Genomic DNA, 230,686 nt, shown 5'->3' with positions numbered 1-230,686 from the left:
GCGGCCTCGGCCGGAACCGGCGGGGCCGTGGGGCGTTTGGGGTCCGGCCGCCCGCAACCGATGACTTGTCAGATGAACCGAAGATGAATGGACGGTTCGCAGACAGTTCAGACAGGCAGGCGCATTCTCGCACCATCGGTTCACCAGACGGGCGAGAGCCCTCAACAAGGAGAGAAGACAATGCTCAACACCATCAAGACGGCAGCCCTTTCGGCGCTTGTCGGCCTCGGCGCGCTTACCGCCATCCCCGCCGCCCATGCTGACAGCCTCTACCTCGGCTTCGGCAACAACCAGGATCCGCGCTTCGGCGTCTATAGCGGTGACGACGACGATGGCTATCGCCGTGATCGCGAGTGGCGCCGCCGCGGCTGTTCGCCGGACCGCGCGCTGGACAAGGCCGAGCGCATGGGCCTGCACCGCGTCCGCATCGTCGACATCGACCGCCGCACGGTCAAGGTCGCTGGCCGCCAGTACGGCGATCGCGTGGTGGTGGTGTTCGCCAATGTGCGCGGCTGCCCGATCATCTATCGCTGAGGAACACAAGCCGGCCCCGGCTTGAACGCCTAGCAGAGCCCCTTTCCGCCAGGGCGGAAGGGTGCGGCTCAAGAAGAACCCCGGAGGACTGGTCCTCCGGGGTTTTTCATGCGCGGCAGGCGCCGGTCGCAACCGGCCGGATCCTGCGTCCGGCCCCGCCGGCGCAGGCCGGCCGGACCACGCTCACTTCAGTTCGAAGGTGACGGTGACCTGCACGGCGTAAGAATTCTCGCCCGCCTGCACCGGGACCGACGCGCCCGCGGCATCGAAGGCCTTGGCGTTGATCGGCATCGGCGGCGGCGCGATGTTCTGGTCGGTGATCTCCAGCACCCGCCCCAGGTTGACCCTGGCGGCGTCGGCAAGCGTCTTGGCTTTGGCCATGGCATCGGCGACCGCCTTCTTGCGAGCCTCGGTGACGGCGGCGGACGGGTCTTCGTTGGAGAAGGTGATGCCGCCGCCTTGGTTGACACCGAGCGACACCGCCTTGTCGAGGATGTCGCCGGTCTTGTCGATGTCACGGATGCGCACCGAAAGCGTGTTGGTCACCTGGTAGGCGACCAGTTCGGCCTCTTGGCTGCCGTCCGGCTTGTTGGTGTAGTTGTAGCGCGGATTGATCTGGATGCCCGCCGTCTGCAGGTCGCGGTCCTTGATGCCGGACGACTTCATCGCCGCGATTACCGCCGCCATGGCGTCGTTGTTGGCGTCGAGCGCGGCGCGCGCGGTCTTGGCCTCGCGCATGACGCTGAGCGTCAACAGCGCGAGATCGGGCGCCGCGGTCGCCTGGCCTTCGCCCGACACGACGATGCGGGGCGTGGCTTGCGAATCGGCGGCGCCAGCCACCGCCGGGAAGGCGATGGCGGCAGCAAGCGCCAGGGGCATGAGGGGCAAAAGATGTCTGGTCATGAAAATCTCCTCGGTCTGCGAACCAGTCGCATCTGGCAACTAGAGCGCGAATATGGGCTGATTTGGGCGATCGCTGCCAGCCCGCCCGGAAAGCCTTGTGCCGATGAAGGAAAAACACTAAGCCAGCCGCGTGGGGCCTGTAGCTCAATGGTTAGAGCCGGCGGCTCATAACCGCTTGGTTGGGGGTTCGAGTCCCTCCGGGCCCACCAAATTATAACATATCAATGTGTTACGCTTAATTCTTCAAGAATTAAGCGAGTTTTGCCAGATAAATTCATGAGTTTTAGATGGAATGATTTTGGGGCCCGTTGGTCAATTTTCTCCGTCTGGTTGATGTCACCTGTGAGACGTAGCGCAGGCCCCTGTATTTCAAAAGGCTCTCCGACGGCGAGTGCGGTGATCGGCGGCAACGGCGTGCGAAAGGGCGGGTGTGACTCATACCAGTCGTGCTCGCGACAGCTCAGCAATGGCCGCTTTGCGCCTCATAGCGGTCGTCAATGCCAGCTTGTATATCAACTGGAAGCGGTCGCCCTACCCGAAAGCCCTGGAAACTGCTTCCTGAGTCTCCACGCCCTCGCTATCGCATCAAACCTGTTCTGATCCAAACCTCCTGTCCAACCGATCTGACCGCTTGGAGAATTCTTAGCGTAATGCAGCATGCCAGAGGGCAGCAGGGCTAGACCACATTGGCCTGTCAAAGCTGCGATGAAGCGGCCTGCCAAAGGCCTGCCTTTTCGGCCGTGAAGAGCGATCCATAACTCGGCGTCCTGATCTAAATTCTCCAGGTAGATGGCACCCTGGCTGCCGCCGCCTCGTCTGCAATCAACTTAGGGGCTGTCTGTCGAATCTTGTCGATGAATGCCTTGCCACCGCGCCTCCCTTCCGGGAGCGATGGCAGCGAGAGGGCGCTACCGCCTTTCCCCACATTCAACTGCCAGTTTAGGTTTCGCTGCTTGGGTTGAAAGCTAACCGCCGAGGCCGTCGCGGATCGCTGAGAAATAGCGATCGGTTCCGACCTGGCCACCCTTCAGCGCGACCTGCAGCCCGTCGATCGCCGCGATGCGCGAATGGGCGACGCAGAGCGGCGAGCCGGGTGACGCTGGAAGCGGCATCCTGACTGTCAGCGCGTCGACGCCCATCTGCCCCAGTGCATGGCTCGACGTGTCGCCGCCGGCGATGATGACGCGCTTCAGGTTCTGCTGCTCGGTCAGTTGTCGCAGCAGCGTGCCAAGGCCGCGGCCGAGCTTGTGGCGGGCGCCTTGCTGCCGATCGATCTCGGCACCGCGATCAGCGGCAGGTCCGAGTGCCGTGTAAAGGATGACGCTGCGCCCGGCTTCCAGGCTGGCGCGGCCGCTTGCCGCCGCGCGCACGATCGCCTGTTCGGAATTGTCCGAGACCAGTTCGATGGGATCGACTTCGATGCCGTCGAAGCCGTCGGTCAACGCATGGCGGATCTGCCGTTCCGTGGTCGGCGAGCAACTGCCCGAGACGACCCCGACGCGGCCGGCAGCACCCGGCGCCGAAAAGCGGGACTCGGCCCGAACAACGGCAGTCTCTGCCCATTCGGCGAGCAACGCGTACTCGACGCCGGACGAGCCGACGACGAAGGAACCGCCTTGCTTGCGCGTGCGCCAGATCTCCTTGCCGGCAAACGCCTGGCTTTCCGGACTATCGACATCGATGAGTACGATGGCGGCGCCATCAGCGGCGAGGCGATCGAAGGCCGCTGAGCGGTCGGCCGAACGCAGCGTCGCCAGGTCGAGCAGACCCGAGGCAAGCCGGGTCTGCCGCGCCAGATGGATCAAAAGATCGGCCTCGTCCATCGGCGTCGCCGGATGGCGGCTCATCACCGGATGGCGGTCGATGCGGTAGTATTTGTCCCGATAGCCGGCGAACAGATGGCCGAAGGCGGTGTAGCGCTTGAGTTGCGGCGCGCCGACCACCAGCGGCACGCTGTCCTGCGCGAACACCGAACGGCCGATCTCGATCGCCCGGCCGATGCTGCCGATCGTCGGGCTGGAATCGAAGGTCGAGCAGACCTTGTAGTGGCAGATTTCGGCCTCAAGCGTCTTCAGCCAACCGAAGGCCACCTTGAGATGCGTGTCCATCCACTGCTGCGACTCGCTGCGGCTGGTGCCGGCCAGGCCGACGGCACGGCAATGCGAGAATTGCGCCAGCTGTGCGTCATCCGGCTGGCGCATGAACAGCACGGTCGGCACGCCGCCGAGTTCGAGCGCCTCCATCACATCGGTCGAGCCGGTGAGGTCGTCGCCATAATAGCTGAGCAGAAGGTCCCGCATTGCTCAGGCCGCCTTGCCGTCGCCGAACTTCTCGATCGAGCGCGCCAACTCGACATGGCTCTTGGCGAAGTCCGCGAGCGGGATGCCGTCGACCGCTGCTTGCCAGGCCTGCTGCACGGCGCGCACGCCGGCGCCCGGTCCGTCCGGATGGCTGACGATGCCGCCACCGCACAGATAGAGCAGGTCGACCGTGCGGCCGGTACGTTCGTAGGTTTCAGGCGCCTGTCCGCCCCATTGGCCCGAGCCCGCCACCGGCAGCGCGCAATCATCAGGCGAAAACAGCGGCGTCGTCACCGCCTCGAAGGAACGGATGAAGGAGTCGTCCGGCTCCCAGTATTTCGAGCCGATGCCGTTGATCTGGAACTGGTCGACGCCAAGCAGCCGCCAGAACTGCTGCCAGACCATGAAATCCATGCCGAGGCCGGGATGTCGGGTGAGGATGTCCCAGCCATTGCGGTGGGCGTGCAGCACCAGGCCGGAGCGCTTCCTGAGGTAAGCCATGCCGCCGAAGCCGACGGAATTGATGTTGATGACGGCGCAATTGCCGCCGGCTTCGACCACAAGGTCATGGTTGCGCATCATCTGGTCGGGATCGGCATGCGAGATGCCAAAGGCATACATCACCTTCTTGCCGGTCTTCTGCTCGTGGTTGAGGATCAAAGGCATGATCGCCTTCACCCGCTCCGCTAATGGCGAATAGGCCGGGCTCATCAGCTTCTCGTCGTCCTTGATGAAGTCGATGCCGGCATCGATCAGCTCGCCCACCATCGCGGCCGTCTCGTGCGGCCGCAAGCCGAGCGCCGGCTTGACGATGGTGCCGATGATCGGGCGGCCCTCGACGCCGGTCAGCCGGCGGCTGCCGGCGACGCCGAATTGCGGGCCGGGGTGGGCGCCCCTGAACTCCTTCGGCAGCTTCATGTCGACGACGCGGATCCCGGAAAAACCCCTGATCGAATAGGTGCCGCCAATGGCGATGGTCATCAGCGCCGCAAGGTCGGTGCCGATCGCGTCGAACGGGAAGCCGATGTCGACATCGGCGCGCTTGAATGGGCCAGGGCCGGCGTCGGGAATGGATGGCTGCTCCGCATCGGGCAAATGCCGGATCGCCAGCACATGGGCCGCGACGCGCGCCTTCAGCTCCTCAGTCTCGCCGGGCAGCGCGACGAAGGTTCCGGTCGACTGGTCGCTGGCGATCTTGGCCGCCATCGCCTCGATGCTGCCGGACGTTTCGATGCGATAGTTGAGGATGATCATGGCCGGCCGTCTCGGGTCGAAAAGGGGTTCGAAAACAATTCCCTGTCGTTCGAAATCTGGTATAATGAGTACATAAGTATTGCAAGCAATATCCTGCCTAAAGGATACAGACCGACCGGCGGACGGGCATTCCGGGAACCGCCGCGGCAATGCTAGATAGAGCAGGGTCAAGGGAGTGATTCGCGACGATGAACCGTTCGGAGCCGATCGTCCGGCGAAAGCTTTCCGATGAAGTCTTTGCGCGACTGAAGCGCCTGATCACCAGCGGCGAATTGCAGCCGGGCGACGACATGCCGTCGGAGCGCGAATTGATGGAGCGTTTCGAGGTCGGCCGGCCCGCAATTCGCGAGGCAATGCAGGCGCTAAGCAATATGGGCCTCGTCGCTATCTCGCATGGCGAGCGTGCCAAGGTGCTGCAACTGACCGCCAAGTCGATCATCAGGCAGGTCGATGGCGCGGCCAAGATAATCCTGTCGTCGTCGAAGGACACGCTGGAGCACCTCAAAAGCGCGCGCATCTTCTTCGAGCGCGGCATGGTCCGGGAAGCCGCCGAGAAGGCCACGGCCGAGGATGTGCAGCGGTTGAGGGCCACCATTGCAGAGCAGCGCAGCTTTCGCGGCGACTCCGAAGCCTTCATCTCCGCCGACATGAAGTTCCACACCCAGATCGCGGCGATCTCGGGCAACCCGATCTATGTCGCCGTCAGCGAGGCGATGCTCGGCTGGCTGAAGGAATACCACACCGAGATGCTGATCTGGACCGGCAAGGAAAAGTTCACGCTGACTGAGCACGAGGAGATCATCGGCCGCATCGAGAAGAAGGATGCCGATGGCGCCGAGAAGGCAATGATCAAGCACCTTGAACGCTCGCGTGCCCTCTATGTGATGAATTCCGAGAAGTGACGGTTCAGCCGATCCGGGCGATCGCGTAAGGCGGCATCGCCAGCCTGCCGCCCGCATCCAGGCTGATGGCGCGCTCACTCCCATTCCGCATGATGAGCGATGCCTTGCCCAGACCGGAAATGTCGACCTGAACCTCGCCTGCTGTCAGGTTGGCCAGGCAGACGATCGTCTCGCCCATCGAGGAGCGGCTGGCGAGTGCCGCTACCCGGGTGTCATCGCTGACCGTAGTAGGGACATGCTGATGACCGACGAGGTCGCAAAGCATCTTCACGGCATGGAAAAGCGGCCGGGGCGCGCCGTCCTTGGCGGGCTCGCCCAACGACGCCAGCAGTCCGAACGGTCCGGCGAAACTCGACGGCGTCAGCATCTCCAGCCCGGCTGATGCCACACGCGCGGCATAGCCGATCGCCCAGGCGGCCGCGAACTGGCCGGCGTGGCGCGGATCGCGATTGGCCATGGCGATGCGCTGGCCATCCGGATTGTCCTTGGTCGCGCCGCCATAGGGGTTTTGGCGCATGGCAATGGTCGATGGTCCTATTCGGTACGGCTTGTCGCCGAAGATCGCCCGCGCCGATTGCGTAATGAAGGGCAGCGCCTCCAGTGACTGCATGATGCTGAGATCGTCGGCCGCGTGCACGATCGGGCAGGTGCAATGGGTGATGAAGTCGAGCGGGCCGACGGGAACGCGCTTGCGGTTGAGTTCGGTGAAATAGCTGAACATGCCGCCGCCGAGGCGGATGTCCGGGAAGGCGCGCCGCGCCGCCGCATAGACATTCTCGAGTGGCGGGCAGGGCGGCAACGCGCTGCCCGGCGGTGTCGACTGCCGGTCGACCGAAGGCGAGACGGCGATGGCGTCGAGTCGCAAGCCGGCCCGGCGCACCATGCCGGCGATGCCGGAAAGTTCGGCATCGAGATCGCCGTCGCAGGCAACCACGCATTCGAGCGTCGTGCCCGACTTGTAGGCCTCGGCGAGTTGGGCGAAGGCGCGCAGCGCCTCGAAGCCATGGCCGCGCGTCGGCTCGTAGTGGAACAGCAACTGGCGTGGCCCCAGCACTGTTAGTAAGGGCAAGATCGCCAGCGTTGCCTCGACATTTTCGGGGTAGATGACAACGCCGATCTCGGGCAGCGCCGCACCGGGTTCACCAAGCGCCACGCGGACCGGTTCGGAGGTAGTGGCGACTGCCGGCGCCTTGCCGTCGCCGGTGATGCGCAGCGTGATCGTCTGGCGGTTGGTTTCGCCGGCCGGCAGCTTGTAAGGCCACGGCAATGCGAGAGGCCGCACATAGGTCTTGTAGGAGGCGTCCGACCAGTTGCGCTGGTCTTCCATTTCGAAAATGTCGCCTTCCATACGGCATTCGGCGGCCACACTTGGACGGACCTGATGCGTGATGGCGCGAATATCCTTGAACGGCTGCCACGGATCGATCTGCAGCGGCAACTTGGTATCCACCACGCTGCCGTCGGTGTGCTCGACCGTCACCGGGCTGCCGGCCAGCCCGGCGATCGGATGCAGGATGCAGAAGCCGCAGCGGTTGGTCTCGAAATCGCTCTCGGGCAGGGCGCTGACGTCAAAGAACAACTCGCCGCTGGCAGAGCCCTTGATGGTGGCGCGAAAGCCGAGCTTGCTGCCGTCCGGTCCCATGCAGTGTGCCGCACAGCTGACCGAGAATGCATCGACGCGCTGGTCGATGACCAGGTCGGTCAGTACGGGCTCATACGTGCCCCAGTCGCGGTCGCGCACGATATAGGCGATCGCGCGCAGCACCTCGGTGCCGCCATGGCGGATCGTGCGCAGATTGCCGTTGACGAAATCGGCGCTTAGCGCGCCCGCACTCAGCCTGACCGGCGCGGCTTCGACCGCGTGCGTGCCATAGAGCTGGAAAGCGTCGGCGGTCATTTCAGCAAGGCATCGAGGTGGACCGGCTCGCGGCTCGCCGCGCCCGCATAGGCGGCCTCGACCAGCGCGAAGGTCTTGAGATTGTCGGCCCCGGAGGTCGCAGGTTCTTTTCCTGTCGCCAGGCAGTCGACCCAGTGCTGCTGGATCGCGACGACGCTTTCCTGGATGTTGTGCCAGGGACGCGATGCCCAGGAGAGCAGCGGCGGCGAGACGTCGCTCACCACCGTTCCGCTCTTGCCCGTAACAGTAAGCTTGTAGCCCTGCGCCAGGCGGATCGTGCCGTCGCTGCCGTCGATCTCGATCAGCGTCTCCGGAAACGGCTCGACAGCAAGTTTCGTCCCATAGCTGCAATCGACCACGGATGTGGCGCCACTCGCATGATCCATCAGCATGGTCGCGACATCCTCGCCGGCAATGGCGGGATTGACGCGCGTGGTCCGCGTCGTGATCGTCGAGACGTCGCCGAGCAGGAAGCGGCCGATGTCGAGAATGTGGATGCCGAGATCCTCGATGATGAAGCGCTTGCCGGTCGCCAGATAGGGCTGGCCGGAAAACACGTCATAGGCGGAGCGGAACGAGATGCGGCCGAAGAACGGCGTACCGATCTCGCCGCTGTCGAGCACGGCGCGCACCGCCTGGATCGGCGACTGCCAGCGGAAATTCTCGTGCACCATCAGCGGCACGTCGGCGTCCGCGCAAGCCTTCACCATCGCCTTGGCATCGGCAAGCGTCGGCGCGAACGGCTTCTGGCAGATCGCGGGTACGCGTTGCGCGGCCGCCATCTCGACCAGCGCCCGATGGCTGGGCGCGGTGGTGGCAATGTCGACAAAGTCGAGCGTCTCGTTCGCAAACATGGCGGCCGCGTCGCTATAGCGCCTCGCGATGCCGAACTGGTCGCCGACGATCCTGAGCCGTTCCGCATCGCGGTCGCAGATGGCGACGATCGAGGCGCCTTCGATCTCGCGCCAGCCCTGCATCTGGTTGACGGCAAAGAAGCCGCAGCCGATCAGCGCTCCCCGCAACCCCGCCATGCTCAGCCCACCATTGCCATCTGCATCAGTGTAACGCGGCCTTGCAGTCGGCGCTGCGCCTGGTCAACGACGACGGCGACGATTATGACGAGGCCCTTGATCACCATCTGCCAGAACGAGCTCACCCCCATCATCACCAGTCCGTCGGAGAGGATACCGATGACGAAGGCGCCGACGATGGTGCCGCCGATCGTGCCGCGCCCGCCCGACATCGAGGTGCCGCCGAGCACCGCGGCCGCGATGGCGTTGAGCTCGAAGCTCTCGCCCGTCGCCGGATGCGAGGCCATCAGCTCGGACGAGATGATCAGGCCGACGATCGCAGCGCAGAAGCCGGAGAACATGTAGACGAACATCTTGACCATGTTGACCCGCACGCCCGAAATGCGCGCCGCCCGCTCGTTGCCGCCGACAGCAAAGATATGGCGGCCGAGCGGCGTGTATTTCGCGAGATAGGCCGCGCCCAGCGCGACGACGATCAGGATCCAGATCGACACCGGCAGGCCGAGCAGCTTGCCGGCGCCGAGATAGCCGAAGCCGGTGGTGCCGAGTTCCGGCTTGCCGACCAGATTGGGGAAAGTGCGGCCATCGGACGACAAGAGCGCCAGGCCGCGCGAGACATAGAGCACGCCGAGCGTGGCGATGAATGGCGCGACGTTGAGCCTGGTGATCAGCAGCCCATTGACGGCGCCGATCGCTATGCCGACGGCCAGCGTGATCAGCGCGATCTCGACGACGTTGAAATAGATCGTGTAGCCGATCTGCAGGTCGATGCCGTTCAGCACCAGATAGCCGGCAACCATGCCGCACAAGCCGACGATGGAACCGACCGACAGGTCGATGCCGCCGGTGATGATGACGAAGGTCATGCCCATGGCTAGGAAGGCGTTCAGCGCCACGTGCTTGGCCATTAGGATAAGGTTTGCCGCCGACAGGAAATTGGGCGCGGCGATCGAGAAAAACACCAACACCGCGATCAGCGCGATGAAGGTTCTGAGCTTCATCAATGTAAGAAGCAGCGAACCGCTGGAAGCGGTGGGGGCAGCCGCCTTAGCCGGAATGTCAGTCATGGGCGTTTGTCTCCGTTGGCCCTGCGGGTCCGTGGCCAAGCGCCGATACGGCGACGATCGCCGCTTCCGTTGCCTCGGCGCGATCGAACATGCCGGTCAGCTTTCCATTGCTCATCACCGCGATGCGGTCGGACAGAGCCATCACCTCGGTGAGATCCGAAGTGGCGAACAGGATGCCGAGCCCATCGCGCGACAGTTTACGCATAGTGCGGAAAACGTCGGCCTTGGCGCCGACATCTATCCCGCGGCTGGGCTCGTCCATCAGCAGCACCTTCGGACCGGTGAGCAGCGCCTTGCCGATCACCACCTTCTGCTGGTTGCCGCCGGACAGCGACGAGACCTCCTGCGCCGGGTCGGCGACCTTGATCGCTAGCTCCCGCACCATGCCGGCCACCGCCTGTCTTTCCTCGGCGCCGCGGATGTGGAACAGGCGGGCAAAGCGCGACAGGCTGGCCAGCGTCAGATTGCTGGCGACGGACAGGATCGACACCAGCCCTTCGCGCTGGCGGTCTTCGGGGATCAGCGCGAGGCCACGGCGGATGCGCCGCGTCGTGTCGCGTTCCCTTACCTTTTTGCCATCGATGAAGATCGAACCCGTGGCATGGCCGTGGCGGCCCATGATGCAGTCGAACAGTTCGCTGCGCCCGGCGCCCATCAGGCCGTAGATGCCCAAGATCTCGCCGGCGCGGAGCGACAGCGAGACATGGTCGACCGCAAGGCCGCCGGTCGCGCGCGGCAGGCAGATTTCTTCGGCGCGGAAGATCTCCTCACCGGGAGCGTGGCCGTCGGCCTTGGCGAAATCCTTGGCATCGGAGCCGATCATCTGCCGCACGATCCACTGCGTGTCGACGTTCTTCATCTCCTCCTGGCCGGTGATGCGGCCGTCGCGCAACACGGTGATGTAGTTGCCGATGCGGATCAGCTCTTCCAGCCGGTGCGAGATGTAGACGATGGCGACGCCGCGCGCCTTGAGGTCGGCGATGACCTTGAACAGGATCTCGACTTCCGCCGCACTCAGCGCCGAGGTCGGCTCGTCCATGATCAGGATGCGCGCGTCGAGAGAGACCGCCTTGGCGATCTCGACCAGCTGCTGCTGGCCGATGCGCAGATCCTCGACGAGCATGTCCGGGCGGATGCCGGCCTGCAGCCTTTCGAGGAATTCGGCCGCGCGGCGCTCTTGCTCCTTGCGGTCGATCTTGCGGAACCGGTTGGTGATCTCGCGGGTGGCGAAGATGTTTTCGGCGACGGTCAGGTTGCCGAAAAGGTTGAGCTCCTGGAACACCATGCCGATGCCGCGGTTCACCGCATCGCCGGATGAGGCGAACGACACGTCTTCACCCTCGAGCAGGATGCGTCCGGCGGTCGGCTGCTCGACGCCGGCGATGATCTTCATCAGCGTCGACTTGCCCGCGCCGTTCTCGCCTACCAGAACGTTGACCGCGCCCCTGCGCACCTCGAAATTGGCGCGCTTGACCGCGACCGTGCCGGAATAGACCTTGGAGACATCCTCCAGCTTCAGGATGACGTCGCGCTCGGCTTCCGCGCTCATGGATTCGGCCCGATCTCAGCCTCCGCCGGCGTCACCAGCGGCAGGTCTTGGGCGCTGCCTAGCGTATAGGCGCCGAGCACCTTGGCGCTGCGGCCCTCGAGCGCCTCGCGCGGCAGCTTGGACAGCGCCGTCTTGTCGGCATAGATGTTGAATGCCTTGCCAAACTGGGCGAAGTCGATCTGGTTGGTAAAGTCGTTGAACTGGATGAAGTCGAGGCTGTCGCGCAGCGCGGTGCCGCGCACCGCCGGCCCGATCTGCACCCGCGCATCGGCCTTGCCGTCGCCGTCGACATCGACATCGATGGTCGCCGCGCGCGACTGGGTGTTGGCGGCGACGATCTTGCCCTCCAGCCGCACCGCGAAGGTCCAGGGCGAATTCGCCTGCTTGTTCGGATTGCCGTATTTGGCGCCGGCGGCAGCCGGATCGGTGGTGGCCAAGGCGTGCACTTCCGGGAACGGTCCGCCCTTCTGCTGCAGATAGGGGATTACCTTCGGCGCCCAGATGTCCTCGATCATCTTGTCGGGATTGAAGGCCGGCGCGTTGCCGCCGCCCTGCATCGACGGTGTCGGCAGGATCTTGCAGGCGGTGAGCCCGAGGCCGGCCATTCCGGCAAGAATTGGCACGGCGAAGCTCAACCAGGTCAGCTTGTTCGGCATGGCGGTCAGGAAGTACCCACGGAAATTGGGCAAGGGACGAACCGGAGGTCCGTCCCTTGCGATTGATGTGATGCCGGCTCAGTTGGTGAGCGCGAAAGTCTCCAGCTGCTTGGCATTGTCGCCATTGACCAGCACGCAGTCCATCAGCTGCTTTTCCTGGGCGGGAGACTTCTTGTTCTTGATGAAGTCGTCGGCTTGCACGACAGCCATCTGCGCCTGCGCGAAGGCCGGCTGCAGCACGGTCGCCTTGATGCCGCCGGAGGTGATGGAGTCGCGCACGTCGTTCGAGCCGTCGAAGCCGACGACAATGACATCCTTGCGGCCGGCGGCGGCGAGTGCTGCATAGGCGCCCATCGCCATCGTGTCGTTGCCGGAGATCACGCCCTTGATGTCCGGGTTGGCCTGCAGGATCGATTCCATCTTGGAATAGGCTTCCGTTTGGCTCCAGTTGGCCGACTGCTGCGCCACCATCTTGAGGTCCGGATAGTCGTTGATGACGTCGTGATAGCCCTTCGAGCGGATGCCGGCATTGGTGTCGGATTCCTTGCCGACCAGCTCGACGAAATTGCCCTTCTCGCCCATCAGCTTGACGAACTCCTGCGCGCCGAGCTGGGCGCCCTGGTAGTTGTTGGAGACGATCTGCGCCACGGCGACGCCGGTGGCGTTGATCTCGCGATCGATCAGGAAGGAGGGGATGCCGGCGTCCTTGGCTTTCTGCACGGCAGCGACCGTGGCGTCAGCGCCGGCATTGTCGAGGATGATCGCCTTGGCGCCGCGGCCGATCGCCGTGTCGATCAGCTCGGACTGCTTGTTGGCGTCGTCGTCATGGACCAGCACCAGCGCCTCGTAGCCGAGTTCCTTGGCCTTGGCTTCGGCGCCGACGGCTTCCGCCTTGAAGAACGGATTGTCGTGCGAGGGCGTGATGATGGCGATCAGGTCCGCCGCATAGGCAGGCATCGCCGTTCCGAGCGCCAGCACGCCGGCGAAAGCTGCAAGGGTCATTCTGCGAGTGAGTTTCATGAAGTCCTCCCGTTGAAAAAGAATTTTTGCCTTGGCAAATCGGCCCTCTGTCTGCGTCTGAATTGGTCAGGCGGCGGATCGCGCCGGAATCAAGCCGCGTGCGGGCTTCTCCCGAGCAGATCGTCACTTCCCCGTCCTCCACTCGTTCAGGCTTCGACTCCAGCGAAACCTGATTATCCGAGCTCGAGAACAGCTTAGCCAACTGGTATAATGAGTCAACCACTATTTCAGGTGATATGTATCTGATGTGCGATTCACGCCTTTCCTTCTCCCCTGTGGGAGAAGGTGTATCGGCGCGCAGCGCCGAGACGGTTGAGGGGTGCGCGAAGGATCGCCGTCGCCGGCAGCTGGAGCATCTCCACAAGGGGAGAAGGAGGAGCGCCTCAGGTAATGCGCTGGATGCTCGCAGCGATCTCTTCCGGTTCGAAGACACGCTTCCAGTCGTCGCGCATCAGCACCGGCTTGCCGAATTCGATCGCCTTGTTGCAGGCGTCGGAGAACACGCCCTTGGTCTCGCCGAAGATGACGGCGCCGAGCACGTTCATGTGGCCGAGCAGGAAGTCGAGTGCGGCCTGCCGTTCGACGCCGCGCGCCACGACTTCGTCCATCGCCTCTTTCATGACGACCAGCAACGAGGCGCACACCGTCTCTGAAAGGCCGGGCTCCAGCAGCGCCATCTGCTCGACGGTGACGCGATGCGAGCGCATCACCGGTGCCCAGATGATCCGGGCGATCGCCTCGCCCTTGGCGTAGTCCGCCTCCGGCCCCTGCATCAGGGCGCTGACGAAATGTTGCTTGGCCTTGACGCCGCCGAAGAAGTCCTTCTTGGCCGCCATGTCGGTCTCGTCGTTGAAGATCGGCGGATGGCAGGGATGGGTGACGAAATAGGTGAGGTCGGGACGGTCCGGCAGATGGCCGGCGAAGGGAGCGGCGGCATCGAGAACCACCACCATCGTGCCCGCCGCCAGCTTGCTCTCGATGCTCGCCGCCACCTTGCCAATATGAGTGTCCGGAACGGCCAGGATCACCACGTCGGCACCTTTGAGCGCCTCGTCGGCGCTGACCGCATCGAAGCCCAGTCCGGTCTTCAGCCGCTCGCGGCCCGCCTCGCTGACCTCGACATGGCGGATCGTGTAGTCCGATCTGCGAAAATTGGTCGACAGGCGGTAGCCCATTTTGCCGCCGGCTCCGAACAGCGCAATCGTTGTCATCTATGCTTGCTCCCGTTTTCCAACGATGGCCGCGCCGATCGTCACGTTATCAACTGGTATAATCACTCTACCACAACATAGTGGTTTGACCAGAGCCTTCCTTGCCGTTTCGCAGGCCTGTCGCCAGTCTGTATTGCGGGATTGGCATCTCATATGGACGGTATCCGCGCCCAGCTGAAGACAATCGGGCTCGAGCCCTACGACTGCCTCAACCCCGGCCTGATGGACTACATCGCCACCTGGACGGCGAAGAAGTCCGGGGCGCTGCCGGAGTAAAGCACATAACTCTGCCTCGGGACCGGGCTTCAAAGCTCGGTCCTCGCTAGTTGGTTCCACTCAATCCAGGCGGGGCCATATCCTTAGGTAAGATTTGCCTATAAGCCTTCGGATTTGATGCAGCCCTAGCGTCAACCCGCACAAGGATGCCCTGGTAGCGTTGCGACATAAATGTTCGACCTTCAATCGACGAGAAATTCAGAGAAGCATCGCAGATGCGCAAGGCGATATTGCGCCTTCGATCAATCCGACGAACGCTATTGCCACTACTTGGTTTCGATGACTGGCACGAGGCGTTAAACGAGGCCGGAAGGCCTGTATGGGCGCCGGTATGCAGTTAAGTCGGACTCGTGGGAGTTCCGGGCGATGTCATCTGAAGAGGAAGTCAACGCTTTCTGGTGGTGCCAACCGCCCTATTGAATGCGGGGCTGCTGCAAGGCGGCGGGCTGCCTCTCGCCCCACAAGCCGGCGGGCGGTTCTAGGTCGAGTTTTCCATATCGCATCTAGCGGTCGCATCAAACCGGCCCTTGAGAGGCGGCGCTGCACATCAGCCAACGCGCTGCTACTCCATCGCAGGTCGACCATCCTACCGGCCCGTGACTCCAATCTTGCCAAGCCATAGTTTGACAAATTTGCGAAAGCACTAGGATTGCTAGTTCGATCCGCCAGCTCGGAATTCATTACCGCGATCGAGCTTCATGTGGACTGAGCTAATAATAAAAACTTATAACGCGCTTCGCGGCGCAACTCGCACGCCCTGTCTTGAAGACCTCCGCTATGTTACGGAATTGATATTCGAGAGGATTGCTCAAAGCTCTACTGCCTCTCGAAAATACGCAGCGCCACAGGTGACGCGTTCATCGATCTCGGAAAAGTTTTTCCCCTTTCATCGAGGGCGATGACGCACGCCTGGAAGCGTGAGCTAGGCATGGTCAAGGGAGGAATAACATGCGCGAACTTAATAAAGACGTTGGCATCAGGGTTCTCAATACGGCGAGTGGAATCCGTTGCTTGATGGCAACTGCGGCAGCAGCTCTGCTATGGGCGGGGCCCGCCAATGCCAAGGAACTTACCTTCGGCTATGTTCCGGCCAGCTTGGAGTATCCGTACAACGTGTCCACGGCCGACGGCTTCAAAGAGGCTGCGGCAGCAGCCGGCGTAAAAGCGGTCGTTCTCGATCCGCGCGGCAGTGTCGAAAAGCAGGGAAACGCTCTGGACGACCTGATCACCCAGAAGGTCGACGCCGTCGGCTTCCTCCCACTTGATTCCGTGGTGTCCGAATCCTTCGTCGACAAGCTCAACGCTGCGAAAATTCCGGTTGTCGCCATTGCTCTTCAGGTCGGCGACTCGGCGAAGCGGAAGGTCAACGATCCTTATCCGGGGTTGTCGGCGCTGGTCGCGACAGACAACTACAAGGCCGGCTATGTTTCCGGGGAAATGGCTGCCGGCATCCTGCCCAAGGACCACACGGCCAAGATCGGCATCGTGATGGGCGACCCGGCCTATACCATCGTCAAGCTCGATACGGAGGGCTTCCGCGCCGCGTTGGACAAGGCCGGCGCGAAATACGAGATCGTCGCCGAACAGCCGACCAACTGGACGCCGGACCAGGGCGAGTCTGTATGCCAGAACTTCCTGACGGCACATCCCGATTTGGACCTGATCTTCAGCCATGCCGACGACATGGCCATCGGCTGCGCTCGCGCCATCAGTGCTGCGAGTTCGAAAGCTACGCTGATTGCCACGGGCGGCGGTTCCAAGCTTGGCCACGACGCCATTCTGGCCGGCGAGATGTACGGGTCCGTCTGCACCCGGCCGAAGCTGCTCGGGAAGCTGATGTTCCAGGCCATGTATGAAGCAGCGACCAAGCCCGATACGCCCAAGGCTCGTTTCGTCAGCTACGACATGCCCCAGATCACAAAGGACAAGATCAACGATTGTCCGGAGCAGTGGTAGGATAGCTGTCGCAGCGATCCTATCTCGGGAGCATCGATCCATGCACCTTGACCAGCCGATCATGCAATTGCGTGGCGTCGCAAAAGCGTTCCCAAACGGGACGCTGGCGCTGCGCGGCGTCGATCTCGATATCAGGCCGGGCAGGGTGCATGGCTTGCTGGGCGCCAATGGCGCCGGCAAGTCTACTCTTATCAAAATCCTCTCCGGCGCATACCGCGCCACGCTAGGGGAAATCATCTGGCGGGGTCAGCCCGTTTCCTGGGATAGTCCCAAAGCCGCCAACGACATGGGTGTCGCGACAATCCATCAACACATCCCGCTGGTTCCAACTCTTTCCGTTTTGGAGAATGTTTTCCTCGGGAGCCACGGTCGTTGGCGGCGCTCCTCCAGCTCTCGGCTTCAGTTCGAAGAGTTATGCAAGCGCATCGGGTACCGGTTGGATCCGGGCGAATTGGTCGGCTCCTTGTCTATAGGGGCACGGCAGATGGTTTCCATCTTTCAAGCCCTTGGCACGGGCGCGGATCTGATCGTGATGGACGAACCGACCGCTTCGCTGGCGTTGGAAGAACGGGAACTGGTCTATGCAACGGTGAGGCTCCTATCCAAAGGAGAGAACAAGGCCATCCTGTTCGTTTCGCATTTTCTCGACGAAGTGATGTCTCTCACCGACGAGGTAACAGTGCTCCGTGACGGCAAGGCCGTGCTGCGGGCCGCAACGGCCGATCTAGACGAGAACCAGATTGCGGAAGCGATCGTCGGAAAGCAGATCGTCGCCCTAGAGCGCGAGGCACAGCAGCGCCATACCCTTGAGCCGGTTTCCGCGAACCAAGACCCTGCCTTGCGGGTGCGTGAACTCGCCTCGCCGGGCAAGCTCTCTGCCACGTCTTTTGATGTTGCGCGTGGCGAAGTCGTCGGCGTCGCTGGCCTGCTTGGTTCGGGTCGTAGCGAATTGCTTCACGCGATCTATGGTTCTGACAAGTACGCGACCGGCTCAGTCGTTGTCGACGGCAAGAGCCTACCTCGAAACACCGGCGCCGCGGTTAAGGCCGGCATCGGCCTGGTGCCTGAAGATCGTATGGCTCAAGGCCTCGTCCCCGACTTTGAGATCTGGCGCAACGTATCTCTCCCGGCCCTGCAGGGAGTATCTGTTTTCAATTCTCTTCCCGTGGCTCAGCGCGAGCGCGAGCGTGGTTGGGAAGCTATCCGCTTGCTCTCGATCAAAGCGGATTCTCCGGAAATCCTTGTGAAAGAACTGAGCGGAGGGAACGCCCAGAAGGTCACCATCGCCAAGTGGCTTTTCAGCGACGTGAAGCTTTTCCTTCTGGATGAACCCACGGCGGGGATCGATATCGGCGCCAAGACCGAGATTTTGCGCCTGGTCCGTCAACTCGCGGGGGAGGGCAAATCGGTCATCATTGTGTCGTCGGAGTTTGAAGAGCTTCTTGCCGTCTCCGACCGGATCCTTGTCATGCGAGATGGGCGGTGCATTGCCGAGCGAAAGATCCACGAGACGACAGAGACCGAACTACTGCTGCTGGCGGGCGGGCAAAGTGCAAACCCTGAAGCCTCAAACCTCCCAATCGACTCCTGAGTGACAGCGAGAAAAGCGATGAACACAGCAGGCTATACCCAGTCGCAAAATAATAACATGTCGCAGGTTTCCGCAACCAACCTGCCGAAAACGGATTGGCGTCGTTTGTTAGGCCTTCGCGAGATGGGCGTATACTACGCCTTGTTTCTCCTCATCATCACACTTGCGATCGTCACGACCTATCTAGGACGAGCGAACTATCTGAGCGTGCTTAATCTTTCCAATGTAATCTACCAATCTTCCCTCATCGCCATTATGGCCGTGGCCATGACAGTGGTGCTTATCAGCGGCAACTTCGATCTATCCGTCGCCTCGGTGGCGGCATTTGCGGCGGTTCTGCTGATAGGCAATGCCGATGCGATCGGGTTCTGGCCCGCTGCCGCATTGGCGCTGGCCGGGGCGATGGGCATAGGATTGATCAACGGTGTCATCGTTCAGTATGTCGGGATAAACGCATTTATCGTGACACTTGGCACCATGACCGCCGTACGCGGTCTCGTCCTCATCTATACCGATGGTCGCTCACTTTCGGCATCTGATCCCGCGGTCGTCGCAACGATGAAGGCCGTTGAGGGCGGTAGCCACGACGTGTTCTGGCTGTTGCTGGTCGCCGGTATCCTGCTTTTAGCCCTTGGCGCATCAGGCTTGTTCAAGGCCTACAGTGCCGGCGGCGCGTTGCGGCCGGTCTCCATTGGCATGGCGGCAGGGGGAGCTGCGTTTCTCCTCGTCGCTTGGGCTTGCGGCGGAGAGTTGGTTTTACGCAATCCCGTGATCTATATGGGATTATTTTCGGGCGCCGTCTGGTTTACGCTAGGCTACACAATGGTGGGACGTCGCATTTACGCTTCTGGAGGCAATCCCGAAGCAGCCCGCCTCTCCGGCATCAATGTCACACGCTACAAGCTGTTGGCGTTCGTATTCTGCAGTGCCACTGCGGGCCTTGCCGGAATCCTCTTCGCGAGCCGCTTGCGTTCGATCAATCCGGCGGGCCTGCAAGGTGCAGAGCTGACCGTTATCGCGGCGGCAATCCTGGGCGGCACATCGCTATTCGGCGGCGCGGGCAGTGTTGTGAAGACCCTCGCTGGCGCTTTGCTGCTCTATTCCCTGACCAACGGGTTCAACATCATGAATCTCGGCGCGAACTGGCAGGGCCTGATCGAAGGCATGGTGGTCGTTGCCGCAGCCGCTATCTACACCGTTGGCGGCAACAAGGCCAAGTCCAAGACAGGCGGCTGAAGCTCGGACATGAGCGATCTCGAACGCATCAGAATGGAATACAAGACATGACCAACATACCGCTCGTCGATTTTGTCGGGAAAGTCGCCTTTGTTACTGGCGCCGGCAGCGGCATCGGTCGTGCAACGGCCGTGGCCTTCGCCCGTGCCGGCGCGGCAGTGACCGTAGCAGATATCAGCGAAGAAGGCCTCCAGGGCACTGTGGCCGAAATCGAGGGATTCGGCGGCAAGGTCCTCTCGATCGTGTGTGACGTGACAAAAGCCTCGGATGTCAAATCCGCTCTCGACCTGACGGTAGCCACCTTCGGACGCCTCGATGCTGCCTTCAACAATGCTGGCATCGAACAGCCAGGCACAATGATCGCGGACATTTCGGAAGATCTCTTTGACCGGGTAATTTCCGTGAATCTCAAAAGTGTCTTTCTCTGCATGAAATACGAGATCGAAATCATGCTCGGCAACGGCGGCGGCGCCGTCGTCAATACGTCGTCAGGCGCCGGCGTGCTCGCCATCCGCCAGCAATCCGCCTACTGCGCTTCAAAGTTCGGTGTCACCGCGATGAGCAAGGCTGCTGCACTCGAATATGCGGACCAAGGTATTCGTGTGAATGCGATTTGTCCGGGTATCATCGATACTCCGATGATTGCCCGCTACACAGGCAACACCGAGGCAGGCAGAGCTCGAATTATCAAGCAGGAGCCGGTTGGGCGCATGGGGCGACCGGAGGAGATTGCTGGAACGGTGCTTTGGCTTTGCTCGGATGCGGGCGGCTTCGTCACGGGTCATGCGATGGTCGTCGACGGTGGGCAAACCGCCGGCATATAGATTTCTCGTTTCGGGTGACGTCAGGCTGCGGCGCGGATCAACTCACTTGCGTCCGGCAACTCCTCGAGGGAGCGAGCCAGGGATTCTGCGCGCAGAACCTTGGTCGCGGCGACAGGGGTCATGCTGACCGAAGCGCATTCCCTAAATTTTGCGCATATGTCATCCCATGACAGGGGATTGTCGGAATTGCCGGGCACGGCAATTCCCTCCCGGACCCAAGACCTTCCATCCCGCGCCAGGATTTGGACCCGACCCAACGGAAGTTCCAATTTCCAGTCCAGCGCTGGGTCGCTGATGAGATGCATCTTGCGTCCAACGGCCAGCACCTCGTGGTCGGACAGGCCGACGGAGGAAAAGTCCTTGACGCTCATGCCACGACGGACGATCGCGACAGAGACCAGGAATGGCAGGCTGAACTTCGCGTCTGCCAAGGTCGCCGGCGCGCGGCGTTCTTCCAAAGGTTGGCACATCAGGTCATGGTAGTCTCCAACGTGCAGTCGGATCTCGGAAATCTGTTCGGGTTGCAGATCGTTTTCCGTCATGATGTCGATAGCCGCTTTCATATGGCTATGCGCCGTTCCGACACACGGCCAGCGTTTGTAAAGCGTTCCGCTGCCAAGGAACTCGGAGCCGAGGTTCCGGACGATCGCCTGACGGTCATACTGGCCGTTGAAATACGTTCTCATAAAACCGTATTCACCCTCGAAAGCCTTATCGATGCCTGTAATTCCGCGTTCAGCCATCATTGCCGCGAGAACGGCTCCCCTGGCTGAAAACCCGGCATAGAGACCGCGCAGATCACTACCCCGGCCTGCAACCATCTCCATGATGCCGCTCGACTGCATCGTTGCGATACCGAGAGCATCGGCGGTCTGCTTAGGAGACAGCGACATCACCCTTGCCGCTGCGGCGGTTGCGGCAAACACTCCCAACACTGTTGAGAGGTTCCAGTCCTTTTTCCAACCTACGTTGCAGCGCAAGCGCGCGAAAATGTCCTGTCCTGCCGCGATCGCTGCTATCAATTCCTTTCCCGACACGCCGCCCTGCCGTTCGGCGACCGCTAAGACGGCAGGAACGATTGAACTCCCAGAATGCTGCCCCCACGGAGTTTGGTCGTCATAGTCAAGGCAATGCGCCAGGGCGCCATTGGCTAACGCTGCCGAGAGGGCAGGGACTTTGCCAGGCAAGCCGAGCACCGTGGACTGTGGTGCTCCAGCACTCTCTCGAATGATATCGATGACGCCGTGTACGGCCGGCTCCAGGCCACTCGCCGCCAACATGACCCCGATCGTGTCCAAAAGGGACTTTTTGGCCGCCTCGCGCGCATCGGAAGGAACATCATCGTAGCTGAGTTGGACCGTATGATCAGCCAGAACGTGTACAAGATCAGGGGCATCAGACATCGTAGGGCCTGCATTCAGATTGGACGACGGCCACATTAATCGGAGGCCGCATCTCAATGCCACGTTCCGGGCGATCTATCATTTCCCATGTCGACTTCGTCTGAGTGATATATAATCCAAAATTATATGCGAGGCCGCTCGCGTGCGTTTTGCGGTTTCAAAATTGATGTGAAGATGGAAACTTCCACCCCGTCCAATCGCAGTCATGTGCGGGTTGGGATGGGAAGAGCGGTTTGAACGTTCGCGTTAGGTTGAAGCTGCGGACGCGTTCTCGCCCTTGGCGCTTTCTAAGCAAATCGGCGTTTGGCGCCGCGCATTTTCTGCAGGATCTGCGGCCCGCAAAGGACCGCTACGCTAGCTATCTGTCTGGAGGCAGCATGGGAATTCTCTCTGGCAAGACGGTTCTGATCACTGGCGCCCTCGGCACGATCGGACAGGCCTTGGTGAAGCGCTATTGCGAAGAAGAAGCGAGAGTGATCGCCGCCGATCGCCCGGAAATGTCGGACGTTGACGCGACACTTGCCAAGCTTGGCGAAGGCGTGAGTTACTTCGGATGCGATCTCAACGATCTGGCGGGAACCGAGAAAGCGGTTACCGCGCTGGCGGAGGAGGTCGGCGGGATCGACGTTCTGGTCAACAATGCAGCGTTCGTCGTCAACAAGCCGCATGAGCAGTTCTCGATTGAAGAATACGAGCAAGAAGTTCGGATCAACTCCTCGGCCGCCTTCGTGATTTCGCGCGCTTGCAGCGTACACATGAAGCGGAAGAACTACGGCAAGATCGTCAACCTGACGTCGCTGACCCTCACAGGACATTGGGAGGGCTTCGTCCCCTATGTCGCCTCCAAAGGCGCCATGTACGGGCTCATCAAGTCAATGGCGCGCGAACTTGGGCACCATGGAATCAATGTGAACGGCATCTCACCTGGCGCGGTCGTGTCTGAAGCCGAGTGGCGGCATTTCGGCGAAAATCGTGAGAAATATCACCAATGGATTCTTGAACGTCAAAGTCTGAAGCGCAGGATCGAGCCGGTCGACATCGCAAACCTCGCGATCTTCCTCTCATCTTCCCACGCCGACCTCATTACGGGACAAGACATTCATTGCGACGGGGGCTGGTGAGTGATGAGTGTCTGCGGACGCCGGTGAATGAAATGATCGAACTTGAACCACAGCTCGTCGCCCAGGATTTCATGTTCCTGGAGGCGCCAAAGTGGCACCAGGGACTGCTCTGGCTGTCCGATGTTTTCGACCACAAGGTCTACGCGCTCACAGCCGAAGGACAACGCCGGAGGGTGTTCGATGTGCCGAACCGTCCTTCGGGGCTGGGATTTCTGGCGGACGGAACGCTGATCATCGTCTCGGCCAAGGATTGTAGGCTGCTTCGCCTCGATGGCGACAAGCTCAGTGAATATGCCGACCTGTCGAACCATGCGACAGGATGGCTGAACGACTTCGCCGTGGACCCGCAGGACCGCATCTACGTCGGCAATTTCGGCTATGATTTTGTTGCAGGCGAACCTCGCAAACCAACCTGGCTCCATCGCGTGGATCCCGGCGGGACCGTCGTGACGGTTGCTGACAATATCGACTTTCCAAACGGATCAGTTGTCATCAATGAAGGGCGAACGTTGATCGTCGCCGAAACGTGGGAGGGGCGGCTCACGGCGTTCGATATTGATGTGGCCGGAAACCTTGGCAATCGGCGGACCTTCGCCGATCTAGGCTCGCGACAGCCGGACGGCATCTGTGCTGATGTGCAAGGCGCAATCTGGGTCGGAATCTGCAATACGGGCGAGTTTGTGCGCGTTCTCGACGGCGGGGAAATCACCCACCGGTTCAAGTTCGCCGGGTCCGGCATCTCATGCACACTGGGAGGCGGCGACGGGAGCACGCTCTTTGCGACTGCCTTCATCGGTACAGACGATGATATGGCCGCTGGAAAACGCAATAGCGCAATCTTCAAAGTCGAAGTCGACGTTTCGAGCCCCGATACCGCTGGCGTGCAAGCTCGATAAGCTCTTTGCCGATCCACTTTGATCCAATGGATATAACAAAAAGCTATGGCCGTTCTCCAACGTTTGTTGCCGTTGAAAAGGGGGACCGATAGTTTCCGGTTCTGTTTCAAGAACGGCGCGGCCGGACATCAGACGAATGTATTCAGTCATTGCTTTTCCTGCCCTCGCAGGCATGTCTTACCCTCGATTGGAAGGCCTGGGTCTGGTGCGCGTCGTGGCCAGCCCGGAGGAGATTCCGGCCTTGCCAGAGGCGGACCGCGCCGACGTGCGGGTTCTGATGACCAGCGCGACACGCGGCTGCAGTGGCGAGATCGCGGACGCCTTGCCCAATCTTGGTTTCGTCGTATCGCAAGGGGTGGGACAGGAGCGCATCGACTTACAGGCATTGTCAAAGCGCAAAGTGCAGGTGCGGTGTGTCGGCGAGGCGCTGACCGACGATGTAGCGGATTTGGCGATGGCATTCACGCACATGCTATGTCGCAACCTCGTCAATGCCGACAGGTTTGCCCGCAGCGGAGAATGGCGCAAAGAGCGCTTCGTCCTTGGGGATAGCGTCGTCGGTATGACCATGGGCATCGCAGGTCTGAGCGGTCGGATTGGCCAGGCCATCGCGGCTCGGGCAACGGCTTCGCGCATGAAACTCGCCGCCCTCGATCGCCAGTCCAACGCCGGCTTGGGGGCCTCTCTGCATGACGGATGGTCTGCACTGGCAGCCGCATCTGATGTGTTGGTTCTCGCTGTTCCTGCGTCGCCCGGCCTCAGGCATGTAATCGGAGCTAGCCAACTTGAAGCGCTGGGACCGAAAGGCCGGCTCGTAAATGTTGCTCGCGGAAGCCTCGTTGACACCGACGCGCTGATTGAAGCGCTGGAGAACCGAGCCATTGCCGGGGCAGCGCTGGACGTCGTCGAGGATGAGCCGAACGTTCCGGAACGATTGGCCGCCTTGCCGAATGTGATTCTCGCTCCGCATATCGGTGCACAAACCTGGGGCCAGCGAGCGCGTGGTGCCGCGATCGCCGAGGACGCGGTGCTGTCCTTCCTGGATGGCAGTCTCAAGTGATCCCGGGCACGCAAGTCGCGCAGCGATTGTCGGCGAAGCCGTGACGCCGCGAATGTCGACTTCCGGAACCGGCTTCGCCGGCAGGTCCGCAAGGACTTAATACGGTAATCTGAAAAGGACCCTGCAACGTGAACGTCAAGGCAAAACCAATCTATCCGCGGATCGGCCTGCTGATCGATGGGGAGTGGATCTACGACCGTCCTCCAGTTTGCGACGTTGAGAATCCGAGCGATGAGTCCATTCTCGGACAAGTGCCCAAGGCGACTGCGGAGGACCTTCAAAACGCGCTCAAGTCCTCTGCCCGCGGCTTTGAGGTCTGGCGCAAGACGCCTCCTTCGGAACGCGCCGCGATCATGCACCGTGCCGCGGCAGTGGTGCGGGAGCGTGCAGCCGAAATCGCGCCGATTTTCACCCTCGAACAAGGCAAGACGCTGAGCGAATCTCTGGCGGAGATTGAAAGATCCGCCACCTTTCTCGACTGGGACGCGGAAGAAATCCGGCGCCTCTACGGCCGCATAGTTCCAACCGATCCACCCATCCAGCAATTCGTTGTGCGCGAACCGATCGGCCCGGTCGCGGCCTTTACGCCGTGGAACGTGCCGATGAGCGCACCATCGCGAAAGATCAGCGCATCGCTGGCGGCGGGATGCTCCATCATTCTCAAACCTGCCGAAGAAACCCCCGCGACCGCCTGTCTTTTCGCGCAATGTTTCCTCGACGCAGGGTTGCCCGCCGGCGTCCTCAACGTCGTTTTCGGTGACCCGGACGAAGTATCACGCACTCTGGTGCTGTCTCCAATCACACGACTTGTCACGCTGACTGGATCGATCGGAGTGGGCAAGCACCTGACGCGCCTTGCCGCTGAGACGATGAAGCCGGTTCTGATGGAATTGGGGGGGCACGCTCCTGTATTGGTCGATGAGGGCGTCGATGCAGAGGAAGTCGCGCGGCTTGCCACCAACTGGAAATTCAGGATGGCGGGACAGTTCTGCTCGGCGCCATCCCGATTTCTCGTCCATGAGTCGGTCTATGAAAACTTTGTCGACAGCCTGGCGGCCAAGGCCGGAGCACTCAAGGTCGGTGACGGTTTTGCGGATGGCGTGCAGATGGGACCACTCGCCAACAATCGTCGCCTGGGCGCCATGGCGGATTTCGTCCATGATGCTGTGGCCCGAGGCGCCCGGGTCGTTACCGGCGGCAGTCGGGTCGGAAACCGCGGTTGGTTTTATGCACCGACGGTGCTGGCGGACGTCCCCCTCGAGGCGAAGATCATGAATGAAGAGCCATTTGGCCCGCTCGCGCCATGCGCGCCGGTCGCCTCGATGGATGAGGCTCTGGAAATCAGCAATAGCCTCAGCATGGGCTTGGCCGCGTTCGTCTTCTCAAACTCGGTCGAGCGGACGGACTATCTATCGCGGGAGCTTCAGGTTGGTTCTGTTGCGGTCAATGTCTTTACCAGCCCTGGAGCGGACGCGCCCTTCGGTGGCTATCGTGAAAGCGGTATCGGCCGCGAGGGTGGTCCGGAGATGTACCAAAGCTATACGGTGGCCAAGACGATCGCCGAACGTCGCGCGAGGGTGTGAGTTTCGGTCTCCCCGAAGACTCCCCTTCACGGGACAGGGAGGATAGGCTTAGTTTATGGAGATCGACCCCAAGAAGCTGCTCTACCTTGCGACCATCATCGAGCACGGCAGCCTGAACCGCGCGGCCAAACTGCTTGGGATATCACAGCCGGCGTTGTCGACCTCGATGGACCGGCTGGAGGCATCTGTAGGAATGCAGCTGCTCGAACGTGGGCCCAACGGCGTCGTCACCACAAAACAGGGTGACATTCTCTACTGTTACGCGAGGCTGATCCGCGAAGAAATCCAGTTGGCGGAGCGCGACCTTCGAAATGTCCTTGAGGGCCAGGCGGAGTCAATTCGCATCGGCAGTTTGCCCAGCCTTGCCAGTAGGATCATGCCACTGGCGCTGAGCCGATGGCGTGAGACCTACCAGGACGCCCGTTTGCAGGTGGTTGAAAATGCGCAGATCGATCTGTTGACCGGATTGCTGCGCCGCGATTTCGATTTCGTGATCGGCTTGACCGAGGTCTTCGATATGCTCGACGGACTCCGCCAGCGCGTGTTGTTTCGCGACACGCTGTGCGTCATTGCCAGTCCCAATCATCCGCTGCAGGGTGTCACCGACCTCACCTGGGAGCAACTCGTCCGGTATCCGTGGATCAGTCCGACGTCACGGCGCACACATACCGTGCTGGACAACATTGTGCGGACGATGAAGGTAGAGCTTCCGGTGCAGGTCACGGTCTGCGGATCCGTATCGCTGCTGAAGTCACTGGTGGCCGAAACGGACCATTTGGCACTCCTCCCCGCCCATGCTGTGCGAACGGAGGTGGCCGAACAACGTTTGCTCTCGCTTCCGTTCGAGGATCCGGCGCTGAAGCGCGACATCGCGGTATTCTTCCGCGAAGGATACGAAATGGATCAGCCGCGTCGCGACCTCGTGTCCTGCGTGGAGCAGATCGGGCTCGAGCTTTGCCACGAGAAGGTTTCGGAATAGTCCGGATGGAAACGGGCTTGATTCCATCCGGGCAGTCTCTTCCGAGGCAGTTCGGTCCGTCAGAACTTCGGCAACGTGACAGAGAAGAACAGGGCTTCGTCCTGCGCCTCGATGTTCAGCGGGCTGTCAGACGGAAGCAACTCGATCGCGGTTTTCTCCCCGTAGGTCTTGCCGTGTACCGTGACCTTGCCCTTGCTCATGAAGAGCACTTCGATTGCCGCTCGCGTCCCGGTGTTGAAGGTTGCGCCGGCCTCGACCTTGATGAGGCTGATACGAATTCCCCGTTCGGTGAAGGTGCCCAGGAGCTTGGTGAAGATGCCGGCGGCCTGGGTCTCGATCCAGGCATAGGACTCTGAGTTCATCAGCACGATGTCGTCATAGCGAGGCGGTGCGAAAACCAGCTTCTTGCCAGTCGCTTCCTCGAAGCATGCGGCAGAACCGTCCATGTTGTGCTTTTGGCCTTTTTCATCGAGCCAGGTGAAAACGCCATTCTTGAATTCGCCCTTGGCCTTCAGCGCTTCGTTGGCGGCTTCCCTGCGTGGTGTACTCAAAAAGCCGGATCCGCTGGCTCCCCCAAACTGGATCACCATCATCTCCAATCCCTCGGGGCGATCCTGCGGTCCGTAGTGGACGCTCTCGGGAAAGTACCCCACCGAACCTTCATCCATGATCTTGGTGGGGGAGGCGGGATACTTCCCCTTCAGGACGTAGCGAATCTGATCGAAATTGTGCCGGTGGCGAGGGGTGCCCCAACCGCCAGATCCCGTCAGGCCCACGTTGAGAAGGTAGTTGTTCGGCGAGTCGTCGTCGCCCTGCAAAAGGAACTTCTGATCGAGGGTTCCTTCCCGCATTGAACCAACCCGGCCACCCTCTGAAGTTGCAGCTTCCGAGATACGCATGTTCGCTCCTCTTACGTCATCATGTTCAAAGTTATTTGGCTGCCCTCAAATAACGCAAAACAGTGCCAGTGCGTATCCGCAGTGTTTGGTGGCTATAACGTCTTGTTATTCCCGGCGTCGGCGCCGCTTGGGGAGCACTTGATACCTCCGCATGTTGGCTTCAAAGTCTTGAGCGAATGCCTCTTCAGCGGCGCGATAGTGCGACGCGACTGCATTGTCAGTTTTGGATTCTTTATGCCCAGTCTGGAAATCTCACCGCAAAACCTGGCGAAAACCAAGATGGAGTCAGGGGAACTTGCCGTCGGCATGGTCGTCCGGCTCATGCGCGGCGTTGAAGTAGCGGCAATCGCGAAGAGTGCAGGCTTCGACTGTCTTTATGTCGATCTGGAACACTGCAGTTTCTCACTGGAGACGGTAAGCCAAATCTGCATCGCAGCGACTGCGCTCGGCGTGACGCCTATGGTTCGTGTAGCCGGCACGGACAAGGCGGAGATTGGCAGGACGCTGGAAACGGGGGCCCAGGGAATTATCGTTCCCCATATCGAGAATCGGGCCGAGGCAGAACAGGTCGTTGAGGCGGCGCGGTTTTCGCCTTTAGGGGACCGCTCTCTCCTGGCGACCAGCCCTCACACTCTGTTCCGCGGTGGACCTGCCGGCGAGGTCATGCGGCGGCTGAACGAATCGACGCTTGTGACCGGCATGATCGAATCCGTCACAGCGGTGGAAAACGCCGAGGAAATCGCCTCGGTTGAAGGCATCGATATGCTGCTGGTCGGCACGAACGATCTTTGCAACTCACTCGGCGTGCCGGGCCAGCTCGATCACCCCAAGGTTCGCGAAGCTTATGCCCATGTAGCGGCGGCTTGTCGGGCTAAGGGCAAGCATCTTGGCGTCGGAGGGCTGAACTCTCGGCCTGATATAGCCAGGGAGATGATTGCGATTGGAGGGCGATACGTCTCCGCGGGAAGCGACACTGGCTTCCTGATGAGCGCGGCAACTGCCGCCGCGAACGCTTTCCGGTGAATTCACAATGCGACACGTGCGGTCGGCAGTGTAGCTCGTATGTTCCGCTGCCAACTCGGTTGGAGCTGAACCATAACTCACTGACGGCCAGAAAGTTTGGAGGAACACAGGTGGATACGAGCGATGTCGAGGATCGGGTGTCTAGCGTCAATCGAGAGGCGCGAGACTTCAGCGTGAAAGATCGTGTCGTCCTGATCACTGGCTCAGGCCAGGGAATCGGCCGTGAACTCGCTCGACAGTTCGCTGCGGCTGGTTCGGTTGCGGTGATCGCAGACGTAAACGCCGCTAGCGCCAAGGCAGTTGCGGCCGAAATCCAAGCCGAAGGATTAAAGGCGAAACCGATATCAGTCGATGTCGCCGACGAAGCGTCTGTCAACGCCATGGTCAAGGCAGTCGTTGATGAATTCGGCCGCTTGGACGCGCTTGTCAACAACGCCTCGCTCTTCTCAAGCCTTGCAAAGCGACCCTTCGACCAGATCCCGTTGGCAGAGTGGCGGCGTGTCATGGACGTCAATATTACGGGCGTTTTCCTGTGCGCTCGCGCGGTAGCCGAGACGATGAAGAAGCAGTCGTTCGGTCGCATCATCAACATCTCTTCCGACTCCGTGCATCGCGGCACGAAGAACTACCTTCACTACGTGACGTCCAAATCGGCGCTGATCGGGATGAGCAACTCGCTGGCCCGAGAATTTGGCCCGCACGGGGTCACCGTCAACTGCATTCGCCCGGGCACAGTCGAGACGGAGGTCGAAGAGCGCATGACGAACCTGACGCCCGAAGTGCGCCAGCGCAACATCGATCTCCAATGCATCCCGCGGACCATCGTGCCGTCCGACCTTGCAGGGCTTATCATGTTTCTGACCACGCCGGCTGCCTCGTTCATCACCGGCCAAACCATCGCTTGCGATGGTGGCTACACGCACAGCTTCTGACGAAAAGGCCGGCAGAGGGCAATCATGGAACACTACGGCCAACATTATATCGACGGCGCATGGGTGGACCCCGCCCATTCAGGTCGCAGAGAGCTCATCGATCCCGCGACGGAGACGCCCTTCGCTTCGGTGGCGACCGGTGGCAGCGCCGAGGACGTCGACAAAGCTGTTGCGGCTGCACGACGCGCCTTCGAAAGCTATTCGGTGACGACACCCATCGAGCGGATCGAATTGCTCGACCGCATCATCTCCGCCTACGAAACCTGCGTCGACGAAATTGCCGATGTGATGGCCCAGGAAGTCGGTATTCCGGTTAGTGCCAAAGCCCAGGCAACTGGCCCGGTTGGCCACATGAAGGTGGCTCGCGATCTCCTGAAAACTTACAGCTTTCAAACGCAGTTGGCCGATACGATCATCCGTCGCGAACCTATCGGCGTTTGCGCACTTGTGTCGCCCTGGAACTGGCCGGTTCAGACGCCAACCATCAAGGCGATCTACGGGCTTGCCGCGGGCTGTAGCGTGGTCCTCAAGCCTTCGGACGCGTCTCCCGTCAGCGCGGTCATGCTTGCGCGCGTGTTCGAGATGGCCGGAGTGCCAAAAGGTGTTTTCAACCTGGTACTCGGCAAGGGCAGCGTCGTCGGCCAGGCGCTGTCCGAGCATCAGGACGTCGACATGATCTCGTTTACGGGCTCTACAAGGGCCGGCATCAAGGTCAGTGAAGCGGCTGCCAACACTGTGAAGCGCGTTTCGCTGGAACTCGGAGGGAAATCAGCCAACATCGTCCTCGAAGACGCGGACCTCGAGCGAGCCGCGCGCTGGAACATACAGCGTTGCTTCTTCAATACCGGGCAATCGTGTCACGCGCCAAGCCGCATGCTCGTGCACAAGAGCCAGATGGATCGCGTGATCCCATTTCTGCTCGACGAAGTCGGTCGATTTCGCATTGGAGATCCGCGCGATCCAACCACGACGATGGGACCGGTTGTGAACCAAGCGCAATTCGAAGGCATCCAAGGCTACATTCGAGATGGCCTGGAAGAGGGCGCCAGGATGGTCTGCGGCGGCCTCGGCAGGCCCGATGGACACGAGCAGGGTTATTTCACGCAGCCGACCGTATTCGTCGACGTGAGCCCAGATATGACGATTGCCAAGGAAGAGATCTTCGGACCCGTCTTGGTTGTGATCCCCTATTCCAGCGAGGAGGAAGCGGTGCAGATCGCCAACGACGGCCCCTATGGCCTCGGCGGATATGTTTTCGGTCGCGACCGCAAGAAGGGCTACGAATTCGCAAGCAGGTTGCGCGCCGGGCGCGTCAGCTTCAACGGCGCGGCTAGCAATTCCGTGACACCCATGGGCGGATATAAGCAATCTGGGATCGGGCGCTCGATGGGAGAACTTGGGCTGGAAGAGTATCTGGAAGTGAAGTCGGTCTACGGGTTCGAGGAAGAAGCCGCCGCTTTGCCCAGGTACGGAAGTCGGCCACTGTGATGCGACAATATTCAATTGCCGCGATCCCGGCTGATGGGATCGGCCCTGAGGTCATCGACGCAGGGCTTGAAGTGCTCGAGGCATTAAGCCGGAAGGCAGGCGACTTTTGCCTTCACGTCACGCGCTATGATTGGGGTTCAGAGCGCTACAAGACCCACGGCAAAATGATGCCGGACGATGGGCTTGAGCAACTCAAAGCCCACGACGCGATCTATTTCGGCGCGGTCGGCGCCCCCCAGATACCTGACCACATCACTCTTTGGGGACTTAGACTGGCGATCTGCCAGGGCTTCGATCAATACGCGAATGTGCGCCCAACCCGGATATTGCCGGGTATCTCCGGTCCCTTGCGCGGCAGGGGCCCTGGCGATCTCGATTGGGTCATCGTTCGCGAGAACTCGGAAGGTGAGTATGCCGGGCACGGCGGACGCGTCCACCGCGGCATGCCGGAAGAAGTTGCAACCGAAGTCGCCATCTTCACGCGCCACGCCGTCACGCGCATCATGCGCTATGCGTTCCGATTGGCGCAGTCCCGCCCCCGCAAATTGCTCACTGTCGTGACCAAATCAAATGCCCAGCGGCACGGCATGGTCATGTGGGACGAGATCGCGGCGGAGGTTGCGCGAGAATTCGCCGACGTAACCTGGGACAAAATGCTCGTCGATGCGATGACCGTCCGGATGACACTGCATCCCGAAAGCTTGGACACCATCGTAGCGACGAACCTGCACGCGGACATCCTCTCTGACCTTGCCGGAGCCCTTGCGGGCAGCCTGGGCGTGGCCCCAACGGCAAATATCGATCCAGAGCGACGGTTTCCTTCCATGTTCGAACCCATTCACGGCTCGGCCTTCGATATCGTCGGAAAGGGTATCGCCAATCCGGTTGCTGCCTTCTGGACCGGCTGCCAGATGCTCGAGCATCTCGGGGAGATCGATGCGGCCTCCCGCCTGATGAAAGCGATCGAAACGGTCTGCGCAGCCGGGGTCTTGACACCTGATGTCGGCGGGACTGCGACAACCCAGGAGGTCACCGAGGCGGTAATAGCCGCGATTAGAGGTAGCAACACTTGACCAATCGAAGCGGACCACAGGTCATGAAAGTAGGCGTAGTTGGACTTGGCTCGATGGGGTTCGGCATTGCCACGTCGCTGCTTCGTTCGGGCCACGATGTGTATGGCGCCGACGTCAACGCAGAAGCAGTCGAACGCTTGCGTGCCATGGGCGGATCGAACGTGGATCCCGAATCCGCCGCCGCGGAGCTGAATGCCCTTGTCGTTGTTGTCTTGAATTCAGACCAAACCGAAGAGGTGCTGTTCGGTGATCGCGGGCTGGTCTCCGAGCTGGCACCAGGTGCAGTCGTGATCATGTGTGTGACTGTCGCCCCCGACTATGCACGCAGCGTCGCCAATCGATGCGCGACGCGCGGCCTGCATTTTCTCGATGCACCCATTTCAGGAGGCGCGGTGAAGGCGGCGAATGGCAAACTGTCCATCATGGCCTCCGGCGCACCGCAAGCCTTCGCCGCAGCTCGCCCTGCTCTCGACGCTATGGCCGAGAAGGTTTTCGAATTGGGAGACAGCGCCGGGGCTGGATCAGCCATGAAGGCGGTCAACCAGATGCTGGCCGGGATCCACATAGCGGCGATGGCTGAAGCAATTACATTCGGCATGACCCAAGGTATCAGCCCAGAGACCTTTCTAGAGGTGATCCCGGTTTGCGCGGGTACAAGCTGGATGCTGGAGAATAGGGCTCCGCACGTGGTTGAAGGCGACTACACGCCGCGCTCGGCGATCGATATCTGGCCGAAGGACCTCGGCATTGTACTGGACGTTGCTCGGAAATCTAAGTTTGCGGCACCCATAACGGCAGCCGTCCTGCAGCAATTCATTGCGGCGGCAGGCATGGGCCTGGGACGCGAGGACGACGCCGCAGTGGCGAAAGTTTATGCTCGTACCACTGGCCTCAAACTGCCTAGGCAGGAGATGCCCGAGACGGCCGATAGGGAGACGGGCTGGAGGCCATGACCACCTTTTTCGGCGCAATTGCGGATGATCTTACTGGTGCGACCGATCTGGCCGGTCTTCTCGCGCGCTCCGGAGTGCGGGTTTCGTTGCGCATGGGCGTGCCCAACGAGTCGCCCACGGACACTGCCGCACTTGAGATCATCGCCCTCAAATGCCGCAATGCCCCGACCGAGGAAGCTGTCAACCAGACCCTTGCCGCTCTCGATTGGCTGCGTCGGGCGGGTGCCGAGCGGTTCTTCTGGAAGTACTGCTCGACTTTCGATTCGACGCCGCGTGGCAATATAGGTCCTGTGGCGGAGGCGCTCATGCGGGCGCTCGGAACGACCCAAACCATTTACTGCCCGGCTTTTCCCGAAAATGGCCGCGCAATCTTCATGGGAAATCTGTTCGTAGGCGAGCAACCGCTCTCCGAAAGCTCCATGAAGGATCATCCTTTGACGCCAATGAGGGATTCCAACCTCATGAGGCTCCTTGAACCGCAGGTGACCGCGCCCGTCGGACTGGCCAACAGGCTCGTTGTAGCGACAGGCCCAGAGGCGCTCCGCGCAAGACTCGCGCAACTCCATGCCGAGGGTGTGGCCCACGTCATCATAGACGCTGTGGCCAATGACGATCTCCGCACAATCGGCCTTGCTTGCCACGACATGAAGCTCCTGACCGGCGGAAGCGCAGTGGCCATGCCTTTGCCGCAGATATGGCTGGACGAGGGTGTCCTCACCCGAAACGAGGGGAGAGAAAGGCGGCGCGCCGAAGACGGAATGGCAATCGTTCTTTCGGGCAGTTGTTCGGCCATGACAAACCGACAAGTCTCGGCCTACCTCGCAAGTGGTCGGCCGGGCTTACGGCTGGATCCTCTCCGTATAGCGCAGAACGGCTCGGACGAGGTTCTGGATTGGTTGTCGAAACAAGCGCCGGATGCAGCCCCGATTGTCTATGCGACTGCTGAGCCCAGTGCCGTTCGGGCGGCGCAAGGAACCCTTGGCGTTGATCGGGCCAGCCTGCTGGTCGAACGCACTCTGGCCGCCTGCGCCGTCAAAGCTCGTGAACTCGGTGCACGACGCTATGTCGTGGCCGGCGGAGAGACGTCTGGAGCAGTCGCCAGGGCGCTCGGTATAACCAAGCTCGATGTTGGAATCGAAATCGCGCCGGGGGTCCCGTGGTGCTTTGCCCGAACGGGGGGCCATGACGTTGCCGTGGCGTTGAAGTCTGGGAATTTTGGCAGTGAAGCCTTTTTCAGTCATGCGCTGGAGGTGTTGGACAAGTGACGCAGAACGCTCGCCTGCGCGAACAAATATGCACGTTGGCCAAGTCGATGTTCGACAGAGGGCTGACACACGGCTCGACGGGTAATATTTCGGCTCGAACGGACGACGGGGGTCTGTTGGTATCGCCTACCGGCACCAGTTTCGGGCGGCTCAACCCAGGCCGTCTCAGCCATTTCGACGCGCAGGGGCGACACATAGACGGCGATGCTCCCACCAAGGAAATGCCGCTCCACTCCGCCTTCTACGAAACCAGAAATCAGACTGGCGCGGTCGTGCATTTGCATAGCTGTCACGCGGTCGCCTGGTCGATGCTGAGCGATCTCGATGAAGACAATTTCCTGCCGCCGCTGACACCTTATGCCGTGATGCAGCTCGGCCGCGTGAAACTGTTGCCGTTCTTCCGCCCCGGTGATCCGGCGATGGGCAACGCGGTTCGCGGTTTGGCCGGCAAGCGATCCGCCGTGATGCTCGCCAACCACGGGCCGGTCGTTGCCGGGAAAGATGTCGAAGCGGCGTGCAATGCGATCGAGGAATTGGAAGCCACGGCGCGTCTTGCTCTGCTGTTGCGCGGCCTTGGGCCGCGCCTGCTCACCGGCCCGCAAATTCGTGAAGTGGTCACTGCTTTCAATATCGAGTGGGACGCATGAAGTTCTCGGCCAATCTAGGCTTTCTGTGGTCAGACCGTTCGCTGCCAGAGGCTATTCGCGCCGCCGGCGCAGCCGGATTCGACGCGGTTGAATGCCATTGGCCCTTTGATACTCCAGCGTCTGCGACGAAGGCCGCCTTGGAAGACGCCGGCCTCTCCATGCTCGGTCTGAATACAAGGCGGGGGAAAACCGGAGCCGGGGAAAATGGTCTCGCAGCCTTGCCTGGCCGTCAGGGGGAAGCACGTTCGGCAATCGACGAGGCGCTTGCCTATGCCACCGAGATCAAAGCTTCGGCCGTCCACGTCATGGCCGGAAACTGCAGCGGACCGCGCGCCCGAGCCGCATTCACCGAAAACCTTATCTATGCCTGCGATGCGGCCGGCGATACGATCACTGTTCTGATCGAGCCGCTGAACCACTACAATGCCCCTGGCTACTTCCTGGGCACAACGTCGCAAGCCATGGATATCATCCGTGAGGTCGGTCGGCCCAACCTGAAGCTGATGTTCGATTGCTACCATGTTCAGATCATGGAGGGAGATGTGACGAGGCGGCTTGTGTCGTTGCTTCCGTTCGTTGGGCATATCCAAATCGCATCAGTGCCGGATCGCGGTGAACCAGACCATGGCGAACTCGACTACGCCCACGTCCTGCCGCGCATAGCCGAACTGGGTTGGGTCGCTCCGATTGGAGCGGAATACCTGCCGCAAGGCGGTGCGAAGCCAGATCTTTCATGGCTCGCTCGCCATCGATGACAAAAAGAAACGGCGCCGCGGGCATTCCATGAGCGGACGAGCAGAAAAGGATGATTTGATGAGCGACAGACCCGTTGTCGGATTTATCGGTCTTGGCCTCATGGGCCATGGGATTGCGAAAAACATACGCAAAGGCGGCTACGAAATGTGGGTCCGCGACCCCTTTAATCGCGCGTCGGTCGAAAGCCTGATTTCGATAGGCGCCCAAGAGTCCGCAAGCCCAAAAGACATGGCAGGCAAGTGTGACGTCATCCAAATATGCCTCCCCAGCTCACACCATGTCGAAAGCGTCGTCCGGGGCGAAGACGGGATCATTGCCGGCGCTCGAAGCGGACTGGTCGTCATCGACGCTTCCACCGCTGATCCCGGTTCCACGGCTAAGCTCGCAGCGGAGTTGTCCGAAAAAGGTGCTCGACTGGTCGATGCCCCCTTGGGGCGCACCCCCAAGGAAGCTGAGGCGGGTACACTCGACGCGATGGTCGGTTGCGACGAGAACCTGCTGGAGGTCGTCCGTCCGATCATTGAATGCTGGGCCGGCACGATCACCCATGTCGGGCCTGTAGGCAGTGGGCACAAGATGAAGCTTTTGATGAACTTCATCGGCATGTCGTATGGGGCACTGTTCTCGGAAGCGGTGGTGCTGGGCGCCAAAGTCGGCATCGCGCCGAAAGTCATTCGTAACGTGATTGGGCCGAGCCGCATGGGCAACGGCTTCTTCGACACCTTCATGCGGTACGTGGTGGATCGCGACCGCGACGCTCACAAATTCACGATCGCCAATGCAGCTAAGGACCTCCGTTATGTCACCACCATGGCTGCCGAAGCGGAGGTGGTGAGCATAATGGCCTCGGCCGCAAGGCACTACTACGCCCATGTGGAAGCTATTGGACACGCGAGCGATTTTGTTCCGATGCTGAGCGACCACGTAGGTGCGCTCAACGGGCTGAACTTGGCGGAAACGGCTCGATAGCGACGCCTCCGGCAACATCGATATCTCGGGAGAGCGGAATTTGAAGGGCATTGTTTTTTTGGGCGAACGGCGCTTGGCCCTGGTCGAAGTCGATGACCCAACACCTGGAGATGGCGAGGTTGTTGTTGAGATCAAGGCCTCGGGAATGTGCGGCAGCGATCTCCACCCCTATCGGGCGTCACAAGACCTTAGCCGCCCGTCTGAGTCTCGCGTGATCGGCGGTCACGAGCCATCTGGTATCGTGGCGGCCGTAGGTCGAGGCGTACCACGACATGTTGCCCGGGTAGGCGATCGGGTGATGGTGCACCATTACCATGGTTGCACCGTTTGCCGTCACTGTCGGACCGGCTGGCCACAACTTTGCGAGCCGATCACGCGCACGACGTACAGTGCCAATGCGCATGGCGCCCACGCTCCTTATATGAAGGTTTCTGCTGATACACTCGTGCCGCTGCACGACTCGTTGAGCTTCGAAGCCGGTGCCGCCATCGCTTGCGGAACCGGGACAGCGTGGGGTGCCTTGGAACGCCTGCAGCCGCGAGGAGACGAGACGATCGCTGTCTTCGGCCAAGGCCCTGTCGGGCTATCAGCAACTCTCCTGGCGTCTACCCGCGGTTCGCGTGTGATCGCGATCGATCTGGATGATGACCGCCTCGCCATGGCGAGGCAGTTCGGTGCCGACGAAACAATCAACGCGCGCGAGGCCAACGTCGCCGAGGTTCTGCGCGAACTGACCGGCGGTCAGGGGGTCGAGATGGTGGTAGAAACCTCCGGCTCGCCCCAGGCCGCCGCGGCAGGGCTGCAAGCTATCGCCGTTTGGGGCAAAGTGTGCATGGTCGGAATTGGCGGAAAGGTAACAGTCGATACCCAAGCCATGCTTGATCGCCAGATCACCGTCATGACCTCCTACACGATGTCGACCGTTGCTCAGAAATCGTGCGCGGACTTCGTTGTTTCCCGCAATCTCGACCTTGATCGCCTGTTCACACACCGTTGGCGCCTTGATCAGGCCGAGGATGCCTACCGTGTGTTCGATGCCCAGGTGAGCGGGAAGGGCGCTTTCATTTTTTGAGGGAAAGTGGCGGCTTCGCGCAACAATTGGCGGAGATGTTGCTTTCTGGGCAAACATGCCCCGATTTCCGTCCTCGTCTCTGCAATTGCCGTAGCCAGTCGTTCGGAAAGCGCTGCTCGGTTGACGGAATCAAAGACGGAGGAGTGCAGTACAGGTCGCCTGCGATAAGCTCTGACAAGCCTGCTACTCAAGGGCTTCCGCGGCCCAACCGTGAAACCGAAGCCGCAATGCCGAGCAACACCAGGATGATCCCGGCGATGTGGCCCAGCCTGATAGCCTCCCCAAGGAAAAGGTAGGAGAGAAGTAGTGCGGCGACCGGCAGGACGGACATGAAGATGCCCGCTTCGCCGCCGGTGACTCTTGACGAACCTGAATACCAGAGCCAAAACCCAAGAACCGTCGGAAACACACTGATATAGCCCGTCGCCAGCAAGGCTGGACCGGTGTACGCCATCGAGCCAAACATAAACACAAGGACGGCGAGCGGCAGTGTCAGGGCCAGCGAGATGCCACTCATCAAGGCCGCGAGGTAGAGGGGCGGCAGCGGTATCCCAATTCTCTTGTTCAGGATCGCAAACAGCGCCTCTCCCGAGACCGCGGTCACGACGAACAAGTTTCCCATCAATTGCCTGACATCAAATCCCATCCCGCTTGAGGATGAGAAATTGACCAGCAACGCACCTGACGTCGCTGCAGTGATGGCGACCCAAAGCCTGGCGCTTAGCCGTTCTCCCAAGGCAAGTGTTGCAACGAGGGCGGCCAATACCGGCAGCAAGCCATGAATGACGCCTGCACTTGCGCTGGTTGTCATCGCCAAGGCGACAATCATCAGGATGCTGTAGCCGGCGCTTCCCGCGGCGGCTTGGAGCGCGACGATCAGGAACTGGCGCACCGTCAGCCGAGGGGTAGCGGTCCTTGTCAGATAGATGAGGCCAATGAAGATCGGGGTCGAGATCAGGAACCGCAGGGGCACCGCCAGAAGTGGATGCATCCCGCCCGCTATCACCTTGGACGCAACGACGCCGGATCCGACCAGCGTCATGGCCGCGGACATCAGCACCGCCGCCGTCAATCTCTGCGAAATCATCGCAAGGCCCATCAACTGACGGTGTAGGCGAGGCGGGACCGCGCCTCTTTCAGAGCAGTGGCCCACCATTTGAGCTGATGCAGCATGGTCTTTGCGGCTCCCGAACTCCTGTCGGGATTCAAGGGGCCCGCGTCGCCGGAAAAATGCTCCCAGACGGCGTGGAAGCTCACGGCATCGCGGACGGTGACGGCGTGAAGCTCGGCAAAGACCTGCCTGAGATGCTCCACCGCTCGCAGACCGCCGGAGACACCGCCATATGACACAAACCCGACGGCCTTTGCGTGCCACTCCTCGTTGGCCTGGTCTATCGCGTGTTTGAGATGGGCCGGATAGCTGTGATTGTATTCGGGCGTTACCACCACGAAAGCGTCGGCGTCTGCAAGCTGGCGCATAAGCGCGCTGGTGGCCGGCGTAGGCTCTGTGGGGTGGAGAGGCGGCAACTCGATTTCGGCGATATCGATGACTGAAACGTCGAACTGGCCGGCTTCGCGAGCTTCGCGCGCGAACCAATGTCCGACCTTGCCTCCATATCGCTGTTCACGGGTGCTCCCGATCAGCACCGCAAGTTTGAGATGCTCGCTCATGTCAATTCCGAGGTTGTTGTGGACGTGAGAGCAATGACATGTTCTCTCGATCTATGAGATTGCTAAAATCTTGCTAAATATGATCTATCTAATCGATCATGCTCGATGCTCTAACGCTTGACCAACTGCGCATGTTTGTCGCCGTGGCGGAAGCGGGCAGCTTTCGCCTAGCTGCGGGCAGGCTCAGCCGTGCGCAGTCCGCGGTAAGCCATTCGGTGGCGAATCTCGAAATGGAATTGGGCACGTCGCTTTTCGACCGCAGCTCTCACAGGCCCGTCCTGACCGTGGAAGGGCGGGCTTTGCTGGAAGACAGTCGCTCGCTGCTGCTGCGGGCGGACCTGCTGCGCGCCAAGGCGAGGGGCATGGGAAGCGGGCTCGAGATCGAACTCATCGTGATGGCGGATACGCTGTTTCCCGTTTCAATCATCGGCGAGGCGCTCGGCCGGCTCCACGCCGCTTTTCCATCGGTGAGTGTAGAGCTGTGTAGTGGAACGTTCGGACAACCCGCGCATGCGCTGCTTGGCGGAACAGCTGATATTGCGATCACAGTGGGCGAAGACCTGAGAGATTCGCGGTTGGAGTTCGAGGCGCTCACGCCCGTTTCGTTGACCTCTGTTGTTGGTGCCACTCACCCTCTCGCCAGCCGCGCCAAGGAAGCCCGAGTGAGTGCGGTTGATCTCGCGGACTTCGTTCAGGTCGTGCTGGTCGATCCCAGTGGCCGGACGCAAGGAACGGACTTTGGTGTTTTGTCGCAACGAAGGTGGCGTGTTGGCAGCCAGGCGGAAAAGCTCGAATTGATACGAGCGGGCGTCGGCTGGGGCAGGCTTCCCGAATGGCTTATTGCGGGCGACTTCAAAGAAGGGCGGCTCGTGCCGCTTCCGGCGGCAGCTTTGGGGAAGGACGGCAGGACCGTGAACTGGTCGTATATTGCACATCGGCTCGATAAACCCTTGTTGCCGGCGGCAGCATTTTTGCGATCGGCCCTTCAGGAGATTGCCGCTTCGGAGAAAACCCCCTCACGTGTTGGGAAGGACTAAGGTCGAAGCGGTACAGCTTGGCATGGTCGAAATCTGGCACCCACAGTGGATCACCGTTTGTTTAAGGCGGAGGTTTCCCTGTTTGGCTCAAGCTTTCCCTGTTAGGCTGCCTAGGGAAAATCCATATAACGGATTGAATCAACGTCGTTATTTCGCGTTAAAACCAGCCCGCGCGCCTAAAGACTCTGTAAATTCGCTGTTTTTAGACGCCTAACAGGGAAATCGGCGCAGAGGCTGGTTCGCATATGACTGCCAGCACCACCATTGTCGTTGTTTATCAATTACTTATCGCCAGCTTCTTCGCCCGGTTAGCCAGATCCTGGCGGCGGAAAACCTGCCACGTCGGAAGCCAAGATCGCCGCAAGCCTGCGTTGCTCTTCTCTCGCAAGGGACGACCCTCCCGCCAGTCGGAACAATTTCAGCCTGAGAAACGGCGCGAGCGAGCCTTGTTCGGATGCCTGGAATCCGAAATTGGCCCTAGGGGAGCATAACGCCACCGTCTTTATTTGTATCTGATCTGCTGATACATAACCTCGTGTGACGAGTGCGGGGCCATATGTCGAATGAAATCATGGTTGTCGATCCGCTTGAGCGGCTTGACTTGTTGAAGAGCCTCGCGAGCGAGGTCCGGGTCCGGATTCTCGATCTGCTGCACCGCAAGGGGCCGAAAAACGTCAATCAAGTGGCCGAAGAACTGGGTCTTCCGCAATCAACGATTTCCGCAAACATCCAGGTTCTTGTCGATGTCGGTTTGATCGAGACGAAATCGCAAAAGGCGCGCAAGGGAAGCCAGAAGGTTTGCTATTCGACTTTCTCCGAGTTGGTTGTCGTCTTTAAGGACCGCACTCCGGCGCAGGATCTCGGCGTCATAGAAGTGGCGATGCCGCTTGGACTCTATACGAGATGCGAAGTTTCCGCTCCCTGCGGCCTGTGTTCAAAAGACGGCGTCATCGGACTTCTCGATGTGCCCGACACCTTTCTCGATCCTGACCGTATGCGGGCAGGGCTGCTGTGGTTCACGCGCGGCTTCGTCGAATACCAGTTTCCCAACAATGCGACGCTTGCCAATGCCAAGGTCGGCGGATTGGAACTAGCGATGGAGCTTTCGTCGGAGGTCCCGGGCACATCGAAGGATTGGCCATCGGACATCACGGTAGCGATCAACGGACACGAGATAGATACCTGGACGGCGCCGGCCGACTATGGCGACAAGCGCGGCAAGCATACGCCCGGCTGGTGGAAGCTGGCCGGATCGCAATATGGCGACCTCGCACACTGGCGCGTCACGAACAACGGCACCTATCGCAACAACAACAAGGTTTCCAAATGCTCGCTGACTGATCTGGAGCTCGAGCGGCACCGCTCGATCCGGATACGAATCGGCGTGAAGGAAGATGCGCGTCACCCCGGCGGCATAAACATCTTCGGTAGCGGCTTCGGCAATTACAGCAACGACATCGTTCTGCGCCTGCTGAAGGCCTAAGGGCGCGGTCTCACGGAAACTGCGAACTGCTCCACTCTTTGTTTGGACGTAATTCCCAAGGGAAAGCGCTACGGCTTTCCAGGAAAGCCGCACACATCTTTCCTGGAATTGCTCGAGGCCCTTGACGGGCGGGCGAACTCCACCCTTAACTGACCCATGACCCGGATATAAATCGGAAAGTCGGATTGATAGTCCGCAGTGGGAGGGATCATGAAGGCCAGAGTCACGGCGAACGCGGCCTATGCCGTCGCGGATATCGACAAACGTCTTTACGGCTCGTTCCTGGAGCATCTTGGCCGGGCGGTCTATACGGGCATCTACGAGCCCGGACATCCGCAAGCGGACGCAGAAGGGATGCGCAAGGACGTGATCGGGCTGGTGCGTGCGCTCGACACGCCGATCTGCCGTTATCCCGGTGGCAACTTCGTATCCGCCTACAATTGGGAAGACGGCATAGGGCCAAAGGAGAGCCGCCCGCGGCGGCTCGATCTTGCGTGGCGCACCACGGAGCCCAACCTGGTTGGCATCCATGAATTCGCCGACTGGGCCGAAAAGGCCGGCACCGAGATGATGCTTGCCGTCAATCTCGGTTCGCGCGGCCTCGACGAGGCGCGGGCGTTCGTTGAATACGTCAATCACCCGGGCGGCAGCTACTGGTCCGACCTCAGGGCCAGGAACGGACGCCCGCAACCCTGGAACTGCCGCCTCTGGTGTCTCGGCAATGAAATGGACGGTCCCTGGCAGGTTGGCCATAAGTCGGCCAGCGAATACGGCCATCTCGCCAACGAGACCGCCAAGGCGCTGCGCGGCCTCGACCCGACGGTGGAACTGGTCGTGTGCGGCTCGTCGCATTCCAATATGCCGACCTATCCGCAGTGGGAAGCGACGGTGTTGGAAGCGACCTACGAGCAGGTCGACTACATCTCCCTCCACATGTATTTCGAGAATTACGAGAAGAATACGGCCGAATATCTCGCTCTTCCGGCCAAGCTAGATCGCTACATTGGCACGGTCGCGGGCATCATCGACTACGTGAAGGCCAAGACCCGCTCGAAGCGGGACGTGAAGATCTCCTTCGACGAGTGGAACGTCTGGTACCATCAGCGCAAGCAGGACGCCGAGCGCATGCGCGGCTGGGACTGGCCGGAAGCGCCCAGGCTTCTGGAAGACATCTACAATTTCGAGGACGTGCTGCAGGTCGGTTGCATCATCAACACCTTCATCCGCCGGTCGGATATCGTTCGCATCGCCTGCATCGCGCAACTGGTGAACGTGATCGCGCCGATCATGACCGATCCCGGCGGCGCCGCCTGGCGGCAAACGATCTACTGGCCATTCATGCTGGCCTCCAGGCACGGCCGCGGCACCGCGCTGCAACTCGCGGTCGAGGTGCCTACCTATGACGCGGCCGCGGCCGACAAAGTGCCGTGGCTCGACATTGCAGGCGTGCACGATTCGAGCGCCGGCACGCTGACCTTTTTTGCCATCAACCGGCACGGGTCCGAGGCGATAGAGGCCGACGTCGCCCTCGAGCGGTTTGCCGCCAAGTCCATCGAGCACACGATCATCCGTCACGACGACCTCGAGGCCTGCAACACGAAGGACGCACCGGACAACGTATCGCCTGTCAAAGGCAACGGGGCAGCGCTCACCAGCAAGGGAATGACACTTAACTTGCCGCCGCATTCCTACTCGATGGTCCGCGTGACGCTCTGAGTTAATATCCGGTTATCTGATATATACCCTAAAATCCGTTGCAGGCGGTTCGGTTTGGTGTAGCATTGAGACGTTCAAGGCGGATCTAACCGCCGTACTCGGGAGGAGCTGAGATGAACTTTCGCAAGATGATGGCCCTAGCGGTGGTTGCGGCCGGAGGATTTTGGGCCGTCGCGGCCCACGCCGAAGAAACCGTCGCATGGTGGGATTTCCTCGGCGGCGGTGACGGTGTGCGCATGAAGCAGATGATCTCCGACTTCAACGCCGCCCACGCCGGCAAGATCAAGATCGACGCCACAACGCTGGAGTGGGGCACGCCCTTCTACGCGAAGGTGCAGACCTCGGCCGCGGTCGGTGAGGCGCCTGACGTCATGACCTATCACGCCAGCCGCATCCCCTTGGCGGTGAGCCAGGACATTCTCGAAGAAATCACCGCCGACGATATGAGCAAGATGGGCCTCTCGGGCTCGGACTTCGCCCAGACGACGATGGGCGCCGTGACGGTCGACGGCAAGCAATACGCGGTGCCGCTCGATACCCATCCGATCGTCCTGTACTACAATCGCGCCCTCCTGAAGAAGGCAGGCGTGCTCGGCGACGACGGCCGTCCCTTAGGTATGAGAAACAAGGAAGAATTCACCGCGACGCTGCAGAAGTTGAAGGATGCCGGTGTCGAGTTCCCGCTGGGCAGCGTCACCGCCGACGGCAACTTCATGTACCGCACCATTTATTCGCTGGTGTGCCAGCAAGGCGGCGAGCTTCTGACGGGCAACGAGTTCCTCGCCGGCGACAATCCTGAAAAGCTGGCGAAAGCGTTAGCGGTCCTGCAAGGATGGACGAAGGCCGGGCTGCAGTCGACCTATACGGACTATCCCGCGACCGTCGCCCTGTTCACCTCGGGCAAGGCCGCAATGATGATCAACGGCGTTTGGGAAGTTCCCACGATGACCGACCTCGCCAAGCAAGGCAAGCTGTTCGACTGGGGCGCCGTCGAGATCCCGGTGATCTTCGACAAGCCATGCACCTATGCGGACAGCCATTCATTCGCAATCCCGAAGAACAAGGGCAAGGAAATCAGCCCGGAAAAGCGTGCCGCCGTTCTCGAGGTGATCTCCTGGATGGACAAGCACTCGCTGTTCTGGGCCACGGCAGGGCACATCCCGGCCTACAAGCCAGTCACCGAAACGGCTGAATACAAGGCAATGGAGCCCAATGCGACCTACTCGACGCTGACGGCCAACATGATCTTCGATCCGAAGTCGCCCAAGGCTGGTGTCGCCGGGCCGATCTTCGACATCATGTCCAATTATTTCGTGCCGACCCTCAATGGAGAGATGGACCCCGGCGAGGCGGTGAAATCCATCAAGGATGAGCTGAACAGCATGTAGGGCTCAAGGGCTGGGACCGTCCTGTCCAGAGCGGTCCCAGTCATATTTGAGGAAGAGCCATGCTTCGCAACTCCCGCACTGAACGTCTTGTCGCGCTGGTGCTGGTCGCTCCCTTCCTGGCGATCTATCTGCTGGCGTTCGTCTATCCGATGGTCCAGATGTTCCGCATCTCCTTCACCGATGCGCCGCTGATCGGCGCGGGTCGGTGGGTTGGTCTCGACAACTACCTGCGGCTCGACAACGACCCGATGTTCCGGCGCGCGCTCTGGAACACCGCTTATTTCGTGCTGATGACGGTCGTCCCAGGGACACTCATCGCCCTGTCGATCGCGCTAGGCGTGTCGCGGCTCAAGGGCCGCTTCCAGTCGATCGTGCTGGCGCTGTTCTTCCTGCCCTACATCCTGCCGGTGTCCGTCGTCTATCTGATCTGGGACTGGACGCTGAATTTCCAGTTCGGGATCGCGATGCATGTGCTGGACTGGCTCGGAATCCCGCGCGTGCCGGTCTTCAAGTCGCGCGTCTGGTTCTTGCCGGCTGTGGCCGGGGTGACAATCTGGTGGACCGCGGGCTTCTCGATCCTCCTCTTCCTTGCCGGACTGCGGTCCATACCAGCGGAGATCTACGAAGCCGCGGCGCTCGACAACTCGGCGCGATGGACCACGTTCCGGCGCATCACCTGGCCGCTGCTGTGGCCGATCACCTCGCTGGTGTTCACCATCCAGCTCATCCTGCAGCTCAAGATCTTCGACCAGGTCTATCTGTTCTCGATCGGCGGCCGGCCGAACGACAATATGGTGCTCGTCTACTACGTCTTCCAGAAGGCCTTCCAGCAGAACCAGGGAGGCAGGGCGGCGGCCGTCGCCGTCACCCTCTTCGTGCTTGTGGTGGTCGTCTCGGTCCTGCAATTCCAACTGCTCCGGTTCGCCGAAAGGCGGCGCCGATGAACGCCGCGGCTGCGCACCGCTGGAACTTCTGGGGCGGGATCATCACCGCACTGACGCTCGTCTGGGCCGTCCTATGGGCGTTTCCGCTCTACTGGGGTGTGATCTCATCGCTCAAACCGGACGACGAGGTCGTGCGGCCCTACATCGAACTCTGGCCCGAGACGCCGACGCTGGAGAACTACATCAGCGCCATGACCACCACGCAGATCGGCGCCTGGTACGTCAATTCAGTGGCGGTCGCGGTCGGCGTAACGGTCATCACCATCTTCATCTCGATGCTGTGCGGCTACGCAATCTCGCAGTTGCGGTTCCCCGGGCGGATCGCGCTTTGGTGGCTGATCCTTGCCTCCTTCATGGTGCCGACTTCGGCGCTGATCATCAATCACTTCGTGCTGGTCGCCAACCTCGGCCTGCTCAACAGCTGGGCCGGAATCATGTTGCCGCAGCTCATCCACCCCGTCATCATCATCGTGTACAAGCAGTTTTTCGATCAGGTTCCGAAGGACTTCCGCGAGGCCGCGGTCATGGACAATGCGTCTGAATTCGGGATCCTTTTCAAGATCTACATGCCGATGAACTGGGGGGTAACGACGGCGCTGTCGATCGTCTGCTTCATCTGGACGTGGAACGCCTTCTTGTGGCCGTTCCTCTCGGTGACCCGCACCGAGATGATGACCATCACGGTCGGCATCACGCAGGTCAACGACGCCTTCGGTGTCTACTACGCACGCCAGCTGTCGGCAGCCGTACTGGCCGGCCTGCCGGTGGCACTGGCCTACCTCTTCTTCCAGCGCCGGGTGACCGAAGCGATAACGCTCTCGGCAGGTATCAAGGGCTAGAACCCGGCAAGTGCACCGCAATGCCGGAGGACACGACCGGCTCGGCGGGTTCAGGCTCCGTCGGCGCGTGCGTGCCAGGCCGACCCGTCCGCGGCGAAGAGATGCAGGGCCGTGGTGTCGAACTTCAGCCGAACGGCGTCGCCCGGTTTGACGCTCGAAAGCCCGCGATCCTGTGCCGTCACCTGCGTCCCATCCGCGAGCCGCGCATAGACGAGCGTTCGCTCGCCAAGTCGCTCGACAACGGTGGCCGTGGCGGATGTTTGATTGCCCTCAGCGACGACGGTCAGAGATTCCGGCCGCACTCCGAGTTCGCGCCAATCCATGTTGGCCGGCGTGCCAGGAAGTTCGACGAGCGATCCATCGGTCAAGCGCGCATTGAGCCTGTCGCCTGAGCCCGAAACCGTAACAGGCAGGATGTTCATTGCCGGAGACCCGACGAAGGTCGCGACGAATCGCGACGCCGGACGTGCATAGACATCGACGGGTCTTCCCATCTGCTCTATCCGGCAATTGTTGAGGATCACAATGCGGTCGGCGAGCGTCATCGCCTCCACCTGATCGTGGGTGACGTAGATCATCGTCGACTTCAAACGCTGATGCAGTTCGGCAAGCTCGACGCGTGTACGGGCGCGAAGCGCCGCGTCCAGATTGGAGAGTGGCTCGTCGAACAGGAATGCCTTGGGCTCCTTGACGATCGCACGCCCGATGGCCACGCGCTGGCGCTGCCCGCCGGAGAGCTGCGACGGCCGCCGGTGAAGCAGCGCTTCGATCTCCAGGATACGCGCAGCCTCGGCGATCCGCTGGCGGATGACATCCGGCGCGACCCGAATGTTCCTCAGTCCAAAGGCCATGTTCTCCGCGACCGTCATATGTGGGTAAAGGGCATAATTCTGGAAGACCATCGCAACGTTGCGCCTGCCCGGCGCAAGGTTCTCCGAGCGCACCCCGTCGATCGTCAGCGTGCCCACGTCAATGCTTTCGAGGCCGGCGATCATGCGCAGCAGCGTCGTCTTGCCGGAACCGGACGGACCGAGAAACACGACCAGTTCTCCCGGCTCGATGTCCAGGCTCACGTCACGGATCACTTCGACGGCGCCGAAGTGCTTTGATACGCCCGAAAGCGTGATTCCCGTCATGCTTGCGATCCTTCTTTCCTACATAATTTCGGATAAATACCCGATGTCAAGGAATGTTGAGCTACGGCACAATGGGCGCCTCATTCCTGGTCCGCGGAACAGCTGCCAGCTGTCCTGCCAACAAGTGGGCGGTTTAGGAGGTTCGCCGGACCATACGAGAGCATACGAAGGAAATCGGTTGGCGAACCAGCCGCCAGCGTATTGATCATGTCGGAAAACGATGACCCTCCGGGCCCGCCATTGTCGTTGTTATCAATGGCTTAGTCTTGATTTCTTCTCTCAAATCGCCTTTGGCTGAATCTCAGCGCATCGTGCTGATTTTGTTGACTTGCGGTGGGCCGCTGGGAGCCGTCAAACGAACGGCGGTTTTGCGTCTCATATGGGCCGGTGTGGTAAGGTTCCGGCGTTTCCGAAAAACGGTCATTGCTGGTGGCCTTGGGGAGGCCGATCGTAGTCAATTCAGTTCGTCAGGCCGCGCGGCTGAAGCGGTCGATCCTGAAATCATCGAGCGGCGTTTCGCAACGGCCGGTCGTGATGAGTTCGGCCATGGCGTCGCCGACGCCGGGCCCGAGCTGGAAGCCGTGTCCGCAAAAGCCGAAGGCGTGGAACAGGCCCGGCGTCGTCGCCGAGCATCCCATCACCGGCAGCATGTCCCGCACATAGCCCTCGCAGCCGGACCAGGTGCGGATGACCGCGACCTTCGCGATTGCCGGCAGCAGCCGTGCGACGGCGCGCAATTGTAACGGCAGGCGCGTGGGGTCGGCTCTTGCATGGCCGGGTTCGAGGTCCACCGGCACCCTTTCGGCCGCGCCGCCGAAGACGATGTTGCCGCGCTCGACCTGGCGCAGATAGGCGCCGTACTCCTTGTCGCGGGTCCAGATGCCGACCACGGGGAGAATTCTGTGCGGCAGCGGCTCGGTCACGCCCATCTGCGGGCCGCGGGCCTCGAGCGGGACCTCTTCGCCGAACTGTGCGGCGATGCGCGCGCCCCAGGCACCGGCGGTGTTGAGCAGGCATTCGGCAGCGAACGCACCCTTCGAGGTGGCGACGTGGAAACCGGAGTTATCGCGGCTGACGCTCTCGACCTCGGCTTCCTCGATGATTTCCGCGCCCAGCCCGCGGGCCGCCTCGGCAAAGGCTGGCGCGATCAGCCGCGGGTTGCCGCTGCCGTCCCGCGGCGAGAACGACGCAGCGATCGCTTCGGGGCCGAGGTCGGGAAAGCGGACACGGATCTCGCGCGGGGTCAGTTCCTCCAGCTCGAGCCCCCAGGGTCGCGCCGTGTCGGCATAGGCCCGCATGTCGGCGAGACCGCCCTCATCGAAGATCAGCCGGATGTGTCCGGTGGCGCGGAACTCCACGTCACGGCCAAGCATCCTTTCGGCCTTGCCCCACAGCTTGAGCGAGCGGTGGGCCAGCGGAAGCTGGGACAGATGGCGCCCGGTGCGTCGGATATTGCCGAAAGAGGCGACGGTTGCTCCGGTGCCGATTCGGTTGCGCTCGATCAGCGTCACGCGCGCGCCGCGCCTGGCCAGGAAATAGGCCGAAGCCGTCCCCATCAGGCCGCCGCCCAGCACGATCACATCCATAGCGGCCCCTCGCAAACAGTGCCCGAATTTCGACCGATCTTGTCGACGCCGCGCCGATGCGTCAAAGATGGGTTTGGACGAAAACCATAAGCTTGACCTATGGAGTGACAATGCGGGCGCGGCAGCTCGAAGTGTTCATCGCCGTCATGCGCGCCGGCACCGTGACCGCCGCGGCGCGGATGCTGAACATCTCCCAGCCTGCGCTCAGCCAGATCCTGCTCCACACCGAGGACGAACTCGGCTTCACGCTGTTCGAGCGCGTCAAGGGACGGCTGCGGCCGACGCCCGAGGCGCTTGAGATTTTCGCCGATGCCGAAAGGCTGTCGGCGGGGCTGGAGGGCCTGCGGCGCAAGACCACCGACCTGCGCCTGGGTCGGGCTGGGCTCGTGCGTGTCGCGGCCTCGCCGCCGCCGGCCATGGCGATATTGCCGCGCGCGTTCACCAGTTTCCGGGCGCAGCATCCAGGCATTCTGCTGCGTTCCCACATGGCGCCGATCGCAGCCATCGTCGACATGCTGCGCGCCGGCGACGCCAGCCTGGGCGTCGCCTTGGACGACCGCCTGCCTCCCGATATCGAGGCGGAGGTGATCGGCAGTGTCGGCTTCGCCTGCCTGCTGCCGGCCGGGCATCCGTTGGCCAGGAAAGCCGAGTTGACGCTCGCCGATCTCGCCGGAGAGGAGCTGATATCCTATCGCGGAAACACCCGTCCCGCCGACGAACTGGCCCATGCGGCCCGCGCGCAGGGCGTGGCGCTTTCGCCCTCGCTCGAGATCGACGTCTCCATCTCCGCCGTCGGCTTCGTCCAGGCTGGTCTCGGCATCGGGCTCGTCGACGCCCTGCTGCCTTGGCGCCAGTTTGCCGGGCTTGCCGTCAGGCCGCTGGCAGCGGGGCCGGAATTTCCCATCGCTCTGCTCACCTCGCGCACACGCGCCCTTGCACGGGCCGACGAGATGATGCGCGACCAGATCCGCGCCGCCTGCTCTGCCGTTCTGGGCGGCGACAAGGCAAAGGCATAAGCAAACCTTATATGCTTGCCCATCATCCATCTTGGACCCAGACCGGCCAGCCGTGCCAGCTTTCTGCAGGCAGACAGGAAGGGACGCACCATGGATGGGGTCATCACTGGGGATGAGGCGCAAAGCGGAACCGACTGGAAGGTCGGCGTCGATATCGGCGGGACTTTCATCGATTTCTGCGCGCTCGAGGCGAACTCGGGACGCGTGGCCTCGCTGAAGGTGCTGACGACGCCGGAGGACCCGGGCGCCGAGCTGATGACGGGCCTCACCCTTCTGGGCGAGCGCGAATGCTTCGATCCGACCCATATGACACGCTTCGTGCACGGCACGACCGTCGGCATCAACACCATCATTCAGCGCAAGGGCGCGCCACTGGCACTCTTCACCAATGCCGGCTTCGAGGACGTCATCGAGCTGGCGCGGCTTCGCATGCCGGACATGTATTCGCTGTTCTGCGCGCGGCCGGATCCGCTGATCGCGCGCGACATGGTGTTCGGCATTCCGGCCCGCATGCGTGCCGATGGAAGCGAATCCCAGGCACCCGACATGGCGGCGGTGGAGCGTGCGGTGACGGCGGCAAAAGCGAACGGGGCGCAGGGGATTATCGTGTCCTTCCTCCATGCCTGGCGCAACGGCGCGCAGGAGGCTTCGGTGAAGTTGGCGGTCGCGCGCCTTGCGCCTGATCTCTTTGTCTTCACCTCGGCCGAGGTCTGGCCGGTCATCCGCGAATATGAGCGCAGCTCGACCGCCATCCTTAACGGCTATGTTCATCCACGCGTCTCTGGCTACCTGACGGCGCTGGAAGAGCGGCTGAAGCGTCGTGGCGTGCCGGCCCGGCCGATGCTGACCAAGTCGAATGGCGGGCTGATGAATGCTGCAGAAGGCAAGCGCGCCTGCGTCAACATGCTTTTGTCGGGAACGGCCTCAGGCGTCATCGGTGCCTCGTGGCTGGCGCGCCAGGCGGGCGAAGACAAGGTGCTGACCCTCGACATCGGCGGCACCTCCGCCGACTTCGCGCTGATCATCGGCGGCGAGGCGCAGTTCGGCACCGGCGAGCTGATCGGCGAGTTTCCGCTCCACATCCCCTCCGTGTCGGTGAGCTCGATCGGCGTCGGCGGCGGCTCGATCGCCAGCGTCGATGCGCAGGGCGTGCTGCGGGTCGGACCGGAATCGGCGGGTTCGACGCCGGGGCCGGCATGCTACGGCCGTGGCGGCACCCAGGCGACGGTCACGGACGCCATGGTGGTGTGCGGATGGCTCGGTCACAGCGAGATGGCCTATGGCCAGCTCCGGATCGATACCGGGCTGGCGCATAGCGCGGTCGGCGAGCTTGCCGCCCGGCTCGGCCGCCCGGTCGAGCAGACCGCGCAGGCGATCCTCGACATCGCGGTGTCGGAGATGTTCGTCGAGGTCGAGAAGCTTGCCTCGCGCGCCGGCGTCGACCTGCGCGAATTCACGCTGATGCCCTTCGGCGGCGGCGGCCCGATGCTCGGCGCCTTCCTTGCCCGCGAACTCGGCATGAAGCGTGTCATGGCGCCGCGCCGCCCCGGCGTGGTGTCGGCGCTGGGCGGGCTGGTGGCGGACCTGCGCGGGGATTTCATACGCACCATCTTCAGCCCGCTGACGGCTGCGTCGCTCCCCGAGATTCGCGAGGCCTTCGATGCTCTCGCGCAAGAGGGGCGCGACTGGCTCGCGGCGCAGGGCCACGACGCGGCGGCTGAGCTCACTCTCTCCTGCGACATGCGCTATCTCGGCCAGAGCTATGAGATCGAGGTCGTCCTTTCACCGCAATGGCTGGCGGACGCCGACCCGGAGGCAATCGAGCAGGCCTTCCACCGCACCCATGAGCAGCTCTACGATTTCCACGACCCGGACGGCGAGATCGAGCTTGTGAACGTGCGGCTGTCCGCCATCGGCGCGGGGCCGAAACTCTCCTTCCCGGAGACAGACGAGATCGGCGCCGCCGCCATTCCGGCGCGCCGCCTCCCGGTCTACACGGGCGCGAGCCTCGAAGTCGTGGACCTCCACGACCGGCAGACCCTGGTGCCGGGCAGCACCTTCCGAGGGCCTGCGGTGGTCGTGCAGGAAGATACTACCTTCGCCATTCCCGCGGGAGCGCAGGCGCAGGTCGACCGCCACCTCAACCTTCTGCTGACCTTCGCGGAGTGACGCCATGTTTGACCGGACAAACCTGCAGGTTCTGGCGAACCACGCCCGCGCGGCGGCCGAAAACATGGCCCACACGCTGCACCGCACCGCGCACTCCGCCTTCGTCAAGGAGACGCAGGATTTCACCGTGATGCTGATGGACCGTGCGGGGGCGACCTTCGCCGTGCCGATGGAACTCGGCGCCACGTGGTATCCGGGACTTTCCTACCACCGCGCGATCGCGATGGTCGACGACTACCGACCTGGAGACGTCGCCTTCACCAACGATCCCTATTCGGGCCACGTCGCCACGCACGCCCCCGACACGCATCTGTGGAAGCCGGTCTTCGTCGACGGCGAGATCGTCGCCTGGACCGGAGGTCACATCCACAACACCGACATGGGCGGGGCGGTGCCGGCATCGCTCAGCCGGGCGCTGACCGAAATCCATCAGGAAGGCATCCGCTTCCCGCCGATGAAACTGGTGCGGGAGGGCGTCTTCGACGAGACGATCCTGCGCATCATGAGCACCAATGTGCGCAAGCCCGACCTCAACATCGGCGACATCAAGGCGCTTGTCGGCGCGCTCAACACCGGCGAGCGCAAGATCCAGGCAATGGTGCGGAAGTTCGGCAAGGCCGGCTTCATCGAAGGGGTTGCCGCGCTTCTCGATCATGCCGAGGCGCAGGCGCGCGACGTGCTGCGCGCCATGCCCGACGGCACCTGGGAATTCGCCGACTATGCCGACGAGGATTCGGTCGAGGCCAATCCCTGCCGGCTGAAGCTGACACTGACGATCAAGGGCGACGAGGCGGTGCTCGACTTCACCGGCTCCGATCCGCAGTTGGGCTCCTCGCTCAACGTGCCTTCAGGTGGCGACCCGCGCCACACCATGCTGCTGGTCGGCGTCTACTACGTGCTCTACACGCTCAACCCAAAGCTCCTGCTCAACACCGGCCTCACGCGGCCGTTCACCTGCATCACGCCGCAAGGGTCGGTGCTCAATCCGGTCCACCCGGCAGCGGTGGGCATGCGCTCGCTCACCTGCGCCCGGCTGCGCTCGGTCATCTTCGGCGCCTTCTCGCAGGCCGTGCCGGAGCGCCTGCCCGCGGCGCCGGCCGGCAACAACTGCATCGTCAACGTCATGACTATCGACGAGCGCAGCAGCCGCACGATCATCGCCGCCGTGAACCCGGTGGTGGGCGGCGGCGGTGCGATGCCGCATCGCGATGGCACCAATGGATCGGGCGCGGATGCCGCCTATCTCAAGAACACGCCGATCGAAATCACCGAGACCGAGACCCCGGTCGAATTCGTGAAATACGGGCTCGCCAGGGACAGCGGCGGTGCGGGCCGCTGGCGCGGCGGGCTGGCGACCGAGATGGCTTTCCGCGTCTTTGCCCCCGACTCCAGGATCACAGCGCGCAATCGCGACCGCAGTTTTTTCCGTCCCTGGGGCGTGCTGGGCGGCAAGGCGGCCGGCCTGTCGGACATGGTCGTCAATCCGGGCACCGAGCACGAGCGGCGGCTGGGCAACATCGACACCGCGGTGCTGCAGCCCGGCGACCTGCTCGATATCCGCTCTGCCGGAGGCGGCGGGCGCGGCGATCCGCATCTGCGCGAGCCCTGGCGGGTCGCACAGGACGTTCGGCGCGGCTATGTCTCAGAGACATCGGCGGAGCGCGACTATGGCGTCGTCCTACGCGGCGGCGAGGTCGACGAGCAGGCGACGGAAAGGCTGCGCGCGCGGCACAAGCCGTCCCCGGGCCATTTCCATTTCGGTCCAGAGCGCGACGGCTACGAAGCGCAATGGACCCCTGTGGCCTACGACCGGCTCACTGCCATACTGAGCGACCTGCCGATCCACTGGCGGTTCTTCGCCAAGACCGAGATCTTCCGCCGCGTGAAGGGGGGCTCCGGGCCGGAGGGCGTACAGGCGGCCTTCGATGCGGCGTGCGAACGGTTCCCCGAACTGCCGCGTCCTGGCCCGGTGCGAGAGGCCGCTGAATGATCGGCGCCGGCCGCATCGTCCGGCTGGCCGAGCGCGACCGGACAGAGGTGAATTTCTTCCTCGATGGCGAGATGCGCAGCGCGCTGGCCGGCGATACCTTGCTGACCGCCATGCTGGCGTCGGGACAAGCCTTGCGAAAGTCCGAGTTCGGGCCTGAACCCCGCGCGGGCTTCTGTTTGATGGGAGCCTGCCAGGATTGCTGGGTCTGGCAGGAAGAGGGGCCGCGCCTGCGTGCGTGCACAACCCCTATCGCTGAGGGCATGCGGCTGCGCACGACGCCGCCGGAGAGCTGGCCGTGAGCGACGCTTCAGCGCCGAAAATCGTGATCGTCGGCGCCGGTCCGGCCGGCATAAGGGCGGCGGCGGTGCTGGTCGAGGCCGGGCTGCACCCGGTGGTGATCGACGAAGGCAATCGCTCCGGCGGTCAGATCTATCGCCGCCCGCCGGACGGATTTACCCGCACGCCGGGGCAGCTCTATGGCTCGGAGGCGGCGAAGGCACGGGCGCTGCATGACCTGTTCGACCGGTTGGTCAAGGATGAGCGCCTCACCCATTGCGCGGCGAGTTCGGTCATCGCCGCGCAGGACGGTCGGCTGCATGTGCTGGGGCAGGGCGGCATGCAGCTAGTCGGCTATGACCGCCTGATCCTTGCCACCGGCGCATCCGATCGCGTCGCGCCAGTCCCCGGCTGGCAGAACGCCGGTGTCTACAGCCTCGGCGCGGCGCAGATCGCGCTCAAGGCGCAGGGCGTGGCTCTAGGGCGGCGGATCGTCCTGATGGGATCGGGGCCTTTGCTGACGCTGGTCGGCGCCCAACTCGTCAAGGCTGGAGCGGATGTGGCGGCGGTGCTGGATACATCGTCCTGGCGCCAGCAGATGCGGGGATTCCTTGGGCTCGCCGCCCGGCCTCTGGTCGCGCTGCGCGGTCTGGCGCTGCGGGCGAGGCTCGGCGGCCGTTACCATGCGGGGGTGACGCTCGAACAAATCGAGGCCGACGAACAAGGTGTCATCGCGATGCGCTGGCGCGACGCTGGCGGCCGCGAACACGTCACGCGATGCGACATGATCGGCATGGGCTGGCACTTGCGTGCTGAGACACATCTGGCCGACCTCGTCGGGTGCGCCTTCGCCTATGACGCGCAGTGGCGGCAATGGCTGCCGAAGGCCGATGCGATGGGCCGTGCCGGGAATGGCGTCTACCTTGCGGGCGATGGGGTTCGGCTTCTGGGAGCCGACGGCGCGGAGATTGCCGGGCGCCTTGCGGCGGCGGCGTGCCTTGCCGATCTCGGACAACCGGCGCCGTCGGCCAGCGCCGATCTGCGCGAGCTCGCGCGGCTCGAGCGCTTTGCCCGCGGTCTGGCCCGCGCCTTTCCCTGGCCGGAGGCGATGGCGCGGGTGCTCCCTGACGACGCGATCGTCTGCCGCTGCGAGAACGTGACTGCAGGAGACATACGCCAGGGCGTGGCTTTCGGCGGCTGCGAGGCTAACAGGGTGAAGTCGCTGTCGCGCGTCGGCATGGGGCGCTGCCAGGGGCGCTACTGCCAGTTGGCTGCCGTCGAGCTTGTTGCGGCACAGGCCGGCTGCACGCCCGGCGCCGTCGGCCGGTTTCGCGGACAGGCGCCTGTCCGACCGGTGCCTATCGGCGCTTTTCTGCGGAACGGCTGACGCAATTGCGGATGCCGCGCATTGATGAGGGTCAAATCCTAGAAATCGGCAACCTTGCCCCAGGCGGAGGCTTCGAAGCGGCGCGGATCGTAGGATGTCGGATCGACGATCGGTTCCGACCCGGTCACCAGATCGGCGACGAGATGACCGGCGCCGGGCCCGATGCCAAAACCGTGTCCCGAAAATCCGGCGGCGAGGAAGAAGCCCGCAACGCTATCGATCTCGCCGATGGCGGGCACGCCGTCCGGCGTGCTGTCGATGTAGCCTGCCCAGGCAGCGCTGATCTTCGTCTTTCTGAGGTCGGGCAGAAGTTCAAGCGCGCGGGCATGGGTCAGACGGATGGTGGCCCGGTCCGGAGCCGGATCGAGGATGCGCATGCGCTCCATCGGCGTCGGCTGGTCGAGCCGCCAGCGCTGCAGCGTTTCGTGCCCCGAGCGCACGCCTTGCAGTCCGCCGGGCGCGAGGCTGCGCCACCGCTTCAGAAACATGGGCAGGAACTGCGACGAGAAGCGCAACTGCTGCGGCGTCACGTCGACGCGGCCGCGCCCGCTGATGGCAAGCGTGTAGCCGCCGTCGCCGCGACGCGTGACCGAGATCCTCGCCGTGTGCAGCGCATCCGGCAGGCCTTCGGCGCCGGGCGAGACGGACAGGATGGAGGAACGGATCGACGCCTGCGGAAAGCGGAAACCGAACTGCCGGCAAAAGGACGACGCCCAGGCGCCACCGGCCATGACCGCCACTTTCGTGCGGATCGTTCCGCTTTCGGTGACCAAGCCGCTCAGGCGTCCGCCCTCGGTCTCGATGCCGCGCGCGGCGCAATTCTGGTGCACGGTGCCGCCGAGCTTGAGGATGGCGCGGGCCACCGCGGGCGCGGCCCGCGACGGGTCGGCGGTGCCGTCGCTCGGCGAGAAAACGCCGCCCTTCCAGGTCCGGCCCGTGGCGCCGCCCCGCTCGCTGGCCTCGGCGCCGTCGAGCATATGGGTGGTCACGCCGGCCGTCCTGGCGAAGTCGCGCCAGCGCGCCCAGCCGGCCAGTTCCGCCTCGTCATTGCTGAGATAAAGCAGGCCGCAGCGTCGAAAGCCGGTGTCTTCGCCGGTCGCCGCCGCGAAGCTGTCCCACAGATCGAGGCTGCGGGTCGCCATCGGCAGTTCGCGGGCGTCGCGGTTCTGCTGGCGGCACCATCCCCAATTCCTCGAGGATTGCTCGGCGCCGATGCGCCCTTTTTCGACAAGCGCGACCTGCATGCCGCGCCTGGCCAGATAATAGGCCGCGAAGACGCCGACGATGCCGCCGCCGATCACCACCGCGTCCGCGGATTGCGGCAGTTTGCCAGATGTCTCGATTTGCTGCAGCGGCGCGCGCATGGTCTCTCTACCTTCACGCGCCAATCTAACGCGTTGCGCAGGCAGCCGCTGCCGCAGTTGAAGCCGAAGCAGAATTTTATTTCGGCAGCTCGGTCGAAATCGGAACTCGCTGCGTTTCAAAGCGGTGCCCGCTCGGATGGACAGGCCCGCGGGCTGTGGTAGTGTCAGGGCTGTTGGTACGGCAGCATTTTGTGCTGTGGCATGCGATCTTTGGAGACGGCCATGAAACTGGATCGGATCGACATCAAGATTCTTCACGAATTGCAGAAGAACGGCCGCATCACCAATGTGGAACTGGCCGACCTCGTGCATCTGTCGCCGAGCCCCTGCCTGATGCGGGTCAAGAAACTGCAGTCGGAAGGCTACATCGAGGGCTATTCCGCGCAGGTCAACATCGGCAAGCTCGGCCAGACGCTGACCGTGTTCACCGAGATCACCTTGAAGAACCACCGCCAGGTCGACTTCGCCCGTTTCCTCGCTGTCGTCGAGAAGATCGACCAGGTGATCGAATGCCACCTCGTCTCGGGCGGCTACGACTATCTGATGAAATTCGTCACCGCCGGCATCGGCGAATACCAGACGATCATGGAACGGCTAACCGACATGGATATCGGCATCGACAAGTATTTCTCCTTCGTCGTGCTGAAATCCCCCATCGTCAAGGCGCACATGCCGCTGCCCAGCCTGTTCCCGATGTGAGGCTCCGCGCATCGTCGCTCTAACCATCCGTTCAAGGCAAAGACGGAAAACCGTTCCTGGAATTGCTTCTAGCGGTGGCCGTATTGGCTGACGAGCTCGGGGTCGCGCACCAGGCCGTCGAGCCAAGTCGGATCGAGCTTCGGCACCGAAGAGAACAGTAGCTTGGAATAGGGGTGGGCGGGAGCCTTCACCTTGTCTGGCGTGATCTGCTCTACCCGCTGGCCATTGTACATGACCATGATCTCGTCGCAGATGGCCTCGACGACGGAGAGGTCGTGGCTGATGAAGATGTAGGAGAGCCCCAGCTCGCGCTGCAGCTCCTTGAGCAGTTCGATCACCGCTGATGCCACCACCGTGTCGAGCGCCGAGGTGATTTCGTCGCAGATGATGAGCTTGGGGTCGGCCGCCAGCGCGCGCGCGAAATTCACGCGTTGCTTCTGGCCGCCCGAGAGCTCCGATGGATGCCGGTAGCGCAGCGCCCTCGGCAGGCGCACCATGTCGAGCAGTTCGTCGACGCGCCTCGAGCGCGCCTGCCTGTCTAGCCGGTGATAGAAGGCGAGCGGGCGGGAGATGATGTCCTCCACCGCCTTGGCCGGATTGAGCGCGGTATCGGCGTACTGGAACACGATCTGCATCTCGCGCAGCTGGTCCTGGCTGCGTTTCCTTGCGGCGCGCTGCAGGTCCTTGCCATCGAAGACGATGTCGCCGGCCGCGGCCGGATGGATGCCGGCGATGACGCGCGCCAGCGTCGATTTTCCGCAGCCAGATTCGCCGATGACGCCGAGATTGCGCCCCTTCTCGACGACCAGGCTGACGGAATCGACCGCGCGGATAAGTGGCAGTCCGTCAGCCCGCATCGCGCCATAGCCGGCCGTCACGTCGTTTATACGCAGCAGCTGCTTCGTCCCGGCATCCGCGTCGGCCTGCCCTTGCCGCGGCTTCGGTTCGAAGGCGGCCAGCAGTTCGCGCGTATAGGGGTGCCGGGCAGCTGAAAGGATTGCCGCTGTGGTGCCTGCCTCCTGCACCTCGCCGCCCTTCAGCACCACGATGCGGTCGGCGATCTGGGCGACGACCGCGAGGTCGTGGGAAACATAGACACCTGCGATCCCGCCCGCCCGCATGACCGACTTGAATGCCTTCAGCACGTCGATCTGCGTCGTCACGTCGAGTGCCGTCGTCGGCTCGTCGAAGATCACCAGCTTGGGATCGCCGATGAGCGCCATGGCCGCCGACAGCCGCTGCAATTGACCGCCCGAAACCTGGTGCGGATAACGGCCGCCGATCCCTTCCGGGTCCGGCAGCGACAAGGCCCTGAACAGCTCGACTGCCCGCTTTCGCGCCCGTTCGGGCGGCATCAGCTTGTGGATCCGCGTGACCTCGATGACCTGCTCCATGATGGTGGAGGAAGGGTTGAAGGAGGCGGCGGCACTTTGCGGAACATAGGCAATGTCGGTGCCGCGCAGCCTGGCCCGTTCCTTTTCGGAAAGGCCGGCCATGTTCTTGCCGTTGACGTTGATCTCGCCGCCGGTGATCCGGCAGCCGGGCCGCGCATAGCCCATCAGCGAGAGCGCTACCGTAGTCTTGCCGGAGCCGCTTTCGCCGATCAGGGCGACGATCTCGCCGTCGGCTATGTCGAGGCTGACGCCCTTGATGATCTCGACAAGCCGTCCGGCGTCGGTCGTCGCCTCGATCCTCAGGTTCCTGACCTCGACGAGATTGCTCATGCGTCCCGGTCCCTGATCTTCTGCGGCAGGTTGTCGATCAGCAGGTTGACGCTGATGGTGAGGCTGGCGATCGCCAGCGAAGGCACGATGACGGCGGGGGCCGCGAAGGGCAGGCCGCCGATGTTCTCGCGCACCAGCGCGCCCCAGTCGGCGAGCGGCGGCTGCAGGCCGAGCCCAAGGAAGGACAGGCCAGAGAGCAGCAGAACGATGAAGACGAAGCGCAAACCGAAGTCGGCGAGCACCGGGCGGATGATGTTGGGCAGGATCTCGGAGCCGATGAGATAGAGGGTGCTCTCGCCGCGGACACGCGCGACGGTCATGAAGTCCATGGTGTTGATGTTGACGGCGAGCGCGCGCGCGAAGCGGTAGGCGCCGGGGATATAGATGACGGCGAGCGTCAGGATCAGCACCGGGATCGACGAACCGACCGCGGCGACGACGACAAGGCCGAACAGCTTGCTGGGGATGGAGTTCATGGCGTCCAGGAAGCGGCTGAGGCAGGTGTCGAGCCAGCCGCCGGTGACGGCCGCTATCATACCCAGCACGACGCCGGAAAAGCAGGCGATGGAGACGGCCGCAAGCGATATGCCGACTGTGTAGCGCGCGCCCATCAGAACCCGCGAGAGCATGTCGCGCCCGAGATAGTCCGAGCCGAGCCACAGCCCCTGTCGCATCGGGCCGAAATAGTCGTCGTCGACGATGTCGCCGATGGGATGGGGAATGATGTAAGGCGCGAAGATCGCGATCAGTGTCCACGCCAGGATCACCAGCGAGGCCACGACGCCGACGAGGTTGTAGCTGTGGCCCAGGAAGGATCGTCGGGAGGTTGTCGTGCGCGCTATCGTCATCTCAGCCTCGGGTTGGACATGATTGCGACGATGTCGGCGGCCGTGATGAGGAGAAGATAGCCGAGGCAGAAGATCATCGCGCAGCTCTGGATCAGCGGCAGGTCGCGGGTCGCGACCGCATCGACCATCAGCTTGGCGATGCCGGGATAGTTGAAGATCGTTTCGACGATGATCACGCCGCCGACCAGATAGGACAAGGAAAGCGCGATCGCGTTGACGATCGGCCCGAGCGCGTTGGGAAGCGCGTGCCGCAGCACCATCCGGCTGCGCGAGGCGCCTTTGAGGAGAGCCATCTCGACATAAGGCGTGGAGAGCGTTTCGATTACCGCGGCGCGCGTCATGCGGATCATCTGGGCGGAGATGACGAAGGTGAGCGTGATCACCGGCATTGCATAGATGCGCACGAGATCGGTCAGCGAATGCGCCTCGTTGACCGACGACAGCGCCGGCAGCCATCTGAGATAAACGGCAAAGAGCAAGACCGCCAGCGTGGCGACCATGAACTCCGGCACGGAGATGACGCCGATCGAAAGCACAGTGACGGTGCGGTCGTAGACGGAGCCGCGCAACATCGCGGCGGTGATGCCGAGCGTCAGCGCCAGCGGCACCGAGAGCAGCGCGGTGATGCCGGCGAGCTTCATGGTGTTGACCAGGCGCCCGCCGATCAGAGCCGCAACAGGCATCTCATTGGCATAGGAGGTGCCGAGGTCGCCGTGGAGCAGGCCGACAAGCCAGCGCAGGAAGCGCAGGATCGCCGGGTCGTTGAGATGCATGGCCTCGCGCAGGCCGGCGACCGCCTCGGGAGTCGCCGCCTGGCCGAGCAGGATCGACGCGGTGTCGCCAGGCAGCATGCTGGTGGCGAAGAACACGGCGAACAGCACGATCAATAGCGTGATGGCCGCGATCCCTAGCCGCTTCAGCACGAGGTTGAGAACCCCAGACGTCATTGAAAGCGCTCCCTGCGGTGCGTTCGGCCAACCATCTTGCGCAATGCAGTGCCGGGGGACCGGCTGACCGGCCCCCGGCAGTCGCCCCTCAGGCTTCGAGCCAGAGATATTCCGCCATTGCGTAGCCCATCATGCCACCGAGCGGGTTCGCCTCCAAACCCTTCACCTTGCTGGAGAGGGCATCGACGTTGGAGATGTAGGCCGGGATGATGGTGCCGGCCTCCTCGGAGACCATGACCTGCATCTGGTTGTAGATTTCCTTGCGCTTGGCCTGGTCGAGCGAGCCGCGCGCCTCGACAAGCAGCTTGTCGAACTTCTCGGACTTATACTGGCTTTCGTTCCAGGGGGCGCTGGAAGCGTAGAGCAGCGAGAACAGGATGTCCGGCGTCGGACGCGGATTGATGTTGCCGAAATGGATCGGCGCCTTGAGCCAGTAATTGTCCCAGTAGCCGTCGGACGGAACGCGCTGGACGTCCAGCTTCATGCCGATATCCGCGCCGGCGGCCTGGATGATCACCGCCATGTCGATCGACGAGGTCGCAGCGTCGGACGCGATCACCGGGATGGACTGGCCGAGCAGGCCTGACTTCTGGAAGTGGAACTTCGCCTTGTCCGGGTCGAATGCCTTCGGCTTGATGTCGGCGTTGTGGAAGATGTTCGCCGGCGAGACAGGTTGATCATTGCCGACCTCACCAAGGCCGCGCAATGCCGATTTGACGATCTGCTCGCGGTTGACGAGGTACTTCATGCCGGCCACGAAGTCGGCCTTGCTGCCCGGATCCATGTCGAGCCGGATGTTGAGGTCGGTGTAGTTGCCCGCGGTCGTCTTCGACAGTTCGAAGCCCTGCTGGCTCTCCAGGAGCTTCATTGAGCGCGGATTGATCGATGCGGCAAAATTGATGTCGCCGGAAAGCAGGGCGTTGACGCGAGCACTGTCGTCGGTGATGGCGATGAATTCGAAGGAGTCGAGATAGGGCTTGCCCGACTTCCAGTAGTTCTTGTTCTTGGTGACGACCGAACGCACGCCCGGTTCGAACGTCTGCAGCACGAAAGCGCCGGTGCCGTTGCCCTTGGAGAAGTCGGTGGTGCCGTCCGCCACGATCATGAAATGGTGCAGCGCCAGGATGGTCGGCAGGTCGGCATTCGGGTCGGCGAGCGTGATTTCGACGGTCGACTTGTCGACCGCCTTGAAGCCGGTCATCTGCGCCGCGATCTTGGCCACCTTGGAGCCGACCGCTTTGTCGAGATGGCGCTTCAGCGAGTAGACGACGTCGTCGGCCGTGAGGTCCTTGCCGTCGTGGAATGTGACGCCCTTGCGCAGCTTCACGGTCCAGGTCTTGGCGTCCTTGCTGTCGAAGCTCTCGGCCAGCTCCATCTGCGTGACGCCATCCTTGTCGAGGAAAGTCAGGCGGTTGTAGAGCGAGCAGCAGCGGACATAGTCGGTGGAGAGCGACGCCTTTGCCGGATCGAGCGTGTCGGCGGTCGAGGACGACCAGCCGGCCGCCTTGAAGCTTCCGCCGGAAACCGGCTCGGCGGCGACGGCCTGGCTGGCGCGGCCAAGCACCAGGCTGCCCGCGGCGACCGCGGCGCCACCGGCCAACAGCATCTTGAGGAGTTCGCGGCGGCTCGCGCCCCGCCGGATGGCGTTCTCGACCATGGCATCGTCTGCGCTGGTCCAGTTCGTGATCTTGTCGGTCATGTCATTCCCCTTTCTGTTTGTTTGGTCGGCATGCTCGTCTTGCTGCGGCTGTCCGGGCTTGGGTTCAGGTTCGTTCCTTCAGGCTTTCCCGAACGGCCGCCGCAAGGGAGGCCATCGAGGTGAAGTGGTAGTCCGGCACGGTGAAGCGCTCGGGCTCGATCGTGCCGCCATAGCCCTTCTGGGCATGCCGGCGTTCGATCCAGCAATTGGTCAGGCCAAGTGCCCGGGATATGCCGATGTCGTGATGCTGGCTTTGCGCGACGTGCAGGATGTCGTCCTTGCTGTCGCCCCTTGAGGCGACGAAATCGAAGACCTTCTGGAAGAACGCCGGATCCGGTTTCTCCGTTCCGGTATCGTCGGCGGTGAAGGTGGCGAAGAAGGGCGATCCGAGCTGCTTCTCGAAATGGTCGAGGGCCCAGCGTCGGGCATTGGTCATGGCAATCAGCTTGTGGGATTTCGCAAGGTCCGCCAATGCCGCCGCGCTGTCGGGGAAACCTTTCCAGACGCTGGCGGAATCGCGCAGGCGGACGCCGAATTTCTCGCCTGCCGGCAGGCCGAGCTGCGGCGCGATGACCATGTACACACGCACCAGATCGTCGGGAAACAGGCCGGCATCGGGCATGTAGCGGGCCTGCCGGTAGAGGGCCAGCGCGGCTTCGCCATCGATGGAGACGCCAGCCTCGGCGGCAATCCCGGCCAGGCAAGTCGTGATGCCGCCTTCGAAGTCGATCAGCGTGCCGACGACATCGAAGGTCATGTACTTGAATTCGCTGAAAGCCCTGGCCAAGAAACTAGCTCTCCTCTGCGCGATACCGGATTGCATGGTGCTGAACAGAACAAAATTCCGTGCTGTCCAAGGCGTTGGCCTTTTTCGAAAGCCCATAAATCCGCGCTTTCTGGCCTTGTCTTATAAGCAGTCTGGCACTTCCCCCGCGCTGGATTCGCCGAAAAGGCGTGAGGGGGCGGCACAAAATTGCGAAATCGTCTGCCCCGGCGATATTTCGAGATAGAAAAATTCGTCGCCCGTCATGCCAGGGCCTGACGGACGTCGGGATCGTCCAGCGTCTGGTCGAGCGTGAGGCGCGTGCGCTCGATGATAGCGTCGATGTCGCCGTCGGTGCAGCAGAGCGGCGGCGCATAGCCGAGGACACCGTTGGCAAAGGCGCGGATGATGAGACCGTTGTCCCACGCCCGGCCGAAGACGCGCCGCGCCGGCATGGCCGACGCCGGAAGCGGTGTTTTCTTCGTCTTGTCGACCACCAGCTCGATCGCGGCCAGCATGCCGCGACCGCGCACATCACCGACGAGCGGGTGGTCGCGCAGGCTTGCCAATCCTGTCATCAGGCGGGCACCGGCCTTGATGCCGTTCTCCAGAAGGCCGCCGTCTTCATAGAGCTTCAGCACCTCGAGCGCGACGGCGGCGCTGACGGGATGGGCCGAATAGGTGTAGCCGTGGCCGACAGCAGCGGCGCCCGCGCCGTCGGCGATGACGTCGTAGACATGATCGGCCATGAACACGGCGCCCATCGGGACATAGCCGGAGGTCAGCCCCTTCGCGGTCGTCATGAAATCGGGAACGATGTCCTCGTCCGTGCAAGCGAACAGGGGTCCCGTGCGCCCGAAGCCGGTGATCACCTCGTCGGCGATGAACAGGATGCCGTACTCCCGGCAGAGCTCGCGTATCGCCTTGATCCAGCCCTTGGGTGGGACGATGACGCCGCCCGAGCCCTGGATCGGCTCGGCATAGAAGGCGGCAACCCGCTCCGGTCCGATCTCCTCGATCTTGGCCTTCAGCGCGGCGAGCGATGCGGCGGTGATCGCGTTGCCATCGTCGCCCACCGGGTTGCGATAAGGGTAGGGCGAGGGGATCTTGTGCTGCCATTCGAAGGGGATGCCGAAACCGGCGTGAAAGGCGGGCAGTGCGGTCAGGCCGGCGCCGACCACCGATGAGCCGTGATAGCCGTGCTCGATGGAAATGAACTGGTCGCGTTTCGGCTCGCCCCTGGCATTCCAGTAGTAACGGACGAAGCGGATGGTGCTGTCGACCGCGTCCGAGCCGCCGAGGGTGAAGAAGACGTGATTGAGATTGCCCGGAGCGCGCTCGGCCAGTTCCGAGGCGAGGCGAATGGCCGGCTCCGAGCCGAGGTCGAAATAGGCGGTGGCATAGGGCAGTTCGCGCATCTGCCGGGCCGCCGCCTCGACGATGCTGTCGTGGCCGTAGCCGGCATTGACGCACCACAAGCCGGCGAAGCCGTCGATCAACTGCCGGCCGGATGCTTCGGTCACGGTGGCGCCCTTGGCCGATTTCAGGACACGCACGCCGAGCGCCTCATGGCCGCGGTATGAGGAGACCGGATGGACGAGATGGGCGCGGTCGAGTTCGATCAGGGAATTGGCGAGCATTGTTGTCCTCCTAGCCGAGCGCCTGGTTGGCGAGGGCGTAAACTTTTGGCCTGGCCTGTTCCGACCCCGGCTTGGGCGGACGGTCCATGGCCACGCCGCCGCCGACATGGACGAGGCCGATTTCGGTGAGCCAGCCATCGATACCGGTCCGGCTGTCGGTATCCACGCGCAGGAAGGCGCCGCCGCGCGGCGCGGCGAAAAAGCTGATCAGGTCTTTCGCGGCCTCGGCGCTTCCCGCGATGACCGGGCCGATCACCTCGCCGCGCCCGAAAGGACGGATCGCGGCATAGGCCTCGATGGCGCCGTTGCGGCGGATGATTGCGAAGTGGCCGCGCTCGGCCAGCGCATCGATCAGGGCTTCCCGGTCGGCCCCATAAGCGTCGCGATCGAGCGCTTTGATTTCCGGCAGATCGCCAATGCTTGCGGCTTCAACGCCGTCGGGCGCGTCAAGCTCCGTCACCTTCCCCTGGTGCTGCAGGATGGTGCCGGAGGGCACGAAGCCGAGCTTTTCATAGAGCGGCTCGCCATCCGCCGTCGCGACCAGCCGTAGCGGACGCTCGCCTGCGAGCGCGAAGGCCTGATCCATGAGCCGGCGCCCGAGCCCCTGGCCCCGCACATTCCTGTCGACGATCACCATGTTGATCATGGCGCAATCATTGCCATAGGGCGTTACCAGGATGGTGCCGGTGACACGGCCCTGGTCGTCGAGCGCGACCGCGCCGCTCGAGAGTTGCAGCGCCATCTGCCAGTCCTGCGCGCGATGCGGCCAATTCTCCTGGCGAGAAAGCGCTACCGCACCCTCGATATGGTCCGGCCCGAAGGCCTGGAGTTCGATCTCGCCCTGCTGCATGAGGCATCCTTCCGTCTGCTGATCAAGTCTCGGCCATCGGGGCACCGCAGATCGTCTGAAGGCTTTGGCTTGGACAGTATCTTTCGCCGTAGCGCGAGGCATGCGCCGCATCTTGTGCTGGCGCGCCCGCCGCGGCGGACGCGCTTCACGTCTCGCGCGACGACGTAATCGCCACACCAGATGCTACAGCGTGCCAAACCGGATGGCGGATACGGAACTTTCTGCTTTCGGGACGCCGATTTCGGTCAGGTCGGCCGCCTTCTGCCGTCCTATGATGAATTCATCCGAACGCGGATATGCTTCCACCGGAGATCGACGGACATGGCTTCCTTCAGGCCCAAATACATCACCTTCGACTGCTACGGCACGTTGACCAATTTCCAGATGGCGGAAGCCGCACGCGACCTCTACGGCAGCCGGCTCGACGAGCCGCGCATGCAGGAGTTCATCAAGAATTTCGCGGCGTACCGGCTGGACGAGATCCTGGGCGACTGGAAGCCCTATGCGGAGGTCATTCACAACGCGCTCGAGCGTTCCTGCAAGCGCAACGGCGTTGCCTTCAGCCCCGACGACGCGAAGATGGTCTATGAGCGCGTGCCGACCTGGGGGCCGCATGCCGACGTTCCGGCCGGCCTGGCGAAAGTCGCCAAGGAAATTCCGCTGGTCATCCTGTCCAACGCCATGAACGCGCAGATCATGTCCAATGTCGAGAAGCTCGGCGCGCCGTTCCATGCCGTCTACACGGCTGAGCAGGCGCAGGCCTACAAGCCGCGCTTCAAGGCCTTCGAATATATGTTCGACAGGCTGGGCTGCGGTCCGCAAGACATCCTTCACTGCTCGTCGTCATTCCGCTACGACCTGATGTCGGCCCATGATCTCGGCATCAAGAACAAGGTCTGGGTCAACCGCGGCCACGAACCGGCCAACCCGTACTACGGCTATGTCGAGATATCAGATATTTCGGGTCTTCCAGGCGTGGTCGGTCTCTGAAACAGGGCGGATTGCCATGAAGTTCGTCTCCTACTGGCACGACACCGCCCCCGACTTTTCCGGCGCGGCGCAAGGCCCGGTCGAGGGTCATTACGATGCCGCCATCATCGGCGGCGGCTTCACCGGTCTCGCCGCCGCGCGCCAACTGGCGAAGGCCGGCGCGAAGGTGGCAGTGCTGGAGGCGGAGCGGGTGGGCTGGGGCGCATCCGGGCGCAATGGTGGGCACCTGAACAATGGCCTCGCCCATAGCTTCCTCTCGGCCAAGGCGGAGCTCGGCAAGGAACGCGCAATCGCGCTGTACCGAGCGCTCGACGACTCCGTCGATACCATCGAGGCGCTGGTCGCCGAGGAGAGCATCGACTGCAACTTCCGCCGCGCGGGCAAGCTGAAGCTCGCCTCCAAGCCGCAGCATTTCGAAGCGATCGCCCGCAACTTCGAGGCCGTCCATGCCGAGGTGGATCCGGACACGGCGCTGCTGTCGGCGGCGGAGCTCAAGTCCGAGATCGGTTCGCCCTTCCATGGCGCGATGCTGTCGAAGAAGAGCGCCATGATGCATATGGGCCGCTATGTGGCAGGTCTGGCCACGGCCGCCGCCCGCCACGGCGCCGTGATCCACGAGAACACCAGGGTGACGGACCGCAAGCAGACCGGCAGCAGGCATGAGCTGACCACTTCGCGCGGCCGGATCAGCGCCGACAATGTGCTGGTGGCGACCGGTGCCTACACCACGCCGAATTTCGGTTATTTCCGTCGCAGGATCATCTCCGTCGGCAGCTTCATCATCGCCACGCGGCCGTTAAGCGATGCCGAGATCGCCACGACCATGCCGGGCAACCGGACATGCGTGACCTCCATGAACATCGGCAACTACTTCCGGCTTTCGCCGGACAAGCGCCTGATCTTCGGCGGCCGCGCGCGCTTCTCTGCAACGTCGGATCAGCGCTCCGACGCCAAAAGCGGAGAGATATTGCGAGCAGGCCTCGCCGCGATCTTCCCGCAACTCGCCAAGGTCGAGATCGACTATTGCTGGGGTGGGCTGGTCGACATGACCAAGGACCGGTTTCCACGGGCCGGCTACCATGATGGGGTCTGGTACGCGATGGGCTATTCCGGCCACGGCGCGCAGCTTTCCACTCATCTCGGCATGATATTGGCCGATGCCATGCTCGGCCGCGAGGACCGCAATCCGCTGAAAGGGCTCGAGTGGCCTTCCATTCCCGGCTATTCCGGCAAGCCCTGGTTCCTGCCGATGGTCGGCCTCTACTACAAGGCGCTTGACCGGATTCAGTGAGGCAGTAGGGGAGTAGGCAGTAGGCAGTAGGCAGTAGGCAGTAGGCAGTAGGCAGTAGGCAGTAGGCTAGTGTCTTCCTGTTGCCTACTGCCTACTGCCTATTCCCATGTGGAACGTTTTCATCTCGAGATATTCCTCGATGCCGGCCTGGGCACCTTCGCGCCCAAGACCGGACTGCTTGACGCCGCCGAAGGGGGCCACCTCCATCGAGACCGAGCCGGTGTTGAGCCCCACCATGCCGAACTCTAGCGCCTCGCCGACGCGCCAGGCGCGTTTCAAATTCTCGGTGTAGAAGTAGGAAGCAAGCCCGTAAGGCGTGCCGTTGGCCAGCGAGATCGCCTCTTCCTCCGTCTCGAAGCGGAAAAGCGGCGCGACCGGGCCGAAAGTTTCCTCGCTGGCAAGCTGCATGTCTTTCGTGGCGCCGGTCAGCACCAGTGGCGCGACATACTGGTGACCGACCGGTAGCGCCGGCTTTTCGGTGATGATCGCCGCACCCTTGGCGAGCGCGTCCTCGACGTGACGGTTGATCTTCTCGACTGCCGCCATGTTGATCATCGGTCCGATGGCGACGCCGGGTTCGGTGCCCGGCCCGACCTTCATGGCGTTGACACGGGCGGAGAGCTTCGCGGCGAAGGTCTCGTAGACACCGGCCTGGACGATGATGCGGTTGGCGCAAACGCAGGTCTGGCCGCCATTGCGGAATTTTGAGACCAGCGCGCCCTCGACGGCAAGATCGAGGTCGGCGTCGTCGAAGACGATGAAGGGCGCGTTGCCGCCAAGTTCTAGGCTGAGCCGCTTCACGCTGTCGGCCGCGCCGCGCATCAGCAGCGAGCCGACCCGCGTCGAGCCGGTAAAGGAGATCTTGCGCACGGTCTCGTTCGCCATGATCTCGTTGCCGATATCGGCCGGCACGCCGGTGACGATGTTGATGACGCCGGCGGGGATGCCCGCACGTTCGGCGAGCACGCCGAGCGCCAGTGCCGAATAGGGCGTGAACTCCGATGGCTTGATGACCACCGTGCAGCCGGCGGCCAGCGCCGGCGCGACCTTGCGGGTGATCATCGCATTGGGAAAATTCCACGGCGTGATGATGCCGCACACGCCGACCGGCTCCTTCAGGACGATGATGCGCCGGTCTTTCGTCGGCGAGGGGATGGTGTGGCCGTTGATGCGGCGTGCCTCCTCGGCGAACCATTTGACGAAGGACGCGCCGTAGCGGATCTCGCCTTTGGCCTCGTCCAGCGGCTTGCCCTGTTCCGTCGTCAGGATCAGCGCAAGATCGTCCAGATGCGCCAGCATCAGCCCATGCCAGGCCTCCAGGAGGGCAGCGCGCTCGGCGTTGGTCTTCTTCCTCCAAGCCCCATAGGCAGCAGCCGCGGCGTCTATGGCCGCGCGGGTCTGCGGAGCGGCCATGTCGGGCACGGTGCCGATCGCGGCCTGGGTCGCCGGATCGATGACATCGACCGTCTTGCCGGAGTCGGCGATGACCCATTCGCCGCCGATAAAACCGGCTTCGCGGAAGAGGCTTTTGTCTTTCAGGTTTCTCATCGAAAACTACCTTGCAATCAGGTGAGCGCCGCGACGACGGCAGCGGTGATGGCTTGTGTGCGATCCTTGCCGGGGGTGGTTCCAATGCCTCGCGCGGTTGTCGCCTCGAGCGCCTTCATGACGCGGCCGGCGGCAGCCTTTTCGCCGAGATGATCGAGCATCATGGCGCCGGACCAGATGGTGGCGATCGGGTTGGCGATGCCGAGATGGGCGATGTCGGGCGCAGAGCCGTGCACCGGCTCGAACATGGACGGCGCCGAACGGTCGGGATTGATGTTGGCGGAGGCGGCATAGCCGAGCCCGCCCTGGATCGCCGCGCCGATGTCGGTCAGGATGTCGCCGAACAGGTTGGAAGCGACGAGCACGTCGAGGCTCTCCGGCGCCATGATCATGCGCGCCGCGAGCGCATCGACATGATAGCTGGTCACCTCGACGTCCGGATAATCCCCCGCAAGCTTGCGGGTGACCTCGTCCCAGAACACCATCGAGTATTTCTGGGCGTTGGACTTGGTGACGGAAGCAAGTTTGCCCCGCCGTGATCGCGCCTGCTCGAAGCCGAAGCGCAGGATGCGCTCGACGCCGGCGCGGGTGAAGATCGATGTCTCCACCGCGACCTCGTCCAAAGTGCCCTGGTGCACACGCCCGCCGGCGCCGGAATATTCGCCCTCGGTGTTCTCACGGATGCACAGGATGTCGAAACCTTCCGCTCGCAGCGGTCCCGTGACCCCAGGCAGCAGGCGGTGTGGCCGGATGTTGGCATATTGCACGAATGCCTTGCGGATCGGCAGCAGCAGGCCGTGCAGCGAGACCGAATCCGGCACCTCCGCCGGCCAGCCGACCGCGCCGAGAAGGATGGCGTCGAAGCCGCGCAAGGTCTCGATGCCATCCTCGGGCATCATGCGGCCGGTCTCCTTGTAGAAGCGGCAGGACCAGGGGAACTCGGTGCCCGTCAGGGCAAAGCCGTCCTGCTTGGCGACGGTTTCCAGCACCGTCCAGGCGGCGGCGGTGACATCGCGGCCGATGCCGTCACCGGGGATCAGGGCGATCGAGTAGGATTTCATCGGCATCCCTTCATACGCTGACCAGGACGCTCTTGGTCCTGCGGTTGGCCAGATAGGCGTCGCGGCCAAGGTCCTTGCCGATGCCGGAGCGCTTGTAGCCGCCGGTCGGCAGGATGTGGTCGCGCGAGCGGCTGTAGCGGTTGACCCAGACCGTGCCCGCTTCGAGCTTGCGCGCCAAACGGATCGTACGCGATAGATCGGAAGTGAACAGGCCGGAAGCCAGCCCGTAGGTAGGATGGCTGGACAGCGCCAGCGCCTCGTCCTCGGTCTCGAAGGTCTGGACGGTGAGCACCGGGCCGAAGATCTCCTCGACGATCGCGGGATTGGACTGATCTACATTGGCGATCAGTGTCGGCGCGTAGAAATAGCCGCGGCTATCCATGGCGGCGCCGCCGGTCAGGCATTCGCCGCCTGCCGCCACCGCAGCCCGCACAATGCTGTCGACACGCGCCCGCTGCCGTTCCGAGATGATCGGCGAATAATGCGTCGCCTCGTCCCAGGTCGGGCCAGGCCGCACGGCCTTCATCTTCTCCAGGATCGCGGTCGTCAGCCTGTCGGCGACGCTCTTCTCGACGATCAGCCGGGTGCCGGCGACGCAGGCCTGGCCGGCGTTGAAGGTGACGCTGCCGGCGATCGCCGTCGCCGCCTTGTACAGATCGGCATCGGCAAAGACGAGCTGCGGGCTCTTGCCGCCAAGCTCCAGCGTCATCGGCTTGACGCCGGTGCGAGCGACGTTCTCCATGATCGCCGAGCCGGCGCGAGTCGAGCCGGTGAAGCTGACCTTGGCGATCTCGGGATGGCCGGTCAGCGCCGTTCCGGTCGTCGGACCGTCTCCCAGCACCACGTTTATGAGCCCTGCCGGCAGACCCGCCCTGACGGCGAGTTGCGCCATGCAGACAGCCGAAAAGGGTGTCATTTCCGACGGCTTCAGCACCACCGCATTGCCCGCGGCCAGCGCCGGGCCAAGCTTCCATCCGGCCATCGAGATGGGAAAATTCCAGGGCGTGATCGCGCCGACCACGCCATAGGGCTCGCTCATGATCATGCCGAGACTGGCGTCGTCGGTCGGCACGAGCTCGCTGCCTTCCTTGTCGGCGAATTCGGCAAAGAAGCGGATCTGCTCGGCGGTCACCGCGATGTCGCCGGCAATGAGCTGGCCGACCGGGCGGGTGGAGCACAGCGCCTCGATCCTGGCCAGCGTTGCGGCTTCGGCCTCGATCAGGTCGGCCCAGGCCTGCAGCGCCCTGGTGCGCTCGCGCGGCCGGACGCCGCCCCAGTTGCTGGCCTTCAGCGCCGTCTTGGCGCTCTCCACCGCACGGTCGATCATGTCGGCGCCGGCCACCGGGCAGGCGGCATATTCCTTGCCGTCGGACGGGCGGCGCATCTCGATTGCGCCTTCGGCCGCGATCATTTCCCCGCCGACAAAATGGCCGACGAAAAGGGGAATTGTGTTCGGATCGAAGCTCAGGCTCATGGGCAACCACTTAGCAGCGTTGGCCGAAGCCTAGCGCGGGCGGGCAAGCAGCATGCATCGTTCGTCGAACCGTCGCGGATGATTGTTGCGTGCGTGTCGCGCGGGACGGCAAAATCTGTCGCTGCGGCTTGTAACCCGCGCCGACCGTTCAACCGACAGTCACGTAGATCTTGCGCACCGTTTCGATCGTCTTCCAGACCCCGGTGAAGCCCGGCTTCATGACGAAGCTGTCGCCGGCGCCGTAGGTCACCGGCTCGCCGCCGTCCGGCGTGATCTCGATCACGCCAGACAGGATGTGGCAGAACTCGAAAGTCTCTCCCTTGATCGAGCGCGTCTCCCCCGGCGTCGCCTCCCAGACGCCGGTATGGACGAGGTCGTCCTTGGCTGCGTCCTGTGCCCAGGTCTTGAAGGCGGGGTCGCCGGCAATCAGCCGCTCGGGCAACGCCTTGGACTGGCGTGGCGGGAAGGACGGATCGGTATCGAGGGTCTTCAGCAGGGACAAGGAATGACCTTTCAGGTTGGAGCTTCAATAGCCGCGCGACCGGTCGACGAGCCCGATCGGATCGAGCCCGGCGCGGTGGCGCTTGATGTTGTCGATGACGGCGCGCGCAGCGGTGGCCGGCTGGGTGACGCTGGCGACATGCGGTGTCAGGATGATCTTCGGGTGCGACCAGAATGGATGGCCCGAGGGCAGAGGCTCGGGATCGGTGACGTCGATCATCGCTGCCGAGAGGTGGCCGCTGTCGAGCGCGGCGACAAGCGCTTCGTGGTCGAGTTGCGGCCCCCGACCGGCGTGGACGAGCGCCGCGCCCTTGGGCAGCTTCGCGAACAGCTCGGCATCGAGGAAACCGCGCGTCTCCTCGGTCAGCGGCAGCAGGCAGACCAGAATGTCGCTGGCCGCAAGCATCTCCTGCAGCCCGTGCCGGCCATCGTGACAGGTCACGCCCTCGATCCGCCGCGGCGAGCGGCTCCAACCGGCAAGCGGAAAGCCGAACGGCTTCAACCGGTCGAGGACGGCCTGGCCGAGCTGCCCCAGACCGAGCACCCCGATCCGGCGCGAGGCGGCCTGAAGCTGCGGTATGTCGCGCCATTCGCCGGCGCGTTGCTGTGCCAGATATCCAGGGAGGTTGCGGTGGAGCGCAAGCACGGCAAGCGTCGCATATTCCTGCATCATGCGCACGATGCCTTCCTCGATCGTACGCACAATCTTCACCTGTTCCGGCACCCTATCGAGGCGGAACTGGTCTACGCCGGCGCCGATGGAAAACAGGATCTCCAGGTTCCTGTAGCGCGCGAGGTCTTCCGGCGCAGTCCAGGTGATGAGATAGCGTACCGCGTCGGGATCGACCGTTGCTGCATTCGTCGTGAAGCGGATGTCCGGCAGTTCCTCGGCGAAGGCCTCTGCGAAGACCGCGCCGCGGCGCGCATCGGAATTGAACAGGAAGGTCATCCCCGGGTCCCCTTCAAGCCGCGCAGCGGGCGCCCAGCGCCTCGATCAATCGCTGGCAGGCGGCGAGCTCGCTGGCGAGGATGTATTCGTCGGGCTTGTGGGCGCGACCTATGTCGCCCGGGCCGCAGATGATCGCATCGAAGCCGGCGGCCTGGTAGAGTCCGGCCTCCGTGCCGTAGCTGACGGCGGCGAGCGGCGCTTCGCCGGTCAGCTCGGCCAACAGTGCCGCCAGTGCAGCGTCCTGCGGCAGCGACAGCGCCGGATAGGCGCTCATCGGCGTCCACTCGATCCGAAAGCCGTCGACCGCAAGGGCTTCGGCTCGCGCCCTGACCGGCGCGAGCAGGCTGGCCGGGTCGACGCCGGGTATGGCGCGGGCCTCCAGGTCCAGCGTGCAGGTGTCTGGAATGATGTTGACCGACTGCCCACCCGTCACCACGCCCGCCTGCAGCGAGGAATAGGGCGGCTCGAAGGCGGGGTCGAACGGACCGCACGTCAGCCGCTCGGCTTCGCTGACGGCCGCGCCCAGCGCAGCGGCCATGGCATGGATGGCGTTGAGCCCGAGATCAGGTCGCGACGAATGGCCGGACCGCCCGTTGACCGTCACCCGAGCCGCCGCCTTGCCCTTGTGGCCGCGCACGGCCCGCATGCCGCTCGGCTCGCCGACGATGACGCCGAGCGGTTTCGCGCAAAGTTCGGGAAGGCGGGCGATCAGATGCGGTACGCCGCGGCAACCGACCTCCTCGTCGTAGGAGAAGGCGAGGTGGATCGGTCTGGCCAGGCGCAGTTCTGTCAGGTGAGGCACAGCCGCCAGCGCGGCGGCAAGGAACCCCTTCATGTCCGTGGTGCCACGCCCGTAGAGATATTCGCCCTCCCGGCGCAGCGCGAAAGGGGCCGAGCTCCATTGCGGCTCGCCGGCCGGGACGACGTCCATGTGGCCGGACAGGATGTAGCCCGGGACATCGGCGGGGCCGATCGTCGCGAACAGGTTGGAACGGTCGCCTTCCGGCCCCGGAAGCAGGGTGACCTGCGCCCCGTGCTGCGCAAGATGGGCCGCGATCCAGCTGGCGATGTCGCCGTTCGGTTTGCCGGCGACCGATGGAAAGGCGACGAGACGGTCGAGGATGTCGAAGACGTCCATTCCAACCCTTGAAAGATTTCGGGTCGCCGGGATCGGTGCCGACGACCATATGGTGCTAGATTTCCGGAGAGGATGTGGGCGTTCTTTCGCGATTGCGTGCCGAAAGCGGAAGTGTTTCAGTTGAATCTAGCGTTGGCGCGCGGCTTTCGAGCAAATCCTACCGGTCTGCTTGTTTAGCGTGGGCGGGGAGAGGGCGTCACCCTCTAGTGCGGCAATCTTTCAGGGGCATGGACTTGAAGCCGTCCGGAAGCTTGAAAATCGATACCTTCTCGATGCGCATCGGCGACATCGAGGGCATCGAACTCGACCGGTTGCACGCGCACTCCCTGTCCGTGGGATGGCCGCACCGGGCCGAAGACTGGCAGTTCCTGCGCGAATCGGGACGCGGCTTCGTGGCGCTCGATGAAATTGGCCGCGTTCTCGGTTCGGCCATGTGGTTCGAGCATGGCGCCGACTTCGCGACCGTGGGAATGGTCATCACCTCGCCGCGACTGCAGACGCTCGGAGCCGGGCAATGGCTGATGAAGCGGGTGTTCGAGAAGGTCGCCGGGCGCGACCTGCGCCTCAATGCAACCCGAGCGGCAAGACGGCTCTATCTTTCGCTCGACTTCCAGCCGGAGAAGACAGTCTACCAATGCCAGGGTATCGTTCGTGCGGAGGGGACGGGTAGGCTGGCAGCCAGGGGCGATGTCCGGACTTTGGGTGAAGGCGACATTCCCGCGGCGATCACGCTCGATGGGGCGGGATTTGGCGTCAGGCGGGCGGCGCTCATCGAAAAGCTCTTCGCGCACTCGGCCGGCTATGGCCTTTTCAAGGGCGACAGGCTGAAAGCCTTCGCGCTCTGCCGCCCATTCGGGCGGGGCCATGTCGTGGGGCCGGTCGTGGCGGAAAGCGACGCCGACGCCGTGGCGGTCGTCCGGCCGCACGTGGCCGACCATTCGGGGTCTTTCCTCAGGATCGACACGCATGTGGATAATGGCGACTTCGCTGCCCTCCTGTCGCACAGCGGAATGCCGGTCTTCGACACGGTGCTGACCATGTCGCTGGGCAAGCGCCTCGCCGATTATGCTGCCGGCGGCCCGGCTATGCCGAAGACCTATGCCCTGGCGAGCCAAACTCTCGGGTAGTTCGTTGTTTTCGTCGACAAAAAGAGCCGGCCAACAGCTGCTTGGTCGAGGGCTCGGCCGCCGCCAGAAAGACACCGAGCGACTTCCTTCAGCCTAGGCTGGCACCTGAGCACGCTGCGCTCAGGTGCAAGTATGCACTTTCAGTTTGAACCGCTGGATCTTGCCAGTCTGGGTCTTTGGAAGCGCATCGGTGAACTTGATCGAACGCGGATATTTGTAGGGCGCGATGGTGGCTTTGACATGATCCTGCAAGAGGCGTTGCTCCAACTCACCCGGGTCGATCCCGTCGATCAGGACGACATGCGCCTCCACGATCTGCCCACGACCGATGTCCGGGACGCCGACGACAGCGCATTCCTTGACATGGGGGTGGGAAAGCAAGGCCGCCTCAACTTCGGGACCAGCGATGTTGTAGCCTGAGGAAATTATCATGTCGTCCGAGCGGGCGGCGAAATGGAAATAACCCTCCTCATCCCGGAAGAACGAGTCCCCTGTCAGGTTCCAGCCGTCGCGCACATAGTCCTTCTGCCGGGGATCATTCAGGTACCGGCAGCCCGTCGGGCCACGGACGGCTAGCCGGCCGACCTCGCCACGCGGTAACTCGTTCATATCGGCATCCACGATCCGGGCCTCGTAGCCGGCAACCGGACGCCCGGTCCTGCCCGGCGCGAGATCGTCCAGCCGGTTGGATATGAAGATGTGCAGCATCTCGGTTGCGCCGATGCCGTCCACAATCGGCTTGCCAGTCCGTTGCACCCAGGCCTCGAACACCGGCGCGGGAAGGGTTTCACCGGCAGAAACCGCGATCCGAAGCGACGAAAGATTGGCCCCTTCGTCCAGCGCGGCGATCATCGCCCGGTAGGCCGTCGGAGCCGTGAACACGATGGTCGCGCCATATTTCTCGATGATCTCGATCATGTTGGCCGGAGAGGCGTGCTCCAGCAGCGTCGCCGTGGCGCCGAAGCGGAGCGGGAAGATGGCAAGTCCGCCAAGGCCGAAGGTGAAGGCGATCGGTGGCGAGCCGACGAAAATGTCCTCGGCCGTGACCTGCAGGACGTCGCGCGCATAACCGTCGGCGATGATCAGCAGGTCCCGATGAAAATGCATCGTCGCCTTTGGCGAGCCGGTGGTGCCCGACGTGAACCCAAGCAGGGCCACGTCGTCGCGACCGGTCTCCACCGCATCGAATACGACCGGCTTGTCGAGGGCGGCGCGGTCGAGCTCTGCGTCGTGATTGGCCGTGCCATCGAAGCCGACGACCTGCTTGAGGAAGCGGCTGTCCTTGGCGCAAGCCACCATCTCGTCCATCAGCCGCGTGTCGCATAGCGCAAGCGTGATCTTGGCCTTGTCCACGATCTGCGACAGTTCGCCTGATCGCAGCATCGGCATGGTGTTGACCACGACCGCGCCTGCCTTGGTAGCGGCCAGCCAGCACGCCACCATTGCCGGGTTGTTGGCTGAACGGATCAGCACGCGGTTGCCCGGCCGCAGGCCGTAGTTCTCGACGAGCGCGTGCGCCAGGCGGTTGGTCCAGTCGGACAGTTCCTTGTAGGTCCTCCGGCGACCGTTGCCGATCAGCGCTACATGATCACCGAAGCCGCGCTCGACCTGCCGATCGGTCAGCTCTACCGCGGCATTGAGATGCTCCGGATAGTCGAACCCATCGAGCGGAAGGTCAGGCCATTGATCGCCGGGCGGAAGATTGTCACGCGCGAACGTATCGACATGTGCAGAACGACCAAGCATTCGCAAACCTCCACCCGTCGTGAAATGTGCAATGGAAACGACCAGCCGACGGTGGCACAGGAGTCCAGTTGTTTAAAGCTTAAAATGTTTGGCGCTGATATCACTTCCGTTTGCTGGCGGAAGCGCGACCACGCACGCTTCCGCATAGGCAATATCAGGCCTGATTTTCACCCATGCGGGCGAAGCGGGCCGGATCTGCCCTCTCCAGTCGCAGCGACAGCCCATATCCGACCACGGCGGCGGCCGGGATCAATGCCGGCAGGATGACCCCTAGCGCGCCGCCGGTGGTGCCGGTGAGGTCGCCAAAATGCAGGAAGATGTAGACGAACAGGGCCGCCATGATCAGCCCCGACAAGGCAGGCAGGACCACAGTCGACAGCGCCGGCGCGCCAGCCTGCTTGTTGCGGAAGAAGACGATCACCGAGAGCGAGGTGACGGTCATCATGCCGAGCACGCCGAGCGTGCCGACCTGGCTGATCCAGGTGAACATGTTGAGCACCGGATCGAGCCCGAGGCCGGCAAAGATCGCCAGCACAATCAGGGCGCCGATCGTCTGCACGACCGAGCCGATGTGGGGGCTCTGGTGATCTGCATGGGTGCGCCCGAAGGCGGCGGGCAACAGGCCCTCGCGTCCTGCCACGTAGCTGTATCGGGCGATGTAGTTGTGGAAGGCCGACAACGCGGCAAAGAGGCTCGATACGAGCAAGATACCGGCAATCGTCGGTATCGGCCCGCCGACATAGCGCCCCGCCAGATCGAAGAAGAGCGCTGATGGATCGCCATAGCCCTGGATGGTCGGGACCAGTTTGTCGGCGCCTATGCCAACGATCATCAGCCAGGTGGTGAACACGAAGAATATGCCGATCATCAGCACCGAAAGATAAGTGGCGCGCGGAATGGTCTTTTCCGGGTCTCGGGCTTCCTCGGCATAGATCGTGGTTGCCTCGAAGCCGATGAAGGAGCCCAGGCAAAACAGGATCGCAGCGGTCAGCGAACCCGAAAACATCGCGGCGGGGTCGAACACGTTCAGCGCCAGCCCGTGGTCGCCGCCCTTGCCGAGGATGGCAAAGTCGACGATCAGGACAATCAGATATTCGAGCGCGACGGCCACGACGAGAACTTTTGCCGACAGGTCCACCTGCCGGTAGCCCAAAATGGCGACCAGGACGACGGCGATCAGGCTCCACCCCCACCAAGGCAGGACCAGCCCGAGCTCGCTGAAGACACCGGAGGCTATTCCACCCAGCAGACCGATCAGTCCGAACTGCATGGCGTTGTAGGCGACCAGGGCCACGAGCGCCACGGCGCCGGCGGAGCGCCCGCCGAGACCGCGCGCGGCATAGGCGTAGAAGGCGCCAGCATTGGTGACATGCCGCGACATGGCCACGTAACCGGCCGAAAAAGCGAGCATCACCAGCGTCACGAAAATGAAGGTCGCTGGAATACCGGCGCCATTGCCAAGCATGAACGCCAGCGGCATCGCGCCGGCCACGCCTGTGAGCGGGGCGGCCGCCGAGATCACCATGAAGGTCACGGCGATCAGGCCTAGCGAATTCCTGCGAAGTTGATTGCTTCCTGCGGTACTCATATCTGTCGTTCTCCCTCTCTGTTCCCCACGGCCGATTGACCGGTCCATTGTTTGTTGGTGTCTGTTACCGCGTGCCCGTTTCGTCCGGCCGTCATCCCCCTCCGCTGGCGGCATGCCCGAAGGACCGCCGGCATTTGGCCAGAAACTGCCCGACCCATTCGCTGCGGCCGTTGCCGCGTGGCGTGATCGCCACGACCGCCCCTTCCGGGAAGTCCTCGTCCAGCGGTATGGCGAGGATCTCCTTGCCGTCGGGCGCGGTCCTGGCCTGCGGCGCCTGCGGGACGATCGAATATCCAAGACCCTGCGCGACCAGGCCGCGCACCATGGCGAAGGAAGGCGACTGGAAGCGGATGTGCGGTTGCAGCCCGCCGCGCTTGAACAGGGTGTCCGTGGCCGAGCGCACCGAGGGATAATCCAGCAGGATCATGGGCAGTTCAGCCAAATCGCTTAGCCGCAGACTGGATCTGCCGGCCAATGCGTGGCTGGCGTTCAACAGCACATGCGGAGCCGGAGGGCAGACCAGTTCGGCATCGAGGTCAGCTTCGTTCACCGCCCCGAAAGTGATCGCTGCCTCGATCCTGCCGGCCCGCATCTGCTCGATGAGATCGTCATGGTCGGCTTCCAGAAGGCGGATGTCGACATCCGGCTGCTGGCTGGCGAAGCCGGCGACGAGGTCCGGCACGAATTGCGGTCCAAGCGTGATGAAGAAGCCGATGCTGAGATGGTTCTCCGGGTGTGGCGGTCGATGGTCATCCGGCATGATCGGGATGGCGCGCCGGTAGCCGCGATTGCCGTAGACCAGCGGCGAGCGCTGCGCCGAAAGGTCGATGGTCTCGGCCTCGCCGATAAAGAGGAAATGGGTTCCCCACATCAGCGCCGTCTTGAGTTCGCAGTCGAGAGAAACGACAGCGCCATCGATGATCGGCGCGCCGGTCGCGCCGGGATGCCAAGCGATCGCGCCGAACCGGTCCTGGTTCAAATGCTTGATGCGGCCGGAGAAGAGATCCGAGACGAAACTCTGGTTGCCGCTGAGCACGTTGGCGCAGAACCGCCTGTTCTTCTTGATCGCCTCGCATGCGGGGCTGAGGTGATGGACGCTGATCAGCAATGAAGGCCGGCTGGTGTCGGCGGACACCGACGTCATCGATGAAACGGTCACGCCGAAACGACCTGCCTCGCCGTCCGTGGTCACCACGGTGACGGCGGCGGCCACGCGGCTCATGCCTTCGATGAAACGGGCGCGCAGATCGGTATCCATGGTCATTCACCCCAGGTCGAAGAAGCGTTCCAGTTCGACGTCCGGAACCTTGCGACGGAACTCGTTGTGCTGGCTTTCGCGAGTGGCCGTGAACGCCTCGACAAAGCGTGCGCCCAGCCAGTCCTTGGCGAAGGCGGAGCCGCGCAGCCGGTCGATCGCCTCCGGCATCGAGCGGGCGAAGTCGCGAGCGGGTTGCTGCGCATAGCCCGAGCCGATGGTTTCGGGATCTGGCTCGATCTCGCCGATGACGCCGGCGATCCCGGCCGCGATGGTTGCTGCGGCCGAGAGGTAGGGATTGGAATCTGCGCCGGGCAGGCGATTTTCCACCCGCAGGGACCCCGCGTCATGACCGACGAGGCGAAAGCAGGTGGTACGGTTTTCGAAACCCCATGTCAGGCCAGGCGGCGCGAACGTGCCGGGGGCGAAACGCCGGTAGCTGTTCACCGTCGGCTGAAAAACTAGCGTCGCGTCGCCGACATAGGCCTGCAGGCCGCCAAGGAAGTGGCGAAAAGTGCGGCTGACGCCGTTCTTCTCCTGCGCGTCCCAGAACAGGGACCTGCCTGTCTTGTCCTTCAGGCTGATGTGCAGGTGGATCGACTGGCTATCCGCCTTTTCGTTCCAGCGCGGCATGAAGGTGACCGACCGGCCCTGCCGCAGCGCCAGCGCGCGGATGAAGTTCTTCAGGAGAACCAGCTGGTCGGCCGGCTCCATGCCCTCGCCGGCGCCGATGCACGCTTCCATGAAACCCGCGCCGATTTCCTCGTGCATCTTGGCGAGGTCGATCTTCAGCGGCTCGCACATGGCGGCCACGGCCTCGTACCACTCGGTCTGGACGACCTGGTAAAGGATCAGGTCGTGGCTTGCATGCGCCGTCGCGGTCTTGAGATTGCGATAGCCCTTCGCCTTCGCGCTCTCCGGCGTCTCGTCGAACAGCGTGTATTCCAGCTCCATTCCGTATTTCGGCACCAGCCCCGCTTCGCCGGCACGGGCAAGAACGGATTTCAGGATCGCGCGGGGGCATATCTGCGCCGAAGCGCCGGTGTAGTTCGACAGCACCAGCAGGTCATGCCCGGCCTTCGACCAAGGCAGGCGGCGGACGGAAGCGGGATCGAGCTGCAAGGGGTCATCGTGGAAATCACCCTTATCGTCGTTGACGCCGGGAATGATGAGCATCGCATCGGTCGGGTCCAGCGCCAGTTGCGCGGGGGCCATGCCCATGCCGTTCTTGGCAATGCCCTTGAGGCTGTTGGCCGAGACCATCTGCCCGCGCAGCAGCCCGTTGGTGTCGGTCATCGCGACCGTGGCAAAGCGGCTGGCCGGGTCGGCCATATAATCGTCAAGCGTCATGTTGCACCTGATTGAGGGAATGGGCGCCGATAAGTCGTGCGAGTTCGGCGAGATCAGTCTCGGGCTGTGTCGAATAGGCCTTGAGGAATACCTTGAGGCCGTTGTTCAGATAGCGGGCGATCTCGGCGCGCGAGGGCGAGTGGTCCGGCATGTAGAGGGCCTGCGTGCGCGGCGCCGACAGGATCAGGCCCCATAGATCCTGCGCGGCGAGTTCGGCGTCGTCGAAAGCCAGCCGGCCGGCGCGTCGCTGGCCTTGCAGATAGTCCATGATGCCGCGCAGCAGGCGGTCCGGCCCCACCTCCTGATAGGCGCGGCCGATCTCCGGAAAGCGTTGCACCTCGCCAATGATGAGCCTTGCCAGCGACAGGAGGTCCGGACGCAGCACGGTGTCGGCGTAGTCCCATGAGAATTCCAGCAGGTCCGCCACCATGCCGCGATCGGAAGGATGCTCGAAGACCGCCAGCATCTGGTCGCGCTCGCCAAGCATCATGGCCGAGAACAGCGCCTCCTTGGACTGGAAGTACTGGTAAAGCGTTGGCTTCGACAGGTTCGCCTCGAGAGCGACGGCATCCATGTTGGCGCCGGAATAGCCCATTTCGGAAAAGACCTTCAGGGCGGCCTCCAGGATGCGCCGCTCGCGCTCGATCTTGTTTTGCTGTCGGCGGGACAAGGCGGTCATCGCGGCAGTCTCCTCAGGAAGTCCAGCAGGATGCGGCTGTAGGCTGCGGCCTGCTCGACATTGCAGACATGGCCGGCATCCGCGATGGTCTCGTAGCGGATGTCTGGCCGGGAGGCCTGGTCGAGTATTCGCCCGGCAACGCCGCGGATCTCCGATGGCGACGCCAGCCGGTCGTGCTCGCCCGTCATCATCAACACCGGCATGGTCAGGCGCGAGAAATCGAAACGCTCGGAGGGATTCGTGAAGCAGACGAGCGCGTCGAGATAGGTGGCGGACGGGATCGCCGCCATTGACCGGAAAAGCTGTTCCTTCACCGCGTCGGAGGCGTTCGGCCCCGCCAGCACTTTCACCACCGCGGGAGCGAAATCGGCCGGCGTCTGGCCGGCATCCAGCGGCACCTTGCGGCTGACACGGAAGGTCTCGCGCTCCTCGAGGCTTGCCTCCGACATGCCGGTGCAGCCACCCGAAAGGACCAGCCCCGCCAGCATCTCCGGGTGGCGCATGGCGAAGGAGGTCGCGATCCACGAGCCCAGGGAGAGGCCGACCAGCACCAGCCGATCGGCGCCAAGTTCTTCCTTCACGCGCAGGATGTCGTCGCAGTAGTCCTCTACGGTCGACTGCATTCGCCCGAGCGCGCTGCCGCCGTAGCCGCGCGAGTCGAGTGCCGCCGCGCGCATCACGCCGCCTGCGGCCGCGAGTTGCGGCAGCCAGTTGCCGCGCGAGCCGCCGATGCCGTGTAGGAACAGGCAGAGCGGCCCGTCGCTGTCCGTCGTCGTTAGCGCGAGGCGAGGCTCGCCATCGATGACTATGTCCCGCGTGGCGGCAGAGGCGGGCAGGGGCCTTGGCTGCTCCGTCGCGTCGGTAGCGAGCGTTGTCTCCGACAGGGCGGCGATGCCCGCTTCGAAGATCGCCTTCGTGCCCTCGCAAATCGCCTGCAACCGCGGCGAGGCGGCCTCGACCCGCGCGCTCCAGCGCAGGGTGCTGCCGCCATGATCGCCGGCGCCTATGGCAATGCGGCCGTCATAGGATTGCGCGCCGGCAATGCCTTCGAGATGTGTGTAGGCGAGCGTGCGGTCGCTGTCGCTCAGCCAGGTGAGTTGCTCGCGGTAGACGGTACCCTCCCCATGAGCGGTAAAGGCGCGAACCAGCGTGCCGCGTGCGTCGCGCTCGGCGTGGATGGTGGCGATGGCCGGGTGCCATTGCCCGCAGAAGTCCGAAACGACGGACCACACCGCCTCCGGCGAGGCAGCTGAGACGCCGATGACCTCGACCGTTTCGTGCGCCATCGACGTTATCGGGCCGACAGTGAGGCGCCGTGCTCGCCGCGCCACAGTGACATGCGGGCGCCGCCTTCGTCGCCCGGAGCAGAGTCGATCTCGTCCATTTCGTAGAGCGCCAGCACCGAGAGGTAATCTTCCATGATCTCGGATGTGAAGGGCAGCATCAGCGCACCGCAGCGGCTGTCTCGGTACATGCGCTCCAGCGGCAGCGATTTCAGCATCGACTGGCCGCCGCAGGTGCGGATGGCCATCGACGTCATCTCGGCCGCGCCTTCCATGACGTTGTATTGCGCGGCGTACATGCGCAGCACCTCGCCCTTGGTCGGAAAGCCTTTCGACTCGCCGAAAGCCTGCCACCACAGCGCGCGCATGTTCGCCAGCCGGGCGTACATCTTGCCCACCGCGATACGCTTGGTCGCATACATGCGCCGATCTATCGGTGGCTGGCCGGGCACCTTGCCCTTGAGATAGTCGACCATGAAGTCGAAGGCGCCCTGCGCGACACCCATATAGGTGGGCGAAAGGGTCACCATCATGTGAGGCCAGTTGGGCAGCGTCTTGCCGAAGATGCCCCGCGGCATCAACAGGTCCAATTCGGTGACGAAGACGTCCTTCAGGATGAGGTCGCGGCTGTTGGTGCCGCGCATGCCGAGCGGATCCCAGTCGCCCTTGACGCTGAGGCCCGGCGCATCCTTGTGGACGACGAACAGCATGGTGTCCTCGTGGCGCGGCTCGCGGCCCTCGAACACCTCGGTGCAAACGATGGTGTAGTAGTCGCAATAGCCGGCCAGCGAGGCGAATTTCTTGAAGCCGTTGATCTTCCAGCCGCCGTCTACCTTGCGGCACTGCGTCTGGTTCGGCTTCGAGGTCCAGTTCTGGCCACCCTCGGAGATCGGCTGCGAATAGATCGCTTTTTCGGCGATGGCGCGGCGGAACTGGCGCTCGCGCAGCGGCGCGAATGCCGCCTTCTCCTGGGGCGTCAGGTTCGGCATATCGAACATGAAGCGCGACCAAGCCATGGACGAGTTGTGCATGTTGAAGGTCAGTGCGGTGGCGCCGCAGTATTTGCCGATCTCGGCGCCGACCATCGCATACTCGAACATCGAGAAGCCCCAGCCACCGAATTCCTCCGGGATGCAGAGCCCGAGAAAGCCTTCAGCCGCCAAATCCTTGTAGTTCTCGACCGGGAAGGAGGCGTCATCGTCGATCCCCTTGGCGCGCGACGCGAATTTATCGCGGCCAAGCTCGTTGACCAGCCGCAGCTTGGCTTGCACCTGCGGGCGGATGCGGGAGAGGTCGTAGTAATCGGCAATGTCGCTCATGGTCTTCTCCGAGGGCGTCAGGACGCCAGTTCGCCTTGCAGGAGGCCGTCCTTGACGACGACGTTCCCGTCCAGAGTGATTGTGCAGTTGCGCATCGGCAGGTCGAAATGACCGAGCGTGTAGCGGCCGGCATATTGGTTGGCGCCTGTGGACCACAGGAACGATCCCGCCAGCGCGCGGAACTCCACAGCCTGCATGTCACGCTTGTCGTACATGGCGGCCGAGACCCAGCGGGCGCGCGGATGCATGCCCCAGCCGACATGGCTCATGCCGTAGGCGTTACGGTCGTTCCAGGCTTCCATGTATTCGCGGAAATGGATGGCATCGACGCCGTCGCCCTTGATGGCGGTGACGAAGTCGTCCTCGACGGTGAAGTCGATGCGGCTGGTGAGCGTCGTCTTGAACGTCAGGTTCATGTCGCCAACGTCCATGACGATCCGGCCGTTGACGCAGTTCTTTCCGGGAAAGGCGAGGCAGAGCCCGCCCGGCCAGTGTGCCACCGCGCCGGGCGTGGTGCCGAAGCCCGGCGTGCCGCCGCAGGGTGCGTTGCGCAAATCGATGACGAGATCGGTACCGGCCGGCGAGGTGACGCGCATCTCGCGCGCCTCGCGCAGCATCTGCACTCCGAGCGCCACCTTCGGGCCGAGCTCGGCCGTCGGCTCGGTGCGCTCGAGGATTTCAGGATGTTCGTTCGTGACGACCAGGAGGCGGGTTCGTCCTGCCGCCTCGATCTCGGGCCATTCCGGGGCATGGATCAGCCCCTCGACCGTGCAGTCGACGATCACCTCGCAGAGCTTCAGCGCCTCGATCACGGCGCGGTTGCCCTGGATCGCCCAGGACGTGCCGGTGGACTTCACCGGCACCGGCGCCGTCTGGCGCGGCGTCGGCATCTGGATCATGCAGAATTCGGCACCGAGATCGTGCAGGGCGAGTTCCGACAGATGGACCAGCACCGGACGCGACTGCGTCTCAGACAGGATCGCCACCCTTGTCCCATTGCCGATAGCATTTAGTACGAAGACGCGGCGGAAGCAGTCCAGCCACCGTCCTTCGATGCGCTCTTGCAGCATCGCTAAACTCCCATTGACGATCCGGCTTGTTTCGGATTTCTTTACTTGTCAGTTAAGTTTTCACGTTCGCATAAGCCTGTCAATGAGATTTTCGAAGATTCTTCTTTTTTCGAGAATAATGACGTGTCGCAGGAATCCGGGCTGATCACCGCGATCAGGCGGTGGGACGGGCATCGCGGAAATCTGGACTGCATTGCCGACTGGTGGCCGAGGTCTGTCTTCGATCCAGGGGCCTATGACTGAACCTGCGCTCGTCAATACCTGCCGGAAAGCAGTTCCCCGGCGCCGGGTGACGCGGCGAGCAGTCCAAGCCGTGACATCATCTGATAGCTGGTACAGACAGAGGCACTGACGACGGGAAGGCCCAGCGCCTTCTGGAGTTCGTCGATCACCGGTAAGGAAGGCATCTGCACGCAGGCGGACGCGACAAACGCGTCGATGCCGGTTGTGTCGACCCTCTTGTAGATATCGAGCAGGTTGTTCGGATCGTGCCTGCCGACTTCGAGGTTGTCGGGAATTTCGAGGGCGACGAAGTCCTTCACCGCTATTCCCTCATGCTCAATGTAGTCGACCACCAGCTGGGTAAGCGGCTTCATGTAAGGGCATATCATCGAGATCTTCTTCGCCCCAAGCACCTTGAGGCCATCGACGAGCGCACCTGCACTCGTGACAACTGGAGCAGGAGCGCCGTTCTCCGCTGTGCGCATATGCAGCCGCGCTTCCGAGGTGCGGTGATAACCCTTGCCCATGCTCATGATCGCGACCAGACAGGCATAGCCGAGGACGTCGACGCGCGCGTCGGAAAGCTCGATCGCGCAGCGGTCGCTGTCACGATCCATGGCCTCGAGCTCTTCCTTGACCACCTTCTTCATCCGCATCCGGCTGGAATGGAAAGTGAAACGTTCAGGCAGGAATATTTCCCTCGTGCGGAAAATCGCCGGGATTTCCGTCTCCATTGTGGTGTTGGAGGAAGGCACGATCTGCCCGATGCGAAAAGTGCTCGCCATGCTGGATCCGCTCCGTCTGACTGCTGTAACTGGTAGGCTTCGGCTTATGCCGAATGGGCACCTGGCTGTGCCGGTTCGATCAAGCCGGCGTCATCGCCGTCGAAGGTCTGCGCCCTTTCGGTCAGGGAAATCGGTTCCAGCCTGCGGCGGTTTACCCGCAGGTCGAAAACGTCGAACCGGTTGTAGTGGCCGACTATGTCATGCATCTGCTTCGGCTGGATGCAGCGTCCGAGATCAATCTCGGCGTAGACGATTCCTTCTTCGTCGATCAGCGGCTCGCCAACCACGCGCCCGTCCGGGCCGATCACCCCAGAGAAGGCGCTGGACTTGCGCTGCAGGCGCGCCCTTGCATCCGGAACGACACCCTCCATTGCGGCTATGATTTCTTCCGAGACGGTCGAACAGGAAACGATCGTAAAGACCTTGCCTTCGAACGAGTGGGCCATGGCGCGCAGCTTTATGGCCTCCGCCATGTCGTAGTCGGGCGGCGCAACAGGCAGCGAAATGTAGCTGGCGACGTGAACCAGTTCGCCTTGGGCGAGAAGGGTGAAGCGCGCAAGGGTGTTCGTGTTCTCGCCGCAAGCAAGCGCGCCGAGTGGCCCGATTGCAGTGTCGTGGACTTTCAGGCCGGCTCCATCGCCAGGCGCCCAGGTCAACTTTTCGGCCCAGGTCGGCATCAATTTGCGGTGCTTGCCAAGCAGCGTTCCATCCGGGCCGATGGTCAACAGGGTGTTGTAGAGAGTTCCAATCGAACTCGCGCTGCGCTCGTTGATGCCGATCACGACGTGGATGCCGGCTTCGCGTGCCGCACTGCGCAGGATTTCGACTTCCGGACCGGGCTCGACAATGGCGGCGCGTGCCAGTTTGTCGAACCAGGCTCCGCCGGTCACCGGATCGGTGATCCAGCTCCAATACGGATAGGCCGGGATGAACACCTCCGGGAAGGCGATGAGATCGGCGCCATTGGCCCTTGCCTCGCGGATCAGGGAGACGGCCTTCTCGATCGTCGCCGGCGTATCGAGAAAAACGGGTGCGGCTTGCACCGCCGCGGCAACGAACTTTGGTAGCTTCAGCATGGCAACTCTCCTGCTCTCATCGGCCACCAGGCAGGCTGTCTTGGATGCCAGAGACCTTCTGATCGCTTAGATCCGGGACCAACCGCACGACGGCTGTCTTGAACGGCGTGGGCACGTGTCTACTCCGGCGTCGCGTTCACGACTGGATGCCGCAGCGTGCCGATCCCTTCAACGCATGCCACGACCACGTCGCCCGGCCACATCCATTCCTGCGGATCGCGTCCGGCGCCGACACCTTCCGGCGTGCCGCTGGCGATGATGTCGCCGGGCTCCAGCGTGATCGCCGACGAAATGTCGGCGATCAGGTGGTCGACCTTGAACAGCATGTGGCGGGTGTTGGACCGCTGTTTCTCGACCCCGTTGAGCGTCAGCGACAGGTCGAGCACCTGCGGGTCGGGAATCTCGTCGGCCGTCACGATGCACGGCCCGAACGGCGCGTACGTGTCCTGACCCTTGGAGAAGATCCATTGACCGGCGCGCCGGTTGTCGCGCGCCGAAACGTCGATCATCACCGAATAGCCGAAGACGTGGTCTAGTGCGTCCTCCTTGCGCACGCGGCGGGCGGTGGTGCCGATGATAACGGCAAGTTCCACCTCCCAATCGAGCTGCTGCGTCATCTTCTTGTTGTGCTCGATGCCTTCCCCAGGCCCGATCACCGTGGTCGGCGGCTTCGAGAAGACGACAGGCTGTTTCGGCAGGTCTTTTGACGTGTCGAGCGACTTCGCACTTTCCGCGACATGCTCGACATAGTTCAGGCCGATGCCGAAGATGTTCTTGCGCGGTCGGGGAATGGGCGCCAGCAGCCTTACATTGTCCACCGCCGTAGCGGTTCCGGCCGGGAAGCGTCCGGCTGCCCTGCCGAGGCAGTCGCGAAGCGTCTCCAGTCCGCCGCGCCCGGCATCGATCAGGCCGAGCATGGTATCGGGCAGGGTCGTGCCTTGCGCCGTGGCGAGCGCCTCCACATCCACTACCAAATTGTCGACGAGGACGCCGAGCCTTGCCGCCGCCTCGACCGAGGCGCGATAGGTCACAAGTTTCATGATCTTTCCTTCAGAGGAGCGGCTGCAGGCCGCCATTGTCGCCGAATGCCTGCTCGCGGTAGAGCCCGAGCGCCCGCATCACCGGCAGGTCGGACAGGCAGAACAGGCAGGCGTCCTCGCGATCGGAGCCGTTGGCATGCTCGTGCCACGCCCAGGACGGCACGCAGAAGATGTCGTGCTCCTGCCAATCGTAGCGGCGGCCGTTGATGATCGAATGACCGCTGCCCTTCGCCACATGGTAGAGGCCGCTGCCCGTGTGCCGGTGCGCCTTTGTGTGCTCGCCGGGACGCAGCATCTGCATCGATGCGCCGAGCGTCTGCATGACCGGGCCGTTCGTCACCGGGTTCACATACTCCATCAGCACGCCGTCGAAGGGCGAGCCATCGGTGCAGCCCGCGTATCTCGTCAGTGCGTCGTAGGTTGGTGCCCATTCGTATTTGAACATCGGGCTGTAGCCCTTGGTCCAGTTCTCGCCCATCGGCCTGAGCCCCGCGTTCCCCCAGGTCTTGGTCATGTCGTCGACCGCGTAGCCGACCGCCTGGCTGAGATCCGGGTGAACCTCGTAGAAATTGGCTTCCATGGCGTTGACGAAGGGGATGTCCAGGCCGTCCTGCCAGATGCAGGGCGAGCCGGTCGCCTCCACGCCATGCTCGTGCCAGGTGTCGTTCGGCGTCAGCACGAAATCGTTCGCGCCGAGCGTCATCTTGTGCCCGTCCACCACAGTATAGGCGCCCGAGCCCTCGATGATGAATCGGATCGCCGAGGCCGAGTGGCGATGCGCCGAGGCAACCTCGCCGGGGTTCATCACCTGGAGCCCGCCATAGATCCAGCCGACCGCGGCGGCCACGTCGGAGCGCCCCGGATTGTTCAGATAAACCACCCGCCGTCCGGCCTTTTCCGGTGTGACGAGTTCAACCGAGCGAAGGACATGCGCACGCAGGTCGCGATAGCGCCAGACCACCGGCACCGACTGCGACTTCGGTTCCCAAGGCTCGATCTTGTTGGCGACGGTCCACAGCGCGCCTGCCTTATGGCGCGCCAGCTCGTCGTAATAGGCAAGCAATTCCGGCGTGTCCTCGACGTTCGCCCGGCCGACGACATCCTCGCGATGGTTTTCGCGCTCCTGTGCCATGGCATTCTCCTGCTTGTAGCCCGTAACTCTAGCATGACCCCAAGAATTTTCGATTGCAACAGAAATTTTCGAAAATAAATGAAATTGCCGACGAGCTCCTCTATGAGGTAAGGCTGTACGGGCGAGGAAATGTGAATGACGCTTGCCCAAAAAGCCTACGATGCCCTGCGCCACGACATCATACGCGGCGAACTTCCGCCTGGCCGACCGTTGCGTCTTGCCGACTTGGGCGAGCGCTATGGCATGGGCTTCTCGCCGCTGCGCGAGGCACTGAACCGCCTGCAGGCCGAACGGCTGGTGACGGCCGAATCGCTGCGCGGCTTCCGCGTGGCGCCGCTGTCGCTCGACGAGCTCCACGACGCCACGTCACTGCGTATCGTCATCGAGACGGAAGCGCTCAAGGCATCAATCAAGAATGGCGACGACGCCTGGGCGTCGGGCATCGTGTCCTCGCTCTACGCCTTGAATGTGCAGGCGGCGCGAACGGGCCCCGAAGCCGATATCTGGACCCTGGAAAAGCGGCACCACGCGTTCCACCGCGCCTTGCTGGCGGGTTGCAATTCGCCATGGACGCTGGAATTCTTCGAACGGCTCTATGCAGCGACCGAGCGCTACCGCATTCCCGTTCTGCTGGCCTCTGCCCGACCGGTCGGTCGCGATGTCCAGGCCGAGCATGGCGCGCTTGCGGAAGCGACCCTCGACAGGGATGCGGACAAGGCCTCCGTGCTGCTCGAACAGCACTATCTGCGGACGGTCGAGGACCTGGCGGAAGTCATCAGCTCCAGCAAGGGCGTGCTTCTGCCGGTCAGGCAGACCGTCTGATTTCGGCCACTCAATTTTTGCCTAAGGAGATGGTCGAGAGACTTGTGGGGTTGTGTCCACTTGATACTTCGGTTCGCCAGGCCATACGAGAGAATACGAAGGAAAAGGGTTGGCTAACCACCCGCTAACATATTGATTTTATGCAGAAAACGATGACGCTGCTGGCCCACCAACTACGACGTAGCGCAAGGCCATTAATTTCGAAAGGCTCTCCGACGGTGGGTGCGGTGATCGGCGGCAACGGCGTGCGAAAGGGCGGCCTGACCCATCCAGTATACTCGCCAGGGCTAACGACGGCTTCGCGTCCAATTTCGGCCTAACAGGCAAAGTTCGTCGTTGTCCTGAAGCGGACTCCATCAAGCTGAGATTGCGACTCTCCCCGATCCGTATCCAAACCCATGGAAGGGACGAGACGCGACCATGAGCGGGAACGGCTCAGCCCATACCAAGACGCAATAATTTAGGTTACCTTTCCGGGGCTGAGCTATCGCGACCTATGGTCGGGTCGCATCACTTGGGAGACCTTCGTCCAATCTCAAAGCCGCATCATGCGTCGATCGCTATTTCAGAAGTATTTCTTCGTCTTGTTCGCCGCGGCCATTTTTCCGATCGCTGCCGGTGGCATCAGCAACACGTGGTTCAGCTATGTCGACCAGCATGCGATCCTCAGTGCCCTGCTGCAGTCCGAGGCAACATCGGCGGCCGACAAAATTGAGAGCTTTCTTGACGGCATCCAGCTTCCGCTAGGCTCGACGATCCCCCCGGAAGGATCGAATATGGCCAGCGTGAAACAGCTTCGGCTTCTTGCCGTACGAGCGATGCACGAGGTCCCGGGAATCCTCAGCATCAGTATTGTCGACGGTACTGGCGCGGAGCGGCTGCACATCTCTCGCATTGGCAAAAACAGGACAGAAAGCGGGGCGGATCGCTCAGGCGATCCCGCTGTCGTGGGCCTCAGGACGGCGAAGGTGTGGTACGGTCCAGTCATTTATCGCCCGGGGTCCGAACCCTCCCTAACCATGGCGATGGCCAGCTACGACAATTTAGCCGTCGCCAACTCGGTCATCGCCGAAATCAGTCTGAAGCCGATCTGGCTCATCGTTTCCGAAATCCGCGTGGGCCGCAGCGGCCAGGGATTTGTCATCGACCAGGCCGGCCGCCTCATCGCTCACCCCGCGATCAGCAAAGTGATGGAGGGCGCGGACGAGAAAGCAGCGCTGGCCCTGCGCGAATTGCGGGATGCGAGCGCTGCCGCAGGCGGCACTGCGATTGCAAGCCGCAACGCCGAGAATGAACGCGTTGTGATTGCTGGCGCGCCGGTTACCGCGGCCGGCTGGACGGTAATTGTCGAGCAGTCGCAGGCAGAGGCTTTTGCGCCTCTATACGCTTCATTGTGGCGGACCGGCGGGTTGTTGTTCCTCGCCACAGTCCTTGCGGCGGTGCTCGCATACTGGCTTGCCAGACGGATGAGCGGGCCTATCCTCCTGTTGGAGGAGGGCGCTCTCAAGATCGGTGCCGGACAGTTCGATCACCGGCTCACCATCTCCACTGGAGACGAACTTGAACGGTTGGCTGCTCGGTTCAACCAAATGGCGCAGGAACTTGCCACATCGCGGGACCGCGCGGAACGACTGACGCGGTTGAAGCGCTTCCTTGCACCACAGGTTGCGGAACTCGTAGAGAAGGCCGGTGACGAGCGAATGCTCGCTGGACAGCGCGCAGAAGTAGTCGCTGTTTTTAGCGACTTGCGTGGCTTTACTGCATTTTCATCGCACGCTGAGCCTGAGAACCTCATGCAGGTTCTGCGCGAGTACTATGAGGCGCTCGGCGCGATAATCACCAAGTATGAAGCAACGCTGACCAGTTTTTCGGCGGATGGATTGATGATCCTCGTCAACGCCCCGGTTCCATGTGAAGAGCCGGCGCTTCATGCCGTAAGAATGGCTGTCGACATGCAGGATTCCACACAAGAGCTCATATCTGATTGGCGGCAGCGTGGTTATGAGATCGGCTTCGGCATGGGTCTCGCTATGGGGTGGGCAACGGTGGGTCGGATTGGCTATGAGGCCCGCGCTGACTACACCGCAATTGGCAATGTCGTGAACTTGGCGTCGAGGCTGTGTTCGTCCGCTGAAGATCGACAAATCCTTATCGATTATTCCGTGGCGCGCCATTTGCCTGGTAACATGCCGATCGTTGACCTCGGCACGCGCCAGTTCAAAGGCCTCGAAGGGCACGTTCGCGTCTACAATGTTGAGACGCAAGGAAGCGAACGACCGAATTTAGATTCTGCTGAGAATGACGCCAGGCAAAAGGGCTAAGCTCCTCTGCATCAACGTCCGCAATCGCCGCCGCTCTTCAGCCTCGCCGCGAGCCACTTTGCTCAATGAGATCAATTGGGTTAGTCTCGCAATATGCGCCATCGCTGATAAACCATTTCGCTGAGGGGGCGAAAGTTCATGGAGATGCAGCAGGTCCGCTATTTTTTGGCCCTGTCCAATACGTTGAATTTCACCAGAGCGGCCGAAGAGTGCAACGTCACGCAGCCGGCGCTTACGCGCGCCATCAAGACGCTTGAAGAGGAACTGGGCGGAGAGCTGCTTCGGCGCGAGCGCCAGCATTCGCACCTCACCGAACTTGGGCGCCGCATGCTGCCGCTGCTGCAGCAGTGTTATGATGCCGCCACTTCCGCCAAATCGCTTGCCAAGGCAGTGCAAAGCAGCGACGTCGCGCCGCTCAATGTCACGATCTCGAACAGCGTCAATATCGCGCTGCTGGTGTCGCCGTTTACGGAGCTTTTCCGGGCCTATCCCGGCGTTCACCTCAAGATCAACCGTGGTTCGCCGGCTGCCGTCATCGACGCGCTGAAAAGTGGTGATGCCGAACTGGCGATTGCCGGGCCGCTGGGACAGGCCTGGGATCGCCTGGACGTGTGGCCGCTGTTTCAGGAGGAGATTGAGCTCGCCGTAAATTCCGATCATCCGCTGGCCCGGCGCAATGAGGCCGATGTCTCGCTGGCCCAGCTTGCGGCAGAGCCTGTGCTCAGCCGGATCGATTGGGAGACGAGCGAGGAGCTGTCGCGCTGCCTTTCCGCAAAAGGCTACTCGCCTCGAACCGCGCATGAAGTAGAAACCGACCAGGACCTACTCGCGCTGCTCGAGGCCAATGCCGGGGTCGGCTTTGTCTCGCTTACGGCGCCGCGATCCTCGAACACCCGGCGGCTCAAGCTTCGCGATCTGGACGTCTCGCGGATCGTTTCCGTTTATGCGGTTGCCGGCAGGCAGCGCTCGCCTGTCGCGACAACGCTGCTCAACCTCCTGAGGTCAGCAGATTGGTCGACATTCGGCGTCAGCGAGCCCGCCTGAGCGCCGCGATCATCTCGTCAACGTCCATGCGCCGGCGGTAGTCCGGATCGACGAAGCGATCCGCGATGATGCCGTTCGTCCCGACGATGAAGGTGGCTGGGATCGGCAGAAACCAGCTGCTGTTGCCCTGGTACTTGGGCAGATCGAGCCCCAGGCCCATCAGCCGCTCCATCTCTGCACCGACCCAGATCGCAAGGTTGAGGGACAATGCGTAGCCGTTATCCATGTCGACCAGAAACGGAAACTGCGCGCCAACCGCGGCCTTCATGGCTTTGGCGAATTTGCGCCGCTCGGGCATTATCACGACCACCTGTCCACCAAGCTCAGCGATCTCGCGCTGCACCTCGACGATGCCGATGGCGTTCAAGCGGCAGTAGGGGCACCAGTGCCCACGCTGGAAGGTGATGACGGCTGGGCCCCTGGAGAGGATTTCCGACAGGCTGACGAGCTTGCCATCGTCATCAGGCAACAGGAAACCGGGCATGGCATCGCCCGGAGCCGGCGCCATGGTCCCGGCCCCTTGTTTCTCAAGGCGATCGACCAGTCGCTCTACAGTGTCCGCGAACTCCGAGTTCAGACGGCGAACCGCCGCGGCAACCACAGCCAGCCGTTCGTTGAGAGGCGCATCAAGTTCGATGGCTGCCTGGACGGACTGCTCGAATGTCATTGCCTGGTCGTCGGCGGTCATGTCTGCACTTTCACGCGTCCTGCACAGCCTACCACCGGAGCCCCTCGGCCATTGCCATGTTTTTCCTGCATGGTTTCGATGCCCCCCGTGCATCGTCGCATGCCAGGTTCCTGTTCCATTCGCCTCCCAACCAGGTATCCCCCGACGATCCGATCCGCCGGCACACTTTGGGCGACATGCATCAGTGAAGCTTGATCCGCGGTCTTGCCCGCCTGACGATGATCTCGCCTATCGCAGCCAGCATGGTCTTCGCCAGTCCGTGCACCGCCTTGAGATGCATCTTGTATAGCGAGCGATAGACAAGCCTTGCAACGAGACCTTCGATCTTCAGCCCTCCGATCAGGCTGCCAAACGCGCCGTAGTCGGCCAACGAGACCACGGAACCATAGTCGCGGTAGCGATACGGCGGCGCGGCACGCCCTGCGAGACGAGTTGCGATCACCTTCACCATGTGGTCTGCCTGCTGATGGGCCGTCTGGGCTCGCGGCGGCAAGGCGTTGTCTTCGCCCGGCAGCATGCAGTTCGCACAGTCGCCGATCGCGAATACATGCTCGTCTCCAACCGCCCGCAGGGTTTCGTCGACGACCAGCCGGTTGATGCGGTCGGTTTCGAGGCCATCGAGATCCCTCAGGAAATCCGGCGCCTTGATGCCGGCCGCCCATACCACCAATTCGGCCGGCACAAACAGCTTTTCGCCTAGCCGGATACCGTCTTCGGTCACTTCGGTGACCTTGATGCCGCAACGCATCTGCACGCCAAGTTTGATCAGCAAGCGTGCCGTCGCGCGCGCCATCTGCTCAGGCAGCGCCGGGAGAATCCTCGACCCGGCTTCGACGATGGTGATGCGGATCAGCCTTTCGAAGTCGATGTTGTCGAGATTGTGCGATGCAATTTCACGCATCGACTTGTGCAGCTCCGCGGCCAGTTCAACGCCGGTTGCGCCAGCGCCGACGATGACGCAATGGAGCTGACCGGGCGACAGCTGCTCGTATTGCGCGTTGGCACGAAGGCATGCATCGATCATGCGCCTGTTGAACCGGGCGGCCTGCTCCGCGGTGTCGAGCGAAATGGCGTGGCGCGCGGCGCCCGGCGTGCCGAAATCGTTGCTGACGCTGCCGACTGCCATGACCAGCGTGTCGTAGCCAAGAACGCGTGGCGGTATGACCTGCCGGCCGTCATCGTCGAAGCTGGGCGCAACAAAGACCTGGCGCTTTGCACGGTCAACGCCGACGACCTCGCCGATGCGGTACCGGTAGCCGTGTCGGCTGGCATGGGCGATATATTCGACGGCGTCGTGCGACGCGCTCAAGGCGCCGGACGCCACCTCATGCAATAGCGGTTTCCAGATATGGGTGCGGTTTCGATCGACAAGCGTGACCGAAAGCCGCCGGTTGCCGAACTTGCGGCCGAGGCGCGTCGCCAGTTCCAGGCCGCCGGCGCCGCCGCCGACAATGACCACGCGGTGCAGTGACTTGTCCGCGTGCGAGGGAGTCTCAGGGATGGTGCGGAACAGCGCGGCATTGTTGGCCAGAACGGCTTCAGGAATGAGCCGCATACCTGGAGTGATGATCTGCATCGGTGGTCTCCATCCCTTCTTTGGCGCGGCGCATCACTCTTGGGATTCGTGGATCACGATGCCCTGAAGCATGTCGACCTCGCACTCCCAGGGCTTGTCCGCTAGGACGCGCTGCCCATGTCCGTATCCCGCCTGCCAGCGGGTGCGGATGCCCGAGCGGGTGAAGTCGATGTCCTTGGTGTGGTCCTCGCCGTCGAGGCGCGGCGAAAGCAGCCGGACGAGATGCATGACCGACGGACAGCCGTAAGACGCGAGTTCCTTGAACATCGGATCCTCGCGACGCTCCTCGGGCACGAGCTTTCCCATTTCGCGCACGACGTGGCGCAAACGATGCAGTTGCTCCTGGCGGGCGACATGGCTCTTGCCGCGGCTGGCGTATTGAAGATCCTTCTGCCGCCCCATGACCTGCCAGATCGATTTCGGCTCGGTGGCGCGGGGCTGCCACATATTGACGGCAAAGATCAGCGCATCGCGCCGCGGACGCTCGTCCAGCACGACCTCGATCGGCGTGTTCGAATAGATGCCGCCGTCCCAGTAAGGCTCGCCGTCGATGCAGACCGCCGGAAACGCTGGCGGTAGAGCGCCCGACGCCATGATATGCGCCGGCGACAGGATCATCTCGCGCGTGTCGAAGTATTTGAGCTCGCTAGTGTTGACGTTGACCGCGCCGACCGTCAGTCGCGTGTGGCGACCGTTGAGGTAGTCGAAGTCGATCAGATTGTTCAGCGTCCTTTTGAGCGGATCTGTCGTGTAGTAGGATGCGTTCTCGACACCGACCTCGCGGTTCACTCCAAACATCGCGCTTGGGTTCGGTTCGAAAAAGCCAGGGATGCCGCGCATCACCGTGCCCATGTTGGCGAAGATGTTGCTTGGAATCATCATCCGGAAAAACTCGTCGAGCGGACTGCTCCGGCTGACGCCGTCCCAGAACTCCTGAAGTCTGGGCAGGCGATCGCCGGGCTCGTTTCCTGCAATCAGCGCGGCGTTGATGGCGCCGATGGAGGTGCCTATGACCCAATCCGGTTCGATGCCGCCTTCGACCAGCGCCTGGTAGACACCGGCCTGATAGGCACCGAGAGCGCCACCGCCTTGAAGGACGAGGACTGTCTGACGCCTGACTTCGGCCTGGTGGCTGACCGTCGGTTCTGCTTCCGGGATAGACAGGTTTCGCGTGATCTTGTTCATGGCCTTCGGTCCTCGTGCAGGTCTAGTGAGCGGTCCAACCGCCTTCGATCGGCATCACGGCACCGGTGATCGACGCCGCCTCGTCCGACGCCAGGAACAGACAGAGCGCAGCAACCTGCTCGACGGTGACGAACTGCTTGGTTGGTTGCGCCGCCAGCAACACATCCTTGATCACCTGCTGCTCGGTGATGCCGCGGGCTCGCGCCGTGTCTGGGATCTGCTTCTCAACCAGCGGCGTGAGCACGTAGCCGGGGCAGACGGCATTGACGGTGATGCCCTGTTCGGCGACTTCCAGCGCGACGGTCTTGGTCAAGCCGGCGACCCCGTGCTTGGCTGCGACATAGGCGGACTTATAGGGCGATGCGACGAGTGCGTGTGCTGAAGCCACGTTGATGATGCGACCCCATTTGCGTGCCTTCATCGCCTGCAACGCGCGCCGGATCGTATAGAACGAAGACATAAGATCGATCGCGACGACCGCCTCCCATTTCTCGATCGGGAAGTCATCGATCGGCGCGACATGCTGAATGCCGGCGTTGTTGACCAGTATGTCGACTGCGCCGAATTCATCGATGGCCTTGTCCATCATCGCCGTGATCGCAACGCCTTTGCTCATGTCGGCGTTGTCGTAGCGGACGGTGACCCCGTGATCGCCGGCGAGCTTCGCCCGCAGGCGTTCGATTTCGACGGCATCGCCAAAACCATTCAGGACGATGTTGCAGCCCTTGGCGGCGAAGGCTTCGGCTATGCCTTGCCCGATGCCGCTTGTCGAACCGGTGATGAGCGCTGTCTTGCCACTGAGCATCGTTGTTTCCCTGTGTCTGGAACCGCAGGCAAATGGGCCGGCGGCTGCTTGGCGCCGAGCTGCAGCGCTCGGCTCTGGATCTGCGGACCAGTATGGCGAGCCGCCTGAAACCGCGGAAATGCCGTTGAGACATGGATTCGATAGCCGACAGTCTGACCGGCGCGCCTCGCGGTGCAGATCCGCAGGCCGGGTTGTTTGACGTTACGGCAACTAGTAATATTGCTCGGCAACGCCGGGGCATCCGGAACCGCCCCCGAGGGGAAGCGTGCAGTGGAGATCAGCCAGGTCCGATACTTCTTGGCCGTCGCCAAGGAGCTGAATTTCACCAGGGCGGCCGAGCAGTGCAATGTCACGCAGCCCGCGCTGTCGCGCGCAATCAAGCTTCTCGAGGATGAATTCGGCGGGCCGCTCTTCCACCGTGAGCGCCGCTTCACTCACCTCACCGAACTCGGCCGCATGGTCGAGACCTATCTCGAGGGCGTCTTCGAGAACTCTCGCCAGGCAAAGCAGATTGCCGAACAGTACGTGACCCTGAAGAAGATGCCGCTCAAGGTTGGCATCATGAGCACGATCGCTCCGGACGAGATCATCGAGCTCATCGCGGGCGTGCGCGCGCACCACCCCGGCGTCGAGTTGCATCTTAGCGATGCGGACGCGGTGAGCCTCAGGAGAAGGCTGCTCGAGGGTGAACTCGAGGCCGCCATCTATGCGTTGCCTTCAGACGTTCCCGACGAGGAAGTGCACTCCCTGCCGCTGTTCCAAGAGCAGATGGTGATGGCCGTTCACCTGGCCCATCGCCTTGCCAACCAGCGCGTTGTGCGGGTGAAGGACATGAGCAACGAAAGCTACATCCACCGCAACAATTGCGAGTTCGCGGGCTACGCGGATGCCATCCTTGCGGAGCAGGGCGTCACGGTCAGTCCGGTTTACTGGAGTGACCGTGACGACTGGACATTGGCGATGATCGCTGCCGGGCTTGGGTTCGGCTTCATGCCCGAGCATACCGCCAAGCATCCTGGCGTGGTGCCCCTGCCGATCACCGAACCGGAATTCTGGCGGGAGGTCAATCTCGTCACGGTGCGCGGCCGCAGGCATTCGCCCGCGGTCGGCGCATTGGTGCGCGAGGCCACGCAGAAGAAGTGGTTCGGCGAGCGGGTGAAAGCATTGTCCGCCGCCGAGTAGGGGCCGCCGGCGCCAGCCAGCGTGCTTCACATGCCCAGCCACTGGATCTCGGCACTCAGTTCTTTTTGACGGTCGAGGTCACGGACTGGATCACCTCGGTGGCCATCTTGAACTGCGCCTGCCGGTCAGTGATGCCGTGGCGCTTGGCAATCCAGTCGAAGTCGCTGTAGGCAGCGTAAACTTGCCCGTCGGGCGTCTGGTAGACCAGCACGCGCACCGGCCAGTCCAGGCCGGCCTCGGGATTTGAGGTGATGAACGTCGTGCCGAGGGCCGGATTGCCGAACATGACGAGCCGCGAAGGCCTGACATCGTTGCCGGCATTGTTGCCAAGCCGTGCCTGGTCGATGACGCCGAAGAACTTGATGCCTTTCTTGAGCACGTCCTTCTTGATGCGGGCGACGGTCTCGGCGACGGAAAAGTCGCTCTTTACGGTGACGACGCCGTCCGATGCGGCTGCCGGGAGGGCAACGGCGATCAGCAGAGCGGCGCCTGCGAGCAGAGTTTTCAGTTGGTTGATCATGTCAGTCTCCTTGGTTGGATAACAGTTTTTCAGGTTGATGCTCAGGCCTTCGGTGTTTGCAGCACACGCGCGATCGCAATCGCGCTGGCGAGAACGGCGACAAGCACGGCCACGCAGGCGGTCCACCCAATGCGGTCGTAGACTTGTCCGATGACGAAGCTGCCGGCGAGGCCGCCGCCGTAGTAGGACGCGAGATAGATGCCGCTCGCGGCGGCGCGATCGCGCGACGCGATCCGGCTGACATGTCCAGTCGCTATCGCCTGCGCAAGGAAGGTGCCGATAGCAACCAGCGCCATTCCGGCGAGGACGACGGGAAGGCTCGGAGCGAGCAGCAGAAGCAAACCGGCGATCGCCAGCCCGAGCGTCAGTCCGACCCCCGCCCTCGGCCCGAGACGCGAGGCCACGCGCCCGGCGAGCGGAGTGGTCAACATTGAGGGCAGGAAGACGAAGTAGACCACGCCGAGGGCCATCGGGGTCAAAGACAGGGGCACTGCTACGAGCTGGAAGTTCACGTAGGTGAACGTGCCGATAAAGACGAAGAGGATCAGGAAGCCGATCGCGAAACAGGCGCGCAGCTCGACGTTTTGCAATGGTGCTTTCCAGTCCCCGCGGGCAGTCCCGCCAGTCCCGTCCCCACGCATCATGGCCGAGGTCTTCTGCAGCGTGAACCAGACAAGAGCGGCGCCGAACAGATTGAGGGCGGCGAAAGTCAGGAAGTTTGAAGAGATGCCGAATGTGTCGGCCACGGCAGCCGACATGAGCCGGCCGAAGAAGTTGCTGGCGACATTGCCGGTCACATAGGCCGCGAGCGCGCTGGTCGTCTGTCGGGCGGAAAAATGCTCTGCCAGGTAAGCCATCGTCAACGTAAAGGCGGTCGACATGCAGAGGCCTTGCGCTATGCGCAGCAAGGCAAAAACGACGATGCTGTCGGTCTGCGAAAGCAGCGTTGTCGGTATCGCCAGGATGACCAGGCTGATCCAGATGCCGTTGCGGCGATCAATGCCGCGTCCGAAGAGCGCGATGGCGATGCCCGCCACCGCCATGCCGAACGTGCTGGCGTTGACGGCGAAGCCCATGGTGGCGCGGCTGACGCCGAATTTCACCACCAGCGAAGGCAGGATGGCCTGGGTGGCAAACAGATCAACGAGCGTCAGGAACGCAATCAAGGCGATCAGGCCGAAGCGCCAGCCGTCTGCGGCCACTGAGCGAAGCCGCGTTGGTTCGGTATGTTCACTCGTCGTCATGACAGGCTCCGTTGCCCCGTCCCCGGGCGATCGCCAGAGGACGGGCTCTTGGTTTCTGATGTCGGGATAGCTTGGCCGCGACGAACGGCTCACATCATGTGGTCTTCGTGCATCGCGGGCGGCAGGACGTCGGCGGAATATAGGACGGCCGGAACCTTGCCATTGTTCTTCCACCAGTGGGCAAGCTGACCGAACTCGGCGGTCACGTCGCCGGCCGGATGTTCGATGCCGACCTTGCAGGTGCTGCGATATTCGGTGATCGAACCCTCGACGATCAGGATGTTGGCCGGGCGGACATTGTGCTCGTGCCAAGGCACGACGCCGCCGGGCTGAACGACGAGCTTGCGAAGGCGCAGCATGTTGCCTTTCCAGGCCTCGCCCTTGCTGCTCAGATCGATTGCGGAAAGGACCGTGTCGGTCACACCCACCGGCTTGCTGGGATGTTCCTGGATGTCGGTCGTCGCGGCCTGGCCGGCAGGACAGTCGCCGGCGAAAACCGGGGCCACCGAAAACGCGGCGGTGGCGGTGAGAAGTCCGAGTGTCAGCGCCAGCTTCAGCGGCACCTGCAATGCAATAGTCTTGGAAGCCATGTCGATTTCTCCTTTGTCGGTGCCCAATCGCGGAAGCGGGGCATGAGAGGAGAGTGACGGGAGCCTCGATGAAAGAGAAATGCTGACTGGCTCTTAATTCGATACCTGAAAACTATCGTTGGCTGTCCTGGATGCATGAAGAAGGCGCACGACAGGACTTGAGGCGCGCCACAACCATTTCTTCAGTTTTCTTCAGGCTGCGGTCTTACGGATTGCTTGAGCGAGGGCACTCTCAGGCCAGCCATGCGCCTTGACGCTGTTGACGAAGGCAGAGGCCGCCGGCGAGAACCTGCGCCCCGCCACGACCACCAGAGAGACTTCCCGCCAGACCTCGGGATCGATGACTGGCCGGATCTGCAAGCCTGGGATCACCGCGCTGAACTCCGGGATGAAGCAGATGCCAAGCCCCCCGGAAACCATGTTCTGGATCCAGTCCTCGCGCTCGCTCGCATAGGAGATCCTGAGTTTGACGCCACGGTCGTTGCACAGACCGGCGAGATGATCGCGATACTCGCAGTTCAGCCGCCTCAAATAATTTTCGCCGTCGAGTTCGGAGATGGCGACATTGTCGTTGCGGGCCAACCGATGCCCATTGGGGAAAGCGAGGACGAAACGCTCGCGGTAGAGCGGCGTAACATCGAACCTCTCCGGAAAACTGTTGCTGGACGCCATGATGGCGACATCGATCTCACCCGCCTCCAGCAGTTGCGACAGGGACGCGGGCACACCTTCGACAAGCTGCAGCTGAATGCCTTGCTGGCGCCTGTTGAAATCGGCCAGCAGGCCGGTGAAGCGGCGCGGCCCTATGGTGCACATGACGCCAACCTTGAGGTTGGCATTTTCCAGGCACAAAAATCTCGAGGCCTCCTGCCGCACTCCGGTCAGTTCGTCAAGGATCTGCTGAAACCGGGGGCGCAGCAGCGCGCCCAGATCGGTGAGGTGGGTCAGGTTTCGCTCGCGGCGAAACAGCAGGCCACCGACCTCTTCCTCGAGCTGCTGGATCGCACGTGACAGCGCAGGCTGGGTGACGTTGCACCTTTCGCCCGCGCGCGTGAAATTTCGGGTCTCGCAGACGGCCAGGAAGTAGCGGATGTGATGGATGTCCATAAGTATCGTCCCTCAGGCAGCACAGGTGCATTTCCAGCTCGAAGACTGCCGCAAGGAAGGGGATCACGCCAATGCGCGGGGGCTATAAAGTCGATAGCGTTTCGTCATGCGACGATGACGGGCCAAGGCCCGCCATCTGGTCGTGTAGCGTCAGCTGTGATGGCCCAGGGCAAAGAGTTGGGCGCAGAACTGCGCATGCGGCTTGCTCATGGCGGCGTCGTTGCATTCCTTCATCATTGCGTTCTGCGTCGATTTCGGCGTGGCCTTCCACGCCGTCTCGAAATCGGCGCTCGACTTCATCGTCTTCATGCCGGAATCGGTGAAGAAGGGCTGCATGTTGGAAGGCTCGTCGAGGGCGCCGGCGAAGGCAACGCCGCCAAGAACGGAAAGGGCAAAAGCGCCAAGGCAGACAGCTTTTAGATTCATTTTCAAGTCCTTTTCTGGTCGGGTAGTCGTCCTATCGACAACCGTTTGATTGATTGACAGCAATTGAGAATTTCTGGGTTTCTCGTTGCTGGCTTTGATTTTGCGACAATCAGCCGGCAAGCTGCCAATGCCATCTGCGTATCGAGGTTATGCCGGGCGTGCATCTCGTAGATGCCTACGATCGCACTGCTAGTCAGCTCCGCCCAGAGCGAGGACTTTGGCGCAGAACTGGGCGTGGGGCTTACTCATCGCCGGGTCGTTGCATGCCTTTGTCATCTTGACGCGATCATGCTTCGACAGAGCAAACCAGGCGTTCTTGAACCCAGCCATCGGTTTCATCGTCTTCATCGTGGCGTCCGTATAGAAGCTCGGAAATGCAGCGAAGTCACTGAACGGGTTGGCGGACGCAGGGTACGCACCAACGCCAATTGCAAACGCTGCCAGACAGGCAAGTTGTCTTCTCATCATTGATCTCCTTTCCAGGCGGCGGCTCTGGCAACAGCGCCAGGGCTGGTAACGCGCGTCGCCTCGTCTGATCGGGATGAAGAGTGCGGCGCGCGAAGACCGGCAGCCAATGCAATCTGCCTATGGACTTCATGCCACCTTGGCATTTCGGCTGATCAAGAAGATGCGGCAGTCTCACTCCAGTCGCCTTGTTGACGATCTTGGGATGGAGACGAAACCATGCTTGCCCAGTCCCCGATTAGACCGGACCAGGCCGCCATTTCAGCGGTGGATCTTGGCTTGGAGGAACGGACGATCGACATCGTGCTAGCAAACGATGCCCATGGCGCGTTCGTCTGGGGCGTGCTCGATCGCCTGCTGGACGAAACGAACTGCCGCGTCAACGGCGTCACAGCGTCGGGCTTCGCAGCGATGGAGGCAGCCGTCTTTGCCTACGGCCTGAGCGTTGGCGGCAGGCGCGGCGCGCGGACGGCACTGGCCAATTTCTGGCGGCGCATCAGCCACGCTTCGGTCTTTGCCGATGACAGAGCCAGCCTGCTTCGATCTATCCTGGAACAGTCAATTGATCTCAAGCAAATCCGTGATGAGGAATGCCCGGTGAAACTGGGCGTGTTAGCCGTCAACGCGCGCACGGATGCGGTAAAGATATTCACAGGCGACCAGTTGTCGATCGATGCGATCGTCGCGGCAGCCACGATCTCCTTCCTTTCGCCGCCTGTCGAGATCGACGGCGATGCCTATTGGGGTGAGGGCGACGTCTTCCAGTCGCCGCGCCTCGTATCAGCTGAAGGTCGCCATCGCCTGATTATCGCCGGCAAGCCTTCCGTCTTCACCACGCCGTGTCCGGATCGCAGCACCGCAGTGGGTCATTGCCTGACGAAATGCGCGCCGGTTCACACCATATTCGACAGTCGATACCGTGCCGGAGCTCCGCTGCTGTTACGGCCCTGGACCGACTGGGGCGAACTGACCGACATGCGCGACAGGGGGCGGCAGCGTGCAGCAGCCTGGCTTGCCGCTGATCCTCTGCGCGCTGATGAAAGCCCGGTCGCAGCCTGCGAGAGACGATACATCTAGGCGCCTCGCTCCCCGCCTAGCCGCGCCTGCATCGCATACTCCGAACGCAGGTGCCAAGCCCTCCGGTGCCCCCGCCGGAGGGCTTTTTCGCGCCGCCTTCCGGGACATAGGGAGTGCGTATCAAATCCATGCCGAGACAGCATTTCAGCTCGGCGTCACGATCGGACAGACTGATCTGCAGACGGGCCTCGAGGCCGGTCTTTCACTCGAAACGCCAACCAGGAGACAAGCCTGTGATCAACACCAAGACCCTCATCGGATCGGCCCTCGCGGCCGCTACTTCGCTTGCCGCGACAGCGGCCTACAGCGGCCCGGCCGCCAAGCCCGGCTTCGCCTTCGAGAAGTGCTACGGCGTCGTCAAGGCCGGCCAGAACGACTGCCAGACCGCGACGCATTCCTGCGCCGGCACCGCAACCGTCGACAACCAGCCGGATTCCTGGCTCTACGTGCCCGCAGGCAGCTGCGCCAAGATCACCGGCGGCAGCGACAAGCCGAAAGCCTGAGCAATCCAGACTTCGAGCCAACCCTTGAAAGGAGCAGACCGATGTCCCGTGCGTTTCAGTCCCTCGCGATCCCCGCATCGGCGGGCATCGGTCTTCGCTCGCCTCACATCACCGAGATGCTGACGAGGCGGCCCTCCGCCGGCTGGCTTGAGGTCCACGCCGAGAACTACATGGGGGAGGGCGCCGGCGTCGAGGCGCTGGAAAGACTGCGCGAGATCTATCCCGTTTCCGTTCATGGCGTCGGCCTGTCGCTCGGCAGCGCGCGAGGCTTGGACCGCGATCATTTGGAGCGACTGCGCAAGGTCTGCGAGCGCTTCCAGCCCGATCTCGTCTCCGAACATCTGGCCTGGAGCGTCGCCGACGGCGCCTACCTCAACGATCTGCTGCCACTTCGCTACGACGAAGACGCGCTGGCGATCGTGGCGCGCAACGTCGAGACCGTCCAGGACGCTCTGAAGCGGCGTGTGCTGATCGAGAACCTGTCGGCCTATGTCGCCTTTGCGGATTCGGCGATGAGCGAGGCCGAGTTCCTGTCCGAGCTCGTGGCGCGGACCGGCTGCGGCCTGCTGCTCGACGTCAACAACGTCCAGGTTTCGGCGCACAATCTGCAATATGACGCCAAAGCCTTCATCGATGCGCTGCCGGCGGCGGCGATCGAGGAGATTCATCTTGCCGGTCACGCAACCAATCAGGTCGGGACCGACACCGTGCTCATCGACGACCATGGCTCGCGCGTGCCGCCGGTCGTCTGGGCGCTCTACCAGCATGCCATAGACCGGTTCGGACCGCGCCCCACCCTGATCGAGTGGGACACCGACGTTCCCGTCCTCGACGTGCTGCTTGGCGAAGCGATGTGGGCCGACATGCTCACCGCGTCGATCATGTTCAGCCGCAAGCAAGTCGCGCGACGTGAGCAAACGACCGAAACACGAGCGCCGCCGATCCGCCTTTCTGTCGAGGCCGAAACGACGACCAGCATGCCCGTCCTTGCGGCGTTTGCAGCTGCCCGGTGCGCCAGGTCGTGCATGCCCGCGGCGCTTGTCTCAATCGAGGAGGAATACCATGTTGCCGCTTGAACACCTGCAGACCACCATCGCGCGGGCAGTGCTGGCCATGGAGCCAGTTGTCGCCGCGAATGTGCTGACCGCCGGCAAGGCCGATCCGTTGGCCCGCCTGCGTATCTACCAAAACAACACGCGCAGCTCGCTCACCGCGGCGCTGATGTCGGTGTTTCCTGTCACCGTCCGGCTGATAGACGAACGCTTTTTCCGCTACGTGGCGAGTGAGTTCATTCGACGGTATCCGCCGGCTGAATCGCGTCTTTCGCGCTATGGATCCGGATTCCCACGCTTCCTGAAGACGATCGACACGCTGTCCGACATGCCGATCGTCGCCGAAACGGCGCGGCTCGAATGGGCCATAGCGGAGGCGCTCGACACGGCTTCCCTGCCGCCCCGCAGCCTAGCAGAATACGACTGCACTGATCTTGGGTTCTCGCCGGATATCCTGCTCCAGCCCTCACTGCGACTGATCATCTCGCACTGGTCGATCCTGTCGGTATGGATGGCGCATCAACACGGGACGGCGGTCGACGAAAGCATCACCTGGACAAGGCGTCCCGAACGCGTGGCGCTGTGGCGATCGGGGAACTACGTGCGGCTTTTTCTGCTCGACCGCGCGAGCTTCGCCTTCTGGCATTCGCTGAAGCACAGTTTCGGTCTCGAGCATGCCACCGGCCGTGCCCTGGCGCTCGACCCGGCCTTCGACCTGGTTTCAGCCCTTGTGCGTCTGTTCCGCGACAGGCTCGTCACCGACGTGCGGATCGCTGCGAATTCCCCCTCAAACTGACGGAGACGGTCATGACCGCAATATCGGAGCAATCCTCGTCCAAACCGGCCGGCTTTGTCGGCCTCTACAAGCGTATCATCAAGCTGCCCGAGTACCTTCCGTTTTCACTGATCCAGCTCGCTGCTCGTGTGGCGGTGGCTCATGTTTTCTGGCAATCGGCGCAGAGCAAGCTCGCATCCTGGCCCGTGACGCTGCAGCTATTCGCCAGCGAATACAATCTGCCGCTCATCGATCCGTCGATCGCCGCGCCCTTGGCGACGACGGCCGAAATCACAGGCTCGGTGTTGATTTTCCTTGGACTGTTCTCGCGCCTTGCGGCTCTGATGCTGCTCGGCGTCGTCTCCGTTATCCAGATCTTCGTCTATCCGGAGAACTGGGCCGAGCACCTCCTGTGGGCATCGCTGCTGTTTCTCGTGCTGACACGCGGCGCCGGCGTCTTGTCTCTCGACTATGTCGCCGAGCGAACGCTTTCGGCATCTGCAAAATGAACAGTCCGACCGGGCGGGGAAAGTACGATGCGCATCTTCATCGTCCACGCGCACCCCGAGCCCAACAGCTTCAACGGTGCCCTGACCCGATCGGCCAGGGGGGCGTTGTCCGAGGCTGGACACGAGGTCGTTGTCTCCGATCTCTACGCCATGGGGTTCAACCCAGTGTCGGATCGCCGCAACTTCACGACCGTACGAGACGCGAACTACTACCACCAGCAGACTGAGGAGGCGAATGCGGCCGCCCACGACGGATTTGCTCCAGACATCCAGGCGGAGATGGACAAGCTCTTCTGGTGTGACGCCTTGATCCTTCAGTTTCCGCTCTGGTGGTTCGGGCTGCCGGCGATTCTCAAGGGCTGGGTCGACCGGGTGTTCGCGTCTGGGGGCCGCATTTATGGCGGCGGCAAGTGGTATGATCGCGGCGTCTTCTCAGGAAAGCGCGCGATGTGTTCCGTCACGATCGGCGGGCCGCCGCCGATCTATTCCGACCGAGGATTGAACGGCCCAATCGGTGCAATTCTATTTCCGATCAATCACGGTATGCTCTACTTTGTCGGCTTCACGGTGATCGAGCCTTTCCTGGTGCACGCACCTGCGCGCATCAGCGACACCGAACGCCGGATTTTCCTCGGCCGTTACCGTGAACGGCTGCTTGGTCTGGCGCATGCGCCAACCATCGCTTACCCAAAACTCGTAGACTTCGACCACAGCCATGTTTTGAAATCGGCGTAGTCCAGTCCACCAGGATAGGACGTCGACGCCAGCCGGGGTTTCTGAGTAGCTTGTTGGCCCCATGCGGCAGCGGACTCGAAGTCCCCCTCTCGCTGAGAATTCCCATCAGCGGTCACGTTACTGTGAAGCTGTAACGGCCAGTCGCTACGGATCGAACAACTGACTGTCACGGCGAGAACCTTCCCCCGCATCGGGAACTGGCCTGTCGCCAAGGCCGCGCCACGAGACGCCGTTCAACACGCCTATCGAGGCACGTCCCGAAGGTTCTTTGCGTGAAAGCGATTGAATGGAGGAAGACATGACCGCTTACAACGTCGTCCGGTTCCGCACCAAGCCCGGCAGGGAGCAGGCATTCATCGATGCGCACATGAAAGCAAAGCTCGACGTCAAGGGTTTCCGCAAAGGTGCGCTCATCAGGACTGGCGACCGAACCTTCTGCATCGTCGGCGAATGGAACGACATGGATAGTCTCGCCGCGGCGCGGCCGCAGATGATTGGGCTTCTGGATACGATGCGCGACATGCTTGAGGATCTTGGCGGCGACCTCGGCGTGACCGATCCGGTCTCGGGAACGGTCGTTGCCGAGATCGCGACCTAAGTGGCCCAGTTGCAGGCGTGAACCGCTCGACCCCTACGTAAAGGGCCAGCCTCAAAATCAGAGAGCTGCGCACGAATAGCTGGAGTGCGGCTTGCCATCGTCGTATTATCTGATCCCTCGATCTTCGGGAGGACTGGCCATGAATGCAGTACCTCAATGGCGGCTCGCAGGCGACTGGTTCGACATTTGCAGCTGCGATATCCCTTGCCCCTGCGAGTTCGCACAGCGGCCCACCGGCAATCATTGCCAAGGTGTGCTCGCCTGGCATGTGCGCGAGGGTCAGTATGGCGACGTCAAGCTCGACGGCCTGACACTGGTGGCGCTCGGCGAGTTTGAAGGCAATCTCTGGGCTGGCGAGGCAAGTGCCGTGATGGGCATGTATCTCGACGAAAGGGCGAACGAGCCGCAACGCGAAGCCCTGCAGATGATCTTCGGTGGCCAGGCCGGCGGCTGGCCGGCGGGCTTTGCCGCCAATGTCGGCGAGATGCGTGGCATGGAGTTCGTGCCGATCACTTTCGAGGTGGCGGGCGACCTGGCCACCTGGCGCGTCGATATTCCTGGCCTCGTCGTCGGTCACGCGGAAGCGCTTTCCGGACCCACCACCCCACCCGGCAAGCGGGTGCAGACGATCAACTCGCCTGGTTCGGAGGTCGGCCCGGGCCAGGTTGCCACCTGGGGGCGCTCTGTCGAGGTGAGCACCAAAGGCTTCGGGCTCGACTGGACCGGAACGGCCCGCTCCAGCAAGCACATTCCATTCGACTGGACCGGCCCGAACTAGGGCACGGCGATGGCTGACGCGTTCCCCAGGACATCGCGGCGGCTAACCCGGAATCTGCGCGGCATCCCGTTCGGTCTGCTCGCATCGCTGGTCGGGCTGACGGCAGCGGCGTGGGCGCTCACCCTCTACCAAACCTTCAGCATGGATATGCCCATGGGCATTGCCGTGCGCGGCGGTATGGAGGGTATGGCAGGCATGGCCGGTATGGCGATGGCCGGAATTGCCGCCGACGGCTGGTCGGTTGCCGGCGCTGCCGCTTTTCTCGCTGTGTGGACCGTGATGATGGCTGCAATGATGGTGCCAGCTGCGGCGCCCATGATCTTTATGTTCGCGGCGGCGCAGGCGAGGCGCGAACAAGGCGTGGCCGTCCCGACGTGGACCTTTGTCGCGGGCTATCTGCTCATCTGGGCGGCCGCGGGCCTTGTCGTATATGTCCTGGTCCAGCTCGGCAGCGACCTTGCAACAAGCCTCGATCCACCGCAGCGTTCGAAATGGGCTCCGCTCGCGCTTGGCGCCACGCTTGGCGTCGCCGGGCTCTACCAATTCACAACCTTCAAGCACGTTTGCCTCAGCCACTGCCGTTCGCCGCTTGCTTTCGTTGCGCAGCACTGGCGCGACGGACGTGTTGGCGCGCTCAAGATGGGGCTGCGCCACGGCCTATATTGCTTTGGCTGCTGCTGGGCGCTGTTTGCCGTGTTGGTCGCGACCGGCGTCATGAGCCTCGCCTGGATGCTGCTTTTGACGCTGGTTGTCTTCGTCGAGAAGCTGCTGCCCCGTGGCCGGCGTTTCGAAGGTAGCGTGGGCGTTGCGCTGGTGGCCCTCGGGATCGTCGTATCGCTCGGGGCGATCGATATGCCTTGGATGGGTGGCTAGCCGCCTTCGCTTCCATTCCCGGGTGGCTGCCGGGACGTTCTGCGTGGCTCCGTTCGGGGCATGACCGATATCTCGAAGCTGGCAGTCAATTTCGTGCGTCGTCCTTAGCTTCGCCAGACCTGCGCAATGGCAAGCGGACTTCCAAGCAACAAGGAACGGCCCTCTTGTTCCCACTGGTGCGCCAGCCGTCTGGCGTCGACCTAAGGGTACCGGATTGTCCTCGCGCGGACGGCAAACTGCACAGCGCATCAGAAAAACGAAATTGTCCGCCGAAGCTCCAGTCGTAATTGTCCCATCAGGCGGACGGCCGGTGCCTTGGGAGGATTCCGGAGCAACTGGTCGCCTGAGGAAGGCGCCAACCCTAGGCTGCCTGGGAGGAGGAAAATGCGTGGTTCGGGCAGATCGGACGACAGGCGCCTTGGCTTCAAGGTGTCCCAGGAAGTCGTCGTCGTTGCGATATCGCTGGCGCTGTTCGTCGTCTTCTCGGCGACGCTCAACAATTTCGTGAGCCAGGGCAACATCATCGCCATCCTCAAGAACGTGTCGATCCTCGGCACGCTGGCGGTCGGCATGGGCTCCGTCGTTGTCGGCCGCGGCATCGACCTCACCATGGTCGCGGTGATGGTCGTCGGCGTCGCCTTCAGCATCTGGATTTCCTCTTGGGGCATCGATTTCACACTGGCCGTGATCTGTGGCGCCGTGCTGGTCGCGGCTATCGGCCTGTTCACCGGCGTCATGGTGGCGATCGCGGAAGTGCCGCCGATCTTCGCCACTTTGGCCATTGCCTCTTCGGTCTATGGCTCGGGGCGCATCGTCTTTGCCTCGGACGTGCTTTATGCCCCGCCGGACATCGCCTGGCTGAAATTCGTCGGCAATGGCAGCGTGCTCGGGATACCGATGTCGGTCGTCATCTTCGGCGCCGTGGCGGCTTTGATGGGTCTCTTCCTGCGCAAGACGCGCTTTGGCCGGCTGGTCTATGCGACGGGCGACAATCCGAACGCGGCCCGCACCACCGGCCTACCGACGCGCCCGATCATCGTGACGCAATATGTCATCAGCGCGCTCATCGCGTTCACCGCCGGCATCATCATGACGGGTCTCGTCACTGGCATCGACACCCGCCTCTACAATTCAAGCCTGATCTACGACGTGCTCCTGGTGGTCGTGCTCGGCGGCATCGGTCTGTCAGGCGGGCAGGGCGGCGTGCGCAATGTGATAGCCGGCACCATCCTGGTCGGCATCCTGACCAATGGCATGACGATCCTCAACTTCAGCTACACCAGCCAGAACCTGATCAAGAGCGTGATCCTGCTCAGCGCGCTCGCCATCGACGCCATCATCAATCCGCGTGACGAGCAGACCTCGCAGAGCGGCGACATCTGAAACAAGAACCGAACCATCAAATCAGGGAGGAACCCATGAAAATAATCAGGAAATGCCTGTTCGCGGGCCTGGCCGCGCTTGCGATGCTTGGCGCCGCTAAGGTCGCGAGCGCGCAGGAAACCGATCAGGTCGGCCGAGCCGCCTATATCGACGGCGTCAAGGGCAAAAAGGTCATCTTCGTGCCGATCTCGCAGGGCATGGACCTCAACCAGGCCTGGGTGATGGTATGGCAGCGCCACGCCGCCCGCTATGGTTTCACCCTCGAGGTGCGCGACCCCAACGGTGACACCAATGCCGGCATCCGCGCCATGCAGGGCGCCATCGCCGAGAAGCCGGACCTGATCATCGTGCAGAACCCGGACGTGCAGACTTATGCGCGCCTGTTGAAGCAGGCGCAGGCCGCCGGCATCAAGGTGCTGCAGGTCAACATGCAGTCGGCGACCCAGACCGACTCCTATGTCGGCAATGACTGGATCGAGATGGGCCGCCTGGAGATGGGCGAGCTGGCCAAGCATTGCACCGGGCCGAACGCCGTCTCGCACAAGGTGGTCTGGCTTGCCGGCGTCCAGACGGGCGCGGCCAACATCTATATGCGCACCGGCATCGACGAGGTGCTGAAGGCCAATCCCGAGCTGCAGCTCGTCTCCGACCAGCCGGCCGACTACATCAGCGAAAAGGCCCGCCAAATCACCGAGACGGTGCTGCAGCAGCATCCCGATCTCTGCGGCATCATGGGCATCTGGGACAATGCCGAAGTCGGCGCCGGCGCGGCGGTCGTGGCTGCCGGCAAGCAGGACCAGGTCACGATCGTCACCAATGGCGCTGGCGCCGCCACCGGCTGCGAGAGCATCAAGAACGGGCTGCTCGACGTGATCTTCAACTTCAACGCGCCGATCCAGGGCGAAATCGCGGCGCAGCAGATTTCCGAGCTGTTGCAGCATCCCGAACGCCAGGCGGGCAGCGAGAAGACCATCTTCTTCGGCCCGATCACCCGCGTTGACAAGACCGATGCGACCGGCCGGAACTGCTGGAAGCCTGAAGACATCAAGTAACGGACTTTTCGATGAGCATGGCCGAAAGCCTTGTGCGCTGGCGCTATCGTCTGCTCCCCGACCATGTCGTCGGGGAGATCCTGACCAAGCAATGGATAGACAGCGTCATCCCGTTCACGGCGCTGGTTATCCTGTGCGCGATCTTCGGTTCGATCGTGCCGGGCTTCTTCGATGTGGCGACGCTGACCAACCTCAGCGGCCAGACCGCCGAGCTTGGCCTGGTCGTGCTCGGCATGACCATCGTCATGGTGTCCGGCGGCATTGACCTCTCCGTCGGCTCGACCTTCGCGCTGGCGGTGCTCGTCACCCTCTACGGCATGAATGTCGAGCAGTGGAGTTTTGGAACCGGCCTCCTGGCTTGCCTCGGCCTCGGTGTTGTCTGCGGCGCCGTCAACGGCCTCCTGGTCGGCTTCCTGCGCATGAGGGCGTTTCTCACCACGCTGGTGACGCTCATCATCTACCGCTCCACCTTCGACATCGTCTTCCCGCAGGTCTCGACGCCGATCGTCACCAGCGGACCAGATTCGCCGACATATGATTTTCTCGGCTTCGGCACGGTCTGGGGCGTGCCGACGTCGTTCGCCGTCTTCGTGGTCATCGCCCTGGTGACCCATCTGGTGCTGTCGCGCGCCCGCTATGGCTGGCGGCTGTTCGCGGTCGGCGGCGCGCGCCGTTCCGCCTACAATGCCGGCATCAATGTGCGGTTCACCCTGTTCAGCGCCTACGTGCTTTGTTCAGTGCTGGTCGCGCTATCCGGCTTCTTCTTCTCGGCCCGCATCGGCAGTGCCGCTTCCGATATCGGCACCGGGCTCGAACTGCAGGTACTGACCGCGACGGTGCTCGGCGGCATCTCGCTCGGCGGCGGGCGCGGCTCGGTCGCCAAGGCGCTGATGGGTACGCTCTTCGTGCTCGTGCTGTCCAACAGCCTGCTTGCGCTCGCCGTGCCAGGCCCGGTCAACTACCTGATCCTCGGCCTCGTGCTGCTCCTATCGGTGCTGCTCGACGTGCGCTGGGTGAAGAACCGCCACAAAATCCTGCGCAGCGTCTATATCTCGCCGACCTTCGCCAAGATGCCGCAGGCCGTCTCGACCGCGCCCGGCGCGCCGATGGCGGTAAACGACCGGCTGAAGGACGTAGGCGTCATCGGCCTCGGTTTCCTCGATGGCGCCGAAGACGTGATCTTCGACCGCCAGGACCGGCTCTACACCGGCAGCCGCCAAGGCGACATCTTGCGCTTCCAGCCGCCGCACTACACCGACAGCGAAGTCTTCGCCCATATCGGCGGCTCACCGCTCGGGATGGCCTTCGACCGCGACGACAATCTGGTCATCTGCGTCGCCGGCATGGGCCTCTATCAGGTCTCGCCGGCAGGCGCGGTGAAGCTGCTCACCGCCGAGACCAACCGTTCGCTGACATCGGTCGTGGACGACTCGACCATGAAGCTCGCCGACGACTGCGACATCCTCCCGGACGGCCGCATCGTATTTTCCGAAGCCACCGTGCGCTTCGAGATGCACGACTGGTATGCGGACGCGCTCGAAAGCCGCGGCAATGGACGCATCATCGTGCACGATCCCAAATCCGGTTCGACGCGCACGCTGTTGTCGAACCTCGTCTTCCCCAATGGCATCTGCACGGCTTTCGACGGCCAATCCGTGCTGTTCGCGGAAAGCTGGGCCTGCCGCATCAGCCGTTACTATTTCGACGGTCCGAAGAAAGGCACGGTGGAGCGGGTCATCGAGGGGCTGCCCGGCTATCCCGACAACATCAACCGCGCCTCCGACGGAACCTACTGGCTGGCGCTGATGGGTATGCGCACGCCGGCGCTCGATCTCTCGCTGGAAATGCCGGGCTTCCGCCGCCGCATGGCGCGGCGCGTGTCGGAAGACGCCTGGCTGATGCCCAATCTCAACACCGGCTGCGTGCTGCGCTTTGACGACAAGGGCCAGATCCTCGAAAGCCTGTGGGATCAGGCGGGCGAGAAGCATCCGATGATCACCTCAATGCGCGAGCACAAGGGCACCCTGTATCTCTGCGGCATCTTCAACAACCGCATGGGGACCCTGGCGCTGAAGGGCGCCGATCCCGACTGGTTCAGCTCGGATTCCTACTGGGGCAAAAAGCCATGAGCGCCGTGAGCCAGTTTTTCGACCGCTTCCTCGGCCGCGGCGACTGGGCGGTTACCGTGCCGACACTCGATGGGCCGTTGCTGCCCAATCAGGAGCTGGAAGAGGCAGAGACTTTCGCCGGCCTCATTGAAGTCGACAATCTGGTGCGGACCGAAAAGAGTGTGTTGGCGAGCAGCGCGAATCGGCTGATGCGTTTCGACGCCGACGGCAAGGCGGAATTGCTGCGGGAATTTCCAGGCGAGATCACCGCGCTCGCCCACGCCCGCGGCATGACCGCTTTGGCCGTCGACGGTAAGGGTGTCGTCATTCATGGCGGCCTGCATGACGGTCGGGAGGCGGAGGGCGACGAGGCCCGCAGGCTGTCCTGCGTCACCGCGCTGACTTTCCTCGACAGCAACACCTTGCTGATCGCCAATGGCTCGGCCTCGCTGCCGGCGATAGGCTGGCGCCGCGACCTGATGCAGAAGAACGCTTCCGGCTCGGTCTGGCGCCTCGACTTGAAAAGCGGCCGGCTGGAGCTGATCCGCGACGGCCTCGCCTGGCCGGCGGGCATAGCCACCACCGGCTCGAACCGCGTCTATGTCACAGAGGCCTGGCGCCATCGCGCTCTGGCGATCGATCTCGCCACCAAGGCAATGGTGCCGGTGCTGGAGCATCTGCCGGCCTATCCCGCCCGCATCGCGCCGGCCTTCAACGCCGGCTACTGGCTGACCTTCTATTCCGTGCGCAACCAGCTGGTGGAATTCATCCTGCGCGAGGAAGCCTACCGCAAGCGCATGCTGGCTGAGGTGCCGGAAGCCTATTGGATGGCGCCGTCGCTCAATTCATGGCGCGACTACCGCGAGCCGATGCAGGGCAGCCAGCTCAAGCAGATGAATGTACTGAAGCCCTACGCGGTGACCAGATCCTACGGTCTGGTGGTCCACTGCGACCAGAACATGAAGCCGCTGTCGAGTTTCCACTCGCGTGCCGACGGCACGGTGCATGGCACGGTCAGCGCCTGCGAGCTTGGCGACGACCTGCTCGTCGCCTCGCGCGGCGGATCGAGGATCGTGCGCCTGGCCAAGGCCGCCGGCGGCAAGCGGGGTTAAGCGATGGCCGACGCCAACATCATCGAACTGAAGGACGCGACCAAGGCGTTCTCGCGCATACCGGCTTTCAAGAACGTCAATCTCGACCTGCGCAAGGGCGAGATCCACGCGCTTCTGGGCGAAAACGGCGCCGGCAAGTCGACGCTGACCAAGGTCATGGCCGGCGTATTCAAGCTGACCGAGGGCAAGCTGTTCTTCGACGGCAAGGAGGTGTCTTTCGCCACCCCCGCCGAGGCGCTTCGCGCCGGCATCGCCATGGTGTTTCAGGAGACCAATCTGGTGCCGTCCATGACCGTGGCGCAGAACCTCTATCTCGGCGAAGAGAAGATGTTCAACCGGTTGCGCGGCCTCTATATCCAGGCACGCCAGTTTCTCGCCGGCATGGGCTTCCAGGTCGATCCGACCGCGCAGGTGAGCACGCTGGGCGCAGCGCACAAGCAGATGGTCGAGATCGCGCGCGCCGTTCACCACAAGGCGCGCGTCATCATCTTCGACGAGCCGACCGCGACGCTGACGCCGGAAGAGAAGCGCCATTTCTTCAACCTGCTGCAGCGGCTGGTGAAGGAAGGCATCGCCGTCATCTTCATCACCCATGCGCTCGAGGAGGCGCTCGCCGTCGCCGATCGCATCACCGTGATGCGCGACGGCGAGATCGTCGCTTCGGGAGAGGCCAAGGGCTTCACCCGCGCCTCGATCGTGCAGGCCATGGTCGGCCGCACGCTGACCGAAACGCTGCATGGCGAGATCAAGCGCACCGCGCGCCCCTATGGCGACAAGGTGCTCTCTGTCGAGAACCTCTCCTGCGCCGGCCTGGTGCGCAACTCGTCCTTCTCCGTCTTTTCGGGCCAGGTCACCGGCATGTTCGGCATGGTCGGCGCCGGCCGCACCGAGATGGCAAAAGTCGTGGCCGGCCTGTTGAAGCGCAATATCTTCCATGGCGGCGAGATCCGCCTGCTCGGCAAATCGGTGCGCTACCGTGTGCCCCGGCCGGCGGTGCGCGACGGCATCGTCTATGTGACGGAGGACCGCAAGTTCGACGGGTTCTTCGAGACGATGACGGCGGGCGAAAACTTGCAGATCGGCGAGCTGACCGACAACTCGAACCCGGTGTCGATGGTGTCGATGACGCGCGCCAGGGAGCTTGCCAAGCTGTGGGGCGAGCGCCTCAGACTGAAGCAGATCAGCGACCGGGCCCGGATGATCGAGCTCTCCGGCGGCAACCAGCAAAAGGTCGTGATCGCCAAGTCACTGATCCAGAAACCCAAGCTGGTGATCTTCGACGAGCCGACACGGGGTGTCGATGTCGGCGCCATCGTCGAAATCCACCAGTTGATCAGCGACCTTGCCGACCAAGGCATGGCCGTCGTCGTCATTTCCTCCTATCTGCCGGAAATCATTGCAGTTTCCGACCGCATACTGGTGGTGAAGCGCGGTCGCGTGGTGGAGGAGATGATGCTGTCGGAAGCGACCGAGGAGCGCGTCATGTTCGCCGCGGTCCACTAAGGTATGTTGATATTCAGGTAAGGCCGGCCTGCAAACGGCGGTTTCCTGCGCTTCCGTTGCTCACGTACTTTAAGTACGCTTCGTTCCGGTTCTCGGAAGCCACCGTTTTCGACTGGCCCTGACCTGAATCTCGACACACCCTGATCGGGAGCAGGTTCGCTGGCTAAATCCGGACCGGCGCCTGGGCCTGCCTCTTGCCTTGCAATCGCTTCCGCGTCTGAATAGGGCAGGGGTTCGGATCACCTGCCCGGGCGGACATGTCAAGCATCAACCTCAAACTTTTGCAGACGTTCCTGCTTGCCGCGGAAAACGGCAGCTTCCGGCGCGCGGCCGAAGAGAGCAACCGCTCGCCATCGGCCGTCTCCATGCAGATACGCGATCTCGAGGAGCAGATCGGCATCTCGCTCTTCATCCGCACGGCGCAGCGCGCCAGTCTGACGCCGGAAGGGCAGGTGCTGTTCGAGGAGATCGCCAACGCGATGTCGCAGGTGCAGACCAGCCTCGACCGGCTGACGGAGATCGCCGCGCGGCGCAAGGGCAAGGTACAGATCGCCTGCGCGCCGACGCTTGCGGCGAGCCGGCTGGGCGACATACTGGCGACGTTCAAGCTGCGCTATCCGCGCTCGATCGTCGAGGTCATCGAGACTCCGCCACAGGCGGCACTTGCGCTGTTGCAGCAGCAGGAGGTCGAATTCTACATCGGCCCCGAACTGCCGAACCTCAACGACTTCCAGTTCGAGTCGATCCTCGATGATCCGCTGATGGCCTGCATCCCGGTGGAAACCTATGGCGGCGAAAAGAAGCTCAATCTGTCCGACCTGAAGCGCTTCCCGCTGATCCTGCTCAACCGCAAGACGGCGGTGCGCGGCCTTCTCGACCGGCTGACGGCGGCGGAAGGGATCGAACTCAAGCCGCAATATGAAGTCGAAAGCGCGCAGACCGCGGTGGCGCTGGTGTCGTCGGGACTGGGCGTCTGCGTGGTGCCTGGCATCGCCATCTCGCGCAACGACGAGCGCATGCGGGTGGTGCCGATCGACCATCGCGACGCCCACCGCGCGGTCGGCATCATCACCGCCCGGGGTTACGTGCACCACTCGTTCTCCGAGCAGCTGATGAACCTGATCCGCACCAATCTGCGTGAGCTTGGCTCACTGACTTAAGGGTATGCCTAGTCAGTCTGGATCCAGACCGACTTCGTCTCCAAATATTCGTGCAGATGCTCGACGCCGCCTTCGCGGCCGTAGCCCGACATCTTCATGCCGCCGAACGGCACCGCCGGGTCGATGGCGTGGTACATGTTGACCCAGACCGAACCGGCCTTGACGCGACGCGCCAGCCTGTGCGCGGTGCCGAGATTGGTGGTGAAGATACCCGCCGCCAGGCCGTAAGGCGTCGCGTTGGCGCGCGCGACCGCCTCATCCAGCGTGTCGAAGGGCATTGCCGAGATGACCGGTCCGAAGATTTCTTCGCGTGCGATGGTCATCTTGTCCGACACCGCGCCGAAGACGGTCGGGGCGATGAAGTTGCCGCCGTCATAGAGCTCGCCGGTCAGCCGCGAGCCGCCGGCGACCAGCTCGGCGCCCTCGTCGCTGCCGGCCTTGATGTAGCCTTCCACCTTGCCGGCCTGCCTTGAGTTGATGAGCGGCCCGATTTCGGTCTCCGCCTCGATGCCGTGGCCGATGCGCAGCTTGCCGGCAAACTCGGCGACCCGGCGTACGAACTCGTCATGGATCTCGCGCGCCACGAACAGCCGCGAGCCGGCGATGCAGATCTGGCCCGAATGCACGAACACCGCCATCGCCGCGATCGGCACCGCCTTGTCGATATCGGCGTCGCGACAGACGATGATCGGCGACTTGCCGCCGAGCTCCAGCGAAACGCGCTTGAGGTTGGCGACGCCGGCGCGGGCGATCGCCTGGCCGGTCAGCGTCGAGCCGGTGAAGACGATCTTGTTGACGTCCGGATGTTCGGCAAGCCTTGCGCCGGCCTCGGCGCCGGTTCCGGTGACGATGTTGACGACGCCGTCGGGGACGCCGGCTTCCTGCATCAGCTTCGCGATCAGGAGCGGCGTCAGCGATGCATCCTCCGAGGGCTTCAGCACGATGGTGCAGCCGGTGGCCAGCGCCGGCGCGATCTTCCAGATGGAGGCGGCGGTCGGCGCATTCCAGGGAATGATGGCGCCGACGACGCCAACCGGCTCGCGGCGCGTGAAGGTGACGATTTCGCCCGGAATGGAGTTGTCGATTGCCTCGCCATGCAGCGCGGTCGCCATGCCGGCATAGAAGCGCAGCATGCCGATGACGCGGCGCCGGTTGGCCAGCGTGCGCGTGATCGGCAGCCCCATGTCGAGCGTGTCGGAGACGCAGAGCTCTTCCCAATGCGTCTCGAACAGATCGGCGATCCTGAGCAGCACGCATTGCCGCTCGTAGGGCGAGAATTTGGACCAGGGGCCTTCGAAGGCAGCGCGCGCCGCGGCCACCGCCGCGTCGACATCGGCGGCCGAGCCGCGCGGCACTGTCGCCAGCACCTCTCCCGTCGCCGGGTTCAGCGCCTGCATCACCTCTGCGGATTGCGCCGCAACCCACTTGCCGCCGATGAACATCGGCCGGAATTCGCCATGGTAGAGCGCCGTGGCCTTCGCCCTCGGGTCGAAGTTCAGCGTCATCGTCTCCTCCTCACGAATTCCGGGCCGACTATTACTCCCAGCGCCGGCGACCTCAAACAAGGAAAGCTAAAAGGGCGTTCAGATAATCGGACTGTGCAACGCAAGCGTCTTCCCCGATGGTTCCGGCAACGGAGGAAGAGATATGAGACTTGCTGGCAAGGTCGCCATCGTCACCGGTGGCGCTTCCGGATTTGGCGAAGGCATCGTCAAGAAATTCGTCGAGGAAGGCGCGGCGGTCGTGCTGATGGACCGCGACCAAGCCGCTGCAGCCCGCGTCGCTGGCGTAGCCGGCGACAAGGTGCGGCCGATCGTCGGCGATGTCTCGACGCTGGAAAGCTTCGTCGTTGCCGCCGACCTTGCACGCTCGGCCTTCGGCGGGCTCCACATACTGGTCAACAATGCCGGCGTCGCGCAGCCGCCCATGCCGCTGGAGACGATGGACGAAGGCCTGTTCGACCGCATCGCCAACGTCAATATGCGCTCGATCTATAACGGCGCGCGCGCCGTGGTGCCGCATTTCAAATCCATCAAAGCGGGCGCCATCCTGAATGTCGCTTCGACTGGCGGCGTCTCGCCGCGCCCGAACCTCACCTGGTACAACGCCTCCAAGGGCTGGGCGATCGCCGCCACCCGCGCCATGGCGGTGGAGCTTGCGCCCTTCGGCATACGCGTCAACGCGATCAACCCGGTTGCCGGCGACACGCCGCTTCTGTCCACCTTCATCGGCTCTGGCGAGGAAAACCGCGCCCGCGTCGTCGCCACCATTCCGATCGGCCGGCTGTCGACGCCGCAGGACATGGGCAACGCCGCCGCGTTCCTGTGCTCCGACGAAGCCGGCATGATCACCGGCGTCGACCTCAATGTCGACGGCGGCAAGTGCATATGAAGATCCGCAGTTCCTGAGGGGTTGGCGATGAAGGATGTCTACCAGATCGCGGTCGTGCATGGCGACGGCATCGGGCCCGAGGTCTGCGCAGCGGCCGTCGAGGTGGTGAAGGCGGCGCTCGGGCCGGACTGCCCTTTGCGCTTCACCGAATACCCCGCCGGCGCCGAGCATTTCCTGAAGACGGGGCAGAGTTTTCCCGAACCGACCTTCGAAGCGTGCCGCGCCGCGGACGCGATCCTGCACGGCGCCGGCGGCCTGCCGGGCGTGGTCTATCCGGACGGCACGGAAGCAGGCCTCGACTTCACCCTGAAGCTCCGTTTCGAACTCGATCTCTACGCCAACATCCGCCCGATCAGGCTCTTCGAAGGGGTGACGAGTCCGCTCAGCGGGGTGAAGGCGGGCGACATCGACTACGTCATCCTGCGCGAGAACAGTGAGGGGCTCTACGCGGCGCGCGGAGCAGGGGCGCTGCTGCGCGGCGAGGTGGCGGTCGACACGCTCGTGCAGACGCGCGCCGGCATCGAGCGCATCGTGCGCAAGGCCTTCGAACTGGCACGCCAGACGAACGGCGCGCCCCGCGACGGCGTGCGGCGGGTTACATGTTGCGACAAGGCCAACGTGCTGCGCAGCTACGCGTTTTTCCGCTCCATCTTCGACGAGGTGGCAAAGGACTATCCCGACATCGCGACCGAACATGCGCTGGTCGACGCCATGGCCATGCACCTCGTGCTGAAGCCCGGCCATTTCAACATCATCGTCAGCGAAAACATGTTCGGCGACATCCTCTCCGACCTGGCGGCCGCGACGGTCGGCGGAATGGGAATGGCGCCGTCGGCTGAGGTTGGCGACACGAAGGGCTTTTTCCAGGCCGCGCACGGCTCGGCGCCGGACATTGCCGGTAAGGGGATCGCCAACCCCTACGGGACGATCCTGTCGGCGGCGGCCATGCTCGATTGGCTCGGCCGTGGACATGGCGACGAAAGGCTGCTTCAGGCCGCCGAGCAAATCCGTCGTGTGACGGAGGTTTGCCTGGCGGGCGGGCTGCTCAGCGCCGACCTGAAGGGAAGATCTTCGACCGCCGAGATCACTGGGAACGTCTGCGACCGGCTCGCGGCGTGAGGCGGGACAAGCCAGGAACTGACCTCGTGCGATAACCGTGCCGGCTTCGAGCGTCATCCTGACATAAATGGGCTAACCGCCATGTTAGGGTCCCACGATCGAGGACAGCTGTTACGTGCTGTTCTGAAATGAGAGGAGCGTTTCCCACGTCCAGGATCAGCCGTCGCACCGTGCTCTTCCGGTCAGGCACTGCCGTTGTCGGCATGACCGTATCAGCCACGTCACTCGCCGCAGAGGCATCGCGTCTAGAGGCAGAACCGTCGAACGCCCTGCGAGCGTTGATCGACGGGCACAAGACGGCATATGCGGCGTTCCTCAAAGCCGTCCACGAAACGGGTGCCGACAGCCGCGACTACGCTGAAGCCAGCCGGGAAGAGGAGAGGGCGCTGATCTCCATCTGCGCCTTTCCCGTGGCCACGCAAGGCGATCGCTTTGCCAAGGCAACATATCTTCTCGCGATCGAGGCGCGCGGTGAACTGGATTTGCCAGAGCACATGCAAGCTCTGCTCCACTCCACGACGTGGACGGTATGAGATCGCGGCCGTTTGGCCAGCGGTTCTCCGTCAGATAGCCAGCCGCGCTCATACCCTGGCCGTCGGGTTCGTTCGCACATCGCGACTGCAAAAGAACCGCAGGATTTTGCCTCACGTGAGCCCGTGGCGGACGAGGTGGCGAACGACAGGTGAGAACATGTCCTGGCCGATATATGTTCCCGTATTGGCGCGCTCGAAAAGTGGTTCAGCGACCGTCGCATCGTCGACCACTGGAATACCTGCCTGGCGTGCTTGCGCAGCCATCTCGTCGGCCGCGCGGCCCTGGCCCTTGCCGACGACGGTCGGCACCGGCGTTTCGCCTTTGAAGTAACGCAACGCCACGGCGCGGTCGCCGGTCACGAAGACGATGACCGCATTTCTCACGCCAAGCTTCGCAGGTTGCGTCACCGCCTGGCGCCGCTGCCGCTGCTGCTCGTTGCGGATCAAGGGATCGCCTTCGAGATCCTTGTGTTCGCGCTTGTATTCGGTTGTCGTCATGCGCATGTCGCGAAGGAACAGCCAGCGCTGGATGGGAACGTCGATCACGCCGATGACGACAAAGGCCAGGGCGGCGGCGATTCCAAGAGGTGTCAACACCGCCATGATGATTGGCTCCAGGCATGACGGGCCGCAGCCCGGCGCATCGAAGAGCGGCTGCAGCCACGCCATCAGGATGAACACGAACAGGCTTGCCAGCAACACCACCTTGGCCAGGCCCTTGGCGAACTCGATGACGTTGCGGAGCGACAGGATCTTCTGCAGGCCCTTCGCCGGATTTATGTGATCGAACTGCGGCTTGAGCGGTTCAAACGAGAAGACCGGCCCGAACGTCCCCAGCATGCCGAAGGCAACGGTGAGAACGACGACGATCCCGACCAGCGGCAATGTGGCAAGCATCAGCAGCGAGAACGAATGGCGGATGGCCCGCAGGCTGGCGTCCCCGAACGGCTCGCCGGGTATCGTCACGGTCTGCACGAGGTCCGAAAGGCGCTTGAAGAGCGTCGGCCAGGCAAAATAGAGATACGCCAGCGCCGCGAAAAGCGTGAAGCCGGAGACCAGGTCGCGGCTCTGCGGAACCTGGCCCTTGCGGCGGGCGTCACGGAGTTTCTTGTCCGATGCCGGTAGCTTCTTTTCCTCAGCGTCTTCGGCCATGTTACAATCTTACCGCACAGTTGTGGTTCCAGTGGGCCGATGTGCGGCAGCGATGCCGGACGCCAAGGCGAGCGCTGCGGTATCGTGGATTGTCAGCCCGTTCCTCTCCTGATTCCCCTAATGTCCCCGTCCGTCCGGCTGCCGTCATGAGGCAGCCTCTTGCCCGGCTTTCGCCTGAGCCGACGGCAGCGCCTGCGAGCGCGCGCCGGTTCTGACCGTGCGGCCGGTGATCGTGGCCAAAGGCTGGACGTTGAATTCCTGCGCGAGTTCCTGGAACGACAGGACGGGAAGCTCGATGGCATTGTGCATCAGCAAGGTGCGCATGTGCCGGCGCACGTCCATCGCGGCGAGGACGACGGGCGAGACATCGATGGAGCTCTGCGACAGGGCTCGCTCGATCTCGGTCACCAGGGCCTGCGCGTCATCGTCCGAAAGGTTCAGGAATGTGCCGGTCGAGGTGCCTTGCACCGCGTTGCGCAGGATATCCTCGGCCGACCGCTGCAGCACGTAGGCCGCGATGATGTTGTTGCGGCCGGCGGAGCGGAAGCTGATCTGGCGCTTCAACGACGTGCGGACATATTCCGTCAGCAGGACGACGTCCTGCTCGCGTTGGCCCCATTCGATCAGCGCTTCCAGGATGAGGCGCAGATTGCGGATCGGCACGTTCTCGCCGACGAGCCGGCGAAGCACTTCCGCGATCTTCTGCAGCGGCACGATCTCCTGAGCCTGCCTGACCAGATCCGCGTAGTCCGGCTCGATGTCCGACAAGAGCCTGCGTGTCTCCTGAATCCCGACGAAATGGCCGGCATAGAGCCGCAGCGCATTTCCGGTCCACTTGGCCGCTGTTTCCGCCGGCGTGGAGAAGGCGAAGCCGGCTTCCCTCAATGCCGGCAGGTGGCTGTCGTCGACCCACGCGAATCTGCGCTGGCCGGCAATCGAGGAACCGCCTTCGTAAGCCACCTCGAGCAGGTCGAGATGCGTTGCATCCGCCTCGACAAGAACGCGGTCCGCGGGAATCTCGGCGTCGAGGATGGGCGCACCCTCCAGATCGATGCGGATGCCGCGAGGCGAAAGCATCTCGTCGACCTGCATGCCGATGGCCGGAACGTCGACACCGAGATCGCCGAAGAGCTCGCGGCGCACGCCATCGGCCAGGGCGGCAAATTCGGGCTCCGGGATGGAGCGTGCGAGATCGGCTCCGAAGCGTACGACGATGCGGTAGGAAGGAGGCAGCGTTCCGGTGGAGATTGCTGAAAGCGCTGCGGAATTCCCCGGCTGTTCGCGCATGGCGATCTGGCCGGCGGCGTCCTCAGGCTCGGATTCCCGGGCGGTGCGGCGACTGATTGCGTAGGCGCCGGCGCCGAAGCAGGCGCCGAGGATCAGGAACACGATCGACGGGAAGCCTGGCACGATGGCCAGGCCGACCATGATCACCGCAGCGAGCGCGAGCGCTCGGGAGTCGCGCAGGAGCTGGCTGGTTATTTGCTGGCCAAGGTCGCCTGTCCCGTCCGCGCTGCCGACCCGCGTCACCATCGTGCCCGCGGCCACGGCGACGAGCAGTGCCGGTATTTGCGCCACCAGCCCGTCACCCACGGTGAGCAGCGAGTAGGTCGCGGCCGCATCCCCCAATGACATGTCGTGCTGCAGCGTTCCGACCGCGACACCACCGATCAGGTTGACCAGAATGATCACGATACCGGCGATGACGTCGCCCTTGACGAATTTCATGGCGCCGTCCATCGCGCCGAACAGCTGGCTCTCGCGCTCCAGCTGCTGGCGCAGGCGTCGCGCCTCCGCCTGGTCGATGTCGCCGTTGCGCAGCTCCGCATCGATGCTCATCTGCTTGCCCGGCAGTGCATCGAGTGTGAAGCGTGCGGCCACTTCGGCGACGCGCTCGGCACCCCGCGCGACCACGATGAACTGTGCGACGGTGATGATCAGGAAGATGACCAGGCCGACCGCAATGCTGCCGCCGACGACAAAGGTGCCGAAGGCGGTAATGATCTCGCCAGCATCGGCCTGTAGCAGGATCAGTCGCGTCGTCGTGATCGTGATCGCCAGCCGGAACAAGGTGGCGATCAGGATGACCGACGGCAGCGACGAGAACTGAAGCGGATGGGAAACGTAAAACGATGCCAGCAGGATGAGCACGCTGATGGCGATGTTGGCGGTGATGAGAATGTCGACGAGGAAAGTCGGCAAGGGAATGAGCATCATCACCACCGCGACGAGCAGCAGGACGGCGATGACCAGGTCGCTGCGGCGTGACAGCCTGGCAAGGAATTGCAGCACCCGCTCCGACACGGTCATGTTCATTGAACGCCTCGTTGCGAAAGGAAACTCAGCAGGGCGCTGTGCGCCTCGGTCTTGCGCCCCGCCACGAGCAAGGCGCGGCTCTTCAGCAAGGCAAGCGCCGGATGGTCCATTCCTTCCAAGGTCTCCAGCCTGGCAATCGTGGCCAGCGCCTTTTCCGCCTCGCCATCGAGGATGAGCAGATGCGCCAATGTCCTCAGCACGCCGGCATTTCCCGGCGACAGCTGCGCGGCGATAAGCAGATAGGCCGCGCCCCGCTTTGCCTGCCCGTGAGACCCGTAGAGAAAGCCCAGGACATGCAGCAGATGCACGGTGTCATCCGGGCCGGTCAGATTTCGATTCCTTCCTGCATGCGACCAAGCAGGTCGCGATGACGCTCGATTTCATCCTCCATCAGCGTTCTCGCAAGCGACTTGAGCTGCTCGCCGCCCTCGAGGTTGGGAACCAGGTGCGTCACAAAATGCTGGAGGATAGGCACGGAGCGCCGCAGGATGGCTGGCTCGGGTATACGGGGCATGACGAAGTCGATGAGGATGTCATCAAGCGATTCGCCTGCCGCTTCCCTGGAGGACTGAAACTCCGCGGTTTGCGGCCTTTCAGCACCAGCGGCGGATTTCGTTCCCTGAGCACGGCCCGCGGCCTTGTCGGCGCCATTCATCCGTCGCCGGTTGATTGCCTGACCGCGCACGCCTTCCGCCTGGCGCACCTCGCGGCCAGCCGTGTCCATCCTTGCCGAATCGAATCGCGGCCCTTCAAGCCGACGGTTCACGGGTATTTCAGCGCGACCGTGGCGCCGCCCTTCGTCAGGAGAAGTTCCGTCTCGCCGATGTGCTTGATGGTCCAGCCGTCATTGGTGAATGCACCTTCGTGGTAGCGCGCGCCATCGGCTGCGATGACGTAAGGCCGCTCGCCATACCAGATCGCCTGCAGCGTCAGGCGCGGGGCCTGCTCGGCGTTGCCGATCATGACGTTGGAGACCAGCGGAATGTGTGCGCCGAAGGCCTGGTCGAACCACGATTGCGTTTCCGTCCAGACGCCGCTCTGGTCATTCGGGATCATGCCCGACACCACGAGGCGTCCCGGCGATCGCTGAACGGTCAAGGTCCTTATGCCGGATTGCTCGAGACGCAGCTTGAGCTGACTTTCCGCTTCGGCGGCGGTCTGAATTTGCGCCGGCGACGAATCGTCCAGGACCTGTTGGCCCGGCTCGCCGGCGAAGGCCATTCTGATCGGTTCCCCATCTTTCGAGGGGCGCGTCTCGCCAACATCGGGCTTGGCGAGAGAGAGCCCGTTCGCGGCGAGGGAAAGAGCGAATACGGCGCACAGAACGCTGCCCGCCACCAGCACGGGGCGATTGGAAAAGGACCACCGACTTGCGGGGCGTTCCGGGTTGACCAGCCGGATACGGGCGTCGCCGACACTTACGGTGAGCGGCAGCCTGCAGCGGCTGCCGTGGCCTTCATGGATGGTTTCGCCTGTGGCGAGCGTTACATCGCCGCCGACGGCCTCGATTTCAAACTGGCTGCCCTTGCGCCGCAGCCTTGCGTGGACCGGCGCGATGCCGGCATCCCTCAGCACAATGTCGGATTCCGTGCTGGAGCCGATCGTGTACAGCGTCTCCACCAGGCTGAGTTCGGCGCCGGCGTGGAATCCGTGGGTGACGCTGAGCACAACGAAACCTCCGGATGCCGGGGAGGGGGCGATGATCGACCGCAACCGGCGCGCTGGCGCGGCATCCAGATACCTGCCGATAGGACTATCGGTCATGCCACTTCATCTCCCGCCGATGACGATTTCAAATGCAGCGACGACGGCGTTGAAAGCTTCCTGCCGTGCAAGTACGCCGCCGGTTGCTTCGGCGGCGTACGGGTTCGAGATCCGCCTTAGGCCTTCTCAGCCGACTGGCCGAGCGTCCTCGCGGTGCTCATCAGCATGTCATGCTGGGATTTCGCGATCTCTTTCGTGATCTCCAGCCCAAACATGCGCTCCTGGTGCTTGATCATCTTGTCCAGGTTCTGTTCCGGCGACCCTGCAGAGCCGGACGTAATGGGAGGGGTAGCAGCCATCATTGTCTCCTTGCGAGAAATTCAAGTCGCAAACGCCGGACTCACACCGCTGCGCTCCGGCACATTGCCAAGGCAGCTTAAGGCAGCGTGGTTGAAAATGAAAGTCCATTTGGAATATTTGAGCCATACAAGTTCCAACTGTTGCGTTGGCCACGTTCTAGGAGTAACCTGCGAGGCGGGTGAATGGGGTATTTCGGATATGGAAAAAGGTCCTTTGGCCGAGCTGTTGGTCGAACGGTTCGAGAATATGCCGCCGCAGTTGCGGGTCGCGGCGCGTTTCGTGCTGGATCATCCCAAGGATGTCGCGCTGATGTCGATGCGCGAGCAGGCGCACCAGGCCGGCGTTTCCCACAGCACGATGATGCGGCTGGCGCGCTGGCTCGGGCTTGATGGCTACGAGGACATGCGCAGCCTCTATGCGCGAGCATTGCGTGAGACAATCGCCGGTGAGCCCGCGCGACAGGGTATCAAGCAGCATGGCGATCCGGGATATTCGACCGTCGGGGTCGTTGCCGATACGCTCGCGGCCCAGATTGCAAGTCTTGGCGAATATGGCAGTGCCGTGCAATTCATCGCCGCCGCCGGCCTGCTGGCGCGATCGTCCAATCTGTTCGTCCTGGCCACACGCTCCGCCTATCCGGTCGCGGGCCATTTCGCTCACATCATGTCGTTTCTGGCTGGCGGCGACCGCAAGGTGACGCTTGTCGGCGAGATGGGCGGACCTGGCCTCGATGTTCTGCAGCAGGCGGGACGCGGCGATGTGCTGCTGGCGATAGCCATGTCGCCGTATGAACGCACGACGATCGATGTTGCGCGGCAGTCGGTTCGGCAGGGCGTCGGCGTGGTGGCAATCACCGACAGCAGCGTGTCGCCGCTGGCCCGGATCGCGCGGGAAACAATCATCGTCACGTCAAATTCGCAGTCGTTCTTCCGCAGCCTGGCGCCGGCCTTCGCCGCCGTCGAAATCCTGGCGGCACTGACGGCTGCGCAGTCCGAGGTGGATGCCGCGGATCGAATTAAGCAGTCGGAAGAGCAGCTTGCCGCTTTCGGCATTTATTGGAAGCCCCCCAGATAGCATTGGAACGTTGCTGTCTGGGCGGGCGTGACGGCAGCCAGGCTGCCGGCAACGGTGATTCCCGGAGGTCGTCCAGATGGTTCGCCCGATAACGCTCGCCAAGCCGCCGGTCCAACCGCAAAAGGTCGACGCCAAAGCAAATGCCGCGCAGGTTGCGCGGCTGGAGGCGCAGGCAGCGCAACTGCGCGAGCAGATCCGGCTTGCCAACAGAATGGGCGAGCGCGATTGGGCGGCGCAGGCGCGCCAGCAACTGGCGCAGGTGAATAGCGAACTGAGTTCGCTTCAGCCGCCGCCGGTCGCGGTTCCGGCAATGCCGGGCGTCAATGTCGTCAACGCCAGCGCAGGCACGTCGGGCAATGGCGCGACAGTGGCGCCGGCTCTCTATGTGCGCCCCGATCTCGCCGCAACCGCCGCGACGGTGAAACTCGATGGGGGCCCGGCCGAAGAGAACCCCAAGGACGCGACGACCGCCCGCAACATTGTCAACGACGTCACCGGCGGCAAGAGCATCGACCAGATTGCGTCCGCTCGCGGCATGACGCGCGAACAGGTTATCGCCGCGCTCAGGTCCGGCGGGATGACCGTGTCGACCACCGACCCGACAAGCGGCAATGGCGACGTGCAGACGACGAAAATCACGGATGGCAGCGGCCGCACCGTCACCCAATATTACGACTACCAGCACGACAGCTACTATACGAGCGTCCAGGCACAACCCAATGGCGCGGCAACCACCACGCCGGTCCGCGACGGGCTCGGACGCAAGGAGACCAGCAGCTACAATCCCGATACCGGCGCCATCACGACGCGGTATGAAGACGATCTCGGCACAGGCACCGTCACCGAGCGGACGTCGATGCCCAACGGGACCTCGGTGGAAACGGTGACGCCGGGCGCCGGCCCGTCGCTTCCCGTCACCACCGTCACCGGTCCGGACGGCCGCAAGACCATATTGGCGGCCTCCCAGGATCCGGGCGGGGCCAGCACGCACAACATCAAGCAAGACCTTGCCGATGGAAAGAGCATCGAGCAGATCGCGCAGGAAAACGGCCTTACCAGCGAGCAGGTGATCGCCGAATTGCAGGCCGCCGGCTATAAGGTGACGGCCACCAGCAGCAGCGACGCGCAGTCGGTCGAGCTCGCCGATCCGCGCACCGGCGACAAGACGGTCTACTCTTACGACTATCAGCACGATGTACGCACCGTCACGACGACGGCGGACGGGAAAAAAACGTCGCAATCCATCGATGGCAACGGGACCGAAACCAAGACCGTCACCGACAAGGACGGCCGGGTGACGATGACCGTCACCGAGAAGATCAATGGCGGCAAGCCCGTCGAGTACGAGGTCAAGCCGGGCGACAACCTGACCCTGATCGCACGGAAATATGGCGTATCGCTCGACGATCTCAGGCGGACGAATCCCGGACTGTTCGATTCGGCCCGTGATCCGGACGTCATCAACGCCGGAGAAAAGGTCACCATCGAAGACGGCACGCGAACGACCGTGAAGGTCACGTTCAACGGCTATACGCTGACCACCACGCCCGATGGCAGCATGACGCTGCACAACGACACGACCGGCAGCGAGCTGAAGATCGAGGTTGGCACGGCGCAGCAGGCGTTGGCCGAACTGCTGATGAAAATCAACCCGCAGAGCAAGGATCCCGAGCAGGCCAAGACCGACACGGTTCTCAAGACGATTCTGGAAGGAGTGCTCGGCGGGGCAAGTCCTGAGCTTGCGCAAGAGGTCGCAGATAAGCAGCAAGCAGTAAAGGACGCGATCAAGCAATATGGTGGCGGAAGGCCGGCGACGCCGAATCTCGACGGCAGCGCCACATCGGTTGGCCCGTTCGGCGAGCCGCCGTCGGCTACGGCTCCGTCAGGCGGCAAGTGGGTGCCGCTGATGGTCGACGGGAGCTGGCAGTGGTTTGATCCGGAAGTTGCCAAGGCGATCGCCGCCGAAAACGCTGTGATAGCGCGTCTCGGCGAAGCACAGGCAAAGCCTGAGCAGAGCGGGGCCCAGCTCGACGTCTATGCGCTGGACCCCGAATTTAAGGGAGCCGTGAATAGCGCCGAGACGACACTCGATAAGGTGCTGGCGCCGTATGGGCTGCAATGGCAGGCCCCCGAGCCGAAAGGCACGCTGGCGGATGCGCAAAAGCGGCTGACCACCGCCAACAGCATGCTGCAAAGTGCCAGCACTGCCAGGGCCGAGTACGCACAGGGCGAGAAGAACCTCCTTGATGCTCTGGGCAAGCAGGCAACCCTGCCGATGCTCAGCGATCCGAGCAAGCCGTCCGTCGGTCCTGTCGGTGGGCCCAGCCGCGAGGAAACCAACCTGCAGGGCAAGGCCGAGCACGCGGGGGTGACGCAACTCTTCATCAACGCGGCGCTGCACACCGCGCGAGGCAACAAGGCCACCATCGACCAGATGGTCAGCGCGACGGAATTGGAGCTCTACGGCGTCAAATCCGGGAGTCCCGAGTATACAGAAATCAATGGCAGGCTTGAGGGACTGAAAGGCCTGCAGGGGCCGGCAGCCAGCCAGGTGACGCTGGCTGAGGCGTATGAGGAATTTGGCGTCGCGCAAAAAGATGCGGCCGACCTTGCCGTGGATGTCGAACCGATCAAGCAGGCATTGGTCGCCCAGGCGAAGCAGAGAAATCCGCACCATTTTGATTGGGACGGCTACACGAACGGCGAGGGTGACTTCACCGGCAAACTGAAATCGCAGGAAGTGATCGAGGAGAATGGACAGCTCTATCTCGTAAACACCTATGAGAATGATGTTTTCAGCGACAAAGACGGCAACGACACGCCAGTCCTGAAATATGCTCTGACATACGATCTCGGCGACAAGAATATCCGGGACGATTTCCGCAACAATCCGCTCAACAAGCAGTGGCAGGAGCTGCTGGCGTCGACACAAAGCCCGGCTTCGGCGCCGGTCTGCACGCCCAATGGGACAGGTTCGCAATCGGCGCTGGCGGCGGCCAAATCCAAGATCGTCGGCGTGCAGGTCGAGCAGTTCGACGCGAAGCTCAAAGATGCGAAAGCCAAGCTCGTCGACGCGACGACGGCTCGCGACAAAGCAATCACCGAGCATGGCGGGGGAACCGTCGAAGCGCCTGCCGGCACACTGCAGCCGGGCGAGAAGCCGGTAAAGGTCACGGTGAACGGCCGCGAGCTTTGGGTCGCACCGGAGGTTGCCGCTGCCTACGAAAAGAGTGGGCCGGGCGCAATCGGCGCCAGCGGCAAGTCGGTCCGCATCGAGATGGATGGCCAGTGGCTGTGGGTGCACCCCGAGGTGGCGGCCGCGGAAATCGACAGGGGTCTGGCAGAAACCGAAAAGAGTCAATTGGAGACATGGAACAAGGATGTCCGCCCTGCGATGGTGGCGGCGCGCGATTGGTACGGCTTCTACGCAAGCAACCCCAAGCTTCTGACCTATGGCAACGAAGAGCATGAGGCGCGGCTCAAAAACACTTATTTCGAGGAGCACAAGGATCAGGCGCTCGCCGGCTACCAGGTCCGGCTCAAGCAGCTGTACGACAACGGGTTCACGGGCGAATACAAGCAATACAAGCCCGGCGAGCTCAGCGGCACGGTTGCCCGCACTCTCGGCCTCGACGAATCGAGCGAAGGGGTCACGAAGGTTACCGGAGAGATCACCGACCGTGCCGGCGAAAACGCGGAGGTCAAGGTCGTGCCGATCTTCTCGCTGGATGGCGGGATGGAATCGTCGACGGCGTTGTTCGCGATCAAGAGCGATGGAAAAGAAATCGGCTATGTCGACAGCTCCGGCAAATACTACGGCAGCTTCGACGAATTCCAGCATGAGAACCGCATCTTCAGCCAGAACGGCAAGCTGATCCTGGCCAAGGGCGGCGACATGAAGCTCGGCGCCGATGGGTTCTCGCTCGACGAGGTGGAGATCGCCGACGCACGCAAGGTTGATTTCTGGGACAAGGCCACCGACATCGGTCTTGGCATCGTCGCCGGCGCCGCCACCATCGTCTCGTTCGTTCCGGGCGGTCAATGGGCCATTCCCATTGCGATCACCTCCGGCGCGGCTCTTGGCGGCAAGACGCTCTACAGGGAAGGCGAGCACCTGCTTCAGGGCGGCGACTTCGACAGTCAGTCGGCCTGGAATGTCGCCACCGGCGTGACCGCGTTCCTGCCCGTAGGGGCCGGCGCCCTGCGCACGTTCGGCCTGGCAAGGGCCGGCCTGTCCACGTCCGAGGCGTTCGCGGGCGGATTCGGCATGGCGCGCATGAGTGACGCCAGCTGGGGCATTGGCAAACTCCGCGTAAACGTAACGCAATCCTCTTATGCCGAACAGGCAGCGAGCTATCTGCAAAGCGGCAGCAAGCTGACCAACACAGCCTGGGGCCTCGATGCCGGGGGCGTGGTCACTGGTATTCCGGTGCTTGCCAGGTCGGCGGAGGATCTGGCCAGGCACGGCGGTGAAATGTCATTTGCCGAACTTGCGAACGCCATCATGGGCATCGGCACCGGCGCGGTCGGCACGGGCCTTGGCGGCCGCTCGTTGCTGTACAACATGCCTGGAGCGTCCGGTCCTCGGGGCGGCGACGCGACTCCCACGTCAGGCTTTCCACCGCCGGGCGGACCGGATTCGGGGCCGGGGCCGCGGGCGGTCTACGCGATGGGCCAGGACGGTGTTTACAGGCCCACCGGCGAATACGTCATGCCGGACCCGAATGAGATCGTTATCCAGGGCGAGGTGATCGGCGAAACCAGCGGCCAGCCGGGGCCCGGTTTCAGCGCTCGGGAGGGGGCCGGAAATCCAGTTGGTCAGCGCGCGCTGCCAGCCGGCAAGTCAGAGGGCCAGAACCAGCCGCCATCGACTGGTGACAAGACTGATCCCTCAGGCAACAGTCAGCCGTCGCGGCCGATCGTCTTGCATGAGCCATTCGAAGGCGCTGGAAGCGGTGACCCGACGATGCTGCCGGGCCGCGATCCAGATGGCTTGGCCGTGCGAAGCCCAGCCAACCCCACTGACGGCGATCCCATCATCGTGTCGAACAAGCCGACCGTGACAGAGGTCCCGGTGCATCTCGTGTGGGATCCGGAAACGCGCAGCTTCACTGGCACGCCTGAACGCGACACAGGCGGGTATGTCTACACAAGCGGCAAGGATCCCAAAACGCCCTCGGCCTATCTCGACGGTTTGACCACCGAACAGCTGGTGACCCGCTACGAACAGGAGAAAAGCTACTATTCCAGCCACGAGCTGGCAGAGCGCTATGGCCCGGATGGCATTCCAGAAACAGCGCGGAGGACGGCGGACGAAAGCGCAGCGCCTGGCGCCAACCCGCTGGCAGCCGTCGAGCCGGCCAAACAGAAGAACTGGGGAGATTTCAGGATATCCGCGCTCGGGCGGGTCCGGTTCAACTCCGATCCGGTAAACATGGCCGTCCATTCGATCCCGGGTATGCCTGAGGCCCTCCAGTTGGGATCGCCGACCTGGCGGTCATACATGGTGGGCCTAGGGACACGCACCGATTATCGTGCCCTTTGGCAGTCATTTGCCGACAGCCTCAAATACCGGTCGCTCGAACCGGCACGCTATAGTCTCGGCAAGGAACTGGGAATCTCCATTCGCCCGAACGAGCATCGCAACATCACGCTCGCGCAGCTCGGCCTCAAGGTTCAGCGCCAGACGGCTTTCCAGTTCAAAGGTCAGGATCTTCTCGACGCGGCACGTCAAAGGCTGTTCGGCGAGGCCTCGGATTCCGTCTTCACGGTCATGCCGCGTTCTGCCAGCGTTGAGGGTCCGGCAGGGAACCAGGGTTGGGCCGTGGAGCTGACATTCAGCCTCGCCCTTCGCTCAAAGTCGGCAATTTTGAAGGACGGTGAAAGCGACTTCTTGCGTCAAACGGCGGACGGCAAGACGGAATTCTCGGAGTTCCACGGCGACGTTCCGTATCGCAAAGTTTACTTGGAGGACAAGTATTACCTGACGAGCTTGCTAAGCGTCGAGAAGCGCTACGAAGTGGCGATGGACGCAACATTGCCCAAGGGAACGATCGTCAATTCAGATTTCGTCGACGCGAACAAGGGAGTGCTTGACCGCCTGCGACTGAGGGCCCAGTTCGTCGTGAAGGACGAGCATACGGCGCAGGCGCTTGCCGACAATCCTGACATGAGCACGATCCGGACACTGGTGGCGTCGGGAGAAATCGATGCTCAGAAATCGATCTTGTTCATTCCTGGCTCGGCAAGCGGGATGCGGCAATCTGCTGTTCCCGGCTTGGCACTGGGCGAGACAATTGTCGATCTCACGGGAAAAAGTCGGCGCGTGTGGGATGCCGGCGCAAGCCGGCTCGAGGTCATCGTCAACGAGGCATTCCACAAATTCCTGCCGAGTCCGGACCGCATTCTCCTGCGCAAGCTGCCTGCGCCCTACAATCATTATGTTCGCTCGGGCGGTCCGATCTATGTCAACCTTTTCGGCAAGCGTGAGGCTGTCGCCTCGACACTTGACGTTACGCTTGCGGTGCGGAGCCCGGCGCTCAAGTTGCGCGTGCCCTCCGTGCCGTTCCTCCAACTGCCATTGGCGTTCACGGGCGAAATCAGGTTCTTCTACCGAACGAATTTGCCTGAGGTCGCCCCGATCGTCGCGAAGGGCGACTTCGTTGGACGTGAATTTACCTTCGCCGACAACCTGCCTGTGGAAATAGCGGTTCCGCGCTGGCTGCATGAACTCGGCCAGCGTGCCGACAGCGGCGGAGGTCTCGCATTTCCGAGAGGCGGCAAGGCGTCTTTCGGAAAATGGCTGGATGAACTCGAAACGACCGCGACACCCAGTCAGAAGGCCGATATCGAGGCATTCCGCCAATCCACGTTGCTGTCACTCAAGGATGAAGCCTTCATTCCACCTGGCGCGATGAGCGCCGTCCGTGACTTCCTCGAGACACAGGCAAAACCAATTGAGATGCCGCCGCCGGAATTCATCTATCTGGCGCCATCCGACCAGCAGCAGGCGCTTGCGCGCTGGTATCAGGAGCAAGGAGTTGCTCCTTCGCCCTCAGACAGGCCTGTTTGGTTTCGGCGGCCAGCACCGCCGGCAGGCAACCCCGCGCCTGGGCAAGACGCGGCCGCAGGCGCCGCCAACGCTGCGTCGGCCGGTAAACGCCCGCCAAGAACCCTGCAGCTTCAGGACGAGAGCGGCAATGTGATCACCGCCACAATGCTGGGCAACGGGCCGAACAGTCCGGAGCAGGTTTATGTGCCGCCGGCCGACGGACCAAAGGCGCGCGGCGACGAACCGGAGCTGATGGACAAGTCGCATATTCTGTATCGGGACCCGGAGACGGGCGAAGCATATGTCCTGCCATGGGTGCGCGGCGGCTCGCAGGACCACGTGCCGGGCAGCCAGGGACGGCCGGAGGGAGAAGCCGTGCCGCCGCAGGCAATGCCGGCGAGGAAGGCCATCGAGGCGGCGCCGCCGACGACCTATTCGCTGCAGCAGGTGCGCAACATGCGGCAGCCTGAAAAATGGAAGGCCGGCGAGACCTACACACGCGAACTCAACGGATCGCTTGGGGAGGCGCATTTCCCGGTCGCGGCCAATCCGGGCGGCCCGCATCCGGTCTTCGGCGAGGGCGGGCGCTACGTGGATTCGCCTGTCTTCAAGAGCCCTGACGTGATCGAGGCCATCGAGGTAAAGACCTACCATCGCTGGACGACCATCAACGGTGTCGCCCAGATGCGCGAAGTGCCGCTTACGCCAAAACTGCAGGAGCAGATCAACAAGGATGTGGCGCTGCGCAACGAGAACCCGGCCTATCAGCCGCGCTGGGTTTTCCTCGATGCGCCGCCTTCCGCGGAATTGCAGCGGGCGCTCGACGATGCGGGAATTGTCGGCAACATCTTCGGACACAGCAAGCCCGCTACGGCAACTCCGCAATCTCAACCGGCGTCGAGCCAGGTCGCCGCGGGCCGCACCATCCATCTTCAGGACAGGAATGGCGAGGTGATCGTCGCGGCAATGCTGGGCACGGAGCCGAGGAGCCCGGAACAGGTTTATGTGCCGCCTTCCGACGGGCCCCGCGCCCCGGCCGATGCGCCGGAGGTGCAGGACAAGACGCACATACTGGTCTACGACCCCGACACGGGCGAAGCCGTCGTGCTGCCCTGGATACGCGGTGCCTCCGGTGGTCACGCGCTCACCCGGAATGGCGTCAGAGCGACCCCGCTTGACCAGGTGCCGGATCTCGTCATGGGCGATTTCCAGCCGAACCAGGTTCCATGGCTCAAGCGAGAGCAGGTGGCCGAGCTGACAAAACAGCAGTTCCGCGACATGGATCGGGCCGGCTTGCTGCCGTCTCTGACCAAGGGCCAGCTGCGCGGTATCCCGAAGGCAAAGATAGGCTATGTCAACATCGCGGGCCTCGAGGCGAAGCAGGTTCCCTGGCTGACCGAGGGTCACGTCCGGAATATGACCGACCAACAGTTCCGGGACCTCTGCAAAGCCGGTTTGACGCCTCACCTTACGAAACCACAGGTGCGGGCGATCAAAGGAGACATGGTCGAGTTCGTTGACGCGTCGACATTGGAAGCGCGCCAGGTTCCGTGGTTCAAGCCCGGCCAGGTCGCGAAGTTCACGTCAGAGCAGTTCAAGGACCTGGCCACGGCCGGATTGCTGAACAACCTCACCGAGCGCCAGGTTCCGGCGATCCCCGAAAACATGATCGATTCCATTGACACTGCGAAGCTCGATCCCAAGCAGGTGCCGTGGCTGACCGAGAAGCAGATCCCGGTGCTGACCCGCGATCAATGGGGTGCTTTCACGATCCACCACATCGAAGCCCTGACCCAGCCGCAGATCGAAGCGGTGACACCAAAACAGTTCGCGGAAATGAGCCCCGGCCAGTTCCGCAAGTTCACGCCTGAGCAGTTCGGGTGGATGGGCGGAGATCAGACGAACGGCCTCTCCGTGCTGCAACTGACGACCTATCGTGCCACCCACAAGAAGACGATGACGCCGGATCAGGCCGCCAGCGTCGATCTGGCCCTCAGCCATGCGAGGATGCGCGAAAACGCTCAGGCGCTCGCCACCTTTGGCGGCATGTCGACCAGCTCCTACGCGTTGTGGAGTTCGTTGCCGCCAACCTGGAGCGCGACTGCCGCAGCGGTGGCATTTGGCGTGCGAGGCTTCGTTTTCGGCTCGCAGGCGATCTTCCCCAACGCAACCGCAAATCACAAGCCGTTCGGGCGATTCCTCAACGCGCTCGGCGGGGCCACATTCATTGCAGCGGCGCCAGGTGCCGCGACCGGGATGATCCAGGGTAAGGACCTTGTCGTCAACAGCACGTTTTCGCTCGGCAACGTCGTCTATGGCACGAAGTCGATGCTGCAGTCGTTCACCGGCAGACCGGTGATCCGAAATGTGGCCGAACATCTGGCTGGACCCGGTTATGTGCTTGGCTGCGCCGTCTATACGCTGCACTCCTGGCCGGCGCCGATCGCCACGGTCGCCGGCACCCTGTTCACGTTCGGCTGCGCCGAATTCTGGGCATCGGCGATCAGGACGGACCGGATGAATCGCCGTTCGGTGCCGCGAACCGATGCCGACATGGCGGCGGCGGAAAAGTCCGACAAAAGATGGGGTACGTGGGATCGGTGGACCCTGGGCATAACCTTCGGCGTCGGCATGCTTCTCTTCTCGCTGGACTCGCTGCTGACGAAGCCTTGGGAGGGCGCCCCGACCTCTCCACCCGATCCGAAAAAACCGGACGGCGATGCCTCGTCCCAGCAACCCGATGATCCGTCGGATGTTCCGCCGCAAACCCCGCCCGAGGACTTCCCGCAACTCGTGGTGTCGGCGGATGACGGGTTGAATTTGCGGACAGAGCCCGACGGGGATTCGAGCGTAGCGACGGTCCTGCAGCCCGGCACGTTCGTCGAACAGACCGCGAAGCCTTCGAGCGACCCGTCAGGAGAAGCCTGGATACCTGTCGAAGGTTTCGGACCGGACGGCAAAATGCATAGCGGCTGGGTTTCCAGCGACCATGTCGAGGTTCATCCCGACGGCAGCAGCAATGCCGAAGGCCGCACGAACCCGACGCTGGAGAAGGGCGGCTATCAGTGGGTCGAGGTCAAGAGCGGCGACAGCATTCGCCTGATCGCCAGGACGCATTCTGCGGATGTGGCGGAGACGGTGGTGCTCAACATGGATCACATCCTGAGCCCGGATCAGATTTTCTCGGGCGACCGCATCTATCTGCCGGTCACATCGGTCGGCTGAGGAGCGGCCGGCTCAGTCTAGTCAGCAGGAGCCTTGCCGATCCTGGCGGCATAGGCGTGTGCGACACAGGCGGCCAGCTTCGCCGCCCGCTCCGCTATCTGATTGGAGGGCTCGGAAGAGTAGGAGGCGGTAAACCGCAGGTCGGACGGGTGCCATTCGCAATCGATGATGCGCAGTTGGCCGCCTGCGGCATAGTCCCGGACCACTTCCTCGGGGAGAGAGGCTATGCCGATACCGTTGAGCGTCATCTTGATGGACGCGGCCAGCGAATTGGCCGGAAAGATGCGCGGCGTCTCTTCCAACTCGCCGGTCAGCTTGCGGTAGAGCTCGCTGTAGGGCGTTGTGGTGCGCGCGTAGCTGATGATGGGAAATTGCATCAGATCGTTCAGCGTCAGCTTACGCCGGTTCGGCAATTTCAGCTGCGGCGAGCACACCCAGACGAGCGGAAAGGACGGCAGTCCGATATTCTCGATGCTGTACTCCAGAACCGGGCCCATCAGCACCGCAAGATCAAGCCTATGCGACATGAGTTCGTTGCGAAGGGTGGTCGTCGCGTCAACGACGATATCGGTGTCGATCAGCGGATAGTTCGCCTGCAACTCCTTCAGGAAATCCGGCAGCCAGGTGTGCACGATGGTTTCGGCAACCCCGAGCCTGAGCACTCCCGCCGTTTCTGAAAGGGAGTTGGCCGTCAGCTGCAGCCTTTCCGCCACGCGCAAGACGCGTTGCGCGGGCGGCAACAGCCGCTGTCCCTCGGCGGTCAGCCTGACGGTGCTGCTTTGCCGCTCGAACAGCTTGGCACCCAGCGCTTCTTCCAGGCCGGCAATTCGGGTGGATACCGCCGGCTGCGTTGTGTTCAGCCGTTCGGCCGCCTTTCGAAAGCTTCCGAAAGTCGCCACCAGCAGAAATGTTTCGAGCTGCTTGATGTTGAAAGGGATCACGATTCAATGCCGGACAATAATCTGGGCGCCGATCTTCACTCGGTCATATAGGTCGATGACGTCTTCATTGGTCATGCGGATAGCCGCTGTTCGATCGAGCCTGCGCAGGCGCCATGGCGACAGTCAACGGGGCAGCAATCAGAACTGATTCACCCAAGCTCTGGGCGAGGCTCAGCCCGATCGACGTCCAGCGCCCCGGACTTCCGGTGGGAGCATCCAGATGCGCGACCAGGTTCTTGCTTGCCGCCACCGAGGCCGATCCTTCCCAACCAGGCATTGAATCCGGGGATCACGAAGCGGTGACGCCTGATTCCAGCGCGCACCATATCGCTTTGCTCGCTGTTCGCAACATTTGGAACCAAATACACAGAAGCAATCCAATTGGACTTCCAATTTTGCGGTGCGCACGATAAAAGCGAGTTGGCGGGTTAAACCATGAGACAGGCGAGGCGGGTCATCGCTCCGCGTCGTCCTGTGATAGGACCAAATGTTGACGGGACGCGGTACCTGCCATGCACGCTGGTTGTCGGGAGCCAAGGCTGTCTTCGCGGCCGGCGGCCTCGCGATGATCCTGGCGCTTGGCCTCGCTTCGTCTCGGGCGAGCGCCGCCGAGCCACGCTGGCCCGCCGGCCCGTACAAATACATCACGGTCGATCAGTCGGTGACGGACGCGCTGATCGAGCTTGGCCGCAACATGCGCGTTCCGATGCGTGTCAGCAAGCTTGTGAAGGGGCGCCTGAGCGCCGGCATGCCGGTTGGAACGGCCCGCGAGTTCCTGGAAGAGATCTGCAATCGGTACGGCCTGGTCTGGCATTTCGACGGCATCGTCATGAACGTCGCGACCGAGGCTGAAGTCCAGACCGAGATGATCCCGCTCGATGCCAACACGGCTGCCAGTGCGGAAGATCGGCTGCAGCGGCTGGGCGTCATCGATCCGAGGTTTCCGATCAAGGTTTCCAGGCAAGACGATGTCGTCTCGGTGTCGGGGCCGCCGTCCTACGTCGAACTCGTGAGGAAGACGCTCGGAGTTCCTGCCGCATCGAGCCCGAAGCGGGAGCCCGGCAAGGTCGTTTCCATCCGCGTTTTCCGCGGCGGCAAGCTGGCGGAGACACAGAATGTGCCCGTCACACCGAACTGAAACAGGAGGCCAGGTTCATGCAGATCGCGCCGATTGGAGCCCTGGAAGCAACGCTGGCAAATTTGACCACCAGTATAAGTTCGCAACAGCAGATCACCGCCGGCGCGGCGGCGCAGCCGGGCAACAGGATGGTGGGCGCCAAGCAGGAAAAGCACGATGTCGCAAAGGCTGGCACGCCCGACCGAGGCGATGTCGCCACGCCGGCAGGTCGGCAGGTGGCGCAGGCATCGTCCGGCGCCAATCCGGCAATGGCCGGACAATCCGCCAAAGCGGAACGGACCGAGCCGATCGTGGAGCGCCAACTCTTCGATTATCTGGCCGAGGCGGAGAAGGCAGGGGGTGGGGCGCTCACCGATCCGTCGGCACTGTTCGGTTCCGCCGTTCGGTCGCTTGAAGGAACCATGCAGCAGGTCCAGAAAGCCCTCGGCCAGGCGAACGCCCCCGTGAACGCTGAAGCAGCCTCGCTGCAGGATGCCGCCGGCAAGACGGCGCCGTCGGGCAAGGAAGGCGAAAGCGCGCCGGCAAAGAACGCCGAGCAACTTCTCGAGCGATCGATTTCGGTGATGTGGGCAGCCGCCAATCTCGAGGTGGTGACGAGCAGCGTGACCGCCGTCACCTCGTCCACCAGCACGCTGATCAAGCAACAGTAAGCGCTACGGAGTGTTCGTGCCCACGCTATCCTTGCCGCGGCGATCAACGCTTTTGAATCGGTGCGGCGCCCGGTGCCGCGTCGCGCTGGTTGTCATGGGCATGCTTGTGCTCCAGGCGTGCTCGGTGGAGCTCTATTCCAACCTCAACCAGCAGCAGGCCAACGAGATCGTCGCCACGCTGATGCGTCGCGGGATCCCGGCCCAGCGCGAGGCCGGCAAGGACGGCAAGATGACGGTGTCCGTGCAGAAGGGCCGTTTCGCGGAAGCCATGGCAATCCTCGACGAAAGCGGATTGCCCAAGCAGGAATTCCAGACGCTCGGCGAGGTGTTCAAGAGAGACGGGCTGGTGTCCTCGCCGGTGGAAGAGCGGGCCACGATGATCTACGGCCTGAGCCAAGAGCTTTCGCAGACGATCTCGGACATCGACGGCGTGCTTTCCGCACGCGTCCATCTCGTCTTGCCGGAGAACGATCCGCTGAGACAGCAGCTGGTGCCGTCTTCCGCCTCCGTCTTCATCCGGCATCGCGCGTCGGTCCCGATGAATGAGCTGATCCCGCAGGTCAAGATGCTGGTGGCCAAGGGCATTGCGGGACTGACCTATGACAATGTCTCGGTCACGCTCATCCCGGTGGCCGCGACGGCCCCCGAGCACGAAACCGCCGAAGCAGGCTTCACGACATTCCTTGGCCTCTGGCTGCATCCGGACAGCGTCGCCGCCGCGATGTGGCTGTTCTACGGCATGGCGGCGGCCATACTGGCGCTGGCTGCCCGGCTGGCCTACCTCCAGTGGTATCGACGGCCGGGTGTCTATGCGCTCGACGCGTCCGCTCTGCCGGTGAAGAAGACATGACCGGGACCGGCTCGCAACAAACCGCCAGCCCGGAATGGCAGGCATTCATGGCCAACCCCGCATCCTATGCGGATGCGGCCCGGCTTGCGGAATGCTTTGACGGCACGATCAGCGAGGCCGCCTGCGAGCGCATGCTGCGATCGCAGCGCCTGCAGGAACGGCTGTCGAAGTTGCTGCGGGAGTATTACCGGCTCGAATCCACAGCCGATGAGCCAGCCGACGCGGTGGATCGGGCGATCGCGTTGTTGTCGGGTGAAGAGCTGGAGGAGCTTGCGCTCCGCTCGGGCGCGATCTACTGGGCCGGCAGTCTGGCCGCTGTCATCGATGGACGCGAAGCCGCCGGATTGCAGGCGGCCCTTGGCACCGATCTCTGCGCCTTGTCGGTCGCCAACCGCGATCTCGCCGGTCCGACCCAGTCCTTGCAGCCCTTGGAAGATATTCACGATCGCGTCCACGCCGATGGGCTGAGCTGCCTTGGCGCGTGGTGTCAGGCGATGCCCGGCGAGACGAGCATGCGGGTTCGCCTCAAGCTGATGCCGCACGGGTCTGTCGACGCAGCGGCGGCCGAAGCATTTGCCGCTGCCGGTCCGGCGATTGTTCGACGAGCGATGAGCGAGACGAGATGATCGAACCGGGCAAAGCGATCGACGCCATGCCGAGACGCCCTTCTGCGCGCATCCTGCGCGCCGCGGAAGCGCGCGCCTGGCAGGATGGGCACGCCTTTCTCGACGAGGCGAGGCACGATGCCCAGCAGTTGCGCGAAGCCGCCCGGCGAGCTTACGCGGCCGAATATGCGCAGGGCTATGAGGACGGCAAGGCGCAGGGCGATGCGGACGCCACGCGGCTGATCGGCGAAACAGCGGTCAAGGTGGACCGCTATCTTGGCGGGCTGGAGGCCGAAGTCATCGGTCTGGCCGTCGAAATCGTCAGGCGAATGCTGGGCGAGTTCGACGTCGGCACGCTTGTCGCCAAGGCCGCGAGACAAGCGGTTTCCGAAATTCGCCGCGCCAAATATTTGAAGGTCCGGGTTCATCCCGCTTCCGTCGACAGGGTTCGCGATGAGCTGAACGCGGTCCTGCGCGAGAGCGATCTGGGCATTGCCGTCGAGATCGACACGGATGATGCGCTGGCGGCCGGCGCCTGCATCGTTTCGACCGACTTTGCCGTCGTCGATGCCAGCATCGACGCGCAGCTCAAGGCCATAGCTGCCGCCATCGCGTCGAAGGCGGAGGTTGCATGACGACGCCCGCTGCCGAAATCGAAAATCGCCTGGCGTCCATCATCCCCGGCCTGCGTTCCGGGCTGCGCGACGATGCCAGCCGGCCGAGGCGAGGGCGCGTGCGGCGGGTCACCGGCACCGTCATCCACGCGACCGTGGAGGAGGCCCGGATCGGCGAGATATGCGAACTGATCGACCCCAGGACCGGCAGGACGACTAGGGCGGAAGTGGTCGGCCTGCTGGACGAGATGGCGATCCTCGTTCCGCTTGGCGATCTGACCGGCCTTTCGAGCCTGACCGAGGTCGTTGCGACCGGAAAGGACCAGCAGGTGCCCGTCGGCCCCGGCCTTCTTGGCCGGGTGATCAGCGCGCTCGGCGAGCCATTGGACGGCAAGCCGCTTGCGCCGGACGGCATTGCCGGCAGCTATCCGGTCAACGCCTATCCGCCATCTCCGCTTGAGCGCAGTCTGATTTCCGAGCCGATCCAGCTCGGCATCCGCGCCCTCGATGGGCTGCTCACCTGCGCGCGCGGGCAACGCGTCGGTATCTTCGGCGAGCCTGGCGTCGGCAAGTCGATCCTGCTTTCAGATATCGTCAGCGGTACCGACGCCGATGTCGCCGTGGTCGCCCTTGTCGGCGAACGCGGGCGCGAGGTGCGCGAATTCGTTGAGCATCAGCTTGGAGCGGAAGGGCGGGAGCGGGCGATCGTCGTCGTCGCGACGTCCGACCGGCCTGCCATCGAGCGCGTCAAGGCCGCTTACGTGGCGACCAGCATCGCGGAGTATTTTCGCGACCAGGGCAAGCATGTGCTGCTTGCGATGGACAACATAACCAGATTTGCCCGCGCGCAGCGCGAGATCGGCCTGGCCTCGGGCGAGCCACCGACGCGGCGCGGTTTTCCGTCTTCGCTGTTCGCGGTGCTGCCGCGTCTGCTCGAGCGCTCGGGGCCCGGTCGGATTGGGTCCATCACAAGCCTCTACAGCGTTCTCCTGGAAGGCGACGGCACGCTGGATCCGGTCGCCGAGGAGATCCAGGCGCTTCTCGATGGCCATGTCTTCCTGTCGAACGAGCTGGCCCAGCGCAACCATTTCCCGGCCATCGACGTCCTGCGCAGCCGAAGCCGGCTGATGGATGCCGTCGTGCCGCCGGCGCACCGGGCTGACGCCGGCCGCCTTCGAGAACTGCTTGCCCGCTACGCCGACATCGAGCTTCTCCTGCGCGTCGGCGAGTATCAAAAGGGCAGCGATACCGTGGCGGACGAGGCGGTGGCCAAGATCGACGCCATCAATGCGTTCCTGCGACAGCCGTCCGCCACGCATGAGGGCATCGAGAAGACACGCCAGCGCATGCGGGAGATCGTCAATGAAGGCGCCTGAGACGATCGCCCGGCTGCGCGACCTCAGACGCCGCCGTGAGGAGCGTGCAACGGAAGAGGTGATCAGAAGGCAAGCCGCCGCGCAGCGGGCTGCGAGGGAGGTCGAGGAAGCGGCGGCCGCCGTCACCGAACACCTTCAGCGCACGGTCGACGCCGAAGATGCAGCGTTCGGTGCGCTTGTCGGACAGCCGGTGAAGGCTGCCAGCCTGTATCGGCTTCAGGGTCGGTTCGAAGTCGCCGCCAGCAAAACCGGGCAATTGCGAGAGAACGAGAAGATGGCCGGCGTAGCCGAGCAGCGACGCAAAGTGGAGCTGTCGGCAGCCCGCAAGGATCATCGCGCGAGCATGAGGGCCGTGACGAAGCTGGACGGGCTGCTGGAGCACCTGACCAGGCGCACCGCACGTCGTCGCCTGGCGCTTGCCGAGCTTTCCGAGGAGGAGGAGCGCGGTCCATCGCGCTTGCCCACAGAACGATAGCCCCAATCCGTGATCGTGAATATGGATCTGATGCCTCAAGCCTTCGCGTCGGCAAAAAGGAAAGCGCGGTCAAAACCGGCGAAGCGCGCGGCCGCACGGTCGAGCGTCGGCGAGCTACTGACGTTGGAATCCGTTGCGCCGGTTGACGTCGGTGCATTGAACGCCTTCTACCGCCGCCGCGCTCCCGCGGAGATCACGATTGCGGGGAAGGCCATGGCGATCGCGGCGGCCTGGCCGGCACCGAACCTTGCCAACGAGCGGCTTTGTACCATTGCGCTCACCGTCGGGGACGCGGCTGCCAACTTGCGCCTGCCGCTTTCTGTTGTCGAACGGGGCTTGGCCAGGGCGGACGAACTCCTCGACGTGCAACGATTGGCGCCTGCTCACGCCGCACTGCTGCTGGAGGCCACGTTCGAGGACGATCTCGCTTGGATCGAGGACAGGCTGGGCGAGCGGATCGCGATCACCTCGATCGGACCGGGAGATGCCGTTTCGGGCGAGATCCCATTCGCCTTTGTCCTGACCGGCAAGGATGAAGCGATCGACTGCGTCTTGCATGCTGACGACGGCGGTCTGGCGGCGCGGATCGGCCGCCTTCTCGACGAGCTCGGCAAGGCGAGGCCGCCGATCCCGGCCGGATTTCCGCTGCCGGTCCACCTTCGGCGTGGCCCGCTTGCGATCACCCTTGGCGAGTTGCGGAGCCTGCAGCCTGACGATGTGGTGCTTTTCAGGGATGCAGAGGAGGAATGCATGGCGGTGCTGGTGATTGCCGAGCGCCTCTATGCGCCGGTGGCCCTGACTGCCGATGGGCCGCAATTGCTTGCCGCGCCGACCGCAAGCGCCGGATCGAATTGGGAGTGGACCATGAACGAGAACACGCCGCCGCCAGCCGGCGGGACCTTGGAAGAGTCGACCTTGGACGAGCTGCCGGTCGCGCTTGCCTTCGAGATCGGCCGCACGGCCATGCCGCTCGGCGAGGTAAGGCAGCTTGCGCCCGGCTCTGTCGTTGCCCTCGCCGATGTCACGGAGGCGAGTGTCGACATCATCGCCAACGGCAAGCGTGTCGGTCGTGGCGAGATCGTGCGGATCGGCGAAAGCCTGGGCGTGCGGATCGTGCGCATGTTCGACAATGCTTGAGAATTCGCCCAACCTGCTCGGCATTCTGATCGCCGTCGGCTTCGTCGGGTTGCTGCCGCTGGCGGTCGTCACGATGACGGGCTTCCTGAAAATCTCGGTCGTGCTGTTTCTCATCCGCAATGCGCTCGGCGTCCAGCAGATGCCGCCCAATCTGGTGCTCTACGGCATAGCGCTGGTGCTCACCGTCTACGTCACGACGCCGTTGCTGAGCGAGATGTCGGGGCGGCTTCAGGAGGGGCAGGTCCAGTTCCAGACGACGGATGATCTGGCCAGGGCGGCACAGCTGGTCAGGGAACCGTTGCAACGACACCTGATGAAATTCACCCAGCCGCAAGAGCGGAAGTTCTTCCTCGACGGAACGAGCCGCCTGTGGCCGGAAGAGGCGCGCCAGAACCTGAAGGACGACGATCTCTCGATCCTTGTTCCCGCCTTTGTCGCCTCCGAGCTGACCCGTGCCTTCGAGATCGGCTTCCTGCTTTATCTCCCCTTCCTCATCATCGACATCGTCGTCGCCAACGTCCTGATGACGCTCGGCATGATCATGGTCTCGCCGGTCCTCATTTCGATACCGCTGAAACTGTTCCTTTTCGTCGCCATCGATGGCTGGTCGCGGCTGATGCATGGCCTCATCCTGAGCTATGGCTGACGCCGGGGGTTTTGCATGAGCAATGACTTCATCCTGGCGAAGGTCCAAGGCGCGCTTTGGACGGTGCTGTTCGCGTCCAGCCCGGCGATCATCGCGGCGCTGGCGGTCGGCATCCTTGTCGGACTTGCCCAGGCGCTGACGCAGATTCAGGACCAGTCCTTGCCGCAGACGATCAAGCTCGTCGTGATCCTTTTGGTCATCATCGTCGTCGGCCCGCTGCTTGGACAGCAGATCGCGGAGCAGGCCTCGACGGCGCTGGACGAGTTCCCCGTCGTCACGCGTTGAGGCACGCGGATGCCGGTCGAACCACTCTTCACGTCGATAAAGGAACTTCAGTTCTATCTGCTGGCCGGCGCTTTCGCGCTCGCGCGCATGACCGGTTTCATGCTTTTGATGCCGCTCTTTTCGCGGGTGCCGCTATCCGGGCTGCTGCGCAACGGCGTGGCTCTGGCGCTGGTGGTTCCGGTCTTTCCGATGATCGTGGACAAGCTGACGAGCACCGACATCACGACGACGATGATTGTGCTCTACATGCTCAAGGAGGTCGTGGTCGGGGTGACGCTCGGGCTGGCGATGGGCATACCGTTCTGGGCCGCGGAGGCTGCCGGCGACATCCTCGACCTGCAGCGCGGCTCGACGATGGGAACGCTGATCGACCCGATGATGACCCACGAGACGAGTGCCACCGGCACCTTGCTCGCGGTCATCATGGTCACGGTCTATCTGGCCGCCGGCGGCTTCGAACTTTCCCTGACCAGCCTCTATGACAGTTATGGCCTTTGGCCGATCGACCAGCTCATGCCCGTGTTCAGCAAGGATGCCGCCGTCATCTTCCTCGGTTTGCTGAACCGCATCCTGATGATGGCCCTGACACTCGTCTTCCCGCTCATCATCTGCATGCTTTTGTCCGACATCGTGCTTGCCTTCCTCGCGCGCGCCGCGCCGCACCTGAACGTCTTTGCGCTTTCGCTGGTCGTCAAGACGCTGGTCTTCAGCCTCGTGTTTGTCCTCTATGCGGCTTTCCTGCTGTTCTACATGAACCGGGACCTTGCCTTCCTGCACGAAGCTGGCCGGCAGATAGAGGCGATCGGCTGCCGCGGCTGCCGGTGAACGAAAAGGTTTATTCGCAAACGCTAATAATAATAGCAGCCACCATTGGCCGACCAATAAATACAATTTATCGTTGGGGAAAGATTCTGACAATTTGACAAGCGGCCAACCCGCCGATGATCTTACGCGCTCTCGACGTGTCTCTGAAACGTGCATCTCACTTCGGAAGCCATGGCTCGCCTGACCACTTCATTGTTCTATGACAATTTGCGACTGGTCGATGCGGACAGGCTCCGCAGACTGGTCAGGATGGGTGCCTATGAAGGGCACACGGGCGGGCTTGCGCGCGGCAAGCTCCAGGCCAATGTGGTGATCGTGCCTCGCAGCTTTGCCGGCGATTTCCACCAGTTCTGCGTCCGAAACCCAAAACCCTGCCCATTGGTGGGCGTCAGCCGTGTCGGCAGCCCATTGCTCCCGGCACTGGGTGATATCGACATCCGCACCGACGCGCCCCAGTACAACATCTATTGCTTCGGGGAAGTGATCCATCAGACCACGGACATCATCGACCTGTGGCGCGATGACTTCGCCGTTTTCGCGCTGGGCAGTTCGCTGACGGTCGAAGCCGCCCTTGTCGCCAAGGGCATCAAGCTCCGCAGCATCGGCTCCGGCAACGCCTTGCCCAAATTCCGAACCAGGATCGAGACCCGCGGCGTCGGACCGTTTGGTGGCGAGATGGTCGTCTCCATGCGGCCGATAAGACAGTGCGACGTCGACAAGGTTCGCGCCCTTACCGCACGTTTTCCGCACGCCCATGGCTCTCCCATCCATGTCGGAGAGCCCGCCATCATCGGGATAGAGGACTTGATGGCTCCCGACTGGGGCGATGCGGTCGAAATCATGGACGGGGAGGTTCCTGTATTTTGGGGCAGCAGCCTGACCGCCCAGGATGCTCTTGCTCGTGCCGAATTGGCGATCTCGATCACGGTATCGCCGGGACACATGCTGATCACCGATGTGGATGCACGAGCGGGTGCGGGTGCATTCAAGGTCTATTAGCCTGGCCGCGAAGCTGCCGGCTCGTGTTCGAGATCACCCGTCCATTGATGCAGACCTGGACGGATGGCCCGGCTTCCGACGCGGACACCGCGCCGCCGCCAGCATAGATGAAAGGCCTTCGGCTTCTGGCGCAGAGATGATCTCGACCAGTTTCAGGCCGCATATCTCGCGATCACGCCGGGCTGACTCGACCACTGGGCATACCAGGTGTCGAACAGCTTGAGCTGCGCTTCGACATAGCCGCGCTGGCTGTCGGTCAGGGCATCCGTCTCGTTGAAGTGCAGCCGGTACTCGGGATCCCCTTTCAGCACCATCATGTGCTTGAAATAAAGCACCAGGTCCGGACCCTCGTCGAAGGAGGAGAGAACGGCGAGCGCGGCTTCGAGCTCCTGCGCGCGCTGGCGGGCCTCAACGTCGCCCCTGGCGGCCGCCTGGCTCAGCCCAACGAGATGCAGGACCTCCTTCGGCAGGACGTTGCCGATGCCGGTGATGGCGCCGGATGCGCCGCAATTGACGAAGCCGTGGAAGACGGCGGTGTCGACGCCGATCATCAGCGCGACTTCATCGTCGCGGCTGGTGATGTTTTCGGCCGCATAGCGCAGATCCGCCGGGCCGCCGAACTCCTTGAAGCCGACGAGGTTCGGATGCTCGGCGCGCAGCGCGAAGAACAGGTCGGCGCGCGTGGCAAAGCCGTAGTAGGGGCTGTTGTAGATGACCGCGGGCAGATCCGGCGCCGCGGCGAGGATCGCCTTGAAGTGGTGGCGCTGCGCCGTCACCGACGGCCCGCGCGACAAGACGCGCGGGATCACCATCAAGCCCCTCGCTCCGACCTTCTGGGCGTGGGCGGCGTGGGCCACGGCCTTGGCGGTGTTGACCGCGCCGGTTCCAACGATCACCGGCACGCCGGCCTTCACCAGGCGCTCGACGCCTTCCATGCGCTGCTCGTCGGTCAGGAGCGGCCAATCGCCCATCGAGCCGCAATAGACCACGGCAGACATTCCGGCAGCGATCAGCTTGCGTCCCTTGCGCACGAGCGCCTCGAAGTCGGGAAGGCGGTCCTCCGTGCAGGGTGTCATCAAGGCCGGCATGCAGCCGGAAAAGATATTGGCGCCCATTGGGATTCTCCTTGAGGCTGGCTGGCAGATTGACCAGTTTGTCCCGGAGCGGCACTGCTTGCCAAGCAAATAGTGGCGGAGGCCAGGGAGAAACAATGCGCACCAAAACAAGCATTCGTGTCGTCGGCTGCCATGCCGAAGGTGAAGTCGGCGACGTCATCGTCGGCGGCGTGCTGCCGCCGGCGGGCCGCACGATGATGGAAAAGATGATCACGATGGAGCGCGATCACGACCACATCCGCCGGATGCTGATCTGCGAGCCGCGCGGCAGCGTCGCGCGCCACGTCAACCTCCTGGTTCCATCGACGCGCGATGATTGCGCCGCCGGCGCCATCATAATGGAGCCGACGGAATACCCGCCGATGTCTGGCTCCAACACGATCTGCGTCGCCACGGTGCTGCTCGAGACCGGCATGGTGCCGATGCAGGAGCCGGAGACGCGCTTCAATCTCGACATGCCGGGTGGCGTCATCGAGGTGCGCGCCGAATGCCGCGACGCCAAATGCGTCTCGATCACCTTGCGCAACGCGCCCGCCTTCGCCGAACGTCTCGATGCCAGCATCGAGGTCGAGGGGCTCGGCACGCTCACCGTCGACATCGCCTATGGCGGCATGTTCTACGCCATCGTCGATGCCAAGGCGCTCGGCTTTTCGGTCGCTCCCGACGAGGCGCGCGATCTGGCGGTGGCCGGCGAGAAGATCAGGCGCGCCGCGCGCGAGCAGCTGGATGTCGTGCATCCGGAGTTCGAACATGTACGCGGTGTCTCGATCGTGCAGTTCGCCATGCCGTTCCAGGGTCCGGGCAACGTCACCCGCAACACCTGCATCGTCTCGCCGGGACGCTCCGACCGCAGCCCAACAGGGACGGGCACGTCGGCCCGCATGGCGGTCCTGCAAGCGAGGGGCCTGATGCAGGTAGGCGAGGTGCTGATCCATGAATCGATCATCGGCTCCCGCTTCACCGGCAGGATCGTGGAGCTGACGGAAATCGGCGGTCGCAAGGCGATCGTTCCGGAGATCACCGGCCGGGCCTGGATCACCGGCGAGCATGCCTATTACCTCGATCCGACGGATCCATACCCCCAGGGCTATGTGCTGTCCGACACCTGGGGCACCTCCACTTCCGTGAAGCAGTAGAGCCCAACGTCAGGGCGAAGCTCGGGACGGAAAAGCCTTACACATTTTCCTGGAATTGCCCTAAGCGCCCGCCTGCTCAAGGATTGGCGACCTGGCATTGCTTGGCTCGAGCCTGATGTAGCAGGGGTTGGCTTCCTCCTTCAGCTTCTGCAACTGCACACGTGCCTTGGCGCGCAGCACGGGGTCGACGGGTTTGTCGGCCTTGTCCTGCACCGCGCTCAGGACCTTCGCTGCCTCGTCCATCTGCCGCAACTGCGCCAGGCTGCGGCCGAGGCCGTATTGCGCCCCGGGAAGGTCCGGATTGAGCTCGAGCACCTTGCGGAAGGCGTGCGCGGCCTCCGCGTGGCGACTTAGCGCCTGGTACTCGATGGCGAGCCTCGACCACGCCTTGAGCGACTGAGGGGCGATCTCGACCAGCGTGGCGAAGGTATCGGCAGCCGACCAGTGGTCGCCCTTGGCCGCCAGCAATTGTCCCAAACCGTACAGGGTGCGGGAATGGCGGGGATTGACCTCGAGAATCTGGCGATAGCCGTTCTCGGCATTGGTCAGATTGCCCGCCTCATGGAACTTGGTTGCCTGCTCCAGCACGCTGCCGACGGATCTCGGGTCAAGCCGGTCACCGAGATTGCGACCCGTCCTGGTCTTGACCAGGAAACAGTGGATGGCGGTTTCCTCGACGCCGTAGGAGTATTTGTAGGCCTCGTTGCCGCGCAGGAAGTCGTAACTGCGGAAGCCCTGCTCGATGGCACGGCGGATGCAATAGCCGTGCAGCACAAGCCCCGACGGAATGTCGTTGGCGGTCTCGTCGCGCCCGGCGAGATGGAAGAGCACCGCCTTCTTGACCGGGTCGACCAGGAACGCCAGGCCGCCGAGCGGCTTGTCTGCCTGCCACAGGATCGGCAGGAACAGCGTGCCGCTCTCGAAGGCGTCCTTGAACAATATCCGATTGGACCGCATCAGGCCTGGGATCAGGTTGCCTTTGCGCGGCGCCCATTTGATGCGCCACATTTCGAGGATGATGCCGATGTCGCGGTCGATCGTCGAGGCGTCGGCATGGGTGATGCGAAACTCGTCGGAGCTGTCCAGCTTGCGCAGGAAGCGTCTGATCTTCTGTCTGGTGTTCGAACTCGTGTTCTGCTCGAGATAGCTGTCCCAATTTTCCGGTAGGGCAACGGCCGGGCAGATGCAGTTGTCGACATTGTCGGTCTTGTTGACGCGCTGCATCCTTTGGGCGGTGAGCCGCTTGTCGACGAGATTGTCGAGCAGCAGGCGCCGCCTCTTGTCGGACATGCGCAGATTCTCGAGATGCAGCTTGGCCCAGTTCATCTTCAGCAAATGGCCGGCAAGCGCTGGTATGGCGCGTTCGGCAAAGCCCGGCGCGCATACGATGCCGGCATAGTCGGCCGCGTAGTTGCCGGCCATATTGATTTCGTTGTGGCAGAAGCCGGTCTTCTTGTTCAGCCTGGTGCGCAGCCGCAATGGCAGCAGCGCGACATACGGAGTTCCTTTCGGTCCCGGCCGGGCCGCCAGCACCGACCAGCCGCCCTCATAGCGGCGGACATAGGAAGACAGGAATGTCCAGGAGAGGAAGAACTGGGCTTCGGGATCCTTTTCGTAAAGGTCGTCCCAGTTCTGCTTGAGCCCGTTCAAGGCCTCCCTTGTCGTAATGACATCGATCTGCATGGTGCCCCCCGAATAATTCCTCTTTCCTTGTTGCTCACTGTTCCATGAAGGCTCTCGCCATGCTGTCGGCGATCGGCTTCGTCAGATAGCTGAAGAACGTCCTCGACTGGGTTTGCACGAGGATCTCGGCCGGCATTCCGGGCGTCGGCTGGAAGCCGTGCACCCTCGCCAGTTCGCTTGCCGGCAAGCGCACGCGCGCCAGATAGACTTCCTTGGGCGTGGGGCCGCTCATCTCCGGCAATGCGTCGGCCGAGACATAGTAGACCTCACCCTCCAGCACTGGCGTGGTGCGTCGGTTGAGCGCGATCAGCCGTATCGAGGCCTTCTGCCCGACCTTGACGTTGTCGATGTCGGTGCGCGGCACCTGCGCCTCGATGACCAGGGGCACATCGGAGGGGAGGATCTCGAGGATCGCCTTGCCGCTCTCAATGACACCGCCGGCGGTATGGTAGTACATGCGAATGATCGTGCCGGGCACGGGGGCATTGATGGTGACGCGGCGAAGCACATTCTCGGCCTCCCGCGACTGCTCGCGCACCGCGTCCAGTTCGGCCTCCAGGCTCTGCAACTCCTGAAGCGCGGCCTGGCGATAGGCATCCTTCGTCTGGCTTATCTGCTGCTCGAACCTGACGATCTGTTCGCGGTTCTCGGAGACTTCCGCCACCATCTTGCCGATCTGTCCGTCGGCGTCGGCCATCGCCCGCTGGATCGCCTTGACCTCGGTTCCGCGGATCAGGCCCTGGTCGAGTAGCTTTTGCTTGCCGAGGTATTCCTCCTTGAGGAATTGCAATTGCCGCCGGACCGACGAGATCTGCTCGTCGATGCCTTCGTTGCGGAATTCCATCGCCTTCTTGTTCTGGTCGAACAGCGCTATCTCGCTGTCGCGCTTGCGTTCCGCGGCCTCGAAATTGAGCTGCTGGCTCTCCATGATCGGCGTGATTTCCGGGTCGTAGCGGTTGTCGAGGACGATCGCCGGGAACTGGATGCTGGGGCTGCCCTGCACCTCGGCGTTCAACCGCGCCGAAATTGCCTCGAGCCGGGCCTTGCGCAGGAACAATTGCCGCTCGTTGGTCTGTGCGGCGGTTTCATCGAGCTTGATCAGCGGCTGATCGAGGCTGACATGGTCGCCCTCGCTGACCAGGATTTCCTTGATGATGCCGCCCTCGAGATGCTGGACGATCTTGTTTTGCCCGGTGGCGACGAAACTGCCCTGGGCGATGACGGCGGACGCCAGCGGCGCCGTGGACGCCCAGGTGCCGAAGCCGCCGAAGGCAACGGTGATCAGCAGCAAGCCGACCGCCGTCTGCTTCCAGATCGAGCGCGGCACCTCGGAGTACCATTCTATGTCGTGAACTTTCGCGATGTCGGTCGTCATGTGATTGCCCGCCTACTGGATCTGGCCAAACGCCCCGCCTTCGATGCTGAGCCCGCGCGACGCCAATGCCTGCAGGACATCCTGGCGCATGCCGAACAGGGCGACGGTGCCGTTGACGAGCAGGAGTATCTTGTCGACGCTCTTCAGCAGGGATGGCCGCTGGGTGATGGTGATAACCGTGATCTTGTGCTCCTTGGCGTGCTGGAGAGCTCGTTCCAGCGCCGCGTCACCCGCCGAGTCCAGGTTCGAGTTCGGCTCGTCGAGCACGACTAGGCGGGGATTGCCGAAGAAGGCTCTGGCAAGGGCGACGCGCTGCTTCTGGCCGCCGGAAAGCGGTGCGCCGTCGGCGGCGACGAAGGTCTCGTAGCCGTGCGGCAAGGTGGAGATCATCTCATGGACGTCGGCAAGCGCGGCGGCCTGATAGATCTCGGCGTCCGTTGCGTCGTCGCGCATGCGGGCAATGTTGGCCTTGATCGAAGCGGGAAACAGCTGAACATCCTGCGGCAGATAGCCGATGTTCTCGCCGAACTGGCGCGGATCCCAGTTGCGCAGATCCATGAGGTCCAGCCGGACGTTGCCCGATGTCGGCAGGATGGAGCCGACGAGCATCTTGCCCAGGGTCGTTTTGCCGGCGCCCGAATTGCCGATGATGGCAAGCGAGTCGCCCGGCGACAGCGCGAAGGAAATGCCGTTCAGCACCACCCGCTTGGTTCCCTGAGGCACGAAGAGAAGGCGTTCGACGTCGAGACGGCCTTCGGGACGTGGCAGGTTCAGCCGTTCGAAATTGAGCGGCGACGACTGCAGAAGCGATGCGATCCGGCCGTAGGCGGCGCGCGCATGCACGACCTGATTCCAGCCCTCGATGGCGCCTTCGATCGGGCCCAGGGCACGACCGGCGATGATCGAGGCGGCGATGACCATGCCGCCGGTGAGATGACCTTCGATCGACAGATGAGCGCCCCAGCCGAGCATCGTCACCTGGGTCAGGAGGCGCACCGCCTTCGACAGCGAGGCAAAGACGATGTTGCGGTCCTGCGCGATCACCTGGGCGCGAAGGGAGTTGGCCGTGTCCTTGCCCCAGATCTTCACCGCCTCCGGAATCATCGCCATCGCATTGATGATCTGGGAGTTGCGCGACATGGAATCGAGATGGATGTTGGCCTTGCTCTGATGCGCGTTGGCTTCGCCGAAAGCGGCGGCCGTCGCGCGCTGGTTGAGCATCGTGATGATGAGCAGCATCAGTGCCGAGGCCGCGACGATGAACCCCTGATGCGGATGGATCAGGAACACCGCCAGCATCATGAAGGGAGCCATGGGCGCATCGAGGAACGACAGCAGGGTGCCGGATGTCAGGAAGGTTCTCAGCTGCTGCAGGTCGCCCAGGACCTGATATTCCTTGCCGTTGCTGTTGAGGGAGGCCCTGGCCGCGGCGCTGAGGATCGGCGCGCCCAGTTGGGCCGCGACTTCGACCGCCGTGCGCATCAGGATGAAGCGGCGAAGCGCGTCGAACATCGCCTGCAGCACGACGGCACCGACAATCACCACCGTCAGCATGACCAGCGTGTCGGCCGAGCGGCTGGTCAGGACGCGATCCGAAATCTGGAACAGGTAGATCGGGATCGCCAGGACCAGCATGTTGCAGGCAACGGTGAACATCATCACGATCGCCAGGTTTTTCCTGACCGCACTCAAACCGGCCTTGAGGGAGGCGCCGAAATCAACCGGTCCGAGGCGCTTGTGGAAGGCGCCGCTGCCGCCGCCACCGCCGCCCCGCCGGCCATTGTCGTCGCCGCGCGGGGGATCGCCGCCATCGGAGGTGCGCTCCCTTGCCACGATCGGGCCAGTGTCGCCGTCTATGGTGATCATGCCTGGCGACTTGGGCACATCCTTCATTTCGGATTTCGATGGTTTTTCGGGCGTTTCCGGCACCGCTTTGGCTTGGGGGGCGGCCGTGCCTTGCGGCGCTGGTTGCGGCCTTGCAGCCGCCGGCGGCACTGTGGCGCCTTGCTTCTCGATCGGAGACGCGGCCTTGGGCTCGGGTCCACGCTGGGGCGGGGGCTCCGGCCTTGCCGCCGCTGGTGCGGCCGTTGCGCCGTTCCTCTCGCCGGTCGATGCCGGCCTCGGCTCCTGCACCGGCTGTGCGGATCCGGGTCTTTGCGGCGCCGGCGTCGGCTCGGGAGCGCTCGCCGGCGCGGAAGCAATGGCTGGAGCGCCGGCGGCGGCGTTCTGGCTCGAATGCCGCTCCTCAACCGGTCTGGCCGGTTGAGCCGAGGGTGCGAGGTTCGACCTGTCGGCCGCCGGCGCCGCCTTTGCGGCCGGCGCGGTTGGCGGCACTCCGTCTGAACGCGCTGCCGGCTGCTGAACTGGATTTGGCCCTTGCTCAGGCCGTTTCTCCTGCATGGACAGGACGGATTTGACGGGGTCAGCCACCGGAGTCTTCGGTGCAGTAGCCTGCGGGCTCAAGGCCGGGGGCGCCATTCCCGCTTGCCCGGGCCGGCCGCCGCCCGCCGCCAAAGCAGGCACGACGGAAGGCGCTGATACCGGTGCCGCTGGCCTGACCTGCGACGCGGGGGCGGGCGCTGTCGCCTGTTCCCTTGTCGGCACGGCTCTTGGGCGGGCGGTCTCGACCGTCTGGCTGCCGGGCTGGGCTGGGGCCCGATCCTTCGTGCCCGCATGGGCCACGACGTTGTGCAGTTCGCCGACGACCGTGTCGATGGCCTCGATGGTGCGGTCTATGGCCCGCTCATGCTGCAGCAACGCGCTCGAAAGCGTCTTGCGGGGCATCTCGGAACCTGTTTTCGGCGATGCCTGCTCGTCCTCCTGCAGGGTTGCCTCAAGGTCCTCGGCAAACGTCTCCCAGGACAGGTCGCGATCGTCGGTCATAATTTCCCCCCGGATCCCGGATCAAGCCAAAATCGTTTGCACGCCGTCGGCCTGAACATGGTCGGGCGTCGGGGCGATCGGATGGTCTGCCTGCGCGGCATCGTCGGTGAGATCGTCGGCCAGGAAGGCGACCGCCTCGTTCACCAGCGCGTCCGGATTCTGTCCGCCGAGTTCCGGATCGCAGGAGATGATGTCTGCCTGGATCAGGATCTCGTGCGTATAGTGCTCGCCGCCGACATAGGTCTTGTCGGTGCCGTCGACGTCGATGATGCCTGCGAAGTTGGCCACCTGGTTGCCGCCGGTGGTGATCGTCCATTCCGCTTCGGGATGGGCGACGAACTGGTTCATCGCCAGGGCCACCTGGTCGCTGTCTCCCAGCACGTTGGTCTGGGAGACGTATTGCATGTTGATCAGGTCGCCCGAGATGTAGAGAACCCGCAAGTGACCGAGACCGTGGAACGCCGGGTCTTTCAGGATGTCGCCGGGATCGTCATCCTTGCCGGCGGCCATGTCGTGGGCCGCCTTCAGGTAAGACGCGGGCAATGCCTCGAAGTGGTTCTGCCCGCCGACGTTGATGATCGTCGCGTCGTTCCAGAGCAGGTTGCCGGCGGTCGAGTACGAGCCGCCTCCCGACGTCTCGAACCCATCGACGGCGCCGATAAGATCGTTGTCGATCAGCAGGTTGAGCTGATGGATGATGTTGGCGTCATAGATGTTGCCGCCGATGATGATCAGGTCGTAGTAGTGACCCAACTCACTGATCGACATATCGTTTATCGCTGTGTTGTCGCCCGTGCTGACCATGGTCCTGACGCCCGACGAGGACAGGATCGAGGTGTCGTTGTCCATCATGAAGCTGTATTGCTGCAGCCAGCTCATGATGATCAGATCGCCGGTGACTTGCGTCACCACCCAGGCGGCGGGGAAACCGTCCGCCGGGGTCGGCGCTTCGTTGCCGGCCGAGGGGTCGATGTGCTTGAACGCCGCGATGTTGAAGCACGCGTCGGCGGCGTTGTCCAACGTCCAGCCGTTCAGGCTCGGGCCGGCCGCGTCGCTGTCGCAATAGGCGTTGATCTGAATGATGGCATTGATTTCATAGCTGTCTCCGACCGCGGCGACGACGGATGTCGTTGTCCAGTTGTTGGTCAGCACCGCGGAGTTGACCAGCGTGTTGCCGCCGGTGTCCAACTCGACGCAAGGGTTCAGCAAACCGTTGCCCCAGCCCGACATGAAGTCCGAGGAGTCCGGCGGCGTGTTGTAATCGTCCTTGTCGGGACCGTCGCTCGCGGCTTCGTTATCCTGCTGCTGTTCCTTGAGGATGTTGAGGTGGTCCTCCGCCTTCGGCGCGTCGGCCTCGTCGACCAGCTGACCGTTGACGTAGATGCCCGCGATCGGCCCCGAGGCCGCGTCCGGGTGCAGCACGAAGACGGTCGCGTCTCCGTCGAAACTGTCGGCATATGCCGCTATCCGCTCGCCGGCGGAGATGACGGTGTTTGCCATCTCCTCGCCTGAGCCAGGCATTGCCAGATCGTCGAGCGGCGATACTTCAGCAGCCTTGTTCATCAGGAAAGCCAGGTGGCTGCCGTCGTCGATCGCCGGCGTGAACGTCAGGCCGTGTCCGCCAGCGCTGACATAGTCGTTATCCGACAGGCGGATTTCCTGGTTGATGTACGCCGCAACCGCGCCCGGAGGTTCGATGTCAGGCAGAACCAGATGGCCGCCCGCTCCCGGCAGATGCGGGATGTGAAACAGGTGATGGCCAGGGTGCAAAGGGCCGGCGTTCGGAATTTCGGGGGGCGTGTACCAGAAGCTCGAGCCGACCGTGTTCGGCACCAGCTCAGCCTTAAGTCCCATGTACGGAACATGCGGATCGAAATCGTCCAGTGTGTACGGCGCCTTGATGTTGATGTTCGTGTTGGGAAGATCGGGGGTCTCTTCCTTGACGGCCTCGGCGATCTTGAATTCGTCGTAGCTCTTTAGCTGCCGTGCCTCCTCGACCGAGATTTCGAACATTCCGATGAAATGCGAGATAGCCTCGGAGATCTTGTCCAATTGCATCGAATACACGGTAGCCTCCGTATCTTGAGATCATTCGCGCTCGGTCGGGGCGCATGTCTCCCGGATTGGAAGGACCGCGCGGAAAACTCCGCGCAGTCCCAAGCTGTCTGATTTCCTGAGAAATCAGTCGTGTAGGATCGATCACGTACCGGTGTGGTCGCCGGCGTCCTCGCCAGTCAGCGTGTTGTGGTAGTCGCCGCCAACCACGGTCTGGTCGACCAGGTTTTCCTGCAGGTTGGCGCCCATCACGATCTGCTGGTTGAAAGCGCTGACGTCGATCAGGCCGTCGGCCGAAGCATGGCTGGTACCGGTCACGAAGCCGTCATCGCCATTGTTCGAGCCCCAGGTCCCGCCGTCGCCGCCGGCACCACCGTCGCCGGTGTAGGCCGTGCCGCCAGCACCGCCGAGACCGCCGTCGCCGGCGTGGGTAAACCCACCCTTGGCGTCGCCGCCATAGCCATCGGCCCAGGCGCCGCTCAGCGCATGACCGCCGTCACCGCCAAAGGCCGCCGCGAAGCCGCCGAGGCTGTCGCCGCCGGTCGCCGCGCCGCTGGTGGCTTCGCCGCCGGTTCCACTACCGCCAGCTCCGGCACCGCCCGTGCCAGAACCGCCCGTGCCGCCAGCACCACCGGTGCCCGTGCCTGAGCCTGCGCCGTAGCCTGCGCCAAAGCCTGCACCGAGGGCATCGCCGCCGTAGGCTTCGGAGTCGCCGCCGTCGGAATGAGCGTTGCCGCCGTCCGAATTGGCATTGCCGCCGTCAGCGTCGGCACCGCCGCCACCGCCGCCACCGCCGCCGCCGCCGCCGCCACCGGTCGCGTCACCGGCCGTGCTCTTGGCGTCACCGCCTTCACCGTAGTTCAGCAGCGAGAGCTTGCCATCGACGTCGAGGCCGTCGCCGCCGTCCGACTTGGCGTCGCCGCCGGTCACGTCGCCGCCATCGCCGCCATCGCCGCCATCGCCGCCATCGGCCTTGGCATCGCCGCCATCAGACTTGGCGTCGCCGGCATCCGCCTTGGCATCGCCGCCATCTTCCGACTTCGCATCGCCGGCTTCCGCTGCGCCGACACCCAGGCCCAGGCCGAGCCCGAGACCGAGGCCGAGGCCATCGCCGCCGTTGGCGTTGCCGCCATCGCCGTAGCCGCCCTTGGCGTCGCCGCCATCGCCGTAGCCGCCCTTGGCGTCGCCGCTATCGCCGTCGCCTGCCTTGGCGTCGCCGGCGTCGGCCTTGTTGTCGCTCTTGGAGTCGCCACCGATGGCCGCGCTGAGCGCCAGGCCGCCCTTGCCGTCGCCGGCTTCGACGTCGCCGGACTTGGCGTCGCCGCCATTGCCGCCTTCGCCGCCATTGGCCTTGGCGTCATCGCCGCCGCTGCCGCCGCCGCCGCCGGCCGAGATGCCGTCGCCGGCTTCGGAATTGCCACCCTTGGCGTTCAGATCAAGCTTGAAATCAGCGTCGTTCTTGACGGTCGCGTTGTCGAGCTTGTCGTTGTCATACATGTTCAGGGTCTGGTTGATGATCGACGCGGTGTTGGTTCCGGCGCCGGTCATCGAATTGTTCAGGATGTCCTTGAAGGTGACGTCGTCGCCAGGATCATAAGTGACGTTGCCGTCCTTGTTGTTGATCATGGTGTCGATTTTCATGTCGCCGTTGGCATAGATGTCGGCGAAGTCGTCATCCGAGTTCCCGAGCTCGCCCTCGAGCTTGACGCCAACGTCGACGTCGACGTCGACCTTGGTCTCGTTGACGTTCTTGTTCTCGTTCGAGTTCTCGTTCTTGGACTCGTTCGAGTTCTTGTTCTCATTCTCGTTCGAGGCCTTGTTCTCGTTCTCGTTCGAGGACTTGCTCTCGTTCTGGTTCTCGTTTTCGCTCTTGTTTTCGTTCTCGTTCGAAGCCTTGTTTTCGTTCTCGTTTTCGTTCTTGGCGTCGTTCGTGTTGTGGTTCGTGTTTTCGTTCTCGCCACCGCCGTCACCGATATCGAATTCGCTGTCGACGATCTGCAAGCCGAATGCATTGATATTATTCTTGTCGAGGTCGAGAGACATGATCGTGTCCTCTGTTGAGGCCGCGACCGCCGAACCGCATTCTTCTCTTACGCGGTTATTGGCCGTACGCGGACGTTGCGTCTAATGCGGTGAACGGATTCTCGGACCGAGGGGACTGAGGTCCGAAACCCGGCATTCGTCATTTGTTTGCTTGAATACCTCCCTTTGACTCCGGGAGAGGCGGCCCAGCCAAGGCAACACCCATCGAGCGCCGGATCAGCACTGATCCGGTCGTTCAAACAGGGGAGACCTGGATGTTCCCCAATCCCGCATGTAACCTGGGAAGTTTGTGGCCACGGGGGTGTGATTGTAAGCTGACAGTTCGGCCTAGCCCGTCCGGCCGGGCTGCGGCGGAGGTGGCCAACAGGGGCAAAATGGCCGGATTTCGCCGCGAATCGAGGTCAAAACGGCCCTGTCGGGACCAGCTGATCGGCGGCGAGATCGGTAAAATCAGCTATAGCTCGTCCGAACTATATCAGCGGCGCCTAATTTGGTGTATAAGTCATTAAGGCTAGCTGTTCGTGGGGTGGAGGCCCCCAACATCGCAGAAGGGAAAAGAACGAAAAATCGACAGTCTTGGTCTAGGGTGGGGTGGCAACCATGTCCAGAGTCAATTTGCGCAGCACCGTGGGTAGCGGTGCGGGAGACAGTTGGGCGCGCAGAATTCTTCTAACTGTTTCGTCTGAAGACAGCTTTCCGGAATGTCTCGTCTACGCAATCGAGAGGGAGTTTCCCTCCATCGTCGTGGAACAGGCTACAAGCCTGGACGCGGCCTGCGACACATTCGAGCATCCTGTTTGCCTGATCCTTATCGACACTGAATTCCTGCAGGATATCGATACGCATGCGGCTGCTTTCATGCGGTGCCATCCATCGGCGCCGATCGTGCTGGTACAGCACGACAGCCGCGTTCCTGTTTCCATCCAGGACGTTCTCGATTTGAAGATCGTGCGCAGCGTCCTGCCCATGGATCTGAAGCTGGACGTCTGGCTTTCGGTCATCAGGCTCATGCTTCGCGGCGGCGAATACTTCCCGCTGGCGATGTTCCAGTCCTTCGCCAAGGGCCTTTCGGACCGGGCTCCGGATCATTCGCTGCAGATCGAGCAATCGGCGACCGACCGCGCGGGTTTCGACGAGATGGGTGAATTGACCGAGCGCGAGTTTCAGATTCTCGAAATGGTAGCGCGCGGTTTGCAGAACAAGATCATCGCGGCGACCCTCCGGCTGTCCGAGCATACGGTCAAGATCCATCTGCACAACATCATCACCAAGCTCGGAGCTCACAACAGGACCGAAGCGGCCGCCGTCTTTCATGCGCGCAAGGATACCTTTTACGGCGGCATGGAACGGTCGAGACAGCCGGGCATCAGCCAGTCCTCGGCATGAGGCGGCGATGCCCCGCTTTCAGGAGATACTGCTCCTCGTTGGCCAGTTGAACTATACATGGACCAACACCGAAAGCCTGCTGATCTATCTGATTGCCGGCCTGGCGAAGGTGGACAAGGAAACGGCAATCATCATCTTTCTGACGCTGAACACGACGCGTGCCCGTATCGAGCTGGTCGAACGGCTGGCCAAGATGCCGAAGACGGCCGCGGATTGCCGCCAGGCGGTGCTGACCGTCACCGGCAAGCTCACGCGCCAGGCAAAGCTGCGCAACAAATACAGCCATTGCATCTATTCATTCGACGAGAGCGGATCGCACGGAAGCACGCAGCTGATGCGCATCGTCGACGGCAAGGACGATGTCAAATACGGGAAGATTGAAGCGCTCGATGACAAGGAGATGGGCAGGATCCACGATTCCATCGAGGACATCAGGGCCATAAACAAGGACATATGGTCCATCGTCGTGGACAATTCGTTCCCCAGATGAGGGCTGCTACCGGGTGAGGCTCGCGGCGGGCTGAGGGCTTCTCGCCAAAGCGGCGCGAAGGGCCAGCGCCTGGCTGTGGCTCGGCTCCAGCTCAATGCAATTGTGCAAGCTTGCGAGCGCGTCCTCGATGCGGTCGAGCTTTGCCAGCGCGAGGCCGCGATTGTAGTGCCCGGCAGGGACGTCGGGCCTGATCTCGATCGCCTGGTTGATCTGCTGTTCCGCCTCGCCGTATCTGCGCTGCTGAAGGAAGATCACGCCGAGCAAATAGCGGACGTCGAAGTGCCTGGGCTCGACGTCCAGGATCTCGCGATAGATCTTTTCGGCCTCGGCCAGGTTTCCGGCCTGGTGCAAACGGGCGGCCACACTGAGCGTCTGCGGCAGCAGCGCTCGACGCGCGGCATCCAACTGCTCGAGCAACTGACGTGCTCCGGAATGGGATCGGTCGGCGCTCAGGATCTGTCTGCAGGCGCGAACGGCCCCGTCGAGGTTGCCCGCCTGATGCAGTGCTTTTGCCCGCGCAAGCACGACGGGCAGGCTTCGCCTCTCCAGGCTGTCGCGCAGATTGCGGCGCGTGGCGGTGCTCACGAGCAGGCATTCGACCTTTCGCTCGAGGCCGCCGAAATCATACTTGTAGGCGAAGTCCCCGGTCTGCAGGTCATAGACGGCAAAGCCGTTCTCAATTGCCCAGCGTATGCTGTAGAGATGAAGCGCGAACCCGGGCGCCGGCTTCCTGATGCTGAGGTCGCGTCCGTTGAGCATGCCGATCAGGGACCTGTTCTTGCGATCGATCAGCGTGGCCTGGACGCCGATCGGGTTCTCGCCCTGCCAAAGCACGGGCAGGTAAAGGGCATCGTCCTCGAAGGCGCATCGCAGCATGTTGCGGAAATTGTTGATCATCGCCTTGGGCAGGCCAGGGTGATATCGCGCCGTCAGCTTGGCGCCCCACTGGTTTTCCCAGAACTGAAGCAGGATCTGCAGGTCGCGTTCCAATGTCGCGGCGGTAACGTCTGTCACACGGTACTCGGCCGCATCGTCGATCGCCCGCAGCGTGCGCCGCGCGGTCTTGCGCGTCGCCGCGCCGAGCCTGTCGTTGAGGAATTCTTCCCAGTCGCCGGGCAGGTTCACGTAGACATAGATGTCATGATCGACGCCATCTCCGTCGTCCGGTCGCCTGACCTTGCCGGTCAGGAATGCCGGGGCGGAAAACTCCCTCAGAAAACCGTTCAGCCGCCGCGGCGACATAAAGATGTTCTCGAGATGCAGCTTGGCCCAGTTCTGCTGCTTCACCGTTTCGGCGAACGCGACGATGACGTCGTCCTGAACATCGGGATTGCAGAGGAAGCCGCTGTATCCGGCGAAATAGCCGCCCCCGGTCCTCAGTTCGTTGTGGAATGCGCCGTCCCTGGCCCTTTCGGTTCGAAGCTGAAGCGGAAAGAACCCGACATAGTCGGATGAATCATCCTCCCTTGCAGCCAGAACGAGCCATTGATAGCGAAGCCGCTTGAACCAGCCTGCTATCCACGGCCACGACATGAAGTACTGAGCTTCGGGATCCGCCGCGTAGACGGCATCCCAGTTGCTTCTCAGTTGGACGAGCGTGTCGAAGCCGTCGATAACATCCACGCGCATGGCGCCGACCTTTGCTCCAGGAGCGTCGGTAAACGGGCAATGATCCTGGTATCAGCTGTTCCCCCAGTCCCTGGGCCTGGTCAGGGAGCGAGCTGTGATGATCCCATGGCGGGGACCAGCCTTGCAAGACAATCAAAGGATTGAGTGGGCGAGGGACGCGACCTGATTTGTCCCGCCAGGCAGATCGGCAGACCGCGCGGGGCGGGGATCTGGCTAGGATTCGATCCGCACCCACTTGCCGCTTTGCGACTGGGATTGGCGGGCGAAATAACGATAGGAGGTCTGCGACCAGTTCCTGACGGCTCCGCTGCGATTGTCGAGGATGAGGTCGCCCTTGTCCGTGCGGACGGTGAGAACCGTATGGCCGGCGCCGCCGAGGGTCGCCACCGTCAGCAGCAAGGCCGAAGCCGGCCAGCCGCGTTTCATCAGTTCGCTTTTCTTGAGGATTGCGAAATCCTCGCAATCGCCTTCCCGGGTCGGGATACGCCAGTCGTCGGCACTGCCGGAAGCAGAGTCGTTGCGGGCAACGATCCTGGCATTGACGGAACTGTTCACCGCCTGCAGCTCGGCCAAGCGGCGATCGGTAAGCTTCACCTCTCTGACGTGTCCGGTCGGACTGCAGTATCTCGGCTGCCTTGCACAGAAGGTGCGCGCGGCCGGCGGGGCGAACGCATAGCCCGCCGTGGCCATCATGGCCGAACTGTCGGAAGTGTGCATGGTTTCGCTGCAGCCGGCCAAAGCCATGGCCGCGGCGACAAGCGCCACGAAACGTATCACGTTCATCCCCTCGAACTAGCTCGAATGATCAAGGCGATGATGATGTTCGCGGAACCAGGTAAATCAACCCTGCCGGATAGTGTTTGCACAGATTCTAAAACAATGTATGCTTAACAAATTGTTTCCGATGGTCGGAAACTTTGACATAGCGCCCAGTTTGGGGACGGGAGCGCCTTTTTTCCCTTCTTGGAGGAAGAAATGCACCTGTACCCAACCTGCGCGAGCAGGGCTCGCGCACTTTTGCTTGTGTCATCCGCTCTTGCAGCGGTGAATCTGACAATACCCGCATCGGCACAAAACAGCGTTCGGCCGCGTATGACGGCCGCACAATGCCAGCCGCTGACGGAATCCAACTACGCGCTCTGCTGTATTGCGAGCAATCGCGGGAGCATCCTGACGCGAGCACAAATCGCAATGTGCCCGCCGATCACGACCGCCCTTATCGCAGCCACCGTAGCCAGTGACGGCGAAGGCGGCGGCTCTGGCGGCGGCGGCGGCGGTGGCGGTTCTGGCGGCGGCGGCAATGGCGGCGGCGACGGCGGCGGCAATGGCGGCGGCGACGGCGGTGGCGATGGCGGCGGCGACGGCGGCGGCAATGGCGGCGGCGACGGCGGTGGCGATGGCGGCGGTGATGGCGGCGGCGATGGCGGCGGCAACGGGGGCGGTGACGGCGGCTCGGGCGGCTCCGGTGGCAGCGGTGGTTCGGGCGGCTCCGGTGGCAGCGGTGGTTCGGGCGGCTCCGGTGGCAGCGGTGGTTCGGGCGGCTCCGGTGGCAGCGGCGGTTCGGGCGGCAGCGGCGGCAGTGGCGGTTCGGGCGGCGGCGGCAGCGGCGGCTCGGGTGGCTCCGGAGGCAGTGGCGGCTAAATCCGGATAGAGCAACTCGTCGTATCGAGATGGCAGAAGCGGGTGGGCGCCTCGGTCAGGCGCCCACCCGCTTGCCTGACTGCCGCCAAGAGATGTGCGAGACGATTTCTTGGGACCGGCCCCGCGTTTTCGACTGCCACCGGTCTACCACGCGTGTCGCAAGCTGGCCCTACCGCCGACCCCGTCACACCGCGGGGCCGAGCGCTCCACGCGCCGGCATCTCGGCTGGCCGTCCTATTGCAGGAAAACCTGTCAATACAAGTATTCCCGGGAGGAGGGGTATGCTGTCACAAGACAGTGAAATGCGGGGAAGACGGGGATTCCCCGAATTGCGGCTTTCTATTTCCAATCAACCATGGTTGATTTCGTGCCGCTTTCGTTGCGCAGATCGCCGGAGGGGGTTTGTGCGCCTCATTTCGATGATGGTCGAGCTTGGTGTGATTGTCGGTGGCCTCGGCTTCGAGACCGAGGCCAGGTGCCGCGACCTGGCTGCCTTGGCTACGACTTCCATTTCCGATCCTGCTGAAGCGCTGCGTCTTCAGGAGGAACTGACGGCGCAGTTTTCCCTGCTTTCTTATGGGACTGGGCTCGGGCTCGATATTTCACCCCAATGGGACGACCTGCTCGATCTTGTCGAGTCCGTGCGTTGCGCCTCGCTGCTGAATTGACCCCAACAGCCGTGGATCGGTGGCTCGTGGCCCGGCGTGAACGGGCGACCTGACAGGCAAGCTTGCAACCGCGGGGATCCGTGTTGCCGACGCCAGCTGGGCGGCGCCTGTCACCAGCGTTGCGGCCTTGCCATCGCCAGCCCCTTTTCCAGGGCCTCCTTGAGACTTGTGGTGTAGTGCGCGGTGTCCTCGAGGCCGCCGAAGAAGTTTATGCGATGGATCTCGCCCTTCTTGCTCATGACAATTCCGGCTGCCCGCAGGCTCTCTTGAACTGACTTGTATGTCATCTCCACGGTTCCCTCTGCCTACCCACAGCTTAAGGTCGCATCTTTATGTAACGAAGCCGTGTCGGTGACTGTGAAGGAGACAACATAAGCTGCTGCCGACTAATCAGATCGAGCTAAGGCCTATCGAGCTAATTGAGTTAAGCGCAAAACACGCTCACTATCCTGTCTTCCGAGCTTACCAAAAACTCCAACGCTCGCAGGAGTTGCCCTCGGATTGTTTGCCGAACCTCGTCTTCCCCCCGAAGCCCCGTCGGCAGGCAAGGCGGACCCGGTGTCCCCCAGGTCCGCCTTTTTCGGGGCCAGCCTCAGCCAAATCAGGAATTTGAACTCGCCGCCTGGGGCGGCAGTGCGGCCGGTCAGACAATGTGCTGGCGCTGTTCCCGCGCCGCCGCGCCCCGTATCCGGAATGCGGCGTTTGAACTGGCTGAAGGCCGACTAAGGCGCTTGGCAAGCCGCAGCGGCAAGCCGGCTCAAATCATTGCGGAAGTTCCGCCGCTAGGGTAATTTAGAAACCGATTGGATGAGGAATACGCCCGCATTCGCCATGGCGCCTGCCTCAGCCCCTGTTTCGGCAGATTGTGAACTCTTTAACAGACCCCGGCACCGCAAGCTGCGTTCTTGTGGTCGACAGGTCATAGCAGTTAAGGATTTGCCATGCTGCGATGCTGCGCGTTCATTGCAGCCCTGATCCTCGTGGGCCTCGCGACGTTGGATGCCCGCGCCGATCGGAGGGTTGCCCTTGTGATCGGCAATTCCGAATATCGGGACATCCCGGCGCTCAAGAATCCCGACAAGGATGCCGAGGATGTGTCGAACACGTTTCGGCAGGCCGGCTTCGACGTGTTCGTCGCCAAGGACCTCACCAAACTCGAGTTCGAGAAGCAATTTCGCAATTATCTGGCCGCAGCCGACGGCGCCGAACTGGCGGTCGTCTACTATTCCGGCCACGGCTTCCAGATCGGCGGCGAGAATTTCCTGATCCCGGTCGATGCCTCGCTGAAGAAAGCGGCCGACATCGAGGTCCAGGCCATCAAGCTCAACGATGTGCTCGAGCAGATGCGTTCGAAATCGAAGATCCAGGTGATCATCCTCGATGCCTGCCGCAACAACCCGTTCCCGCGCAAGGATTACTGGCTGAGGGATCAGCTCATCACCGCCGGCAATGCAGGCCTTGCGCAGGTCAAGAGCTCGCTGAACACGCTGATTGCCTTCGCGACGGAACCGGGGGCGGTCGCCTATGACGGAACCGGCGACCTCAGTCCCTTCTCGTCGGCATTTTCGCGGCGCGCGCTGGCGCCGAACCAGGAGATACGCACCGTGATGGCGGCTGTGCGCCGCGATGTTGTCCAGGCGACCGAAGGCAAGCAGGTGCCCTGGGAAAATTCCTCGCTGATCGATGAGGTCGTGCTGATGCGCCGCGCCACCCGGCCTTCGCTGCCGCCGGTGCTGGAGAAGGTCGTGCCGTCGGGGATCGGCCCGGTTGCCCTCGATTTGCCGGCGCCCGTCGACGTCGATGGTGGAACGGTCACGGTCAGCATCGAAAGACCGCCTGCGCTCGGACAACTGACACTGGACGGCAAGCCTGTCGAGGTGGGCCAGCCGATCCAGGGCAAGGACCTGCCGCGCCTGAAGATGGATGTACCTAAGGGAGCCGTTGCCCAGGAAGAAGTTGATATGCTGGCCTACGCCACCCACGACGACTGGGGCGGTGAAGCTCACGGCATCATGGTGTTCCGGGTCAAGAGCGGCGAGGGCGCCGAGGGCGAACAGGTTGTGGCCTCGCTCGAGGCCGAGCAGAAGCAGCAGACGCTGGAACGGGGCATCCACATCACCGGTGCGGCCGAGGCGATCGAGAATAGCGACGTTGCCGTTCCCGTGGGCGTCGGCCCGGTTGCGCTGAAGCTGGACCTGCCGACGAAGGACCCGGCGGTCAGCCTGAAAGTCGCGAGTTATCCGGCAACGGGAACGCTATCGCTGCCTGACCGAACACTGACGCCCGACTCAAGCCTGATGGTCGGCGAAGTCGAGCACCTGCGGTACGAACCCCAGATCGGCACCGTCAAACCGCTTGTGGTCGGCTTCGAAATCCGGGCGGACAACAATTCGCCCAAGCCCGCCACCATGAAACTCTCGCCCAGCGTCGACCCTTGCGATACGGCCGCCGGCGAGCCTCTCGACCTGCAGGGCGTGGTCCCCGGCCTGCTGCCGAACGAGATCGGCGCCAGTGCCGTGGACGTCTGCGAGGCCGCGGTGAAGGCTTACCCGGATGTGCCCCGCTTCCGCTATGAACTCGGGCGCGCGCTGCTTGCCGCCGGCAAGGTCGAGGAGGCGAGGACAGCCATCGAGGAGGCCGCGAAGAAGGGACATGTCCGCGCCGTGTTCGAGCTCGGCTACCTGCACGCGACCGGGACTGGGACGCCGCAAGACCGCACGCAGGCCAACTCCCTCTACAAGGCCGCGGCCGACAAGGGTGATCCCTACGGCATGACATCCTGGGGCCGCGCCCTGTTCAACGGCTACGGCGTCAAGGCCGATACCGCAAAGGGGCTGGACCTGCTGCTCAAGGCGGCGGCGATGGGACATACCTATGCCATGAACGATCTGGCCGCGATCTTCACCGAGGGCCGCAACGGCGTGACCGCCGACCCGGCCCGCGCCGTCGCCTTCCTTCAGGCCGGCGTGCAGCGGCAGGACATGTATTCGATGAACCTTCTCGGCCGGAACTATCTCAGCGGCCAGGGCATCGAGAAGGATCCAAAGATGGCGCTGACGCTGTTTCAGAAGGCTATCGATCTTGGCCAGCCCTATGCCCCGGCCAGCCTTGGACGCATGTACCGGGACGGTGTTGGCGTGGAGCAGGACCTCGCCGAAGCGCAAAGACTGTTCGAGCTGGCGACCATGCGCGGCGATCAGTCCGGCGCCTACGATCGCGCGGCTCTCGAAATGCAAAAGGGCGACAAGGCGGATCAGGCCGTTGCCGCGCGTTTCCTTGCCTTCGCGGCTGCGCTCGATCTTCGCAAGGAGCTTCCGGGGGCCAGAAAGACGCTGGCAAAATTCGGAGCCAAGCCGAAAACGGCCGCGTTGCAGCAGTTGCAGCAGGAGCTCAAGTCGAAGATCCCCGCGACTGGTTCGCTGGACGCCCAGCTGATCAACGCGGCCAGAGGGGTGTGGGAAGAAGCCAATCCGCGCAGGGACCTTTTCTGATCAACCGGGAGGCAATGGTGGGCAGGACATTGAAGGAAGCAATCACCGCAACAACGCTATCCGGCGTCGTGGTGGCGCTCATGGGCTGCACGTCCATGATGCCCAAGGCCGAGCCGATGCCGGTGGCGGCGAAGCCGCAGCAAAAGGTCGTGCAGACGACCCCTCAGACCACGGTCGTCAAACAGAAAAAGGTGACTGCCAAGAAAGTGGTAAAGCCGGTTGAGGAAACCACGCCTGTGGTCGTTCCGCCCTTGGGCGGTGGCGGTGGCGGTGGCGGTAACGGCGGGGGTGGGGGTGGTTGGGGATAAGCGTGGCCAAATAGGCCAGCAAAGCCGCTGCCGCGCACTTTTTCCGGAATTTCACTAACTAGGCGTCCGTCGATTGACGCATCGCATCGATCTCCGCCGTCTGGATGCCCAGTTCGACGAAGGCTGAAAGCACGGAAAAGCGATCGGCGAGCGCGACACGCGCCAGTCCCGACAGAATCCCGGCATTGACCGCATGGGCGGCGGGGAACAGCCGCGCGACAGGCCGCGCCGTGGCTTCCGCGGCCGAACCGTCGCCGCGCCATGCCGCCGCCAGGGCGATCCAGGCGGCGGGGGTTGTCGGCGGCATCGCCGCGGCCCTGCTCAGCCCGGCATGATGCCGGGGATTGTCCGGTTCGCTGACCCAGTCGCCGACAAGCATGAGCAGTTCCTGATCCTGCCCGTCGAGCAGGTCGGTCAGGTGGCTCAGACACTCATGCGCCCACCAGACGGCAGCCCGTTCGGCAAGCAGATAGGCGCAGAACGTGATCGCCTCCTCGGGCACCGGCCCGGCGAGCAGGGCGCGGCAGAACTCGATCGAGGCTTGCTCGGTTGGAGGGGCGCTCATGTCCTCGGCAACAGCGGGACAAGCCATGAAAAGATCCCGTGCCGTTTTGAATCGGAGCTCATTGGCCATGGCTGCCACGCCTTCGCTGAGGGACAACAACCACTCAAGCCTCCGGCGAGGCAACGGTCAAGCCTTGCTCGGCCGCGGAGCGGCCACTGTCGGCAATGCCGTATATTTTCGATGTCGCCGACAGACAATTGCTCCGGAATTTGATATGATCCGGCCGGCGAAATCGGATGCTCAGACGGGAGTAACGGTTATGCAATTGGGCAATGCAGCCTTAGTGTTGGCGATCGCGCTTGTGTCGGGCCAGGCTTTTGCCGATCCGCTTCAGAAATCGGAAGATATCGTGAAGTTCTTTGCCGGTGAGGGCAAACTCGGCGCTTCGCGTGGAATTTGCGTCGGCAGCGAAGACGAGTGCAAGAGCAAAAGCGAGACGAAGGAAGCCCCGGCCAAACAGGCAGGCCTCGACATGCTGGTCAATTTCGGACTGGATTCGGCCGAGCTCGACGCGACGGCGCGCGCGGAACTCGACGAGTTCGCCAAGGCGCTGAAGGACAGCCGGCTGAGCTCCCTCAGCTTCGTCGTCGAAGGCTATACCGACGCGTCCGGCACGGTCCACTACAATGAGGGACTGTCGCAGCGAAGGGCACGCTCGGTGACCGCCTTCCTGACGTCCAGCGGCGTCGACGCTGCCCGCATCAAGGCCATCGGCATGGGCGAGAAGAACCCGCGCAGCCCCGATCCCTATGATCCGGTCAACCGCCGGGTGGAGATGCGGATCAGCACGCAGTAGCTTGGGCCGACACAGCCTGCCCTCGCGCCATCCGGGGATGCCGCTGGCGCGTCAGTTCTTCAGCGCGCCGCCCACGGCCACACCGGTGCCGAAGATCAGCGCCTTGGTCAGGAAGTCGTTGTTGTTGTCCTGGGGCGGCGGGGGTTCCTCGCGGCCGACCAGCGTGTCGCGGTTGCGCCTCGTCTGAACGACCTGCTGTTGCTTCCTGCGGGGTTTCTGCGCCACCGCCTTCGGCGTGCGGGCCTTCTGCACGACCTGCTTTTTCGGCGCCGCCGCGCGGGCCTGGTCGGCTGCGTGCTTGGCACGCACGGCCTCCATCATCGGATCGGTCTGGACCACCAGGAAGGCCAGTTGCTCGCGTGTCAGGAAGGTGGTCGGCGGCAGGCCGTTCCTCTCTTGCCAGTCGCCGATGGCCTGGCGGGTCTTGGGCCCGATATTGCCGTCGACGCGGCCAAGTTCGTTGCCAAGCGCCTCGATGCGCAACTGCAGGTCGATGCGGCCCTCGCGATCGAGGCCGATGGCGTTTTCCGTCTGCTCGCTGCCCAGCGCCTGTTTCATCTCGTCCGAAATGCCAACCGAGGTGCGCACCGTGGAGCCGGAATTGGCATCCGCCTCATCCGTATCGAGGGCCGCGACCTTCCGGTCTTCGGCTTTCGGGTCCTGCAACTCATCGATGTTCAACCGCGCCACCGTCGCGAAACGGCCATTCGGGAACTGGTCGAGATAGGCCTCGTAGAACGGAATGGAATTCTTCTTCGAGGCTTCGTCCCACAGCCGCTGCTCGACTTCCCAGGACGGAGCTTCGCCAACCACCAGGCCGGGGGCCGATGTCGCCGCGGCGTTGGGCGCGTCGGCGGCGGGTTTTGCCGCAGGCGGCGCCACCACGGGTTTTCCCATGAAGACCTCACGCCCCAGCGACGCGTTGTGCCATGGCCGCTGCCGGCCTTGCGTGGTCTCGGTCACTTCGCCGCGCACGCGCGTCAGCGCGCTCTGGATCTCGACGCCCGGCTCGGTCAGATGCCTGGCGAGCGCGGTCGAGTAGGGACTGTTGACGCCGTTGCCGTCGAAGGCGATGGCGCCGGGGTCGGTCGCATAGGCGATCAGGATGCCGCCGGTGCCGACGCCTTCCGATTTGGCTTCGACGGGCGCCAGGCCGGCGCCCAGCGAGCGCGACTTCGGAAGCGATGCAGCAAGCGTCCTGGCCAGCGGATTGTCGCGGCAGGCGTCGAGGATGATGACGCCGACCGCCGGATCGGACGGAAGCGCCGCCATGAACTCGTCGATCTGGACGGTGCGGGTCTTGAGATAGGCCGGCGAGGTCAACTCGGCATCGACCGGAATGAGGAAGTTCTTGCCGTCCACCTGCATGCCGTGGCCGGCATAGTAGATGACGGCGAGGTCGGCATCGTAGGATTGCTCGGTGAACCGGCTGATGAGGCTGTGCATGCCCGCATTGTCCTGGTCCACCCCTTCGATGACCTCGAAGCCGGCGTTGCGCAGCGTCGATGCAATGAGGTGCGCGTCGTTGGCGGGATTGGGCAGGGCGACGGCATGGACGTATTTGCTGTTGCCGATCACCAGCGCGACGCGTTTGGCGTCGGGCGCACCACTATCGGAGGCCGCAGCCTGGGCGCTAAGCGAGGCCAGGACGAACAGTATGAATCCGCTCAGAAAGACGGCGAACGCTTTCATGGATCAGCCCTCCGCCCCTTCGGGGCGCGCTTGTGATGTCTGCGCATGCTAGTTTCGTTGGCGACACAGTCGCTTCTGCCAAAAATGGCTCTTGGGCGTCTGTGATCTCAACCACAGTCATGGTTCACGACAGGCCCGAAAAAAGTTCGCCGATAATATCACCTGGCGGCAGGGAACACCAACGGCGGGCTTAAAGGGTGTTCTGAAGCGAGCCTATAAGGGCGGTGACGGCCTGCTTGTACTTCTCGAATTCTGGCGACGTCTGCCGGATCTCGGTCGTGGTCGTCGTCTGCTGCGCCGCGTCGGTGGCGATGCGAGGGGCCTTCTGCCCCATTTTCCGCTCCGCCCAGTCGACGACGTAACTGGCCGTCTTGCCGGTGAGGAACGGGTTGGCCTGGATGACGGCCGAGCCGAGCACGGCGCTCAGTTGCGACGCGCCCGGCGCCGCCAGCACCTGATGCGCGCCTTCCATGCCAAGGAAATGGCAGAGATAGAGACGGCCGGCGGTGATCTGATGGCCGCGGGCGCGAAGATAGGCCTCGCCTTCGCGCGCCAGGTTGCGCACCATCTCGCGTGACAGCGTCGCATCATAGCGAAGCGCGAGCAGGTCGGCGGTGGACAGCGAGCGGGCGAGATCGGGGCGGTAGGTGTTCATCATCCGGATCCAGGTCTTGGAGATGAACTGGCCGGCGCCCGTCGCCGAGGAAAGCGGGTTCTTGGCCCGCGCGCTGCCGCCGCTTTCGACATGGACGATGCGGTCGGTCAGCGTCTCGACGGCAGCATCGCCGGTGCCGCCAGAACCGCCGGAAGCGTAGGCGGCAACCGTGGTGACCGTTCCCAGCGGATCGATAGCCGCGCCGGCCTGGTAGAGCTCGAAATGGAGATGCGGGCCGGTCGAAAGCCCCGTGGTGCCGATATAGCCGATGACGTCGCCGGCCTTCACCTTGGTGCCGACGCCGCTGGCGATGGCGAATTTCTGCATATGCGCATAGCGCGTTTCGCGCCCGTTGGGATGCGAGATCTTCACCAGATTGCCATAGCTGCCGCCATCGCCCTGAAACGTGATCTCGCCATCGAAGGCGGCCATGATCGGTGTGCCGACCGGAGCGGCCCAGTCGACGCCCTTATGGATTCGCACCGTTCCGAGGATCGGGTGCTTGCGCGGGCCGAAGGTCGAGGTCATGACCCCGCTGACCGGGGTGACCATGCCGTTTGTCACCGCCAGCGAACGAACCTCGTCATTGCCGGTGACGCACGCGAACTGGCCGTCGCTCTGCTGGAAAACGAAACAGTCGAGGCTCTTTTCCGTGCCCTGGACGCCGACATAGAGGACCCGTCCGGAGATCTCGCTTTGGCCGCGCGGCGTCTGCGAGTAGATCAGCACCAGGCGCTGGTCCTCGCTGGCGAAGGCGTCGAGATCCTGCCCCCGCGACAGATACATGATCGCTTCGCCGATCACGCCGGTCGGAACCTTGTTGCGCGCGGCCGTCGAGTAGATCGCGTCGAGCAGGCGATACTGCCGCTTGTGCGTTCCTTCCTCCGGCGCGCCCGAATAGTTGAACAGGTCCTCGCGGACCCAGGGATCGACCCCCGATACGAAGGCGCCGGCGGCGTTGCGCGTCAGCGTGCCGACAAACACGTTCTTGGCGTAGATCGAGACCTGCATGAGCGACATCGTCGTCGCCTCGCGCGTCGGCCTGAAGCCGCGCATCGCCACGACATAGCCCGGTTCCAGGCTTTCCCGGTTGAACAGCGCCTTCAGCGCTTCCCCGGCCAGCTTGGCGTCCTCGGCCGAGAAATGCGCATCGAGCGCCACGCTGTCCAGGCTGCGGTCGTTGAGGATCTTCACGAAGCTGTCTTCGGTCGCCTCGAAGCGCTGGTATTCCTTGGTGACGGTCGCGACGCTGGTGTTGTTTTCGATCTGGGTCTTCTGGAATGCGGGCAGGGCAGCCTCGCCCGCATCGATCGTTTCGCCCCAGCCGGCCTCCGGATCGTCGGCGTCCGCTGGCTGTCCCGCAGCGGCCGGCGCCTCGTCAGGGACAGGCGTCGGTTGCAGGTCGTTCTGCAGGTCGCCGGCCGGCGGCTGAAGATCGTCCTGCAGGTCGTCGGACGGCGGCGACGCGGTCTGCCGCTGCGCCTGGAAGAAGGCGAAATCCTCCTGCGTCGACGGGATCGTCGTCATGAATTTCTCGCTGGCGCTGAGCATCACGTCCGACAGCACCTCGATCTGCGGCGAGATCCCGGCCTGATCGAGTTCGGCCGGCCGCGCCATCGCATGGGCTTTCGTCGAAGTGTCGGCATCGGGGGCGAGCGTGATCCACATCGGGTCCCCGGCAAGGTCGATGATGGCGGGCACATAGACCGAGGCGTCGGCCGGGACGTCCTCTGTGCCGTCGACGGCCTGCAATTCCTCATCCTCATCGCCGAATGACCAGTAGTCGGCGGTGAGGTAGAAACCGGTGCCGATCGAAACCAGGACCATCGCCGCAAGACCGATAAGGACCCGGCGCCAGAGCTTGCGCCTGCGCGAAGCCAGGCGCGCCTGCCTTTTCAGCTTGAAGCTCGTGTCGATACTGTGCGTCACGGGCTGTTCCCGGTCAGGAAGAATGTCCACCGCACCTGTTCGAGCGTGTCGACCTCGACAAACCGCGCCGCGATATGGCCGCGCTGCCAGCATTCGTCGATGCCGCGTATCGAGAAGCGGCGCCGGTCGATGCACATTTCGGTCGAGCCGTTGAGGATCGCGTGGCCGAAGACGTCCGTCGCGTAGATGTAGATGTAGCGGTTGGTCAGCTCCTCGCGAATGACGTTGACGCATTGGTTCGCGCCGATGGTCCACCAGCCGTCCGTCTGGTCGGCATTGTCGACCTTCTGGCCGACCGCGAGATTGACGACATCCAGCGTCTGATTGCAGACCGTGAACTCGGCGCGCGCCTGGCCGATCGACAGGACCGCCAGCAGTGCCGCGACCGGGATCGCGGCAGGCCTGGCGCGGCCGATCAGGCCAAGCACGGTTCGGGCCCGTTCACGCAGCTTGCGTGGCGGGAGGACGGGTGGGAAGGAAGAACGCGAGCGGCGGATTTCCATCGGCGTCCATGCTATCCGCCGAGCCGGAAATATTTGGCGGTGGCGGAGAAATCAGATCCGCGGGCCTCGATCTCGGCAAGGATCCTGGGCAGCAGCTCGGATGCCGGAGTAGGCCTTGTGAACACGGCGGCCGGGATGTCGCGAGGTCCCGTGATCACCAGTATGACCTGCGGCACGACCTTGCCGGCCGTCTTGTCGGCGGCGCCGAGCTCGATCGGGATGCTGAAGCTCGCCTTGCCCGCCTGCACGACCATGCGGTCGTCGAGGTTGAACGCCATGCCTTTGTGGTCGATCAGGAGCACGTTGGAGATGAGGCCGCCACGCGTCACCAGCGTGCCGCCGATCGGCGCGCCGTTCGGCACCAATGTCCGATCGAGGACGAGCTGCGGCTTGTCGCCATCGGAGCGGCCGAGAGAACGCAGGAAATTGGTGACCTCGCATTGGGCGGGTTCAATGAGGCGCACGCTGATATCCGGCTCGACACCAAAGCGCGACTGGAAGTCGGACATCAGGCGCTCGAACGGCTGGACCGCAGTGCCGAAGCCCTCGATCGCCGCGGCGTTGGCGGTTGCCGATGTCATGGTCGCGTAGAAACAGTCGCCGCCGCTGAAATCGCGCACCCAGGAAGCGCGTAGCGCGGTCTCGTCGAGGGGAGCGGCCGGCGGAACCTGCGGTTTGGGCACATTCAAGACGACGGTCTCACCCGGCTGCTTGGCGGCGGGCGGTTCAGGCTGCGGGCTTGTCGTGTTCGCCGCTTCCGGTGCAGTCGCCGCACCTTCGGGAACCTTGTCAGCCACCTTCGGCTCAGCCGGCTGGCTGGCCGGCAGCTTCGGCTTCGGAGCTTCCGCGATATCCGGCTGGACGGGCGCCGGGGCCTTTTCGACCGGTGGCGAGGCCGGGGCAATCTCTTCCGTTGGCGGAGCAGGCGCGATCCTGGTGGGCGGCGCAGTCGCCTTCCGGCCATCGCTGGCCTGCTGCTGATTTGCCGATGGAGCTTGTTCGGTGGGCGCTTGCGCCTGGGCAGTCGGCGGCTTTGGTTCCTCCTCCATTGACGGCAGGGGCTCGGCAGGCTGCGTTGGCGCCGGCTTCTGGTCGGACGCCACATCCGCCGGTTTTTCGACCGGCGCCGGGGTCGGCGCTGCCGGCTTCTCAGCCGGCGGCTGGCCTGCCTCTGTCTGTGGCTTTCGGGACGAGCCCGCTGCCGGCTCCTCGGGAGGCGTCGTGGCGGCGCTGTCGGCCGGCGCCGGCTTCGGCGTTTTCGAAGGGGAAAGCGTCGTCTTGCCGGCCGGCGGCGCGGCGGGCGTCAGGAGACCGTTGAGATAGACGCCTGCTCCCGACACCAGAGCCAGCGCGGCCACGGCGGCGATGGCGATGTTTCGGGTCCTTGCGGGTTTCCTGGAACCGTCGGGCGCGACCGCGCGGGGAGGGGGTGCCGCCGCCCGCGGGCGCGGTTCGGAAAGATGCGCGGGCCGCTGATGCGGGACAAAACGCTGGTCGCCGGGGGGCACCCAGGCCTGGCCTTGCGACTTTTCCGGCGCGGCAGGGGTCGAGGTGCGATGCAGGTCCGGCCGCTCGCGCGGCATGGCGGATACCGGCGGCCTGGTCTCCTCGTCGGGGTCGCGGGTCATCCTGGCGATTTCGGCCATGCTGATCGGCCGGTGCTTCGGGTCCGGCTGCAGCATCGCCTCGATGATCTCGCGGAAATCGGCATCGATGTCGGAAAGATCCGGAACCGTTCGGCGCTTTTCCACGATTTCGAGCTGGGAGCCGCTCATGTCGAGCGGGTTGCCACGCAAGGCGGCCGCCAGCACCAGCCCCATGCTGTAGATGTCGGACTGCTCGCTGACCTCGCCTCCGTAAAGCCCCAGCTGCTCGGGAGAAACGTAGTTGTATTTTCCGGCGAACCTGCCGCCGATCAGCGTCTCCCCGCCGACGGCCGCCGAGCGCGCAATGCCGAAATCGATGATCTTGGCGCGGTCGACCCGGCCACCCGGCAGGATGATGTTGTCCGGCGAGAGATCGCGATGGATCGCTCCCGCCTGGTGCACGGCGCTCAGGGCGGAGGCGAGCCGATGGCAGAGCTTGCGCACGTCCTCCACAGGCATGGCGCCACGCCTGATGACATCGAACAGCGACTGGCCGTCGACGAATTCCATCGCCAGGTAGGGTCGCCCGATACCGGGATCGATGGTGAAGACGTGGTAGCGCACGACGGCGTCATGCGACAGGTGGTTGAGGATCGAGGCTTCCTTACGAAACAGGGACAGGATCGTCTGATCGCGGGCGAACTCCGGCAGCACGATCTTGATCGCGACGTGATCGCCGGTCTGGATGTTGTGGCCGCGATAGACCTCGCCCATTCCGCCGGACGCGATCCGCTCGTCGAGCTCGTATATGCCGCTAAGCTGCGTGCCGACGCCTGTGCTGGCAAAGCTCGGCGAGACGCGCGTCTTGTCGTCGGCGCTCATCGGTCCCCACTTCCGGCTGTGGCGGGATGCGGACCGGCCGCCTGGCCGTTGCGACGATCGCCGATCTTCACGAGTATTATGGTCACATTGTCGGTTCCGCCGCGCGCCAGCACCGTTTCCAGCAGGTTCTCGCACGCCGCCTGAGGCGCGGCCGACAACACCGCCGCCTCGATCTCCGCATCGCTGACATGCGCCGTCAACCCGTCGGTGTTCAGCACGAAGATGTCGCCTGGCATGGTCTCGCCCTGCTGGTAGTCGATCACGACGTCGTCGCTGACGCCCACCGCATGGGTGATGACGTTGCGGCGCGGCCAGGTGAGCGCTTCGGCGGCGCTGATCATGCCTCTGTCGAGGAGTTCCTGGACTTCAGTGTGATCTTTCGAGATTTGCGAGATCGAGGCATTGCGGACAAGATACACGCGGCTGTCGCCGGCCCAAAGGCAGGCAAACCGCCCGTCCATCACCAAGAGGGCGGCGAAGGTCGAGCCGATGGTTATGCCGCGGGCTTCGGATATGCCGCGGATTTCGGCATTGGCCCGGCTCAGCCTGTCCTCGAAGCGTGCGCGAAGATCCGGCGCGGAACTGGCGATGCCGATCGTCGCCAGATGATCGACGATGCTTGCCGAAGCCACCTCTCCGGCATCATGTCCGCCCATGCCGTCGGCCACAACCCAGAGGCCTGTTCGCGGCTCGACCAGATAGCTGTCTTCATTGAGGTCGCGCACGCAGCCTTTGTGGCTGACGCCGAAGCTTTCAAAGGGAAGGGCGACATTGTTCAATTTGCCACCAAGCGCTTCTCAAGCGTCCTTCGCGCCGCACCCTCGGGCCGCCGCTCGCGCCACTCTGCCACAGGCGCGAGCATTAGAGTACCGAAATCAAGGCCGGTACGCCGGCCGGCCGGCTTTGTCATCGATGGGGCGGGGAGCGGAAAAAACATCTCAGAATCCCTTCGGGCAACTGAACGCGCCAAGCGCCGGAAGGAACAGCGGGTTGGGATCGGAATTGCTCTGGATCGTATAAGCCGCGTCGCGTCCGCCGATCACGAAGCGCGCTTCCAGACTGCCTGCGCTGCCGCTGACGGATGCCTTATCCATGAGCCGTTTCAGCGCCCACGGGCCGTCGAACTTGATGGCGGATTCCCGGCCCGGCATTTCCGGCGCAAGGCTCAGGCTGGCGGACCCGGAGGCAGCGCCGCTCGGCCAGCTCAGCGTGCTCGGCGCGTTGCCCGTCTGGCTGCTTTGAACGGTCTGGCCATCGACATCGAGCACCGCGCTGTCGGCATCTCCATGCAGCGAAAAGGGCGTGAACGTGATGTTGACCAAAGGCACCGAACCACCGGACGGAAAGAAGGCGGCGCGGATTTCCGCCGCCGACTGGAAGGTCTTCAACGTCGCTTTCGAGAGATCGCGCCCGAAACGCTGGTCCTGCTTCCAGCTCCAGTCCTGGCCGGTCATGTCGATCATGGATGCGAGATTTCGCGCGAAGAAGCGGTCCATCAATCCGCCGGGGGAGAACAGCTTGGCGAAGTCCGCCATCGCAATCTCCTGCGTGCTGCCGGCGGCGAAAGGATAACGGCCGTTGACCATCTCCTCGCAGGGGCGCGTCACCGTCTGGTCGAGCAACTGGTTCAGATTCGCCACCGAGGTTTCGGCGACGTTGCCCTCGAACTCGTCGGCCGCCGCGTTGACCACGCGGGCAAGCTGCTTGGGCAGGCGCGAGACGTTGGCGCGCAGCGTCGAGACCTGCAATTGCAGGTTCGTGCTGACGCGCTCGGTCTCGGAGGGAACGTCCGCCGCCAGCTTCAGGCTCTGATAGATGTCGCGAAAGTTCTGGGTCAACGCGTCGATCGGGCGGCGTCCAGCGGGACCGCCCACCAGGGCCTGGAACGACCTGAACTGCGCCTCGACATTGGCGCCGGGGCCCTGCGCGCTCGCCGTGCCGGCGCCGGCACGGCTTTGCGACTTGCCGATCGCCATCTGGATGCCGATGCGGGCAAGGCCCCTGGCGATGGCCGCGGCGTCTGGCTGCCCGGCCGTGGCTGCGTCGGTGTTTGCGACCTGGCTTTGCCGGGTCAGGGCGGTTTCATCGGCAATCGCGCTGAACAGCTGATCGATCGGCGAGTTCTGCGAAGCCGCGGCGGAAAGCGCGATATATTGCGGCTTGTCCTTCAGCATCGCCTTGAAGCGCAGCTGGTCGAGAACGCCGTTCCAGGCTGCGGCGAATTCCTTGGCATAGCGATCGAGAAGCTCGGGGCCGAGCTTGAGCAATTCCTGATCGATGCCGCCCTGCTCGCCGCCTCCGCCCAGGACCCATCGGTCGTCGACAAGCATTTGCGCGATGCGCGAAAGTTGCAGCAGATAGAAATCGTTGAAGCCGGCATGGGTATAGAGGCCGGGAATGCGAAGTCCAGAGAGATCGCTGCCGTCGGCGCGCTCGAACAGCAGCGGCGCTTCCGGCCCTGCCTTGGCCGAGACGGAAAAATCGGTCAGGGCCGCGGCGTAGACCGCCGACTTGATCAGGGCCGTGGCGCGATCGGCGAGGCTCATGCGTCCGAGCGAGCGCTGGGCGGCTTCGACAAGCGGCTGGTTGAGCTCAAAGACCGGATCATAGGCATCGTCCAGCGCAAGCATGGCGCGCAGGTGCTTTTCGAGCTGGGCCCGTCCTTCGCGGTTGTTTTCGCCGGGATAGCGGTTCTGCTCCCAGTCCTGCCTCATCCAGGAAACGACCAGCTCGTCGTCGACCTTCGGCGCCTTGCCGCCGAGCATCAGATAGATCTTCAGCGGCTCATAGAGTGCCGCCGGATCGGCCATCCTGGCCTGGATCGTGCGCTCGGCCTGCAGCAGCAGGCGCGAGCGGAAGCTTCGTTCCAGTGCTTGCCGGTAGGCCGTTTTGGACGCTGAAAGAAGCCGCTCCCGCTGGCCGAGGCCGAACGTCTCCTCGATAGCCGTCGGCGTGTCGCCGGTCTCGAATCCGGCTGGCAGGTTGCGTAGCTGGTCGAGCGGGCCAATCACGTTCTCGAGGTCGACGTCGGCGACCTCGGTGCTGTTGAGCAGCGGTTCCGCCGCCTGGCGGTATTGGCTCATCGCCTGCGTCGTTGCGGCGAGCAGCGATCTGTTGGCGGTAAAGCTGAGCGCAAACGCGCCGAGGGCGACGGCGGCGGCCAAAGCAATTGCGCCGATGCCGCCATATCTGGCGATCGCCGCGCGTCTTTCGGCCGACCTGTCATACGAAACCCAGCCGGCTTCGGCGAAAATGACGCTGGCCAGAAGATCGTGGAGGAAAAAGCTCTTGCCGGTCCCGGAAAGATGGGCCTGGGCGCTGCTGCCGAAACTGCGCCCGATGGCGCCGAGCACCTGGTCGATCGGCGTTCCTTCCTGCGTGCCCGAGGAAAAATAGAGGCCGCGCAGGCTGACATTGACCTCGCTGCGGGAGGGGTCGAACAGGCTGCCGATGAAGCCGGCAACCCGGTTGCGCAAGGCGCCGAACTGCGCCGGAAAGCCGAAGATCGATATGCGCGCGACCGGATCCGCCTCTTCCTGCAGCCGGTCGGCCACCTCGTCCGCCAGGCGCGCCGCCAGCGCATCGAATTCGGCCGGCGCCTCGCCGGTCATGTTCTTGTTGCGGTCGGTGGTCTGGAAGGTAGCGCCCCACACTTGGCGCCTGCGCGCCTCGTCGAAGCCGCCGAAGTAATCCATGAAACCGGCGACGAGGTCGGCCTTGGTGAAAAGCAGGTAGACCGGAAATTGGATCCTGAGCGTTTCATGGGTTTCGCGCAGGCGGCTGCGTATCTCGGTGACATGCGCATCAAGCTGCCGGTCGTCGAGGCTCATGAGATCGGCCAGGCTGACAGCCAGGATGACGCCGTTGATTGGCTGCCTGGCGCGATATTTCTTGAGCAGCGACAGGAAGGCGAGCCAGCTCTTGTTGTCGCGCGCCTTGTCGGAATCCTGCGTCGTGTAGCGTCCCGCGGTGTCGATCAGCACGGCCTCGTCGGTGAACCACCAGTCGCAGGACCGGGTGCCGCCAATGCCGGCCACCGGCTGCGCCGTGCCGGAACCGGCGAGCGGAAACTTCAGGCCCGAATTGACCAGCGCCGTGGTCTTGCCGGCGCCGGGCGGGCCGATGACGATGTACCAGGGGATGTCGTAGAGAAAATTGTGCTTGCCGCTCGAGCGTTTGAGCGTCGCGATGGCCTCGCTCATGCGGGCCTCGAGCACCTGCGAATCGTCATTGCCGGCGTCGTTGCGCACGATTGCGGCTTCAAGCGCCTTTTGCGCCTTTCGCCTTTGCCAGAACCGGATCGTGTAGAAGAGTACGGCCGCGGCCACGGCCAGGCCGATGATCGCGGCGCGTAGCCACACCGGGCCCAGCGGGCGGCTATCGGCATAGCGGATCAACGGCCCGGCAAACCAGACGGCTGCCGCGAAACCGGCCAAGGCGAGGGCGTTGAGTATGCGCAGCAGCCATTGCGTCATGGGCGCTTCCGGCGGGCCGCGCTCATAATGTCTCCTCCTTGGGGATCATCACATCGACGCGGCGGTTGGTGGCGCGGCCTTCCGGCGTCGCATTGTCGGCGATCGGCTCGTCCTCGCCCTTGCCGTCGGCCGTGATCCGCGACGGGTCTTTGAACCCGGGCGCCATCAGCGCCTCGACAGCCTTGGCGCGGGCGACGGAGAGGTCGAAATTGGACTTGAACGTGCTCGATTTGCGTGGCTTTGCGTTGTCCGTGTGACCGACGATCCTGATCGGTCCCGGCTCGGCGTCGAGCGCCCCGGCGATGTCGGCGGCAACGGACTGGAACTCCGGTTTCAGCTCGGCCTTGCCGGGTTCGAACATCAGGACGTTGTTTATCTCAACGACGATGAAGCTGCCTTGCGTGCCCACCGCCAGCCCGCCGCGCACCAGATCCTTCGCCAGCGCTGCGCGGATGCGGTTGATTTGGGTGAGCGCGACGGGAGTTGGAGGGGGAGGAGCCACTTTCGCCGGTTCGGCCAGCGGCGCCACGCCGGCGCGCTCGATGGTGACCGGCGTCGACGGATTGAGCGCCAGCAGCTCTCCGGCCGTCGCATCGCCCTCCTCGGTGATGAGAACGCGCAGCACGAAAAACGCCGCCGTCACCAGCGTCGCCGCGGCGGCCGCCACGGCCCACAATGGCAGCCGGGCCGACGGCTGCGTCATGACGGCCGCCATGCCTTGCCAGCGCGGCGAGATGTCTTGCGAGGCAGGCGGCTGGAAGTAGCGGAGCGTGTCGAAGACGTCGCGCCGGATACGTTCGAGATTGTCGCCCTGGCGCGCCAGGCCGCGGTATTGTCCTTCAAACCCCAGCGACAGGCAGGCATGCATCAGTTCGAGCAGATCGTAATGCGCTTCCGGCGCGGCGAGCAGCTTGTTCAGCGCTTCATAGAAACCCGCGCCAGCGGACTTGATGTGAAAGTACCGCGACAGCATGGCATGTCCTGCCCAGCCGTCTCCCTCGGGCCAGGGCAGGTTGCCGACAAGATCATCGGCGGTTTCGCAAAGCGCAAACTTCGCGATCCGTGCGTCCTCTTCGGCGATGCCTGACTTCTGCAGCGTCCGATCGAACTTTTCGATCGCCTCGGCGATATGCCCGGCGAGCGGCTCGGCATGTCTTTCGACGGGGATGAGCCTGAGCTGGCTGAACAGCAGCAGCAAAGGCGCGGCGGCGGCGAGGATCGGGTTTGCCGTGGGGTAGGTGATGCTGCCGGCGGCGTCGAGCAGGACGTCCTGCTGCGGCCCCGACGAGGGCGCGGTCTCCAAGGGGCCGGCATTGGACGCCGCTCCTTGATAGATCACGGTTCCGGATGCCCAGCCCGGCGGCATGTGCTGTCCGCCCTGCGGATCGAAGACCGTCGAATCCCGCACGGGCATGGACTGCCCGCCATCGGCGGATGCCGGCGGCGACGGCGCCGGCTTTTGCCTGCGTCGCGGATTGGCGCGAATGACGGTCTTGCCGGCGGGGCCGAAGGGATCGTCCTTCGAGCTCATTGCTGGCCTTCCGTTCCCGCATGGCCGCCGTGCCAGCGCGCAAGACCGGGCATGGGCAGAAGCAAAGAATGCATGCCCTGCTGACGCGGGGAGTGTCCGGTGGAAGCTAGGCTACAGAACGCGATCCCGCCGTAACATGACATTTGCCGCAGACCCCTGGGTCATTCAGCCGTAACCGCCTGGCGAACTGTCGTATGTGATCGTAATCTCAGAAGCCGCCGATTGGAACCATATGCGCGGAATGGCCCCAGATTATTCTTAACGGCGGCGGTGTAGAGATCCGGCCCTAGCGCCGGATTTTACACGCTATTTTTGCTTGTCGGCCTTGGCATAGGCTTCGGCGAAATAGGCTAGGAATATGTCCAGCATGCCGTTTTCGTGGGCTTCCTCCATGGTTCGCCAGGTGGCCACAAAAGCATCCCAGGCCTGGCTCTTCTTCGAGCTGAACGACGTGGGCGGTAGCTTCTTGCCGATCGCCTCGGGCGACAGGTCGTCAAGCAGCCGGGAGAGCGCCGCCTGCATGGCCGCATAGGTGGCCAATTCGTGCGTCTTGAGATCGCGGAAGGCGTCTTCGACACTGTGCCTGGCGTCAAGATAACCGGCCCTGCGCCGCGCGAACATGATTTCCATGATGTCGTCGGTTCCGGGCACGAATTTGAGCGGATTGTTGTCGGCCGCGCTGATCATCGTGCGGTGGGTGCTCTTGGCCAGGATCTTGGCGGCCGCGCGGGCCTTCAGCAGCAAGGCCAGTTGCTCGACCGTCGTCCGCAGCACTGCGCCGATTTCGGCGGCGACTTCATGCGGGTCGCGCGATTGAAGCAGGTCCGGCGAGATACCGGCAGCCCGCGCGATATCCCTGAGGATCTCGTCCGCGCCGGGGTGCTGCGCGGCCGAAGGCGGCGGGGCGGCCTGCCGCAATGAGGACGTCGAGGCCGGCGCCTGACGCTGGTCGCGCGGGCTGAAGAACGGCTCGTTGCTGAATTCCTGCGGCCGGCCCGTCGGGGCCGGCATTTCGCGTTGCGTCGAACCGGATCGCGAATGAGGGTGCCCCGTCGCGCCGCGCTCGTCGTCGAGAGACACGAAGATGACGTAGCGGCCGATCAGCAGCCGGTCGCCGTGCCCGAGGCGATGCGGCGCGGCCAGGCGCTTGCTCGATCCGTTGATGAAGGTGCCGTTGCGCGAGACATCGTGCAGCCAGAACGCTCCCGCCTCATACCGAACCTCGCAATGCCGGCCGGAAATGAATTTGTCCGGGTCGGGCAAGGTCCAGTCGCAATTTTCGCGCCCGATTTCAAAGCTGCGGTCCCGCGATCCGTAGCCGAGGGGGAGACCTGCGGGCACGGCCTCGACATTGTTGATCTGCAGACTGATGAACATATGAATTGGCCGCGGACCGCTGATCTATTTCGCCATTCTAGCAGTTTGCGAGGACAACACGACAGCAGCCTTTCACAACTGCCTCCGGCGCAAGCTTTGCCCGCCCGTCGTTCCTTTTGGCCGGTGGGAAAACATATGGTAGGCTGAACGAAGCCTAGTGTGGCAATCCGGGAAGTCCCCGAACGTGATGCGGTTAACATAGGGGCAACTTCAAATCCATCACACTGGCGGCCGCGTCCTGGAGGGGCACGACCCATGCCGAACGAACGTGCCACGGTTGTGCAGACGCCGTTAGGCGCCGAATTGTTGACCTTCACCCATCTCGTCGGACGCGATGAGATCAGCCGTTGCTTCGCCCATACGATCGGGTTCGTCAGCACCAACCACGATGTCGATCCGCTGAAAATGCTGGGCGGCTCCGTCTCGATCGAGGGTGAGTCCGACCCGAAGCGCTGGTTCAGCGGCCTCGTCTCCGAGTTCCGGCTCACCCGCATCGAGGACCGGCTGGCCTACTATGAAGCGGTCATCAGGCCGTGGCTCTGGTTTCTCGGCAACACCACCGATTGCCGTATCTTCCAGAACATGACCGCGGTGGAGATCATCGAGAAGATATTCTCGAAATACGGCATCGCGAAATTCGAGAAGCGGCTGCAGGGGTCCTATCCGCAGCGCGAATACTGCGTGCAGTACGACGAGAGCGACCTGGATTTCGTGCAGCGGCTGATGGAGCACGAAGGCATCTTCTATTTCTTCGAATATGACGAGGGCAAGCACACGCTCATTCTGTGCGATGCGATGAGCAAGCTGAAGCCGGCTCCGGGCTACGACAAGGTGCTTTACAATTTCGAGGGGCAGGCCTCGCGGCGCGATGTCGAATACATCACCGAATGGATTCCAGGCAGTTCGGTGCGGCCCGGCGCCTACGCCCACACCGACTATGATTTCGAGAAGCCCGGCGCGGATTTGATGGCGAAATCGGCGCAGCCCTTCGGCCACAAGGAAGCCGCCGGCGAAAACTACCGCCAGCCCGGAGCGCATCTGGATGTCGGACGCGGCGACAAGATTGCGGGGATAAGGCGCGAGGAACTTCAGGCGGTGCATCAGCGCGGCACCGCGGTGGGCACCGTGCGCGGGCTCTTTGCCGGCTGCAAGTTCAAGCTGGAGAGTTTTCCGCGCGACGACCAGAACCAGGACTATCTGGTGCTCAGCGCCGAGTACCGGCTGTTCGATCCGGGCTACCGGACCCAGAACGAGGGGCATAGCGAGAATTTCAGGATCGTGATGGGCCTCGCGCCTACCAAATTGCCTTATCGCCCGCCGCGCATCACGCCGCGGCCGATCATGCGCGGGCCGCAGACGGCGACCGTGGTCGGCCCTTCCGGCGAAGAGATCTTCACCGACAAATATGCAAGGGTGAAGGTGCAATTCCACTGGGATCGCCTGGGCAAGAAGGACGAGAACAGCTCGTGCTTCGTGCGCGTCTCGCAAACCTGGGCCGGCAGCGGCTGGGGCTTCATCCAGATCCCACGCATCGGCCAGGAGGTCATCATAGACTTCATCGAGGGCGATCCGGACCTGCCGATCATCACCGGCCGGGTCTACAACGCCTCGCAGATGCCGCCCTACGGGCTGCCGGGCAACGCGACGCAATCGGGCTGGAAATCGAACTCGTCCAAGGGCGGCGGCGGCTACAACGAGCTGATGTTCGAGGACAAGGCCGGTTCCGAGCTGGTCAATTTCCAGGCCCAGAAGGATCACAACCTGCTGATCAAGCACGACCGCACGAAGCTGGTCCAGCATGACCAGTCCGACCGCATCGACCATGACGCCAAGCACTCCGTCGGCCACAACCTCGACGAGGACGTCGGCAACAACAAGACGGTCAAGATCGGCGTCGACCAGACGACGAACATCGGCAGCAACGACACCGAGACGGTGGGCGCCAACCGCTCGCTGACGGTGATGGCGAATGAGACGATCCACGTCGTTTCGAACTCGACGGAGAATATCGACGCCAACCATTCGCAGACCGTCGGCATCGTCCAGACCGTCACCGTCGGCGCGGCGCGCATCGATACGGTGGGGGCTTCGGAGACGAGGAGCGTCGGCGCGGTGCAGTCGAACACGATCGGGGCGTCGCGGAGCGTGACGGTGGGTGCGGCGCAGAGCCATGACATCGGAGCGGGAGACAGCTGGAACATCGCGGCGGAGCAGAGCGTCACCGTTGGCGCGGATCAGAGCTTTACCGTTGGAGGCGCGCAATCGAACGAGATAGGGAAGGCCAGGAGCACAAAGATCGCCGATGGCGACACGACGGAAGTTGGTGGCGACCGCGCGCTCAAGATAGCCAAGGGGAGTCTCGTCGACGTCGGAGAATCCGGCGCCATCAAGATAGGCAAGGATCTGCTGATAGACGCCGGCGATTCTATCGTCATCAAGTGCGGCTCGGCAGCAATCTCGATGAAGAAGGACGGAACCATCAACATCGAAGGTAAGGATATTACCGTCAAAGGCTCCGGCAAGATCAATGTGAAGGCGTCGAGCGACATCACGATGAAGGGTTCCGAAATCAAGCAAAATTGAGGGCCGCAATGACCAGGACCGCAAAGCGGGTCGAAGGGGTGATACTAGGCATCTTTCTTGGCTTCGACGGAGATGCACCGCTTGTCATATTCCATGGCAATGCCAAGGACACCGCCATAAGGGCGCGGAGCCTGACTGCCATGAGTCCCGACATGATAGGAGCCGAGGTGGCGCTGCTATTTGAAAACGGCGATGTCCGCCGGCCGCTGATTGTCGGCCGGGTGGTGGAACCGGATCGCAAGACAAATGCTCCGCAGGTGATACGTGATGGGGAACAGGTGAAGATCGTTGGGGAAGAACGAATCGAACTGCGCTGTGGGAAGGCAACGATCATCATGGAGAAGGATGGCCACATCACCATCCGCGGCACCTACGTTACGAGCCATGCGACTGCTGCCAACCGCATCCGTGGCGGTTCGGTGAACCTCAACTGATGGTGGCCCCAGTCCTGCGAGAGATTGTGCGTCAGCACGCAGAGATGGCAGCATTTCTGTGGTCAGTCTATGACCACCATTTGCTTCATCCCGACGAGAATCCAGACATGGATGAGGAGCGCCTGGCGCGTCTTGTCGAGAGACTGGAAGCACATCTCGATGGCCTGCGGACCGCAGGGGAAGCGGGACGCCGGATTGCGGAGGAGCGCTATGCCGAATTTCCCGAGCCAGGTGAACTTTTCGTCATAAGGATGCTAGCAGGGCCTCCACACCTTCGGGTCACTTCGATTGATCTCGACCAAGTGCGGCTCTACCTCGCGGCGAACCTGCCCAAATCCGCGGCCTGAGGCCGATCGTCGCCAAATAGATACGCGCCGATGGACCTGCCGTCAGGTAAAGTTGCGGGTCATGTCAACGCTCCGAACGAACAGGTCGCCGTCGTATCCCAGTTCGACACCCGCCCATCTTTCACCGTCAAAGATGAACACATACCGCCAGGCTGCCGTCACGAGGAAGTCGCTAGTCGAGTGCATGTTGTAGATGTAGCCCAGCGGCTTGAATCGCTCGAGCCTCGACCCTTTCTGAATGAAAAGCCCGTATTCGTCGTCACACCAGTAGCGCTCACCGCGAAACTCGCAGATCGAAAAGATCTGCGTGCCCGGCCCGGCAATATCGGTTAGTTCCTCGTCGGCATAGCGAGCGCAATAGCCGTCCTCGCACCCGAAGAACACCTCACCGCTCGCTGAGACGTTCAGGGCCGAGATACTCCGATTGAAGCCAAGCGGGATCGGCGTCCAGGCATCGCCGGATAACCTCAGCAAGGCGCCGTCGTCACCGCCGACATGGATCAGATTGCGGCTGGGACCGTGCATCGTGCGCAAAAATGCGGGAGTAGCTGGCGGTATCTCGATCCATTCGTTGTCCCGCGCCAGGCACGTTGTGCCGGCTTCCCCGTAGAGAAATATGGTTTCTGGATCCAGGTGCCAAAGTTTGTTGGTGAACGGTTCCGGCCCCTGACCGATCTTCTGCCTGCGGTTGCGCAGGTGGTGTGTAACGCCGCCGACCTCGAGAGCAACGTGCCAATCCGCAGCAATGCTTGCGTGGGACAGGATCAGATCTTCAATTTGTAGAAGAACCTTGGACTTGACCTGTTTGCCAACGGTCAACTCCAGCAGATATGAGCGAGCGACCTCGTCGTACTGATCGCTAAGCTGGACGGAGACTGCAAAGCGATCGCCACCAAGGTGAAATGCATCGATTGCCTCAATATCAATCTCGTCGGGTTCGATTTCATCAAATACTGGCTCGTCGTCGTCATCATCGTCGTCGATCATCTTCCCACCGTCATCGCGTTGAGTTGAGCTTGCGTTTTCCTCGGTCGGACCACGCGCTGGAGATAGTTGATCATCACCAGCCGCAGGCATTCCAGGATCTTCTCCTTGGTCTTGTCATCGGCGCCCTTGATCGTGGGGTCGTGCGCCGCCACGGCCGCCAGCGATTTCTCCATCGCGTTTCGCAATGTCGGTTTTTTTTTCTTGGCCTTTTGTTTGCGGAAAAAATCAGCTTCCTGGTTGGTCTTCTTGTTGTGGGCGGTCCCCGTCTTCGCTCCAGGACCCGACTGGAAGCCGCCCCCAGGCTTACGCTTGCGAGCAGGCATGCAGATGCAGGGCGCCGTCTTGTTGTTGTAGTTCTTCCATTTCGTGAAAGACTTGTTCTTCCGGCGGCTGCTCTGGAAACAACCCACGCGTATGAAGTGCTCGGACTCCTGCCCAGGCGGGCATTTCGCCTTCGAGTGCTGATGAAGCCGTATCTTGTGCTTGTTGAGCAAGTTCTTGCAGTTGGTGCGGCCGGCCTTCAGCTTGGCCATGTGCGGCCATGTCACCGTATTCCCGGTTGGCGATGCATGGTTGTTGGTGGCGAGATCCGTCATACGGATCACTGGCTCGCCGTCAAATTTGACGTCGTTTGACCAGGAGTTGAAATACTCCTTGCCGGTATTCTTGGAGGTTATGACGCCTTTCTTGGCGGCGCAGCCGGCCTCGGTTCCAGACGTTCTGGAGAGGTCGGATTTGTTTTTGATATTTACGGTCTCGCCGCCAATCTTGACGGTCCCGGTTCCCTGCTCCGTGTCGCTCGCCATGCCGAAGCTGGGATAGGGGATCGGTACGCCGGGCGGTGTCGCCGGATTTTCCGGCGGCGTGAAACAAACATCCGGAAATACGGCAATGGTCTTGGCATTCACGGCCTTGCCCGAGATCTCCAAGCCATTTGCATATACGTCGCCCATTACGCGACCCGCGCGGAAAGGATGGCGGCACCGCAGGCGCCCGCATCGTTGGAGGCTTCGATCAGAACCGGATCTCCAGCAGCATAGCCTTTGCGCGCTGCCGTGAACGCCATCCCGAGCATGATCGGAACGACCGCGGCGCCGACATTTCCGAGCGACTCGCCGGGCGACCAGATGTCCTGGAAATCATGCCGACCGCGCAGCAGACGCATGCTGGCGAGCGCGCTTTGCTTGAACCAGTATTGCTCCCCGATTAGATCCGAAATGCGATAGCCGATGCGGTTCATGTCGATACCCGTCTCGGTGAGCGCGGCTTCATATGCGGCGGTCATTGCGTCGCCGCGCAAGGGCAAATCCTGGCTGTTGTAGATCGATGCCGTTTCACGCGAGAGGCCGAGCCCCCAAAGCTTAAGGCCGTGACCTCCTGGCGCCATGCACAGCACCGCGGCAGCGGCCTCTCCAGGTATGAAACCGTTTGGGTTGTCGTCGGACAGGAGTCGCTCTTGCCCGGCGTAGGCCGATACCGAACCTACTGTGAGGTAGCTGTCCACGCCCGCGATCATGACATACTGGAGCCGATCTCCGGATATGAGCTTACGCGCATAGTCGAGGGCAACATGGCCGGAGGGCCGTCCATGCGCCACTATGCGTGACCGATCGTGAGGTGCGACCTGAACTATGTTGGCTATCCGACGGAGCAAATTCGAGCTGTCGCCAAAAGGTTTTCCAGGGCGAGCCTCTTCGGGGAGACATAGAATGAGGGCTGTCTGACCACGTGCGTCGGGGACGGCTTCGAACGCTTCGATGATGGCGGCCGCGGCGAGATGGGCCATACGCTTTTCGCCGATCCAGTTCCTTGGCAGCGGCACCGGCGCCCCGGTGAGTCGGGCCTCGTCGCCGCCTCCGAATGCCGTCAGTTGAAACCCATCCAATCGGGCGCGCATGGCCGCGCAACTCGACGGCGCGTCGAGCCCTACGGCTGTGACCATGCCGATGGATGCGATTTCAAGGGTCGAGGTCATTGGTTCTCGTCCGCCGGTACGGGCCAGGTTGCCCGCAGATATTGTCGTCCGGAGGCCTGAGCCCGAAGCATCGATTCGGTCGGCGGGCCAATCCAGCACTCGCTGAAATCGAGGATGGTTTTCTGAATACGCTGCGATACGCGCCATACGAGCGAGAAGCGCCGATTCTCAGGGTCGAAGAGAATTGTATCCGGGTAGACGTTTGACTCGAGGCTTTTTTCCCGGGCCTTGAACAAGGTCATGGGCAGCGCCGTCGACGGCAGCCGGAAATTCACCCGTCCCTCCGGCGTCAGGTTCACCAGCACCACCTCCTCGCCGCCTTTCGGCGGGTCTATCTGCTGGTCGGCCGGCGCCATCTGGAAATAGCGTTCGTCGAAATCCGGCGGCAGGAAAGGAAAGATGTTCTTTGTCCAGTTGTCGTCATAGGTGCCGCCATATTCGATACGACCGGGCCAACCGCGACCCATCGGCCCGAAGCTCATCGGTTTGTAGTCGCCGAAGGGGGAGCGGATTTCCTCGTCGACCGCCTGCGTATTGGGCAGCCGCAAACCTGGGATGAGGCGCTGGTTCCTGGTGCGCGACCAACCGGTGCCGACCGGGTTGTACTTGTAGCTGGCGGGGAGTTTGTCCTCAGGGTCCAGCCGGTCGACCCCACCCCAGGCGACGTCATAAGAGATGGGCAGTTCGAGGAAGGGCTGCGGCGACGTGGCTGTAAACACCGGGCCGATGGCACGCCATTCGCGGTGGCCAACAACCTCGAACAGTTTCGACCAGTTGCCGACCTTGATGCCGACCGGCACGCGCTCGGCCGGTCCGCCGTTTGGTGCGTAAGCGCAGCCATTGGCGATCACGTCGCAGCGCGGCTTACGGAAGGCGAAGTCCGTCTCCCACAGGGTTGCCGAATAGCCGGGCGGGCCGGTCTGGGTGTCAGCCATGACCAACGGAACCTGCTCCGCCGATTTTTGCACCGGTCCGCCAGGCTTCGTTGGAAAATCGAACGTGCCTTTGACCACCACGACAATCCACTCATGGCCGGCCTTGTCCATGCCCATGGTGAACTCGTGCGGATAACCCATCTGGTTCCAGATATCCATCAACTGGTCTCCCAGGTGGCGGCGAGGATCTGTTCCAGCGTCGGTTGCGGCGATTGCGGATCGATGTCGAAGAAATCCGAATAGGTCGTCCACATCACCAGGTCGCCAACGACCTCATCGCCGGCCTCGACGGGCGGCACCGGCAGCACCGTCAGGGCTGCCTCCAGATCGTCGGGCGTCAACCCGCCCTGCTGCGCGGCAATGGCTGTTTCCTCGATACCGGCGAACCACGCTTCCGCATGCGCCAACTCGAAGGAGGTTTCGGAAAGCTGCGCGACGATGCTCAAGGGGAATTGCCTGCCGACCCTGTCGGCGCTTTGCACGACAATGCCTGCCGACGCGCCGAAGGAGGACGGGCCGGCCAGGAAGCGCAGTGCGGTGGCGCGCGGCCAAGACTCCAGGCCAATCAGCGGAACAAGATGCTGCGCCAGCCAGCGATCCCAGACGCGCACAAAATCTCCCGTCAGCCGCCGCGACACGAAATCGCCGGTGGCGGGGATTTTGCCGTAGAAGCCCGGCAGGATCATATCTGCGGCGGACATGTGAACTTCTTGAACATTTCGAGGTTGTAGGGGTTCTCGACGCTTGCCGCCTTGAGCTCGAAATCGGCGTACATGCCCTTGGTGCCGAGGCGCAGGCTGTAGACATCGGCCAGCGAGGTGCCGGTGAAGCGGCCGGCGCGCAGCATCCTCAGCCACGCCCAGCTGCCGGTCTCGTTGAGCATGATTTCGGGCGAGCCGTCGACCGGCTGGAAGGCGAGCGAGATCACGCCGGTGCCGTCCTTGCCGGGCCACGTCATCGGTTGCGGCCGCGTCGCGTTGTTGAAATAGACGAGGCTCTGGCCGTCGAGATTGAGCGTCACGCGCGTGACGTTGGGCGACAGGTCCTTCGGCTCCAGCGTGAAGCTCATCACCGGTCCCGTCCCGCCCGGAAAGAGATCGTCGCGTATGTGCCTGGCCTGTTCGAACGCCGCCAGCGCGGCAGGGTCGAGGCCGAAGTCGGCACGCCATTTCCACGGCTGGCTGGCGGTGTCGACATAGCTGATCAAATGGTCGTTGATGAAAGCGTCGATCATGCCGGCCGGTCCGAACAGGCGGGCGAAGTCGCGGACATTGACGTCGACCGCGCTCTCGGGGCTGAACGGATAGCGGTCGTTGAGCGCCGCCTGGCAGAACGGCAGGATGTCGGCGCGCCAAATGGCGTTGAGCTCGTTGGTGACGGCCTTCTGCGTCAGGCCGCTGGTGTCGCCGGCGATGCCGCCGAGCCAGTCGTCGATCGGGTCGGGCAGGATCTGCGCCTGCCTGGCGACGGCGCCGGTGAGCTCGGCCAGGCCGCCCTGTTTCTTGATGGCGTCCTGCGGGTCGGGATTGGCGGTCACCGTCTGCAGCACATTGGAAAGCGCCGTCAGCGCCACCACCGCGGCGTCGAGCGCAGGTGGCTGGCCGTCGACCTCGGCGATCGCGCCCTTCAGCGGCTTGAAGTGTTCGGCCACCAGGCTGCCGGTCAAGTCCACCTTGTCGGCAGAACCGGCGCGCGGCAAGAGCTTTGCCCCGGTCTTGACGACCTTGCCCAGCTTGCCGAGCTTGCCGAGCAGTTTCGAGCCGCCCTTCGCGGCCGCCTTGTCGTCGGCCGGCGCTTCGTCGGACCGGGTAAGGTCGGTTTCCTGGACCACCGCGGTCAAAAGGCGCTTCAGCGCGGAATCGGCGCTTGAAAGGTCCTTGAGGTTCTCGCTGGCGACATTGAGGTCGGCCAACGGCGCGAGCCGCATATCGCGCAGGAAGCTGTCCCATTGCGCGATGTAGTCGTCGTAGTAGAGCTTCAGGATGTCCTCGGACAGCGCCGAGACGGAGGTTTCGGAATTCTCCGAGCAGCCGCCGGCGAACACCGCCCGATCCAGTGCCGCCTGGGCGGCCACGTCCTCGACCCGGTCGAGAACGGCATCGTGAAAGCCGGCATAGGTGAAGGCGCCCGGAACGCCGACGCGCAACGTCTTGTCGGAGCGCCGCGCGAACACTTTGGCGCCGTTCGGCCCGGCGAAATTGGCCGGGATCCATTCTTTCACTCCGGCCACTTCGGGATCGGCCAGCAACTGCTTGTAGGCGCGCGCCGGCAGCGAGATCGTGCACACCGTCTTCAGTGCCTCGGCGACCAGTTCCTTGTCGGGCGCGATGTAGTTGTCGTCGACCGCCATGCGACGGATCGCGGCCAACTGGTGCTCTTCCGCGTCCGGGCTAGGAAAAGGCGGCGAGGGCGCGAATTCGGGCAGGCTGTTGACCCACCAGCCCTGGGCGAAGTCGGTATCCATCTGCGACAGGCCGGTCATCATGCGATAGGTCTTCAGTGCGCCCAGCATGAAGTCCGGATCGCGGATCTGCCGCCACATGGTCGCCTCGAGCAGCGCGACCATGTGGGGTTCTAGGACGTTGCGCAGCGCATGATCGTAGGTGTCGGCCTGCGCGCGCACCAGTTCCGCCGAGGCCGATGGCCCGAGCAGGTCATGCGGCGCATCCGGCGGCGCGGTGCGGGCGTTGGCGACCTCGTCCATTGCGGCCAGCGCGTCGTCGATGGCCGGCTGCTCCACCGATGCCGGTGCGGCGGTGACGGCGGTCAGCGGCTCCTGCAGCGCCTCGAACTGGCCAGCCTGCGCGGTGATCGCGGTGCGGTTATCGTAGTAGGACCAGGAGAACAGGCCGGCGGCCAGCAAGGCCGCTGCCGCACAGGCGGTGGCGGCGCCGCGCCAGATCCAGGCGCGGCGGCGCTGCGCCAGCGGGTCGAACGTGCCCAGGCCGGCTTCCTTGAAGATCACCTCGGTCAGCAGATTCCGCAGGAAGAAGCTGCGCTTCTCGACCCTTGGCGTGGGCATGGCGCGGCGCGGCGGAAGACCGAACGATGAAGACAACGCCGCGGTCAGCCGGTCGATGGGCGCGCCTTCCTGCGTCGCCGACGTCAGGTAAAGGCCGCGCAGCCAGGCGGCTTCCTCGTAGCGGCTTTCGCCGAACATCGCCTCGATCAGCACCTGGATCGGTTCGGAAAGGCTCGCGAGCTGGGCCGGGAAGCGGAAAATCTCGGCGCGCGTGGCGAGCTTGTCTTCGTCCTCAAGACGCGGCACCAGGCGCCGCTCGAGTTCGGTCGCCAGCGTGGCGATTTCCTTCTCGATGGTCTTGGCGTCGACGCGGGCGTCAAGCGCGAAGGTCGTCCCCCACACCTGCTCGCGCGCGGTGGTCGACAGGCCGCCGAAGAAGGCCTCGAAGCCCTTGATCAGATCGGCCTTGGTCAGCATCAGGTAGACAGGGAGGCGGATTTCGAGCCGGTCGTTGAGCTCGGCCAGCCGGCGGCGGATCTTGCGGCCGTGCGCCTTGATGGCTTCGTCGCCTTCCGAGAGCGCGTCGATCGAGAGCGCGACGATGACGCCATTCAGCGCGCGGCGGCCGCGGTGCTTCTTGAGCAGGTCGAGAAAACCCAGCCACTCGGTTGCGTCGACATCCGGCTGGCTTTCCTGCTGGACGTAGCGGCCGGCGGTGTCGATCAGCACCGCGTTTTCGGAAAAGAACCAGTCGCAGTTTCGCGTGCCGCCAACGCCTTGCAGGTCGTCGGTGAGGTCGATCGGAAAGTTCAGGCCGGACTGGCGCAGCGCCGTGGTCTTGCCGGTCGCCGGCGGCCCGACGATCACATACCAGGGCATTTCGCGCAGGAATTTGCGGCCGCCGAGCTTGCGGCGCCTCAGCTCGGCCATCACATCGGCGAACTTGGCGCCGACGGCGGCGACGCTTTCCTCGCCGGGGGTGAGCTGCTTCTCCGCCGCCGGCGCCGCGATCTCGGCGACGAACATGCGGTTGGCGCGGATCGCGCGGCGCTGGGCGATGATCAGCCAGATCAGCCACAGGATGATCAGCCCGGCTATCATGCCGATGCGCACATTGTCGGAATCGAAGGGCGAATAGGGGCCGACCTGGACGATCGGGCCGAAGATCCAGATGACCAGCGAAAGCAGCGCGATGCCGATCAGCGTCCAAAGGAAGCGCGATGTGAGCACTGCCCAGAGGAAGCGCAGGATGAACATCTCAGAGCCTCTTCTCGACCAGGACCTCGACGCGCCGGTTGAGCGCGCGGCCCTCGCGTGTCGAGTTGTCGGCCACCGGGTCGGTCTCAGCGCGCCCTTCGGAATGGATACGCTCCTGCGGCACGCCGGCCCGCACCAGGAGGTCGGCTATGGTCTCGGCCCGCGCTTCCGAGAGCCGCTGGTTGGTCGACAGCGGGTTGGATCTTTGCAGACGCACGTTGTCGGTGTGGCCGACGACGGTGATGTTTCCGATCAGCTCCTGGTTGGCGAGGATGACCTTGGCGATGGATTCGACCAGTGGCTCGAAGCCTGGCGTCAGTGTCGGTCGCGACGACTGGAACAATTCGGGGTTGGAGGCCTGGATGACCAGCTTGGCCAGCGACACGCTCTCGGTGCCGCTGAGCGCCCCCCTGAGGTCGTCCGGCGCTTCGGCCTTGAATTCCGGCAGCAGCGCGAAATCGACTGGCTCCGGCTCGGGCGGCGCAGGCGCGTCAACCTTCGGCGCGGCGCGGGTGATATCGGCACGCGCAGGCGGCGGCAGCGCCCGGACCAGCGCCGAGAGCTCGACGGCCTGGCTGCTCAGACCCATCGAGAGCCCGATATGGACCACAGTGGCGATCACTGCGGCGGCGAGCGCCATCACCCAGATCGGCACGATGAAGCGCTGCGGCTCGTCCGAGGCGATCACGCCTTTCCAATGTGGCGACAGCGGCGCGCCCTCGGCGTCGGCATCGCGCAGGAAGCGCGCCGCCGCCACGCGAACGGCATTGAGCGAGCGGTCGCCGGAGCGGCCGGGCACCCGGTATTTGCCGCGGAAGCCAAGCGCCAGGCACTGGTACTGCAGTTCCAATAGCTCGCGGTCCCGGTTCGGGTGGCGCTCCAGCTCGTCGAGGCGCGTGAAGAACTGGGTGCCGGCATCGACGTCGCCGCGCAGCATGACCACCAGCGGCTGGCGCGGCCACGCGCTGGCGCCGCCCCAGGGCGTGTTGAGCGCGAGGTCGTCGAGAAGCGCCGCCACCACCCAGGCCGCCTGATCGGCGCGCTCCAGAGACGATCCCGACGTCATGGCGGCATCGCGCGCCCGAACCAGCTCTTCGAGCAGACGCGTGCGCAACGTTTCAGGGTTCTCCGGCGCCAGCGCGCTTTCGAGCTCGGGCGCGAATTCGAGCAGCGGCGCAAAGGCGTTGATGAGCGCATTGGGATGGGTGCGCGAGCGCTTGATAGGCACACCCGTCAGCATCGGCGCCGTCGGCCGCGGCATCTGGGCGCCGGTCAGCCTGATGCGCGTGCGTTCGCGATCCTCCGACAGTCCGAAGGGATCATCCCGGCTCATGATCTCACCTGTTCACCGAATAGCAGTCCACCTGCGGCTCGCTCGGCAAGACACCCGAGACGCCGATGACGAAGCCGGGGGCGTCGAGCAGCGAGGCCCAATGCTCGCTCTTCTGATCGAGCTCGAGACACAGCCGGTCGCCGTCGTAGGGGATTTCGCGCGGCTGCGAATGGAGCGGCTTCAGCGGGATGCCGGGCAGGCGCGATTTCCACAGGCCCTCGAACTGGTCGGCCGCGCCGACCGTCGCCTGATTGACGAAGATCTTGCGCAGCGCATCTTCCGACAGTTCGGACCCGACCCGGATGACGATGCGGCTCGCCACCAGCAGCTTCGGATTGTCGATGCGGATCTTCCAGACATTGGTCGAATGCCGCATGACGGGCAGCGCGCGCGATTTGGGCTCGATGTAGCGCAGGCTCAGGATAAGCGAGCGCAAGGCGTCGGCCAGCGCCGAATAGGCGGGGCCGGGGGCCATGTGATCATAGGCCGGCAATTCGCCCAGCCGTCGCGAGCTGGAACCGTAGGTCGCCATCTCGCCGGCGAGGCCGGCAAGCTCCAGGTAGAGCTCGGCCGGGTGGAAGACGTCCTGCGCCAGCATGTGCGCCAGCCGCGGTCGTGCCGCATTGGCTAGGTGGAGCATCAACAGGTCCTCCACGCTGCGCCCGGGCCCGCCCATCACCATCTTGCCATGCGCCTCGGCGATCTGGTCGAGGCCGGTGACGACTTCAAGCAGCAATTGCCGGTACCAGGCCACCGCGCCCGTGATCAGGGTCGGCGGCAGGAACGCCTCATCCAGCGAGACGCCGCCATCGGCACGCACGCCTTTGACATCGGCGACGGGCAGGGCGGTGTAGCCGCCGACCGATTTGCCCGGCGCCAAGAGCACTGCCTGCGGCCGGGCAATCTCGATCTCCTCCGGGTCCGATCCTCCGTGCACCGCGTCGCGGACCGAGACGATCCGCCCATGATAGCGCGCGCCCGTGGATGCGGCGTGCGCCGGATCGAAGCCGACGCCGCCGGGCGGTTCGAGCGGCAGCGCGACCAGCACCGCTCCAGCGCCGGTGTCGGCGGTGACCGGCAAGGGTCGTGGCGCGTCCATCATCTCGGGAATGGAAAAGGGCGTGCCATCCGGGAAGATGCCGCGCGCCGACACGATGGAGATCTGGCCGGCGTCGAGCAGGGACTGGTCGAGCGTCAGCTGCTGGAAGCCGAACGTGTGGAGCTGCCCGGCCTGCAAGGCGCCGCGCACGGTCGCCTCGAAGAACCGGTCCTGCTGCTGGAAGTGCTGGGTCCTGAGAAACAGGCCCTCGGACCACAGCACCCTGTTTGCATCGCTCATGCCGTTACTCTCCGCACGGAGCCACTTCCTGTCCGGCCGCTAGGCGGAGATGCCACCGCTGCCGAGCGTGACGTTGATGGTGAACTTCGAGCCCGGCGAGACCGACTTGGTCGTGCGCCAGTTCCTCCCGCCAGGCTCGCGGATCAGCGCGACGAAGCCGAGCGCCGTCGCGTTCGGTTCGACCGTGATGGTCTTGGCCGCAGTCTTTCCCGGCGCGACCGAGACCGTGTCGGACCCGATGAGGTCGGCCCCGAGCGCGGACCCAGCATCGCCCTGCAGCGCGAAATAGTCGGCCGAATTGAACTTGCCGGTGCTGCTCAGCCGCATCACCAGGACAGTCACCGGCCGGTCACCGCCGCCCGGCCCCGGATTCATGCCGGCGCCGCCGCTCACATTGACCGTGATCACGGATGGTTTCGGCGGACCGCTCTGGCAGGCTGAAACCAGCCCGGTGGCGCCAAGGGCAATGATGAATTCGCGTCGATCGATCATGTCTCACTCCTCCTCATATGCATCCCTAAAATCAGCGCCGACCTCGCCGAGAAAACTCTTTTCCGCGCTCTCGGCGATTTCACGATGGCGTTTCTGGTAAAGCTCCCACAGCTTGGCGCCACGCCCGCCCGAGAGCAGCGTGCCGATCGCGGAATTCGATTTCAGCTCTTCCTCGATCGCCGCCGGGTCGAAGCGGTCGACCATCTGGCGAAGCGCGGCCTGCACGCCGCGCCAGGCGCGCACGTGATGTTGCGCGAGATCGCGGACCGCATCCGAGATTGCCGCTTCGCCGGCAAGGAAGCCGGGGCTGCGTTCGCCAAGAATGGTCACGATTGCGTCGTCGACCGTCGGCAGGAACTTGAGCGGATTGACCTCGGAGGCGCCGACCATCGTCTGGGCGACACGCGCGTTTCCCTTTTCCTCTGAGCGCTTGCGCAGAAGCTGCATCAGGCCTTCCAGCATCAGCCGATACTCGCGCCCGAACTTCTCCATCTCGGCGATCGCGTCGCGGCCGGCGAGATCGGCTTCCTCGACGCCCATGCCGCGCAGGAAGGCGGCGCGAAGCGCCATGTCCGAGTGCGACTGCGACGGGGCCGCCGGCGGCTGACGGACCGGTCGTGGACTGGCGGCCACACGCGGCGCGGGAGGGGGCTCGGGCGCCTGCGCCGGCAAATCCCATGGGTTCGCCGGTTGCGGTCTTTCGGCGACGCGCTCGCGCTGGCCCGCCGGCCATTCGCCATGCGCCGAAGCGGGGGGGGCGGCCGGCCCGAAGCCGAAATCGTCTTCGACGGCCGACGGCTTTGCCGGGGCGGATTCGGCCCCGCCGTTGAGGGACGGCACCGGGTCGAGGCTGAACGGGTCGTCGAAGGCCTGCGAATTGCCCTGGTTGGCGTTGGCGCGCTCGAATGCACCCGGCAGCGGCTGCTCGAACGGGTTGGGCAGATCGGCCGGGCGCGGCCGCCGCGGCTCTTCCTCGGCCCTGGCCGAAAAGAAATCGTCGTTGCCGATGCTCAACGGCGCGCGGGACGCGGGTGGCGACCGTTCGGCGACCGGCTGGGTGGTGGTTGCTGGCGATTGCATGGCTGGCGTCTGCAGGTCGACATACAGTATGTAGTCGCCGAGCCTCAGCCGCATGCCGCTTTGCAGACGCGCCGACCGTCCGGCGCCGAGCGGGCTGTCGGAATCGTTTATGAACAGCCCGCTGCTCGACGTGTCGGTGACGAAATAGCCGTCCTGCCCGCCGGTGATCTTGCAATGGGCGCGCGAGACGAACATGTCCGGATCGTCGATCTGCCAGCCGGCATCGGCGCTGCGGCCGATCACCAGCTCACCCTCGTCCAGCCGGGTCTGCCTTACCGCCTGGGTGCGTGGCCCTTGCTCCAGCGTAAGCAGCAGACTCATGCCGCGACCCCCGCTATCTCCGGCCGCCATCCGACGATCGTGCGCAGCCGCAGATCGTCAGCATCCCCCCTTTCGGCGGGCCGCGCAAGCCAGGCAGTGCGGGCAAGCTGCACGGTTCCGATGCGCGGCGGCGGCACGGCCTCGCGCGCGAGCACGATGCGCAGGTCGACGTCGAGCGCTTCGCCGAGCATCTCGCGAACCGCCTGCTTGAACAGCGCCAGGCGCTGGCCGCCCGGCAGGAAAGATTTGAAATCCTCCAGGCCGAGCGGACCGACGCGCAGCTCGATCCGGCTCTGGCGGCTGAAAACGCGCGGGCCGATCGTCGCCCCGCGGCCGAGGACCGCGTAGGCCTTGGCAAGCCTGCTCTGCAGCGCGGCCGGCAGCGGAATCCAGGCAGCAATGAACTCCTTGACCTGCACCGGCACCTTGAAAGCTTCGGCCAGGAACAGGGTGAGCCGCTCGGGGCCGTCGACCTGGCTGGCCAGCGAAGCGGCCTGGCGCAGCCTGACTGTGTCGAGCTCGGGATTCTGGGTGCCGGGGAGGCCAATGCCGGCCATCGCTTCCAGCATTGCGCGAACCCGGCCGCCGACGGCCCGTTCGACCTGCACCGCCGGGTGGGCATCCGCCCAGGCCCGGTAGTAGAGCGCAATCATGCGATGCTGCAGAATGTTGGCGAAGTCGACAAAGGTGGTGTCGCTGGTCTGCCTGGCATCGGCGCCGGTGAACCAGCGCTGCGACAGGCGATCGAGCACCCAGCGGGTCAGATGCAGCGGCAGCGGGCCTTCGGGTCCCATCAGGCCAAGATTGGCAACCGTGACCCGCGCCGGCGCGTTGTCGGCTGCTTCCTGGAAGTCCACCACGTCCCTGGCCGAAAAGCTCAGGCGCACATGCTGACCGAGCCTTGCCGGCTCGCGTTCCAAGCGGCCGGAATAGCCGAACAGGCCACCCCTGCGTTCAAGCCGGCGCAGCAGCTCGAAGAAGTCGAACGATTGAGACAAATCCTCGGTCCGGTCCGGTCCGACCTTGTCTAGATCAGGTAGCGATTGCCGGGCGTCATCGGCCATGGCACATCCTCCTGCTTCTGCAGCAGCCGTGTACGGGTCCGCACAAAGCCGTTTATCCCGGCGTGGCGGGCAAACAGCCGCGCAAGCAAGGCCGAAAGCAGCAGCGTGCTTTGCCCCGCAAGCACGGACTGGTCCACATGCAAGGTCACTTCCGTGCCTCTGCCGAAGCACATCGGTCCGTCGATCTGCAGCCGTTCGATGACCGGGCGCGAGTCGATGCGCACGATCGAATGCACGTTGCGGGCAAGGCCCGGATCGCCCCGGTCGGCATAAAGGTCGAGCAAGGCATGGAGCGGATCGATGCCGCGACCTTCCTTGGCGAGGCTGAGAAAGTTGAGCCCGAGCTGGGCGACGAGCCGCCAGGCGAGATTGTCGGCCCTCGATTCACCTTCGGCGCCCGCGGGCAACGCGGCGGGGATCGCCGGCTGCGGCGGCCGCAGCGCGCCGATGAGCCTGACGGCGTCGACCGGATCGGCCGTCTCCAGCGTCAGCGTCGGGGTGTCGTCGAGGATCGGCAGGTCGCGATTGGTGCAAAGCGCCATCACGTCGAGCCGCCTTATGGCCCGGTTCGCCGGGCTTGTGACCGGACGGGAGATCGCCAGGAAGACATCGTCCCCGGTGTAGGAGGTGCGGGTCAGGCCATCGCGCCGCTCATCCTCGGTCGCCCGGCGCGGGCGGCGCTCGGTGGAATAGACCCAGCCGCTGCCGCGGTTTTGCCCGAGGCTGAAGAGCTCGGGTATTTCGGCGTCGCTGCCTTCGCTCTCGGCGTCCTCGACGCGCGTGACCCGGTAGATCTCGAAGTCGCGCGCGCGCGTGCGGTCGGCATGCAGCACTTGCCGCGTCCTGCGAGGGTCGAGCTCGACGACGTTGCACTCGCGCTCGAAGAGATTGATGATCGGGGTGACGAAGAGTTCGAAATCGGCGGGCGTGAGGTCGGCAAGCTCGGGCACCGGGCGCCGGAACATGAAAATGATCTCGAGCCCGCCGTCGCATTTGCGCATGACGGGCTGCAGGCCGGATACCCGCACATAGTGGAAGCGTTCGGGCATCATGAAATATTCGCGCAGCAGGCGGTAGCCTTCGAATGTCGGGCGGGTACGGGGCATCAAGGCTTCGTCGTCGCCGATACCGACCATTTCGGGCTCTGGCAGCGGCGATATCGGATTGGTCTTGCCTTCGGCCCGTGCGCCAACCGCCGAGCAGGCGCCGAAAATGGCGTCGAAAATCAGCGGCGCCTTGGCGCGGCCGGCCAAATAGAGATCAAGCCGATCGAGCGCGAGTTCGTTCAATTTGCCTTTGCCGGTCCGGGTGAATGCCACGCGCAGCGCAGCTTCGCCGGCCACGCCGCCGATCGGCGGGATACCGGCCGCCGCCAGTCCGCTGCGATCCTGGAAATAGCTGACGGAACTGACCGCGATCGGCCACAGCGTGATCTCTTGCGCGGTGGTGTAGGTGCAGCGTGTCGACAGGCCGGGCTGCAGGCTGGAAACCAGCCTGGTGTTGCGCTTGACGACATGCCCCGCAATCATCGACTGGACTTGCTGGCCGGGTTTCAGCACCGCCATCGCGGTCGCCGGCGCCGGTGTGACCAGATCGGGATAGAGGACGTCGAGCACGGCGCGGGTGAAGCGGGAGCGCTCGGCATCGACTTTCAGCCGGGTGCGCGCGGCGAGGAAGGCCACACCGTCGAGCAGGCGCTCGACATAGGGGTCCGGGCACGGCACCGTATCGAGAGAAAGGTTGCGGGCGATCGCCGGATGCATGTCGGCGAATTCCGCTGCCAGCCCGCGGATATGGGTCAGTTCCTCCTCGTAATATTCTACGAAGACCCGATCCATCTCAGCTTTCCCCGAATTCGGTCCGCGCCAGGCCGTTGTCGAGATTGATCGTGGTGCGAAGGCGCAGCCGCTCCGGCGTCGGCGTCATGATCAGCACCGCGTCTATCTCGATCTTCAGACCCACACTTTTGTCACCAAGAGTGACGGTGACCGTGGTGGCGCTTTCCTTCAGGCGCGGCTCGAACGTGGCGAGCACCGCGCGGATCTCGCGCGCCAGCACGTCGCGGTCGAAGTCGCGCGATGAACGTCCGGAGAAGGAAGGCACGCCGTAGTTGACCACGCTTCGGCGGACTTCCGGAAAATCCGCCAGCGACGGCGGATCGTCCAACGCCTGCTCGCGCTCTAGATCGGAAAACAGCGGAACGGATTCGAAGCGCTCGGTGTTAAACAGGGCCTCGATGTCGCGCCGCACGGCCTCCCTCAGCACGCGCGCCGACACCACCACGCCGCGGCTCTCGATCTCGGCGCGATGCTGGGTCTGGAAGGTCAAACGGTGCAGGCGCCGCTTCTGGTCAGGTGTCAGCTCCGCATCGGCGTCGATGGCCCGCGCGCTACCGGCAAGAAATGTCTCCAGGCGGTCCGCGCCAAGCTCGTCCTGCAGGAGCTGGCGCAGCCCGTCTATCTCGGAGGTCAGCCCGGGCAGGTCGTTGACGAGGCGGTCCCAGAGAGAGGGCTGGACCGCCTCGCGCGTCGCTCGCGAACTGCCGGCAAGCCGCGGCTTGTTCGCGCCGGGCCGCCGGACCTCACTTGCCGACATAGACATCCATTTCGATTTCGTCGTCCTTGTCGTAGACGAATTTGATCTTCTTATAGGCGAAGCTGACTTCCTCCTCGATCAGGTCGGCTTCGTCCTCGGCCTGCTGCATGTCGTATTCCATAATGGAGGCGTCGGTGAGCGTGACGACCAGATAGTCGCTGGTCTCGCCGTCGATGGTCCGGCGCGCGGAAAACACCACCTCGTCGAGAGCCTTGTTCTCGAACAGCGCCTTCTTCAGATAGGGCGAGGACTTGTCGTAGTGCTTGGTGAACTTGATCATCCCCAAGGCCACACGACCGCGGCGCGAGAGCGAATTCGGATCGTATGGCGCGACCATCTTGTAGTCGACGCCATGGATTTCGATCTCGTCCTCGTGGCCGTCTCGCACGCTCGGACCCTTGATATCCGGAACTTTCAGGAATCCATCGATCTTCACAGGCATTGTCTTTCTCCACCGCTCTCAAAACGAAACAAGATCACACTGCTGCAGTTCAACCCTTCACTGACGGGAGTTCTGACACCAGCCGGAGCGAAGCGTTGATGCCCTCCAACTGGTAATGCGGGCGCAGATAGAAGCGGGCGTTGTAGTAGCCCGGCCGGCCCTCCACGCTGTCCACCTGGACCTCGGCCGCGGCAAGCGGACGCTTGGCGCGCGCCTTGTCGTCGGCGAAGGCCGGGTTGGCCAGCACGTAGCGGTTGATCCACTCGGTCAGCCAGATCTGCATGTCCGAGCGTTCCTTGAACGACCCGATCTTGTCGCGCGCGATGGCCTTGAGGTAATGCGCGAAGCGCGACACCGGGAACAGGTAAGGCAGATTGGCGCTCAGGCGTTCGTTCGACTGCGCGTCGGGATCGACCAGTCGCCCGGCGCGCGTCTCGTCGTCCTGCAGCGAATGGGCGCCGATGAAGGCCGCGAGGTCGGTGTTCTTCCGGTGCAGGATGGGCATCAGGCCGAGCTTGGCCAGTTCAGCCTCGCGGCGGTCGTCGATGGCGACTTCCGTCGGGCACTTCATCGCGATCGACCCGTCGTCGGTCGGGAAGGCATGCACCGGCAGGTTGAGCACGGTGCCGCCATTCTCGACGCCGCGGATCTGCGTGCCCCAGCCATAGAGCTTGTGGCTGCGGTTGATGTTGACGCCCATCGGGAAGGCGGCGTTCATCCAGACATATTTGTTGTGGTCGCCCTCAACCTCCTCCTCGAAGGTGAAGCCCTTCACCGGGACGGTCTCGGTGCCGTAAGGCAGCCGGGCCAGCACGCGCGGCATGGTGAGGCCGATGTAGCGCGCATCCTCGCTCTCGCGCAGCGACTGCCACGAGGCGTAGGCCGGGTTGTTCACGATCATCTGCAGGTCTTGCGGGTTGGGCAGTTCCTGCCAGCTGTCCATGCGGAACAGGCGCGGCGAGGCGGCCGCGATGAAGGGCGTATGCGCGGAGGCGCAGATGCCCGAGATGTTGCGCAACAGGCCGACGTCGCGCGGATGGTTGGAGAATTCGTAAGCGCCGACGATGCAGCCGATCGGCTCGCCGCCCAGCATCGAATACTCGTCCGTGTAGACCTTCTTGAAGATCGGGCTCTGATCCCACATCTGGCCTTCAAAATCCTCGAGCGTGTCGGCCAACTGCTCCTTGGAGATGTTCATCACCCGGATCTTGAGGTGCTTGGCATCGGTCTCGGTGTTGTTGATGAGATACCAGAGGCCGCGCCACGTGCCTTCCATCTCGCGCACTTCCGGCGCGTGCAGGATCTCGTTGACCTGCGTGGTCAGCATCTTGTCGATGCCGGCGATCAGTGACTTGATCGACTTGATCGCATTGGACGAGATGGTGGTGGTCTCGGAGCGGGATTGCGCCGCCAGCGCGAGATTGCGCACGAGCTGCTGCAGCTTCTCGCTGTCGTCCTTCTTGACCTTGAAATCCTTCTCGAGGAGCCCGCTGAACTCTCCGAGGTCGATGGCTTCCGCCTCGGCGGTGACGGCTGCGGTCTTTTGCTGTTCGGCCATGACTTATTCCCCAACCTTGTCGTCGTCAGACATTGCCTGGCTGGCGATCTTGCTCAGAAGCGGCTCGTTGTTCAGAAGCTGGGCGATGCGCTTCTCCGCGTCGACACGGCCATCCATGAAGCCGAGCAGCTCCTCGAGCTGGCGACGCATCTTGAGGATCTCGGCCAGTTGCGGGACCTGCTCGGCGATCTTGTCCGGCGCGAAATCACCCATCTTGGTGAAGGTGAGATCAAGCGCCAGTTCCTCGTCCTTCTCGGCGCCTTCTGCTTGCGGCAGCGTGTTCTTCACCCGCGCCTTCACGCGTGGCCCCATCGCCTCCATGAACTTGGGGAAGCGGTTGGCGTCGGTCTCGACGAAGGCGCGGTCCAGCAGCGACTTTGAAGCCTCCCTGGTCTGCGAAGCGCCGGAAAGGTCGGCCATCACGCCCATGACGAACGGAAGTTCTATCGTAGTCGGGCTGCCGTAGGTTTCGACGTCGTAGGCGATCTGCACCCGCGGCGCGCGATTTCGTTCGATGACCTTCGCTTTGCTTTCGGCTGGCATGTGTTGCTACCTTTCATCCTTCTGGGCCGTCTTCTTGGCATCGGGAACGCCGGCCAGAAGCCGGAATTCCTTCAGTCCCGACGGGGCGAGATCTTCCATCAGTTCAACAAAATCCATGTGCACCATGCGGCGCACACGGCGGGCGAGATGCGGGATCGGGCTGGACGGCTCGGTGCGGTCATAGAAAGCGACGACCAGGTCGAGGCATTTGACGACGTCGTCGCGCGAGGAAATCCGGTCGGGCAGCCCGGTGCTCTGTTCCGCGTAGCTTGCCACACTTGCCATCGTATCGGCTCCATGACCGTTTCGAGCAGGCACTGCCGGTTCCGCAGTTGAGGGAGATGCTTTGGCCGCGCCATTCGCCACCGTGGCGCCGGCCGAATTCCTTTCCAGCGTGGTCAGCAAACGCTGCAGGAACCGTTTCAAGTCCGGGACGGCAGGGCCGTTGCCTTCGATGCGGGCGTTGAGCGCGGTCTCGATCGCATCGAGAGCGGCGATCGCCGCGCGGGCGTCGGCCAGAAGCGAGGTCATCTCTGCGCCGGCCTGATCGATCTGCGCCGCGCATCCGCTGCGCACCCGGTTCAGCAACTGGCTGTGGGCACTTGCAAGCGCTGCCTTTTCGGTCGCATTCAGCCCGGATGCCGCCTCCTGGAGCATGACGCGCTCGTCGAGAGCGCCTTGTTCAAGGTCGCGGCCGCTGATCGGCCCGATCGGGCGCGGCGCGAAAAAGATCATCTGCCGCAGGTTAGCCAGCAGGCCGTCCTGGCCGTTCTGGAGGTCGAGCAGGGCATTTATACGACGCAAGGCGGCGTCGCGCGGCGTCGCAGCGGATCGCAGCGCCGGGTGCAGGGTTTCCCAGTGGGCGTCGAACGTCTGCGCAATCAGGCTCAGGCCCTCGGCCAGTCCGGCCAGCCAGTATTCATTGGCCAAGGCACGCGTGACGATGACGAGAAGGCGCAGATCCCGGCCGCGCGGACGCAATTCCTCGGTCTTGGCAAGCACGGCGGGCCAGTCGATCGGGATGATCGCTTCCGCGGACGGCTTGTTGCGCTCGTCATACTCGACTTTGGTCTGCTGTTCGGTCAGGCGCTCCAGCTCATGAAAAGCCGGGTCGTTGCGCAAATCCTCACCTGACGGATTCTCACCGTCGAGAGGATTCAGCCAGAGTGCGAGATCAATCACACCAACCCCCAGGAGCGGCCTTTAGACCTTGCGTGACGTGAGGTTATCACACTGCGTCACTTTATCACAATTCAAGGACTGCTCAAAAACTAACGGAAGCTAAACGCGGCCGTTCTGTCGTCGAAACCCATGGCGTGATTGTCCGGCGCCGTATGTGAAATGCCTCGCATAGGCGGGGGCAATTTCGTGTTTGTTTGCTTGGGGATGCGGGGCTTTCCTTAAAACGGAAGATGCCAGCCGAATCGGGGATCGAGGCGCATCGTCCATCACATGCTTTGTCAACCTGCCGCTTCTATGGCAGGGTATCGGCTGGCTGATTTCGGGAGCACGTTCGATGGAACAGCGCCGGTCATCGCAGGGCTTCAAGCGCAAGGAACTGGTCGCCAAGCTCAATGCCACGGGGGTGCGTGCCTTCAAGGCCGCGGCCGACACGGCCAAGCTGCGCGGCAATCCCTATGTCGAACTCGTCCATTTCATTCAGCAACTGGTGCTGTCGGAGCGCTCGGACGTACAGATGATTGTGGCCGATGCCGGGCTGGACGCCAGCCGGCTGACGGCGGACATGACCCGCGCCATCGACAAGCTGCCCTACGGCGCCACCTCGGTTGAGGAATTCTCCGACCACATCTTCCACGCCATCCAGGAAGGCTGGAACCTGGCGACACTGGAGTTCGGCGTGGAAGAGGTGCGCAGCTCCCATATCCTGCTTGCCTGCCTGAAGACGCCGGTGCTGGAGGGGCTGGTCTCGAAGATCAGCGCCGAATTCGACCGGATCGATGCGGACGGCGTCATTTCCCGCTTCGCCGATGTCATGGAAGGTTCGCTGGAGGCCGGCACTGCCCCGGCCACCCCAGCCACGGAGACGCCGATGAAACGCGGCCCCGGCGGGGATTCGGCGCTGGCGAAATATGCCACCGACCTGACCCAGCGCGCCCATGACGGCAAGATCGATCCGGTCGTCGGCCGCGATTCCGAGATCCGGCAGATCGTCGACATCCTGATGCGACGCCGGCAGAACAACCCGATCCTGACCGGCGAGGCCGGGGTCGGCAAGACCGCGGTGGTCGAGGGTTTTGCGCTCCGCATTGCCCAGGGCGACGTGCCGCCAACGCTGCAGAATGTCAGCGTGCGCATGCTCGACGTCGGGCTGATGCAGGCCGGTGCCAGCGTCAAGGGCGAGTTCGAGAAGCGGCTGAAGGCGGTGATCGACGAGGTCCAGGCCTCCGAGACGCCGATCATCCTGTTCATCGACGAGGCGCACACGCTGATCGGCGCCGGCGGTGCCGCCGGAACCGGCGATGCCGCAAACCTCTTGAAGCCTGCCCTGGCACGCGGCGAGCTTCGCACCATCGCGGCCACGACCTGGGCCGAATACAAGCAGCATATCGAGAAAGATCCGGCGCTGACCCGTCGCTTCCAGGTGGTCAAGATCGATGAGCCGTCGGAAGTCGTGGCCGTGCTGATGCTGCGTGGCGTCGCCGGCGTCCTGGAACAGCACCACAAGGTGCAGATCCTGGACGAGGCGATCGAGGCGGCGGTTGCCTTGTCGCATCGCTACATTCCGGCGCGGCAACTGCCGGACAAGGCGGTCAGCCTGCTCGACACCGCCTGCGCCCGCGTCGCCGTTTCGCAGCATGCCACGCCGGCCGAGGTCGAGGACATATTGCGTCGCCGCCAGGCGCTCGAAGTCGAGCGCGGCATCATCGGCCGCGAGGCGGCTATCGGCATCGAGGTGGCCGACCGGCAGGCCAGGGTCGAGGCCGGCCTGGCCGAAACCGAAGCCGCTTTGTCCGCCGCCCAGGCACGCTGGGACCGGGAAAAGGCGCTGGTGGCCGAGATCCTCGAGCTGCGCGCACGGTTGCGCGGCGAGGGCGTGCCGCTCGATCCGGTGGACGCCGAGGGCGCTGCCGGCGACGAAACGGCTGCCGCGACGAGAGCAGAGGCGCCCGAGAAGAAGGCAACCGAGGCCACGGCGTCGGAGGCGAAAGCGGCGGAAACCAAGACCTCGAAGGCGAAGGCCGCGAAAACGAAGGCAGCCAAGGTCGAGGCGCCCGTTGCCGAGGTCGTCGCCTCGCCACCGGATTCCGCCGCCGACCTGGCACGACTGCGCGAATTGATGGCGGAACTTGCCGCGGCGCAGGGCGAGACGCCGCTGATCCTGCCATCCGTCGACCGCAACGCGGTCGCCACCGTGGTGCAGGACTGGACCGGCATCCCGACAGGACGGATGCTGTCCAGCCAGACCGAGAAGGCGCTCAAGCTCGCCGCCACGCTTGCCGAACGCGTGGTCGGCCAGGATCACGCGATGGAGATGATCGCCAGACGCGTGCAGACCAGCCGCGCCGGGCTCGGCGCGCCGGAAAAGCCGGTGGGCGTGTTCCTGCTCTGCGGTCCCTCGGGCGTCGGGAAGACCGAAACCGCGCTGGCGCTCGCCGAGACGCTCTATGGCGGCGAACAGAACCTCATTTCCATCAACATGTCCGAATTCCAGGAAGCGCATACGGTCTCCACCCTGAAGGGCGCTCCTCCCGGCTATGTCGGTTACGGCAAGGGCGGCATCCTGACCGAGGCGGTGCGCCGGAAACCCTATTCGGTGATCCTGCTCGACGAAGTCGAGAAGGCGCATCCGGACGTGCACGAGATCTTCTTCCAGGTCTTCGACAAGGGGATGATGGACGACAGCGAGGGCCGGCGGATCGATTTCAAGAACTCGCTGATCCTGCTCACCTCGAATGTCGGCTCCGAGGTCATCATGGACCGTACGAAGAACGGCACCGTGCGGACCGGGATCGATGATCTCGATACCGCGTTGCGCGGCCCGCTGCTCAAAGTCTTTCCGGCGGCCTTCCTCGGTCGTGTCGTGACCATACCCTACTACCCGCTCTCGGACTCGATGATCGAGGCGATCGCCCGGCACCAGTTCGGCAAGATCGCGCGCCGGCTGCGGGCGACCAACGATGCCGAGCTGGTGATCGGCGAGGGCGTCATGGATCTGGTCAAGGCGCGCTGCACCGAGATCGAATCCGGCGGACGGATGATCGACGCCATCCTGACCAACACGCTGCTGCCGGAACTGAGCCGTGGCGTCCTGAACCGTTCGCTGGAAGGCGCCAAGATGACGAAAGTGACCGTCGGCGCTTCCGCGGACGGGTTCACCTACTCGTTCGAATAGTCACACCAACGCGCCTGCGGGGCGGCCATCGCCCCCGGTCTGGACGTGACCGGCAAGGCCCTGCTCACCGGCCCGGTCTGGACGGATCCGGAGGCGTTGCTTTGGCGCGGCCATCGGTGAGGGCGAAGGCGGATGACAGCACGTCGAATTGCGCCACTTCCCGCATGCAATCTCTAACCGGCGCTAGCCTCGCCAAGATGCGCGGAAGTCCGTCGAGAGCGTATTGACAACGCCCCGCTGATATGAACATTTGACTTTGTGAGAATAACGATGTTCATGCAGAGGCAAGTGACGTCGGCTGAAATCGGGGGAGTTGGGAGGGCCCAGTCACATGTCTGTTCGTGTTGTTTCGAGATTGCACCGGCGTGGACCGATTTCCGCGCGGCCCGGGCAAGATATGGCGTGATTGGTTGAATCAATGCAGGGTCCGCAACGGCCCTGTCCGCGAAGCTAGCATCGTCGTCGGCCCGCAACGGTGCATGATTTTTCTGGCGGGCGTTTGGGAGGATCTGCAATGCCTATTGGAAGTAGGAAGGATGTATCGCGTCGGTCGTTTCTGATGTCGACGGCGGCGGTTGGCGCCTCAGCTGTGGCGGCCGGCGGCGTGTCGCTGTTCAATGTGCGGCGCAGCTTCGCGCAGGAAGCCGCGAACCCCGCCGACATTCTCGCCAAGATCAACGTCGGCGGCTACGTCAAGAAGGAATACCGCGATCTCTACAAGCTCGCCGATGGCGATGAGCTCTGGGATCCGGCGAAGGACTGGATCCGCACCGTCGACTGGGAGAAGGTGCGCAGCGAATTCTCCGGCAAGACGGTCAAGTTCGCCATCGGCGCCGCCGACATGGAGTCGGCCGCGGACGGGCTGAAACCTTTCGAGCAGCTTTCGGGCATGAAGGTCGAGCTGGTGCCGATCCCGGACGATTCGATGTACGACAAGGTGCTGGCCGAGTTCATCTCCGGCAACGCCAGCTTCGACGCGCTGCAGTTCTTCTCGCCGTGGCTCGGCGACTTCGCCGGCCCGGGCTTCCTTGCCAAGCTCGACGACTATGCCGCGAAGTGGAAGCTGCCGCTCGACGACTTCTACGACACCTATCGCCTGAACTACGGCTATTTCGGCGACCAGGGCCTGTACGGCATCCCGTTCGACTGCGACATCCAGATGGTGCATGTGCGTCCGTCGCTCCTGAGGAAGGTGACGGGCAAGGATGCCGACACCAAGCTGACCGTGCCGACCTATGACGAGATGATCCGGCTTTCGGCGGAGCTCAACAAGGTTGAGAAGGGCGTTGCCGGCGTCGGCCTGATGGGTGCCCGCGGCTTCTGGTCCACCTACACCTGGGAGCACATCGCCGCACAGCACGGCGTCGATTTGTTCAACGATTCCTGGGAGCCGGTCTTCAACAGCGATGCCGGCGTCAAGGCGCTGGAAACCATCCTGGCGCTGCAGGCGTCTTCGGCGGAAGGCGTGGCCGGATGGGGCTGGGGCGAGAACCGCGCCGCCTGGCTCGGCGGCCAGCTCGCCATGAACATCTCCTGGCAGGATTCCGGCACCCAGGCGACACGGCCGGACCAGAGCCGCATCGTCGGCGACGTGCTCACCATCTATGAGCCGCGCGTGCAGATCGAAGGCGCCCGTTTCGCGCCGCCGAACATTGCCGGATCGACCTCCTGCGTGACGGCCACGTCGCAGAACCCGGAGGGCGCCTTCCTGATGCTCGCCTTCCTGACCACAGCATCGATCATGGCGATGAACGAGGCCAACGCCAATGGCGTCGCGCCGGGCTACAAGTCGGTGCTGAAGAACGATAAGCTGCGGTCGGTTTCCCAGCCCGCCGCGGTCTGGGCGGACTCGCTGGACTATGCCTGGTGCGCGCCACGCATTCCCGGCATGTTCGAGATGGAACAGGCGCTCGGAAACGAGATCAACAAGGCGATCGTCGGCCAGGCGAAGCCGAAGGAGGCGCTGGATGCCGGTGCCAAGGCATGGAAGGAGATCATGACCAAGAATGGCTTCTTCTCGGACAAGGAACCCTTCAAATACGCCGCCGTGGCTCCGGCGACCTGGGCCGGCAAGGGAAAGACCCCGCCGGTCTGACGATTGAACGATGCTGGCTTGCCGACTGGTCCAGGGAGACTTCACGTAATGCAGGACTCCGCGGTCCAGAACAGTACAGGATGGGCGGCCAAGGCCGCTCATCCCGGCGTCAGGCTCCGACCCCGGAGCCGGTGGCGCCGCAAGGCCTTTCCCTATCTTCTGGTGGCGCCCTCGGTGATCTTCCTGCTGGGGATCACGCTCTATCCCGGCATCTATGCGATCTATCAGGGCTTCTTCCACGTCCGCTTCAACAACTGGACCTTCGCGGGCTTCGACAACTACAGCAAGCTGCTGTCGGATCCCGAATTCTGGCAGGCGCTGTGGAACACCTTCGTCATGGGCGCGATCGCGCTCGCGCTCGAATGCACGATCGCCATCAGCATCGCGGCCTTCGCCTATCGCGATCCCTGGGTGCGGTCGTGGCGCATCATCTTCCTGATGCCGATGCTGTTCATGCCTTCGGCCGTCGCCTTCATCTGGAAGCTTGCCTTCAACGACGGCCGCGTCGTCAGCGACCTGTTGATGCGGCTGGGGCTGATCGATGGCAACCTGGATTTCCTGGGTTCGGTCTGGCTTGCCCGGCTGACGCTGATCGTCGCCGACGTCTGGCAGTGGACGCCCTTCCTGTTCATCATCTTCGTCGCCGCGCTGCAGGGCCAGGACGCCGAGATGGAGGAGGCGGCGCGGCTGGACGGAGCCAAATGGCGGCAGATCTTCTGGAACATCTCGCTGCCGCTGATGATGCCGATCGTCGTCGTCGCGCTGATCCTGCGCGCCATCGACATCATCACGATGTTCGCCTCGGTCTTCATCATCACCGGCGGGACGCCCGGCGGCGCCACCGAGACGATCAGCTATTTCATCTATCGCATCGGCTTCAAGACCTTCAACTTCGGCTACGCCTCGGCCGTCTCGGTGGTGATGCTGGCAATGACCGTCATCGTCGCGCAGCTGTTCGTGAAACGCTTCTTCCGCTCGGGACGGGAATAGCCATGGCCGCCAAAGCGAAATCCTCCGAAAGGCTGCTGCTGCGCTACCTGGTGCTTGGCGCTTGGGCGGTGTTCTGCCTGGCGCCGATCCTGTGGTTCCTGTCGATCGGACTGCGGCCGAGGACCGAAATCATCGCCGCCCAGCCGATCTATTGGCCGAGCTTCTCGCTCGATGCCTGGGACATGATCTGGACCGACTGGCCGATGGGCAACTATCTGCGCAATTCGGTCGTGGCGGTCGGCGGCAGCGTCGTTGTCGATCTTCTGCTCGCGATCCCGGCCGCCTATTCGCTCGCCCGCTACAACTACCGGTTCCGCGAGGACATAGGCTTCTACATCCTGTCGACCCGCATGATGGCGCCGGCGATCGTCGCCATCCCGATCTTCTTCCTGTTCCGCCAGCTTGGCCTGCTCGACACGGTCTGGGCGCTGATGCTGGTCTATGCGGCGATCAACCTGTCGCTGGTGACCTGGATCATCCGCTCCTACATGCTCGACATTCCGCATGAGATCGAGGATGCGGCCCGCACCGATGGCGCGTCCGACCTGCGCATCCTGGTGTCGATCATCGTGCCGATGTGCCTGCCGGGCATCATCACCGCGGCGGTGATCGCCGTCATCTTCGCAGTCAACGAGTTCCTCTTCACCCTGCTGATCGCGTCGACCAAAAACGCCTACACGCTGTCCGTGGCGCTGGCCAATTTCACCGGCGGGTCCGACGGCATCATCTACAACGCGATCGCGCTTGTCGCCTTCCTCGCCTTCGTGCCGATCATGCTTCTGGTCGTGCTGATCCAGAAGCACCTGTCGCGAGGCCTGACCATGGGCGCGGTCAAGGGCTGAGATTTCGCGCCGGCCCAAAGGGCTCCGGCGCGGCCAAAGAAAGAACCGGAAAGACGAACATGGCTCAGATTCAGCTCAAGAAGGTCACCAAGGGGTGGGGATCGGTCGTCGGCGTGGACAATGTCGACCTCGATATCCGCGACGAGGAGTTCATGGTCTTCCTCGGGCCGTCGGGGTGCGGCAAGACCACGACGATGCGCATGATCGCCGGCCTCAACGATTTGAGCTCGGGCGAAATCTGGATCGACGGCGAACTGGTCAACGAGTTCGATCCGCGCGACCGCGATGTGGCGATGGTGTTCCAGAGCTACGCGCTCTATCCGAACATGACCGTCTACGAGAACATCCGCTTTCCGCTCAGGATGCGCGGCATCCCGAAGGCCGAGCATGACGTACGGGTGCGCCGGGCGGCCGACATGGTCGAGCTCGGAGCCTACCTCGACCGCAAGCCGGGCGCGCTGTCGGGCGGACAGCGGCAGCGCGCGGCCCTTGCCCGCGCCATTGTCCGGCAGCCGCGCGTGTTCCTGATGGACGAGCCGCTGTCCAATCTCGACGCCAAGCTGCGCAATGCGATGCGGGTGCAGCTGAAGCATGTCCAGCGCCAGCTGAAGATCACCACCATCTACGTCACCCACGACCAGGTCGAGGCGATGACGCTCGCCGACAGGATCGTCATCATGGACAAGGGGCGCATCCAGCAGCTCGGAACGCCCGACGAGATCTATAGCAATCCCAACAACACCTTCGTCGCCAGCTTCATCGGCTCGCCGCCCATGAACCTGATCAAGGGCGAGGTGCGCGGCAAGCGGTTTTCCGCTCCGGGGGTCGAGGTCGCCGGCATCAACCTGCCGGACAGCCGGGCCGTCATTCTCGGCGTGCGGCCCGAGGACGCGAAAGTGGCGACCGGCACGGCCGCTCATCTCAAGGGGCAGCTCTACGGGCTCGAGCCGACCGGCGACCAGACCTTCCTTTCGGTTCGCACCGATGCGATGGTCGTCGAGGTGAAGGCGGACCGGGATTTCCGGCAGCCGCTCGACACCTCGATCGCCATTGAGCTCGACCCCGAGCGGCTTTATTTCTTCGACGCGGAATCGGGCCAGCGCATCCGCCTCAACTGACGGGAATCACCGTGCTCTACGACTACGCCTCAATCGGCTTCTTCACCTTCGATTGCCTCGGGCGGCCGGTGCGCCGCATTCCGGGTCCGACCGAATTCGATTTCCTCGAGGAGATCACCATCGCCGTTTCCGGCGCCGCCGGGGCGGCGGCGATCGTGGCGGCGAAATACGGAATGAAGGTGCTCGGCGTCGGCGGCGTCGGCGCCGACGACATGGGCGACTGGGTGCTTGGCCGGCTCAACCGCTACGGCGTCGACACCAGCATGATGCAGCGCATCGACGGTGTCGGCACCTCGTCGAGCATCGTCGCGGTCCAGGACAACGGCCAGCGGCCGGCCATGCACATGAAGGGCGCGACCGGCTTCTTCGAAGTCACGCCGGACCAGTTCGACCGGGTGCTCGATGCGTCGTTCGTGCATGTCGGCGGCGCGGGCCTGATGGATCGCATGGATGGCGAGCCGACCGTCGACCTCCTGGCGCGCGCCAAAAAGCGCGGCTGCGTGACCACGCTCGACGTCGCTTCCGCGAGGCATGAGGACATGCCGATGATCGCAAGGCTGTTGCCGCATGTCGACTATTTCCTGCCCTCGGTCGAGGAGGCGCGGCTGCTGTCCGGTCTCACCGACACGCAGGACGTGGCGCGCTTCATGCTCGATCGCGGCGTGGGCTGCTGCATCCTGACGCTTGGCGAACACGGCGCCTACTATCACCATGCCGACGGCACGCGCTTCCATATCCCGGCCTTCGAGGTCGATGTGATCTGCACCTGCGGCTGCGGCGATGCCTTCAACGCCGGCTTCGCGGCGGGCCTGCATCGCGGGCTCGACGCGGAAAGCGCGGTCACGCTGGCGCAGGCGACCTCGGCGCTGAACGCAACCGGGCTCGGCAGCCAGGCCGGAGTGGTGTCGTTCGAGCACACGATGGACTTCGCGCGGCGCACGAGGAAAAAGACCAACACGCTCGCCGCCTGAGGCGCGGCTCGGGCGCCGGCCGTGCCGTCCGGCGCTCTATGCCTTCTTCCGCGATCCGTTCAGCCGCGTCTTTTCGATCATGCTCGCCGCGGTGACCTCGTCGGTGATGAAAACCGTCGGGTTGACCAGTTTCATCGCCCCGATCAGGGCGCCCACTTTCTCCGGCCCGCCGGATGCGAGCAGCCGGATCGGCGCCCGGCGCAGCCGGTCGAGGCCGACCGACATGACGCGGTCGTTGATCTCGTGATCGATGAGGTTGCCGCGCTCGTCGAAGAAGTGGAACAAAAGGTCGCCTATCGCGCCGGCCGCAACCAGCGAGTCGTGCTGGGCATCGGTCAGGTAGCCGACCTGGTACGAGGTGGCGGTCGACGTGGTTCCGCCGACGCTGAGAAGCACGGCGTCAAGATCCTCGGCCATTTCGAAGATGGTGTTGAGGCCGCAGCGCTCGATCAGGGTGCGCTTCGTCTCGACGCTGTCGACGATCGCCGGGGCCGGCACCAGGAAGCCCTCGCCCTGGAAGAGCTCGGCCAGCTGCCAGGCGAACTCGGCCGGATTGAAGCGGCGCGCCTGGATGATGCCGCCCAGCAGCGAGTAGACGCGGAAGCCGGTGAGCGACTGGCCCTTGATGAAGGGCAAGGTGTTGTAGAGGGTCCGTCCCCAGCCGACGCCGACGCGCATGTTCGATGTCGCGATCTGCGAGATATAGTCGCCCGCCGCGGCGCTGATGACGGGCACCGGATCGGCTTGCGGGCCGGACAGCGGCGCCACGATCGCCTTCTGGATGTCGAACAGTTCCTCGAGGCCGCGCTCCAGCTCGGTCGTGTCGGCGACCTTGGCGTTGATCGTGATCTTGATTTCGTTGCGGGCGCGGGCATCGGCCAGAAGCCTGACGACGGTCACCCGGCCGACATTGAGGATGGCCGCGATTTCGCTCTGGGTGAGCTGCTCGACATAGTACATCCAGGCGGTCCGGATGCGGACGCGGTCGGCCTGACTCGAGCCGCGGACATTCTCGCCAAACGGCATCTCGGGATCTTTCGAGCCCCGTTTCCTCTGGCGCATGGTCCCCTTGGCTCCCGTCATTCCAGCCCACCTGTCACAGCCGGAACACAGGATGCGCGGATGACGATGTCATAGCTTTGCAGCCCATAATTGTCTATCTTTGCAAGGAGTAGCGATTGGCAGTCAAAGGGACCGAGGTGATGGCGCCGTTTTTGCCGGAGGAACTGCGGACCAAGGTGAAGGAGCGCTTGCGCGACGCCCGGTTCGTGGCGCGCGAAATGCGTGCGACCACCCGCAAGGGGCAGGACGACCAGTCGCCGGAACGGAGCGACCGCGCCGCCGGCCCGCCCGGGCTGGTGACGGCGATCGCCGACTTCTCCGACAGCGCGCTTTCGGCATTGGAATCTGTCGCCATTGGGCTGCTCTCTTCCGACCCCAAGGCGCATTTCGGCAGCGCGTCCGCCTATCCGCTTGGCCGTTACTTCGATACCCAGAATGCGACCTCCCAGGCGCTGTTCGCGCGCGACTGCTATTTCGCCGCCAAGCAGATCCTGTTGGCGAAAGGGGTCGCCAATCCGCGGCTGAGCGAGGAACTGTTCGGCGAAGCCCATCGCCTCGCGGCCAGAACCGAGCAGCCGGCCCCGGCCGGCCGATCGAAAGGCGCCGACGATGCCTCGCTCGACGACATTGCCCTGCAGGCGGCCGCCATGGCCCATGCCATTCTTCGCGCCCGTCCGGTCGAGTCGCCGCGATACATCGATGACGCGGCCAGCGGCCGGATGCTGGACACGGGCATATATGTCGCGGCGGCACTCGCCTTGGCCACCGCCGTCGCCAGCTATAGCGCCGACGTCACGGCGGATGACGATATCTATGCGGGCGTCTGCGCTGCGGTCGACGCGCGCTACGTGCTGTTCAGCAAGGCGCTGGCAAGCCAGGATCGGCCTGGAGACCTGGCGCGGGTCTTTGCCGATCTGATCCCGCATCTTCCGTAGCGGGTCGTTCGCGAGAGGTTGTCGCGAAATTGGCGGAGATGAACCTTTGCATTTTTTGTGCAACAGATGTACATGTTGATGCCCTGTCGCGGTTGGGTATCGCGGGCGCCTCAGTTGGAACTGGACAATGGATCTGACACCCAAGGACAAATTGTCCTCGATACCCGACCTGCGGCACCGGCTCCGCCAATTGCGGTGGTTTTCCAAGGCCTTCCGGAACAATGCGGAACTGGTGAAGGAGCACTTTGGCTTCTCTTACCGGATCGACGACAAGCTGTTGAACCAGGTCTTCTTCGACTGGCTGGCGGCGATCGACCAGCAGGACGATTCGGCAGCGATCGACCGGGCCGACTACATCGTCTTCGTCGCGGGGCTAGCCCTGCGCGAGCTGATCCGGACCAAGCCGGCGGTCATGGTTTCGGATGCCGGGACGAGCGAGGCGGATGACAAGGCCACGCTCGAGATCGCGCGGTTCTGGCCGGAAGGCTTTCTCTATACGAATTTCTGCGTCTGCGGCATTGCCGCGGTCCAGGAACAGGAGTTCGGGCAATCCCGCGATCTCGAAAAGGCCGCCTCCGATCTGCGCGTCTGGTGGTCCTATCGGGAAAACGCCGAGGAGGATCCGAACATGTCGATCGCCTTCCTCGACCAGTTCGTCGGCCTGGAACCGAACTGGCTCTTCCCGGCGATGGCGCAGGAGAGGGCGGCGATCAAGAAGGCGCTCGCCGCTCCCCGCGAAACGGCGCTCGACCGCCTGCCTCCGGCAGCGACGAGATAGGCTGCGGCGCGCCGAGTCCGTTCTTGCGTTTTCCGCTGCGTCGGTCTGTCGGCGCTCCGGTCCAGGGAGCAGGTTCAGCCCAATCGGCCTACGCGCCGGGCTTGTCGCCCTACGGCCCGGCGATGCGTTCGGGCAGCCACGTCCGCGCGATTCGATCTGATTTTTCAGGCGAGGGCAACCGGTCCTCGGGCCGGAAAGCAGCAATGCCCTCGCGAGGTGCGTGACCTCTCATCCGGCCGGCAATTCCTGCTGCGGATTTTGCCGCAAAGATTTGTACATTCGTCTTGATATGGAGACAGATGTTCAGTATTTGTCAGACCGGAGGCAAGACGCCCCTGGGAGGATATAGCAATGACCATCAACGTCGCGCCGACCGGCCTTGCGCGCGATCTTTCCGAGCGGGCGAAGTCCGGCAAGCCGATCCGCATCGGGCTGATCGGTTCCGGCGAGATGGGCACCGACATCGTGACCAGGGTCGCCCACATGACCGGCATCGAGATCGGCGCGATCTCGGAACTCAACCTTCCGGCGGCGGCCAAGGCGGTCGAAATCGCCTTTCAGGAGAGCGGCCATTCGCGCGAGGTCTCAAGCGTCGCGGCGATGAGCACGGCGATCGAGGCCGGCAAGGTCGCGATCGCCGGCGATGCCGACCTCGTCATCAACAACGAGCTGATCGATGTGGTGATCGACGCCACCGGCGTTCCGGCGGTCGGCGCCGAATACGGCCTGCGGGCGATGGAGCACGGCAAGCATCTGGTGATGATGAATGTCGAGGCGGACGTGACCATCGGCGCCTATCTGAAGAGCGAGGCCGACAGGCTGGGCGTCACCTATTCGCTCGGCGCCGGCGACGAGCCGTCCTCCTGCATGGAACTGATCGAGTTCGTTTCGGCGATGGGGCATCCGATCGTCGCCGCCGGCAAAGGCAAGAACAACCCGCTCAACATCGACGCCGTCCCGCATGACTATGCCGAGGAGGCCGCGCGCCGCCACATGAATGTTCGCATGCTGGTGGAATTCGTCGACGGCTCCAAGACGATGGTCGAGATGGCGGCGATCGCCAATGCCACCGGACTGGTGCCCGACAGGCCCGGCATGCACGGGCCCGCTGCGACGCTTGGCGAATTGTCGAAGGTGCTGGTGCCGCAGAAGGATGGCGGCGTGCTGTCGAAGGTCGGCGTCGTCGACTATTCGATCGGCAAGGGCGTCGCGCCGGGTGTCTTCGTCGTCGCCGACATGTCGCATCCGCGCATCTCGGAGCGCATGGAGGACCTGAAGATGGGCAAGGGCCCATATTTCACCTTTCATCGTCCCTATCACCTGACCTCGCTCGAAGTGCCGCTGACCTGCGCGCGCGTCGTCCTCTACGGCAAGGCCGACATGGTGCCGCTGGCAAAGCCGGTGGCGGAGGTCTGCGCGGTCGCCAAGAAGGACATGCAGCCGGGTGAACGGCTCGATGCGATCGGCGAATATTGCTACCGCGCCTGGATCATGACCGCGCCGGAGGCGAAGGCGGCCGGAGCCGTTCCCTGCGGCCTGCTGCAAGGCGCCTCGGTGAGTGCGCCGATCAGGAAGGGCGATCTCATCACCTATGCCAATGCGGCGCCCGCGCCGGGTTCAAGGATCGCGGAGCTCAGGGCACGACAGGACCAGCTGGTCTACGGGAGGGCATGACGATGGCCAGGAAAGCCGTGCTGGAAAAGGCCGCGCCCACCAATCTGCCCTTTGCCTACCGGCACTACGACGCCGGCCAGCTCAGGGAAGTGCTGCGCAAGATGTACCTCATCCGCCGCTTCGAGGAGGGCGCTGAGGACTGTTACATGCGCGGCCTGATCCACGGCACCATGCACCTGTCGATCGGGCAGGAAGCAAGCGCGATGGGCATCTGCATGCCGCTTGCCGAGGATGACCAGATCACCTCGACCCATCGCGGCCACGGCCACTGCATCGCCAAGGGCGCCGAGGTCAAAAAGATGTTCGCGGAGTTCTTCGGCAAGACCACCGGCTACTGCAAAGGGCGCGGCGGCTCGATGCACATCGCCGATGTCGCCAAGGGCAATCTCGGCGCCAACGGCATCGTCGCCGGCGGCATCCCGATCGCGGTCGGCGCGGCGCTTTCGGCCAAGCGGCTGAAGACCGGCAAGGTGGTGGTCTCGTTCTTCGGCGACGGCGCCAACAATGAGGGCGCCTTCCACGAGGCGCTGAACATGGCGTCGATCTGGAAGCTGCCGGTGGTGTTCGTCTGCGAGAACAATGGCTACGGCATGTCGACATCGACCGCCCGCTCGACCGCTGTCAGGAACATCGCCGACAGGGCGGCGGCCTATTCGATGCCCGGCGTCATCGTCAACGGCAACAGCTTCACCGAAGTCGCGGAGGCCGCGCATGCCGCCATCGAGCGCGCCCGGACAGGCGAGGGACCGACGCTGATCGAGTCCAAGACCTACCGCTATCGCGGCCACTCAAAGAGCGACCGCAACCGCTACCGCAGCAAGGAGGAGATCGAGGACTGGATGTCGAACCGCGATCCGATCACGCTGTTCGAGGCGGAACTGAAGGAATTCGGCATCATCGACGACAGGGGCATCGAAGCGGTGCGCGAAGCTGTCAGACAAGAGATCACCGAGGCCATCGAATTCGCCAAGGCGAGCCCCGCTCCGGACATCGGCGATCTTCAGAACTACGTCTATACGGAGCTGGCGTGATGGATGCCGAGGTGCGCGAACTGAGCTATGCGCAGGCGATCCAGGAGGCGATGGCGATCGCCATGGAGGCCGACGAGCGCGTCCTGCTGATGGGCGAGGACATCGGCGTTTATGGCGGCGCCTTCCAGGTGACGGGCGATCTGGTCGAGCGTTTCGGTGTCGACCGGGTGATGGACACGCCGATCTCCGAACTCGGCGGCGCCGGCGTCGCCGTCGGCGCGGCGATGACCGGCTTGCGGCCGATCTTCGAATTCCAGTTTTCCGATTTCGCCACGCTTGCTCTGGAGCAGATCGTCAACCAGGCGGCCAAGATGCGCTTCATGCTGGGCGGCGAGGTCTCGGTGCCGGTGGTGATGCGTTTTCCCGCCGGCTCGGGCACCGGCGCGGCCGCGCAGCACAGCCAGAGCCTGGAAGCCTGGCTCGGCCATGTGCCGGGGCTGAAGGTGATCCAGCCGGCAACGCCGCACGACGCCAAGGGCATGCTGCTGGCGGCGGTCGCCGATCCGGATCCGGTGATGATCTTCGAGCACAAGCTGCTCTACAAGATGAAGGGGCCGGTGCCCGAGGGGCACTACACGGTGCCGATCGGCAAGGCGGATGTCCGGCGCGAGGGAAGCGACCTGACCATCGTGGCAACCTCGATCATGGTGCACAAGTCACTGGAGGCCGCGCAAGCGCTGCAAGCCGAGGGCATCGACATCGAGGTGATCGACCTCAGGACCGTGCGGCCGATGGATAAGCGCACCATCATCGAAAGCGTCAAGAAGACCTCGCGGTTGCTTTGCGTCTACGAGGCAGTGAAGACGCTGGGCGTCGGCGCCGAGGTCAGCGCCATGATCGCCGAGAGCGAAGCCTTCGACTTCCTCGATGCGCCGATCGTGCGGCTGGGCGGCGCCGAGATACCGATCCCCTACAATCCCGACCTGGAAAGGGCGACGGTTCCGCAAGTGCCCGACATTGTCGCGGCGGCGCGCGATCTGGTCAGGGGAGCGCGCTAGCCGATGCCCGTCGAAGTCATCCTTCCCAAGGTCGACATGGACATGACGACCGGCCAGATCTCGCGCTGGTTTGTCAGCGAGGGTTCCGTCGTCAAGCAGGGCGACGTCCTGTTCGAGATCGAGACCGACAAGGCGGCGATGGAAATCGATGCGCCGGCGAGCGGCATTCTGCTTGATGTCACCGGCAAGGAGGGCGTCGACATTCCGGTCGGCGCGCCTGTTGCCTGGATTTATGCTGACGGCGAGGCTTATGGGGCTGATGCTGTGGCGAAGCAGGATGAGGCTCCAATCGTGGGGGAGATGTCGGCGATGCCGACAGAGGGGGGCGCTGTCCCGCCAGCATCTCATTCTGTCGCGCCCCCCTCTGGCCTGCTGGCCATCTCCCCCACGAGGGGGGAGATCAGCCAATCGCCGGGGGGCGCACGTGCAACGCCGCTGGCCCGTCGTCTCGCTCGTGAGGCGGGCATCGTGCTTTCCAATATTGCTGGAACCGGCCCGTACGGCCGTGTGGTGAAGGCGGATATCGACGCGGCGATCGCCAACGCCACCCCAAGGGTCGCTCCGGAGGCTCCCGCAGTTGCATCCGCCGCAGCGCCGAAGCCGATGTCGGACGACCAGGTGCTGAAGCTGTTTGCCGAAGGCTCCTACGAACTCGTGCCGCACGACAATATGCGCAAGACCATCGCGCGCCGCCTGGTCGAGGCCAAGTCAACCATCCCGCATTTCTACCTGACGCTCGACTGCGAGCTAGACGCGCTGTTGGCGCTGCGCACGCAGCTCAATGCCGCCGCACCGGTGAAGAAGACCGAGAAGGGCGAGGTTCCCGCCTACAAGCTCTCGGTCAACGACATGGTGATCAAGGCGATGGCGATGGCGCTGATGGCGGTGCCGGATGCCAATGCCTCGTGGACCGACA

At 63.4% G+C, this 230,686-nt stretch carries 193 protein-coding genes, 1 tRNA gene and 1 pseudogene; 98 read left to right on the top strand and 97 right to left on the bottom strand.

The annotated features are described in order from the left end of the window. Positions 1-180: 180 nt before the first annotated feature. Positions 181-534, top strand: coding sequence for a hypothetical protein (locus PU724_RS00975; protein WP_127283572.1), 354 nt, complete (start codon positions 181-183; stop codon positions 532-534). A gap of 183 nt (positions 535-717) precedes the next feature. Here the strand turns inward: PU724_RS00975 and PU724_RS00970 are convergent, their stop codons facing one another. Continuing rightward, entirely contained in the window at positions 718-1,437 is a 720-nt protein-coding gene (locus PU724_RS00970; RefSeq protein WP_354419210.1) for an SIMPL domain-containing protein, read from the bottom strand. A 133-nt stretch (positions 1,438-1,570) separates the two neighbouring features. Here PU724_RS00970 and PU724_RS00965 point away from each other — a divergent pair. Then, positions 1,571-1,646: transfer RNA gene (locus PU724_RS00965), tRNA-Ile, on the top strand. A 756-nt stretch (positions 1,647-2,402) separates the two neighbouring features. On the opposite strand, the gene PU724_RS00960 is transcribed toward PU724_RS00965, so the two are convergent. Both PU724_RS00960 and oiaX read right to left on the bottom strand, forming a co-directional pair. After that, entirely contained in the window at positions 2,403-3,737 is a 1,335-nt protein-coding gene (locus tag PU724_RS00960; protein ID WP_127308677.1) for a four-carbon acid sugar kinase family protein, read from the bottom strand. Between the two features lie 3 nt (positions 3,738-3,740). Then, positions 3,741-4,991: a 3-oxo-isoapionate-4-phosphate decarboxylase OiaX gene (gene oiaX / locus PU724_RS00955; protein WP_354419208.1), complete on the bottom strand. Its 1,251-nt coding sequence runs from the start codon at positions 4,989-4,991 to the stop codon at positions 3,741-3,743. Between the two features lie 188 nt (positions 4,992-5,179). Between oiaX and PU724_RS00950 the strand changes: the two genes are divergently transcribed. Continuing rightward, the gene (locus PU724_RS00950) at positions 5,180-5,893 is read left to right on the top strand and encodes a transcriptional regulator NanR (protein WP_127283197.1); all 714 of its coding nucleotides are present in this window, start codon (positions 5,180-5,182) and stop codon (positions 5,891-5,893) included. A 4-nt stretch (positions 5,894-5,897) separates the two neighbouring features. Here PU724_RS00950 and apnL read toward each other — a convergent pair whose 3' ends face one another. The 7 genes from apnL to PU724_RS00915 all read right to left on the bottom strand — a co-directional run bounded on the left by apnL (position 5,898) and on the right by PU724_RS00915 (position 14,324). Next, positions 5,898-7,790: a D-apionate lactonase gene (gene apnL / locus PU724_RS00945; RefSeq protein WP_354419206.1), complete on the bottom strand. Its 1,893-nt coding sequence runs from the start codon at positions 7,788-7,790 to the stop codon at positions 5,898-5,900. Next, complete coding sequence (locus tag PU724_RS00940; protein ID WP_354419205.1) at positions 7,787-8,821, bottom strand: Gfo/Idh/MocA family protein; 1,035 nt, start codon at positions 8,819-8,821, stop codon at positions 7,787-7,789. The genes apnL and PU724_RS00940 overlap by 4 nt, the downstream gene beginning before the upstream one ends. A gap of 2 nt (positions 8,822-8,823) precedes the next feature. Beyond that, positions 8,824-9,888 (bottom strand): ABC transporter permease, encoded by a 1,065-nt coding sequence (locus PU724_RS00935; protein ID WP_354419203.1) that lies wholly within the window; start codon positions 9,886-9,888, stop codon positions 8,824-8,826. Beyond that, positions 9,881-11,437 carry a sugar ABC transporter ATP-binding protein gene (locus PU724_RS00930; RefSeq protein ID WP_354419202.1) on the bottom strand — a complete coding sequence of 519 codons (1,557 nt, stop codon included), beginning with the start codon at positions 11,435-11,437 and terminating at the stop codon, positions 9,881-9,883. Before PU724_RS00930 ends, PU724_RS00935 begins: the two co-directional genes overlap by 8 nt. Continuing rightward, the gene (locus tag PU724_RS00925; protein ID WP_354420146.1) at positions 11,434-12,093 is read right to left on the bottom strand and encodes a DUF2291 family protein; all 660 of its coding nucleotides are present in this window, start codon (positions 12,091-12,093) and stop codon (positions 11,434-11,436) included. Before PU724_RS00925 ends, PU724_RS00930 begins: the two co-directional genes overlap by 4 nt. A gap of 78 nt (positions 12,094-12,171) precedes the next feature. Further along, positions 12,172-13,113 carry a D-ribose ABC transporter substrate-binding protein gene (locus tag PU724_RS00920; RefSeq protein WP_006205030.1) on the bottom strand — a complete coding sequence of 314 codons (942 nt, stop codon included), beginning with the start codon at positions 13,111-13,113 and terminating at the stop codon, positions 12,172-12,174. Between the two features lie 383 nt (positions 13,114-13,496). After that, the gene (locus tag PU724_RS00915; RefSeq protein WP_006205031.1) at positions 13,497-14,324 is read right to left on the bottom strand and encodes a phosphogluconate dehydrogenase C-terminal domain-containing protein; all 828 of its coding nucleotides are present in this window, start codon (positions 14,322-14,324) and stop codon (positions 13,497-13,499) included. 153 nt (positions 14,325-14,477) lie between these two features. Here PU724_RS00915 and PU724_RS00910 point away from each other — a divergent pair. From PU724_RS00910 to PU724_RS00890, 5 genes and pseudogenes are all read left to right on the top strand, one after another. After that, positions 14,478-14,600 (top strand): annotated as a pseudogene (locus PU724_RS00910) (S-(hydroxymethyl)glutathione synthase); the annotation flags it as partial. 1,014 nt (positions 14,601-15,614) lie between these two features. Further along, positions 15,615-16,556: a sugar ABC transporter substrate-binding protein gene (locus tag PU724_RS00905; protein WP_426213037.1), complete on the top strand. Its 942-nt coding sequence runs from the start codon at positions 15,615-15,617 to the stop codon at positions 16,554-16,556. Positions 16,557-16,596: 40 nt separating this feature from the next. After that, entirely contained in the window at positions 16,597-18,147 is a 1,551-nt protein-coding gene (locus tag PU724_RS00900) for a sugar ABC transporter ATP-binding protein (protein WP_354419198.1), read from the top strand. 18 nt (positions 18,148-18,165) lie between these two features. Continuing rightward, the gene (locus PU724_RS00895) at positions 18,166-19,383 is read left to right on the top strand and encodes an ABC transporter permease (protein WP_354419196.1); all 1,218 of its coding nucleotides are present in this window, start codon (positions 18,166-18,168) and stop codon (positions 19,381-19,383) included. Between the two features lie 47 nt (positions 19,384-19,430). Next, a complete protein-coding gene (locus PU724_RS00890; RefSeq protein ID WP_127282740.1) occupies positions 19,431-20,207 on the top strand; it encodes a glucose 1-dehydrogenase in 777 nt (258 codons plus the stop codon). Positions 20,208-20,227: 20 nt separating this feature from the next. On the opposite strand, the gene PU724_RS00885 is transcribed toward PU724_RS00890, so the two are convergent. Further along, positions 20,228-21,610, bottom strand: coding sequence for an MmgE/PrpD family protein (locus PU724_RS00885; RefSeq protein ID WP_354419194.1), 1,383 nt, complete (start codon positions 21,608-21,610; stop codon positions 20,228-20,230). A 377-nt stretch (positions 21,611-21,987) separates the two neighbouring features. On the opposite strand from PU724_RS00885, the gene PU724_RS00880 reads away from it, so the two are divergent. The 5 genes from PU724_RS00880 (at position 21,988) to PU724_RS00860 (ending at position 27,249) form a co-directional block, all read left to right on the top strand. After that, the gene (locus PU724_RS00880) at positions 21,988-22,731 is read left to right on the top strand and encodes an SDR family oxidoreductase (RefSeq protein WP_127282738.1); all 744 of its coding nucleotides are present in this window, start codon (positions 21,988-21,990) and stop codon (positions 22,729-22,731) included. Positions 22,732-22,763: 32 nt separating this feature from the next. Beyond that, positions 22,764-23,627: an SMP-30/gluconolactonase/LRE family protein gene (locus PU724_RS00875; protein ID WP_292167415.1), complete on the top strand. Its 864-nt coding sequence runs from the start codon at positions 22,764-22,766 to the stop codon at positions 23,625-23,627. 136 nt (positions 23,628-23,763) lie between these two features. Beyond that, entirely contained in the window at positions 23,764-24,687 is a 924-nt protein-coding gene (locus PU724_RS00870) for an NAD(P)-dependent oxidoreductase (RefSeq protein WP_127282736.1), read from the top strand. 128 nt (positions 24,688-24,815) lie between these two features. Next, positions 24,816-26,270 carry an NAD-dependent succinate-semialdehyde dehydrogenase gene (locus PU724_RS00865; protein ID WP_354419192.1) on the top strand — a complete coding sequence of 485 codons (1,455 nt, stop codon included), beginning with the start codon at positions 24,816-24,818 and terminating at the stop codon, positions 26,268-26,270. Between the two features lie 55 nt (positions 26,271-26,325). Beyond that, a complete protein-coding gene (locus PU724_RS00860; RefSeq protein ID WP_292167419.1) occupies positions 26,326-27,249 on the top strand; it encodes a LysR family transcriptional regulator in 924 nt (307 codons plus the stop codon). Positions 27,250-27,308: 59 nt separating this feature from the next. Here the strand turns inward: PU724_RS00860 and PU724_RS00855 are convergent, their stop codons facing one another. Further along, on the bottom strand, positions 27,309-28,148 hold the full coding sequence (locus tag PU724_RS00855; RefSeq protein WP_292167421.1) for a hypothetical protein: 840 nt from the start codon (positions 28,146-28,148) through the stop codon (positions 27,309-27,311). A 21-nt stretch (positions 28,149-28,169) separates the two neighbouring features. On the opposite strand from PU724_RS00855, the gene PU724_RS00850 reads away from it, so the two are divergent. The 10 genes from PU724_RS00850 (at position 28,170) to PU724_RS00805 (ending at position 38,326) form a co-directional block, all read left to right on the top strand. Further along, the gene (locus PU724_RS00850) at positions 28,170-29,171 is read left to right on the top strand and encodes an HpcH/HpaI aldolase family protein (RefSeq protein WP_354419190.1); all 1,002 of its coding nucleotides are present in this window, start codon (positions 28,170-28,172) and stop codon (positions 29,169-29,171) included. 110 nt (positions 29,172-29,281) lie between these two features. Next, positions 29,282-30,103, top strand: coding sequence for an SDR family NAD(P)-dependent oxidoreductase (locus PU724_RS00845; protein ID WP_292167425.1), 822 nt, complete (start codon positions 29,282-29,284; stop codon positions 30,101-30,103). Between the two features lie 24 nt (positions 30,104-30,127). Next, positions 30,128-31,591 (top strand): aldehyde dehydrogenase family protein, encoded by a 1,464-nt coding sequence (locus PU724_RS00840; RefSeq protein WP_127308683.1) that lies wholly within the window; start codon positions 30,128-30,130, stop codon positions 31,589-31,591. Continuing rightward, positions 31,591-32,664, top strand: a complete 1,074-nt coding sequence (locus tag PU724_RS00835; RefSeq protein WP_354419188.1) for a tartrate dehydrogenase — start codon at positions 31,591-31,593, stop codon at positions 32,662-32,664. The genes PU724_RS00840 and PU724_RS00835 overlap by 1 nt, the downstream gene beginning before the upstream one ends. A gap of 23 nt (positions 32,665-32,687) precedes the next feature. Further along, a complete protein-coding gene (gene ltnD, locus PU724_RS00830; protein WP_354419187.1) occupies positions 32,688-33,617 on the top strand; it encodes an L-threonate dehydrogenase in 930 nt (309 codons plus the stop codon). Continuing rightward, positions 33,614-34,882 (top strand): 3-oxo-tetronate kinase, encoded by a 1,269-nt coding sequence (gene otnK / locus PU724_RS00825; protein WP_354419185.1) that lies wholly within the window; start codon positions 33,614-33,616, stop codon positions 34,880-34,882. The genes ltnD and otnK overlap by 4 nt, the downstream gene beginning before the upstream one ends. Continuing rightward, positions 34,879-35,529: a 3-oxo-tetronate 4-phosphate decarboxylase gene (gene otnC / locus PU724_RS00820; protein WP_127282727.1), complete on the top strand. Its 651-nt coding sequence runs from the start codon at positions 34,879-34,881 to the stop codon at positions 35,527-35,529. Before otnK ends, otnC begins: the two co-directional genes overlap by 4 nt. Next, a complete protein-coding gene (locus PU724_RS00815) occupies positions 35,526-36,284 on the top strand; it encodes a hydroxypyruvate isomerase family protein (RefSeq protein WP_127282726.1) in 759 nt (252 codons plus the stop codon). Before otnC ends, PU724_RS00815 begins: the two co-directional genes overlap by 4 nt. Before the next feature lie 58 nt (positions 36,285-36,342). Continuing rightward, positions 36,343-37,254 (top strand): NAD(P)-dependent oxidoreductase, encoded by a 912-nt coding sequence (locus tag PU724_RS00810; RefSeq protein ID WP_354419183.1) that lies wholly within the window; start codon positions 36,343-36,345, stop codon positions 37,252-37,254. Between the two features lie 40 nt (positions 37,255-37,294). After that, positions 37,295-38,326: a zinc-dependent alcohol dehydrogenase family protein gene (locus tag PU724_RS00805; RefSeq protein WP_354419181.1), complete on the top strand. Its 1,032-nt coding sequence runs from the start codon at positions 37,295-37,297 to the stop codon at positions 38,324-38,326. A gap of 187 nt (positions 38,327-38,513) precedes the next feature. On the opposite strand, the gene PU724_RS00800 is transcribed toward PU724_RS00805, so the two are convergent. Together PU724_RS00800 and PU724_RS00795 are read right to left on the bottom strand one after the other, a co-directional pair. Beyond that, positions 38,514-39,425, bottom strand: coding sequence for a DMT family transporter (locus PU724_RS00800; protein ID WP_426212983.1), 912 nt, complete (start codon positions 39,423-39,425; stop codon positions 38,514-38,516). After that, a complete protein-coding gene (locus PU724_RS00795; protein ID WP_354419178.1) occupies positions 39,425-39,997 on the bottom strand; it encodes an NADPH-dependent FMN reductase in 573 nt (190 codons plus the stop codon). The genes PU724_RS00800 and PU724_RS00795 overlap by 1 nt, the downstream gene beginning before the upstream one ends. Before the next feature lie 98 nt (positions 39,998-40,095). Here PU724_RS00795 and PU724_RS00790 point away from each other — a divergent pair, with 98 nt between their 5' ends. The 6 genes from PU724_RS00790 (at position 40,096) to PU724_RS00765 (ending at position 47,404) form a co-directional block, all read left to right on the top strand. After that, positions 40,096-41,034 carry a LysR family transcriptional regulator gene (locus tag PU724_RS00790; protein WP_354419177.1) on the top strand — a complete coding sequence of 313 codons (939 nt, stop codon included), beginning with the start codon at positions 40,096-40,098 and terminating at the stop codon, positions 41,032-41,034. A gap of 556 nt (positions 41,035-41,590) precedes the next feature. After that, positions 41,591-42,517 carry an ArsR/SmtB family transcription factor gene (locus PU724_RS00785; RefSeq protein ID WP_354419175.1) on the top strand — a complete coding sequence of 309 codons (927 nt, stop codon included), beginning with the start codon at positions 41,591-41,593 and terminating at the stop codon, positions 42,515-42,517. Between the two features lie 210 nt (positions 42,518-42,727). Then, positions 42,728-44,233: an arabinosylfuranosidase ArfA gene (gene arfA / locus PU724_RS00780; protein ID WP_354419174.1), complete on the top strand. Its 1,506-nt coding sequence runs from the start codon at positions 42,728-42,730 to the stop codon at positions 44,231-44,233. A 113-nt stretch (positions 44,234-44,346) separates the two neighbouring features. Further along, on the top strand, positions 44,347-45,621 hold the full coding sequence (locus PU724_RS00775) for an extracellular solute-binding protein (RefSeq protein ID WP_292099687.1): 1,275 nt from the start codon (positions 44,347-44,349) through the stop codon (positions 45,619-45,621). A 59-nt stretch (positions 45,622-45,680) separates the two neighbouring features. Continuing rightward, positions 45,681-46,565, top strand: a complete 885-nt coding sequence (locus tag PU724_RS00770; RefSeq protein WP_354419172.1) for a carbohydrate ABC transporter permease — start codon at positions 45,681-45,683, stop codon at positions 46,563-46,565. Further along, complete coding sequence (locus PU724_RS00765) at positions 46,562-47,404, top strand: carbohydrate ABC transporter permease (protein ID WP_354419170.1); 843 nt, start codon at positions 46,562-46,564, stop codon at positions 47,402-47,404. Before PU724_RS00770 ends, PU724_RS00765 begins: the two co-directional genes overlap by 4 nt. A gap of 50 nt (positions 47,405-47,454) precedes the next feature. Here the strand turns inward: PU724_RS00765 and PU724_RS00760 are convergent, their stop codons facing one another. Then, the gene (locus tag PU724_RS00760) at positions 47,455-48,540 is read right to left on the bottom strand and encodes an ABC transporter ATP-binding protein (protein ID WP_354419168.1); all 1,086 of its coding nucleotides are present in this window, start codon (positions 48,538-48,540) and stop codon (positions 47,455-47,457) included. Positions 48,541-49,007: 467 nt separating this feature from the next. Then, a complete protein-coding gene (locus PU724_RS00755; protein WP_354419166.1) occupies positions 49,008-50,126 on the bottom strand; it encodes an NAD(P)/FAD-dependent oxidoreductase in 1,119 nt (372 codons plus the stop codon). A 110-nt stretch (positions 50,127-50,236) separates the two neighbouring features. On the opposite strand from PU724_RS00755, the gene PU724_RS00750 reads away from it, so the two are divergent. From PU724_RS00750 to PU724_RS00730, 5 genes are all read left to right on the top strand, one after another. After that, positions 50,237-51,142, top strand: a complete 906-nt coding sequence (locus PU724_RS00750; protein WP_127282713.1) for a LysR family transcriptional regulator — start codon at positions 50,237-50,239, stop codon at positions 51,140-51,142. A gap of 90 nt (positions 51,143-51,232) precedes the next feature. Further along, on the top strand, positions 51,233-53,311 hold the full coding sequence (locus tag PU724_RS00745; RefSeq protein ID WP_354419164.1) for a hydantoinase/oxoprolinase family protein: 2,079 nt from the start codon (positions 51,233-51,235) through the stop codon (positions 53,309-53,311). A gap of 4 nt (positions 53,312-53,315) precedes the next feature. Next, complete coding sequence (locus PU724_RS00740; protein WP_354419162.1) at positions 53,316-55,301, top strand: hydantoinase B/oxoprolinase family protein; 1,986 nt, start codon at positions 53,316-53,318, stop codon at positions 55,299-55,301. Continuing rightward, positions 55,298-55,600: a (2Fe-2S)-binding protein gene (locus PU724_RS00735; protein WP_354419160.1), complete on the top strand. Its 303-nt coding sequence runs from the start codon at positions 55,298-55,300 to the stop codon at positions 55,598-55,600. Before PU724_RS00740 ends, PU724_RS00735 begins: the two co-directional genes overlap by 4 nt. After that, positions 55,597-56,964 (top strand): FAD-dependent oxidoreductase, encoded by a 1,368-nt coding sequence (locus tag PU724_RS00730; RefSeq protein WP_354419158.1) that lies wholly within the window; start codon positions 55,597-55,599, stop codon positions 56,962-56,964. Before PU724_RS00735 ends, PU724_RS00730 begins: the two co-directional genes overlap by 4 nt. Before the next feature lie 38 nt (positions 56,965-57,002). Here the strand turns inward: PU724_RS00730 and PU724_RS00725 are convergent, their stop codons facing one another. Then, positions 57,003-58,328 carry an NAD(P)/FAD-dependent oxidoreductase gene (locus tag PU724_RS00725; RefSeq protein WP_354419156.1) on the bottom strand — a complete coding sequence of 442 codons (1,326 nt, stop codon included), beginning with the start codon at positions 58,326-58,328 and terminating at the stop codon, positions 57,003-57,005. A gap of 222 nt (positions 58,329-58,550) precedes the next feature. On the opposite strand from PU724_RS00725, the gene PU724_RS00720 reads away from it, so the two are divergent. Next, positions 58,551-59,027, top strand: coding sequence for an Lrp/AsnC family transcriptional regulator (locus tag PU724_RS00720; RefSeq protein WP_127407051.1), 477 nt, complete (start codon positions 58,551-58,553; stop codon positions 59,025-59,027). Between the two features lie 68 nt (positions 59,028-59,095). Here the strand turns inward: PU724_RS00720 and PU724_RS00715 are convergent, their stop codons facing one another. From PU724_RS00715 to PU724_RS00685, 7 genes are all read right to left on the bottom strand, one after another. After that, positions 59,096-60,751: an ABC transporter ATP-binding protein gene (locus PU724_RS00715; protein WP_354419153.1), complete on the bottom strand. Its 1,656-nt coding sequence runs from the start codon at positions 60,749-60,751 to the stop codon at positions 59,096-59,098. Continuing rightward, positions 60,748-61,599, bottom strand: coding sequence for an ABC transporter permease (locus PU724_RS00710; RefSeq protein WP_135859338.1), 852 nt, complete (start codon positions 61,597-61,599; stop codon positions 60,748-60,750). Before PU724_RS00710 ends, PU724_RS00715 begins: the two co-directional genes overlap by 4 nt. After that, complete coding sequence (locus tag PU724_RS00705; protein ID WP_128274915.1) at positions 61,596-62,546, bottom strand: ABC transporter permease; 951 nt, start codon at positions 62,544-62,546, stop codon at positions 61,596-61,598. Before PU724_RS00705 ends, PU724_RS00710 begins: the two co-directional genes overlap by 4 nt. A gap of 88 nt (positions 62,547-62,634) precedes the next feature. Further along, the gene (locus tag PU724_RS00700; protein WP_127309837.1) at positions 62,635-64,245 is read right to left on the bottom strand and encodes an ABC transporter substrate-binding protein; all 1,611 of its coding nucleotides are present in this window, start codon (positions 64,243-64,245) and stop codon (positions 62,635-62,637) included. 64 nt (positions 64,246-64,309) lie between these two features. After that, positions 64,310-65,068, bottom strand: a complete 759-nt coding sequence (locus PU724_RS00695) for an HAD-IA family hydrolase (RefSeq protein WP_426212976.1) — start codon at positions 65,066-65,068, stop codon at positions 64,310-64,312. A 203-nt stretch (positions 65,069-65,271) separates the two neighbouring features. Continuing rightward, positions 65,272-66,648 (bottom strand): aspartate aminotransferase family protein, encoded by a 1,377-nt coding sequence (locus PU724_RS00690; protein ID WP_354419148.1) that lies wholly within the window; start codon positions 66,646-66,648, stop codon positions 65,272-65,274. A gap of 10 nt (positions 66,649-66,658) precedes the next feature. Continuing rightward, complete coding sequence (locus PU724_RS00685) at positions 66,659-67,498, bottom strand: GNAT family N-acetyltransferase (protein WP_354419146.1); 840 nt, start codon at positions 67,496-67,498, stop codon at positions 66,659-66,661. A gap of 321 nt (positions 67,499-67,819) precedes the next feature. Here PU724_RS00685 and PU724_RS00680 point away from each other — a divergent pair, with 321 nt between their 5' ends. Both PU724_RS00680 and PU724_RS00675 read left to right on the top strand, forming a co-directional pair. Next, entirely contained in the window at positions 67,820-68,488 is a 669-nt protein-coding gene (locus tag PU724_RS00680) for a haloacid dehalogenase type II (RefSeq protein WP_354419144.1), read from the top strand. 16 nt (positions 68,489-68,504) lie between these two features. Beyond that, positions 68,505-69,779 (top strand): NAD(P)/FAD-dependent oxidoreductase, encoded by a 1,275-nt coding sequence (locus PU724_RS00675; protein ID WP_354419142.1) that lies wholly within the window; start codon positions 68,505-68,507, stop codon positions 69,777-69,779. 84 nt (positions 69,780-69,863) lie between these two features. Here PU724_RS00675 and PU724_RS00670 read toward each other — a convergent pair whose 3' ends face one another. The 6 genes from PU724_RS00670 to argE form a co-directional block, all read right to left on the bottom strand. Beyond that, positions 69,864-71,327: an NAD-dependent succinate-semialdehyde dehydrogenase gene (locus PU724_RS00670; protein WP_354419140.1), complete on the bottom strand. Its 1,464-nt coding sequence runs from the start codon at positions 71,325-71,327 to the stop codon at positions 69,864-69,866. Positions 71,328-71,344: 17 nt separating this feature from the next. Beyond that, positions 71,345-72,388 carry a tartrate dehydrogenase gene (locus tag PU724_RS00665; RefSeq protein ID WP_127283391.1) on the bottom strand — a complete coding sequence of 348 codons (1,044 nt, stop codon included), beginning with the start codon at positions 72,386-72,388 and terminating at the stop codon, positions 71,345-71,347. A 10-nt stretch (positions 72,389-72,398) separates the two neighbouring features. Beyond that, positions 72,399-73,862, bottom strand: coding sequence for an aldehyde dehydrogenase family protein (locus PU724_RS00660; protein WP_354419137.1), 1,464 nt, complete (start codon positions 73,860-73,862; stop codon positions 72,399-72,401). A gap of 148 nt (positions 73,863-74,010) precedes the next feature. Next, positions 74,011-74,364 carry a cupin domain-containing protein gene (locus tag PU724_RS00655; protein WP_292167512.1) on the bottom strand — a complete coding sequence of 118 codons (354 nt, stop codon included), beginning with the start codon at positions 74,362-74,364 and terminating at the stop codon, positions 74,011-74,013. A gap of 24 nt (positions 74,365-74,388) precedes the next feature. Continuing rightward, positions 74,389-75,312 carry a 2-hydroxyacid dehydrogenase gene (locus tag PU724_RS00650; protein ID WP_354419136.1) on the bottom strand — a complete coding sequence of 308 codons (924 nt, stop codon included), beginning with the start codon at positions 75,310-75,312 and terminating at the stop codon, positions 74,389-74,391. 13 nt (positions 75,313-75,325) lie between these two features. Next, complete coding sequence (argE, locus tag PU724_RS00645; RefSeq protein ID WP_354419134.1) at positions 75,326-76,450, bottom strand: acetylornithine deacetylase; 1,125 nt, start codon at positions 76,448-76,450, stop codon at positions 75,326-75,328. Between the two features lie 227 nt (positions 76,451-76,677). Between argE and PU724_RS00640 the strand changes: the two genes are divergently transcribed. Beyond that, the gene (locus tag PU724_RS00640; RefSeq protein ID WP_354420145.1) at positions 76,678-77,577 is read left to right on the top strand and encodes a GNAT family N-acetyltransferase; all 900 of its coding nucleotides are present in this window, start codon (positions 76,678-76,680) and stop codon (positions 77,575-77,577) included. A gap of 120 nt (positions 77,578-77,697) precedes the next feature. Here PU724_RS00640 and PU724_RS00635 read toward each other — a convergent pair whose 3' ends face one another. The 12 genes from PU724_RS00635 to PU724_RS00580 form a co-directional block, all read right to left on the bottom strand. Beyond that, entirely contained in the window at positions 77,698-79,323 is a 1,626-nt protein-coding gene (locus PU724_RS00635) for an AMP-binding protein (RefSeq protein ID WP_354419132.1), read from the bottom strand. Between the two features lie 154 nt (positions 79,324-79,477). Beyond that, positions 79,478-80,911 carry an APC family permease gene (locus PU724_RS00630; protein ID WP_127310624.1) on the bottom strand — a complete coding sequence of 478 codons (1,434 nt, stop codon included), beginning with the start codon at positions 80,909-80,911 and terminating at the stop codon, positions 79,478-79,480. Between the two features lie 91 nt (positions 80,912-81,002). After that, on the bottom strand, positions 81,003-82,169 hold the full coding sequence (locus PU724_RS00625) for a LysR substrate-binding domain-containing protein (RefSeq protein WP_354419130.1): 1,167 nt from the start codon (positions 82,167-82,169) through the stop codon (positions 81,003-81,005). Between the two features lie 6 nt (positions 82,170-82,175). Next, a complete protein-coding gene (locus PU724_RS00620; protein WP_354419128.1) occupies positions 82,176-83,516 on the bottom strand; it encodes a glutamine synthetase family protein in 1,341 nt (446 codons plus the stop codon). Further along, entirely contained in the window at positions 83,506-84,195 is a 690-nt protein-coding gene (locus tag PU724_RS00615) for a TetR/AcrR family transcriptional regulator (RefSeq protein ID WP_128272294.1), read from the bottom strand. Before PU724_RS00615 ends, PU724_RS00620 begins: the two co-directional genes overlap by 11 nt. Beyond that, positions 84,192-85,481 (bottom strand): alpha/beta fold hydrolase, encoded by a 1,290-nt coding sequence (locus PU724_RS00610; protein ID WP_354419125.1) that lies wholly within the window; start codon positions 85,479-85,481, stop codon positions 84,192-84,194. The genes PU724_RS00615 and PU724_RS00610 overlap by 4 nt, the downstream gene beginning before the upstream one ends. 5 nt (positions 85,482-85,486) lie before the next feature. Next, a complete protein-coding gene (locus PU724_RS00605; protein WP_354419123.1) occupies positions 85,487-86,797 on the bottom strand; it encodes an acyl-CoA dehydrogenase family protein in 1,311 nt (436 codons plus the stop codon). Between the two features lie 17 nt (positions 86,798-86,814). Continuing rightward, positions 86,815-87,867, bottom strand: a complete 1,053-nt coding sequence (locus PU724_RS00600) for a 2,5-dihydroxypyridine 5,6-dioxygenase NicX family protein (protein ID WP_127393683.1) — start codon at positions 87,865-87,867, stop codon at positions 86,815-86,817. 254 nt (positions 87,868-88,121) lie between these two features. After that, entirely contained in the window at positions 88,122-88,874 is a 753-nt protein-coding gene (locus tag PU724_RS00595) for a maleate cis-trans isomerase family protein (protein WP_127283480.1), read from the bottom strand. 44 nt (positions 88,875-88,918) lie between these two features. After that, positions 88,919-89,950 carry a carbon-nitrogen hydrolase family protein gene (locus tag PU724_RS00590; protein ID WP_292167536.1) on the bottom strand — a complete coding sequence of 344 codons (1,032 nt, stop codon included), beginning with the start codon at positions 89,948-89,950 and terminating at the stop codon, positions 88,919-88,921. A 119-nt stretch (positions 89,951-90,069) separates the two neighbouring features. Next, positions 90,070-90,990 (bottom strand): fumarylacetoacetate hydrolase family protein, encoded by a 921-nt coding sequence (locus PU724_RS00585; RefSeq protein WP_292167539.1) that lies wholly within the window; start codon positions 90,988-90,990, stop codon positions 90,070-90,072. Between the two features lie 10 nt (positions 90,991-91,000). Continuing rightward, a complete protein-coding gene (locus PU724_RS00580; protein ID WP_128346171.1) occupies positions 91,001-92,122 on the bottom strand; it encodes a cupin domain-containing protein in 1,122 nt (373 codons plus the stop codon). 135 nt (positions 92,123-92,257) lie between these two features. Between PU724_RS00580 and PU724_RS00575 the strand changes: the two genes are divergently transcribed. The 3 genes from PU724_RS00575 (at position 92,258) to PU724_RS00565 (ending at position 96,309) form a co-directional block, all read left to right on the top strand. Continuing rightward, positions 92,258-92,944, top strand: a complete 687-nt coding sequence (locus PU724_RS00575; RefSeq protein WP_292099775.1) for a GntR family transcriptional regulator — start codon at positions 92,258-92,260, stop codon at positions 92,942-92,944. Positions 92,945-93,492: 548 nt separating this feature from the next. Then, positions 93,493-95,265, top strand: a complete 1,773-nt coding sequence (locus PU724_RS00570) for an adenylate/guanylate cyclase domain-containing protein (protein ID WP_127309266.1) — start codon at positions 93,493-93,495, stop codon at positions 95,263-95,265. Between the two features lie 138 nt (positions 95,266-95,403). Then, a complete protein-coding gene (locus PU724_RS00565) occupies positions 95,404-96,309 on the top strand; it encodes a LysR family transcriptional regulator (RefSeq protein WP_127309265.1) in 906 nt (301 codons plus the stop codon). On the opposite strand, the gene PU724_RS00560 is transcribed toward PU724_RS00565, so the two are convergent. The 4 genes from PU724_RS00560 to PU724_RS00545 all read right to left on the bottom strand — a co-directional run bounded on the left by PU724_RS00560 (position 96,293) and on the right by PU724_RS00545 (position 100,563). Continuing rightward, the gene (locus tag PU724_RS00560) at positions 96,293-96,997 is read right to left on the bottom strand and encodes a peroxiredoxin-like family protein (RefSeq protein WP_354419120.1); all 705 of its coding nucleotides are present in this window, start codon (positions 96,995-96,997) and stop codon (positions 96,293-96,295) included. The two genes, PU724_RS00565 and PU724_RS00560, sit on opposite strands and share 17 nt — an antisense overlap. A 181-nt stretch (positions 96,998-97,178) precedes the next feature. After that, a complete protein-coding gene (locus tag PU724_RS00555) occupies positions 97,179-98,573 on the bottom strand; it encodes an NAD(P)/FAD-dependent oxidoreductase (protein ID WP_354419118.1) in 1,395 nt (464 codons plus the stop codon). Between the two features lie 33 nt (positions 98,574-98,606). Continuing rightward, positions 98,607-99,758 carry a patatin-like phospholipase family protein gene (locus PU724_RS00550; protein ID WP_354419117.1) on the bottom strand — a complete coding sequence of 384 codons (1,152 nt, stop codon included), beginning with the start codon at positions 99,756-99,758 and terminating at the stop codon, positions 98,607-98,609. Between the two features lie 22 nt (positions 99,759-99,780). Continuing rightward, positions 99,781-100,563 carry a 3-hydroxybutyrate dehydrogenase gene (locus PU724_RS00545; protein WP_127309262.1) on the bottom strand — a complete coding sequence of 261 codons (783 nt, stop codon included), beginning with the start codon at positions 100,561-100,563 and terminating at the stop codon, positions 99,781-99,783. 270 nt (positions 100,564-100,833) lie between these two features. Here PU724_RS00545 and PU724_RS00540 point away from each other — a divergent pair, with 270 nt between their 5' ends. After that, positions 100,834-101,745 (top strand): LysR family transcriptional regulator, encoded by a 912-nt coding sequence (locus PU724_RS00540; RefSeq protein ID WP_354419116.1) that lies wholly within the window; start codon positions 100,834-100,836, stop codon positions 101,743-101,745. 55 nt (positions 101,746-101,800) lie between these two features. On the opposite strand, the gene PU724_RS00535 is transcribed toward PU724_RS00540, so the two are convergent. The 6 genes from PU724_RS00535 to PU724_RS00510 all read right to left on the bottom strand — a co-directional run bounded on the left by PU724_RS00535 (position 101,801) and on the right by PU724_RS00510 (position 106,097). Next, positions 101,801-102,265 (bottom strand): DUF302 domain-containing protein, encoded by a 465-nt coding sequence (locus PU724_RS00535; protein ID WP_354419114.1) that lies wholly within the window; start codon positions 102,263-102,265, stop codon positions 101,801-101,803. Positions 102,266-102,306: 41 nt separating this feature from the next. Next, entirely contained in the window at positions 102,307-103,509 is a 1,203-nt protein-coding gene (locus PU724_RS00530; RefSeq protein WP_354420144.1) for an MFS transporter, read from the bottom strand. An 89-nt stretch (positions 103,510-103,598) separates the two neighbouring features. Continuing rightward, positions 103,599-104,099 carry a cupin domain-containing protein gene (locus PU724_RS00525; RefSeq protein ID WP_127283467.1) on the bottom strand — a complete coding sequence of 167 codons (501 nt, stop codon included), beginning with the start codon at positions 104,097-104,099 and terminating at the stop codon, positions 103,599-103,601. Between the two features lie 192 nt (positions 104,100-104,291). After that, positions 104,292-105,206, bottom strand: coding sequence for a LysR family transcriptional regulator (locus tag PU724_RS00520; RefSeq protein WP_127392672.1), 915 nt, complete (start codon positions 105,204-105,206; stop codon positions 104,292-104,294). Between the two features lie 150 nt (positions 105,207-105,356). Next, positions 105,357-105,632, bottom strand: a complete 276-nt coding sequence (locus PU724_RS00515) for a hypothetical protein (protein WP_354419113.1) — start codon at positions 105,630-105,632, stop codon at positions 105,357-105,359. Positions 105,633-105,821: 189 nt separating this feature from the next. Beyond that, complete coding sequence (locus PU724_RS00510) at positions 105,822-106,097, bottom strand: hypothetical protein (protein ID WP_127283465.1); 276 nt, start codon at positions 106,095-106,097, stop codon at positions 105,822-105,824. Positions 106,098-106,316: 219 nt separating this feature from the next. Between PU724_RS00510 and PU724_RS00505 the strand changes: the two genes are divergently transcribed. The 15 genes from PU724_RS00505 to PU724_RS00435 all read left to right on the top strand — a co-directional run bounded on the left by PU724_RS00505 (position 106,317) and on the right by PU724_RS00435 (position 121,315). Continuing rightward, entirely contained in the window at positions 106,317-107,174 is an 858-nt protein-coding gene (locus PU724_RS00505) for a patatin-like phospholipase family protein (RefSeq protein ID WP_354419111.1), read from the top strand. Positions 107,175-107,407: 233 nt separating this feature from the next. After that, a complete protein-coding gene (locus PU724_RS00500) occupies positions 107,408-107,677 on the top strand; it encodes a BufA1 family periplasmic bufferin-type metallophore (RefSeq protein ID WP_292099801.1) in 270 nt (89 codons plus the stop codon). 41 nt (positions 107,678-107,718) lie between these two features. Then, positions 107,719-108,753 carry an MNIO family bufferin maturase gene (gene bufB, locus PU724_RS00495; protein ID WP_128272266.1) on the top strand — a complete coding sequence of 345 codons (1,035 nt, stop codon included), beginning with the start codon at positions 107,719-107,721 and terminating at the stop codon, positions 108,751-108,753. Beyond that, positions 108,740-109,525, top strand: a complete 786-nt coding sequence (locus PU724_RS00490) for an HvfC/BufC N-terminal domain-containing protein (RefSeq protein WP_127309267.1) — start codon at positions 108,740-108,742, stop codon at positions 109,523-109,525. Before bufB ends, PU724_RS00490 begins: the two co-directional genes overlap by 14 nt. Positions 109,526-109,536: 11 nt before the next feature. Then, positions 109,537-110,013 carry a DoxX family protein gene (locus PU724_RS00485; RefSeq protein WP_127309257.1) on the top strand — a complete coding sequence of 159 codons (477 nt, stop codon included), beginning with the start codon at positions 109,537-109,539 and terminating at the stop codon, positions 110,011-110,013. A gap of 27 nt (positions 110,014-110,040) precedes the next feature. Next, entirely contained in the window at positions 110,041-110,748 is a 708-nt protein-coding gene (locus PU724_RS00480) for an NAD(P)H-dependent oxidoreductase (RefSeq protein WP_354419107.1), read from the top strand. Between the two features lie 298 nt (positions 110,749-111,046). Continuing rightward, a complete protein-coding gene (locus PU724_RS00475) occupies positions 111,047-111,346 on the top strand; it encodes a putative quinol monooxygenase (RefSeq protein WP_127283290.1) in 300 nt (99 codons plus the stop codon). Between the two features lie 139 nt (positions 111,347-111,485). Further along, positions 111,486-112,124: a DUF1326 domain-containing protein gene (locus PU724_RS00470; protein ID WP_354419105.1), complete on the top strand. Its 639-nt coding sequence runs from the start codon at positions 111,486-111,488 to the stop codon at positions 112,122-112,124. A 9-nt stretch (positions 112,125-112,133) separates the two neighbouring features. Continuing rightward, on the top strand, positions 112,134-112,997 hold the full coding sequence (locus tag PU724_RS00465) for a DUF2182 domain-containing protein (protein WP_354419103.1): 864 nt from the start codon (positions 112,134-112,136) through the stop codon (positions 112,995-112,997). A gap of 384 nt (positions 112,998-113,381) precedes the next feature. Next, on the top strand, positions 113,382-114,380 hold the full coding sequence (locus tag PU724_RS00460) for an ABC transporter permease (RefSeq protein ID WP_354419102.1): 999 nt from the start codon (positions 113,382-113,384) through the stop codon (positions 114,378-114,380). Between the two features lie 35 nt (positions 114,381-114,415). Continuing rightward, positions 114,416-115,432 carry a sugar ABC transporter substrate-binding protein gene (locus tag PU724_RS00455; protein ID WP_127283294.1) on the top strand — a complete coding sequence of 339 codons (1,017 nt, stop codon included), beginning with the start codon at positions 114,416-114,418 and terminating at the stop codon, positions 115,430-115,432. 11 nt (positions 115,433-115,443) lie between these two features. Next, positions 115,444-117,561: an ABC transporter permease gene (locus PU724_RS00450; protein ID WP_354419100.1), complete on the top strand. Its 2,118-nt coding sequence runs from the start codon at positions 115,444-115,446 to the stop codon at positions 117,559-117,561. Then, positions 117,558-118,652: an NHL repeat-containing protein gene (locus PU724_RS00445; protein ID WP_320321410.1), complete on the top strand. Its 1,095-nt coding sequence runs from the start codon at positions 117,558-117,560 to the stop codon at positions 118,650-118,652. Before PU724_RS00450 ends, PU724_RS00445 begins: the two co-directional genes overlap by 4 nt. A 3-nt stretch (positions 118,653-118,655) precedes the next feature. Beyond that, a complete protein-coding gene (locus PU724_RS00440) occupies positions 118,656-120,155 on the top strand; it encodes a sugar ABC transporter ATP-binding protein (RefSeq protein ID WP_354419098.1) in 1,500 nt (499 codons plus the stop codon). 257 nt (positions 120,156-120,412) lie between these two features. Beyond that, positions 120,413-121,315 carry a LysR family transcriptional regulator gene (locus tag PU724_RS00435; RefSeq protein ID WP_127283298.1) on the top strand — a complete coding sequence of 301 codons (903 nt, stop codon included), beginning with the start codon at positions 120,413-120,415 and terminating at the stop codon, positions 121,313-121,315. Between the two features lie 8 nt (positions 121,316-121,323). On the opposite strand, the gene PU724_RS00430 is transcribed toward PU724_RS00435, so the two are convergent. Further along, positions 121,324-122,820, bottom strand: a complete 1,497-nt coding sequence (locus tag PU724_RS00430) for an aldehyde dehydrogenase family protein (RefSeq protein WP_320321407.1) — start codon at positions 122,818-122,820, stop codon at positions 121,324-121,326. Between the two features lie 142 nt (positions 122,821-122,962). Here PU724_RS00430 and PU724_RS00425 point away from each other — a divergent pair, with 142 nt between their 5' ends. The 3 genes from PU724_RS00425 (at position 122,963) to PU724_RS00415 (ending at position 125,358) form a co-directional block, all read left to right on the top strand. Next, positions 122,963-123,706, top strand: coding sequence for a glucose 1-dehydrogenase (locus PU724_RS00425; RefSeq protein ID WP_128275035.1), 744 nt, complete (start codon positions 122,963-122,965; stop codon positions 123,704-123,706). 27 nt (positions 123,707-123,733) lie between these two features. Beyond that, complete coding sequence (locus tag PU724_RS00420) at positions 123,734-124,825, top strand: isocitrate/isopropylmalate dehydrogenase family protein (protein WP_354419095.1); 1,092 nt, start codon at positions 123,734-123,736, stop codon at positions 124,823-124,825. A 203-nt stretch (positions 124,826-125,028) separates the two neighbouring features. After that, complete coding sequence (locus tag PU724_RS00415) at positions 125,029-125,358, top strand: hypothetical protein (RefSeq protein WP_245494436.1); 330 nt, start codon at positions 125,029-125,031, stop codon at positions 125,356-125,358. Positions 125,359-125,469: 111 nt separating this feature from the next. Here PU724_RS00415 and PU724_RS00410 read toward each other — a convergent pair whose 3' ends face one another. The 6 genes from PU724_RS00410 to PU724_RS00385 all read right to left on the bottom strand — a co-directional run bounded on the left by PU724_RS00410 (position 125,470) and on the right by PU724_RS00385 (position 130,889). Beyond that, positions 125,470-126,510: an EscU/YscU/HrcU family type III secretion system export apparatus switch protein gene (locus PU724_RS00410; RefSeq protein ID WP_354419093.1), complete on the bottom strand. Its 1,041-nt coding sequence runs from the start codon at positions 126,508-126,510 to the stop codon at positions 125,470-125,472. 144 nt (positions 126,511-126,654) lie between these two features. Beyond that, positions 126,655-128,826 carry a type III secretion system export apparatus subunit SctV gene (gene sctV / locus PU724_RS00405; protein ID WP_354419091.1) on the bottom strand — a complete coding sequence of 724 codons (2,172 nt, stop codon included), beginning with the start codon at positions 128,824-128,826 and terminating at the stop codon, positions 126,655-126,657. After that, positions 128,823-129,134, bottom strand: a complete 312-nt coding sequence (locus PU724_RS00400; RefSeq protein WP_245455579.1) for a tetratricopeptide repeat protein — start codon at positions 129,132-129,134, stop codon at positions 128,823-128,825. Before PU724_RS00400 ends, sctV begins: the two co-directional genes overlap by 4 nt. A 17-nt stretch (positions 129,135-129,151) precedes the next feature. After that, the gene (locus PU724_RS00395; protein WP_127283304.1) at positions 129,152-129,550 is read right to left on the bottom strand and encodes a hypothetical protein; all 399 of its coding nucleotides are present in this window, start codon (positions 129,548-129,550) and stop codon (positions 129,152-129,154) included. Positions 129,551-129,588: 38 nt separating this feature from the next. Beyond that, positions 129,589-130,590, bottom strand: coding sequence for a SctD/MshK family protein (locus tag PU724_RS00390; RefSeq protein ID WP_127283305.1), 1,002 nt, complete (start codon positions 130,588-130,590; stop codon positions 129,589-129,591). 116 nt (positions 130,591-130,706) lie between these two features. After that, positions 130,707-130,889, bottom strand: a complete 183-nt coding sequence (locus PU724_RS00385; protein ID WP_126092905.1) for a hypothetical protein — start codon at positions 130,887-130,889, stop codon at positions 130,707-130,709. 97 nt (positions 130,890-130,986) lie between these two features. Here PU724_RS00385 and PU724_RS00380 point away from each other — a divergent pair, with 97 nt between their 5' ends. Together PU724_RS00380 and PU724_RS00375 are read left to right on the top strand one after the other, a co-directional pair. Then, complete coding sequence (locus PU724_RS00380; RefSeq protein WP_245494441.1) at positions 130,987-131,964, top strand: MurR/RpiR family transcriptional regulator; 978 nt, start codon at positions 130,987-130,989, stop codon at positions 131,962-131,964. 76 nt (positions 131,965-132,040) lie between these two features. Beyond that, complete coding sequence (locus PU724_RS00375) at positions 132,041-142,240, top strand: LysM peptidoglycan-binding domain-containing protein (protein WP_354419088.1); 10,200 nt, start codon at positions 132,041-132,043, stop codon at positions 142,238-142,240. A 17-nt stretch (positions 142,241-142,257) separates the two neighbouring features. Here PU724_RS00375 and PU724_RS00370 read toward each other — a convergent pair whose 3' ends face one another. Next, positions 142,258-143,181: a LysR family transcriptional regulator gene (locus PU724_RS00370; protein ID WP_292347611.1), complete on the bottom strand. Its 924-nt coding sequence runs from the start codon at positions 143,179-143,181 to the stop codon at positions 142,258-142,260. Between the two features lie 64 nt (positions 143,182-143,245). Further along, positions 143,246-143,431 carry a hypothetical protein gene (locus tag PU724_RS00365; RefSeq protein WP_354419085.1) on the bottom strand — a complete coding sequence of 62 codons (186 nt, stop codon included), beginning with the start codon at positions 143,429-143,431 and terminating at the stop codon, positions 143,246-143,248. A 240-nt stretch (positions 143,432-143,671) separates the two neighbouring features. Between PU724_RS00365 and PU724_RS00360 the strand changes: the two genes are divergently transcribed. From PU724_RS00360 to PU724_RS00305, 12 genes are all read left to right on the top strand, one after another. Beyond that, positions 143,672-144,319: a type III secretion protein gene (locus PU724_RS00360; protein ID WP_426212972.1), complete on the top strand. Its 648-nt coding sequence runs from the start codon at positions 143,672-143,674 to the stop codon at positions 144,317-144,319. Positions 144,320-144,336: 17 nt separating this feature from the next. Continuing rightward, positions 144,337-144,969: a hypothetical protein gene (locus tag PU724_RS00355; protein WP_354419083.1), complete on the top strand. Its 633-nt coding sequence runs from the start codon at positions 144,337-144,339 to the stop codon at positions 144,967-144,969. A gap of 10 nt (positions 144,970-144,979) precedes the next feature. Beyond that, a complete protein-coding gene (sctJ, locus tag PU724_RS00350) occupies positions 144,980-145,819 on the top strand; it encodes a type III secretion system inner membrane ring lipoprotein SctJ (RefSeq protein ID WP_354419081.1) in 840 nt (279 codons plus the stop codon). Continuing rightward, positions 145,816-146,445: a SctK family type III secretion system sorting platform protein gene (locus tag PU724_RS00345; RefSeq protein ID WP_354419079.1), complete on the top strand. Its 630-nt coding sequence runs from the start codon at positions 145,816-145,818 to the stop codon at positions 146,443-146,445. The genes sctJ and PU724_RS00345 overlap by 4 nt, the downstream gene beginning before the upstream one ends. Continuing rightward, a complete protein-coding gene (gene sctL, locus PU724_RS00340) occupies positions 146,442-147,059 on the top strand; it encodes a type III secretion system stator protein SctL (RefSeq protein ID WP_354419078.1) in 618 nt (205 codons plus the stop codon). Before PU724_RS00345 ends, sctL begins: the two co-directional genes overlap by 4 nt. Beyond that, a complete protein-coding gene (locus tag PU724_RS00335) occupies positions 147,056-148,414 on the top strand; it encodes a FliI/YscN family ATPase (RefSeq protein WP_354419077.1) in 1,359 nt (452 codons plus the stop codon). The genes sctL and PU724_RS00335 overlap by 4 nt, the downstream gene beginning before the upstream one ends. Continuing rightward, the gene (locus PU724_RS00330; RefSeq protein WP_354419075.1) at positions 148,401-148,889 is read left to right on the top strand and encodes a hypothetical protein; all 489 of its coding nucleotides are present in this window, start codon (positions 148,401-148,403) and stop codon (positions 148,887-148,889) included. Before PU724_RS00335 ends, PU724_RS00330 begins: the two co-directional genes overlap by 14 nt. 213 nt (positions 148,890-149,102) lie before the next feature. Then, positions 149,103-150,026: a type III secretion system cytoplasmic ring protein SctQ gene (sctQ, locus tag PU724_RS00325; protein WP_354419073.1), complete on the top strand. Its 924-nt coding sequence runs from the start codon at positions 149,103-149,105 to the stop codon at positions 150,024-150,026. Beyond that, positions 150,019-150,672, top strand: a complete 654-nt coding sequence (sctR, locus tag PU724_RS00320) for a type III secretion system export apparatus subunit SctR (RefSeq protein WP_127285467.1) — start codon at positions 150,019-150,021, stop codon at positions 150,670-150,672. The genes sctQ and sctR overlap by 8 nt, the downstream gene beginning before the upstream one ends. A gap of 15 nt (positions 150,673-150,687) precedes the next feature. Further along, positions 150,688-150,957: an EscS/YscS/HrcS family type III secretion system export apparatus protein gene (locus PU724_RS00315; RefSeq protein ID WP_127285468.1), complete on the top strand. Its 270-nt coding sequence runs from the start codon at positions 150,688-150,690 to the stop codon at positions 150,955-150,957. A 9-nt stretch (positions 150,958-150,966) separates the two neighbouring features. Beyond that, complete coding sequence (sctT, locus tag PU724_RS00310; protein ID WP_354419070.1) at positions 150,967-151,782, top strand: type III secretion system export apparatus subunit SctT; 816 nt, start codon at positions 150,967-150,969, stop codon at positions 151,780-151,782. Positions 151,783-151,953: 171 nt separating this feature from the next. Then, on the top strand, positions 151,954-152,781 hold the full coding sequence (locus tag PU724_RS00305; protein ID WP_127285470.1) for a D-glutamate cyclase family protein: 828 nt from the start codon (positions 151,954-151,956) through the stop codon (positions 152,779-152,781). A gap of 152 nt (positions 152,782-152,933) precedes the next feature. Here PU724_RS00305 and PU724_RS00300 read toward each other — a convergent pair whose 3' ends face one another. Continuing rightward, positions 152,934-153,896 carry a dihydrodipicolinate synthase family protein gene (locus PU724_RS00300; RefSeq protein WP_354419068.1) on the bottom strand — a complete coding sequence of 321 codons (963 nt, stop codon included), beginning with the start codon at positions 153,894-153,896 and terminating at the stop codon, positions 152,934-152,936. Between the two features lie 95 nt (positions 153,897-153,991). Here PU724_RS00300 and PU724_RS00295 point away from each other — a divergent pair, with 95 nt between their 5' ends. Further along, positions 153,992-155,032, top strand: coding sequence for a proline racemase family protein (locus PU724_RS00295; RefSeq protein ID WP_354419067.1), 1,041 nt, complete (start codon positions 153,992-153,994; stop codon positions 155,030-155,032). Positions 155,033-155,092: 60 nt separating this feature from the next. Here the strand turns inward: PU724_RS00295 and PU724_RS00290 are convergent, their stop codons facing one another. Genes PU724_RS00290 through PU724_RS00280 form a run of 3 tightly spaced genes read right to left on the bottom strand, consistent with a single transcriptional unit; the run spans position 155,093 to position 160,223 of the window. Further along, positions 155,093-156,715, bottom strand: coding sequence for a GNAT family N-acetyltransferase (locus PU724_RS00290; RefSeq protein ID WP_354419066.1), 1,623 nt, complete (start codon positions 156,713-156,715; stop codon positions 155,093-155,095). Between the two features lie 34 nt (positions 156,716-156,749). After that, positions 156,750-158,090 (bottom strand): HlyD family type I secretion periplasmic adaptor subunit, encoded by a 1,341-nt coding sequence (locus tag PU724_RS00285; RefSeq protein ID WP_127285474.1) that lies wholly within the window; start codon positions 158,088-158,090, stop codon positions 156,750-156,752. A gap of 12 nt (positions 158,091-158,102) precedes the next feature. Then, positions 158,103-160,223 carry a type I secretion system permease/ATPase gene (locus PU724_RS00280; protein WP_354420143.1) on the bottom strand — a complete coding sequence of 707 codons (2,121 nt, stop codon included), beginning with the start codon at positions 160,221-160,223 and terminating at the stop codon, positions 158,103-158,105. On the opposite strand from PU724_RS00280, the gene PU724_RS00275 reads away from it, so the two are divergent. Next, positions 160,120-160,356: a hypothetical protein gene (locus PU724_RS00275; RefSeq protein WP_354420170.1), complete on the top strand. Its 237-nt coding sequence runs from the start codon at positions 160,120-160,122 to the stop codon at positions 160,354-160,356. The two genes, PU724_RS00280 and PU724_RS00275, sit on opposite strands and share 104 nt — an antisense overlap. A 638-nt stretch (positions 160,357-160,994) precedes the next feature. Here the strand turns inward: PU724_RS00275 and PU724_RS00270 are convergent. Further along, on the bottom strand, positions 160,995-163,040 hold the full coding sequence (locus tag PU724_RS00270; protein ID WP_354419064.1) for a type I secretion protein: 2,046 nt from the start codon (positions 163,038-163,040) through the stop codon (positions 160,995-160,997). Positions 163,041-163,172: 132 nt separating this feature from the next. After that, entirely contained in the window at positions 163,173-165,071 is a 1,899-nt protein-coding gene (locus PU724_RS00265; protein WP_354419063.1) for a hypothetical protein, read from the bottom strand. 600 nt (positions 165,072-165,671) lie between these two features. Here PU724_RS00265 and PU724_RS00260 point away from each other — a divergent pair. Then, on the top strand, positions 165,672-166,457 hold the full coding sequence (locus PU724_RS00260; protein WP_245478120.1) for a response regulator transcription factor: 786 nt from the start codon (positions 165,672-165,674) through the stop codon (positions 166,455-166,457). 7 nt (positions 166,458-166,464) lie between these two features. Beyond that, on the top strand, positions 166,465-166,947 hold the full coding sequence (locus PU724_RS00255; RefSeq protein WP_127308976.1) for a hypothetical protein: 483 nt from the start codon (positions 166,465-166,467) through the stop codon (positions 166,945-166,947). 6 nt (positions 166,948-166,953) lie between these two features. Here the strand turns inward: PU724_RS00255 and PU724_RS00250 are convergent, their stop codons facing one another. Both PU724_RS00250 and PU724_RS00245 read right to left on the bottom strand, forming a co-directional pair. Next, the gene (locus tag PU724_RS00250; RefSeq protein WP_354419060.1) at positions 166,954-168,576 is read right to left on the bottom strand and encodes a GNAT family N-acetyltransferase; all 1,623 of its coding nucleotides are present in this window, start codon (positions 168,574-168,576) and stop codon (positions 166,954-166,956) included. 213 nt (positions 168,577-168,789) lie between these two features. Beyond that, complete coding sequence (locus PU724_RS00245) at positions 168,790-169,320, bottom strand: transglutaminase-like cysteine peptidase (protein WP_245478119.1); 531 nt, start codon at positions 169,318-169,320, stop codon at positions 168,790-168,792. Positions 169,321-169,813: 493 nt separating this feature from the next. Here PU724_RS00245 and PU724_RS00240 point away from each other — a divergent pair, with 493 nt between their 5' ends. Together PU724_RS00240 and PU724_RS00235 are read left to right on the top strand one after the other, a co-directional pair. Further along, a complete protein-coding gene (locus PU724_RS00240; RefSeq protein WP_354419058.1) occupies positions 169,814-170,227 on the top strand; it encodes a hypothetical protein in 414 nt (137 codons plus the stop codon). 271 nt (positions 170,228-170,498) lie between these two features. After that, positions 170,499-170,885: a hypothetical protein gene (locus PU724_RS00235; protein WP_354419057.1), complete on the top strand. Its 387-nt coding sequence runs from the start codon at positions 170,499-170,501 to the stop codon at positions 170,883-170,885. Between the two features lie 110 nt (positions 170,886-170,995). Here the strand turns inward: PU724_RS00235 and PU724_RS00230 are convergent, their stop codons facing one another. Continuing rightward, positions 170,996-171,124, bottom strand: a complete 129-nt coding sequence (locus PU724_RS00230; RefSeq protein ID WP_281015745.1) for a hypothetical protein — start codon at positions 171,122-171,124, stop codon at positions 170,996-170,998. A gap of 702 nt (positions 171,125-171,826) precedes the next feature. Here PU724_RS00230 and PU724_RS00225 point away from each other — a divergent pair. Both PU724_RS00225 and PU724_RS00220 read left to right on the top strand, forming a co-directional pair. Next, entirely contained in the window at positions 171,827-174,376 is a 2,550-nt protein-coding gene (locus PU724_RS00225; RefSeq protein WP_127393837.1) for a caspase family protein, read from the top strand. A gap of 29 nt (positions 174,377-174,405) precedes the next feature. Then, complete coding sequence (locus PU724_RS00220) at positions 174,406-174,684, top strand: hypothetical protein (RefSeq protein ID WP_354419054.1); 279 nt, start codon at positions 174,406-174,408, stop codon at positions 174,682-174,684. Between the two features lie 58 nt (positions 174,685-174,742). Here the strand turns inward: PU724_RS00220 and PU724_RS00215 are convergent, their stop codons facing one another. Then, on the bottom strand, positions 174,743-175,249 hold the full coding sequence (locus tag PU724_RS00215) for a DUF6931 family protein (RefSeq protein ID WP_426212971.1): 507 nt from the start codon (positions 175,247-175,249) through the stop codon (positions 174,743-174,745). A 259-nt stretch (positions 175,250-175,508) separates the two neighbouring features. On the opposite strand from PU724_RS00215, the gene PU724_RS00210 reads away from it, so the two are divergent. Further along, on the top strand, positions 175,509-176,045 hold the full coding sequence (locus PU724_RS00210) for an OmpA family protein (RefSeq protein WP_128346759.1): 537 nt from the start codon (positions 175,509-175,511) through the stop codon (positions 176,043-176,045). Positions 176,046-176,096: 51 nt separating this feature from the next. Here PU724_RS00210 and PU724_RS00205 read toward each other — a convergent pair whose 3' ends face one another. From PU724_RS00205 to tagH (PU724_RS00170), 8 genes are all read right to left on the bottom strand, one after another. Then, complete coding sequence (locus PU724_RS00205) at positions 176,097-177,737, bottom strand: caspase family protein (protein WP_354419052.1); 1,641 nt, start codon at positions 177,735-177,737, stop codon at positions 176,097-176,099. Positions 177,738-177,927: 190 nt separating this feature from the next. Next, a complete protein-coding gene (locus tag PU724_RS00200; RefSeq protein WP_127393161.1) occupies positions 177,928-180,321 on the bottom strand; it encodes a M23 family metallopeptidase in 2,394 nt (797 codons plus the stop codon). Beyond that, complete coding sequence (locus tag PU724_RS00195) at positions 180,318-180,824, bottom strand: DUF1036 domain-containing protein (protein WP_348630794.1); 507 nt, start codon at positions 180,822-180,824, stop codon at positions 180,318-180,320. The genes PU724_RS00200 and PU724_RS00195 overlap by 4 nt, the downstream gene beginning before the upstream one ends. An 11-nt stretch (positions 180,825-180,835) precedes the next feature. Continuing rightward, the gene (locus PU724_RS00190; protein ID WP_354419050.1) at positions 180,836-183,292 is read right to left on the bottom strand and encodes a serine/threonine-protein kinase; all 2,457 of its coding nucleotides are present in this window, start codon (positions 183,290-183,292) and stop codon (positions 180,836-180,838) included. After that, positions 183,289-184,071: a PP2C family protein-serine/threonine phosphatase gene (locus tag PU724_RS00185; protein ID WP_127393159.1), complete on the bottom strand. Its 783-nt coding sequence runs from the start codon at positions 184,069-184,071 to the stop codon at positions 183,289-183,291. Before PU724_RS00185 ends, PU724_RS00190 begins: the two co-directional genes overlap by 4 nt. Before the next feature lie 159 nt (positions 184,072-184,230). Beyond that, positions 184,231-187,767: a type VI secretion system membrane subunit TssM gene (gene tssM / locus PU724_RS00180; protein ID WP_354419047.1), complete on the bottom strand. Its 3,537-nt coding sequence runs from the start codon at positions 187,765-187,767 to the stop codon at positions 184,231-184,233. A gap of 22 nt (positions 187,768-187,789) precedes the next feature. Next, complete coding sequence (tssL, locus tag PU724_RS00175) at positions 187,790-189,298, bottom strand: type VI secretion system protein TssL, long form (RefSeq protein WP_354419045.1); 1,509 nt, start codon at positions 189,296-189,298, stop codon at positions 187,790-187,792. A 306-nt stretch (positions 189,299-189,604) separates the two neighbouring features. Then, positions 189,605-190,675, bottom strand: a complete 1,071-nt coding sequence (gene tagH / locus PU724_RS00170) for a type VI secretion system-associated FHA domain protein TagH (RefSeq protein WP_127308965.1) — start codon at positions 190,673-190,675, stop codon at positions 189,605-189,607. A 255-nt stretch (positions 190,676-190,930) separates the two neighbouring features. Between tagH (PU724_RS00170) and PU724_RS00165 the strand changes: the two genes are divergently transcribed. Genes PU724_RS00165 through PU724_RS00155 form a run of 3 tightly spaced genes read left to right on the top strand, consistent with a single transcriptional unit; the run spans position 190,931 to position 194,039 of the window. After that, positions 190,931-193,258: a type VI secretion system Vgr family protein gene (locus PU724_RS00165; protein ID WP_354419043.1), complete on the top strand. Its 2,328-nt coding sequence runs from the start codon at positions 190,931-190,933 to the stop codon at positions 193,256-193,258. 8 nt (positions 193,259-193,266) lie between these two features. Continuing rightward, positions 193,267-193,692 (top strand): DUF6484 domain-containing protein, encoded by a 426-nt coding sequence (locus PU724_RS00160; protein WP_354419041.1) that lies wholly within the window; start codon positions 193,267-193,269, stop codon positions 193,690-193,692. Next, entirely contained in the window at positions 193,689-194,039 is a 351-nt protein-coding gene (locus PU724_RS00155) for a hypothetical protein (protein ID WP_354420142.1), read from the top strand. Before PU724_RS00160 ends, PU724_RS00155 begins: the two co-directional genes overlap by 4 nt. A 42-nt stretch (positions 194,040-194,081) precedes the next feature. Here PU724_RS00155 and PU724_RS00150 read toward each other — a convergent pair whose 3' ends face one another. From PU724_RS00150 to tssA, 17 genes are read right to left on the bottom strand one after another with little or no spacing between them, the layout of a single operon-like run. Next, positions 194,082-195,026: a hypothetical protein gene (locus PU724_RS00150; protein WP_354419039.1), complete on the bottom strand. Its 945-nt coding sequence runs from the start codon at positions 195,024-195,026 to the stop codon at positions 194,082-194,084. Then, the gene (locus PU724_RS00145; RefSeq protein ID WP_354419038.1) at positions 195,023-195,979 is read right to left on the bottom strand and encodes a DUF4150 domain-containing protein; all 957 of its coding nucleotides are present in this window, start codon (positions 195,977-195,979) and stop codon (positions 195,023-195,025) included. Before PU724_RS00145 ends, PU724_RS00150 begins: the two co-directional genes overlap by 4 nt. Then, positions 195,979-197,001 (bottom strand): 3-oxoacyl-ACP synthase, encoded by a 1,023-nt coding sequence (locus tag PU724_RS00140; RefSeq protein ID WP_354419037.1) that lies wholly within the window; start codon positions 196,999-197,001, stop codon positions 195,979-195,981. Before PU724_RS00140 ends, PU724_RS00145 begins: the two co-directional genes overlap by 1 nt. After that, positions 196,998-198,095, bottom strand: a complete 1,098-nt coding sequence (locus PU724_RS00135) for a DUF2169 family type VI secretion system accessory protein (RefSeq protein WP_354419035.1) — start codon at positions 198,093-198,095, stop codon at positions 196,998-197,000. Before PU724_RS00135 ends, PU724_RS00140 begins: the two co-directional genes overlap by 4 nt. Beyond that, a complete protein-coding gene (gene tagF / locus PU724_RS00130) occupies positions 198,095-198,637 on the bottom strand; it encodes a type VI secretion system-associated protein TagF (RefSeq protein ID WP_354419033.1) in 543 nt (180 codons plus the stop codon). Before tagF ends, PU724_RS00135 begins: the two co-directional genes overlap by 1 nt. Next, entirely contained in the window at positions 198,619-202,155 is a 3,537-nt protein-coding gene (gene tssM, locus PU724_RS00125; RefSeq protein WP_354419031.1) for a type VI secretion system membrane subunit TssM, read from the bottom strand. The genes tagF and tssM (PU724_RS00125) overlap by 19 nt, the downstream gene beginning before the upstream one ends. Before the next feature lies 1 nt (position 202,156). Continuing rightward, positions 202,157-203,488, bottom strand: a complete 1,332-nt coding sequence (gene tssL, locus PU724_RS00120; protein WP_127308962.1) for a type VI secretion system protein TssL, long form — start codon at positions 203,486-203,488, stop codon at positions 202,157-202,159. Positions 203,489-203,492: 4 nt separating this feature from the next. Beyond that, a complete protein-coding gene (gene tssK, locus PU724_RS00115) occupies positions 203,493-204,827 on the bottom strand; it encodes a type VI secretion system baseplate subunit TssK (RefSeq protein WP_127308961.1) in 1,335 nt (444 codons plus the stop codon). 39 nt (positions 204,828-204,866) lie between these two features. Further along, positions 204,867-205,319: a type VI secretion system lipoprotein TssJ gene (gene tssJ, locus PU724_RS00110; protein ID WP_127308960.1), complete on the bottom strand. Its 453-nt coding sequence runs from the start codon at positions 205,317-205,319 to the stop codon at positions 204,867-204,869. Positions 205,320-205,322: 3 nt separating this feature from the next. Beyond that, a complete protein-coding gene (tagH, locus tag PU724_RS00105; protein ID WP_354419029.1) occupies positions 205,323-206,720 on the bottom strand; it encodes a type VI secretion system-associated FHA domain protein TagH in 1,398 nt (465 codons plus the stop codon). Then, a complete protein-coding gene (gene tssG, locus PU724_RS00100) occupies positions 206,717-207,784 on the bottom strand; it encodes a type VI secretion system baseplate subunit TssG (RefSeq protein WP_127309209.1) in 1,068 nt (355 codons plus the stop codon). The genes tagH (PU724_RS00105) and tssG overlap by 4 nt, the downstream gene beginning before the upstream one ends. Next, complete coding sequence (gene tssF, locus PU724_RS00095) at positions 207,748-209,622, bottom strand: type VI secretion system baseplate subunit TssF (RefSeq protein ID WP_354419026.1); 1,875 nt, start codon at positions 209,620-209,622, stop codon at positions 207,748-207,750. The genes tssG and tssF overlap by 37 nt, the downstream gene beginning before the upstream one ends. A 1-nt stretch (position 209,623) precedes the next feature. Beyond that, entirely contained in the window at positions 209,624-210,379 is a 756-nt protein-coding gene (gene tssE / locus PU724_RS00090) for a type VI secretion system baseplate subunit TssE (RefSeq protein WP_127285566.1), read from the bottom strand. Continuing rightward, complete coding sequence (locus PU724_RS00085) at positions 210,366-210,821, bottom strand: Hcp family type VI secretion system effector (protein WP_127285565.1); 456 nt, start codon at positions 210,819-210,821, stop codon at positions 210,366-210,368. Before PU724_RS00085 ends, tssE begins: the two co-directional genes overlap by 14 nt. Before the next feature lie 49 nt (positions 210,822-210,870). Next, entirely contained in the window at positions 210,871-212,379 is a 1,509-nt protein-coding gene (gene tssC / locus PU724_RS00080; protein ID WP_127285564.1) for a type VI secretion system contractile sheath large subunit, read from the bottom strand. A 3-nt stretch (positions 212,380-212,382) separates the two neighbouring features. After that, on the bottom strand, positions 212,383-212,922 hold the full coding sequence (gene tssB / locus PU724_RS00075) for a type VI secretion system contractile sheath small subunit (protein WP_127392664.1): 540 nt from the start codon (positions 212,920-212,922) through the stop codon (positions 212,383-212,385). A 6-nt stretch (positions 212,923-212,928) separates the two neighbouring features. Further along, entirely contained in the window at positions 212,929-214,104 is a 1,176-nt protein-coding gene (tssA, locus tag PU724_RS00070) for a type VI secretion system protein TssA (protein ID WP_354419022.1), read from the bottom strand. Between the two features lie 334 nt (positions 214,105-214,438). On the opposite strand from tssA, the gene PU724_RS00065 reads away from it, so the two are divergent. The 6 genes from PU724_RS00065 (at position 214,439) to PU724_RS00040 (ending at position 223,292) form a co-directional block, all read left to right on the top strand. Then, on the top strand, positions 214,439-217,276 hold the full coding sequence (locus PU724_RS00065) for a type VI secretion system ATPase TssH (protein ID WP_354419020.1): 2,838 nt from the start codon (positions 214,439-214,441) through the stop codon (positions 217,274-217,276). Positions 217,277-217,835: 559 nt separating this feature from the next. Continuing rightward, the gene (locus PU724_RS00060) at positions 217,836-219,371 is read left to right on the top strand and encodes an ABC transporter substrate-binding protein (RefSeq protein WP_354419018.1); all 1,536 of its coding nucleotides are present in this window, start codon (positions 217,836-217,838) and stop codon (positions 219,369-219,371) included. Between the two features lie 48 nt (positions 219,372-219,419). Further along, positions 219,420-220,361, top strand: coding sequence for a carbohydrate ABC transporter permease (locus tag PU724_RS00055; protein ID WP_245493322.1), 942 nt, complete (start codon positions 219,420-219,422; stop codon positions 220,359-220,361). Positions 220,362-220,363: 2 nt separating this feature from the next. Beyond that, positions 220,364-221,203: a carbohydrate ABC transporter permease gene (locus PU724_RS00050; protein WP_354419015.1), complete on the top strand. Its 840-nt coding sequence runs from the start codon at positions 220,364-220,366 to the stop codon at positions 221,201-221,203. 59 nt (positions 221,204-221,262) lie between these two features. Beyond that, positions 221,263-222,321, top strand: coding sequence for an ABC transporter ATP-binding protein (locus PU724_RS00045; RefSeq protein ID WP_354419013.1), 1,059 nt, complete (start codon positions 221,263-221,265; stop codon positions 222,319-222,321). Positions 222,322-222,332: 11 nt separating this feature from the next. Further along, a complete protein-coding gene (locus tag PU724_RS00040) occupies positions 222,333-223,292 on the top strand; it encodes a carbohydrate kinase family protein (protein WP_354419011.1) in 960 nt (319 codons plus the stop codon). A 36-nt stretch (positions 223,293-223,328) separates the two neighbouring features. Here PU724_RS00040 and PU724_RS00035 read toward each other — a convergent pair whose 3' ends face one another. Continuing rightward, entirely contained in the window at positions 223,329-224,354 is a 1,026-nt protein-coding gene (locus PU724_RS00035; protein ID WP_127284107.1) for a sugar-binding transcriptional regulator, read from the bottom strand. Positions 224,355-224,470: 116 nt separating this feature from the next. On the opposite strand from PU724_RS00035, the gene PU724_RS00030 reads away from it, so the two are divergent. From PU724_RS00030 to PU724_RS00005, 6 genes are all read left to right on the top strand, one after another. Beyond that, the gene (locus PU724_RS00030; RefSeq protein ID WP_354419008.1) at positions 224,471-225,289 is read left to right on the top strand and encodes a hypothetical protein; all 819 of its coding nucleotides are present in this window, start codon (positions 224,471-224,473) and stop codon (positions 225,287-225,289) included. Positions 225,290-225,416: 127 nt separating this feature from the next. Then, a complete protein-coding gene (locus tag PU724_RS00025; protein ID WP_127284105.1) occupies positions 225,417-226,067 on the top strand; it encodes a hypothetical protein in 651 nt (216 codons plus the stop codon). Positions 226,068-226,418: 351 nt separating this feature from the next. Then, a complete protein-coding gene (locus PU724_RS00020; RefSeq protein WP_354419006.1) occupies positions 226,419-227,741 on the top strand; it encodes an NAD(P)H-dependent oxidoreductase in 1,323 nt (440 codons plus the stop codon). Next, on the top strand, positions 227,738-228,772 hold the full coding sequence (locus PU724_RS00015; protein ID WP_292104410.1) for a thiamine pyrophosphate-dependent dehydrogenase E1 component subunit alpha: 1,035 nt from the start codon (positions 227,738-227,740) through the stop codon (positions 228,770-228,772). Before PU724_RS00020 ends, PU724_RS00015 begins: the two co-directional genes overlap by 4 nt. Beyond that, positions 228,772-229,770: an alpha-ketoacid dehydrogenase subunit beta gene (locus tag PU724_RS00010; protein ID WP_292104452.1), complete on the top strand. Its 999-nt coding sequence runs from the start codon at positions 228,772-228,774 to the stop codon at positions 229,768-229,770. Before PU724_RS00015 ends, PU724_RS00010 begins: the two co-directional genes overlap by 1 nt. Before the next feature lie 3 nt (positions 229,771-229,773). After that, positions 229,774-230,686 (top strand): 2-oxo acid dehydrogenase subunit E2 (locus PU724_RS00005; RefSeq protein WP_426212970.1); only part of this gene is annotated, 913 nt, incomplete at its 3' end.

Source organism: Mesorhizobium abyssinicae (genome assembly GCF_049887195.1).
GTDB lineage: Bacteria > Pseudomonadota > Alphaproteobacteria > Rhizobiales > Rhizobiaceae > Mesorhizobium > Mesorhizobium abyssinicae.
The sequence above is the reverse complement of the archived record's forward strand: the minus strand, read 5'-3'. Positions and strand labels throughout refer to the sequence as shown.

What these genes read in the sequence shown, in the direction of transcription:
- PU724_RS00085 (WP_127285565.1), bottom strand. Translation starts at nt 210,821, where the DNA reads ATGCCTGTGAAGATCGATGGATTCCTGAAAGTTCCGGATATCAAGGGT.
- PU724_RS00850 (WP_354419190.1), top strand. Translation starts at nt 28,170, where the DNA reads ATGTTCAAAGTTATTTGGCTGCCCTCAAATAACGCAAAACAGTGCCAG.
- PU724_RS00410 (WP_354419093.1), bottom strand. Translation starts at nt 126,510, where the DNA reads ATGGCCGAAGACGCTGAGGAAAAGAAGCTACCGGCATCGGACAAGAAA.
- PU724_RS00010 (WP_292104452.1), top strand. Translation starts at nt 228,772, where the DNA reads ATGGATGCCGAGGTGCGCGAACTGAGCTATGCGCAGGCGATCCAGGAG.
- PU724_RS00580 (WP_128346171.1), bottom strand. Translation starts at nt 92,122, where the DNA reads ATGGCACAGGAGCGCGAAAACCATCGCGAGGATGTCGTCGGCCGGGCG.
- tssG (WP_127309209.1), bottom strand. Translation starts at nt 207,784, where the DNA reads ATGGCCGATGACGCCCGGCAATCGCTACCTGATCTAGACAAGGTCGGA.
- PU724_RS00975 (WP_127283572.1), top strand. Translation starts at nt 181, where the DNA reads ATGCTCAACACCATCAAGACGGCAGCCCTTTCGGCGCTTGTCGGCCTC.
- PU724_RS00455 (WP_127283294.1), top strand. Translation starts at nt 114,416, where the DNA reads ATGAAAATAATCAGGAAATGCCTGTTCGCGGGCCTGGCCGCGCTTGCG.
- PU724_RS00700 (WP_127309837.1), bottom strand. Translation starts at nt 64,245, where the DNA reads ATGACCGACAAGATCACGAACTGGACCAGCGCAGACGATGCCATGGTC.
- PU724_RS00215 (WP_426212971.1), bottom strand. Translation starts at nt 175,249, where the DNA reads ATGAGCGCCCCTCCAACCGAGCAAGCCTCGATCGAGTTCTGCCGCGCC.
- PU724_RS00445 (WP_320321410.1), top strand. Translation starts at nt 117,558, where the DNA reads ATGAGCGCCGTGAGCCAGTTTTTCGACCGCTTCCTCGGCCGCGGCGAC.
- PU724_RS00190 (WP_354419050.1), bottom strand. Translation starts at nt 183,292, where the DNA reads ATGAGCGCCGACGACAAGACGCGCGTCTCGCCGAGCTTTGCCAGCACA.
- PU724_RS00795 (WP_354419178.1), bottom strand. Translation starts at nt 39,997, where the DNA reads ATGAGCGAGCATCTCAAACTTGCGGTGCTGATCGGGAGCACCCGTGAA.
- PU724_RS00355 (WP_354419083.1), top strand. Translation starts at nt 144,337, where the DNA reads ATGCAGATCGCGCCGATTGGAGCCCTGGAAGCAACGCTGGCAAATTTG.
- PU724_RS00295 (WP_354419067.1), top strand. Translation starts at nt 153,992, where the DNA reads ATGCGCACCAAAACAAGCATTCGTGTCGTCGGCTGCCATGCCGAAGGT.
- tssB (WP_127392664.1), bottom strand. Translation starts at nt 212,922, where the DNA reads ATGCCAGCCGAAAGCAAAGCGAAGGTCATCGAACGAAATCGCGCGCCG.
- PU724_RS00535 (WP_354419114.1), bottom strand. Translation starts at nt 102,265, where the DNA reads ATGATCAACCAACTGAAAACTCTGCTCGCAGGCGCCGCTCTGCTGATC.
- PU724_RS00855 (WP_292167421.1), bottom strand. Translation starts at nt 28,148, where the DNA reads ATGCGTATCTCGGAAGCTGCAACTTCAGAGGGTGGCCGGGTTGGTTCA.
- PU724_RS00770 (WP_354419172.1), top strand. Translation starts at nt 45,681, where the DNA reads ATGCTTCGCAACTCCCGCACTGAACGTCTTGTCGCGCTGGTGCTGGTC.
- otnK (WP_354419185.1), top strand. Translation starts at nt 33,614, where the DNA reads ATGACCACCTTTTTCGGCGCAATTGCGGATGATCTTACTGGTGCGACC.
- tssF (WP_354419026.1), bottom strand. Translation starts at nt 209,622, where the DNA reads ATGGATCGGGTCTTCGTAGAATATTACGAGGAGGAACTGACCCATATC.
- PU724_RS00935 (WP_354419203.1), bottom strand. Translation starts at nt 9,888, where the DNA reads ATGACTGACATTCCGGCTAAGGCGGCTGCCCCCACCGCTTCCAGCGGT.
- apnL (WP_354419206.1), bottom strand. Translation starts at nt 7,790, where the DNA reads ATGACCGCCGACGCTTTCCAGCTCTATGGCACGCACGCGGTCGAAGCC.
- PU724_RS00680 (WP_354419144.1), top strand. Translation starts at nt 67,820, where the DNA reads ATGGCTTCCTTCAGGCCCAAATACATCACCTTCGACTGCTACGGCACG.
- PU724_RS00740 (WP_354419162.1), top strand. Translation starts at nt 53,316, where the DNA reads ATGTTTGACCGGACAAACCTGCAGGTTCTGGCGAACCACGCCCGCGCG.
- tssC (WP_127285564.1), bottom strand. Translation starts at nt 212,379, where the DNA reads ATGGCCGAACAGCAAAAGACCGCAGCCGTCACCGCCGAGGCGGAAGCC.
- PU724_RS00665 (WP_127283391.1), bottom strand. Translation starts at nt 72,388, where the DNA reads ATGAAATCCTACTCGATCGCCCTGATCCCCGGTGACGGCATCGGCCGC.
- PU724_RS00210 (WP_128346759.1), top strand. Translation starts at nt 175,509, where the DNA reads ATGCAATTGGGCAATGCAGCCTTAGTGTTGGCGATCGCGCTTGTGTCG.
- PU724_RS00615 (WP_128272294.1), bottom strand. Translation starts at nt 84,195, where the DNA reads ATGACCGCCTTGTCCCGCCGACAGCAAAACAAGATCGAGCGCGAGCGG.
- PU724_RS00505 (WP_354419111.1), top strand. Translation starts at nt 106,317, where the DNA reads ATGCTTGCCCAGTCCCCGATTAGACCGGACCAGGCCGCCATTTCAGCG.
- PU724_RS00460 (WP_354419102.1), top strand. Translation starts at nt 113,382, where the DNA reads ATGCGTGGTTCGGGCAGATCGGACGACAGGCGCCTTGGCTTCAAGGTG.
- arfA (WP_354419174.1), top strand. Translation starts at nt 42,728, where the DNA reads ATGAAGGCCAGAGTCACGGCGAACGCGGCCTATGCCGTCGCGGATATC.
- PU724_RS00870 (WP_127282736.1), top strand. Translation starts at nt 23,764, where the DNA reads ATGTATTCAGTCATTGCTTTTCCTGCCCTCGCAGGCATGTCTTACCCT.
- PU724_RS00840 (WP_127308683.1), top strand. Translation starts at nt 30,128, where the DNA reads ATGGAACACTACGGCCAACATTATATCGACGGCGCATGGGTGGACCCC.
- PU724_RS00300 (WP_354419068.1), bottom strand. Translation starts at nt 153,896, where the DNA reads ATGGGCGCCAATATCTTTTCCGGCTGCATGCCGGCCTTGATGACACCC.
- PU724_RS00900 (WP_354419198.1), top strand. Translation starts at nt 16,597, where the DNA reads ATGCACCTTGACCAGCCGATCATGCAATTGCGTGGCGTCGCAAAAGCG.
- PU724_RS00875 (WP_292167415.1), top strand. Translation starts at nt 22,764, where the DNA reads ATGATCGAACTTGAACCACAGCTCGTCGCCCAGGATTTCATGTTCCTG.
- PU724_RS00690 (WP_354419148.1), bottom strand. Translation starts at nt 66,648, where the DNA reads ATGCTCGCCAATTCCCTGATCGAACTCGACCGCGCCCATCTCGTCCAT.
- oiaX (WP_354419208.1), bottom strand. Translation starts at nt 4,991, where the DNA reads ATGATCATCCTCAACTATCGCATCGAAACGTCCGGCAGCATCGAGGCG.
- PU724_RS00520 (WP_127392672.1), bottom strand. Translation starts at nt 105,206, where the DNA reads ATGGACATCCATCACATCCGCTACTTCCTGGCCGTCTGCGAGACCCGA.
- PU724_RS00145 (WP_354419038.1), bottom strand. Translation starts at nt 195,979, where the DNA reads ATGGGCGACGTATATGCAAATGGCTTGGAGATCTCGGGCAAGGCCGTG.
- PU724_RS00265 (WP_354419063.1), bottom strand. Translation starts at nt 165,071, where the DNA reads ATGTCTCTCGACCTCGACAAGAATAATATCAATGCATTCGGCTTGCAG.
- PU724_RS00290 (WP_354419066.1), bottom strand. Translation starts at nt 156,715, where the DNA reads ATGCAGATCGATGTCATTACGACAAGGGAGGCCTTGAACGGGCTCAAG.
- PU724_RS00555 (WP_354419118.1), bottom strand. Translation starts at nt 98,573, where the DNA reads ATGCAGATCATCACTCCAGGTATGCGGCTCATTCCTGAAGCCGTTCTG.
- PU724_RS00600 (WP_127393683.1), bottom strand. Translation starts at nt 87,867, where the DNA reads ATGCTGCAAGAGCGCATCGAAGGACGGTGGCTGGACTGCTTCCGCCGC.
- PU724_RS00565 (WP_127309265.1), top strand. Translation starts at nt 95,404, where the DNA reads ATGGAGATGCAGCAGGTCCGCTATTTTTTGGCCCTGTCCAATACGTTG.
- PU724_RS00725 (WP_354419156.1), bottom strand. Translation starts at nt 58,328, where the DNA reads ATGCGCGCGCCGCTGCAGCAAATCGAGACATCTGGCAAACTGCCGCAA.
- PU724_RS00950 (WP_127283197.1), top strand. Translation starts at nt 5,180, where the DNA reads ATGAACCGTTCGGAGCCGATCGTCCGGCGAAAGCTTTCCGATGAAGTC.
- PU724_RS00510 (WP_127283465.1), bottom strand. Translation starts at nt 106,097, where the DNA reads ATGAGAAGACAACTTGCCTGTCTGGCAGCGTTTGCAATTGGCGTTGGT.
- PU724_RS00885 (WP_354419194.1), bottom strand. Translation starts at nt 21,610, where the DNA reads ATGTCTGATGCCCCTGATCTTGTACACGTTCTGGCTGATCATACGGTC.
- PU724_RS00970 (WP_354419210.1), bottom strand. Translation starts at nt 1,437, where the DNA reads ATGACCAGACATCTTTTGCCCCTCATGCCCCTGGCGCTTGCTGCCGCC.
- PU724_RS00430 (WP_320321407.1), bottom strand. Translation starts at nt 122,820, where the DNA reads ATGACGCTGAACTTCGACCCGAGGGCGAAGGCCACGGCGCTCTACCAT.
- PU724_RS00620 (WP_354419128.1), bottom strand. Translation starts at nt 83,516, where the DNA reads ATGACGCTTGACGATTATATGGCCGACCCGGCCAGCCGCTTTGCCACG.
- PU724_RS00775 (WP_292099687.1), top strand. Translation starts at nt 44,347, where the DNA reads ATGAACTTTCGCAAGATGATGGCCCTAGCGGTGGTTGCGGCCGGAGGA.
- PU724_RS00245 (WP_245478119.1), bottom strand. Translation starts at nt 169,320, where the DNA reads ATGGCTTTGGCCGGCTGCAGCGAAACCATGCACACTTCCGACAGTTCG.
- PU724_RS00835 (WP_354419188.1), top strand. Translation starts at nt 31,591, where the DNA reads ATGCGACAATATTCAATTGCCGCGATCCCGGCTGATGGGATCGGCCCT.
- PU724_RS00590 (WP_292167536.1), bottom strand. Translation starts at nt 89,950, where the DNA reads ATGCTGAAGCTACCAAAGTTCGTTGCCGCGGCGGTGCAAGCCGCACCC.
- PU724_RS00165 (WP_354419043.1), top strand. Translation starts at nt 190,931, where the DNA reads ATGCCGAACGAACGTGCCACGGTTGTGCAGACGCCGTTAGGCGCCGAA.
- PU724_RS00305 (WP_127285470.1), top strand. Translation starts at nt 151,954, where the DNA reads ATGGCTCGCCTGACCACTTCATTGTTCTATGACAATTTGCGACTGGTC.
- PU724_RS00250 (WP_354419060.1), bottom strand. Translation starts at nt 168,576, where the DNA reads ATGCGCGTGGATGTTATCGACGGCTTCGACACGCTCGTCCAACTGAGA.
- PU724_RS00530 (WP_354420144.1), bottom strand. Translation starts at nt 103,509, where the DNA reads ATGACGACGAGTGAACATACCGAACCAACGCGGCTTCGCTCAGTGGCC.
- PU724_RS00575 (WP_292099775.1), top strand. Translation starts at nt 92,258, where the DNA reads ATGACGCTTGCCCAAAAAGCCTACGATGCCCTGCGCCACGACATCATA.
- ltnD (WP_354419187.1), top strand. Translation starts at nt 32,688, where the DNA reads ATGAAAGTAGGCGTAGTTGGACTTGGCTCGATGGGGTTCGGCATTGCC.
- PU724_RS00940 (WP_354419205.1), bottom strand. Translation starts at nt 8,821, where the DNA reads ATGGCGGGGTTGCGGGGAGCGCTGATCGGCTGCGGCTTCTTTGCCGTC.
- PU724_RS00785 (WP_354419175.1), top strand. Translation starts at nt 41,591, where the DNA reads ATGTCGAATGAAATCATGGTTGTCGATCCGCTTGAGCGGCTTGACTTG.
- PU724_RS00560 (WP_354419120.1), bottom strand. Translation starts at nt 96,997, where the DNA reads ATGACCGCCGACGACCAGGCAATGACATTCGAGCAGTCCGTCCAGGCA.
- PU724_RS00480 (WP_354419107.1), top strand. Translation starts at nt 110,041, where the DNA reads ATGCGCATCTTCATCGTCCACGCGCACCCCGAGCCCAACAGCTTCAAC.
- PU724_RS00800 (WP_426212983.1), bottom strand. Translation starts at nt 39,425, where the DNA reads ATGGGCCTTGCGATGATTTCGCAGAGATTGACGGCGGCGGTGCTGATG.
- PU724_RS00810 (WP_354419183.1), top strand. Translation starts at nt 36,343, where the DNA reads ATGAGCGACAGACCCGTTGTCGGATTTATCGGTCTTGGCCTCATGGGC.
- PU724_RS00285 (WP_127285474.1), bottom strand. Translation starts at nt 158,090, where the DNA reads ATGACGACCGACATCGCGAAAGTTCACGACATAGAATGGTACTCCGAG.
- PU724_RS00595 (WP_127283480.1), bottom strand. Translation starts at nt 88,874, where the DNA reads ATGGCGAGCACTTTTCGCATCGGGCAGATCGTGCCTTCCTCCAACACC.
- sctT (WP_354419070.1), top strand. Translation starts at nt 150,967, where the DNA reads ATGCCGGTCGAACCACTCTTCACGTCGATAAAGGAACTTCAGTTCTAT.
- PU724_RS00415 (WP_245494436.1), top strand. Translation starts at nt 125,029, where the DNA reads ATGACCGTATCAGCCACGTCACTCGCCGCAGAGGCATCGCGTCTAGAG.
- tssL (WP_354419045.1), bottom strand. Translation starts at nt 189,298, where the DNA reads ATGAGCTCGAAGGACGATCCCTTCGGCCCCGCCGGCAAGACCGTCATT.
- PU724_RS00715 (WP_354419153.1), bottom strand. Translation starts at nt 60,751, where the DNA reads ATGAGCAATCTCGTCGAGGTCAGGAACCTGAGGATCGAGGCGACGACC.
- PU724_RS00395 (WP_127283304.1), bottom strand. Translation starts at nt 129,550, where the DNA reads ATGGACACGGCTGGCCGCGAGGTGCGCCAGGCGGAAGGCGTGCGCGGT.
- PU724_RS00660 (WP_354419137.1), bottom strand. Translation starts at nt 73,862, where the DNA reads ATGAGCCTGAGCTTCGATCCGAACACAATTCCCCTTTTCGTCGGCCAT.
- tssL (WP_127308962.1), bottom strand. Translation starts at nt 203,488, where the DNA reads ATGAGCCGGGATGATCCCTTCGGACTGTCGGAGGATCGCGAACGCACG.
- PU724_RS00035 (WP_127284107.1), bottom strand. Translation starts at nt 224,354, where the DNA reads ATGCGCCAGAGGAAACGGGGCTCGAAAGATCCCGAGATGCCGTTTGGC.
- PU724_RS00435 (WP_127283298.1), top strand. Translation starts at nt 120,413, where the DNA reads ATGTCAAGCATCAACCTCAAACTTTTGCAGACGTTCCTGCTTGCCGCG.
- PU724_RS00630 (WP_127310624.1), bottom strand. Translation starts at nt 80,911, where the DNA reads ATGAGTACCGCAGGAAGCAATCAACTTCGCAGGAATTCGCTAGGCCTG.
- PU724_RS00380 (WP_245494441.1), top strand. Translation starts at nt 130,987, where the DNA reads ATGAAAGTCCATTTGGAATATTTGAGCCATACAAGTTCCAACTGTTGC.
- PU724_RS00650 (WP_354419136.1), bottom strand. Translation starts at nt 75,312, where the DNA reads ATGACCTTCCTGTTCAATTCCGATGCGCGCCGCGGCGCGGTCTTCGCA.
- PU724_RS00515 (WP_354419113.1), bottom strand. Translation starts at nt 105,632, where the DNA reads ATGAATCTAAAAGCTGTCTGCCTTGGCGCTTTTGCCCTTTCCGTTCTT.
- PU724_RS00150 (WP_354419039.1), bottom strand. Translation starts at nt 195,026, where the DNA reads ATGATCGACGACGATGATGACGACGACGAGCCAGTATTTGATGAAATC.
- tssJ (WP_127308960.1), bottom strand. Translation starts at nt 205,319, where the DNA reads ATGATCGATCGACGCGAATTCATCATTGCCCTTGGCGCCACCGGGCTG.
- PU724_RS00755 (WP_354419166.1), bottom strand. Translation starts at nt 50,126, where the DNA reads ATGGATGTGATCGTGCTGGGCGGCGGCCTGATGGGGACGGCTTCGGCC.
- PU724_RS00695 (WP_426212976.1), bottom strand. Translation starts at nt 65,068, where the DNA reads ATGCAATCCGGTATCGCGCAGAGGAGAGCTAGTTTCTTGGCCAGGGCT.
- PU724_RS00485 (WP_127309257.1), top strand. Translation starts at nt 109,537, where the DNA reads ATGACCGCAATATCGGAGCAATCCTCGTCCAAACCGGCCGGCTTTGTC.
- tagH (WP_354419029.1), bottom strand. Translation starts at nt 206,720, where the DNA reads ATGAGTCTGCTGCTTACGCTGGAGCAAGGGCCACGCACCCAGGCGGTA.
- PU724_RS00675 (WP_354419142.1), top strand. Translation starts at nt 68,505, where the DNA reads ATGAAGTTCGTCTCCTACTGGCACGACACCGCCCCCGACTTTTCCGGC.
- tssE (WP_127285566.1), bottom strand. Translation starts at nt 210,379, where the DNA reads ATGTCGGCAAGTGAGGTCCGGCGGCCCGGCGCGAACAAGCCGCGGCTT.
- PU724_RS00205 (WP_354419052.1), bottom strand. Translation starts at nt 177,737, where the DNA reads ATGAAAGCGTTCGCCGTCTTTCTGAGCGGATTCATACTGTTCGTCCTG.
- PU724_RS00335 (WP_354419077.1), top strand. Translation starts at nt 147,056, where the DNA reads ATGACGACGCCCGCTGCCGAAATCGAAAATCGCCTGGCGTCCATCATC.
- tagH (WP_127308965.1), bottom strand. Translation starts at nt 190,675, where the DNA reads ATGTTCATCAGTCTGCAGATCAACAATGTCGAGGCCGTGCCCGCAGGT.
- PU724_RS00765 (WP_354419170.1), top strand. Translation starts at nt 46,562, where the DNA reads ATGAACGCCGCGGCTGCGCACCGCTGGAACTTCTGGGGCGGGATCATC.
- sctQ (WP_354419073.1), top strand. Translation starts at nt 149,103, where the DNA reads ATGGCGATCGCGGCGGCCTGGCCGGCACCGAACCTTGCCAACGAGCGG.
- PU724_RS00685 (WP_354419146.1), bottom strand. Translation starts at nt 67,498, where the DNA reads ATGCAGCAGGGCGAGATCGAACTCCAGGCCTTCGGGCCGGACCATATC.
- PU724_RS00045 (WP_354419013.1), top strand. Translation starts at nt 221,263, where the DNA reads ATGGCTCAGATTCAGCTCAAGAAGGTCACCAAGGGGTGGGGATCGGTC.
- PU724_RS00235 (WP_354419057.1), top strand. Translation starts at nt 170,499, where the DNA reads ATGCTGTCACAAGACAGTGAAATGCGGGGAAGACGGGGATTCCCCGAA.
- PU724_RS00440 (WP_354419098.1), top strand. Translation starts at nt 118,656, where the DNA reads ATGGCCGACGCCAACATCATCGAACTGAAGGACGCGACCAAGGCGTTC.
- PU724_RS00760 (WP_354419168.1), bottom strand. Translation starts at nt 48,540, where the DNA reads ATGACGGGAATCACGCTTTCGGGCGTATCAAAGCACTTCGGCGCCGTC.
- PU724_RS00345 (WP_354419079.1), top strand. Translation starts at nt 145,816, where the DNA reads ATGACCGGGACCGGCTCGCAACAAACCGCCAGCCCGGAATGGCAGGCA.
- PU724_RS00055 (WP_245493322.1), top strand. Translation starts at nt 219,420, where the DNA reads ATGCAGGACTCCGCGGTCCAGAACAGTACAGGATGGGCGGCCAAGGCC.
- PU724_RS00670 (WP_354419140.1), bottom strand. Translation starts at nt 71,327, where the DNA reads ATGAGAAACCTGAAAGACAAAAGCCTCTTCCGCGAAGCCGGTTTTATC.
- PU724_RS00525 (WP_127283467.1), bottom strand. Translation starts at nt 104,099, where the DNA reads ATGGCTTCCAAGACTATTGCATTGCAGGTGCCGCTGAAGCTGGCGCTG.
- PU724_RS00465 (WP_354419103.1), top strand. Translation starts at nt 112,134, where the DNA reads ATGGCTGACGCGTTCCCCAGGACATCGCGGCGGCTAACCCGGAATCTG.
- PU724_RS00925 (WP_354420146.1), bottom strand. Translation starts at nt 12,093, where the DNA reads ATGCCGAACAAGCTGACCTGGTTGAGCTTCGCCGTGCCAATTCTTGCC.
- PU724_RS00470 (WP_354419105.1), top strand. Translation starts at nt 111,486, where the DNA reads ATGAATGCAGTACCTCAATGGCGGCTCGCAGGCGACTGGTTCGACATT.
- PU724_RS00905 (WP_426213037.1), top strand. Translation starts at nt 15,615, where the DNA reads ATGGCAACTGCGGCAGCAGCTCTGCTATGGGCGGGGCCCGCCAATGCC.
- PU724_RS00225 (WP_127393837.1), top strand. Translation starts at nt 171,827, where the DNA reads ATGCTGCGATGCTGCGCGTTCATTGCAGCCCTGATCCTCGTGGGCCTC.
- PU724_RS00610 (WP_354419125.1), bottom strand. Translation starts at nt 85,481, where the DNA reads ATGGCGCACGAAACGGTCGAGGTCATCGGCGTCTCAGCTGCCTCGCCG.
- PU724_RS00895 (WP_354419196.1), top strand. Translation starts at nt 18,166, where the DNA reads ATGAACACAGCAGGCTATACCCAGTCGCAAAATAATAACATGTCGCAG.
- PU724_RS00750 (WP_127282713.1), top strand. Translation starts at nt 50,237, where the DNA reads ATGCGGGCGCGGCAGCTCGAAGTGTTCATCGCCGTCATGCGCGCCGGC.
- PU724_RS00705 (WP_128274915.1), bottom strand. Translation starts at nt 62,546, where the DNA reads ATGACGTCTGGGGTTCTCAACCTCGTGCTGAAGCGGCTAGGGATCGCG.
- PU724_RS00585 (WP_292167539.1), bottom strand. Translation starts at nt 90,990, where the DNA reads ATGAAACTTGTGACCTATCGCGCCTCGGTCGAGGCGGCGGCAAGGCTC.
- PU724_RS00635 (WP_354419132.1), bottom strand. Translation starts at nt 79,323, where the DNA reads ATGCTTGGTCGTTCTGCACATGTCGATACGTTCGCGCGTGACAATCTT.
- PU724_RS00375 (WP_354419088.1), top strand. Translation starts at nt 132,041, where the DNA reads ATGGTTCGCCCGATAACGCTCGCCAAGCCGCCGGTCCAACCGCAAAAG.
- PU724_RS00960 (WP_127308677.1), bottom strand. Translation starts at nt 3,737, where the DNA reads ATGCGGGACCTTCTGCTCAGCTATTATGGCGACGACCTCACCGGCTCG.
- PU724_RS00490 (WP_127309267.1), top strand. Translation starts at nt 108,740, where the DNA reads ATGTTGCCGCTTGAACACCTGCAGACCACCATCGCGCGGGCAGTGCTG.
- tagF (WP_354419033.1), bottom strand. Translation starts at nt 198,637, where the DNA reads ATGTCCGCCGCAGATATGATCCTGCCGGGCTTCTACGGCAAAATCCCC.
- tssM (WP_354419031.1), bottom strand. Translation starts at nt 202,155, where the DNA reads ATGTTCATCCTGCGCTTCCTCTGGGCAGTGCTCACATCGCGCTTCCTT.
- bufB (WP_128272266.1), top strand. Translation starts at nt 107,719, where the DNA reads ATGTCCCGTGCGTTTCAGTCCCTCGCGATCCCCGCATCGGCGGGCATC.
- PU724_RS00545 (WP_127309262.1), bottom strand. Translation starts at nt 100,563, where the DNA reads ATGCTCAGTGGCAAGACAGCGCTCATCACCGGTTCGACAAGCGGCATC.
- PU724_RS00015 (WP_292104410.1), top strand. Translation starts at nt 227,738, where the DNA reads ATGACGATGGCCAGGAAAGCCGTGCTGGAAAAGGCCGCGCCCACCAAT.
- PU724_RS00890 (WP_127282740.1), top strand. Translation starts at nt 19,431, where the DNA reads ATGACCAACATACCGCTCGTCGATTTTGTCGGGAAAGTCGCCTTTGTT.
- PU724_RS00720 (WP_127407051.1), top strand. Translation starts at nt 58,551, where the DNA reads ATGAAACTGGATCGGATCGACATCAAGATTCTTCACGAATTGCAGAAG.
- PU724_RS00160 (WP_354419041.1), top strand. Translation starts at nt 193,267, where the DNA reads ATGACCAGGACCGCAAAGCGGGTCGAAGGGGTGATACTAGGCATCTTT.
- PU724_RS00140 (WP_354419037.1), bottom strand. Translation starts at nt 197,001, where the DNA reads ATGACCTCGACCCTTGAAATCGCATCCATCGGCATGGTCACAGCCGTA.
- PU724_RS00735 (WP_354419160.1), top strand. Translation starts at nt 55,298, where the DNA reads ATGATCGGCGCCGGCCGCATCGTCCGGCTGGCCGAGCGCGACCGGACA.
- PU724_RS00195 (WP_348630794.1), bottom strand. Translation starts at nt 180,824, where the DNA reads ATGGAAATCCGCCGCTCGCGTTCTTCCTTCCCACCCGTCCTCCCGCCA.
- PU724_RS00385 (WP_126092905.1), bottom strand. Translation starts at nt 130,889, where the DNA reads ATGGCTGCTACCCCTCCCATTACGTCCGGCTCTGCAGGGTCGCCGGAA.
- PU724_RS00640 (WP_354420145.1), top strand. Translation starts at nt 76,678, where the DNA reads ATGGACTTGAAGCCGTCCGGAAGCTTGAAAATCGATACCTTCTCGATG.
- argE (WP_354419134.1), bottom strand. Translation starts at nt 76,450, where the DNA reads ATGGACGTCTTCGACATCCTCGACCGTCTCGTCGCCTTTCCATCGGTC.
- PU724_RS00390 (WP_127283305.1), bottom strand. Translation starts at nt 130,590, where the DNA reads ATGACCGATAGTCCTATCGGCAGGTATCTGGATGCCGCGCCAGCGCGC.
- PU724_RS00570 (WP_127309266.1), top strand. Translation starts at nt 93,493, where the DNA reads ATGCGTCGATCGCTATTTCAGAAGTATTTCTTCGTCTTGTTCGCCGCG.
- PU724_RS00065 (WP_354419020.1), top strand. Translation starts at nt 214,439, where the DNA reads ATGGAACAGCGCCGGTCATCGCAGGGCTTCAAGCGCAAGGAACTGGTC.
- PU724_RS00135 (WP_354419035.1), bottom strand. Translation starts at nt 198,095, where the DNA reads ATGGATATCTGGAACCAGATGGGTTATCCGCACGAGTTCACCATGGGC.
- sctV (WP_354419091.1), bottom strand. Translation starts at nt 128,826, where the DNA reads ATGAACATGACCGTGTCGGAGCGGGTGCTGCAATTCCTTGCCAGGCTG.
- PU724_RS00260 (WP_245478120.1), top strand. Translation starts at nt 165,672, where the DNA reads ATGTCCAGAGTCAATTTGCGCAGCACCGTGGGTAGCGGTGCGGGAGAC.
- PU724_RS00050 (WP_354419015.1), top strand. Translation starts at nt 220,364, where the DNA reads ATGGCCGCCAAAGCGAAATCCTCCGAAAGGCTGCTGCTGCGCTACCTG.
- tssK (WP_127308961.1), bottom strand. Translation starts at nt 204,827, where the DNA reads ATGAGCGATGCAAACAGGGTGCTGTGGTCCGAGGGCCTGTTTCTCAGG.
- PU724_RS00425 (WP_128275035.1), top strand. Translation starts at nt 122,963, where the DNA reads ATGAGACTTGCTGGCAAGGTCGCCATCGTCACCGGTGGCGCTTCCGGA.
- PU724_RS00475 (WP_127283290.1), top strand. Translation starts at nt 111,047, where the DNA reads ATGACCGCTTACAACGTCGTCCGGTTCCGCACCAAGCCCGGCAGGGAG.
- PU724_RS00625 (WP_354419130.1), bottom strand. Translation starts at nt 82,169, where the DNA reads ATGGATACCGATCTGCGCGCCCGTTTCATCGAAGGCATGAGCCGCGTG.
- PU724_RS00710 (WP_135859338.1), bottom strand. Translation starts at nt 61,599, where the DNA reads ATGACGATAGCGCGCACGACAACCTCCCGACGATCCTTCCTGGGCCAC.
- PU724_RS00860 (WP_292167419.1), top strand. Translation starts at nt 26,326, where the DNA reads ATGGAGATCGACCCCAAGAAGCTGCTCTACCTTGCGACCATCATCGAG.
- PU724_RS00745 (WP_354419164.1), top strand. Translation starts at nt 51,233, where the DNA reads ATGGATGGGGTCATCACTGGGGATGAGGCGCAAAGCGGAACCGACTGG.
- PU724_RS00550 (WP_354419117.1), bottom strand. Translation starts at nt 99,758, where the DNA reads ATGAACAAGATCACGCGAAACCTGTCTATCCCGGAAGCAGAACCGACG.
- PU724_RS00330 (WP_354419075.1), top strand. Translation starts at nt 148,401, where the DNA reads ATGAAGGCGCCTGAGACGATCGCCCGGCTGCGCGACCTCAGACGCCGC.
- tssM (WP_354419047.1), bottom strand. Translation starts at nt 187,767, where the DNA reads ATGACGCAATGGCTGCTGCGCATACTCAACGCCCTCGCCTTGGCCGGT.
- PU724_RS00605 (WP_354419123.1), bottom strand. Translation starts at nt 86,797, where the DNA reads ATGAGCGACATTGCCGATTACTACGACCTCTCCCGCATCCGCCCGCAG.
- PU724_RS00230 (WP_281015745.1), bottom strand. Translation starts at nt 171,124, where the DNA reads ATGAGCAAGAAGGGCGAGATCCATCGCATAAACTTCTTCGGCGGCCTC.
- PU724_RS00915 (WP_006205031.1), bottom strand. Translation starts at nt 14,324, where the DNA reads ATGACAACGATTGCGCTGTTCGGAGCCGGCGGCAAAATGGGCTACCGC.
- PU724_RS00020 (WP_354419006.1), top strand. Translation starts at nt 226,419, where the DNA reads ATGACCATCAACGTCGCGCCGACCGGCCTTGCGCGCGATCTTTCCGAG.
- PU724_RS00420 (WP_354419095.1), top strand. Translation starts at nt 123,734, where the DNA reads ATGAAGGATGTCTACCAGATCGCGGTCGTGCATGGCGACGGCATCGGG.
- PU724_RS00880 (WP_127282738.1), top strand. Translation starts at nt 21,988, where the DNA reads ATGGGAATTCTCTCTGGCAAGACGGTTCTGATCACTGGCGCCCTCGGC.
- PU724_RS00025 (WP_127284105.1), top strand. Translation starts at nt 225,417, where the DNA reads ATGGATCTGACACCCAAGGACAAATTGTCCTCGATACCCGACCTGCGG.
- PU724_RS00930 (WP_354419202.1), bottom strand. Translation starts at nt 11,437, where the DNA reads ATGAGCGCGGAAGCCGAGCGCGACGTCATCCTGAAGCTGGAGGATGTC.
- sctL (WP_354419078.1), top strand. Translation starts at nt 146,442, where the DNA reads ATGATCGAACCGGGCAAAGCGATCGACGCCATGCCGAGACGCCCTTCT.
- PU724_RS00255 (WP_127308976.1), top strand. Translation starts at nt 166,465, where the DNA reads ATGCCCCGCTTTCAGGAGATACTGCTCCTCGTTGGCCAGTTGAACTAT.
- PU724_RS00815 (WP_127282726.1), top strand. Translation starts at nt 35,526, where the DNA reads ATGAAGTTCTCGGCCAATCTAGGCTTTCTGTGGTCAGACCGTTCGCTG.
- PU724_RS00920 (WP_006205030.1), bottom strand. Translation starts at nt 13,113, where the DNA reads ATGAAACTCACTCGCAGAATGACCCTTGCAGCTTTCGCCGGCGTGCTG.
- PU724_RS00315 (WP_127285468.1), top strand. Translation starts at nt 150,688, where the DNA reads ATGAGCAATGACTTCATCCTGGCGAAGGTCCAAGGCGCGCTTTGGACG.
- PU724_RS00450 (WP_354419100.1), top strand. Translation starts at nt 115,444, where the DNA reads ATGAGCATGGCCGAAAGCCTTGTGCGCTGGCGCTATCGTCTGCTCCCC.
- PU724_RS00060 (WP_354419018.1), top strand. Translation starts at nt 217,836, where the DNA reads ATGTCGACGGCGGCGGTTGGCGCCTCAGCTGTGGCGGCCGGCGGCGTG.
- PU724_RS00790 (WP_354419177.1), top strand. Translation starts at nt 40,096, where the DNA reads ATGCTCGATGCTCTAACGCTTGACCAACTGCGCATGTTTGTCGCCGTG.
- sctR (WP_127285467.1), top strand. Translation starts at nt 150,019, where the DNA reads ATGCTTGAGAATTCGCCCAACCTGCTCGGCATTCTGATCGCCGTCGGC.